Raw genomic sequence first — 230,686 nt, 5'->3', positions numbered from 1 at the left:
GCGATTTGATCGGACAGGATGTCACCGAACAAATTGGTGGAAACGATGACATCGAACTGCCACGGATTCAATACCAGTTGCATCGCGCACGCATCAACGATGCGATCGTTGAATTCGACTTGATCGGCGTAATTAAGACCGACTTGTTTTGCAGTTTCCAGGAACAAACCCGTCAATGCTTTCAGCACATTGGCTTTATGCACGATGGTGACTTTTTTGCGGTTGTTGCGCACTGCATAGTCGAATGCGAACTTGGAAATGCGACGGCTGCCGGCGCGGGTATTGATACCAGTCGCCATTGCCACTGCATGTGCGTCATCGCCGATAGGCACGTAGTGTTCGTGACCGACGTACAAGCCTTCGAGATTCTCGCGCACCAGCACCAGATCAATTTTCTCGTAACGGCCACCAGGCACGATGGTGCGTGCAGGACGCACATTGGCGTACAACTGGAACTCTTCACGCAGGCGCACATTGACGGAGCGGAAGCCGCCACCGATAGGGGTGCTCAGCGGACCTTTCAGCGCGAGGCCGGTGCGGGCGATGCTCTGCAGCGTCGCTTGCGGCAGCAAATCGCCGCTGCTTTCCAGCGCATTGACGCCGGCTTGTTGTGCTTCCCATGCGAATGGATTGCCCAGCGCATCAAACACGCGCACAACCACATCAACGATTTCAGGGCCGATACCATCACCGGGAATGAGCGTTACCGGAATTTGTTGCTGCGTGCTGTTAAGCATGTTGTGTCCTATCCATGATCAAGATAATTAAAAACGCTATGACTTTGTGTAAAAGCCGCAGGACGTATTTTAACTCAAAAGTCTTATGTCATATATAAGACTCGTGGCTTTTTATGATGACGTGAATTTTTGACAAGATTGCAAATTAACAAACCAAGCCTAGATCAAGACGATGTATTAAGGCCTAGGCTATAGTGAGGCTCACGGCTCTACCGCAGGATCGGTCGTCAACTCACCTATCAATCACGCATCAAATTAAGGACATTACAGATGGCACAAACCGAAATCAAAGTAACCAAAGGCGCAGGCAAGCTGCAACAGATCGTCCAAGCCGGTCCACACACATTGATCGCTGATGCGCCGTCCGCTTTTGGCGGCGACGATGCAGGCTTTGTCCCCCACGATTTGCTGGCTGCCGCACTCGGCGCTTGCACAGCAGTTACGCTGAATATGTATGCTGGCCGCAAAGAGCTCCCGCTGGAAAAAGTCGATGTAACCGTGGTCGCAGCTGAACAAGACGGTGTCTATGTATTCAATCGCACCCTGCACTATCATGGCAATCTGAGCGCTGAACAAAAAGACAGCCTGAACAAGATCGCTGATAAATGCCCGGTACACAAAGCACTGTCCGGCGAGATCAAGATCATTACGCAAGCCAACTAAACCAAGTCTGGGGTAGATATGGATACCGACCTGAGCGCACTGGAAACCGTCGTCATCCCGCGTACGCGCGATCTCGGCGACAACTTTGAAGTACGGCGTGCCTTGCCCACTTCGCAAAAGCGCATGGTCGGTCCTTTCGTCTTCCTCGACCAGATGGGGCCGCACGTGTTCGCGGCCGGACGTGGGCTGGACGTGCGACCACATCCGCACATCGGCCTGGCCACCGTCACTTATCTGTTTGAAGGTGAAATCGAACATCGCGACAGCGTCGGTTCGATACAAACCATACAACCGGGCGCAGTCAACTGGATGACGGCCGGCAGCGGCATCGTGCATTCCGAACGTACCGGCAGCGATTTGCGTAAAACCGGCTCTTCGCTAGCCGGTCTGCAATGCTGGGTTGCACTCCCAAAAAAATACGAAGAAATCGCGCCCAGCTTTATCCATACTGCGGCCAACGAATTACCGATCATCGAAGGTGACGGTGCTTCTGCGAAGATTATTGCCGGCAGCTTTTTCGGCAAGAGCTCGCCGGTGCCGACCTTGTCGGATTTGTTTTATGTCGATGTACAACTGCAAGCCGGTGCGAGGCTGGATGTACCGGCTGAATATCCGGAACAAGCGATCTATATCGTAGAAGGCAAGCTTGATCTGGGTCGCGATGGCGTGTTCGATGCCGGTCAATTGCTGGTATTGAAAACCAAGACTGCAGTCACGCTGCGCAACGCCGGTCCGGGCACAACACGCTTGATGCTGCTCGGCGGCGAACCTATGGATGGCTCGCGCTATCTGGTGTGGAATTTTGTTTCCAGCTCAATCGAGCGGCTGGAACAGGCCAAGGAAGATTGGCGGCTGCAGCGCTTTGCTGCAGTGCCGGGTGAAACCGAATTTATCCCGCTGCCGGATCTACCAGGCAAGCCTATCGGCTATCCGTAAATCCTGCACGGCAGGAGCTGCCAGGATTTTGGAACGCAGATTTTTAAGCGCTCTTGCCGTCGTACGGGTATTTCTTCAATGCGGCAAGATCGACATTCTCCAGAGTGCGCGCATTCACTGCCGCCATCTCATTGCCGTCTTTATCCTTGGCGAAACCAAACGTCTGGCAGCCACAGGTTGGGCAGAAGTGATGCTCTATCTTGTGCTTGTTGAATTTATAGACAGTTGATTTGCCTTCACCGCTGGTGATTTTCAACTGTGCACGCGGCACGAACCAGAGCAGAAAACCCTTGCGGCTGCAATGTGAACAATTGCAGTCTATGACTTGTTCCAGCTCGCCTTCGGCTTCAAATTTCAGCAAGCCACAATGACACGATCCTTGATAAAGCATCTTGATCTCCTGAATATTCTAATTATTCAGCAGACATCTTCGCGCCATTACTGTGCTTTGTCCAATTGCTCATACACCGCGTGGGCGATGTTGGCCAACTCGCCTTTATTGATACCAGCCGACAAGGCATAGCCGAACTTGCCATCTATCCAGTAAAACACATTCACCGCACCTTCTTGCGCGAAGCGAAAACCAGTGTCCTTGTTCTGCGCTTGGTCGGTCGAGACATACAGCGTTAAACGTTGCCCCAAACCATCCTGATACATGAATTGCGCCACCGGTCCGCTTTCGCCTGGCAATAGGCGACCACCGATCAACTCATAACCGAGCTTGCCCAATTTGGGCGGACGCATAGGACTACCCGTACGCTTGGATAACCAGGCTACCAGTTGATCTTCCTGATCCGCAGTCACTTCTACCGGACGCCGCGCATCCGGGCTGTACACGCTATGCGCCACAGCAGCCTGCCGCGCCAGCGTCGACACCTTGAGCGGCACAGGCAAACGACTATCTGTTGCTTGCGCCAGCATATTGTTAGTTTGCGTTGCGCCATGCAACATCCAGCCACCGATACCACCGGCGACTGCAATTGCCAGCATTGCGGCATAACGACCAAACTGCGTCGTCCAGCTCGTCAAACCGGAAGTCAACCGCGCCGGCACCGGCTCATCCAGCACCGGCTTGAATAGCAAACGCAAGGCTTCGTTTTGTTCGCGATACGTATTGATGCGCTCCAGCTCTTCTGGTCGTGCGGCCAGATAAGCGTCGACCTCCTGACGTCGCGCTTCACTCAGGAAGCCGTCAACGTAGGCATGCAAGTCTGCTTCAGTCACAGCGAGCTGATTCATTTGACTACCTTTAATAGCGATACGACTGATCGCCCTTCCATTTGTGCACGCAACTTTTGGCGCGCACGTGATAGACGTGACATCACGGTGCCCAGCGGTAAACCCAAGGTTGCCGCAACTTCGTCATAGCTCATTTCTTCCAGCGCGATCAGTAATAAAATCTCGCGCTGCTCTGGCGGCAGGGTACGTAATGCCGATTCAAGATCGCGCATTTCCAAACCGTCAGTCAGAGAATGATGTGTTGCCGGCATCGGCGTATCGTCATCCAACTCCTCGGTTGCTACCGATGGACGACGTACCTGATCGATATGCAGGTTGTGCATGATGCCGAACAACCAGGCGCGCATATCGCTGCCGCGTTGCCATGAAGACAGTTTCTTCCAGCCGCGCTCCATCGTGTCCTGCACCAGATCGTCAGCACCCGTGCGATCACCGATCAAGGCACGGGCGTAACGACGCAGGCGCGGGATGCAGGCGACTAGACGATCGCGTTCATCTTGCATGGCAATTTTCGCTGCAGCGATTACTTAAGTATTAATCCTTGACGACGTGCCAGATGTCTTTGAAGTTATCGCCAGTACGATCACCTGCTTTTTTGTCGGAAGCGAACAGATACAAAGGCTTGCCCTTGTAAGCAAGTTGCGCAGTACCATCGTCACGCGTCACCACGGAATAAGGTGCGGCTGGTTTGGCATTACCGGCAGAAACTGCTGGCCATGCGGTAGCGCAAGGACCGCTACAAGCACTCTTGCCGCTATCTGCAACGTCTTTGTCGAAGGTGTAAACCGTCATGCCTGTAGCCGTTACCAGAATGCCGTCGGCTTTCTTGAGTGGAACGTTTTGTGCGAAAGCAGTGCTAGACATGAACAAGACTGCAGCAGCAGACAGTACGAGATGAGAGAGTTTCATTTTCTTATTCCTTTTCGATGAAGAGTGGCAAGTCGATAAAAGGACGTCATAAATATACGTCTCTACCGGCTTGAGTCATTTACGTCAGAAAAAACAATACGCACGACAATGCGCTGACATTGAGGTAAACGATGGCACGGCTGATTTATTCCATCGAATCGAAAATATTTATCCGCTCTGGCACATTGCTGTCGCTAAGTTACACCTTCTGCGTGCAATCGTGCAGGTCAGATGCGGGATTGCGCTGGATTAACGGTGATCGACCAGACATTGCGCGGCTTCCCACGCTTCCATCGCAGCATTCGGGTTGCCGGTGAGATGGGCGGCATCAATGGCGCCATCCAGCAGGATATTGATCTGTGATGCCAATTTCCCGGCTTTTGTACCGTGCGTCTCCAGCAGCAAGCTTGCTATGTAGTCGATGATCAGTTGCTTGTGCAAAGCGGCAACTTGATGGATGGGATCCTTGCGGTTATGAAATTCAGCAGCTGCATTGATGAACATGCAGCCATTGAAGTCTTTGCGCTTGAACCATTGATCGTGCCAGGTGAAGAGCGCCAGTATCTTTTGCGGCAGACCCTCTTGCTGATTAACGTAGTTCATCAGTGATGTACGGAAGAAGGTATCTCGCTGATTCAAAACTTCCAGAATCAGGTCCGACTTCGACGGGAAATACTTATAGAGTGTCATCTTCGCGATACCGGCTTCTGCAATGATGCGATCTATACCCACACCCGTGTATCCACCTTGCGCGAATAGTTCCATCGCCTTCTTCACCAGTATTTCTCGTTTATCCAACATCATTTCACCTGTAGTTCTAAGCATCATCGTTTGCAAAGCGCTTGTTGCAGATCATTGCCAACATCGTTACTATACAGATCTGTCTGTATATTTCAAGAGAATCAAGCCCAGCCTGCATGGATGCAATCGGGGAAAGCTGGCTCCAGGCACGATTCATGTTCAACTTTTCTAGCGAGTCATTCATGAATACATTTTTATCGAAAATGCGCGGCGGCACTGCCGTACCACCGCGCGCACCATTGCGGCATATCGCAATTTCCTGGCTGGGCGGCTTCCTTGCCATCTCGGCAGTCGCACTCGCCACCGATATCAGCCACCTGCCTCTGGTGCTTGGTTCTTTCGGCGCAAGCTGCGTATTGATATTCGGCTTTCCTGAAAGTCCATTCTCGCAACCACGCAATGTCATTGCCGGCCACTTCCTGTCATCACTATCGGGCCTGCTCTTTCTGACGCTGTTCGGCCCGCACTGGTGGAGCATGGCATTAGCTGTTGGCACCGCTATTGCCGTAATGCAACTAACTCGTACTGTACACCCACCGGCCGGCTCGAATCCGGTGATTGTTATGCTGGCTGCGCCTGCCTGGAGTTTTCTGCTGACACCGACCTTGATCGGCAGTGTGATAGTGGTCATCGTGGCTATTGTTTTCAACAATATTCCCAAAGACCGTTCCTATCCAAAATACTGGATGTAAAGCCATCTTTGTATAGTCTCAAACCTGCCTGATTTCCCAACGGATTTGAATATATGGCTAGCGATGCAGCCATATATTCATGCACGGCCAAAAGTCGATCCGCGCATTTTGTACGTAGTATCCACAGAGACCTTACGTGGTATCCACAATTCACAATTTTTATCGCCGCGTGAATACGTGATATCCACAATCTGAATATCTCATATTCTTAACTTTAGGTATAGCAACTCGCCCGCCATTCTCGGATAGTAGCGTCGTTGAATTAAATAAACACGAGCCGTGCGCACAAGTTCAGATCGGTTACCAACTTTTCTGACAGATGACCATGGTTTCAAATGATCGAAATGAATCATCCGTTGTTTATTGCAACGAGGGCACCGAACAAACGTGACGTGCATTTTCATACTTGAGAGTTGAGAGAAGGCAAATATGAGTGAAATTAAACGTCCTGCGTCATATCGCTGGATACAATTGATTTTGGGTATCGTCGCTATGGCGATGATTGCAAACTTGCAATACGGTTGGACGCTGTTCGTCGATCCTATCGCTGCTAAACACGGCTGGAGCCGCGCTGCGATTCAAGTTGCATTTACTATCTTCGTTCTGACCGAAACATGGTTGGTCCCTATCGAAGGCTGGTTCGTTGATAAATTCGGCCCACGTCCTGTAGTTATCGTCGGTGGCGTATTGTGCGGTCTGGGTTGGTTCATCAACTCGTTCGCTGATTCCCTCGCTATGTTGTACTTTGCTGCTGTTATCAGCGGTATCGGCGCTGGCGCTGTATACGGTACTTGCGTTGGTAACGCGTTGAAATGGTTCCCGGATCGTCGCGGTCTGGCAGCTGGCTTGACCGCTGCTGGCTTCGGTGCTGGTTCCGCTGTCACCATCATCCCTATCTCGGCAATGATCGCTACTCGCGGCTACCAAGATGCGTTCCTGTACTTCGGTATCGGCCAAGGCATCATCGTGGTTCTGGTTGCATTGTTCCTGAGCCGTGCTCCTGAGCACAAAAAAGGCGATGCAGTTGCAAACGTTCAACAAACCAAACGCGATTACAAACCAAGCGAAGTTCTGCGTGAACCAGTTTTCTGGGTTATGTATGCAATGTTCGTGATGGTTGCAGCTGGTGGCCTGATGGCAACTGCTCAACTGGGTTCGATCGCTCGTGACTTTAAAGTGTTCGACGTTCAAGTCAGCATGATGGGCTTGACCTTGCCAGCACTGACTTTCGCTCTGGCTATCGACCGCGTATTGAACGGCTTGACCCGTCCATTCTTCGGCTGGGTATCGGATCAAATCGGTCGTGAACCAACCATGTTCATCGCGTTTGCTATCGAAGCAGTTGGTATCCTGGCTCTGTTCCACTACGGCCACAACCCAATCGCATTCGTTATCCTGACCGGTATCGTGTTCTTTGCATGGGGCGAAATCTACTCCTTGTTCCCATCGACTTGCGCAGATACATTCGGCAGCAAATTCGCAACAGCTAACGCTGGCTTGCTGTACACAGCTAAAGGTACTGCTTCGTTGCTGGTTCCACTGTCAGCAGTATTGGCAACCGCAACCGGCGGCTGGTACGCAGTGTTCGTAGTTGCTAGTGCACTGAATGCAACTGCAGCGCTGATGGCTTGGTTCGTATTGAAACCAATGCGCGCTAAACACATGAGCAAACCAGCTGTCGCTGAATAATCGATTTCATTGGTTGTACCTCTTCAAGACCGGCTTAGGCCGGTCTTTTTTTGTCTGTAATTTCTCTAACTGATACGCCTGCTTGCGCTGGCAAGAACCTGGTGCTCTGCCCTTATGTGAGCCAACACGCTCACTTTCTGCACGACTTCGGGTAGCATGAGCGACAACAATATGCGTAACGCTCACAAGGCGATCGAATCCATGAATTATTCAGAAATCCAGCAAAAGACTTTCCTGGCCCTATTGATTGCCTTTTCGTTCGCATTCATCGGAATTTTATTGCCGTTCTACGGCGCGGTATTCTGGGCTTCTGTACTGGCGATTCTGTTCTCACCGTTCTATCGCAAGATGCTGATTAAAATGAATCAGCGCAGCAATCTCGCCGCACTGGCGACATTGGGCATCTGTCTGGTGCTGGTCATTCTTCCGCTGATTCTGATTTCCATTTCCATGGTGCATGAAGCGTCGAACTTGTATAACAACATCCGTTCAGGGCAAATCAACTTTGGCGCCTATTTTGAAAAAGTTGTCGCTGCCTTGCCGAGCTGGGTCGTTACCCAAATGGATAAATTCGGTCTGACCAACGTCGCCACCTTGCAGGCAAAAATCACGACGGCTGCCGTGCAAGGTAGCGAATTCATCACCAAGCAAGCCATCAGCATTGGTCAGAATACATTCAACTTCCTGGTCAGCTTTACCATCATGCTGTACATGCTGTTCTTTCTTTTGCGCGACGGTGACAAGATCGCCAATCGCATTCGACAAGCCGCACCCTTGAACCCCGACCACAAACGCACATTGTTCAATAATCTGACAACAGCCATCCGTGCAACGGTCAAAGGCAATGTGATTGTTGCTGCAGTACAAGGCGCACTCGGTGGTATCGCATTCTGGTTCCTCGGCGTGCAAGGCGCATTGCTGTGGGCCGTGTTAATGGCCTTCCTTTCCTTGTTGCCAGCCGTCGGTGCCGCCCTGATCTGGGTGCCAGTCGCGGTTTACTTCTTGCTGACAGGCGCAGTCTGGCAAGGCGTTACGCTGATCGTGTTTGGCGTACTCGTCATCGGTTTGGTGGATAACATCCTGCGCCCGATTCTGGTCGGCAAAGATACGCAACTGCCTGACTTTGTCGTGCTGATTTCTACCGTCGGCGGTATGGCCTTGCTGGGCTTGAACGGTTTTGTGATCGGACCGGTGATTGCCGCCCTGTTCATGACGCTGTGGGACATCTTCTCTTCCGGCAAGCAGAAACAGGAAGCGGAAAAATTGCACCGACCAGACTAAAGCTTGCTCAAACGAATGGCAAAGCCGGCTAAATGCCGGCTTTTTTAATGGCGTCTGCAAACGCCTTGTCTGCTTGTCATCAGCAGCCATGCAGCGCAATTTCTGCGACAATTCGCGCTATGAATTCGATATCCCCAGCCGCAGAGCAATTCCACATCGCCTTTTACAAGTTTGCCAAACTGGCTGACGCCGATGCCGTTGTCACCGTTTGTCGTGAACTGACGCACGATCTGCTCGGCAGCATCTTGATTGCCGACGAAGGCATCAACGGCGTATTGGCCGGCGACGCAGCGGCACTCGACAACTTCGAACAAGCACTGCGCAAGGACCCACGCCTGAACGGTGCATTCAGCAATATCGTCTTCAAGCGCAGCGCCTGCAAGACAGCACCGTTTGCCCGCATGAAGGTGCACAAGAAATCTGAAATCGTTTTCCTCGGCGTAGACAATGTCGATGCCATCAGCAAAACCGGTATAGATGTCAGTCCGCAAGAATGGCGTGAGCTGATAGCGCAAGATGATGTAGTAGTCATCGACAATCGCAACAGCTTTGAATTCAAGCTGGGCAAATTCAAGAATGCGGTCGACCCCGGCGTCGATAACTTCCGTGATTTCCCCAAGTACATAGAAGAACATGTGCCAGAGTGGCAAGCGACCGGCAAGCGTGTCGCGATGTATTGCACTGGCGGCATACGCTGTGAAAAAACCAGCGCCTGGATGCTGGATATGGGCGTGCCGGTTTATCAGCTCGAAGGCGGCATTCTGAATTACTTCCTCGAGATGCCGGATGCAGAGAAAGACTGGGAAGGCGAATGCTTCGTCTTCGATAATCGCATTGCACTCGATACCAAAATGCAGGAAACCGACACCACGCTGGAAGATGTGTACGGTGGCGAGCCCGATTGGGAATGGCGTTTACAACGCGCCAAACGGTTGGACGCAGACAGCGAGTGAACACCGCCAAAATTCCACCGCCGCCCAGCAAGGATGGCGTCGGCCCCAGCAGCGTCGCGCTGCCTGCCGGAACGTGGACTAGCGTCATTGCTTTTCTCGTCGAACACTTCCCTGCGATTCCGCGCGCAGAATGGGAAGCACGCATGCAGCGTGGTGATGTGATTGATGCCGCAGGACGGGCACTGACACCTGCCAGCCCATACCAGGCGCACAGCAAGATTTTTTATTACCGCAGCTTACCGGCTGAACCGCGCATTCCGTTTGATGAAGTCGTGTTGTATCAAGACGAGTATCTGATCGCGGTCGACAAGCCGCACTTTCTGCCTGTCACGCCAGCCGGCCGCTATCTGCAAGAAACCTTGCTGGTGCGCTTGAAACGCTCACTCGGCATAGATACGCTGGCGCCTATGCATCGCATAGACCGCGAAACTGCCGGCCTCGTGCTCTTCACGATACAACCGCACACGCGCAATCTGTATCAAACCCTGTTCCGCGAACGTAGCGTCAGCAAAGAGTACGAAGCCATCGCGCCGTATCGCGCCGATCTGATCTTGCCCACCACGTATCGCAGTCGCCTGCTTGAAAGCGCTGCTTTCATGAAAATGGAAGAAGTCGACGGTGAGCCGAATGCAGAAACCGCAATTGAATTGATGGAAGTCCAAGGCAAGTTGGCGCGCTACAAGCTGGAACCCGTCAGTGGCCAGAAACATCAGCTGCGCGCGCATATGGCATCACTTGGCATACCAATCATCAATGACAGAATTTATCCACATCTTTACCCAGATGAAGGCGCGGAACAGGATTACAGTCAGCCATTAAAGTTGTTGGCAAAGACCATTTCTTTTACCGATCCAATTTCGCAGCAATTACGTCAATTCGAAAGTCAGCAAAATTTATCGTTTTAGTAAAAGCACTTAAAATTCGTTGCACTGCGACGATCACAACTATCCAAGGAAATCGATGTCACTAGACACCATAGGCGGCTTTATCGGAACGCTCATCAATCCGCTAGCAAGCTGGCTCTCAGAAAAAGTTGCTGACCGCATAGGCGGCAGTGGATCACCGGTAAGACAAGTAGTCATTAAAAGTATCGCCTTCGTCCTGATCTTGATCCCCATTACGCTGCTCATAGTCGCACTGTTTGGTATGGTTATCTTCAGCTTTCAAATGCTGTCTGCAGGGTTCTGACGAAAACGATTAATTTCCCGCATCAAGCCGCATGGTGCAAAGCGCGATAGAAAAATCGGAGCGTTCAAGAAGCCACTTTTACTACCGTTATCAGGTTTAACCCTTCATCGGTCTTACTACATGCTTATGCTCCGCTCGCTTCGTCGGCTATGGCCGTTACTGCTACTACTGTGCAGCTCCCTCGTTCTGGCCCAAGAGATACTCTTGGATCATGAACGCATAGACCTGTCATCGCAGGTGGAAAGCCTGATCGATCCGGATGGAAAGCTGACATTGGAAGATGTGATGCAGCCGGAGATGACCAGCCGTTTCGAGCAAAGACCTAATGTCTTGCAAAAAATAGGCCGGAACAATACCGTCTGGTTGAGAGCCACATTGAAACCAAGCTCGACACAGTCGCAAGAATGGTGGCTGGAATTGCAAATGCCGGCAGCAGCCGAGCAAATGGCCTTCTACAACGCAAGCGATCTACAGTTCTATGCTGCCGGTAAAGATATAGCGCCCTTGCGCGCGACGGATTATCGCAATCCTATTTACAAGCTTGAATTTACCGATGGACAGGCACGCACCTTCTATATGAAGGTCCATACCGGACAAGTCATGGCCAAGGATCTTGTGCTGTGGGAACCGTCCGCCTTCACACGCGCTACGGCAAAAGAAGAATTCATCTGGGGCATACGCACCGGCATCTGCATCCTGCTGGTCTTGACCAGCCTCTGGCTTGAACGAGCCATCCGCGATGGTATATATCGTTCATTTGCCATGTACGTCTTATGCGTCATCTTCATGAACTTGCCGGCGGCAGGCTTGGTACGCGAAGCCTTCGGTGCCAATTACATGCAAATATTGAATTACATACGCTTCTTCGCACTAACGGCTGCTCTAGTAACGTCCATCGAGTTTCTGTTCCGCTTCGTCGGCATGCGCGAATTGCGCCCACGTCTGACCAATATTTATCTATGGTCTATGCGCAGCTATGCATTGGCTATCGTCGTCGTCACTTTGTCGGGTTATTTCGAAATCGGCATCAGCATGCTTTCCTTCGGCATGACTTTCATGGCTGCACCTTTGGGATTCTTGATTCTGATCAAGCATGCGCTGCGTAGCAATATGGAAGTGCGGCTACCTTTCTTCATCGCCTGCAGCACCTTGCTCGCCACCATCATGTTGCAATTCCTGGTGCTACGCGGCGTCATTCCGAATGACATTATGAGTTATTCGACAGCTGTTACCACGATGCTGGTTTTCCTGACAGTTTTCTACGCGATCACCAAGCGTTATCAACGCATGCGCGAAGCCAATGAAACGGCTCAGAATCGCATCATCGAAATGGTACGCAGCTCAGAACGCGAGTTGGAAAAACAGGTTGCCGAACGTACTCAAGCTTTATTGCTCGCGATGGAAGATGTTGAAAAAGCGCTAGCGCAGGAACGTATCGTGCACGAAGAACAGCAGCAATTCATTGCGATGGTGTCGCACGAGTTACGCACACCACTGGCCGTCATCGATGCGGCTGCGCAGAACATGACACGCGAAGGCGAGCAAGGCTCTGCCAAAGCACCCCTACGTCTGGAAAAAATTCATCGCGCAACGGAAAGACTATCGTCGCTCTTTACTCATTACCTAAGCAGCGAACGTCTGAAGATGTTCGCTCATGGCATACAGCCGGTCGATACTACTTTGCATCTGCTGTTGGAAGATGCAGTCAATATGACAAAGCCCCTTGCCGATAATCACCAATTCCTGATCGATTCAGAGGAAGTCAAAACGCCAATACGTGCGGATGCCGATATCCTGCGCCTGATCATCAGTACGCTACTTAGCAATGCCGTCAAATACACTCCCGCCGGCAGTACGGTCATCCTGCGTGCGAAGCCAGTAGCCCATGGCTGGCATATCGATGTCGCAGACAACGGCCCCGGGATTGCAGCTGATGAACGTGAGCAAATTTTCAATCGCTATTACCGTGGACGTATCTCAGCTAGCCAGGCTGGAACCGGTCTGGGCTTGACGCTGGCACGCCATTTGATCGAGCGTCATGGCGGGACGCTGGAATTGCTGGATACCGCGACTGACGGCAGTACCTTCCGTATCTTCCTGCCATCGGATAGTGTGGCTGGATCCACATATGAAAATGCCGTTACTGCACTTGCATAGATACAGTAACGGCAATACAGATGAGTCCTGGAGGGGAAATTAATCTCTGCTATATTGCAGAAATCGCTTAATCACAAGAAAGTCATATGGCGGCTCTGGAATCAATCGGCGGCTTCATTTCCAGTATGGTTAATCCACTCTCCACCTATCTGGCAGAGAGAATTGCCAATCGACTGGGCCATAGCGAAGCACCGGTTAAAGCTGTGTTGTTGCAATCCCTGATTTTCATCATCATCTTGATTCCCGTCGTACTCCTGACCATCTTCGCCATCGCACTTTGTCTACTCGGACTAAGCTGGCTGTTCTCTTTCTTCTAAAGTCAGTGCACCACGTCCGCTATGGCCGCCATGTCGTAAAACGCGTTGCTCTTTCTCTTTCGTTTCACGCAAATGTTTGAACCACCCCGGATGCGCCTGCTCGGATGACCAGACATTCAGATGCAACTGCGACAAGAAAATCGGATCAGCCAGCAAGCTATTCTTTTGACCATCGGTCAAAACGGATGCGCCATTCAACAATGCGTTCTGCACTAGCTCGGCACGCATGCGCTGCGCGATCGGCGAACGATGTGCGTGGATAGGACTACTCGCACACATCACGCCATTGAAGCGCGGATCGACCACTGCATCGATAAACGTCATTTGATGCGGCGCTGCTTTCACATGCGCGACTGTAGCCGTTAACTCAACTGGCGGTTCAGCCTCTTCCGGGATCAGGAATAATTTCTTCCGGCGGAAGCGCAAGCCGTTCACAACCTTGCTGGAATAGATCGACACTGGTATCGCTACTGCCAGCGAACCGACTATAGGCAAGAGCCACGGTAGAAAAGCCGGATTCAACCAAAAGATGATGCCGCCCCAGGTCAAACCCAACAGCGTATGAAAACCGTGCTTGCGTATCGCTTCGCCAGGACTGGTTTCTGCATCTTCACGCGGTGGTGATTTCCAGCGCAGCGCCCAGCCCATGAAGGCGGCGATGACAAAGTGCGTGTGGAACAACATGCGCACCGGTGCCAGCAACATTGAGAAAAACATTTCAATGAACATGCTGAATATCAAACGCATACTTCCACCAAACTGCTTAGCGCCCTGCATACATATCAATACAACGCTCAATATCTTAGGTAGAAATAACAAGGTCGCCGTTGCACTAAAGAGTGCGAGCGCTTTTTCCGGATGCCATTGCGGCCAAGTTGGAAACAACTGCCACGGCTCGGTGAAGTAAACCGGCTCGGCCAAAGTGTGTTGCATCAACATGCCGGTGGAAAGCAGCAGAAACAGAAACCACAAAGGTGCCGACAAATACGCCATCACACCCGTGACAAATACTGCGCGATGTACCGAATGCATGCCCTTGGACAGGAACAGACGGAAGTTCATCAAATTGCCCTGACACCAGCGACGGTCACGCTTTAATTCATCCAATAGATTCGGCGGCATTTCTTCATAGCTTCCATCCAGATCGTAGGCTATCCAGACTTTCCAGCCCGCACGTCGCATCAATGCCGCTTCGATGAAATCATGTGACAGAATCTCGCCAGCGAATGGGCCTTTACCCGGCAACAAGGACAAAGCGCAATGTTCGATGAAGGGCTTCATCCGGATGATCGCGTTATGCCCCCAGTAGTGCGACTCACCAAGTTGCCAGTAATGTAGACCGGCGGTAAACAAAGGGCCGTACACACGTGTGGAAAATTGCTGGATACGCGCATACAAGGTATCGCGACCAGCAGCACGTGGCGCAGTTTGAATAATGCCGGCATCCGGATTGGCTTCCATCGATTGCACCAGCTTGGTCAGGCAATCGCCGCTCATTACGCTATCGGCATCCAGCACCAGCATGTAACGATAATTCTTGCCCCAGCGTCGACAGAAGTCATCGATGTTGCCGCTCTTGCGCCGCACGCGACGTTGGCGACGACGATAAAAAATGCGGCCGAAACCATCGACCGCTTTGCACAACACCGCCCACGCCGCTACTTCTGCTGCGCAGATATCGCTATTGCCACTATCACTCAACACGAAAAAATCGAAGCGATCCAGCTGACCTGTTTTCTGCACCGACTCATACGTTGCACGCAAGCCGGCGAAGACACGCGTCACATCTTCATTACAGATAGGCATCACGATGGCGGTGCGCGCATCGGCGGCAATGGGACCATTCACCACTGCCGATTTTGAAATCAAATGAGGATCTTTACCGCGCGCCAGTAGAATGAAACCTGTCATCGCGGTCCAGAAACCAGCCGACACCCAGCAAAACAGCAAGGCGAACAAAGCCAGCATCGCCATCTCTAGCGGCTGCTTGCCTTGATACGGCAAGACGCTACTCATGTAATACGTTGCCAAGGCCGTTTGTCCCAACATCAGGAACAGCAAGGTCAAGCGACGTGCGCCGCCTTTGGCGGCATCATTGGCCGGTGCAGCATCCGCCACGGGCACAGTAGATGTCACTTCTGTATCTGTATTGCGGCGTCGCAGAGATTGAAACCAGCGTGTGAGCGGATTCAAGGCTCCCCACGGCTGCGGCACCATAGAGACACGATTGATCGGTGGTGCAATTTTTAATGCTGCACTTACGGCCCCGCCGAGTTCTTGCTCGGGTTCGACTGTATTGAAGGCATGCGATGCCGTACCAAGTGCCAAGCGCGCGCGCGCCGCAACGGAAGCTAACGCCGGGTTGTCTGGGTTCGCATGCTTTCCAGCCAAGGCATGATGCAAACCAGTCATGGCCTCACGCGTAGAAAAAGTCGGCGCTGCTTCAAGCTGCACCTCTATCGCTACGCGCTCAGCCTGCGGCAAAGACAGATGATCGAGATAGTGCCGACATTGCGTCGGGATGCGCGGTGCGTCCATCAATCCGCCGGCAGAATGTAACTCCACGTTTCCGATAGAGTCGTGTTGTTACTGTACAAAAATCCGCGCAGTTCTATCGGCTTCTTGTCATCTATGCGCTTGACCTTCAGTGCCGCACGCCAACCTCCGCTGACTTCGTTGCGAGAAGTCACCGATTCCAATATTTCGCCATTCGCATCGGACGATGCGCGTATATCTATTTTTGTATTCGGCGGCAGTTTCTTCAACGCCGGGCCATCAAAATCGATGAGCAGGGAAATGCTGTCATCTGCTTTATTGTTGGTATAACCGTGACCGCGCCGAGTTTGCGTCACCCAGGACAAGGGCGGACGCTGCTGCAAACTCTTGTTCCAGTACACGCGATAATCGATATTGATAGGCTCGCCCGGCTTGGGCAGCTGATCCGGCACCCAATAGGCCACGATGTTGTCGTTGGTTTCATCCGGTGTCGGTATCTGCACCAGCTCGACCCTACCGGAACCCCATTTCCCTATCGGCTCCACCCAGGCACTCGGACGCGCCTCATAACGTGCAGCCAGATCTTCATAACTGGAGTGTCTTTCATCACGCTGCATCAAGCCAAAACCAGATGGATTGCTCAAGCTATATGACGTCACCAGCAAACGCTTGGGATTAACCAATGGCCGCCATATCCATTCGCCGGTGCCGGACTGAACCGACAAACCATCCGAGTCATGCACTTCGGGACGATAGTCGTCGGACGTCGGGCGTTGATTCTCGCCGAATAAATACATGCTGGTCAGCGGTGCAACACCGAGCTTGCTGACGTTCTCACGCAGATACAACTGCGACTTCACTTCGGTCACGGTTTGTTCACCGGGTCTGACGATGAAGCGATACGCGCCGGTCACGCGACGCGAATCGAGCAAGGCATAAATCGTCAATTGCTTGCTGTTGGCCGTAGGACGTTCAACCCAGAATTCCACGAAACGCGGGAATTCTTCACCCGAATTCAATGCGGTATCGACAGCCAGGCCACGCGCAGAGAGTCCATAGACTTGTCCCTTGCCGACCGCACGCAAATAACTGGCACCGAGGAAAACCAGAAACTCATCCTTGGATTTAGGCGTATTGATCGCGTAATTCACACGGAACCCGGCAAAACCCAAATGCTTCAGATCCTGCGCACTGAGTTTATTGCCGCCGTAATTGAAGGCTCTCGGATCGAAGGGAATTGGACGTGCGCGATTGTTGCTGATTTCGTTGATGCGGACGGGACTATCGTACTGCCGACCTTGATGAAAGAAGCTGAGTTGAAACGGTAGTTTGGCAGAGCGCCAGTAAGCACTTTCAGGCTTGAATTGAATATCGTGATACTGCGCGTAGCTTAAATTCTCGAGCGCTTTGGGAATATTCTTTTGCGGGGCCTTGTAAGAAGTCGTGGCCAGCTGCTTGGCCTTTTTTGCCACATCATTGAAATCAAATGCAAGCGCATGGACACATGGAATAAACGAAAAAACCAGCACCGCGATGCGCTGAGGGGCTCGCACAAATGTAAATAAACTTCGAAACATGATTTCCAATCCAAACAAACTATCCGACCGATACCAGCTAGCAGATCCCTGCTGCAAAATGTTTGTGCAGGGTCAGGACGTGTATCGCGCTCAGTTGCAATACCCGTCGTACATTGAAAAGGCTTTACGAATTAAGCCAATATTGACCTTTCGCCCCGGATGGTTCGGGCAAAAGACGATAACTTCAGCGAAAAGTGCGTATGGCTCTACACAGACTCTTGATCTTTCTCTCGCGCATGACAGTTATGCAACAGGTCTGACTATGTAAAAAGTCGAATGGTTCCATCTTCAAATGTTTTTTTCCGGCATTTTTTCGACCTTAGGCCTGCCACACGCCATATCCCGCTTCACGCAAGGCAATACCTAACTCCACCTCCATCTCGCACGCTGCGTCATACGGCATCGGGTTGTACACCGCATACAGCTCGGGCAACAGGCGCAGGCCGAACTTTTCGACATAGCGATTACTCTGTATGCCAGCCTTGTGTTTATCGAAGCGCAGATCCGGGTCCAGCCCTGTCATGCCGACGTACACGCAAGGCTTGCCCGCGATGTAATCCGGATTTGCTTTCTTGAAGCGCGCTTCGTAAAGCACATCCGGTGATAATTCAACGACATAAACATGGTGATGGTGACGACGCGACATGGCGATGCTGGATAGTGAAACGGAAGATGCCTTCAGCATAGCAGGCCACAACATTTTCCTTCGCCTCCCTGTTATTTCGCTGCAAGTCCCATGCCACCGCGATGATTGACGCACTGCGGACGAACTATCGGTACAATTCCAGAAAAACCGCATCAACGACACTGATGAAAATTGATTGTCGTCCCACGCAGAAAGCGATGCCAATAATGAAAACAAACTATCTGCAAGAAGCCTGGTTCCTCACCAGAGATGCAGTGCAAGCCTGGATACAGGATTTCGCGCCCAGCATGGGTGCCGCGCTGGCCTACTACACCATCTTTTCCCTTGCACCAATGCTGATCATCGTGATCGCCATTGCCGGATTCTTTTTTGGACAAACCACTGCGCAGGGCGAAATCGTCATGCAATTGCGCGATATGGTGGGCGATACCGGTGCAGCCGCCGTAGAAGGCTTGCTGAAATCTGCCAGCGAACCGGGCAAAGGCATCGTCGCCGCCACGCTCGGCACCCTGACCTTGCTGATAGGTGCAACCGCCGTGTTCGGCGAATTGCAAAGCGCACTGAATCGTATCTGGAAAGTCCCGGCTGAAACAAAAGGCGGCGGCCTCTGGAAATTCCTGCGCACACGCCTGCTGTCCTTCGGCATGGTGATGGGCCTCGGCTTCATGCTCTTGATTTCACTGATCCTGAGTGCCGCGCTCGCGGCTCTGGGTCAATGGTGGGGCAATGTGCTGGGTGGCTGGACTATCGTCTTACAGGTATTGAATCTGGCTGTATCCTTCGCCGTCATCACCGGCTTGTTCGCGATGATCTATAAATTCATGCCGAGTGCTTATATTCCGTGGCGTGATGTGTGGGTCGGTGCTGTTGTGACCGCTTTGCTGTTCACGGTAGGTAAATTCCTGATCGGCCTCTATCTGGGAAAAACCAATATGGCTTCCGGCTTCGGCGCGGCCGGCTCACTGGTTGTCTTGCTCGCCTGGATTTATTATTCGGCACAGATATTCTTGCTCGGTGCGGAATTTACCTGGGTCTATGCACAACGACATGGCTCACAAGTGAAGTCCGCTGCAAACATGAGCGTAGCAACGAACAATCCCGTCTCGGAATAAAATCACTCTTTCAATGCTATAGGCTACGTAAATTCCGTAGCCTATATCTGCCCGTGCGATGAACAAGCATCGCCAAAGCTGCACTTACTTAGCAAACATGACCGACACTTCCAGCCTGCCTCAACCCTCTCGCTCGGCACGCATCGATGCCTTGCGCGGCATTGCCGTATTCGGCATCTTGCTCGTCAATGTATGGTCCTTCATCTGGGGCTTCGAGAGCTTGCGTTACGGCGTGTTGCCGGCAACTGCATCACTCTTCGATGTACTGTCCGTTGCCTTTGTTTCTTTTTTCGCAGAACAAAAGTTTTATCCGATTTTTGCCTTCCTGTTTGGTGCCAGCTTTGTATTGATTACCCGCTCGGTCAAGCAAAATCTCGGCCGCTGGAGCGATGCGGAACGACTGTACAGACGCCGACTGCGCTGGCTGCTGGTGTGCGGCATCTTGCACGGCGTACTGATCTGGTTTGGCGACATTTTGACTGTCTATGCCATTGCCGGCTTCTGGGTACTGGCGGGTCTGGCCAATGCACGTCTGCGCAAGATACGCAGTCATCTACGTATCTGGGCCTGCGTGTTTTTTGGATTTGTAATCGTCAATTTTGTGTTGAGTATTCAAGTAGTCAATCTGAATGATTTACTCGAACAGGGAAAAAGTGCTGTCTCTGCCGTTGAGTCTTCACGCGCCATTTATACCTACGGCAATTTTTTCAGCATAGCGGTACAGCGCATAAGTGATTACGTCTCCGTCACGACACAATCCTTATTTATCCTGCCGCATATCGCCGTACTGTTTTTGCTGGGCGTCATGTCGGTGCGTCGTGGCTGGCTGACACAACCGTGGCGACACACGACATTCTGGCGTCGTACGCAGTGGATAGGTTTTGCCATCGGCATACCATTCAATCTGGCTTGGGCTACATTGGTGTTATCCGAAGCTATCGATCCCTTGCATCCTTCCATCTATTCTTTCCTGATGTATGCGTGGTTGCCAATCGGCGGCTCCTGTCTGGCTGCAGCTTATGTCGCAACCGTCATGCTTGCAGGCCAGGGAGTGACGCATTTTCTGGAAAAATGGCTCGCACCGGTAGGCCGAATGGCACTGACTAACTATCTGATGCAATCGCTGATATGCAGCATTTTGATACAAGGCTTCGGTTTTGGCCTGGGTGCGAAATGGCCACCGACTGGATGGTTGGCGATTGCGTTTGGCCTCATGTTCTTGCAACTGTTGTTCAGTCGCTGGTGGCTGTCGCAATATACGCAAGGCCCGTTGGAAATGTTATCGCGGCGCTATATCAACAAGAGCGCAACAAAGGCATGACAAATTAAGTGCCATCGTTCAGATGGCAGGCAGAGAAATGCTGCGGCGCAATTTCCTTCAACAAAGGTTGCTCGACGCTGCACCGTGGCATCGCATGCGGGCAACGCGGATGGAAGTGACAACCTGAAGGCGGATGCAGCGGCGATGGGATTTCACCTTTGACGGCGACGAAGTCTATCTTCTTCACTTCCAGCTTGGGTGCGGAAGCCAGCAAGGCAACTGTGTACGGATGATTAGGTTCCGCGAACAATTCTGCCGTCGGCGACGACTCTACGATACGCCCCAGATACATGATGATGACGCGATCCGATACATGCCGCACCACGCCCAAATCGTGGCTGATGAATAGATAAGTCAGATTCAGTTCATTGCGCAATTCAATAAACAAATTCAACACTTGCGCCTGTATCGATACATCCAGTGCGGCAACCGCTTCATCACAGACCAGCAATTCCGGTTTGACTGCCAAGGCGCGTGCGATGCCTATACGCGCACGCTGGCCACCAGAGAATTGATGCGGGAAGCGTCGCACCAGCGCTGGATCGAGTCCAACCTTTTGCAATAAACCTGCGACATAGTCTTTTTGCTGCGCGGCTGTAATCATGCCGTGCGCCAGCGGTGCTTCACCGACGATGTCCTGTATGCGCATGCGCGGATTGAGCGAGGCATACGGATCCTGAAAAATCATCTGCATCGCCAATTGCTTCTGCCGTCTTTGCGCAACGCTCAATTGCGCCAGGTCTTCGCCCTGCCAGTAACGCGTACCAGACGACAGCGTATGCAAACCAACCGCCATGCGGCCCAGCGTCGATTTGCCGCAACCAGATTCGCCGACCAGACCGACCACTTCACCGGAATTGATAGACAGGTTGGCGTGATCGACCGCATGCACGACTTCTTCCGTGCGCTGGGCACCGAACAGTTTCGCCACTTTGGCGGCGGCATCGAGTGGCTTGACGAAACGTTTGCTGACGTCGCGTAGCTCCAGCAAAGGTGGGACTATCTCATCCATGCTCAACCTCGGCCACTTGCTTGATTGGATGAAAGCAACGGAATGCATGTTCGCCGTGTATCGATAACGGCGGCGTGTGTGCGCATTCTGCCGTTGCGCGTTCACAACGTGTGCGGAAGGCGCAGCCAGAAGGCAAATTCAATAAAGATGGTGTCATGCCGGGAATCTGGCGCAACGGCTCGCCGACTTTATTTCTGGATGGCGACGATGCAATCAAACCATAGGTGTAAGGATGGCGTGCCTGTTCCAATACCTGCTGCACGCTACCGCTCTCTACGATTTTCCCGGCATACATGACACACACCGCATCTGCCAGACCGGCAATCACGGATAAATCATGCGTAATCCAGATCAAAGCGGTGCCGGATTCACGACACAGCTTTTGCATCTCATACAAAATCTGTCCTTGTATAGTGACGTCGAGTGCCGTCGTCGGCTCATCGCAAATAATCAGATCAGGCTTGTTCAACAAAGCGGTCGCAATCGCAACGCGCTGACGCATGCCGCCGGAAAATTGATGCGGATACGCCTGCAAACGTTCATCCGGCGAAGCGATACCAACTCTGGCCAAGGCATCGCGTGCCATTTCTCGCGCAGCTGATTTACTCACATCTTGATGCGCCAACACTGCTTCCATCATTTGCGTATCGATGCGCAAGACTGGATTCAGCGTCATCATCGGATCTTGAAAAATCATCGCGATACGATTACCGCGCACGCGGCGCATGGCTTCCGGCGATAGATCCAGCAAGTTCTGATCTTTCAGCAGTATCTTGCCGCCTACGATCTTGCCCGGTGCGTCGATCAAACCCATGATCGAATACGCAGTCATCGATTTACCCGAACCAGACTCGCCAACCAAACCCATGATCTGTCCCGGGGCGACCGAGAAGGACACATCCTCAACCGCCTTCACCACGCCATCGCGCGCAGAAAAATGCATCTGCAGATTTTTTACGGTCAAAGTTGGAGTGGTCGTCATGGTCATTGTGTTTGCAAGCGCGGGTTCAATACATCGCGCAATTGATCGGCGACCAGATTGATCGCGACTATCGTCAATAGCAAAGCAATACCGGGGAAAACACTGATCCAATATTTGCCGGACATCATGTAGTTAAAGCCATTCGCAATCAGCAAACCGAGCGAAGGTTCGGTGACCGGCAAACCTATACCGAGAAAGGACAAGGTCGCTTCCAGCGAGATGGCGGATGCCACCTGAAGTGCCGCGATCACAATCAACGGCGGCAAGCAATTAGGCAGCAGATGATGGAAGACGATGCGGAGTGGCGATAAACCCAATCCTGTCGCAGCCTCTATATATTCCTTCTTGCGCTCGACCAGCGCGGCACTGCGCGCAGTCCTTGCGTAATACGCCCACTGCACAGCGACCAAGGCGATGATGATTTTTCCTATGCCCGGTCCCATCAAGGCCAGCAGTATCAGTGCCACCAAAATCGGTGGAAACGACAACTGGATATCGGCCACACGCATGATCAGACTTTCAATCCGACCGCCGAAGTAACCGGCAAACAAACCCAGCGTCAAACCTATCACCAACGCAATCGCCGTACTGACTACGCCAACGATGATGGAAATACGCACACCGTACAGAATCGCCGACAACATATCGCGTCCCTGCTCATCAGTCCCGAGCACATAGGTCAAGCTGTGATCAGCATTCTGCTGACCCGGCTCCAGCCGCGAATCCATAATGTCTATCTGCGATAAATCGTAAGGATTTTGCGGTGCGATGACAGGAGCGAAGATCGCCGCCAATACGATAACTATCAACAAGATGAAGCCCAGCGTCGCTACCTTGCTGGCAAAGAAATTGCGCGTAAAACGCTTGAACGGCGTTTCTATCGGTGCGGAAGTGAGCGTGCTTTCCATCATCAAGCCTTCGCATCCGACAAACGTACGCGTGGATCCAGCAACGAGTACACAACATCGACCACCAGATTGATAAAAATGAACAAGGTAACGATCAGCATCAGATAAGCGACGATCACTGGTCGATCAAGAACGCGTATCGAATCGATAATCAGCTTGCCCATGCCCGGCCATGCAAATACCGACTCAGTCACGATGGCAAAAGCGATGATGGAGCCGAACTGCAAGGCAATCACGGTAACGATAGGAATCAGAATATTTTTCAACACATGCACACCGATGATGCGGCTATTGCGCAAACCTTTGGCGCGCGCGAATTTGACGTAATCCTGCAGCAGCGCTTCCTGCGCACCGGCACGCGTCAGTCGTATCACCAATGCAATATTGAATAGCGCGAGATTAAAAGCCGGGAGCAATAAATGCTTCAAGCCATCCAGCGTCAGGAAGCTGACCGGCACACCAAATAGCAAAGTCGTCTCGCCGCGCCCGCTGGCTGGCAACCAGCCGAGCTGCACCGCGAACACCATGATCAACATCAAACCTACCCAAAACGTCGGCAGCGAAAATCCGAGTATGGAAACCGCCATGATGCTTTTACCTGTCCAACTATGCGGACGCAGACCCGCCCACAAGCCGAGTGGAATGCCCAGTACGATGGCAATTACGATGGCGCAGACGGCTAGTTCCAGCGTCGCCGGCAAGCGCTCAAGTATCAAGGCCAAAGCCGGTGTCCCGAACGCAAACGAGCGTCCGAGATCACCGCTTAATGCATGCTGGATAAAGATGAAATATTGCTGCCACAAGGGCTGGTCGAGTCCGAATGCCGCGATGGTACGCGCGCGTTCAAACTGATCGGCGTCGGGACTGAGCAGAATATCGATAGGATTGCCGATGGCGTAGACACCGACAAAGACCAATAAAGACATCACGCCCAGCACGATGATGCTTTGTCCGAGGCGGCGCAGGATGAAGTCAAACATGATGCACTCCGCTCACCAATTGGCGAGCGCAGGCTGCCAGCTTATGCAATTGCACGCGGGATTTATTCTGGGTGAAACTGATGTGCGAAGGTGAATTCATCGATACGCGCAGTGTACTTCAAGCCTTTGCGCATTGCCCAGGTTGCATATTGATGATGCAAAGGCACGACTGCGTAATCCTTCAACGCGACTGCTGCTGCATCTTTCGCAAAACCTTCGCGCTTGGCTTGATCAACTGAAGCCAGCGACGATGCAATCAATTTATCTACTGCCGGATTGCTGTATTTACCCCAGTTCCAGCTGCCCCAACCAGTATCAGGATTGGTAGTGCCAACCAGGGTGCGCAAACCGAAGTCGCCAGCCAGCGTGCCCCAGCCGAGCAAAGCGACACTGAACTCGCCAGTGCGTGCCTTGCTGAAGTAAACCGACAGCGGCAAGGTTTCCACTTTTGTTTGGATACCAATGCGATTCAAGAATTGCGCTACTGTCTGCACCACTTGCGCATCATTGATGTATCTATCGTTAGGACCATGCAAAGTCAGTGCAAAACCATTCGGATAACCGGCTTCCGCCAGCAATTTCTTCGCGCCTTCCGGATCATATGCCTCGACCTTCAAGGTATTGTTGTAGCCAAAGATGCCCGGCGAGACGATGTTAGATGCCGGTACGGCCAAGCCTTCCATAGTGCGATCAGCCAGGGCTTGGCGATTGATTGCCTTTGAAATCGCCTGACGCACACGCACATCACTCAGTGGATTGCTTGGCAATGGTTTGCCGGCTTTGTCGGTCACGTAACGCGTGCCTTTTTCGGATTGATCGATTTCCCAGAATATCGTGCGCCATGACACGCGCTGTTCGAGTCTGAATTTCGGATTGGCTTTGAGCTTGGCCAGATCGGCAGTCGGTACGCTTTCGATGGCATCAACGTCGCCGGACAACAATGCGGCCATACGTGGTGCCGAGTTGGTTATGATGCGGAAGGTGACTTTGTCCCAATCCGATTTACCGCCCCAGTAGTTAGCATTACGCGTGACTTCGATGCGATCGCCACGTTTGAAGCTGAGGAATTTATAAGGACCGGTACCGATCAAGGCTTTGCCGCTATTGAAATCGTCGGTACTGGCTTTCTCTGCTGCTTTCTTCGATACGATGAAAATTGTGCTCACGTCCAAGGCCAATGGACCATACGGCGCAGCGGTAGTCAGACGTACCGTGTACGGATCGACAATTTTCTTGGCGACGATTTGTTTTGTATAGGCAGTGAAAGGGCCGGGACTGTTGACCAGCTTGGCAGGTCTATCCAGCGAGAACACCACATCTTCGGCAGTGAAATCAGAACCGTCGTGAAACTTCACGCCATGCCGTAACTTGAATTCCCAGGTCGTTGCATCCACTGCACGCCATGAAGTTGCCAAACCCGGCACTAATTTACCGTTCGCATCTACATTAATCAGCGCATCAAAAATCTGTGAAGAGAAAGCGACGTTGGGTGCGATATTCAAATAATGCGGATCCAGCGAAGAAACGTCTGCCGCCAAACCGATTTTCAGATCAGCAGCCAGTGCAGCATGCGTGATCAGATTCGTCGAGAATGCGAGCGCGCCGACCAAAGCCAGCGTAGATAGATTTTTTCGTTTGAAGCCGAGCATATTGTTCCTCATGAGTGAATCGATGTCTCACGCAAGGATGCGCGACCAACGCTACAAGGCGATGTTAGTCACCTCGGCAGCGAATGTAAATAATCCATTTGGGCTTTGGATATATCAAAAAGATATATTGAGAGTAAGACTTGAGGGTAATTGTTGGGTTAGTGCAAGCAATATGCTGTGCGGCCGTAATACCATCCTCACATGAAGAAAGGGCGGAACCTGTATGATCATTCCGCGCTCTAAAAGATTACCACTATTGCCGCATCGATACGGAGATTGCCATGCTGACCAGATTGCTCACTCTCGCCTTTACAGCATGCATGATGCTGAGCGCACCGGCATTTTCCGAAACAACCCGTCTGGATTTACTCGGTTATCCGGCAACAGCTGCTGCCGCTATACGCACTATCGCCATCACACCTGACACCAAATGGGTCAATGTGGAAGGCGGCGAAACCATCAACTTCATCGTTGGCGATAAATCCTTTGCATGGTGTTTCTACGTCGGATTTACCGTGACATCCTTCGACTTGCAATTGGTCGCACCTCCCGGCTTGCTGCAAAGACGCATCGTGGCCTATGTCTCGCCAGATCCTAGATTTATAGGACGCGACTAAGCCGTTACGGATGGACGCGACGCATTTTGCTCGACAGAGCTTGTGTATCGCTGTAATCGCGAAGAACCCTTCACATTAGTGCGTCGCCATCAGTGCATTGGCGCTCATCGGAATCTGCGCATCATGCGACGCAGCGGGAAGAAGCGTAGTAACAGGCAATTCAACAGCGATGGCGGCAACTTTTTCCTCAGTCACATCGAGCTGACGCACTTCCGTATCCTGTATCGCAATGACTTCACCGTTCGCCTGATCGCTACCAAAAGATCCTGTCATTGCATGCTTGGCCATATCACTCATGCCATTGGCCTCTGCAAATTTCATCATTAAATCGGCACGCTCTTCATCAAAAACAAAAGCATTCGCCGCCAGGGCATGCGATGCAAGTTTGAAGTGCACACTAAATCCGGCAACCGGATCAGCACCGAGTTTCGCCATTCGATCGAAAGCCCATTTATCGGCCATGTAGAAACCTGTTCCTGCGACCCAGGAAATACCCGATAGCGAGCTGCGGAACAGGACGGACGTTTTCATCGTATCCAGCGCCACATCCTGTGCCTGCGCTTTCAATACTTCTTGCGCCGCTACTATCGCGCGATTGCGCACGCTCTCCATTGCTTGTTCGGCCGCATATCTGGCGACTGCTTCGCCCGCCGCTTGTGCTGCTTGTTTGCCAGCTTCAATCGCGGCGGCATTGGCCGCTGCTGCCTGTGCCGCGTTGGCAACTGCACCGACACCACTCACGATGCTGGCGACTGTCAGCGCAGTTTTCACAAAGCGCATGCCGTAGTGATAGGTCTTCATCCTGGCGCCCACTTCTTCCGACATGCCCTGCGTCCACAAGACCATCCACAACGCTTCGTCCCGCGTTAATTCATGATTAAAAACAGACAATGGATGCTTGGCTTGCAACCAGTGATATTCCTGCACATCGGGCTTGTAGGGATCGGCAATCTCGAAATGACCGCGGCAAACTTTGACCGGCGTGATTTTGATTTTCTTTCCGCCAGAAGTAATGACATCAAACGGATCACCGTCATCGCGTGCCTCAATCAAACGCTCGCGCATTTTTTCCGTATTGTCGCGGTGATAGCCATCGACCTTGTCCAACTTGTCGCCAACCGCCAGACCCACGCTATCGCCCGCCACAGAAATCACCGTCAAACGTTCATCCACGCCCGCGCCGCGTACCCAGGCGATTCTGTCCATCTTCGGCAAATCGTATGAGTCGGCCACAGCAAAAGGCAGCTCCCATTGTTTGTCGCAATCTTTGTCCTGCAACTCTGCGGTTTTGATAATGGCGGGACGCACGGCTTGATGTGCTTTGCCGTATAGACGGATGGACGAGAGCAATTTCTCGTCTACTTCGCTACCGTCATCGACGGTGAATTTGGGGCCGGCACATCCGGTCAGGATGGTGACGAATACAACAGACGCTAAAACAGATACACGCTTCACCAGCGTCGTTGAGATCTTCATGGGAAATCTTTGAATGCGTTACGCGACTACAGACCGTGGTCCGTACCAAACCTGCAAATGCGCGGGCGATGATGCTGATATTGCTCGCGTCATAGTTGCCTTACAGAACTATTCTAGTGGCGCATCAGGTCTTGCGAACGAAAGGCATGCTGCTGAAGGCACATATTTTTGCGGGAGTTGCAAACGCGACACAGTGACGATTATGCAATAATAGCTAGTTAAACAAGAAAGTGAGTACACGCTTACATAAGCAAAAGACGGGTTTGATCAAGCAAACGTACGCTTAGTGGCCGTCGTCATATTTAAGCTTACATAGAAACTTATTTAGATTATGGCCTTAGATCAAGTTGCTCTAAATGAAAATTGTTCCAATCGCCAAAGTTCAGCAAACAAATGTGCTTTTGCTTGGATGGCGAAATTGCTATTGGGGTTTACGTGATCTTCTAAACGGAAGTAACAGTCGCATGCCATACACAAACGAAGAGTTTGGCCTTGAATTCATAAAAAATATTTTCAAGATAAATCTTGATGATTGTCGAAAGAGTGAATCAAGTGAGGCTCGTCATCCTTACATGGAAATCCCATATTCATGGGATACGTCAATCTGTTATATGTTGTTTAATAGCAATTCGAATCGAGGGCGTATTAATGATTACTTATCAAACAGCACTAGATAGCATTGAGGTCGGAACGCGACCATCGATATTGCTAGGAAATGGATTTTCGCGAGCGTTGTTGGACCAGATTTTTGATTACCAAAATTTGCTCGGTGCAGCGCATTTTGGAGACCGCGATTCTCAAATACGTCAGCTGTTTGCGCGTTTAGGTACATACGACTTTGAAACTGTAATGAATGCTTTGGTTGCCACTCAAGTTGTGCTTGAGGCATACGGGAGCAACGCCGACTTAATTGCAACTGCAATGGCAGACCAAGAAATTCTCAAAGAGTCTCTTATTGCTGCAATTTCCCGCACTCACCCAGAACGCCCTTATGAAATAAGCGACGCGCAGTACGTTGCGGTGAGAACATTTCTTTCTCACTTTGATCAGGTCTTTTCGGTAAATTATGATCTCTTGTTTTACTGGGCAAGAAATATGTCGGATCTAGCCCCTGCGCGGTACTTTTCCGATGATGGGTTTCGTGCGGGAGGTGTTTGGCGGGGATATGGACTTAACCAGCAAGTGCATTTTTTGCACGGTGGGCTTCACCTATTCGACGATGGAGTAAATATCAAAAAACATACTTTCTCTGGAACAGATACAAGCATCATTGACCATGTCAGAAATAACCTGGATCTGGGTAAATTTCCACTCTTTGTTTCGGAACCCAATCAAGAGAAGAAGAAACAGAGGATTGAACATAATCCATATTTAAACTATTGCTATCGTGCACTAGGTGACGTGTCTGGGGCATTTTTTGTGTTTGGACATTCATTCGATGAAAATGACACTCACCTCTTCGACCAGCTAAGGAAGAGCTCGGCTGAACGATTTTTTGTAAGTATCTACGGAGATGAGAACTCAGCAGCGAACAACCGATTAAAGGCGAATGCACGAGCATTTATCGAGACCGCCCGAAAAACGGTCGAATTTTTCCCTGCTGAAGAAGTGCCTGTATGGCAATAATTTTATTACATACCTCTTCCATGATGATAAATATGCAATATTTCTCATCAGTCTATCAAAAGCATTCAATAGTACTTATTTGGAGCGATATTTCTGGAAACTGCCTATAAGAATCTGCAACAACGGAAGTGCTAAAAGACAGAAAGATAACTTAAGTCAAGGAGCATTATTGCCGTAAAACATACTATCCGGCTTCGACTACTTAATTTCAGGGATGAACTATTTTCAATCAATTTCGTCTATAAGCGCATATATATGGCCTATCTTTGGCCGTAGCGTTTTCAGCAGTTGCTGACTTTGACCTACCTATTCCACATTTTGCTTTTTACGAATGGGTGTATATTGAAGACTAGACGAGGATATAATCTCGTCCCAAGTAAGTTAGTAGTGTCCATGCATTTGAATGCTCAAGGAGAGCGACATGTCTGATTTTAAAACCGTTGCAGAAGTCGAGGCCGTTTTTTCGATGCTTCAGCTTTCTCCAATAGAGAAGGGCATGAAAGAGATCCAAAATGCTAAGCAGGAGTTCAGCAGTCCAATGGGGCTGAATTCGGGTAGTCAAAATCACCGTGTTGTTTTAACGAATGGCACGGGAAGTATAAATAAGGACACCCCTAAAAATGCCCAACTGGAACGACGTATTAGCAGAGCTTGAAGGTTATAGCAAAGGTCCTCATGACCAGTTGCGTCTCAAATATCTTCAGCGTCTACACGAGCACACAAAACGAAATGTGCTGGTTTATTACTCAGGCTGGTTGCAAAAACCAGGCATGCGGAGCAGTAGTTTTTCTATAAGTGACGCAGACAAAACCGGATTTATGACGTGTTCTCACAGCATGGATCGATCTTTGGGGTTGGATCTGATTTTGCACACACCTGGTGGCGATGTGGCTGCGACTGAGTCAATAATTGAATATTTGCATTCACTCTATGATGGGAACATTAGGGCGATAGTGCCGCAAATGGCGATGTCGGGAGGCACGCTGATGGCACTTTCTTGTAAGTCAATAATCATGGGGCGACAGTCAAGTTTGGGGCCAATTGATCCTCAGATTAATGGAATGCCGGCACAAGGCATTTTGGAAGAGTTCAAGTTGGCAGCTGACGATATCAAGAAAGATCCGAGTCGCATTCCCTTGTGGCAGCCGATTATTAATAAGTATTACCCGACACTAATTACTTCTTGTAAGCATGCGATTGATTGGTCGGACGATTTGCTTCGTAGCTTCTTGAGCTCTTGTATGTATGCGGGCAAAAGACCTGCAGATCGGAATGCAAAGATTAAGGCAATTGCTAATGCTCTTGGAAAGCAGTCCACATCAAAAAGCCACAATAGGCATATCAGTCAGGATACAGCGATTCAATTGGGTTTGAACATTGAACGTCTTGAAGAAGATGGTGATTTGCAGGATATTATTTTGAGCCTTCACCATGTGCTAACAATTACTTTTGCGCAAACTGACGTAACGAAAATTGTTGAGAACCATAAAGGCGTTGCTTATGTTCAGCAAGCTCAGGTTGTTTGAACGGTTGCATGGAAAACATTGGCATATTTTTGCCGCGAGGATTATATGAGTAAGCGAGAGTTGTTGTTAGCTGCATTGGCCGCAGGTGGTAATGCAGAATACACTCCGGTTCAAATTCAAAAACTTATGTTTTTGATAGAAAGAAATATCGGTGAGCGAATCGGTGGTGACCGATTCGAATTTGCTGCTTATGACTATGGCCCTTTTGATGCCGCCATCTATGAAGAATTGCGCCTACTAAAATCGGAAGGACTAGTTCAAGGAATAGCGACAGCACGAGGATGGGAAAAGCATGCATTGACCGCTTTGGGTGTTGCTGAGGGAACTGAGTTGGGTCGTGCTATGGGTTCCGACTTATTCAACTATATGCAACAGGTATCTACATTTGTTAGAAGTCTTTCATTTAGCTCTCTCGTTTCCGCCGTTTATAAGGCATATCCAGAGATGAAGGTTAATAGCGTCTTTAGAGGGTAAGCGTGACAGTCTTAGTCGGAATTAAATGTAGCGATGGCATCGTAATAGGCTCGGACAGTTCAGCAACTTTCAGTTCTGGCCAGATATCGACGATTGAGCAACACACAAAAAAAATAGAAATTCTGCATGGAAAAATAATTGTTGCTGGAACAGGGGCGCTTGGTTTAGGCCAGAGGTTTTGCAATCAAGTTAACCAAGGTTTTGCCGCAGGAAAATTTAAGGCGCAGAATGCCGTCCAGATGGGCGCAACTATGTGTACCTTGGGGGTAACGGATTTCGCTTCAACCGGGGCTCGACCTGGTGGCTATGGAGCTTTGGTGGCTTACCCAGCAGAGCAGCAGATACATCTATGCGAGTTCGGCTCGGCCGATTTTCAACCAGAGCAGAAGACGGCGCATATGTGGTACGCCTCAATGGGAAGTGGCCAACTGATCGCAGACCCGTTCCTTGGGTTGATGCGGAGTGTGTATTGGAGGGGTGGTATGCCAACTCTTCAAGATGGAATATTCATAGCTACTTGGGCAATACAACACGCTATTGAAGTAAATAGTGGTGGCATTGGTGGAGCCATCCAAATGGCAGTTCTTTCGAACCCAGACTCAGGTCCCGTAGCTCGTCTTCTTTCAAATGACGAGCTTGCAGAGCATCGAGAGAACGTAGAGGGAGCTATGGAACACTTGCGTTGTTACATGAATCGCGGTGCAGCAATACTAATCCCTGAAATTCCTGTTCCACCTCCTTCACCATTAGGTGAAATATCGTAATTTTGATGTGACGACAGGTGCAAGATGCCTTTCTATCCTCAATACTCTCCCTAATTTATTAAGTAAAGAAGCTTGACCTTAGCTAACAACTGCTTAAACTGATCAAATGAACCAGAGCTCAACCACAATTAAACTTCGCGACTATACCGAAGACGATCACCCTTATGGGAATGCGCAAGGTAAGGATTTGTTTAGGAAATTATCGGAATATGTCGATGCCAATCCTCAATTCACAGTGATTGGCGTATCTTTGGAGGATATTAAGATGACAGATGCTTCGTTTCCTAGGGAAAGTGTTGTTGCCTTGGCGAAACAGTATCGTGGGCAGCGCGGCGTGTACTTAACTGACACAAATAGCCCAGATGTCATTGATAATTGGCGTTATGCGGCTCTAGCAAAAGACCAACCCCTGGTTGTATGGTCAGAAGGGGGCAGCTTTGAAGTTTTGGGGCCAGAGGCTAGTACATCAAACAAACTTCTCATTGACTTCATTCTTAGTCGAGAATCATCGACGGTGACTGAAGTTGCAAATGAGTTCAATCTTTCTGTACCTAACGCGAGTACTCGTCTTAAGAAACTTGTAGATCAAGGGTATTTCATGAGATCTGAACTAGCCGCTGAAACTGGCGGTATCGAATATATTTATCATCCCGCAAAATAATCTGCTTAAACAGCTTGATTTAATCAGAATTAAGGATTAATCTTATGCCTATGCCATGGCGCTTATGCGACATCTGGTTAAACAGCTTAATTTAATCTGATAGAAAGATGAAAATGAATAATATTGGAAATATAGAGGAAACGGAAATTCAAGAAAACCAGAAACTTAAAGGCCAAGTCATCGTAAATGGCGAAAGTGTTGAAATCGCAGATTCAACTCCGATTGGTCGTCAAGTACTCAATGCCGCAGGTTTGCGCCCCGCTGATGACTACGCCTTGCTACAGCTGCAGTCTGATGGTGCTCTTGAAGAGATCAACTCGGATGAGCCGGTGAAGCTCCAGAAGAATGGGGGCACTGAATTTTTCGCATTCAAAGCCGATCGCTTGTTTTACTTCATCCTTAACGATCGGAAATATCCTTGGGGGGAACGCGTGCCAGAGAGCATCCTCCGAAAGATCGGCAATGTTCCAAACAACAAGGACATTTGGTTGGAGCACAAGGATCAACCAGACGAAAAAATTGAACCTGGTAGCGAAGTCGCTCTGAGTGGTGATGGACTGGAGCACCTTTACTCTAGTCCGCGCAAAGAACAAGGTCCTTATTCAATAGTGGTCAACGGGCGTAAGAAACAGGTTGCAGAAGATGAACTTAGCTACGATCAAGTAGTTCGCTTAGCATTTCCTGATGGGCCGTTTGGTGAAACCATCATCTACACAGTGTCCTACTCCGATCCGCATAGCGGCGTTGAAGGCTCCCTGGTCGCAGGTATGACCGTAACAATAAAGAACCGGATGATCTTCAATGTCTCAAAAACTGATCGCTCTTAGTCCAGACCTCGTACGCCTCCGCAATGAAGGCTACGAACTTGAGGTGCGCGGTGCGCATCTCTTGGTTCACTCCGTACCATATGTGAATTCGCGTAAAGAAATCGCATATGGAATCTTGGTTACCCCGCTTCATCTGAATGGTGATAAAACGATGCGTCCTCAGACACATCAGTCTTGGTTTGTTGGAGATCATCCATGCAACATGGATGGAACAGAAATTCTAGGAATAAAAAATAGCACTGGAAATTTCCCTCTTGCTGAAGGGATCTTGGCCAAACACGCATTTTCAGCGAAACCCTCAGAGGGATATTACGATAATTACCATGCACTAATGAGTCAATACATTCGGATAATTTCCGCGCCGGCGCAGGCAATTGATTCAATAGTAACGGCGCAGACATTCAAGCCCGTCACTGTTGATGATGATGCTTCAGTTTTTCGTTATGCAGATACAGCCGCCGCTAAATCTGGCATCGCAGGATTAAGTTACAAGCTGGCGATGAATAAGATAGCAATTGTAGGATTGGGAGGAACGGGTTCTTACGTATTGGATTTGATCGCGAAGACCGGCGTTAAAGAAATCCATCTCTTTGATGGCGATCACTTCTATCAGCACAATGCGTTTAGAGCCCCAGGCGCCCCCTCTCTGGAAGAGCTGCTTTCGGCACCAATGAAGGTTGAATATTTCCGTCGTATTTATAACAAAATGCGTAATGGAATTGTGTCTCATGAGATATTCATTGATGATAAAAATGCGGATGTTCTTACGGATTTTGACTTTGTATTTGTATGCGTAGATAAGGCCGAGGTTAGAAAAGTAATTGCTGAGGTGCTTCACAATACGGAAACGGCTTACATTGATGTTGGAATGAGCGTTGAGCTGATTGCAGAAGATCAATGTCTCATAGGCCAATGTCGCGCGACATTGAGTACGCCAACCAAACGGGATCACATTGCTCGTCGAATATCGTTTGAACAAACGGAGGGAGAAGATCTATATGCCTCAAATATTCAGGTGTCAGATCTAAACGCAGCAAACGCGATCATGGCTGTAATCAAATGGAAAAAATATTGTGGCTTCTACCAGGATTTAATCAGTGAACATGATTCCGTGTATGTACTAAATGCTCATCAGTTAACAAAAGAAGAGAAAGCGTGAGGCGGACATCTCTAAGTCATACGTTCGTAGAGTTCATACCTGATACGTTGCAAGAGGGTGTTCTCTACATCTCGTTGCGTTACTCAACAGCCACTCATATGTGTTGTTGCGGCTGTAGAGAAGAAGTTGTAACTCCGCTGAATCCGACAGATTGGACTTTGACTCATGATTCAGTTTCCGTATCGTTATTGCCATCGATCGGAAGCTGGAGTCTGCCATGCAGATCCCATTACTTTATTATAAAAAATAGAGTTGTATGGGCTGGCGTAATGTCTCAAGTTCAGATTAACAAAGGACGAAACCGTGATCGACAAATCAAAAAATCCTACTTTGACAAGGCAAATAATCATCTTGAGAAAGTAAGCCCGACGCAAAAAGTTCCCCAAGCTAAAGTCGCACAGTCCCTTTGCCAGAAAATTTTGGCTGCAATTAAATCTATTTGGAATTCTTAATTATTTTGCTGAACTATAAAACATGTCCGAATTATTAGATTGGCCAGACGATAAGCCTTTTGCACCAGTAGATCTACTAGTGCAGACATGGTGCGATGTCGTCGCACCTGTGTATGTGAGTAATCTTCGATCGAATCAAGCGGTTGATGGACTAGGTACGTGTTTTTTTCTCACATTCGAAAGTGAGACATATCTCGTAACAGCATTACATGTTTTAAATGACGCAAAAAAACATGGACACCAAATTGCAACGATATGTGGCAAGGGCGTTCATCTTGGCGGGCTGGGATTCTTGACATCAGAAGAGTATGACGTGGCAGTCGCATATCTTTCGGAGACTTGGCTGGCCAATTCTGAACTCGATAAAATCAAGTCTCTACCTGCCATTAATACAAATCAGGAATGGCATCGGAGTGCTATCTATGTATTGATGGGGTATCCGGCTAGCAAAAATAAATTGGACCAACGGTTTGGTAAAACTACGCGATACATGAAAACACTCACTGTCGGGATGCGCAAAAACGAAGTCGAAAAATGCGGAATTAAAAATGCGATTCACTTTGACTACGATCACATGCGAATGATAGATAGTGATAACAATGAATTGAGTGAGCAAGCAGCCTTGTATGGGATGAGTGGAGGACCATGCGTTCGTCTACTATGCAAGTCAGTTGGAAAGAATGACTATAAATTTTCGATGGAATTTGTAGGCGTGCTTTGTGAATGGCATAAGAGTGAGCGACGGGTTACTGCGGCACCTGCATCAGCCGTTTTGAATTTGATTTATGAGTTTAATCGGATAATCCAACAATTCAATGGGAGCATGCGAATCTCTTCTGTAAATCGCTCAACTGTCTGATCGCAGCCTTTCATCCATACAACGCATTCTTATGGAGGCAAGCAACAGTCATTGCAACGTTAACCGACATCCAGAAGACTGACATAATCTGTGCATCTTCATTTACTTATACGTCATGAGTACTAAAGCTAGCCACCGTAGACCAAAATTAAATTTCTCTGTCACAGAATTAATCGACGTCTGTTTCGAACATAACTTATCAGGCGCTGATCTCGACACGTGCGTTAGAAGCATGGCACACAACAATTTAAAAGAGAATCGTCCTGCGCAAGTATTTGATATGCAAAATGTCAGACGGCTTTTGATAATGATGCGTGATGCTCCAGAGCGGCACATTTACGTAAGTAGCGGAGTTTTTTATTTCAATGCTTGCTACCCCCATAATGACAGTTATCCAGCTACCCGAATCTATCAATTGAAAACTGAGGATCTACTCGAAGTCGGCCAATTAGGGAGCTATCTGGAAAATAGAGGGATTAAATTATTACCGATTTCTGATATCGATTTTGGGAGAGCCATTGCAATTGATGACTATCCCGCACGCTTAAGTACCTTCCTAAAGGAGTGGCATGACAAGACCGCGACCTTATCCACCTTTGCGAAAGGAAAACGTACAAATACGAGTGTTGATCATAGCGTCTGGCTGGAAAGCCCAGGTTGCATCGTTTGCAACGCTCAAACGGATAACTTGGTGACATCGACGTTTGTGGCCGAAGAAGGCTTGATGATTGGTATGCGTTTCTGCGAACATCACATAGCCGAATCGATGCAAGAGGGGACTGCGATAGCATTTTTAGCAAAAAAATGGGGAATAAAAACAGATGTTCTGTCCAGATTTAAGCTGAAACTCAAGGAGCACAACGAGTACACGATAAAACTCAGCGCAGATGCTATCGCGACAGAACTGGAATGCGAAATTACAGGAATTGACAACAAAGTAATTACGGCACGACGGAAAAGTGGGTTTTTATTGAAGCTACGTCTGAATTCACTTACTGATTATGCCTATAACGTTGTGTCTTCCGATGGCCGAGATATGGCGCGTATTGACGCTTGTGATCATCATAAACATCTTACGTATGGGCCAGACCACAAACATTCATCACTTAGCCAAAAGAAGAAGAAAATTGTTGAGTCTAGTTTTACCACCGGATTTCCTGTTGCGGATATTAAAGCGATAAGAGCTCTTGTAGAGGGGGCTGAACAAAGAGGATCACTTCAAAATTTCTAGCATTCAACAGCATGAAGCCACGCATGAACAAATATCCCGTGAATAAGTGCCAGAGTGCTCGTCGGTCAGGGAAGTTCTGATTGGTTTACTTGCGCTACTGTGTGTTCTCTTCTATATCATTAATCTCACCAGGCCGAATAATCTTACCGCTTGGCCACGCTTGAATGCCCCTTTCACCGACTCCTACCCAAACGCCACCGTCGTAATTAATAATATCTTGGTGATGATGGCCGTGATAAGCCTTGGTAACACCCATACGATTTGCTAGCTCGGTTAAGCCGAAAAAACCATAAGGATGCAGATCAGGGGCTTCATGAGTAACTAAAATGTCGGCAGATCGACGCGTCATATCTTCGATCTCGCTTGGGAAAATACTCGCACGGTTTCGCAAAGACATCCCACCCCGCCACAGGTTGCCTTTTCCCGCAGCAGCCACCCACTGACCTGGCGACAATCCTGATTTCCAAACCTTTTGCCGCACCACTCCACCCAATCCTCCAACACGCACACCAGCAATTGTTACGACACGGCCGTGTAGATTTCGATCACCGATTTTTGAATTAAACAAATTATCGTAGTAACGTTCTTCATCGCAATCATGATTTCCATGAATCCACCAGATTTCCGTTAGGCTAACGATACTGGCCAGTTCTTCATGAGCAGGACGCGAAAACATATTGTCGCCAAGAAGAATGATCGCAACAGGCCGATGGAGTAGTACAGCATCAATGATGTGATCGAACTGCCCGTGCGGATCACCGCAAATAAAAATTTCCATCACAAATTCCATTCAATTTGATTCACGCACTCATCAATCCATGATTAATCTGCGGATCTTCTAATTCATTAACCTTATCAATCCGAGGTTAATCCTCGCAATAGATGAGTCAATTTACGTTCATTCAATGACATCCACCATCCATTTTGGTCGAGCTTCCTTAGTCTTACGTAAACATGATCGTGTAATTTTTGCGCGATGAATTGCGCCAAGAAAGTTGTTTGGCCAATTACTCATAAGCCATATCGCTGCAGCGACGATATGCAAACGCATGGGAATAGGTACAAGCGATATTGTCACCGCCGGATTGTCTGAGATAAATAGCTCTATTTCGTCCAATAGCGGAATGTACCGCTGAATCTCCAGGGAACGTCTCCGTAAAATAATCTGACACATGGACCACAAGGCGGTGAAATATTCACGCGACATTACCAGACCAATTCCCGGCAAGTTTATTTTTCCATTGCAAAAAATATCCCAAAGGAAGTCCGAAGAATCAGATGAAACTCCTACAAGATCCAAGGTAGATGCAGCGGCCAGATCAGAACCACAATTTCGACAATGACTAATACCCGTCCATCTGGAATAAATGAGTAGATATGACGAAGGCCAGATTACCGCGCTGCATTTTTCGCATCGATCTCTCAAAACACATTTATGCGTTGGGCAATGGCTCAGAAACGAAAATCTCCATGCGAGACGGAAATACGGCTCCGCATCTGCCTCTAAACATCTAGGGCAATACATTGGCCCCGAAATAGGTGGCTTGGATTTACGTCCGATGGGCAGTACCCAAGCCTGCCGCGCCAGGCTTATCTGGCTAGACACTACTGGCGCTATGCTTTGATCCAACGTCAGTTTTTCTAATGAAAACCGACTCATGATAAATTCCATCGAAAGCCATTCGCGATCCTCGACTGATTGAAAACGATCAGGCTCTGAGAATTGATGTCGGCCGTTTTTTTGTGGAAATCTTGTATAGCCATTTGCCATACCTGCTCGTTGGCGCCAAGATGATAGGGACTCCCCGTCATATGGAGCAGGTCTAATGAGAAACATCGCTGCTCCGAATCGATGCATTGTGAGAAGCATGTTTCTCACTGCCGCAATTACCCATACAGAAGCGATTACTACATCCTCGACTTCCTAAGTGTTGTGAAAACCAGTTTTTCCTAGACTCAAAAAGTCTCATTTGTTGCTGCTCAAGTATTTGATGAGCCCATCGAAAATTAAGATATCGATTGCAATCGGCGAATGCTTGCAGAATTGAATCCGTTTTCTCCCTAAAAAAAGCCCTGGTCATTTTCGGCTCCGCAATAATCTGCAATATTTTCTTAATATCGCTGGCATTGCTCAATGCGACTCTCAAATGGATATCCCCTGTCCCCACTAGTAACCCCAGCAGTCGACAAGATATTCGTTCGCGAACCTCTTGCAAAAGCGGACTAAGAATAGGCACCGAGTTTTCCCGCCATGGCGCAAATGTTTGGTAATAAACTTCTAACCACGGTTCAGGGGAAATTCTTGCCAACTCGATCAAATCAAAACCGCAATTGCAGTACCTTCTTTTACTTCTTGAGTACAGAAGAATTCTCAGGCATTTTGAGCACCGGTCAGCAAGAAGCAAGTTATGGGAAAGACAATGCATTGAAAGGGGAAAGTTAAAGTATGCAGGTATTGGCAAATCTTTCTCGATGCAATCAGGACAAACTCGAGCCCTTAACTTTGAGTGCCAATTAATTTGATTGTCGTGACGGATTGTCTTAAAAATATGACGAGGAGATGCCACGACCAAGCCATCAATCAATTGATCAATTTGGCGATCAGACATATGCAAGGTAGCCTCAAAACTAATATTCAGAGCCTTGCATAGGTGGCCAATATGTTTATAGCCGTTTGCCTCGGTAAGCATCATTAATTGATCCTGTCTGCACTGTCCTTTCAAGCGCTCCTTTCGAATGAGAAGCTTGCTGCGATAGCCGCGATTAGGAATCAGATCTACGTCAGAAAACGTACAGAGCTGGTTCCTCTGCAGTAAGTACCTCTCCAAAATCTTATATCTCATACATTACTCAAGAAGATGTACGTTTTTTCTTGGACTGAGGAGGAGAAGGCAGATCCGGATCAGGATTGGAGCAATCAAACCAACTATAAAATGGTTCATTTCTCTGATCCAACCTGCGTTTCACCCCACTCGCGGCAAATGGATTTGCACCACCCGCAGCATCATGAAAAATAAGCGAAAACGCTGCCTCCAATTCCTTGAAGGTAAGCTTCTCCGTCTTCGTTTTTACAGCAATGCCCACTGCCTCGATCATTAGTTGAAAGATATAGTCTTGAATGCCATTTGTAGCGTAAAAAATTGATTCGGCTAGTTCAGGATCATCTAAGCCAGAAAGTTCGGCTAACGGTAAACTTTCATCGACCAACTTGAGAAATTTTAGAAAATTGATCCGTCCGTTATCTCCAAACTGGAAATAGTTCATCGATAGATGTTTTGCTGTGCGTCGACGAAGTTGAGAATTGTTATGAACGAGTTCCTCCGCTGCCGGTGTTCCAAGTAAAACTACAAGCCGCTTTCCGTCATCCACAAGGCGTCTAATCCAACCACCGATTTCGAGCACTCCTTTTTCTTGGCGTTTTTCTGGCACATCTTGCAGGTTGTCGATAAAGATGATTTCCGTACCGAGCTGTGGCAACAGATGCACAATACGATCCATTTGAAAGGATGCCGTTCCAATATTCCAGCCAGCATCTCCGATAGAGCGAAGCAACGCTTGGCCCATTGACCGTGGCGTCGGCGAAGTAGGAACATCAAACGAAATGACCCGAATAGATGTCCCATCTTTTCTCTCTAAATCTGGCCACTTCCTTTTAAAGAATTTTCGGACATGCGTTTTTCCTGCACCACTGGGAACCTTGAACAGCACAGCTGCACCCACATTCTCGTTAGAGCACCGATGCGCACGCCGTTTTAGTTCCGTGACAGCGCGAACGAAGCTAGGATGATGAATATGCATGTCTTCAACGATATAGCGTTGTCTTTCCAGAAGCGCGACATCGTTCCAATCTGATTTATTTGTGATCTGCTTCATTAAAATTCTCCGGATACCGTACATCAGTGATTTGTCTAACGTCATGGATGACGAACCTAAATTAAGATGTCTGCTCTTCATCATCTAGACAAGACAACAGAAAGTCGGCTAACTATTGCAACATTAGAAGTCGTCTGGTAAACGCCAATGGTCATCGTCTATTTCAAGGCAAACATCGCTGATGGCACTGATTTGAAATTCAAGATCGGTAACCAGTTCGTTCCTCAATTGATGTTCACTAAGATGTATCCCGTCGGAGCCTCCAAGCAAACGAGCGGCTTTCCGCTCTTTCCGCTTGGTTGACTTACGCGCTTGAAATGTTAGTTTTTCCAGTTCATCACGATGCTTCAAAAGCTCGGGGATACCTGGATTTCGTAAGCCACTTTCCCGTGCCATTTTCAGTACAATTTTGTGTTGTTGGAAAGTGATATTTCTGGTGTAGTCTAGGTCGGTACTTGGAACCCATATATAGCGATTATCGATGGGATCAAAAACATAGATGGCCCCTAGGCAATCCGGGTTGTAGCGAAAGTAGACTGCGGCATTGAAGCCAATTTTTCGACGCAACATGGTCAGCGGACCGCTTTGCCATGTAAGCCCTGCAAATCGAATACCTTCTTTCCGGAATTGAAGCGAATGCCCAATGCCAATAGAAGCTTTGAGTCGATGAAGATCTGCTGGTATTCGAGGTGATCTCTGACGCATGCCGTCCATCCAGAGTTGGCGCGGTGAACTGCCCATTGCCCGGGGCGAGTTACAATGAATATCGTAAGCCCAACTAAAGAACAATCTCCTAAATTGTTGAATGGTGAGATTAGCTCCCTTTAGTCCGTCATTCAAAAATTCCTTCGTACCTTTTGCGCCGCCATAACCCGGCAAAGTCGATAGAAAATCAGCATCCATTCGTCCATTGAAATCCTCAACTATCGATTTTTCAGTCGGCGTATAAGGTTTTGCAAATTTGCAAATTGCATTTGAAGTTTCGCTGATTGATTTTTGTAGCGCGTTCGAATGGTTGTACAAGGCATTATCAAATAGTAGTTCCGCTGCACTTCCGTAGAAGTCCATTTTACTTTTTACATCACCATAATCGTCCGCCGTTTTATCTTTAGGAAGTAGGCAGTTCGAATAAGCGTTAAGTGCGGACCAGGTGCTTCTGTACTGCTCACTGATTGACGCACCCAAAAAAACGGATGAGTATTGATCAATACCTGAAGTAACAAAAGCTCTTCCGTAAGGAAGTCCATTTTGCTCATCAACAAGAAAGAGTCTTGTATCCTTATCGTCAAATTCAATTGTGTGCAACGGCCTATCTGCTCGTACACGGGGATAGACTGTGGCATAACGCTTGTCAGCAAATTTTTTCCCAGAATTTCTCGCGCAAATCTCATAACTACCAAAGCGCGCTTTGGTAATACGCGTTATTGTCGAACGAGCTGGCAACACATCGAATAACTCGTCTTTTGGAATACTCTCAATCAATTCCAATTTGAGCGCATTCTCAATTATTGAGTACTTAATTTTTTCCTTCGAATTTGCATCAAAGCGATCGAGTATTTTTGACAACGCTTTGGCCGCTATTGGATGGATACGTAGTTTTTTCCCTCCACCTCTGAAAGAGAATTTTGGAATGAGGGCTCGGAAATCACCTTCTGCTGCATCTAATTTTCTCGAGGCAGAATAGATAGTTCCTAAGGCAAAGTAAATTCCATCACTGAACTCAGGAAGTTCACCACATTCTTTTATAACGCGTGCGTAGTCAATTTCCAATAAATATGTCGGACGCAAACTTTCATACCCAAGTCCTCTCAACTTCTCTATACAGATTTTTAGTTTGCGCGCCGCGGCTATTGCAGCATCACTTGCATGAAAATGCTCTGGACTGAATTCACGAACATCATCCTCCTCGAATTGATCGCACCGATATGCACGAACTATCTCATCCGAAGTTGCCGGCACTAGTTTGGTAGAGAGGTACTCTTGAAATAAAGCCTCAATCGAAACGGATTTTCGCTCAAGAGAAACAGCATTCTCTAATACAAGAAGATCAGCATATTTATCTACAACTGTGAATACTGTTGTTTCTCGTCTAAAAATTTGGCCAACAGAAAAAGAAAATAATGTTGCCTTTTTCCGGGTGAAGATTGAGACACTACTCAATAGCTGTTTCATATATTTCTCAGCTCGTTTGAAGATTAGCCCACCATTCATCTTTTGAATGGCTCGATTGAAGAAAAATCACGGAAAGATCTTCAACCGGCCGCCGGGAAACGGAAGTGTTATCCCAAAGTGGCCTAGTCAAACTGAAGTAAATCTGGCCGAACCATGCCGCTGCGAATAGCGTGCACAAATCGAAACCAGCATTGAGAATTTTTATTAAAGTTGTAGTGCCTAATTCGTCAACAAAATTAGCCAACTCTTGGTATTCCGATTTAGATACCAAAGTGCCGTAATGCCGCATTTCACTCAGTAACTTCTGAACTGTATGCGTAAGCGGTCGCTCGTCATGCCACACGATGTAGTTCATTCTAAAAGAAGCAAATTTCTCCCTGTTTGCATCAAGCTTGTATTGAGTCATGCGATTTAAAAACCGAGTATTTTTCAGTTCGATAACAAAGATGCCTTCACATAACGTACCTTGCGCAATAAAATCCGGCACGATCTTTGATCCGAACTCGCTTTCGTTAGTACGAAAGGGCTGTTCTTTGAATCGCTTGATAAATCCCAAGTTAGTCAGATATTCAAGGGCGGTAAGCGCAGATGATTCGCGTCGTCCTTGAGCGCCGACATATCGACCCATTGAATGAATGTATCGCTGGTGATATTGGGTGAACTTGGTACGTCCTTTAAGATTGATCGCCGGAGGCGTGGAAAACACGCGTTCAATCCATTCTGCACTACCCATTTGGTACGAAATTTCAGACATGACTTCTCCTTGTCCCTTCGGCAAAGAAGGGACTTATCTTCGAAAAGAAAAGGGTGCTTGACCTTCGAGCGGTGGAGAGATATCTTGAGGTTGCAGACCGTCAGAGATATCAATCTTTGGCCAGAAGGCGGCGGACTTCTAATAGGGGTTCGTCGCTTTTTGTTTACATGGTTTCATTCTCTCGATCTAAGATTTCGTTAATAAGACGCACCTGCTCCTCCGTAACAGAACTGTCTGCAGCAAGCCTTTCTTTATAAGTACTTACCGCCTTTCTTTTTCTTTCCATCTCGGCCATGAGAAGGAGCATCTGTAACTCGCCCTCTCCTAAACCTAAGGCACTTGCAATTCTCCTAACAGTCTTAGAGGGCGGAGCCACTCTTCTGGAATTTTCAATTAGAGAGTAATAACCGTGACTGAGCCCCGCACCCTGCGCCACATCCGCTCCGGTAAGTAGATGCATCGTTCTGAGTCGATATAACTCACGCCCAAAACAGCCTTCATGCAAATTCAAAACGTTGCGAGTCATTTTTTAGCCGAATCTCTGCAAGCGACACAATGAGTACTATGCCAGCCATGAAAACAAAAGTAAATCTCTTTATAATCAATAACTTATGTGTGTTTTAGAGTAATAAAACACATCAAAAATATCCTTGATTTCAGAGTCTGAGAGAAATTTAGCTATCGAAAGGAGTCCGATGCTATGCATCTCAAATATTGAGCATTGAGAGTGAGAGGAGATGGTCTAAAACTCTAGAATTAACGATGTATTTCGAAATCGCCATAGTTAGGCTCTAACTACACTCACTTGTGAGCTTAATTTTGACGATGACCACTTAGTAATAAGTGATCCGCACACTTGAAAAAGCCGCTTGACCTTCCCATCATGGTAAGGTCAATACTGCATGCATCTTCCACCTTCCGCGAGTCACATCATGACGACCGTACAGTCACAAATTGAGTCTGCCGACACCCGCCGCATCACGCTTGATGTAACAGGTATGACCTGCGCATCTTGCGCATCGCGTGTAGAAAAAGCCATCAACGCTATCCCCGGCGTAAAGCAAACCAGCGTAAATCTGGCGACAGATTCGGTCGCTGTTGAAGTCCCGCCGGAAATCAATGCCGAGATGATTCGTCACGCAATTGAACAAGCCGGCTATGGCGTACCGCAGGAAGAAATCACACTTGATATCACCGGCATGACCTGCGCATCCTGCTCCAGCCGTGTGGAAAAAGCCTTGCTCAAAGTGGATGGCGTGATTGATGCCAGCATTAATCTGGCGACTGACCGCGCGCAAGTCCGCGTCAACAGCGGCACCAGCAGTTCTACCTTGATCACCGCAGTACAAGATGCCGGCTACGGCGCATCGCTGCCGCTGAAGCAATCTGCGCAACAAGCGGCTGAACAAAAACCAGCCAAAGACTGGCTGCCCGTAATGTACGCAGCCCTGCTGTCCATCCCGCTGGTATTGCCGATGTTCCTGCAACCCTTCGGCATCGAATGGATGCTGCCGGGCTGGGTGCAATGGGCATTGGCAACGCCAGTGCAATTCTGGCTGGGTGCGCGCTTTTATAAAGCTGGTTGGCATGCGGTCAAAGCCGGTACCGGCAATATGGATTTGTTGGTCGCGCTCGGCACCAGTGCCGCTTACGGTTTAAGTATTTATTTATTGTTGACGGCCATGCCTGGCCACATGCCGCACTTGTACTTTGAAGCGTCGGTGGTCGTCATTACCCTGATCTTGTTGGGCAAATGGCTGGAAGCACGCGCCAAGAAACAAACCGCATCCGCCATCCGCGCCCTGCAAAAGCTGCGTCCGGAATCGGCACGTGTGCGACGTGATGGCATCGATACCGATGTCGCCATAGATTCAGTACGCGTCGGCGACATCGTCGTCGTCCGTCCCGGTGAACGTATCGCGGTTGATGGCACGGTAGTCGAAGGCAATAGCCAGGTCGATGAATCACTGATCACCGGCGAGAGCCTCCCAGTCGTCAAACAAGTTGGCGACAAAGTGACCGGCGCATCCATCAATGCCGACGGCTTGCTGCTGGTACGTACCGATGCGATCGGCGCGGAAACCACCTTGTCGCGCATCATCCGTATGGTCGAAAACGCACAATCGGCGAAAGCGCCTATCCAGCGTCTGGTCGATAAAGTCAGTGCGATCTTTGTACCGATCGTCTTGCTGATCGGCCTCGCAACCTTCATCGGCTGGTGGCTGGCTGGCGCTGGCGTAGAAGTCGCCATCATTAACGCTGTCAGCGTACTGGTCATTGCCTGTCCTTGTGCCCTGGGTCTGGCCACGCCGACTGCCATCATGGCCGGTACCGGTGTCGCAGCGAAGTCCGGCATTTTGATCAAGGATGCCGAAGCGCTGGAAATCGTACATCGCGTGACCACCGTCGTCTTCGATAAAACCGGCACACTGACGCAAGGCAAACCACATGTAGCGGATATGCAGGCCATGAACATCCCCGCCGACACCTTGCTGCAACTGGCTGCGTCAATACAAAGCGGCAGCGAGCATCCACTGGCACACGCCGTGGTCGAACGTGCCCGTGAGCAGAATGTCGCCACGCTGCCAGCCACCGAAGTACAAGCTTTGCCGGGACGCGGCGTCGCGGCGACGGTCGATGGTCGTCATTTGCAGTTAGGTAGCTCGCGCTTGATAGAAGAGTTGGGACTGGATTTTGGTGCGCTGGCAACACGTGCCAAAGAACTGGAGAACACCGGCCATACGATTTCATGGCTGGTATCAGTCGACACACCGAAACAATTGCTAGGCTTGATTGCCTTCGCCGACCAGATCAAGGAAAGCGCACCACGCGCTATCTCCAGTCTGCATGCACTCGGTATAGAAACCGTTTTGCTGAGTGGCGACAACTATGGCAGCGCCAATGCCGTCGGTAGTGCGCTCGGCATCAAGCATGTGATTGCGCAAGTACTGCCGGCTGACAAAACGGCAAAAATCGCCGCCTTGCAAAAAGATGATCATGTGGTCGCGATGGTCGGCGATGGCATTAACGATGCGCCAGCACTGGCCGCGGCAAATGTTGGTATTGCAATGGCAACCGGCACCGACGTTGCGATGCATGCAGCCGGCATCACACTGATGCGTGGTGATCCGTCCTTGGTCGCAGATGCGATTGATATCTCGCGCCGGACTTATAACAAGATACGCCAGAACTTGTTCTGGGCCTTTATCTACAACCTGATCGGCATTCCACTCGCCGCATTCGGCTTGCTGAATCCGATGTTTGCCGGTGCCGCAATGGCGTTCAGCTCCGTCAGTGTGATCAGTAATGCGCTGCTGTTGCGCCGCTGGCGCCCTTCGGCGCTGGAACATCACGACACCAAGTAAGCGCTTATATTGATTTGAATCGGAAGGAATAGACATGAATATCGGACAAGCAGCAAACGCATCCGGCATATCGGCCAAAATGATCCGACACTACGAAAGTATTCAATTGATCAGGCCTAGTACGCGTACCGATGCTGGTTACCGCACGTATGACGACAACGATCTGCATACGCTGCGCTTCATCAAGCGCGGACGCAAGCTGGGATTTTCGTTGGAACAGATCAGGGATTTACTGTCGCTCTGGAACGACTCGCACCGCGCCAGTGCGGATGTAAAGGCGATTGCACTCGCGCATGTTGCAGACTTGGACAAGCGCGTTGCCGAATTGAGCGAGATGCGCGACACCTTGCAGCACCTGGCGCAATCATGCAATGGTGATGCGCGCGCAGATTGTCCGATTCTGCAGGGCTTGGCGCAGCAGGATGATAATAGTCAACATGACTGTTGTACCCACTGACGAAGAGCGTTCTTCGCAGAAGTAGATTGCGGTATGTCTAATTTTTGCAGGTTAGAATGTCACGCTCTGCTTTTCCAGCAGACTGTGACCTTCTCGATTGCGGACATGTACTCATCAACATTTATCTTCGCCACCAAACAATTGGACGACAAATTTCATCGTCTTGATCACATCATCGCAGAAGCCGCCAAGGCAATGCCTGGCTATCTTGGCGAAGAAACGTGGGAAAACTCTTCCACTGGCTTGACTTCAAATGTGTATTACTGGGAATCGCTTGCATCGCTCCAGGCATTGATTCAACACCCCGCTCATCTTGAGGCAAAAGCTGCACAATCAAATTGGCTCAACGGATATCGCGTAATCATTTCTGAAGTTTTAAGAACTTATGGTGATGATGTTCTCACTCAGATTCCTGAATTCACAAGCAAGGATTAGCTTTTTGTCCGGCTTTATGGCCCTTGTGATTGAATCTACCTAATAAAAAGGGCGCATGGTTATCAACCATACGCCCTTTTGCTTACCGCTTTTATTAAACAGCAGCACTACTCACTACCGGATAACCGGCATTCACAATCGCTGCAGAAATTTCTGCCAGCTCAGCATCGGTCTGCACACGCACCTTGCGTTGCGCAAGATTGATTTCCACTTTTGCGTCTGCATCCACAGCCTGCACCGACTTTGTCACTGCATTGATGCAGTGACCGCAACTCATTTTTTCAACTTCCAATTCATACATGACATAACTCCTTGTGGTGAATGACTGAATCCACTATATGGCTTCCCACGGTAGGAAGGTCAAGCGTCTTTTTGCTGATCTATTTTACGCATGCTGGACATCTGACTTTTCGCCCAAAGCTCGTCGCATCAATTACTAATATCACCTATCGATTAAGCGCCTTCATTTGCCTATCGAAACGGATATAAATACAGCAGGCACAAAATATGCTCACGTATATTCAGCATAAAATTACTCCGTAGAAACTATTTTGTTACATTTTAGGAATGACGTACAGGCACGTGTGCATGCCATGTCATAGCAAGGAAAAAAAGCAAACGTAAAATATAGTTTCCATAGACCAACTAATAGGCTTGCAGCAATCTATTCAGATAGAATAGTTCTAACTAATTAGACAATAAAAACTATATAAATCCGCTCAATTAGCTTTTATCGCGCTCTTGAAATTAGCTTCTCTTAATAGAAAATTTTTCTTGAAGTCACGCTCCATGCTTAAACAGATTCAAACAAATATTTTGGTCGATGTCTTTGCATGGATGCCCTGTGAGCACTTCTGAACCACTGATGATGGGATCTCTACTGGAACATCTGGTAGAGATTACCGGCCATCGCGACCACGACTTGCTGGACATCTCGGTGATGACAGCATTGCTGAATATGGTCGGCGTCACAGAAGCACGCGTCATGGAATTATTTCAGTCGCGCGGCGAACTCTTCGTTCGTCCGCGTGTTTGGATCTCCGGTGGCAAAGTACAAACCGTCGATGAAGAGTCATCCTCCGATCATGCAGGCGAACCGATAGTCTCCTTCCCTGCGCTAGTAACTTGCATAGCGCAACGTAAAAATCGTCTGGAAGAAGCCAGGGAAGATGGCCGCCACATCTTGTGGATTCCGATCTGGCAAAACGACAAAGTATCGACCTGCCTCGAAATTGCCCACACAGAGCCATTCACCGCACAGATGCTGCAAGTGATGGAAGGCATCTTGAGTGTGTATCGCAATTATCAAAGCCTGCTTGATTACAGCGAACGCGATTCATTGACCGGCTTGCTCAACCGCAAAACCTTCGATGAAAAATTTGCGCGCATGCTTAACAGCAAGCCAGCTGAGCCAACTTCGCCCGATGTAGAAGAACGCCGCCATCATGCAGACGTCAAATCGCAATGGCTAGCCGTCATCGATATCGACCACTTCAAACGCGTGAACGATACCTTCGGCCATCTTTATGGTGATGAAGTATTGATACTGGTCGCTAACATACTACGCACCTCATTCCGTGCGCAGGATCGTGTTTTTCGTTTTGGCGGTGAAGAATTCGTTGTACTACTGCGTTCAGCGACGCTGGCTGATGCACAAATGGTTTTTGAGCGCTTCCGTCACAACATTGAGCAAAATCCATTTCCGCAAGTCGGCCAGATTACCGTCAGCATCGGCTTCGCCAGCATCTCGCAAGAAACACCGGTCGTCATACTTGGTCATGCCGACCAGGCGTTGTATTACGCCAAGGATCATGGCCGCAATCAAGTCTGTTACTACGACGAGTTGCTCGCGCAAGGCTTGCTCCACGTTGGTAAAAAGACTGAATCTGTTGAGTTCTTCTTTGACGAACCGACAGCCGGCTAAGCTTTAGTCCTCGTCTTACCGCTCTCATCAGAGCGACGCATATCCCTCCCTTATCTTCAATCGATACGGTCTTCCGTAGCGCCAGCTTGCGTCTACGCATCGTCTCAACATGCGCGTCACCCGCGTATTCAACATAAATGTCAGCAATATTTCCTGCGAGAAATTGATATTGCAAATCATTCTCAGTTGCGTTAAGATTCCGTTAAATTTATTAAGATTTCGTTAAATTTCAGCCAGCCAATCACTGAAATGTCGGACGTCCCCGCCCCATTTCCATTCGTGTACTAGCCAGCCACAGACTCTCCCCTTCTTCTGGGCATCCCTTTTCTGGAGCATTAAGCATGGCTGTACAGCATCCTCAGGACTTTGCACGTCCTTTTGCAGTAACTTCATCCCGCATGGAAAGCGGACTTGAGCGCCATGCTCGTCGCGTCTGGCCAATCGCCGCTGCACTGCTGGTCGCCTCGGCTTCCGCTTCGGCGCAACAATCGCCGTCAGAACATCAGTTACAGGAAGTTGTCGTCAGCGCATCCGGTTTCGAACAATCCATCAAGGAAGCACCGGCCAGCATCACCGTGATCACACGCCAAGAGCTGGAATCCAACCGCGTCGGCAGCATTGCAGAAGCGTTGAGTCACGTTGAAGGTATTGATGTCAGCGATGGCATCGGCAAGACCGGTGGTCTGGAAATTCGCATGCGCGGTATGAGCAGCAAATTTACATTGATCCTGATCGATGGCCGACGTCAGAACACCGCTGGCGGTATCACACCTAATGCCTTCGGTGATTCTGCTACATCCTTTATGCCACCGCCTTCTGCTATCGAACGTATCGAAGTCATCCGCGGCCCGATGGCAACCTTGTATGGCTCTGATGCAATGGGCGGTGTAGTCAACATTATTACCCGCAAAGTAGGCAAAGAGTGGACCGGTGAATTTACAGTTGAAGGCACGCTCAACGAACACCGTGACTACGGTGACTCGCAAGCCGGAAGTGTCTACCTGAGCGGACCGCTTAAAGAAGGTCTGCTTGGCTTGCAAGTACGTGCACGCAAATATCACCGCGATGCCTCAGACATACAATGGAACGGCAGAAATCCAGCCACAACGCTGCTGACCGGCCAAAATCCGGTGCGCGCCGATATCAATACGGTAGGCGCCCGACTGTCTCTTACTCCCAACAAGGATCACGACTTATCACTCGATTTGGATCAAAGCCGCCAAACCTATGACAATAGCCGCGGACAAATAGGGACACTCAACACGCCGACGACTATCAACGGTTATGCTCCGACCCAAAAATTCAACCGCGATCAAATCACCTTGGCGCATACCTGGCGCTTAGGAAACAGCGTCTTGGAATCCAGTCTGATGCGCAACGAAACGGAAACCATAGGCCGTACTATTCCGGCGACGTTAACCGGCGGAGTCTGGGTTGCACCTCCAGGCAAAATCGCTGGCGCACCACGGACACTCAAATCGGAAAGTACCGTTTTTGATACCAAATTAGTTACCGCTATCGGCTCCAATATGTTGACCGTCGGCGGCCAATGGTGGGATGCGAAGATGGTTGATGGCATTGCCGTTGGCACATTCAGCCATACACAAACCGGCATCTTTGCCGAGAATGAATGGCGTATTAACAAAGATCTGGCATTGACCGTCGGTCTGCGACACGACAATCACAGCACATTTGGTGGCGCCACTTCTCCACGCGCTTATCTCGTATGGAACGGTACGGATCAATGGACATTCAAGGGCGGTGTCAGCAAAGGTTACCGAACCCCAAGCCTGGAACAATTATTCGATGGCGTTACGGGCTATACGGGACAAGGCAACCTGGATGCCCCAACATACGGCAATCCAAATTTGAAACCTGAGAGCAGTATCAGCAGTGAGATGGCTGCATACTTCGACAGTCTGGATGGCTTCCGAGCAAACGTCACTGTCTTCAAAACCGACTTGAAGGATGCAATCGGTAGTGAATCCTACAACCCTGCAGGCACAACCAGTGGAACACGGCCTATCAATGTCGACAAAGCAAGTATCCAGGGTGTAGAAGTCGGCAGCAGTATCGAATTTGCTCGTGACTGGAGACTCAGCGCCAACTATACGTACACCGATAGTGAACAAAAAAGCGGGCCTAACATCGGCAAGCCTTTGAACAACACACCGAAACATGTCATCAATACCAAGCTCGACTGGAAGGCCACATCCAAACTCAACTTGTGGGCGCAGGCCTCGTATAACAGCGAACGCTATCGTACAGAGGACACGCGTCTGGCGAATACCAAAGCATTGCTCGGCGACTACAAGGCCTACTCTTTAGTCAATATTGGTGGCAATTACAAAGTGGACAAGTCACTTACCATCAATATGGCGATCAATAATTTGCTCGATAAAAACTTTGCAGAATACCGTCCTGTCAGAGCTGCCAATGGCACGGCCACTTACGCCAGTGAGTACATCGGCAACTTCGAACGTCGCCGTCTGTGGGTCTCTGCCAACTACGCGTTCTAATAGAACAGATACAGCAGCGATCCTGCTGTATTGCACTTACATTAAAAGGCGCATCTCGATTAATAATCGAGACGCGCTTTTTTCATGCATTCCCATTGACGCTCAAGACATCAACATTCCTTACTCCGGCACGCGCAGCACCCTTATTCAATTACTGCGATAATCGTCGCTCCCTCCGCGTTTTGGCCATTCGTTCAAAACGTCTGATGTCGCCTCATTACCAAACTGATTGATACGCCATGAATACCGGCATGTTGTACGCACTCTCTGCCTATATGGCATGGGGATTATTTCCGATTTATTTCAAATCGCTGCACGATATTGCGCCGTTGGAAATCCTGCTGCATCGCATGGTGTGGGCGCTTGGATTTTTGTTGATCGTACTCGCCGTGCGCAAGCAATGGGCCTGGATCAGCGGAGTATTTCGCCAACCGAAAGTGTTGGCTGGCTTCACTGCTAGTGCGCTGCTGCTGTCGACTAACTGGTTTGTCTATATCTGGGCGGTCAATCACGATCGCATCGTCGATGCCAGCCTTGGCTATTTCATGACGCCCCTGGTAAATGTGCTGTTGGGTTTTCTGGTGTTGGGTGAACGTTTGCGTCGCCTGCAATGGGCAGCTGTAGCGATCGCAGCAATCGGCGTGGCTTGGTTGACGTGGGAAAACGGGCATTTGCCGTGGATCAGTCTGACGCTGGGCCTCACGTTTGGCACTTACGGCTTGTTACGCAAGACAGCAACATTAGGTGCATTGGAAGGCTTGTCACTGGAAACGCTGTTGCTGTTCCCGCTCGCCGCACTCGCATTGACGGTAATGACATGGGGCGGCAACAGCAGCTTCGTGCACGCGTCATCTGCATCGCAATGGCTGCTGGTGGCCGCAGGCCCGATCACGGCGATTCCGCTATTACTCTTCGCTGCAGGTGCGCGCCGGATACCGCTAGCCACACTTGGACTGCTGCAATACATCACACCGACCATACAATTGCTGATCGGCGTTTGGCTATATCACGAGCCGTTTAGTGGCGCACGCTTGATCGGCTTTGCCACGATCTGGATTGCGCTGGGATTGTATTCATTGGATGGCGTATGGCAAACGTATAAACGCCAAACATCCGTGACCACAAATTAAAAAACGCACATAAAAAAAGGGACAACATCTCATCATGTTGTCCCTTTTTTACGTCTGTATCGCTGCGTTTAAATCTCGACTTTGGTACCCAGCTCAATCACGCGATTCGATGGGATTTGATAATAATCCGCTGCACCGCGCGCATGACGCGACATCGCAACAAAGATATGTTCGCGCCACAGCGCCATACCGCGCACTGGATTGGCAACCACGGTTTGGCGTGCGATGAAGAATGATGTTTCCATCATTTCGAATTCCAGACCCTGATCTTTGGCTAGCTCTAAAGCCGCTGGAATATCAGGCACATTCTTGAAGCCGTAAGTCACATCCATTTGATAGCAATCATCACCAAGCAGATGTATCCGGACTTGATCGCCTTTCGGCACGTACGGCACTTCCATCATGCGTACCGTCAAGAATACAACGCGCTCATGCAGCACTTTGTTATGCGACAGATTGTGCAACATCGCATGCGGCACACCATCTGATTCGCCACGCAGGAAAATCGCAGTACCGGGCACGCGCGTTGGTGGCGAAATGAACAAGGATGCGAGAAAATCTTCCAGTGGAATCGCGTGCTTTTGCAGATTCTCGAACACCAATTCGCGACCACGCTTCCACGTCAACATCAAGGTGAACAGAACCAAACCAAGCAACAGCGGGAACCAACCGCCATGGAACAGTTTCAGCATATTCGCCGAGAACAAGCTGACATCGATAACCAAGAAGAAACCCGTCGCAGCAAGACACAGCAACAGGTTGTACTTCCAGCGATAGCGAATCACGAAGAAGGTCAGGATCGTCGTCACCAACATCGTCGCTGTTACGGCAATACCGTAAGCTGCCGCCAGATCAGATGAAGAACCGAAGCCAATCACCGCCATCACGACCACTGTCATTTGCAACCAGTTCACTGCCGGAATGTAAATCTGGCCGATCTGACTCGCCGACGTAAATTCAATTTTCATGCGTGGCAAGAAGCCCAGCGCAATCGCCTGCTTGGTCATCGAGAAGGTGCCGGAGATCGTCGCCTGCGAAGCAATGATGGCCGCCATCGTCGAAAGCACGACCAATGGATAAATGCTCCACGCACCGAGCTGTTGATAGAAAGGATTGTTGACAGCATCAGGGTGCAACAGCAGCAAAGCGCCTTGCCCCAGATAATTCAACGCGAGTGCCGGGAAGGCAATCATGAACCACGCCATCCGTATCGGCTTGGCGCCAAAATGACCCATATCGGCATACAGCGCTTCCGCACCGGTGAATGCCAAGACCACCGCACCCAAGGCAATAAAAGCGAGGTAACCATTGCCTTTTAAAAAGAGGAAGGCATGCCATGGATTCAAGGCATGCAGAATTTGCGGCGCATCGATAATGTTAACAATACCCATCGCGGCCAAGGTAAGGAACCAGATCAGCATCACCGGACCAAACCATTTGCCGATACCGGCGGTGCCTCTGGCCTGCAAGGAATACAAACCGACCAACACAGCGACCGTCAACGGTACGACATAAGGATCGAAGGTCGATGTTGCTACGCTCAAACCTTCGACCGCAGACAGCACCGAAATCGCCGGTGTAATGACACTATCGCCATAGAATAAAGTTGCGCCAAACAAACCCATCACCATCAAGGGGAAATACCAGCGTGAGTTTTTTGTCACCGAAGAAAGCGCCAGCGCCATCAAAGCCATGATGCCACCTTCGCCGCGATTATTCGCGCGCAACACCAGCGTGACGTATTTGAGCGAAACAATGATGATCAAGCCCCAGACGATCAGTGAAACGACGCCGAGCAGATTTTCTGGTGTGAGGATCAAGCCGTGTTCTTTGGAGAACACTTCTTTCATCGTGTATAGCGGACTGGTGCCGATGTCACCGTATACGATGCCGACTGCGGCAAGAGTCAATGCAGCCAGGCTGCTTTTTTTATCTGGTGAAGACAAAGAGCGCTCTCTTTAGAGGGATGGTGCGTCGCACAATAGGATAAGCGCCACCATAATGCAAGGAAATATGACCATGTGTATTAACAGTGTTGCACTAAAGTTGAATCTCGCCCAGTCCTAGTTTACAAACAGGAAAATTTTCGGGTTTTAATTACGCTTTGCCCCCGATATCCGCCATCACACTTACCGTACACCCCCGCCATCGGTTATCCTTGCACCCACCTCTTTGGCAAGCAACCTTTTATTAAAATCACAATGGCAAATTACGTCTACACCATGAATCGCGTGGGGAAAATCGTTCCCCCTAAACGTCAGATCCTGAAGGACATCTCATTGTCCTTTTTCCCGGGCGCAAAAATCGGCGTACTGGGTACGAATGGCTCCGGCAAATCAACCTTGCTGAAAATCATGGCCGGCCTCGATACCGACATCCAGGGCGAAGCGCGCCCGATGCCAGGTCTGAACATCGGCTACCTGCCGCAAGAACCGCAACTCGATCCAGAAAAAACCGTGCGCGAGGAAGTCGAATCCGGCCTCGGCGAAGTATTCGAAGCAAAAGCACTGCTCGAAGCAGTCTATGCTGCCTATGCCGAAGAAGATGCCGACTTCGATGCGCTCGCCGCAGAACAAGGCCGACTGGAAGCGATCATCTCGACTGCCGCCGGTGACAATCCTGAACAACAACTGGAAATGGCTGCCGATGCACTGCGCCTGCCACCTTGGGATGCAAAAATCGCCGTGCTATCCGGCGGTGAAAAACGCCGCGTCGCGTTGTGCAAATTGTTATTGTCCAAGCCAGACATGCTGCTGCTCGATGAACCGACCAACCATCTGGATGCGGAATCGGTCGAATGGCTGGAGCAGTTCCTGCTGCGCTTCCCAGGTACCGTGGTCGGCATCACCCATGATCGCTACTTCCTCGACAATGCGGCCGAATGGATTCTGGAGTTGGATCGCGGCAGCGGCATTCCGTGGAAAGGCAACTATTCGTCCTGGCTCGATCAGAAACAGGCACGTCTGAAGCAGGAAGAATCGACAGAATCTGCGCGTCAAAAAGCACTGCAGAAAGAACTGGAATGGTCACGTCAAAATCCAAAAGCGCGTCAGGCCAAATCGAAAGCGCGCTTGGCACGTTTTAACGAAATGTCTGAACACGAATATCAGAAACGCAATGAGACGCAAGAGATCTTCATCCCGGTTGCAGAGCGCCTCGGTAATGAAGTCATCGAATTCAAGAATGTATCTAAAGCGTTTGGCGATCGCCTGTTGATCGACAATCTGTCATTCACCGTGCCACCGGGCGCGATCGTCGGCATCATCGGCCCCAACGGTGCCGGTAAATCGACACTGTTCAAAATGATCGCCGGCCTCGACAAGCCAGACAGCGGCGAAGTCGTCATCGGGCAAACGGCAAAAGTGTCGCTGGTCGATCAGTCCCGCGACGATCTCGGCAACAGCAAAACCGTATTCGAAGATGTTTCCGGCGGCGCCGATATTCTGAGCGTGGGTCGTTTCGAAATGCCATCACGTGCCTATCTGGGTCGCTTCAACTTCAAGGGCGGCGACCAGCAAAAGATCGTTGGCAACTTGTCCGGCGGTGAGCGCGGTCGTTTGCATCTGGCGAAGACACTACTCAAAGGCGGCAACGTCTTGCTGCTCGATGAACCGTCGAACGATCTGGACGTGGAAACCTTGCGTGCACTGGAAGATGCCTTGCTGGAATTCGCCGGTAGCGTATTGGTCATCTCGCATGATCGCTGGTTCCTCGATCGTATCGCGACACACATCCTCGCCTTCGAAGGCAATTCGCAAGTATCGTTCTTCGATGGTAACTATCAGGAATATGAAGCCGACAAACGCAAGCGTCTGGGTGAAGAAGGTGCGAAGCCTAAGCGGATTCGTTACAAGCCTTTGACGACGTAATCAATCAAGCATGCGATTTCACGACATCGCATCAACTTGAAAAAGCGCCACAGCCTGCATCGATCATTCATTGGTGCAGGCTTTTTAACAATTATTTCTTCACTTCTCTGTACGCATGTATCAACTAGCCGCACCCGCCACTGCTGAAATCGAAATCAAGAAAAGTCGTTTCATCGGTTTGCTGTATCCACTGACTACGCGCGCAGAAGCACGCGCAAAGTTGGCAGAGCTGCGCACGCAACATCCGAATGCTGTGCATTTTTGCTGGGTGCTGATATGTGATGGCGATTCCGGCCTGGATGACGATGGCGAACCCTCAGGCACGGCAGCACGACCTATGTATAACGTGCTGGTGCACAAGGACGTGTTCAATGTGTTGGCGGTCGTCGTACGTTACTGGGGCGGGATGAAGCTGGGTGCGGGCGGACTGACGCGTGCATACGGACAGGCGATTTCCGAAGCAATCAAGACTGCGGAATTAGTACCGGTAGAAGCTATGTGCGAACGGCGTTTTGTTCTGCAGTTTGCAGATGAATCGACCTTGCGTCGCTACTGCGAGCAACAGGAAGTCAGCGTGATCGATGCCCAATACGGCGATGCGGTCACACTGCTATTGAAGATGAAGTGCAGTCAGACTGAGGAATTTACGCGGGCTGCATTCGATTTATTGCGCGGCGCGCTGGAAGATCGCAGTGACCTGCATGACAAATAATCTGGATCATTAAGTTGACTACAGAAGAACACACACCAACAAGGTCGCATGTTCTTCCGCATCAAATATCAAATCATTTCCAACGATTCTGGTCCATCCGGCGGTGGGAAGACATCGTCCAACTCCGCCAAATCTTCCGACGTCAATTGCAAATCAAGTGCTGCGCGATTTTCACGTACGTGTTTGAGCGTTGACGCTTTTGGAATCGCAATCACGCCTTCTTGTCGCAATACCCAAGCCAGAGCGACCTGTGCCGGCGTCACACCGTGTTTATCGGCGATATCCTGTACTTCCGGATATTCAGTCAAACGACCTTGCTCTATCGGCGAATACGCCATCAAGGGCAAACCACGCGCCTGTGCTTGCGGTAACAAATCATATTCAATACCGCGACGCATCAAGTTGTACAGCACTTGATTGGTCGACATTGCATCGCCACCAGCGGCACGTGCAATTTCGTCCATATCGTCAACATCCATATTGCTGACGCCCCAGTGACGAATTTTTCCTGCATCCTGCAAGGCTTCGAATGCGGCTATGGTTTCTGCGAACGGTGTACGACCACGCCAGTGCAATAGATACAAATCGATGCAATCGGTGCCGAGGCGACGCAAGCTGCGCTCGCAGGCCGCGATCGTGCCGCTGCGCGAGGCATTGCTAGGGAGCACTTTACTGACCAAAAATACTTCATCGCGACGTCCGGCAATTGCTTCGCCGACCAGTTTTTCCGATGCGCCATCACCGTACATTTCTGCTGTATCGATCAAGGTCATGCCGAGATCCAATCCCAGACGCAGAGTGGCGATTTCATCGGCACGACGATGTGGCTCGTCGCCCATGTACCATGTGCCCTGCCCAAGTACAGGAATGCTTTTGCCGGAAGGCAGTTTCGTTTTGCGCATACGCACCTTTCATATTATTCAAGACACCCAACCCGCATAGCGCGCACAATAAGCGCAGCACTCGGTGACATACAATGTCATCCTCGGCGATACAGTCGTTGGAATTTTTTCATTATACGTAAAGCAAGGCCATGAACAGCACACCGAATCAGACAGCAACACCCAGCGATACGCTGTACACCTGCCATCCGCAACAAATGGAATGGTTGCCATGGGCTATGCCTGGTGCGCATTTCAAACTTTTGCAGGCGGATGCATCTACCGGACGCTTCACTCTGATGATCAAGTTCGAAGCAGGTGCAGCGGCACCCATACACCGTCACGTCGGCGCAGTGGAAGGCTATATGCTGGAAGGCGGCTTCCATTATCGCGATGAGCCAGAGCGCCCATTCAATGCCGGTTGCTATCTATATGAACACGACGGTGCCGTGCATCAACCGGTTAGTCCGAATGGCGGCGTGATGTTTGCCGTCTTTCACGGCCCGGTGGAAGGATTGGATGAAAACGGTAACGTCATCGGTCGCATCAATTGGAAATGGCATGTCGAAAAATGGAATGCCGCGGGTAATCACTACCAGCCCACCGGCATGTAAACACAGCACATTCACGCCGAAATGTCTGCGCGTGCAGGCAGAATGAGGAGACAAGCGCTACACTGGATATTTACGATAGCGCAGCATTATCAATAAGTGAGCAAGGTGAAAACAAGCACAATGGACACAGCACTTTCCAGCGAACAGATTGCACAATTCGAGCGAGACGGTTATCTGGTTTTCAGAAAGATGTTGGAGCCTGCCGCGTGCGAACACATGCTGTCGGTCGCAAAAACACAATTGCATGAAGCGCAAGAACCACTGGAATATGAAGCCGTGCTTGGCTATCCGGGCGCACCGGCATCGCTGGATGCAGAAGGCGGCAGAACCGTGCGACGTCTGCGTGGCGCTTATGATCGTGATACCTGCTTTCACGACTGGGCGCGCGATCCACGCGTTATCGGCAAGCTGCGTCAGTTATTTGACGAGCCGGTTTGCCTGACATTGGCGCATCACAATTCCGTCATGACCAAGCATCCGCAATTCGGTACCGCAACCGGCTGGCATCGCGATATTCGCTATTGGTCGTTTACCAAACCCGATCTGATTTGCGTTTGGCTGGCACTAGGCGATGAAATTGCCGGCAACGGCGGCTTGAAATTCATTCCCGGCTCGCATCGTCTGGCAATTGCGCGTGAACAACTGGACGAACTGGATTTTTTGCGTCCCGACTATCCGCCAAATCAGGCACTGTTTGCGCAAGGCAAACCGGTCGATTTGCATCAAGGTGATGTGGTGTTTTTCCATAGCCAGTTATTTCACGCCGCTGGTGTCAACACAACGTCATCGGTCAAAACCTCGGTCGCCTTTGCCTATCATGGCAACAGCAACCAAGCAGTAGCCGGCAGCAAGTCAGCAGCCGCTGGCGATATTGTTATCAGCGACTAAAGCACTCAATACAAGAAAAGCCCTCGCATCACCGAGAGCTTTTCTTATAAGTTATCTGCCTTGATGCAATAAATGCAAGAATTGAAAAAGACAAATCCTGTTTTCACGATTCTGCTATCATTCGCTTCGAACGTTGGGGAGTAGCCGGCCTTAGTCAACTAAGGAATCTGCATCAACACTCTTGGCCCGCAGGCCATGGTGCAGATAGTCGCAAGACTTGGCGAGACCATAGCTCAAATGACGACCGCATGGGCCGGGGTCGCTGTTTGTGCTTTGGTTATTATTCCGGCCCCAGAAAGTTTATCCCCATCATGGAAGCATTCTTCGTCTCTACCGGCATTGTTGCCCTCGCTGAAATCGGCGACAAAACGCAACTACTCGCTTTTCTCCTCGCAGCAAAATTTCGCAAACCTTTACCTATTGTCTTGGCGATCTTCGTCGCGACTATTGCCAATCACGCATTCGCTGCGGCCATAGGCACATGGATCACGACCATGCTGGGGCCTGAAGTCTTGCGCTGGGTACTCGGCGTATCGTTCCTGCTGATGGCTGGCTGGACACTCATCCCTGACAAGCTGGACGAAGGTGATGCCAAGTTGGCGAAGTACGGCGTGTTCACGACAACACTGATCGCCTTCTTTTTGGCAGAAATGGGCGACAAGACACAGATTGCAACCGTGGCCTTGGCTGCACAATTCCATTCATTCTTCTGGGTCTTGGCCGGCACGACATTCGGCATGATGCTGGCCAATGCGCCTGCGGTTTATTTCGGTGACAAGCTTGCCGGTCGCATGCCGGTGAAAATCGTGCATCGCGTGGCTGCTGCAATTTTTGCAGTGTTGGGGATTGCTACTTTGTTCGGTGCGGGCGCACGTCTCGGGTTTTAATCATGGTCGTCATCCCCGTTTGCGCGGGGATGACGACATGCTGCACTAAATCTTCAAGCGCGCTTGCGCTGCCTTGTATTCGGCTATCAAGCGTTGCACGACCTCTTCAACTGTGACCACGTCGTCTATCAAACCGACGCCTTGGCCCGCACCCCAGATGTCGCGCCACGCCTTGATCTTGCTACCACTACCAGAGCCAAAATTCATCGCGCTCTTGTCGGCTTGCGGCAAATTATCCGGATCAAGACCTGCATTGATAATGGATTTTTTCAGATAGTTACCGTGTATGCCGGTAAACAAATTGGTGTAGATCACATCAGCTGCGGCAGAACTGACGATCGCTTCACGATAGGCATCATCAACATTCGACTCTTTAGTCGCCAACCAGCGCGACCCGATATATGCAAAATCAGCGCCCATCGCTTGCGCCGCCAGCACCGCATCACCCGTTGCAATCGCGCCGGACAAGGCGATCGGTCCCTTGAAAAATTTACGCACTTCACCAACCAGCACGAATGGTGACAAGGTACCGGCATGACCGCCCGCACCTGCTGCCACCAGAATCAAACCATCCACGCCAGCTTCCAGCGCCTTCTGTGCATGGCGTATGGAAATCACATCGTGCAATACGATGCCGCCGTAGCTGTGGATCGCGTCCATCATTTCTTTCGGTGGCGCACGCAATGAAGAAATGATGATGGGAACGCGATGTTTGACGCACACCTCGACGTCATGCGCGAGACGATCGTTCGATTGATGCACGATTTGATTAACCGCTATCGGACCGACGATCGCCGTTGGATGCGCAGCTTTATAAGCAGCCAGCTCGGCTTGAATATCAGTTAGCCAGGTATCGAGCAATTCTGGCGGACGCGCATTCAATGCAGGGAACGCACCAACGATACCGGCCTTGCATTGCGCCGTCACTAGCTCCGGACCACTGGCGATAAACATGGGTGCCGCGATGACAGGCAAGACGAGATTTTGCAGTACTGCGGGCAGACGATCTTGCGGACGATTCGACATCAACATTTCTCCTCAGCAGCGATGTGCGTATTCTCAACGCGCATCGAGATTACAAAAATCTGTCGAGCAACTTGCGGCTGGTTTTGTCCAGTTTATTCATATCGCGAATCAGGAATTGTATGCCGTGCGTATCGGCGATGATCAATGCCGATTCACCGATGCGACGTATATCTTCCTCGCCCTTCAACACCAGCGTCGCATCACCGCGACTGGTTGCGACCGTCCATGTGCTGGGCGAAGCAAAAACAGAAACATGCTTGATCTGTTTGATCTCAGGCAGGAATTCGCGGCTCGCCAATTCCTCTTCCAGCAAAGCACGAGTTGCCTCTGGCAAGTCGCTCAGCTTTTCTATCCATGCCAGTTCACGTCCATCAGTACTGACTATCGCGATGCCTACATCCGGCGCAGCGATCGGGAAGGAACGCACAGGTACCACGCCTTCATGCACTTCATCATCGCCGGCTGCTGTGTATATCAATTTACCGAAGGCATTGCGACTGAGTTGAAACTGCGTTAATTGAAAATTGCTCATGCGACCTCCCCGGTTTTGATTCCATCTTCCAGCATATCTTCTGCCTGACGCTGTTGCGCTTGATACAGTTTGTAATACGCGCCTTCGCGCAGCAACAATTCATCATGCGAACCAACTTCCACTATCTGTCCTCTGTCCATCACGACGATACGATCAGCGCGACGCAGCGTGGATAAGCGATGCGCAATCGCTATCGTGGTACGGCCGCGCACCAGATTGTCGAGTGCCTTCTGGATTTCACGTTCCGTAGTCGTATCCACCGATGAAGTTGCTTCATCCAGTATCAGGATGTGCGGATCGATCAACAATGCACGTGCAATCGAAATACGTTGGCGCTCACCACCGGACAATGTTTGTCCACGCTCGCCCACCATCGAATCGTAACCATGCGGCAAACGCAAAATGAATTCATGCGCATGTGCGGCACGTGCGGCAGCGATGATGTCTTCGCGGCTGGCGTCTGGTTTACCGTAAGCGATGTTGTCTGCAATCGTGCCGAAGAAGAGGAATGGCTCCTGCAATACCAAACCGATATTGCGACGATATTCAGGAATCGGTATCGAGCGCACATCCACGCCATCGACCAGAATCGCACCGGCTGATACATCATAGAAACGGCAAATCAAATTGACCAGCGTGCTCTTGCCCGAACCGCTGTGGCCGACCAGACCGATCATCTCGCCCGGATTGATCGTCAGATCCAGACCGCGTATCACCGCACGATTACCGTAACGGAAACCGATATCCTGGATCGTGATCTTGCCCTGCACTTTATCCAGATGGACTGGATTAGTCGCTTCCGGCACGCTGGATACGTGATCCAGAATATCGAAAATACGCTTGGCACCGGTCGCTGCTTTTTGCGTAACCGACACGATGCGGCTCATCGAATCCAGACGTGTGTAGAAGCGGCTGATGTAAGCGAGGAAGGCGGTCAACACACCGACCGTGATCATGCCTTGCGACACTTGCCAGATACCGAGCGCCCATACCACCAGCAAACCGATTTCAGTCAGGAAAGTAACGGTAGGTGAAAACAGTGACCAGACTTTGTTGACGCGATCGTTGACGACCAGATTGTGATTATTGGCTTCACGGAAACGTGCAGCTTCGCGCTTCTCTTGCGCAAATGCTTTCACCACACGTATGCCTGGAATCGTATCGGCCAGCACGTTAGTCACTTGCGACCAGATGCGATCAACTTTTTCAAAGCCGTTGCGCAGTTTGTCGCGCACCACATGAATCATCCATGCGATGAATGGCAACGGCAGCAAAGTCACCAAAGCCAACCATGGATTGATCGAGATCAAAATCACTGCCGTCATGATGATCATCAAAACGTCGGTGAAGAAGTCCAGTAAATGCAAAGACAGGAAGACGCAAATACGATCCGTCTCCGAACCAATACGCGTCATCAAATCGCCGGTACGTTTACCACCGAAATATTCCAGCGATAGACGCAGCAAATGTTCGTATGTGGTTGTACGCAAATCTGCGCCTATGCGTTCGCTAACCAACGCCAGAATGTAAGTACGCGCCCAACCCAAGCCCCAGGCAAACAGAGCCGATGCAAACAGCCCGCCGAGGTAAAGCGTGACCAAACCCTTATCGATAGGTACGCCGTTTTGATACGGGATCAGCACGTTATCCATCAACGGCATCGTCATGTACGGCGGTACCAAAGTCGCCGCAGTCGACGCCAAGGTTAGCAGGAAGCCCAAGAGCAACTGACCACGATACGGCCGCGCAAAACGCCACAAGCGGAACAGCGAAGCCGTTGATGGCGGCTGCTCTTCTGCTGCATTGCCATCCTCATCTTCAGCATCGGATGCTTCGTCGTCGTTTTCTTCTACTGCTTCTTCCATCTTCATCGGTACGCCCGATGCGATGGCATGACGTTGTTGATCGAACAACGTAATTAGATTCAATGCATCAGGATTTTGCGCAAGCGTGTAGCGCCAAGTGACCAAGCGCGCAGTTGCATCGTGTAATTCCAAGGTGCCAACGCCAGCATGATCGTAATGTTTCAATGCCAAGTCGGCGCGCAGTGGCCATGTCTGCCAAGTCGATACGCTACGGGAGCGCGACAGCAGACGCAAATTGGTAAGAATTACAACGCCAGGTACGAAATGTAGACTTAAATCAAGATCAAGCTCTAAATGAGCGAGTATGATTTCGTCCTTGTTCAATTGAACATGAATATCCTGCCAGAGAGCAGGAATGGTATTTCTTGATAACAATAATGGTGAAGAGGCAGTTTTCATCAAGGCAAAAAGGGGTTTCGTAGAGAACGAGCGTTCGTTGAACTTGCAACCAGAATATCTGGTTTTATCTCAAATTGGCGGCCAGTATATCCAAACGGACCCGACTTGTTTGCCGTATTCAAGCGCGCGCGAAATAAAATCCATAAATAAGTAAACCAAAAAACCGCCAGCGCGTTACAGCTATTTTAGCCATTCGATTTTTGGCTTTCCCATACAGATTTCCCATTACAAATGAACAACAAAACCATCGATATTATCGATGTGCTCAGTCTACGCGGACCAAATATCTGGACCTATCGCCCAGTAATCGAGGCGTGGGTGGATATTGGCGATCTGGAAGACTCGCCGTCCAACACCATCCCTGGCTTCTATGAGCGCCTGACCGCCTGGTTGCCTAGTCTGGTCGAACATCACTGCGGCGTTGGCGTACATGGCGGCTTTTTGATGCGCCTGCGCGAAGGCACCTGGCCTGGTCACATCATGGAACACGTGATGATAGAACTGCAAAACCTTGCCGGTATGCAAAGCGGTTTCGGCAAGGCACGCGAAACATCCAAGCGCGGTGTTTACAAAGTTGTCGTTCGTGCACGTCACGAAGAAGTCAGCCGCGCCGCCCTCGTTGCCGCACGCGATCTGGTCATGGCCGCAATTGAAGATCGTCCTTACGATGTGCAAGGTGCGGTCGACAATCTGCGCAACATTCTGGAATCCGTTGCTCTCGGACCAAGTACCGGCTGCATCGTCGATGCAGCAACTGATCGTCGCATCCCATCGATGCGCCTGAACGATGGCAATCTGGTGCAACTAGGCCACGGCGCGAAACAACGCCGCATCTGGACCGCAGAAACCGACCAGACCAGCGCCATTGCAGAAACCATTTCCAGTGACAAAGAGTTAACTAAAACACTGCTGCAATCCTGCGGCGTACCCGTGCCGGAAGGCCGCATCGTCAATAGCGTCGCCGATGCCTGGGATGCTGCCGAGAGCATAGGCTTGCCGGTAGTCATCAAACCGCTGGACGGCAATCATGGCCGCGGCGTCTCGACCAATTTGCGTACACTGCCCGATATCGAAGCCGCCTTCTTGCTCGCAGAACAAGAAAGCAGCGACGTCATTGTCGAGCGTTTTGTGCTCGGCAATGAACATCGCTTGCTGATCATAGGCGGCAAACTGGTCGCTGCCGCACGCGGTGAAGAAGCATCCGTTGTGGCCGATGGCGTTTCAAATATTTCCGAGTTGATCAATAGCCAACTCAACAGCGACCCACGTCGCGGCAGCAGCGAAGATTGTCCGCTTAATCTGATTCTGATCGATGAAGCAGATGATCCACGCGTAGTTCTGCTGGAACTGGCACGCCAAGGTTATACAACCGAATCCATCCCGCCAGCCGGTGAAAAAATTCTTGTGCAGCGCAACGGAAACGTGGCCTTCGACGTCACCGATCAAGTTCACCCTAGCGTAGCCGCCGCCGCATCATTGGCCGCACGCATCGTCGGACTGGATATTGCCGGTGTCGATTTGGTCGCTCAAGACATTTCCCGCCCATTGGAAGAACAAGGCGGCGCGATCGTTGAAGTCAACGCAGGTCCAGGTTTACTGATGCATTTGAAGCCGGCCGACGGCCCGGCTCGTCCAGTCGGACGCGCAATTGTCGATCACCTGTTTGCAGAAGATGAAAGCGGTCGCATCCCTATCGTAGGCGTAACCGGCTCGCACGGCACCACAGCGGTATCGCGTCTGATCGCCTGGTTGCTGCATTTGCAAGGCACGTATGTCGGCTTGGCATGCAAGGACGGCTTGTTCCTGCGTCAACGTCATGTCTTGAAAAAATCCAGCGACAACTGGGATGCCTCGCGTCAAGTCTTGATGAACCGCATGGTGGAAACTGCCGTATTTGAAAACAGCTGCAAGACTATTCTGTCAGAAGGTCTGGCCTACGACTGGTGCCAGGTTGGCGTCGTCACGAATATCGATCCAGCCGACAAACTGCCTGAGTTCTATATCGAAGATGCGGATCAAATGAGCCGCGTCGTACGTACGCAAGTCGATGTCGTGTTGCCGACTGGCGTCGCGGTATTGAATGCGGCCGATGCACGCGTGGTCGAACTGGCACCGCTCTGCGATGGCAGCGTCATTTTCTTTGCCGCGTCAGCCAGCACTGCTGCGATCGTCACCCATCTGGAACAAGGCCAACGTGCTGTTTTCCTGCGCGACGGTCATATTGTCCTGGCATCCGACAAAGAAGAAATCCTGATCGGCAACACCGTGCAGGATAAATCAGCCCTGAATATCGAAACTGTATTAGCCGCCATTGCTGCAGCATGGGCACTTGGCGTCAGCCCCGACTTGATGCGCGTCGGGATTGAGTCGTTTGAACCAACCGATGCGGTCATCGCCGCCTGATAGCCATGAGTACTGTTTTCGCTTATCACAACAATAAAGAGACCGATGCGGTTTACACTGCTGCATCAAATAACAAAGTGCCACGCCGCGCCAAAGCACGGCAGACTGCTGCGCCAAGAAGGAAGATGTCCATGGAAATATCTCGCGTTCGCGCCCTGCGTGGCCCCAATCTCTGGAGCCGGCACACGTCGATCGAAGCCATTGTGTCGTGCAATGAATCGGAACAAGACATTGCCGCCATCCCCGGTTTCGAAGACCGCCTACGCGCTCGTTTCCCCGGCATAAAATTCATTGAAAGCGCACGCCCGAAACAAGCGTTCTCGATGGCTGACGTACTTGAATTCGCAGCCCTCGGTCTGCAGGCGCAAGCCGGTTGCCCGGTGACATTCAGCCGCACGATAGAAACCGTCGAAAAAGACACTTATCAAGTCGTCGTCGAATACACCGAAGAAGCCGTCGGTCGCCTCGCCTTTGAGCTGGCACAAGAGTTGTGCCGCTCCGCCGTGGAAGACACGCTGTTCAATCTGGCAACCGCATTGGCCAGCCTGCGCGAACTCGATGAAGATATCCGCCTCGGACCTAGTACCGGCTCTATCGTCGATGCAGCCGTAGCACGCGGCATTCCTTATCGCCGTTTGACCGAAGGCAGCATGGTGCAATTCGGCTGGGGCAGCAAACAGTTACGCATACAAGCGGCGGAAACCGGCTTCACCAGCGCCATCGCAGAATCAATCGCGCAAGACAAGGAAATGACCAAGCTGCTATTAAATGCAGCTGGCGTGCCAGTACCGGACGGTCGCTCGGTCACAACCGCAGAAGATGCATGGAATGCCGCGACAGAAATCGGTGCCGCCGTCGTCATCAAACCGCGTGACGGCAATCAGGGTAAAGGCGTTTCCGTCAACCTGAAAACCCGCGAAGAAATCGAAGCAGGCTTTGCCGCAGCGCAAGTCATTTGCGACGACGTCGTGATCGAACGCTATATCTCGGGACAGGATTATCGTTTCCTCGTGGTCGGCAAACAGTTGATCGCTGCAGCACGTCGCACCCCGCCAGAAGTCATCGGCGATGGCGTACAAACGATTCAACAATTGATCGATCAAGTCAATCTCGATCCGCTGCGCGGCGATGGCCATGCGACTCCGCTGACCAAGATCAAGGTCGACAACACAACGCTGGCAACGCTAGAAAAACAGAATTACGTCCTGAGCAGCATTCCAGCCAAAGGCTCGCCGGTTCTATTGCGCAATAACGCCAACCTAAGCACCGGCGGCATTGCAACCGACGTCACCGACGACGTACATCCAGAATTGGCCGCACGCGTAGTGGAAGCCGCTCAAATGATAGGCCTCGATATTTGCGGCGTTGATCTGGTGTGCGAAAACGTTCACAACACGCTGGAAGAACAAGGCGGCGGCGTAGTTGAAGTCAATGCCGCGCCAGGCTTGCGCATGCATATCAAACCATCGTTCGGCAAAGGCCGTCCAGTTGGTGAAGCCATCATTTCCACCATGTTCGCAGAAGGCGATGATGGTCGTATTCCAGTCGTCGCAGTCGCCGGCACCAACGGCAAGACCACTACCGTGCGCTTGATCGCACACATTCTGCAAGCCAATAAATATCGCGTTGGCATGACCAGTACCGATGGCGTCTATATTGAGAATCAACGTATAGACACTGGCGATTGCAGCGGCCCACGCAGCGCACGTAATGTGTTGATGCACCCGGACGTCGATGCTGCCGTGCTTGAAACAGCTCGTGGCGGCGTTTTGCGCGAAGGCCTAGGCTTCGACCGTTGCAACGTGGCAGTCGTCACCAACATCGGTGTCGGCGATCACCTCGGCTTGAATTTCATTTCCACCGTTGAAGATCTGGCTGTCGTCAAACGTGTCATCGTACAAAACGTAGCACCTAACGGCACCGCCGTATTGAACGCTGCAGATCCTATGGTCGCCAATATGGCGAGTAGCTGCACCGGCAGCGTCACTTTCTTCGCACAAGACAGCAATCACCCTGTCCTCGCAACACATCGTGCGCAAGGCAATCGTGTCATTTATCAAGATGGCGCGACTATCGTGGCATCGCAAGGCAAGTTCGAACATCGCATTCAATTGGCCGACATCCCTATTACGCACAACGGCACGATCGGTTTCCAAATCGAAAACGCAATGGCAGCAATCGGCGCAGCATGGGGACTCGGTCTGGATTGGAATGTCGTGCTGGAAGGCCTGAGCACTTTCCAGAATAGCGCAAGCACCACACCAGGTCGCTTCAACATCTTCTCGCATCGCGGCGCAACCGTGATCGCTGACTACGGCCACAATCCAGATGCAATCGAAGCATTGGCACGTGCAGTTGAAGGTATGCCATCGAAACGTCGTATGGTAGTCATCAGCGGTGCCGGTGACCGACGCGATGAAGATCTACGCCGTCAAACACAAATTCTCGGCGATGTATTCGACGATGTCATCCTGTATGAAGACCAATGCCAACGTGGCCGCGCCGATGGCGAAGTATTAGGCTTGTTGCGCGAAGGTCTGGCCAAGGCAACACGCACAAAATCGACACAGGAAATCCAGGGCGAATTCCTTGCGATTGATACCGCATTGGCAAAACTGGAAGCAGGTGATTTATGTCTGATTCTGGTTGATCAGGTGGAAGAAGCACTGGCGCACATAGCCTCACGCGTGGCGTGATTCTGAAAACAAAAAAGCCAGCGTCAAGCTGGCTTTTTTATTAGAGAGAACTCTAATTAGAATTTGTAGCGCAAACCGATAGAGAGCAGATTTGTTTTCAGGTCGAGGCCATCTTCTTTGAAAACTTTACCGAAATCTTCATACTCTGCGACCAGAGCAAGATTTTTCGTGAAATTGTAAGCCGCACCAACACCCAGCAACACTGTTGTATGGTTTTTGGAAACACTGCCACTAAAACCCGGTTCTTCCATGCTGATTTTAGTGCGATTAAACGACGCACCAACTTTTGCGAACAAAGAGAACTGTTCATTCAATGGCAAAGTACCTGTTGCTGCAACATACAGTGCTTTTGGTTTAGCGCCGAACGTACCAGCAATCGCGCCGTCCGTGTATGCTGCCTTAGCTTTGCCGAAGTCAACATAACCAGCTTCAACACCAAAATTCTTGTTGAAATCAAATCCGCCATACAACTTGTAGCCTGTTGTATTGTCTTTCAACGACTCAGATCCATCCGATGCCTTTTGCTTCACACGGCCAGCATTGAAACCAACATACGCACCTTCAGCATAAGCAGCCATTGGCGCAGCCAAAGCAGTTCCGAGCAGTACAACTAACAACTGTTTTTTCATTATTTAACTTCCCTATTTAAGATGATTATTTTGGTTTTTGCCGGCAGCATCGTAACGTTGCCAAAAAGAAATAACCATCCCTTAAATATGGGAGATTGCTGAATTCATTCATTCTCTTTTGCTGCGGTTTAATGCTAAATTGGTGCTTCACAGCAAGTCGTTTTGTCTGACCCTTTGAGCCTCCCTCCAGAAAAAAATAATATGACGAAACCGCTCAACCACGATTTGCTTGGTCATCTTTACGATGGCGTCATGGCACCAATCGGCTTTCAACTTTTTATCGAAGAACTCGTCAAAGTTTTTGACTTGAAAGCGGTCACCATGGTGATACGCCATGTCGAAACGCAAGAAGTAAAAAGCCTTTGGCTGGCCGGCATTACAAGACAATGGATCGAAAGTTACTCGCTCGAGTACGCGCGTGACGATGTCCTGGCGCAACACATCATGACAGCACCGATTGCCAATTTCTACGCCAGCAATCTGGATGTTTCGCTTCCCGCTAGTTTTCCTGGAACTCGTTTTTATAATGAATGGCTGGCACCACAAGGCGTTGCTTTTGCCGCAGGTGCCGTTGTTTTGCAAGAAGGGCCTTGGGTCACGCAGCTGATACTGCAACGCGCGCCTCAACATGCACCTTTCGAACGAGAGGACATGGAGCATCTCAATCAGCTCGTGCCGCATCTACAACGCGCGATTCAGATGCGACAACGATTGGCGGATCTGCAATTGGATCAGCGCTTTCTGGCTGGCGGTCTGGATATGCTGGCGATGCCGACATTTCTGTTCGATGAATATGCCAAGGTAACGCATTACAATCGCAGCGCCGCCCATCTGCTGACGGAGCGTACGCTCTGGCTGGAAGACGGGCATTTGCAGGCAAAAGATAGCGTCATGACACGCAAGCTGGGCTTGGAAATCTCCAAGTCCATCGCAGCAAGCCGTAGCAAAGAAGAGGATTTGAACAGTGTGGTCTTGTTACCGCGCAGCGACAAGTTGCCACTGATGTTGATGATCGCGCCGTTGCAACTGACAGGCACGCCACGCACGCATGGTGCGGCGCTGATGTTTGCCTTTGATCCTGAAGCAACGCCCAACGTCACGATTGATCTGGTACGCAGATTGTTCAAACTGTCGAATGCTGAGGCCGAATTATCCATCGCGCTGTGCATAGGCAAGACGCTGGATGAAGTTGCCATCGAACGTGGCACATCGATACACACCATCAAGAGTCAGCTCAAAAACATTTATCTTAAAACTGGCACCAAGCGACAACCGGAGCTAGTGTCCATGCTGCTGGCCAGCCCGGCATTCTTCATTGCGCAAAAACAGATAGGGCAAGCTGCCGACGTGTGAAAAATTGTTGAAACTTTCCTTATTCGACTGCATGTACTTATCGCTGCCGGAAATAACAAAAGCCTGTATAAGCAGGCTTTTGTTTGAGCAAACTACGATTAGAACTTGTAGCGCAAACCGATGGAAAGCAGGTTCACTTTCAGGTCAATACCATCTTCCTTCGCCAATTTTCCGAAGTCTTCATACTCCGCTACCAGAGCAAGATTTTTTGTGAAGTTGTAAGCAGCGCCGATACCAATCAATGCGGTAGTGCGATTTTTGGAAGAGTTTTCGCTATCGCCTGTCGTATCTTCGTAATGTATTTTCGTACGATTGAACGACACACCCAGCTTTGCAAACAGAGAGAACTGCTCATTCAGCGGCAATGTACCGGTTGCGGCCAAATAGAATGAGCGTGGCTTGGAGCTGACAGTGCTGGTAACTGCACCATCGTTGGCGGAGATAGAAGCTTTACCAAAATCCACATAACCACCTTCAACGCCGAAGTTTTGATTCAGCGCATAACCGCCATACAGTTTGTAGCCGGTGGAATTGTCTTTCACCGAGCCTTCGGTAATGGAGACTTTTTGCTCAGCACGACCAACGTTAACACCGACATATGCACCTTCGGCATGTGCTGCCAATGGCGCGACTAAAACGGTTCCGAGAACTGCGAGCAATAACTGTTTTTTCATTTTCTGATCCCTATTATTCAAGATGAATTACCGTGGTAATTACTGAGCGCATCCTCTCGTTTTGACGAAGAGCGGACAATCCCTCAAATGGGTGATGTTGCGAAATGAAGACAACAGAAATTGGACTGTTAACGCGTTAAGTTCCTGTTAAAAATTTGATGACTTCACAGCGAATCAATTCAAACTTTCACCGGTAAGACGCATCAAGGCCTCACGATATTTTTCTGCCGTTTTTTCGATAACATCAGATGGCACCAACGGTGCCGGAGCTGTTTTGTCCCATGGCTGACCATCGATCCGTATAGTTTCCAGATAGTCGCGGATGAATTGCTTGTCGAAGGATGGTGGATTGCTGCCTACACAATACGTCTCTGCCAGCCAGAATCGCGACGAATCCGGTGTCAGCACTTCGTCCATCAGCGTTAATGTGCCATTCGCATCGAGGCCAAATTCAAACTTGGTGTCGGCAATCACAATGCCGCGTGCCAACGCATATTCTGCCGCCTCGCTGTACAAGCGAATACTGATGTCGCGCATCTGTGCTGCCAACTCCGGGCCTATGATTTTTTCAACTTCAGCGAAGCTGACGTTGACATCGTGCGTACCCATTTCAGATTTCGCAGCGGGCGTAAAAATTGGCTGTGGCAATTTCTCGGCATTGCGTAAACCCGGCGGCAAAGCGACGCCGCAAATTGCACCGTGTTCCTGATAATCACTCCAACCGCTGCCGGCCAGATAACCACGCACGACTGCTTCCACCAAAATCGGCTTGAGCCGTTTAACTACTGCACCGCGTCCTGCGACGTGTGCAACCTCGGCAGGATCAACGATTCGTTCGGCAGCGATACTGGTTTGATGATTCGGCACGATGTGCGCGAGTTTACGAAACCAGAAATCAGACATCTGATTCAACACCTTGCCCTTGTCCGGTATCGCCTCGCTCAACACCACATCAAATGCGGATAAACGATCGCTAGTCACGATCAGCAAATGCGCATCGCTCACCGCATAGTTGTCGCGCACCTTGCCGCGACCCAGCAAGAGCAATGATGGAATGAAAGATTGCAGGACGAGATCGGACATGGGACGGTTTTCTGATCAAAGATTAACGTGCGAATACTGCTTTTTGCTCACGCAAGGCTTCGATTTCGGTGTCGGAATAACCAATCTCGCGCAATACTTCAAACGTGTGCTCACCCAACATAGGCGCCGGTTGCAGAGATTCGCTGCGACCATTGGAAAAACGAATCGGCAAGCCTAGACCTTTGACGGTACCTGCTACCGGATGTTCAGTTTCAACGATCATGTCCCGCGCGATGGTTTGTTCATGCGCCAACGCTTCATCTATGCTCAGTACCGGACCAGCTGGCAAGCCAACTGCATCGAACTCCTTCATCCAATCGTCAGTACTGCGCGTTTTCAAACGTTCACTCAGCAACTCCACCAATACTTCGCGATTGGCCATGCGATCTGAATTAGTACGGAAGCGCGGATCGTTCGTCAATGACGGCATCTGCAAGACTTCCAGCAGACGTTCATAGTTGGCTTGATTGGCGGCACCGATGTTGATCCAGCCATCGCTGGATGGGAACACTTGATACGGTGCGCTGGTCGAGTTGGCTGAGCCCATCTTCGGCAGGATCGTGCCATCGGCAAAGTAGTTTGCTGTTGGCCAGTACATCTGGTGCAAGCCGGCTTCGAACAAGGACGTGTCAACGATCTGGCCTTCGCCGGTGCGCAACTTGTTAGCGTATGCGGCGGCAATGCCCAATGCAGCCAGAATGCCAGCATTGATATCAGCAATCGGTGAACCTGCTTTGATCGGCGGACGACCTTCTTCACCGGTCATGCTCATGATGCCGCTCATGCCTTGTGCGATCAGATCGAAACCGCCCTTGTCTGCGTATGGGCCAGTGCGACCAAAACCGGAGATTGAGCAATAGATCAAACCTGGATTGAGTTCCTTCAACACATCGTAACCAAGACCAAATTTTTCCATCGTCCCGGCACGGTAGTTTTCCGTAACGACATCGGCGTCGATCAACAGTTTGCGCAATACGTCGCGACCACCATCTGTTTTCAGATTCAAACCGATACCGCGCTTGTTGCGGTTGACGATCATGAAGGAAGCCGATTCGCCGCACGGCAAGATCGGTGCGAAGCGTCGCGAATCGTCACCATCCGGCGTCTTCTCAACCTTGATCACTTCCGCGCCCATATCGGCCAGCATCATGCCGCAAATCGGGCCCGACATAATGTGAGCCAATTCGATAACGCGCATTCCGCTTAGTGGTCCAGCCATGTTCATTTCCTTTTAACGTAAATCGTATGTATGCAACCCGTGAGCAGGTTGTGATGAAGAGTTGTGTATCGGATTAGGTACCGGTCCAGACCGGACGTTTCTTTTCCATGAAAGCATCGACACCGATTTTGAAATCGCGGCTGCCGTAACAGGCGCGTATCAAATCGTCGCCTTCCGGCAAACCTGCTTGCACGACGCGACGTATCGCTTCTTTCGAAACACGCATCGTGATCGGCGCATTGCTTGCCAGTTTTTTGCACAGCGCAGCAGCGGCAGCATCCAAACCTTCGGCTTCCACCATTTCGGTGACGTAACCAGCGGCCAGTAATTCTTCTGTGGTCAAGGCTTCGGCCAGCAGCAAGATACGTTTCGCACGTCCCACGCCGAAGGCAGCAATGACGCGCGCGATGTTTGCCATCGACAGGCAATTACCCAAAGTGCGCGCGATTGGAATACCGAAACGCGAAGCCGGCGTAGCAACACGGAAATCACACGCGGTTGCAATCGCCAAACCACCACCGATGGCCCAACCGTCAACAATCGCGACGGTAGGCATAGGCAGCGCTTCGATCTGACCGATGCGCTCATCGATGATGCGCTCATAGGCCATGCCGTCTTCACCAGAGCTGAAGCTGCGGAATTGTTCGATGTCGGTACCAGCGACAAACGCCTCACCACCAGCACCACGGAAAGTCGTGACGCGAATCGAAGCGTCATTGCCGATGCGTTCGCAGATCGCGCCCAGTTCGGTATACATCTCCCACGTCATCGCGTTGCGTGCTTGCGGCCGGTCGAACAGAATTGATGCGATGCCGTCCTGGATGGAAAGGTGAACTTGCCCTTCTGTTCTTTCTTGTAGTTCGCTCATAGCGCGTCTCCGACGTCATTAATGAATTCATAATGCATTTTTTCGAGCTGCATTTGGACCCGTTTCCAACTGGTACTGCTTTTGATTTACTGCGACTTGCTCACGCTCGGCAACTTCAAGCTCATTTTTTGGCTGGCCGTACTTCCTTCTGCAGACCAGCGCGTTCAACTGCCGCCTGCGCGATCTGCACTGTCGTGCCGGTGACATGGTCACGCAACAAACTGGCGAGGCGCGGGCCATCGCGTGCTTCCAGCGCAGCGATGATTTCTTCATGTTCGGCAACCGCGCTGCTCCAATGTTCCGGGCTCTTGCGCACAACAAAACGGAAGCAATGGATGCGCGTCAGTATCTGGTGATAAAACGCAGACAAAGTAGGATTGCCGGCGATATCGAAAATCGTGCGATGTATCTCGCGGTTATGCGACAGATAAGCGCCTTCGGCTCCGTTGCGATAATGCGCAATCATCTCGTCATGCAATTTGCGCACGCGAGCGATATCGCGGTTGGTCGCGCGCTGACAGGCAAACTCGCCAGCCACCGCTTCCAATGCCGCCATGATAGGAAACAACTCCTGGATCTCTTCTTCGCTGATGCGCGCCACAATCGCGCCGCGGTTCGGTAGCAATTGCAATACGCCTTCCGACGCCAGCACCTTCAATGCTTCGCGCATAGGTGTACGGGATACACCGAAGCGTTCGCATAACTGCTGTTCCGGCACCTTATCGCCCGCGCTCAATTCACCTTGCGTGATCAACTCGCGCAAATGCGAAATCAAGGTGTCGTGCAGACTGTTACGAACAATGTGTTCCGAAGTGGCCATCATTTCAATCCAGAGAGAAATAGAGCTTACATTGTGCCAACATTGTGCTCAGCAGAAAAGGAAGACCGTCATACATCATCCCTTTCCGCTCCTTTACTTGGTATCGGCTATCGCCGGTTTTGCAGGACCGTCTTTAGACATGCCGCGCACAAACCGAATCACAGTCGAAATTGCCGGTAACGCAATCAGGAAACAACCGATCAACATCATTGTCGTGACCAAACCGTTGGACCAGAAAATCTCGCCCGAACCACCGGAGGTCAGCATCGCTTGGCGGAACGCATCTTCCGCCTTGTCACCCAAGACCATCGCGAGGACAAATGGAGCCAATGGGTAATCCAGCTTCTTGAAGACATAGCCAACGACACCAAACATCAGCGCCATCCAGATATCGAATTCCTTGTTAGCAACCGTCAAGGCACCTGTCACGCACACCACGGCAATCACCGGGCCGATGATGGAAAACGGAATACGCAGCAAACGAGCAAACAAAGGTACCGTCGCCATCACCAGCACAACCGCGATCACATTACCCATATACATACTGGCAATCAGACCCCAGACAAAATCAGGACGTTCGGCAAACAACATCGGACCCGGCGACAAGCCCCAAATCATCAAGCCGCCCATCATCACCGCAGCAGTAGCTGAGCCTGGAATACCCAGCGCCAGCATAGGCAGCAATGCGCATGAACCGGCCGAATGATCCGCCGCTTCCGGCGAGATGATGCCTTCCGGCTCACCTTTGCCAAAATTCTTGCTGCGTTTGGAAAAGCGTCGCGCCAAACCGTAACTCATGAACGATGCGGCAGTCGGGCCACCCGGCGTGATGCCCATCCAGCAACCAACGATCGTGCTGCGAATCAAGGCCTTCCAGTAACGCGGTACTTCGCATACGGCCTGGAAGATTTCACGCACAGTCAGCTTGGCTTTTGCGCCCTGGAACTTGGCGCCCTCTTCTATCGTCAGGAACAACTCACCAATACCGAACAAACCGATCACCGCAATCAGGAAGCTGATGCCGCTAATCAAATGATCCGAACCAAAAGTCAGTCGCGCGCTGCCGGATACCGTATCCATACCAACGGTGGCAAACGCGAAGCCCAACATCATCGACACCAGTGTCTTGAATGCACTACCGCTAGACATGCCGACAAAACCAGCGAACGCCATGAAGTACACCGCGAAGTATTCCGCCGCACCGAACCGTAAAGCAAACTTCGCCATCCAGGTCGACAACACCGTGATCACCAACACACCAACCAGCGCGCCGAAACCAGCCGCCGAAAATGCCAGCGTCAAGGCACGCGCAGCCTCACCACGTTGCGCCATCGGATAACCATCGAAGGTCGTCGCGACCGAAGACGGCTCGCCCGGAATATTGAACAAGATGGAAGTCGTGGAACCGCCAAACAGCGCACCCCAATACATACTGGTCAGCAGAATGATCGCGCTCACCGGATCCATCGTAAAAGTCAGCGGCAACAGCAGCGACACACCATTCGGCGCACCGAGACCAGGCAACACACCGACGATCAAGCCCAGCATCACACCAACCACCATGATCATGACGTGATGCGTCGTCAGCGCAATGCTGAAACCATCCATCAACAAATTGAAATTATTCACGCTTGTTTCTCCGTTATCTCGTCATCAGGTCAATAGAACCCGAAGAACTCGAGAATCGGTCCTTTTGGCAGCGGTAACTGGAATGCGATTTCAAACGCAACCCAGAAGAAAATGGATACGCCCAATCCGAGCGCGATGGCGGATACGGGCCGCATATTGGCCTTCCACCACGTAATGCCGGCCAGGTATAAAGCTGTCGCGATATACATACCGAGCGTGACTGCCAGCAGCGCGAACACGAATACGCCCGCTGCAAATACCGACAAGTCCTTGAATTTTTGCTTGCTGATAAAGCCTTCGCCAACTTCAGGTTTGCGCGCACGGATGACCTGCACCAGCGTACCTATGCTGCCCAAGGCGATGAACACACCGAGATAAAACGGCACTACGCCGGCCATCGGACCAGACTTGCCCCAGGTAATACCGAACTCTATCGAGCTAAGCGACACAACGATGCCGACCAGCAGGGTAAAAACGGCAGTAGCGATTTCCATCGCAAAACGCGAAACCATCATTGAAATATCTCCGAAGGAGGCGGCGAATAAATCACTGCGGACAAAACAGTAAGCGCACAGTAGATTTATTCACGGCCTCAGAACTGCGTTGAACTTACTTCACTGCCCAGCCATTACGCTCGTAAATCTCGGTGTAATGCGCTTGATCGCGCTCGATGAATTTCGAGAATTCAGCACCTACCATCACGGTCGGAATTTGTGACGCGCGGTCGATATAGGCTTTCCACTCAGGCGTTTCCGTCACTTTTTTGAACAAATCGGCGTAGAAGGCCACGACATCTGCCGGCACATTCGCGCCTACCCAGATGGTGCGTGGTTGCTGAAAGGACTTGATAGCAAGACCGGATTCTTCGCAGGTCGGAATGCTGGCCCACGATGCGCCATCAGCGACTGGTGCTTTGCCCGGCAAGCGGATAGGGCTGAACACGCACAATGGCTTTTGCATGCCGCCGCGCCATTGCTCAACGCTTTCACTAGGATTATTCACGTTGGCATCGATGTGACCACCAGCCAATTGCACCGCTGCTTCGCTACCGCTTTTGTATGGGATGTAAGTCAGGGAAACGCCGCCAGCGCGCTGGATCAAGGAAACCAGAGTTTCATCGGCTTCTTTCGCTTTCGCGCCGCCTACTTTCAAATTGCCAGCCTTGGCTTTGGCGATGAAAGCTTTCGGATCGGTGATGCCGGAGCTTGGATTCACCCACAACAGGAATGGGTCATACAGCATCGAGATGACTGGTGTCAGGTCTTTCAGACCGTAGGACAACTTGGATGCGATAGGCAAGACATAAACGTCTTGCGTACCGAAGTACACCTTGTATGGATCTTTTGCATTGGTTTTGGCATAGATGAATGCCTCCGCACCGCTACCGCCGCCCTTGTTGGTGACGATGATCGGTTTGTCCATCAACTTGTTTTTGTTGATCGCCGATTGCACCACGCGAGCAAAGATATCTGTACCGCCGCCGGCACCAGCCGATGCGACAAATTCGACTGGACGATTCGGCTGCCATTCGGCTTGAGCTGTTGCAGTTACGAGTAAAGATGAAGCGACGGCGATGGCCGACAAAACGGACTTGCGCATGATGTCTCCTGCAGAGGATGGAATTTCTATTCAAAACCGATGGCACTTGAAATGCTCTGCTGCGGATAATAGAGCGAATAATTAAAAGAATCAAGAATTATGAATTCATTATTCATAATTCACAAATAAGCACTGTCCTGACATTTTCAGGAAATCACAAAATTCGTTAACTCTCGACAATTAATGCCATTTACCAATCTTTGTCTTATATAAGACAACAAATTAATATTTAGACTGAAGCTCAAGCATCACGTATTCCACTGCTTCAACCAGGCATTTCCACCATTTTTACTTGTCAGACAGGCGCTCTACTTGGCACATTTGCCGAGATTTTTGCCCCATGTTCCAGCCTGAAAAGAAAGCGGATATGCCTATCCAGAATGCACTCAGCATTGCGCCGGAAGGCTTGATTAGTGCAGGGAATAGATGGCCCGCGATACACATCGCGAACATAAGAAGTGATGCCGGGATGGAGAATGACTGCTTGAATGGCCGTTGATGAACTACGCTCGGCCCTGCTTATCCGCGGTGAGAATCAGGCATAGCGATGCGCTGCACAGCAACTAAGAATAATGCGCAGCCTGCGCCATGTATTCATGATGCTCAGTATTGATATGCGAAATGCGCCACTCGACCGGCTGATCGTCGTATGAATAAGCCACACGCCGCACTTCCAGCAAGGGCGCACCTACCGCTATGTGTAGCAAGTCCGCATAACGTGCATCGGCGCTAACCGCACGCAGGCGTTCTTCAATCCGAATAATGCTGATGCCGAAACGAACCTGATACAAGCTGTACAAAGTATTGGGGCGATTGCGCAGCAAGGCTTCCGTCAAGCCGACGAACAATAAATCCGGCACCGTAATGTCATCAACAATCACTGGCGCGCCCTGCAGACTCAAAACATTGGTGAATTCATATACTTTGCTGCCCAGCTGGCGCAGCTTTTGCGCTGCCAGCGCCCCTGCTTTCTTTTTCGCGAACGCGATCAGCTCCAATTGCGGGTAGGTCTTGGTGCCGTCATGGTTCACCACATTGAAGAAGCGAAACATTTGCTGTTCGCGGTTGTGCATGGAAACAAAAGTGCCGCGACCTTGATGCCGTATCAAAATGCTTTCAGCAACCAGCTCGTCGATTGCCTTGCGCAAAGTCCCGATCGACACGGAAAACAATTCACATAATTTTTTCTCGGCCGGAATCGCTTCGCCGGGCTTCCACTCGCCTCCTGCAAGCGCGCGCAGCACACGACGTTTGACCTCTTTATAGAGGGTGGTTCCTACGGTAGTGGAGTGATCGAATTCAAGCATGTTTGTCGATTGTGTCGATGTTGAGCGTGAGTAGATCTGCTGTGCGGCGCACAAAAAGGATACTTGTGTGGAATTGATAATAGCACCGGAAATAAGAAAGTGATACATGTCATATAGTTGACATTGATGATTATGCGGCCTACAGTCGTGTCCAACATGTAAACGTAGCTTGCTGGTCGTTGCCGGCGGCTGTTAGATCGACATCGGTGCCTGCAAACTAATGAGATGACATTTCAATTCGGCGTGGTTTTGTTGGGCGCGATGTTGGCGGCGATCGTGTCAGGTAGTAGCGGTTTTGCTTTTGCGCTGATTGCTTCTGCGGTCTGGATGCATGTGCTGGCACCAAGCGAAGTCGTCCCTTTGGTGGTCGCTTGTTCGCTGCTGGTTAATCTGGTGATGGCGTGGCAGCTGCGCCGCTCGATCAAGCTGGAACTGCTGTGGCCATTCCTGGCAGGCGCCATGGTTGGCGTACCGATAGGTGTGGCAGCACTGCATAGTCTGGATGCAAAAATGGTGCGGCAAGGTGTGGGCGTATTGCTGATTCTGTATAGCGCGTACATGTTCTTGCAGCCCAAGATGCCGGTGATACAACTGGCATCACTCACCGGCAAGATTGCCGATGGCGCAGTCGGCATGTTGGGTGGCTTCATGGGCGGTGCGACCAGCCTCAATGGCATATTCCCAACCTTATGGTGTGGTTTGCGCGGTTGGAGCAAGTCGGAGCAACGCGGTGTGTTCCAGCCTTATATCTTGATCGTGCATGCAACGACACTGATATGGATGGGAGGCGCTGGCGAACTCAATCGGCAAACCGGCATGAATATTTTGCTGTGTGTGCCGGCTTTGTTGATAGGTAGCTGGGTGGGACTGCGCTTGTTCCATCACGTCAGCGAAAAGGGATTCCGGAAATTGATGCTTGGCTTGTTCTTCCTGTCCGGTTTGGCTTTGGTAGTTTCTCGATGAAAGGTTGTTCAGTAGTTACGCGATAGTCCATTAAAAGAAAACTTAACGATTCAGTTTTTGTTTCAAATAAATCAAAAACGAGGAGATGTCATGAAATTTCGCACATTCAGTCTACGGGCGCTAATTGGTTCATGTTTTTTAATGGGGGCGATCGCTAACGTATCCGCCGAGGTCAACAAAATCGGGATCGCGCAGCAATATGGCATCAGCTACCTGCCGCTCATGATCATGGAAGAGAACAAGCTGCTGGAGAAAGAAGCAAAGGAGGCCGGCTTGGGCGACATCAAGGTGAACTGGGCCAAGTTCGCCGGTGGTAACGTCATGAATGATGCGCTGCTGTCAGGTGATCTGCAATTTGCTTCCGGTGGCTTGGGACCATTCATCACCTTGTGGGCCAAGACCAAGGACAACATCGGCGTCAAGGCCGTCGCCGCGATGAATTCGATGCCGCTCTACTTGAATACACGCAATCCAGACATCAAGACGCTGAAAGACTTTACCGATAAAGACAAGATTGCATTGCCGGCAGTAAAAGTATCGATCCAGGCCATCACATTGCAAATGGCTGCGGAGAAAGCATTCGGCCCCGGCCAGGAAAATCGTCTCGACAAATACACAGTGACGCAATCGCATCCTGACGGTATGGCAGCCATGTTGTCCGGCAGCAGCGAGATCAATAGCCACTTCACTTCGCCACCATTCCAATACATAGAACTGGACAAGCCCGGCATCCGCACCATCGTCAATTCATATGACGTCACCGGCGGGCCACATACATTTAACGTGGTGTGGGCCAGCAAAAAATTCGTCGATGCCAATCCAAAAACCTACGCTGCCTTCCTGAAAGCATTCGACTCATCGATAGCCATGATCAACAAGGATAGAAAAGCTGCCGCGGAATTTTATATCCGCGTGAGCAAATCCAAAGAGAGCGTGGAATCCATCGAGAAAATGCTCAACGATCCGAATATCGAGTTCACTACTACGCCGAAAAACACCATGAAATATGCCGAGTTCATGAACCGTATCGGCATGGTGAAGGTGAAACCGGCATCGTGGAAAGACATGTTCTTCCCGAATATGTACAACCTGCCTGGCAGCTGATCCACCACTCTATTCAAACGGAACTCAGATGACGACAAGTCTCAAGGTCAAGGTCTGGCGCGGCAAGCAGGATGGTGCTTTTGTCAGCTACGAAGTGCCACGGCGCGAGAGCCAGACCGTGCTGGATGTAGTGACCTATATCCAGCGCCATCTCGATAGCACATTGAGCTATCGCTTCTCCTGTCGGGTTGGCATGTGCGGTTCATGCGCGATGACCGTCAACGGCGTCGCGCGCTGGACCTGCCGTACACACGTATCGAAAGTAAGCAGCAATGGCGAGCTGGAAATCGCGCCCTTGTCCAACCTGCCGGTGGTAAAAGATCTGGCCACCGACATGAGCGAATTCTTCGATAAATGGGCGCGTGGCAAAGGCCAGTTCAAGGGCACACGCACGCGTCATGAAGAATTTGCCAGCGTTGATCCGGCATCCAAGGCACGTGTTGCAGCCAGCGCCGGGATCGAGTGCATAGGTTGCGGCGTCTGTTACGCCTCATGCGATGTGGTCACATGGCGTCCGGCTTTTCTCGGCCCGGCAGCACTGAACCGCGCCTGGACTTTGGTCAACGATGTACGCGATGCCAACCAGGAAGAACGACTGCGTGCAGTTTCAGGCGATGCCGGTTGCCACGCCTGTCATACGCAAGGTTCATGTACGCAACGTTGCCCGAAGCAGATTGCACCGACGGCTGGCATTGCAGGTCTTAAACTCCTCACCGCACGCGCGGCACTGCGAGGGAAGTTATGAGCAGCGTCGCAGCGCAACAAGCACGTGCATGGTACGTGCAACGCATCAGCGCGATGGTATTGGCACTCTGCGTGATCGTACATATCGGCATCATCATGTATGCCGTACGCGGCGGTTTGAGTGGTAGCGAAATTCTGGAGCGCACACGCGGCAGTCTGGCATTTGGCCTGTTCTACAGCGTCTTTGTATTGGCTTGCGCGGCGCACGTACCGGTCGGCTTGTCCAACATCGCACAGGAATGGCTGGGGTGGAATGCCGGTCAGGCGCGCGTACTATCGCTCTTGACCGGACTGCTTATTTTGCTGATGGGATGGTGTGCGGTCTATGGAGTAACACTGTCATGAAACGTACTAACGATTACCGCGCCAGATCGCATCCAGCTTATTGGGCTTTTCTCGTACATCGTTTGTCGGGGCTGATACTGGCCTTGTTTCTGCCACTGCACTTCCTGGCGCTCAGCCAGGCTATACGCGGCGAGGCTGAACTCAATGCATTCATACGTCTGGCCGATCAACCCTTGTTCAAGTTCGGCGAATGGGGTTTGGTCGTGCTGCTATCGCTGCACATGATGGGCGGCGTGCGCTTGCTGCTGATCGAATTTCGCGACTGGAGTGGGACCCGCAACAATTGGATAGCCGCTGCACTCGGCGTCGGCTTGGCAACCGGATTGGCATTTGCACTTGCCCTTATTAGTTAATACAGACAGGAACGGACACCGTGAAAATCGACCTGAAGATAGTTGAAGAGACGGCCAAGGAGTTGTATATCCGCGCCCTCAAAATTCTTCCACCCGACATCAAGAGTGGTTTATCTGAGCTGGTGAAACACGAGACGGCACCCAGCGCAAAAAATATACTGGCGACGATGGTGACCAATATCAACGTCGCTGAAGCACAAGACAATCTGCTGTGCCAGGATACTGGCGTACCGATTTACAAGATCACCATCGGCAGCGGCGTTGAAGTCGATGGCTACGCATTGAAGCAAGCGATACGCACTGGCTGCGAACGCGCCACACGCGAACATCCGCTGCGCTCCTCCGTCGTGCATCCGCTGACACGTAAAAACGAACACACATCGTGCGGCATAGAAATCCCTGCGATCAGCATCGATTTTTCTCCGACACCGAATGTAATGACAATACTGATGATTCCGAAAGGGAGCGGCTCCGAAAACAATTCCTTCCTGAAGATGGCGATCCCGGCAGAAGGCATAGACGCGATCAAGAAATTCACCGTTGATTGCGTACTCGCAGCCGGTGGCAAAACCTGCCCGCCAACCATCGTCGGCGTCGGTATCGGCGGCACTTCTGAGCTGTGTGTGGCACTGGCCAAGCGTGCATCCACGCGCGCGCTCGGCACGCACTGCGCCGATCCGGCAGGCGCGGAACTGGAGCAGCAATTGTCCGCAGCTATCAACGGCCTGGGCGTAGGCCCGCAAGGATTGGGCGGCGATTCCACTGCATTTGCGGTGCATATAGAGCTGGCGGCGACACACATCACGATGAACCCGGTCGCAGTAAATATGCAATGTCATTCCGCGCGACGGGCGACGGCAACCTTCACGCCAAACGGCGTGGCTTTCGGATTCTGATCATGGCCCATTACGAACTCAGCACGCCTGTAAGCGAAGCGCAGATTCGACAATTGCGCATCAACGATACGGTGACCTTGCAGCAAACGCTGTTTGGCATACGCGACGCCACCCAGATCCACATGTTCGATCGCAGCCGCACGACGCGCTTCGATCTGAACGGTCATGCGGTGATACATACCGCACCGAATGTGAAGAAGGTCGAACCTAGCGATGCATACCCCGCTGGCTACCAGCCGATCTGCATAGGCACCACCACCTCGGATCGTATGGAACGTTTCACTCGTCCCTTGATGACCAAGAATGGCGTACGCATCATCATCGGCAAAGGCGGCATGCGTGAAGACTCACTGGCAGCGTTCGGTGAACTGGGCGGTGTGTATCTGGCCATCGTCGGCGGAACGGCAGCATTGGAAACTACCTGGATTAAGCAAATTGAAGACGTCGATCTAGACGATCTGAATCCGGAATCATTATGGAAATTCCGTATCGCCAATTTCGGCCCCTTGCTGGTAGCGATGGATAGCCATGGCGGCAGCCTGTACAACGACATCAACAAGGGTATGCAAGCGCGTCGCGCAGAAGTACTGGCCAGCCTTGGAGTGAAAAGCACATGAGTACCAACACCAGCATCAAGCGCGTAGTGACGGACATACTGGTACTGGGCTCAGGCGGTGCCGGTCTGTTTGCCGCATTGCATGCGCATCAAGCCAATCCGGAGCTATCGATCACGGTGGCAGTAAAAGGCTTGCTCGGCAAGTCCGGCTGTACACGCATGGTGCAAGGCGGCTACAACGTCGCCTTGGCTGAAGGTGATTCGATAGAGCGGCATTTCATGGACACCATCGAAGGCGGCAAATGGTTGTCCGATCAGGATCTAGCGTGGACGCTGGTGACCAAGGCAATCGAACGTATCCATGAACTGGAAAACGAACTCGGCTGCTTCTTTGATCGCAATCCAGATGGCACCGTGCATCAAAAAGCCTTCGCTGGTCAGACTTTCGACCGCACTGTACACAAAGGCGACCTGACCGGAATTGAAATCATGAACCGGCTGGCCGAACAAATCTGGCATCGCGGCATCGCGCGACTGGAAGAACATCGCGCCGTGGAATTGATCAAGACCGCTGACGGCAAATCGTTAGCCGGCGTGTTGATGATAGACATGCGCTGCGGCGAATTTGTCTTCGTGCAAGCCAAAGCCGTGTTGTTGGCGACCGGCGGTGGCCCGACCATGTATAAATTTCACACACCGTCCGGTGAAAAAAGCTGCGACGGCCTGGCCATGGCTTTGCGTGCCGGCTTGCCGTTGCGCGATATGGAGATGGTGCAATTCCATCCGACCGGATTACTGGCCGGACCGGATACGCGTATGACAGGAACCGTGCTGGAAGAAGGTTTGCGCGGCGCCGGCGGCTATTTGCTCAATGGCTTGAAAGAGCGCTTCATGCAGAACTACGATCCGCGCAAGGAACGCGCCACGCGCGATATCGTATCGCGCTCGATTTATTCTGAAATGCGTGCCGGACGCACTACGCCGAATGGTGGCGTGTACATCCAGATGGCGCACTTGGGGCCAGAAAAAGTACGCGTGCAATTCAAGGGCATGGTCGAGCGTTGTGCCGATTGCGGATTTGATCTCGCCGCTGACTTGGTCGAAGTGGTGCCGACTGCACATTACATGATGGGTGGTGTGATCTTCCGTCCTGATTGCACGACGGCATTGCACGGCTTGTTTGCAGCTGGCGAAGATACAGGCGGCGTGCACGGTGCCAATCGCTTGGGCGGCAATGGTGTTGCCAACTCCACCGTGTTTGGCGGCATAGCCGGCGAATCGATGGCAGCATGGCTGCTCAACAACAATGAATTGCGCGAACCCGATATTACCGCCATCGACCTAAGCATCACGGCGCATCGCGCACCGTTCGGCAATCCGATCGGCAATCTGCAGGCTTTGCGTGAAGCGCTATACGAATGCATGTGGGAAGACGTCGGCATCTTGCGTACGGCAGAAGGTTTGCGCCGCGGGATAGCCAAGCTGGCGGAATTGGATCGCGAGTTATTGACTATCGGCGTGGCCGATGATGATCCTGCATTCAATATGACCTGGCACGACTGGATGAATCTGCGTAGCTTGCTGGCTGTCAGTCGCGTGATTGCGACGGCGGCGTTGGCGCGTGAAGATTCGCGTGGTGCGCACTTCCGCGAAGATGCACCGCAGACCAGTGCATTGGCAACCTCTGCTTATACGGTAGTGAAGCAAGATGGTGATGCGCTGACGGTAACGACGCAGGCCGTCAATTTTGTACGGGTCAAGCCGGGTGAGACTTTGATAGTCGAGACAGAAAACGCTTGATAGCTGATGCTGATCGCTTAGGCTTAAAATCTGAAAGCGATCAGCGATATGAAAAATTACTGCGCAGTCGGTGCCACGTATTCGTGCTTCTCGGTATTGATGTACGAGATGCGCCATTCGATGGGCTGATCGTCGTATGAAAATGCCACACGCCGTACTTCCAGTATCGGCGCGCCAACCTTGATGCCCAATAGAGCCGCGTGCTTCTCGCTAGCTATGCCTGCACGCAAACGCTCTTCCGTACGAATAATGCTGATGCCGAAATCGATCTGATACAGGTTGTAGAGCGTATTGGGACGATTTCGTATCTGCTCTTCCGTCAGACTGGCAAACATGGGTTCCGGCAAGACGATATCGTCAACGATCACAGGCTGTTCTTGCAAATACAACAGATTGGTAAACGCAATTACCTTGTCCGTCGTTGGCAAATGCAGTTTTTCCGCCGCTACCTTATCGGCACGCCGTTTGGAAAACGTGATCAGCGATAGTTGTGGATAAGTTTTGTTACCGGCGTGATCAGTAACATTAAAGAAACGAAACATCTGCTGCGCACGATTGTGTTGCGCAACGTAAGTACCCCGCCCCTGATGTCGGATCAGTATGTTTTCCGCGACCAACTCGTCTATCGCCTTGCGCAAAGTGCCGATGGATACCGCGAACAGTTCACACAGTTTCTTTTCCGCAGGAATCGCCTCGCCCGGCTTCCATTCACCGGCTGCCAGTGCGCGCAGCATCTGTCGCTGCACCTCTTTATAGAGCGTGGTTCCGACGGCTGGAATGGAGGCGTTTGCTTTGATATTCATAGTCCGCAACTATAAACCATAACGCTTCGATTACACATCACGGCTACTACGCATGCGCCCTTCCTGCTTCGCCTCAAAATAAATATAAGTGATATAGGTCATATAGTTGACTTGCGCTAAAAGTAGTCATAGTATCGACTCATTCGATCACAGGCCAGCAGATGCCTTGCGAATACGCAAACCCAATTTAAAGGAGCGACAAAATGATTCATGTTGTTTTGCACGACGCCAAGGACACCGTTGCAGTTGCGGTAGTTGAAGGCATTAAGGCTGGCACCGATCTGACTGCTTGGATCATGGACGATGACCGCACTGTCAGCATCAAGGCACTCCAGGACATCCCGATGGGGCACAAGATCGCGATGAAACCGATGGCCGTCGGCGACACCGTCTTTAAATACGGCGTCGATATCGGCAAGGTTGTGGCGGCAGCGAAGGCTGGCGAACACGCGCATGTCCACAACATTAAAACCAAACGCTGGTAGTGGTTCTGCAGGAATCCATTGCGCGACGCATCTCAGACGCGCGGTGATTTCTTCATAACGCGGCATGACGCAAGTCACGCCAGATCAGAAAAAACATACATCTCAACTGAGTTCCAGAGGCCCAAATGATCACTAAAGACAGCACCTTCCTTGGCTACCGTCGTGAAAACGGTCGCGTCGGCGTACGCAACCACGTCATCATCCTGCCGCTCGACGATTTATCGAACGCTGCATGTGAAGCCGTCGCCAACAACATCAAAGGGACGATGGCGATCCCGCATCCTTATGGTCGTCTGCAATTCGGCGCCGATCTGGATTTGCATTTCCGCACATTGATCGGCACCGGCTCCAACCCGAACGTTGCGGCAGTCGTCGTAATCGGTATCGAAGATAGCTGGACCAAAAAAATCGTCGACGGCATAGCCGCCACCGGCAAACCTGTCGTGGGCTTCGGCATCGAAGGTCATGGAGATCACGAAACCATCATGAATGCGTCCAAGAAAGCACGCGAATTCATGCAGTGGGCGTCCGAAAAACAACGTGAAGTGTGCAACATCAAGGAACTGTGGGTCTCGACCAAATGTGGCGAAAGCGATACCACGTCCGGTTGCGGTGCCAATCCTACTGTCGGTGCTGCATTCGACAAATTACATGCGCTGGGTTCAACCCTGGTGTTCGGCGAAACGTCGGAAATTACCGGCGGCGAAAGCATCCTGTCCGCACGTTGCGCCAACGATGAAGTACGCAAACAGTTCATGTTCATGTTTGATCGCTATCAAGACATGATCAATCGCCACAAGACGTCGGATCTGTCGGATTCACAACCAACCAAGGGCAATATCGCCGGTGGCTTGACCACCATCGAAGAAAAAGCGATGGGCAATATTCAAAAAATCGGCAAGAAATGTACCGTCGATGGTGTGATCGACAAGGCGGAAATGCCTACGCATTCCGGCCTCTGGTTCATGGATTCCTCATCAGCAGCAGCCGAAATGGTCACGCTGTGCGCGGCTTCCGGTTTTGTCGTGCACTTCTTCCCGACAGGTCAAGGTAACGTCATCGGCAATCCGATTCTGCCGGTCATCAAGATCTGCGCCAATCCACGCACCGTGCGTTTGATGAATGAACACATTGATCTCGATTGCTCAGGCTTGCTGCAGCGCGAATTGACCTTGGAGCAGACTGGTGACAAATTGCTGGAGATGATGCTCAGTACCGCCAACGGTCGTCTCACCGATGCCGAAGTTCTCGGCCATCGTGAATTCGTCCTGACGCGTTTGTACGAAAGCGCCTGATCCATCAACCCAGCGACCCGCTTATGCAGCGGGTCGTTTCGTCTTGCTGAAAAGGAGAGTAGTTAGCCAAGGAGACCAACGGAGCAGTCGCAAAGACGCCCATAACAATCTGGCCGCAAGGCCACTCGTAAAGTCGACACAGAGCGGCGTGAACGGGACGATTACATAGAGGACAGACAATGAACGGATTGCCACAGCCCCTGCTGGATGTCAGAGGGGTGACACTGCAATACAAGACCAAGGAGCATCTTGTCACGGCCACTTATCGGGTCGATTTCAAGGTGTATCAATCGGATCGATTTGTCTTACTCGGCCCGTCAGGCTGCGGAAAATCGACTCTGCTCAAGGCTGTCGGCGGCTACATGATGCCTACCGAAGGCGAGATGCGCTTGCACGACAAGGTCATCACCAAACCCTGGTACGACCGCATGATGGTGTTCCAGGAATTTGACCAGTTGCCACCGTGGAAAACCGTCAAGCAAAACGTGATGTTCCCGCTGCTGGCGAGTGGCAAGCTCAAAGGCAAGGAAGCGGAAGACAAGGCAATGTATTACATCGAAAAGGTCAACCTGTCGAAATTTGCCGATCACTACCCACACATGCTGTCCGGCGGGATGAAACAACGTGTCGCCATCGCGCGCGGCATGGCGATGGAACCGGACATTCTGCTGATGGACGAACCGTATGCTGCGCTCGATGCACTGACGCGCAAGAAGATGCAGGACGAATTGCTGCAACTGTGGGACGACACCCATTTCACCGTGCTGTTCGTCACGCACTCGATCGCCGAAGCAGTCAAAATCGGCAACCGCATTCTGCTGTTGTCGCCGCATCCGGGCCAGGTCACAGCAGAACTCAATAGCACCGGCGAAGATACCGTCGATGCTGATGGCAACTGCCTGACAGAAAAAATCAACAAGATGCTGTTTGCCGAACCGGTCGAAGCAGAAGAGGTCAATCATGTCTGAAGTGTCCAGCATCCATCGTCCTGCACCTCCGCCCAAGCAGCCCGGCGTCGTGGTGCGTCTCAATGTAGAACGCCCGGAATACTATGCAAACCGGGCACCGAGTACCGAGTTCGGCGTTGTGCAAAAACCGCTGACCTCATGGGAAAAGTTATGTAACAACAGCGCTGCACGCAAAATCGGCATTCTGGTCACGCTGGCAGTGATCTGGGAGATCTACGCCAGGATCTTGAATAATGCGCTGCTGTTTCCGACGCTGACAGCGACGATAGAAGCACTGGTCGAAGGCATCATCTCAGGCGGCTTGCTCGGCAAGGTCTGGTTTTCAATCAAGATTCTGTTGATGGGATATGGCGCCGGACTGTTGCTGGCGGCATTGCTGACCGTCTTTGCGATCACCTCGCGCATCGGCCGCGACTTCCTCGAAACACTGACTTCGATGTTCAATCCCTTGCCGGCGATCGCACTGCTGCCGTTATCGCTGCTGTGGTTTGGCTTGGGTACTGGCAGTCTGGTATTCGTACTGATTCACTCGGTGGTATGGGCCGTCGCATTGAATACGCACTCCGGCTTTCAATCAGTCAGCACCACCTTGCGCATGGTCGGCCATAACTATGGCTTGAGCGGCTTGCGCTATGTGTTCCAGATTCTGATTCCTGCAGCCTTCCCTAGCATCCTCACCGGCCTCAAGATCGGCTGGGCCTTTGCCTGGCGTACGCTGATTGCAGCCGAACTGGTGTTTGGTGTCAGCTCCGGTAGTGGCGGTTTGGGCTGGTTCATTTACGAGAACAAAAACCAGCTGGAAATTCCTAGCGTGTTTGCCGGCTTGCTGACCGTGATCATGATCGGCTTGTTCGTGGAGAACTTCATCTTCCGCATCATCGAACAATGCACAGTGCAAAAGTGGGGGATGCAAAATTGAACGCACCCCACACAGGAGGTACACGCATAGTCATTACGGAGTTCATGGACGACACTGCTGTCGCATTGTTGGCGAGCACATTCGAAACAACTTACAAACCCGCCTTGGTCGATGATCGTCCTGTCCTGCTCGCGATGCTGGGCAATGTAGATGCGCTGATCGTACGCAACCGCACCAAAGTCGATATCGCATTACTGGATGCCGCACCTAAGTTACGCGTAGTTGGGCGCTTGGGCGTCGGTCTGGACAATATCGATGTGGATGCCTGCAAGGCACGCGGCATAGAAGTGTTCCCGGCAACCGGTGCCAATGCCGGCGCAGTGGCCGAGTATGTGATCGGCACGGCCATGGCATTGCTGCGTGAAGCTTATACGCGCAGTGCCGAAACCGCAGCCGGCGCATGGCCGCGTGCTGCCTTGTCCAATGGTCGCGAAATTGCCGGCAAGACGCTGGGGCTGATCGGCTTTGGCGGTATCGGCCAGCTGACTGCTCGTCTGGCGCAGGCACTGGGCGTCACCGTGATTGCACACGACCCCATGCTGGCATCCGATGCGCCGATATGGCAACAATCCGGCGTCGCTTGCAAACGTCTGCATGAAGTATTGGAACAAGCCGACATCGTGTCATTGCATATCCCACTAACGACCAATACACGCAATCTGATCGGCCCCGATGCATTGGCAAGAATGAAGTCGGATGCGGTGCTGATCAATACCTCACGCGGCGAAATCGTGGATGAAGCGGCATTAGCCAAGGCCTTGCATGCGGGCCATCTAGGCGGTGCAGCGATCGATGTCTTTGCACAGGAACCGCTAGCGGCAGGGAATGCTTTAGCCACTGCACCACAACTCATTTTGACGCCGCATATCGCCGGTGTAACGACTGAATCGAATACGCGTGTCAGTGCACTGATTGCGCAACGCGTGGCGGCATTTTTGCAGCAGAACTAATGATGTGATGGCCTTGCGCTACGACCTGGCGTCGTAGCGCACTTTTATAAGTTTGCTTTTAGTTTATTTCTCAACCTGTTTTAGGGACTTTTATGGCCTTGGTTACGATAGATGAATTAACGTCCCTTACCATGCTCGCACTTGAGAAAGCCGGCGCCAGTCTGTCAGCCGCCAAGGCTGCAGCACATGCGCTGGTAGCAGCAGATGCACAGGGCTTGGCCTCGCATGGCGTGTCGCGCATACCTCAATACACAACGTTTTTACACAATGGCCGCACCTCCACCACAGCGGTACCAAAGATCGTCCACTCCAGGGGAGGCGCGTGTCTGATCGATGCGCAATCCGGCATGGCATACGAAGCATGCGCACTGGCAATCAAGACCGCGACTGAACGTGCGCGTGAGTTCGGCATCAGTTGCGCCGGCATCACCAACAGCAATCACTTCGGTGCTGCTGCCGTACATCTGGAACCATTGGGTCGCGCCGGTCTGGTCGGCCTGGCATTCAGCAATTCGCCGGCAGCAATGCCGGCATGGGGCGGCAAGACACCTTTATTCGGCACCAATCCCATCGCTGCAATTTTTCCGCGCCGCGATGCCGAACCGCTGGTCATAGACTTGGCACTAAGCGAAGCCGCTCGCGGCAAGATCATGATCGCGGCAAAAGATGGCAAGCCGATTCCACTCGGCTGGGCCGTTGACAAGGATGGCAAACCAACCACCGATGCCAAGGCTGCCTTGGCTGGCAGCATGTTGCCGGCCGGTGGTGTCAAAGGCGCGATGATTGCATTGACGGTAGAACTGTTGGCGATTGCATTAACTGGTTCAGCCTTTGGCTTCGAAGCCGATTCATTTTTCTCCGATGAAGGTAATCAACCGCGTCTGGGTCAGTTGTTCCTAGCCATCGATCCGGGGGCACTGGCCGGTTCCGACGTCTACTTCAACCGCATCGAAACCTTACTCGGCATGATGTTGCAGGATGATGGTGTGCGTCTGCCGGGAGAACGCCGTCACGGCCTCGCCGTCAAAGCTGCACAACGCGGTATTGAAATCCCCGATGCCTTGCACGCACAGATAGTTGCACTGGCCGGCCGCTTGTCATGACCACCGCCGACCAGACAGGTACGACGGAAGTCAAATGTACGACCTGTTATATGTGCGCATGCCGCTGCGGCGTGCGCGTCCATCTACGCGATGGCGAAGTACGCTACATCGACGGCAATCCGGATCATCCTTTGAACCAAGGTGTGATCTGCGCCAAGGGCGCTTCCGGCGCGATGAAACAATATTCACCGGCGCGTCTGACCAAACCCTTGTTGCGCAAACCCGGAGCAGAACGCGGCGCATCCGAGTTCACCGAAATTTCATGGGAAGAAGCGTTCACGATATTGACTGAACGGCTGGGGAAAATCCGTTCCACTGACCCACGCAAATTTGCGCTCTTCACTGGCCGTGATCAGATGCAAGCCTTGACCGGTCTGTTTGCACGACAATTCGGCACACCAAATTACGCAGCACATGGCGGCTTCTGTTCAGTCAATATGGCCGCCGGCATGATCTACACCATAGGCGGTTCGTTCTGGGAATTCGGCGGCCCCGATCTTGACCGCGCCAAGCTCTTCATCATGCTCGGCACCGCGGAAGACCATCATTCCAACCCGATGAAAATCGCGTTGTCGAAGTTCAAGCGCAACGGCGGCAAATTCATTTCGATCAATCCTATCCGCACCGGCTATTCCGCCATTGCCGATGAATGGGTGCCGATCAAGCCGGGCACCGATGGCGCATTACTGTTGGCGCTGATCCACGAAATCATTGCACTCGGTTTGTACGATCGCGAATTTCTGGTGCGCTATACCAATGCTGGTCAGCTCATCAATCAAGATGCGCAAAGCGACGACTTCGGTCTGTTTGTCGAAGACGAGGCGACAGAAGTCGTCAACCCGATGTACCCGCAAAACAAATTGTGGTGGGATCGCCTGACCAAACAACCGGTGCCTACGCACACCGATGGTGCCGATCCGCATCTGCTCGGTACCTTCACGCTGCCGGACGGTACGGCAGTGGCACCCGCATTCGAACTACTCAAGGAACGCGTCAAGCGTTACACGCCGGAATGGGCGGCTGGTGTAACCGGCATCCCGGCTGCATGCATACGTCGTCTAGCCAATGAAATGGGCGTGATCGCACGCGATCAAAAAATAGAATTGCAAATCCCGTGGACCGACAGCTGGGGCCGCGAACACAAAACGGTGACCGGCAATCCAGTTGCCTTCCATGCGATGCGCGGACTAGCGGCGCATTCCAACGGTTTTCAAACCACGCGGGCACTCGCGATTTTGATGTCGCTGCTGGGTACGATAGATAGACCAGGCGGCTTCCGCCACAAAGCGCCCTTCCCGCGCGCAATTCCACCTAGTGCCAAACCACCGAACAGCCCGTCGGCGGTTCAACCGGATACGCCATTGGGTGGCTTGCCTTTGGGCTGGCCGGGCGATCCCAACGATTTGTTCGTCGACGAGGCCGGTGAACCGGTGCGCATAGACAAGGGCTTTTCGTGGGAACACCCGCTGTCGGTACATGGCTTGATGCACAACGTCATCACCAATGCTTGGCGCGGCGATCCGTATCCCATCGATACGTTGCTGATTTTCATGGCCAATATGGCGTGGAACTCCAGCATGAACACCAGCGAAGTCCGTCAGATGTTGAACGACAAGGACGACAAGGGTGAATACAAGATTCCCTTCCTGGTGGTGTGCGATGCCTTCCAATCGGAAACGACTGCCTTCGCAGATCTGATACTGCCGGATACGACTTATCTGGAACGACATGACGTCATGTCCATGCTGGACCGGCCTATTTCTGAATTCGATGGTCCGGTAGATGCTGTGCGCATACCGGTGCTGCCACCGACCGGCGATTGCAAACCCTTCCAGGAAGTCCTGATCGAACTAGGCGGACGGCTCAAGCTGCCCGCCTTTACCAAACCGGACGGCAGTCGCAAGTTCCGTGATTACCCCGACTTCATCGTCAACTATGAAACCGAGCCCGGTTCCGGCATCGGCTTCCTCGCTGGCTGGCGCGGACTCGGTGGCGAGAAATCGATGAAGGGCGAACCGAATCCCAAGCAGTGGGAAATGTACGCCAAAAACGGTTGCGTATTCCATCACAAGATGCCGCCGTCCTACAGCTATATGCGCAACTGGAACAAAGGCTATATGGAATGGGCGCAGCGCATACGCATGCGCCGCTTTGCCGATCCGATACTGATTCATATCTATTCGGATGTAATGCAAAAATTCCGCCTCGCGGCACAAGGCAAACGCCCCGGCAAGCAACCGCCGGAACGCCTGCGCGCACGTATCGAAACCTACTTCGATCCGCTGCCGTTTTATTACGAACCACTGGAAGTACAAAGCGCTGACACCGCCAAATATCCGCTCAATGCCGTCACGCAAAGACCGATGGCGATGTATCACTCATGGGATTCGCAGAATGCGTGGTTGCGTCAGATCCATACGCACAACTATTTGTTCGTTAATCCACTACTAGCGCAGGCCAGCGGCATTGCTGACGGTGGCTGGATGTGGGTCGAATCGATGTGGGGCAAAGTGCGTTGCATGTGCCGCTACAGTGAAGCCGTAGAACCCGGCACGGTCTGGACCTGGAATGCAATAGGCAAAGCGGCTGGCGCATGGCATCTGGAAAAAGGTGCCAACGAATCGCAAAAAGGCTTTCTGCTGAATCATTTGATTTCAGAAGAATTACCGCCTGCAGCCGATGGCACCCGCCTGTCGAATTCCGACCCGGTCACCGGACAAGCCGGCTGGTATGACGTGCGGGTGCGCATCTATCCCGCCGGCGCAGATGAACCGAAACAGACCTGGCCACAATTCGCCACCATGCCGGCGCTACCGGGCACCAGCACCATCAAGCGAGTCTGGATGGCCTACAAAGCGGGCAGCGGCCGAGGAGAAAACAAATGACGCAAATGGCGCTGGTGATAGACCTCAACGTTTGCGTAGGCTGCCAGGCTTGCGTAACCAGTTGCAAATCTTGGAACACCTCGGGCATCGCCGGTACGCTGGCCGATGATCGTCCGTATGGCGAAGATCCGACCGGCACCTTTTTCAATCGCGTACAGACTTATGAAGTGGGACGCTTTCCGGCGACCGACACGGTGCACTTTCCTAAATCGTGTCTGCATTGCGAAGAGCCGCCGTGCGTGCCGGTATGCCCGACCGGCGCCAGCTACAAACGTGAAAGCGATGGCCTCGTGCTGGTCGATTACGACAAGTGCATAGGCTGCAATTACTGCGCGTGGGCTTGTCCGTATGGCGCACGTGAGCTGGACGAACATCGCCAGGAAATGAGCAAGTGCACGCTGTGCGTCGACCGCATCGACAACCAATCCTTGCCGCCGCAGGATCGCCAACCGGCTTGTGTGATGGCCTGCCCTACCAGTGCGCGCCTGTTCGGCGACATCCATGACCCGGAATCCATCGTCTCTGTTGCCATCCGCGAACAAGGTGGTTACCAGCTCATGCCGGAATGGGGCACCAAGCCATCCAACCATTATCTGCCGCGCCGCAAAGTAGAAATCAAATTGCACGAGGATCAGTTGGAACGTATCGAAAACCCATTGCGCATCGATGGCAAGTTACCCAAACCGGGCTTGCACGAGCCGTCGCTGGATGACGTCACTTCTTGGTAAGCATCACCAATTAACACCATCAATCGACAGACAGGATAGGACTCCATGAATCCCGCTTTTTCGGTAATTTTTCTGACTACATTGATCGGTGTCGGACAAGGCTTGTTCATCGCCTTGTATGCCGCGCACTTGCTGGCCTTGCTCGGCCTCGTCGCGCCATCCGACAGCTACCAGTTTCATACTCTGGGCAGTGCCTTGTCTCTGGCGTTTCTGGGCTTTGGTTTATTCGCTTCCTTTTTTCATCTCGGTCATCCGGAGCGGGCCTGGCGTGCAGCCACGATGTGGCGTACATCGTGGTTATCGCGTGAAGTCATCGCCTTGCCATTTTTCATGCTGGCCGTGTTTGCGTATGGCGCGGCGCATTTCTTTGGATGGCAATCGGCCGCGACGATTATCGGCGGCATCGCGTTGATACTGTGCATCACGCTATTCGTCTGCACCGGCATGATCTACGGCTGCATCAAGTTTTTGCAAGAATGGGCAACGCCGCTGACCATCGTCAACTATACCTTGTTAGGTTGTGCCTCCGGCTTTACGCTCGCGACTGCCTTCAGCTTGCCGACCGCACCAGCGCTCGTCACCATTTTTGGCATCACGGCCATCGTACTGACGTTGGCGTCCTTGATGACACGCCTTGCATCACTTGCCCGCAACGCCCGCCTGAAGCCGCGTTCAACACTGCAAACCGCCACCGGCATACGTCATCCGCATATCGTGCAAAAGGCACAGGGGTCGATGGGTGGTTCGTTCAATACGCGGCATTATTTTCATGGCAAAAGTCCGCTGTTTTTCCGCTCCATCAAATGGATATTCTTGCTGCTGGCATTTCCATTACCGCTGCTGCTCTTAAGTAACGGATTGCTGCATGCATCGCTGCTCTTGCTGGGCGCCGCCTTCGTCGTGCAATACGCGGGTCTCATCGCAGAGCGGTGGTTCTTTTTTGCACAGGCCAATCATCCACAAAATCTGTACTACCAACAGATATCCTGAGCCGCCATGCGCGTCGACTTCAGACGATTTTTTCCTTTTTTGCACTGGGCACGCCCAAGCGCTGATTCATTGCGCCGCGACACATGGGCCGGCCTCAGCGTCGGTCTGGTACTGATCCCTCAAGCACTGGCTTACGCCACGCTAGCCGGCATGCCGCCACAAACCGGCTTGTATGCGGCCTTGCTACCCAGCGTCATCGGCATCTTGTGGGGCTCATCGGTGTTGCTGGCGGTTGGTCCAGTCGCGCTCACCAGCATCCTCACGTTTGGCTCGCTATCGCCCATGGTTGCAGCCGGCAGCGCCGATTGGGTTGCACTAGCGATCTGGCTGTCGCTGTATGCGGGTGCGATCCAGTTTCTGCTGGGCGCATGCAAGATGGGCAAGATTACTTATCTGGTGTCGCAACCAGTGGTGATCGGCTTTATCAATGCTGCCGCCGTCATCATCGTGCTATCGCAATTGCCTAGTCTGTTGGGACTGGATCTTCATGCCGGCAGCGCGATGACGGAAGTTGGCAAGCTGCTGGCGGGTACACCGGCGATGCTGTTGACGACTGCATTCGGACTCGGCTCCCTGTTTTTATTATTGGCATTGAAACGCTATGCGCCAAACGTGCCCGGCATGCTGATAGTGACGGTATTGGGCATCGCCGCCAGTTGGGCTATCGATTACGCCGGCCATGGCGGCGCCATCGTCGGTGCCTTGCCAGTTGGCTTGCCACCGCTAGCCTTGCCGCCTGCCATCAGTTGGGGCGCGCACCAGGCACTGTGGCCGGCTGCGACTATCCTGGCCATCATCAGCTTTACCGAAGCGATGTCCAGCTGTCGCGTACTGGCGCGCAAAACCAATGAGCGCTGGGATGAAAATCAGGAGTTGATCGGTCAGGGCTTGGCCAAGATCACCAGCGGTTTTAGTGGCGCATTCCCGGTCAGTGGATCCTTCTCGCGTTCTGCCTTGAACATTTATGCTGGTGCCACCAGCGCCTGGGCATCGCTGATTGCAGCTGCCTGCGTATTGCTGAGCCTGTATTTCCTCACCACGCCGATCGCCTATCTGCCGTATTCGGTATTGGCGGCCATGATTATGGTGCCGGTATTCAGATTGCTGGATTTCCGTGCTTTCCCCCGGCTGTTCCGCATTTCGCGCGACGATGGATTGGTGGCGATCGTGACTTTCGGCGTCACGCTATGGTGTACGCCCAGCCTGCACTATGGCGTGTTCGCAGGCGTCGGCATCACCATGGTGTCGTTTTTATATCGACATACGCATCCGCGCGTAATCGAAGTTGGCGTGCACAAGGACGGCACGCTGCGCGACCTTAAGCGCTTCCATCTGCAGCCACTCGCGCCCGACGTTCTGGCCGTCCGTATGGATTCCACCTTGAATTTCCTGACTGCTGCCACGCTGGAGCGCTTCATCACCGAGCGTCGTGGCCGCGATAAGGCCATCAGACGCATATTGCTGTGCGCCAGCGGTATCAACGACATCGACGCCAGCGGCATCGAAACACTGGAATCCCTGCAGCAAAGTCTGCATGCAGAAGGCCTGGAGCTGTACTTCACAGCGGTGAAAAAACAGGTGTGGGATGTACTGGAGCGCGCCGGCCTGATTGCCGCGATGGGGCCGGATCACATGTTTCAAACGGATAGAGATGCGATAGATATCTTGATGCCGACGCAGCAAGCATAAAAAACTGACAAGTATCGCCGGGGCAAACTGCTCCGAAAACCAACGGATTGCCCACGCAAAGTGCCTACCTTCCCATCGGGTTAGCGCATACTTTCGTCGAAATACTCTAGATTTGGTGCGGCTGGCTGGAATCGAACCAGCGACCCTTGGCTTCGGAGGCCAATACTCTATCCACTGAGCTACAGCCGCATGAGGGACTACTGAAGAGGCCTGCAGGATACCGTTTTTCCGACTTTCCGTCCACGTAAAGCGACGTTTTACCGTTTCACATCCTTGGCTTTGTGTCTATAATCAAGGGTTTGGCGAAGCATGATAAGGGGCATGCGCCGTGCGGCATCATTTTGCATGCGCCCATCTATAACGATTTTAAAATTGTATTGAGGGAATAATGAGCGACGCACATCACGAAGAAGAATCAGCGATCAAAACGCCAAAGCAACTCATACTGGCAATCTTGGCCGGTTTTCTGGTTCCCATCATCTGTATCGTTTTACTGGTGCTCTACGTCACCAATGAAAAACATATCGGCGCAGGCTCAGACGGCTTATCACCAGAAGCAGTTGCCGCACGTATCAAACCGGTAGCCGATGAAGGCTTCGTACTGAAAGACATCAACGCACCGAAAGTCTTGAAGACAGGCGAAGAAGTTTACAAGATGGCTTGTGCTGCATGCCACGCAACCGGCGCAGCAGGTGCTCCTAAATTTGGTGACGCTGGCGCATGGAAAGCACGTATCGCCGAAGGCTACAGCACACTGGCAAAACACGCGATTGAAGGTATCCGCGCGATGCCGCCTAAAGGTGGCAATCCGGATCTGGACGATATCGAAGTCGAACGCGTTGTGGTCTTGATGGCCAATAGCGCAGGCGCCAAGTTCAGCGATCCAGTGGTTCCGGCACCTGCCGCTCCAGCAGCCGCCCCAACGACTGATGCAGCCCCAGCAAAATAAGTAACATGCACTGACAAAAAAGCCGACTTCAAGTCGGCTTTTTTATTGCTCACGCATTAAGTAGGCGAATTACAAATGCTCACGTAACGCGACATGCTCATGCTGCGGTGCATCCGTCTTCTTTTTCTTTGAGAAAAAATACAGCGCCGTACCTGCACTACCAACCAGCAAGGCACCACGCAAAATCGGACGCAGCACAGAACGCCTGGTTAACAAGGAAACGCCACTGACGACCAGCGGCAACAAACGTCGCAGCTTGTCGCCGGATATGCTGTTCACATCAAGCAAGTCGGAAAAATTGGAAAAAGCTGATTGCGCGCGCGCGCTCACCAGACCAATCGCCGTTTTCGCAATGCCATCTGCGCCAAGATTGTCACGCACAACTGTTCTGGCCTGTCCGATCGCAACACGATAGGCTTTGCATTGCTGCAGCAGCCTTTCCTTGCGCTGTGCCGACGACTCGTGTTCCGGCTCTTGATGATGTGTTGTCATGCAAACCCTCTTGAATTACAACAGCGCATCATGATCGTTGCGCAGCTCAGCCATCGTGGCCGGCATAGACAATTTGCCTTGTCGCAGCAACGATTGAATATAGAACAGTATGCCAACCGCGATCACCGTACATGCGAGCGCGAGGATCAATAGTATCTTCCAGCCCAATACCGGCCAGCTCAGATAAATAATCAAGGCGCTCCAGTAAGCGATGGCAAACCACGTGACGATGACGCCCAAGGCGAACAAGGCCGCCAGCTTCAAGGCATTGGCGCGCACCTCGGCCAACTCCAGCGCGGCAAGTTCGATGCGGCTCATCAACAAGCCGAACATGTTTTTGGCGAGGCTGACAGCGCCGCCGATCAAGCCGGGACGGATGTCTGGACGCGAGGTTTGCTGTTCCATATCGGATACCGTGGCAATTATTTACGCGAGATCAAAAGTCCCAGTAACACGCCCACACCTGCCGAGATCGCAACTGCACGCCATGGATTTTCATGTACGTAGTCGTCGGTTTTTTCTGCCAGTTCCTTACCGGTTTCAAGCGCGGCAGTTTGTACTTCCTGTGCTTTTACCAAAGCGTTGTCTAACAGTTGCAAGCCGCGATTACGCAATTCATCTGCTCTGTCGCCAGTTGCACTGGTTGCTTCACGAAATAATTCCTGCGCGTCTTTGACTAAGGTCTTCATATCGCTCCGTGTGGTTTTCAAGGTAGATGTTTTCATATTAAGGCCCCTTCTATATCTGAACAAAAGCAGTGTGCCGTCATAAGTTGAACGGATCTGCGGGTTGAAATACTGCTCTTGCGACTGCCCATCATATCGCTATTGTTATTCCGTGTTTTCCGGAGATAGCTATCTGCGATTGGTGTTGTGACACTCGCTTTATTGTTAAGTTGCAACGGAAGTATTCAGTTTTATCATATTTCCGCTGGCTGCGAATAGGCGTTACCGCACATTCCACGCAAATAAATGCAGCGGCAGCCTGATTTATTCTCAAGTTCCCGGCGTGCAGTCGGTGCAATGTTCGATTACATCTCTATTTTTAAGCAGATTTTCTTTCAGCTCACGCAAGGCGGTGCGCAAACCTTCTTCAATCACCGGATGGTAGAAAGGCATAGAGAGCATCTGCTCTACCGTCATCTCGCTCTGGCAAGCCCATGCCAGCAAATGTGCCAGATGCTCGGCACGCGGGCCTATCATTTCTGCGCCGAGAAAACGGTGCGTACCGCGTTCGCCATAAACCTTCAGCAAACCGCGATTCTGCAGCATCACGCGACTACGTCCTTGATCGGCAAATGACACCTGCCCGCATTCGAATTGCTTTGTTTTGAGCGTGCGACTGGTTTGCCCGACTATCGCGATTTGCGGATCGGTAAAGGCAACCATCAAGGCCGCGCGGCGCAAGCCTGCGACTACATTCGGGAAATGTCCGGCATTGTCGCCGGCAATACGCCCTTCATCCGCCGCTTCATGCAGCAAGGGCCTATCGTTATCGACATCACCCGCGATAAAAATCGCACTGTCACCACACTGCATCGTCAGCGGATCGAACAAGGGAATACCGCGCGCATCCAACTTCAAGCCGGTGGTTTCCAATCCGATATTGGCCACATTTGGCGACCGCCCGGTTGCTGCCAATACATATTGATAATGCTCAGTCCGCTCGCTGCCATCAGCATGACGCGATACGCATTCGACTTGCTCACCGACCTGTTTGGCCGCGACGATGGTTGTGTTCAAGCGCAGATCCAACTCTGAACCGATACAGTCTATCGCCGTTTGATTGACCTCATCGTCGTTCAATTGCGCCAGTCGACCGCTGCGCGCAAACAAAGCCACGCGTACGCCCAGACGTTGCAATGCAAGCCCAAGCTCCAGTCCGATCACACCAGCACCGATCACCGCAACCGATTCCGGCAAATCGTCCCAGGCAAATACATCGTCGCTCGTAATCAGACGTTTACCGAGTCCGCGCAATTCCGCCGGAGTCTGCGGGCTCGAACCGGTAGCAATGACTATGCGTTCGGCGTTCACTTGCGTGTCGTCACCCACTTGCAAAGACTGTGCAGAAGTGAAGCGCGCATAACTGCGCAAGCGCTCGGCCGTGTCTATAGATTCCACGCCTTGCACGACAAAACCGACGAAACGATCGCGCTCACTTTTAACGCGCTGCATCACAGCCTTGCCATCGATACGTACAGCGCCGGCATGCACACCAAAAGCCGGTGCGGCAGATATCGCATGCGCTGCTTCTGCCGCTGCAATCAATAATTTGCTCGGCATGCAACCAACGCGCGCGCATGTCGTGCCGTACGGGCCACCTTCAATCAGCACCACGCTCTTGCCGTGCGACTTGGCGGCGCGATATGCGGACATACCGGCACTCCCGGCACCAATTACTGCCACATCGAATTTCAGCGTTTTCATGATGCCCCGTTCTTGAAAGTACAGTCAGCGAGACGAAAAATCGCCGTCTCAGTCGTGGCGGCTATGCAGTTCAGCGATATCTTCGATATTACCGATTTGAATCACAACCGGATTAGCCGATGCGCGCGCCTGCATAGGTCGCCAGGCAAAGCGCCATTCATTTTCGGCAGCCTGGTTTTTCGCTTTGGAAAAAATCTTGCCGAGCGGACTAGGCGCACCATACGAAATCGCGGCATCAATACCCGCCCAGTTAGGCAAGGCTCTCTGCACGGCGCGATGGACGCGCTCGCCGAATTCTTCTGCGTTGTGCACCACCAGATACGAATCCACATGCGGTAAGTCATCGAACAAGGTGCCGTCCCAGGTTTGCGTCAGACTCAATACCAAATAACTACCGGCGGCCTGTAAAGCTTGATCGGGCGCTGGCGGGCTTAAACGAAATTCGCCCAGGGACAAAGAACGCTCCAATCCGTTTCGTTCAGAAAAATAATAGAGTTTGGAAGGACGCTTACTATCAATCAAAGTCATGCTGCAGTCCTGAAAAAATAATGATGATGGTCGTACAACCGAATGTAGTCATCGGTTCTTGCCATTTTAAGCAGATTAATCGGCTAGCAGTAAAACTATACCGGCATTCGGAAAATTAAACCTTGCGTCACAGGCTCAATCGCGATGACGCAAGCTGTACCACGCCATGCCCAGCCACTCATGCATGGCATAAGAAGTTTGTTGCAGCCACTGGCTGCCAGGCAAGAAGTCGACTGGCGTGACACGTGACGTACTGCGGAAGATAGTTGGTGCCGGCACGACCTCCAGACCCACTTGCGTGAAGCTGCGTTTTGCGCGCTCCATGTGCATGGCATCCGTCACTAATAGAATTTTATGCACGCCAGCCTCGCGCAATATGCGCGCAGACAATTGCGCATTCTCTGCGGTGTTATTCGATGCTTCTTCCAGCCACTGCACTGGTACCGAGAAATCTTCCCTCAATACGCGCGCCATGATTGCCGCCTCCGATACTTCAGCACCATCCGGCCGACCACCCGTAACCAAAATAGGTAAATGCGTTGCACGCTGCAGCCTGGCCGCATAACGCAGGCGCTGCAAGGTCGGTGAACTGGGAATATCCTGCGCGCCGTATTCCGGCGCATTGCTGATGCGGCTACCGCCCAGCACCACTATTGCTTGTGCGCCAGTCGCATCCAATGACTGCAAAGGCGGATTCAATTTTTCCAGTGGTGCAACGAACAAGGATGCACCAAAACGCGTGCTGAAGACAGCCAATACAAGCAAAGCCGTGATCGACAAAACCAAGCCCAAGCGCGGCCAACGTCGGCGCATATACAAACCCAATGCGCATAACAAAATCAGATTCAAGGGCGGTAGCAACAAAGCGCCCAACGTTACATTAACAAGCCAGGCGGTATTCAAGATGCGCGCATCTCCAATTACAAAGTACGCAAATTACTCATCCATCTGCGCTTCAGCAATTGTGCGCAACTGAAAACGGCCATCGTTATTGAAGAGCCAGGTTTCCATCAACTCCAACTGCCCTTTTCGCAACAAGGTTGGTGCCGGCTTGGGGAACGGTGCTGTACTGCGCAAGCTCGCCAAAGCAGTTGTCTCGGTAGCGCGATCGCGATTGGAACGCAGAATTTCGCTACGCACCAGACCGCCGTTGGCATCGACCACATACTTCACGACAACAACTGAACGCAGCAATGCTTGTGGCCGTCCGACATACACTTTAGTGGAGTTAACCTGAACGATGCGATTAGCCAAAGCCTCGCGGTAAGCACCAACTGTATCGGCGGTGGATGTGCCGTCTTGCGTTGTTTCTGCCGGCTTGTCGAGCAGAGTGCGGCCGCTGCAACCTGCCAAGATCAATGCCGCTATGCCTATCGCGATGCGATTTTTGATCATCATTCGGTCACCTCCATGAGTTTGATGGAATAGGCATGCCGATAAATATCCGCATACGCGCAAAATTTATTCACGTGCTTAATTAAAGCTTTGCTGCAATCTGAATTGTTCCGTCGCCAATATCAAAGCGGCTGCAGTACCTGGCTCCAATGCCGCATGTCCGGCATCAGCGATGATGTGCAACTTCGCCTCCGGCCACGCCTGATGCAAGCGATACGCAGACAAAGGCGGACACACCACGTCGTAACGGCCTTGCACTATCACCGCAGGCAAATGCCGTATGCGCTCCAGATCGTGTATCAACTGATCTTCCTCAAGAAAACCGCCGTGCAACATGTAATGCGCCTCCAGCCTGCCGACGCCCAAGGCAACAACATCATCACTGAACGCTTCTATCGTTTCGGCCTGTGGCTTCAGGAATAAACAACGCCCTTCATAACGACTCCAATCGCGCGCTGCCTGCATAGAGACGAGCTGATCATCATTGAACAATCTCTTCTCGTACGCACGCAATAAATCCTGTCGCTCCTCAACCGGAATCGCGGCCACAAATTCTTCATGTGCTTCAGGAAAATACCAACGCATGCCGTACAGAAACCAATCGATCTCGGCACGCGTGCAAAGAAAAATGCCGCGCAAGATAAAGCCGAGACAAGATTGCGGATGCGCCTGACCATAAGCCAGCGCCAGCGTCGCGCCCCATGATCCGCCGAACACCAACCATTGCTCGACGCCCAACATGCGACGCAAGGCTTCAATATCAGCGATCAATAATTGCGTCGTGTTGTTGCGATACTCACCTAGCGGCGTTGATTTTCCGGCACCACGCTGATCGAACAGAATGATGCGGTAATACTCGGGATCGAAGAATTGTCTGTGCTTGGGAGAAATACCACCACCAGGACCGCCGTGCAGAAACAGCACAGGCACACCAGCAGGGCTACCGCACTCTTCCCAATACAAGGTATGCAGATCATCAACCGGCAACATGCCGCTGCGATGCGGTTCCAGCGGTGAAAACAAAGGTGATGTGGATGTAGAAGCGTCCATGACTACCTCGAAAAGGGATGCTCCGATTGTAACCAATGATCTCTCTTCAATGTGTAACGTACATCATTCGTACCAGTCCGAATTGAAATGAGTTGCGAACTATTCCCGCCATGCAACCTCCTATAAGAAGGAGCACAGAAAATCGCATGCGTATCAGCATGCAAAATGCATTTGTATGGGAGGTGAACTAATGAAGTTATTGCAAGACTGGTTTATGTTGGGTATTTCTTTGGATAACTGGTTGCACGCACTGATTGCAGCATTACTGAGTTACCTGCTCATGGATCTGGGCACACGTTTCGTGATTCGTTTAGTAAAACGTCGCATGTCCGTACTCAACAGGCTGACCAAACGACGCATCGATGAAGTCATCGTCGGCACACTGGCCGGCACCAAACGTTACCTACTCTTCCTGTTGGCAATCCTGATCGGCCTCAACACACTCACCTTGCCCGCCGCTATAGAACTGCGCCTGTCGCAAGCAGGTATCGTCGTCATCGGCATTCAGGTTGCAATCTGGCTCAATCGTGGCATCAATATGTGGATGGAGAAACTCATCGACCCCGAAGTCGATCCTGATCTGCGCAATCGTGCGATCACCACCACGATGGTGTTTCTGCTCAGAATCGCAGCGATGTTGACTGTGCTGCTCACCGTGCTGGCCAATCTGGGTGTGAACATCACGGCCTTTGTTGCCAGCCTCGGTATCGGTGGTATTGCCATCGCACTGGCGTTGCAAACTGTATTGAGCGATCTGTTCGCCTCACTCTCTATTGGTCTGGATAAACCTTTCGAGGTTGGTGACTTCATCGTGGTCGACGATATGCTGGGCACAGTGGAACATATAGGTATCAAGACCACGCGATTGCGCAGTTTAAGCGGCGAACAATTGATACGTTCAAATACGGAACTGCTCAAATCGGCCATCCGTAATTACAAACGCATGTCGGAACGACGCGTGCTGTTCAATTTCGGCATCACGCATCAAACCCCGGTCGAGCAGATTCCCGAATTGACCGCGGCCATACGCCGGATCATCGACGATGCGACACCGACGCGTTTCGATCGCGCGCACTTTGTACGCGTCGGACCCAGCAGTCTGGAATTTGAAGTGGTGTATTACTTGTTAAGCAGGGAGTACAACGTCTACATGGATGTACAGCAACACATCAATCTGGAACTGATGAAAGCGTGTGCAGAACGCGGCATCGTGTTCGCTCATCCAACGACGACACTGCATGTTGCATCAGGAGTGCCATCAGAGTCGCATTCAGCGCATGACATGCACAAGGCACGACACGCTTTTTCTTGATCGTTGAATGCCGGCGTATTGCACGTCGGCATACACATCATTTGGCAATGGCGCGCGCCTTGCCGAGACGGTGACGCACGATGTCGTACACCCAGTTGAAGCAAAACGCGTACAGCATGAAGAAAACCGAGAACACCAAATCTAGTGTAATCGCCTCGATCAGCGAAATATCCAGCCACCACGCCGTCAGCGGCAAAGCGACCGACATAAAGAAGACTTCAAAACCCAGCGTATGGCCAACCCGCATTTTGACAGTGCGACGCCATCCATAGCGTTTCTCGAACACTTCGTAGATATGGTTGTAGATCATATTGCACACCATTGCACTGATAGCCAACATCAAGGCCAATGCACCGAAGTGCAACATATCCATGCCGAAACCATACGACATCAGTGGAACCAGGATGATCAATGCAAAAAATTCAAACAGGATGGCGTGTACTATGCGGCGAAATAATGTATTGATAACAAATACTCGAAAATAACGAATGAAGACCGCCATTATAGGCGGGCAGGTGCAAACCCGCTTGCAGCACCCCGATTCCATTCTTTGAATTTTCGCTAATAAAAAAACAATCCTGCAAAAGTTTCTGCAAACATGAGTGACAAATAAAAAATTATGCTCTATACTTCGCACCCTTCAGCTGTTGGTAGACGCCAACACGTTTGACTGAGTAAGCGAATGTTGCGGGTGCTTAGCTCAGTTGGTAGAGCGGCGCCCTTACAAGGCGTAGGTCGGCGGTTCGACCCCGTCAGCACCCACCAATCAGTCAAACAGCAAGTTGAAACAGTCTAGTAGTTGGAGTGGTAGTTCAGTTGGTTAGAATACCGGCCTGTCACGCCGGGGGTCGCGGGTTCGAGTCCCGTCCGCTCCGCCAAAATAAGAAAATGCCCGCGCAAGCGGGCATTTTTGTTTTCAGCTTATCATTCGGCGCAGCCGATACTCTGTGCAGTGGAGTGAGCCGCCTGCGGAACGTAGGCGAGCCCCTGCCCCATAAAGAAGCACTCTCAACTCTTCAAATCAATAAGTCTTGTAAGCGAGATACTTTCCGCTCATGACGATGCGTACACGATCGCCATTCGGATCTTTCTCTCTATCCATATCCATCTTGAAGTCAATCGCGCTCATGATGCCGTCGCCGAATTCTTCATGGATCAATTCCTTGAAAGTGGTGCCGTAGACGCTCACCAACTCATAGAAACGATAAATCAGCGGATCAGTTGGTACTGCGGTCGGTAAAGAACCTTTGTACGGCACAACCATCAGCCACTTTTTTTCTTCATCGGTCAGATCAAAAATACCAGCCAGGACATCAGCCTGTTTAGCATCCAGCGTCATTTGGCCGAGACAAGCCGCCGTGACCCATTCTTTACTCAAGCCAACCTTGGCTGCGACGTCAGACCATTTCAAACCTTTGGCAACTTTGCCGGTGATGATTTTTTCAGTAACGTCCAGACGATTCATACTTCACTCCTTGGGTTGAGATAGCTGCAATGTGACACTCGATAGACTGCCCGCCTTAGCTAAGCAAGCTTCGTGCGCACTAACATGGCAGATGTGAAGTCTTGGTATTACAGCAAGACGACATGCGCCATGCACCTCTCAGGCTTTTCCACTTCTGGTAACATACGAACCCGGTACACAAAGGCTCGTTGCCCCGCATATCCTTTACCCATGCGCCCACCGCAACGAGAAAGCACGATGACAGACTTCAAACGCGAACCTATTCCCCTCCCCAGCAAACCCGGCAAGGTCTTGCTGCACTCTTGCTGTGCGCCTTGCTCAGGTGAAGTAATGGAAGCCATGCTGGCGAGTGGTATCGAATACACGATCTTCTTTTACAACCCGAACATCCATCCGGAAAAAGAATATCTGCTGCGCAAGGAAGAGAACATCCGTTTTGCAGAAAAGCACAACGTGCCTTTCATCGATGCCGATTACGACACCGACAACTGGTTCGAACGCGCCAAGGGTATGGAAAACGAACCGGAACGCGGCGTGCGCTGCACGATGTGCTTCGACATGCGTTTCGAGCGCACTGCGCTGTACGCACATGAACATGGTTTCCCTGTCATCTCCAGCTCGCTCGGTATCTCGCGCTGGAAAGACATGAATCAAATCAATGATTGCGGTGTACGCGCAGCGGCCAAATATCCAGACATGCTGTACTGGGAATACAACTGGCGCAAAAAAGGCGGCTCCGCACGCATGATCGAAATCTCCAAACGCGAGAATTTCTATCAGCAGGAATATTGCGGCTGCGTCTATTCACTGCGCGACACAAATAAGCATCGTCGCGAAAGCGGTCGTGAGCGCATTGCAATGGGTGTGCAGTTCTACGGCAAAGCGGCAGAAACTCTGGCGACGGAAGACGACGCAAACAAATAATGTGGCCGGCGTCGGACGACGCTTCTTCCCGCAAGACCAGCAACAGATACACAATAAAAAAGCCAACCCTTGCGGTTGGCTTTTTTATTTTCTCCGGCCTTCGTTTCAAAGCATGGCCATCTACTTACCGACTACATCGTCAGAATTCTTCCCATTCTGCACCAGCCGGCACTGGCTTCACCGCACGTGGCACACGCGCAAACTCCTTATCGTCTATCTTTTGCTGCGTCGTCTTTATTTTTTGCAATACTGGTTTTCCTTTTACTTTGGGCTGCGCTTCTACAGCATATTTAGGTGCTGCCTGCGTTAGCGCCAAGGAATTGCTATCCAGTTTAAACACGCCCACCACTTGCGATAAGTTTTGCGCCTGATCTTGCAGCGCTTCCGCGGCAGCAGCGGCTTCTTCCACCAAGGCTGCGTTTTGCTGCGTAACCTGATCCATCTGCATCACCGCCTGATTGATTTGCTCTATGCCGTCCGTTTGTTCCTGGCTGGCGGCGGTGATCTCACTCATGATGTCGGTGACACGCTTCACGCTTTCGACTACTTCTCGCATCGTTGCACCTGCATCATCAACCAGGCGAGAACCGATACTGACCTTGTCGACTGAGTCGCCGATCAACTCCTTAATCTCTTTCGCGGCACTGGCAGAACGTTGCGCCAACGTGCGCACCTCGGAAGCCACCACTGCAAAACCACGGCCTTGCTCGCCAGCGCGCGCTGCTTCGACCGCAGCATTCAATGCCAAGATGTTGGTCTGGAATGCGATACCGTCTATCACGCCGATGATGTCGACAATCTTCTTCGCTGAGTCATTGATTGCGCCCATCGTATCAACCACTTGCGCCACGACTTCGCCACCGCGCACCGCCACTTCAGAAGCGGAGAGCGCCAATTGATTGGATTGACGCGCATTATCGGCATTCTGCTTGACCGTGCTGGTCAGCTCTTCCATCGACGATGCGGTTTCTTCCAAAGAGCTGGCTTGCTGTTCTGTACGCGACGATAAATCCAGATTGCCGGTCGCAATCTGATGCGAAGCCGAGGCAATCGCATCCGTTCCTAAGCGCACTTGCGTGACGATCTTCAGCAAGCCGCCGTTCATGTCCTTCAGCGCTTGCAGCAATTGTCCTGTTTCATCCTTGGAGTGCACCACGATGTCGCCGGTCAGATCGCCGTCGGCCACTTTGCGTGCGAGCAACACAGCACGGCTCAAAGGACGTGTAATGCTACGCGTTGCGAGGAAGGCAAAGAGGCCCGCGATCAACACTGCAATGGCAGAAAAAATCCCGATCAGCAATTGTGTCTGGCTGGCTTTGGCATTGGCCTCTGCACCAGATTTTTTCATCAATTCATTTTGATAATCGATCAGCTTATCGATGGAAGTGAGGTATTTCAGTTGGGCTGGACGCACTTCAGCAAACAGCAGCGTGAGTGCTTCTTCCTTCACGCCTGCCGATGCCAATTTGACGAACTCATCTTTCAAAGGGGTGAATTTACCTCGATCAGTCTGTAGTGCCGCAATCGTCTGTCGACCATTTTCGGAACGAATGCTTTTCTCTAACTGAGCTAGTGCGTTGTTAAGGGAATCGGAAGCTTTGCCGATTCCATCCAATTCGGCCTTGATATGGGACTCATTCGTCATCAGCAATGCATTGCGCATATTGCGTGCGATTTGATTGAGGTCATCCTTCATCGTATTGGCGAGGACTGTTTTGGGATATCGATCGCCGTCTACCTCTGCAATCGCATCGTTCAAACCGCCAATACGGGTAAACGCAAGGGTCGCGAGGAGCACCAGCAAAAGAACTATGCTGCCGAAACTCAAAAGTAAACGCTGCCCAATTTTTAGGTTTTTCATTTTCATCTCTCTCATAAACAAGGTGGATAACAAACGCTTTCCGGACTTATTTCATGACACAAGAAACAGACTGCAAACCTTTTATGACAAAAATCTTACCACCGTGAAACAAGAAAAAAGCTGACGAATCCTCTCAATCACACGCGTCCATGCCGCGCCAAATGAGACTGCGGCGACAGAAAAACAAGAATAGGTTTTTAACAAAAGGTTAAATGTGTGGCGCTAGACCGGAGTATGCGCACACATCAAAATGGAGATTTGCTCAGGAGTGAAAGGGAATAAATCTTCGGGATTGTTTCAAAAATGCACCAAAATGCAGCATTTTTTCCACAACCCGATCGCCCAGCGGAGATGAACCATTATCAGAAAGGCTAGTTTTCCCGGAATAACTCGCCCTGAGTAACAGTATCTTCCAGCGGCAATGTGCCTTTTTTCGCCAAGGTACCGACGCGCACACCCAGCAAACGGAACGCCTGGCTCAACGAAATACGCTTCAGGCATTCGCCGGCGGCCTGCCGGATCGCGCTCGCGTCATCGGTATACGTCGGCAGCGTCAAATCGCGGGTGACGCTTTTAAAATCGGCAAAGCGCAACTTGATACCCACCGTGCGGCCGACATAACCCTTGCGCTCCAGATCGCCAGCCACGCGTACACACAACTGGGTAAAGATAATACCGAGCGCTTCACGATCCCGTTTGGCGTGTAGATCTTTTTCAAACGTGGTTTCGCGGCTGATCGACTTCGGCTCGGAATAAGTAACGATAGGACGATCATCGATGCCGTGCGACACCCGACCCAACCAATCGGCATACGAACGGCCGAAATGCGCATGCAGCACGGCTGGATCTGCATGCGCCAATTCTTCTATGGTGTTCAAGCCCAATGCCGCCAGCTTTTCTGCCGCACGTGGGCCGACGCCGTTGATCTTGCGCGCAGGCAAAGGCCAGATGCGCGTCGCAATATCGGCCTGTGTCAGTATGGTCAAACCGTTCGGCTTCTCAAGATCGGAGCAAATCTTCGCCAACAACTTGTTAGGTGCGATGCCTATCGAACAGGACAAACCTGTCGCCGCAACGACTGCATCCTTGATGCGCTGCGCGACGATGGCAATATCCTCAGTCTGGTCGTTAAGATCCAGATAGATTTCATCAATGCCACGATCTTCCATCTTCGGCGCAATCGCGCTGACTGCGGTTTTGAACAATTTTGAATAATGACGATACGCCGTAAAGTCCGTCGGCAACAGGATCGCATCCGGCGCCAGCTTCGCGACCTTCATCAAACCCATACCAGAAAACACACCTAGCGCACGCGCCTCATAAGTCGAGGTCGTCACCACACCGCGCCCAGCATAATCACGCAAGCGCGAATACTTGCGTGTGCCATCGGCCTGCAATACCGGTTGATGTGCGGAGCCTGCACCGATCACGACAGCCTGACCGCGTAATTCGGGATAACGCAGTAACTCAACGGAAGCGTAAAAGGCATCCATATCAAGATGAGCGATATGGCTTTGCTGACTACTCATGAACAATTTGATGGATGAAACAAGATGCTGAGCAGCATATCATTTACTGTACAAATACACAGTAAATTACTAAGGGATTTTTACTCAAAGAACTGCAGAGGCGAGAATGGCGAAGCACATGCCTGGAACATCACTCCAGCATCAAATATGGGCCGCAAATAAAACAAGGCGAAAGCACCTGCGCGCTCTCGCCTTTTAGGCATCAGTCAAATCAGAAAATTATCTGGTCGGTGCTGGGGTGATGCAGGGTGTTCCGCCGCTGGCTTCAATACGTCGTTTAACCAATGGATCAGCGGTGTAATTCAAGCGCGATTGATCAATATATCTTGGATCGTTAGGATCAGATGGTGCCTGCGCAGCTGGCACGACGATAGCACCTGGACATATTTGGGCCTGCTGGGCTGCTGCAAATTGCGAAAACATGGCTACTGCCGTGCCAGCGAGAATTGTACGTAGTTTTATCATGGCAAGTCCTTTGCTGAATAATAAGGAGGCGAACATTGCATACGCCCAAGAAGTGCCTGACCGATTACATCAATCGGCGATGCACGTCTTCTTACTGACCGCCATTATTGTTGGAAGTTCATCTTTTATATACTGGCAATGCCGCATGGCAATTCTTGCTACGTGAGAACTGACACAATGTTGGCACCATCAACGCGCGCCCAACCACCATAAACCTATCGCCGCAATCGACAACACAGACGCAATACCGGACAATAGCGACAAACGCCTGTAACGCTGCTCATTGGCAATCACACCCTGCTCCAGCGTGATTACCATTTGCTGCAATTGCTCGGCCAATTCCTTGATGTGCACCGCATTATGCGAGGCAACTTCTTGCAGTTCCGTAATTTGTTGCTGCAACAATGCTTCTTCCGTTGCGGCATTCGCATCAACCTTGCGGCTTTGGAAAACCGGCAAGGTCGCGGAGATGATCGTGCCCACATGCGGCAAGATCGCTTTTACCGCGGGCAGTAGCCATGTATACATAAGTGATTCCTCGCTTGATTGAGAGTGATGTAGCACCGCACAAACGGCAGCTGATTGCAGACCATTTAAACAGATTCGCTTGCGCATCACAAATGACGGCGCATTTCCATTTCATCACCATCAAGTTTTAAGTTATATTGCAACGACCCTTGTCTTCGCCTGATAAGCGCAGATAAACAACATCAATTTTAAAAATGACCACACCGCACATGCTCGACCCAAACGCATTACTCAAGCCATTGAATGGCTACATCGTAGAAGACCTGACCAACGCCGACATCGCAGCCACCGGCGCGATTGCCGCATCGATTCTGGGCGACCTTGCTGCACCTGTATTGAAGATGTTGTCCGTTGCGGGCGATTCCGCTGACGACATCTCGCTGGAATTTTTCCCTGACCCGGATGATGAAAGCACACCCGGCACATTGATCTTCTGGCCAACCACACGCACCAGTCTGAACAGCGCTTACGACGATGCCTATCAAGCGGAATATTCGTTGCGCCTGGCAGTTTTTCTGTCGGAAAGAGATGATTCGGATGTGATCTATCCAGCAGGCTTCAGCATGGTGTTGCGACTGAATGAAAGCGCATGCGAACTGGTGAAGGATTTACCACCAGCCGTATTCGAACGTTTGGAATTTCAGATGAAGGGCAGCCCTTTGCCGGGCGGTTTTGAATTCCTGGATGACAGCGAGCACATTCCGGTATTGCCGAATATGCGCCGTCAATTCCTGAAAGCCATCACCCGCGCACATTCCGTTACTGCGAAAAAACGCAGCAAGGAATTTGAAGCAGTGATGGCGCATTACATTTGGGACAACACCGAACCGAAGGCACATTTTGAAGCTGTGCTGTCGACACTGGCTACGCTATTCGTCGCGATACACCATCAATCGAAGCTGTAATAACAGCTTCATCAAATAATATGTCCGACGCTTATCTATTTATTTAATCGTCGGACATATTCACAAACAGTTCTTCCACCTTGGCCCGCGCCCATGACGTTTTACGCAAAAACGTCAAACTAGATTTGATGCTCGGATCGATATTGAAGCATTTGATATCTATGCGCTGACCCAGCTCTTCCCAACCGTAATGCGCAACCAAGGCCAGCAGGATTTTCTCCAGACTCTGGCCGTGTAGTGGATCATTCTTTTGCTGCTCGCTCATCGGGTTCTTTCAGCTTGATCGCTCAAACCAGTTTCTTTTCCTGTACCAATACCCACGGCCGCGCGACCACCGTCCATAACAAGGCATCGGCTTCCAGCCAGATGCTGGCTTGCGCATCGCTCACTTTGGCGATCTGACCCGCATTCAGCCAGTGCTCAACTGCGGCTTTGTCATCTATCGTGAAACGCGCTGCGACTTCGACCAAATCCAGCTCATCGGCAACAACGATCACCAAACCACCGGCGAAATAACGTAGCAATTCCTCCCACGCGATCTGCGAGGTTTCCATATTCAATTTGGCATGCAACAGTTGCTGCTCTTCGCTCAATCCACTCATAGCTTCTATCTGTATAAAGTTCTAATAAAAATAATCCACGCATGCGCGCATCAATAATGCGGCGGTCTCTCGTTCGCCGAATTTTGCTCATTGCCACCGCTAACGACATCCTTCAAGCGGCGCGCCAAGGCAACGCACAATGCTTCCAGCTCATCGATTTTCTTTTGCTGCTGATACACCATATGATTCAGCGCATCGACCAGATCTTCCTGGCGAGCAATCTTGATTTCAATATTGACGATGCGATCTTCGTCCATGATGTGAGTTTCCCAATAATAAAGTGAACGGCAACACATCACGTATCAGCATCACGCTGACATCTTGTGTTTGTGTATGGCTTCGCGACGAAAATTCCGCGACGCCGCATGATAAAAAGGTCGCGGGCAAAATTGCCGCGAAACGAACGATGCTGCCAAAGTAGTTGCCAGCAACAATAAAGTAACGTCCTGGCTGCGTGTCATTTCCATCACGATCACACTGGCCGTAATCGGCGCTTGCGTTGCTGCCGCCAAAAAAGCTGCCATAGACAATAAAGCAACCAATCGCCCGTCGATGACACCCGGCAGTACCTGGGCGATATTGTCACCGATACCGGCACCAATCGCCAGCGATGGCGTAAAGATTCCGCCTGGAATGCCAGCGAAGTAAGAAAGTATCGTCGCGCCAAATTTTGCCAAACCAAAGACCATGCTATCGACCGGATGGCCATTGAGCAAAGCCGCCGTCTGTTCGTAACCCGTGCCATACGTCGATCCATGCGCCAGCAAACCCAGCAAGGCCACCAACAAACCGCACACGCCCGCCAGCAAAATCGGATGACGCTCGGTCCAGCTGCGTCGATTAGCCGGCAACCACGCAGCCGGTCCAGCCAGCAACATTTTGCCAAACAAGCCACCCAATACGCCATTGACCAAAGCACACACCACCACGATGATCCACGATGCATTCAGTGCCAATATCGATTCATGAATCTGGAAGTAAGAGTTATTGCCGAACACCGATAAAGCAATAAAACCCGCACACAACACCGCCGACATCACGAGGCGATCCCAGCGCACTGTGCTGCCGCGACCCAGCTCTTCTATCGCAAACACCACACCAGCTAGCGGCGTATTAAATGCCGCCGCCAAGCCACCCGCGGCACCGGCAGCAATCAAGGCTTCCGGCCGGAAGCCGACCGCAAAGCGCGGACGCTTTTGCCACCAGCGTCCCCACGCCAACATCACGGCGGCGCCGACTTGTACGGATGGTCCTTCACGTCCTATCGATGCACCGACCAGCAAACCGGCGGCAGTCAGTACGACTTTCCACATCGATTGCGGCAGCGATACCAAAGTGTTTTGCGCCGGCCCGGCCGGTATCGACATCGCCGCGATCACTTGCGGAATGCCGCTACCGCGCGCCTGCGGTGCAACGCGTATCGTCATCCAGCGTATGCCGGCAAATCCTATCGGCAACATCAACAGCGCGCTCCACCAATACGCATGTGTGATCTGACGATTCAGGCTGAGCATTTCTTCCGCCAGCCAGGCAAACGCCAAAGAACACACTGCGACGCAAGCAGCACCGCCAAGAAAAACCGCGATACGAAACGAGTAACGCGATACGCGCATCGTATGGCGCGCATGCCTTTTCATGACTTGGAATGTGGAAGGATTAGACATGGCTCAACTCACTTGGGAAAATGAAAGGCTCTGTAGAAAAAACGATGTCGGGTATGCATCGCATGATGAAGGGCCGACGCGCAGCAAGCAAGGAGTTTGAAGCTGTGCATGATCCGTGCCATCGAACACTGTGCTGCAGCAAACCATCGTTCGCAAACAGCGTCGTTGTTTATGCCACTTTCGGCTTCTGCAGCAATGCCTTCAGGTTTGCCAAACGGCTTTGCGGTGTGATGACTTCATCTTCCGTTGGCACGGCATCGCCTTCATCCAGTTTCATTTCCTTGATAAAGCGCGAGATATCGCAATGCACATGTTCGCGCGCACGCTTGCGCTTCTTGCACCAACTCACATGCAATGAGCGTTGCGCACGCGTGATGCCGACGTACATCAGACGACGTTCTTCTTCTATGCGTGCACCCAGCGTTTCGATAGGTGCATCGGGATCGCCCTTGTGCGGCAAGATGCCCTCTTCCACACCGACTAAAAATACGTGCGGGAATTCCAAACCCTTAGATGCGTGCAAGGTCGACATACGCACGGCATCCGGCTCTTCATCCTTGCCTTCCAGCATGGACATCAACGCTACCATTTGCGTCAGATCGAGCAGACTTCTTTCAGGATCGTTGCCGTCCTTGCCGCCGCTGCCTTTTTCTTTCAGCCAGGTTGTGAAATCGATGACGTTCTGCCACTTCGACTGCGCTTGTCTATCGTCGAAGTTATCGTACAGATAGCCTTCGTAATTGATCTCTTTCATCATGTCGTCGAGCAGCGTGCTGGCTTCGGTCTCGCGATGCGCATGTCGTTCGAGATTGTTGATGAAGGTGCAGAACTCGCGCAATGGTGTCAGCTGTCTATCGGCCAGCTTCGATTCCAGACCGCCTTTGAACACCGCTTCGAAGAGCGAACATTGCCATTGACCGGCGAATGCACCCAGCGTTTCCAGCGTTGATTGGCCAACGCCGCGCTTAGGCGTCGTGACGGCACGGATGAAAGCAGGATCGTCATCTTCATTCGCGATCAAACGCAGGTAACTGATGATGTCCTTGATCTCGGCGCGATCGAAGAAACTCTGACCACCAGAGATCGTGTACGGAATGCGCTCCTTGCGCAGCGCCTGCTCAATCACGCGTGACTGATGATTGCCGCGATACAGAATTGCGTAATCGGAGAACTTGGCGCGGCGCTCGAAGCGATGCGCAGACAACATGATCGCGATCTGTTCCGCTTCCTGATCGTCATCCTGCATGCCCATGACTTTGATCGGATCGCCCAGGCCGTGATCGGACCACAGGGTTTTTTCAAACAGTTTTGGATTGTTGGCGATGACCGAGTTCGCTGCTTGCAGTATGCGTGTGCTGGAACGGTAATTCTGTTCAAGCTTGACGATCTTCAGATCGGGGAAATCGACTTCCAGCTGCTTCAGGTTTTCTATCGTCGCGCCACGCCAGGCATAAATCGCCTGATCGTCGTCGCCCACTGCGGTGAACATCGGTTTCTTGCCTATGCCGGTGACCAGCATTTTGACCAGTTCGTACTGACAGGTATTCGTGTCCTGATACTCATCGACCAGCAGATAACGCAGACGTCGCTGCCATTTGTCGCGCACCGCTTCATTGGTGCGGAATAGTTCGACTGGCAGGCGGATCAGATCGTCGAAATCGACCGCCTGATACGCAGACAAGGTCGCGACGTAACTGCGATAGATGCGCGCGGCTTGCGCCTCGTCTTCATCCTTGGCTTGATTCAATGCGGTATCGGGATCGATCAGGCCGTTTTTCCACAGCGACATTGCGGTCTGGATGCGCCGTATCAATTGCTTGTCAGTCGTGACCGCCAAATCCTGCACCAGTGAAAAACAATCGTCGCTGTCCATGATGGAGAAGCGATCTTTCAAGCCGAGTTCTTTCGCTTCCTGACGCAGAATTTTGACACCCAGCGAATGGAAGGTACTGACCGTCAATTGCTTGGCCTTCTTCGGCTCTTTCAGCAATTTGGCGATACGTTCCTGCATCTCCAGCGCGGCTTTATTGGTAAAGGTCAGCGCTGCAATATTCTTGGCTTCGTAGCCATGCTCTTCAATCAGACTCGCGATCTTGGTGGTAATCACGCGCGTCTTGCCCGAACCGGCACCAGCCAGCACCAGGCATGGCCCGTCCATGTAATGGATGGCTTCGCGCTGAGGCGCGTTCAAACCGTGCGTGGAAGAATTCGGGGAAGAGGACATCAGAAAACCAGAAAAGAAAGCCAGCCATTGTATCAGCGTGCGACCGGCCTCAGCCTCTATTGCAGCAACCGTGCAATATCAACAACTTAACCGATATTCACGCGTCCAGATGGATATGCCACATCCGCGCCACGCGGGTTAGCCAGCGTGAATGCCAGTGTTAGCGGGCCGACACGACCTATCAACATCAGCACCATCACTATCCACTGCCCATCCACCGATAACGTCGGCGTAATGCCGCGCGACAAGCCTGTAGTCGATGCAGCAGAAACCACCTCAAAGGCAAGATCGAGAAAACTGCCATGTTCCGTCAGCATCAATAGAAAAGTCCCGGTCATCACAAAAAACAAGGCAATGATGGTGATCGCCAACGCACGCAAGGTCATGCTCGCGTCTATGCTGCGCCCGAACAGAATCGGATTATGTTGCTGACGCAAAAATGCGCGTGTTGCCACCAGCAGAATAATGAATGTAGTCAGTTTGATACCGCCACCGGTAGAACCGCTACCCGCACCGATAAACATCAAGGTCATGATGAAAAAAGCGGTTGCCGGCGTCAACATCGAAGTATCCATTGTGGTGAAACCCGACGAACGCGGTGCCACCGCCTGAAACCAGCTCGCCCATAACTTCGTGCCTATGCCATGCAAGCCACCCAAGGTATCCGGATTGCCATACTCCAATGCGAACAGCACCAGCATTGCCAGTAAATTGATCGCCACCGTACCGACCAACATCAATTTGGTATGCAGGGCAAATTCGCGGAAGCGACGTTTAGCGCGCAAATCCGCAATCACGGCAAAACCGATACCACCGGAAATAAACAGGAAAGAGATCACAATATTGATCAGCGGATTGCCAACATAAGCCGCGAGACTATGTTGATCCAGTCCGAAACCCGCATTATTGAAAGCCGATACCGCATGGAAGAAGCTATAGAACAAACCCTGCGACCAACCCATCTGCGGCACCCACTGTATCGCCAGCAAGAGCGTACCGAGCAATTCCATCACCACGATAAAGCCGAACAACACGCGCAACAAACCCTGCATATCAATGCGGCCGCTTTGATTGAATGAATCCTGCAAGGCAGCACGATCACGCAAGGTCAAACGACCACTGGTCAAATGGATGATCAACACACCAAACGTCAGCAAGCCGATACCGCCCAGTTGTATCAAACCAAGCAAGACCCATAAACCGAACTGTGTGAAGTGACTACCGACATCGACCACCGACAAACCGGTAATCGTCGAAGCCGATACCGCCGTAAACAAAGCCTGCATCCACGAAGTCGGCGCATTGCTGGCCATCGGCAATTTCAACAGAATCGCGCCCACCAGCGACAAGCCGATGAAGGACAGGATCAAGGCCTGAGGCGGCGTCAGGTGTAGAACTTTTCTTTTGACCTGCCGGTAAAAAAACGGCGGTCGGAAGCCGCGTCTCATAGATAAGGGGAAATATTGCGCAAGTTATCCAGCGTACCAACCATCACCAGTTGGTCACCCAGACGGAAAATGTAATCGGCAGCAACTGGCGCAATCACTTCACGCTGATGCTTGACCAGCAGCAACTGCACGCCACGTTGACCCAACGTCAGTGACGCCACGGTTTTATCGGCAAGCTTGTCGGAAGCGCGCACTTCCACTGTAAACAAATCGTGTCCCAGACTGATGTAATCCAGCACTTCCGGATACATCATCGCGTGCGCCAGGCGCAAACCCATTTCATGCTCGGGATGCACGATGTGATCGGCACCCAGTTTATGCAGGATGCGATGATGATTATGATTGAGTGCCTTGGCCCAGACTTCCGGCTTCGGCATGTTCTTGACGGTGAGCGTCACCAAGATGTTCGCTTCCAAATCTTCACCGATGGCGACCACCACCGCGTCACTGTCATGCACACCCAGATCGCGCAGCGTATCCTCATTGCGCGCATCTGCCACCACTGCCTGCGTGATATCGTCGGCAATCGCATTCACATGTTCCGGATCGAGATCGATGCCGAGTACATCATTGCCCAAGCGAGCCAGTTCGCGAGCGACGGTGGAGCCGAACGCCCCTAATCCGATAACAGTAAATGTACGTTTCATGATGGAAGCTCAGCGAGAAGATAATGGGCATTAGAACATAAGTAAAAGCCGCCGGGCGTACTGTAAATTCTACAAATATCCTTATCGCATGCACATCCGCACCACATCAAGGTTTGGCTCCAGCGTGCAGCACAGTACAATACCAACAGAGTCAATGAAGTGCAGCGCGCATCATTGTGATATCCACTCCTTCATTCAAATACGTCGCCATGCAATTTCAGCATCTGATCGAAATCAACGACCCGCTCAATCCCCTGATCGATACGCTCACGCGCGATCAATTGTGGCGTGGCCTGGTTCTGCGCGCAGAATCACCGAAACTGTTCATTCCCTGGCTGGATGAATGCAAATTGCTGTCACGCAGCGAAGATGTGATTGCCCGCACACTGCGCTATGGCGAGTTGCTGGTGCACGATCGCGTCAACCTGACGCCACAGCAAACCGTGCATTACGACGTACCGGCGCAAACAGATATTCCCGCATCCAGCCTGCTCATCACGATAGAAGAGCCTAGTCCCGGTGCCTTATTCGTCCGCTTTTCATACGACACTGGTACTACCGACGATGATATGGATGCCTTCTACAACGAATTCCGCCGCTCGGCCTATCAGGAAGCCGATATCGACACGATACGCATCATTCGCCAATTGGCGGAAGAAGGACGTTTGGGCTTGCCGCTCTGATCGCAGGTGTACGCCTTGCACCTCAAGGCGCGCCGCAATAAAAAACGCCGGGCATGCCCGGCGTTTTCATTTTCATGTGCAAGAATCAATCAGGTACTTTGATTCCATTTTTGACGGATTTCACACCGCCGGTTTTCTTCGCTGTTTCGCCAGCCAGGTATTGCTGCCACTCGTTCTTGACCGTGCCGGACAAGGCAACTGCACCGTCCGTGGTCGCAGCGACTGCAATCTTGGTACCTTTCAGTTCCGCTTCCTTGGCCAACGATGCTTCTACCGCTTTTTGCAGTGCCGGGCTAGGTGCTGCCGCCGGCGCAGCAACCGCTGGTGCCGGAGCTGCGGCTGGAGCCGCCGCTGCAGGTGCTGCGGTTTGCGTATCGGTAGATGCACAGCCAACCAAAGCAGCAGAAAGGACTGCCAGAACCAAAGCGCGTTGAATGTTTTTCATAATGTCTCCTCCATTTATATTGGTTTTTACCAGTTTTTTTAGTGCGACTATATGTTGGAAAGCTAAAGCTGCTTCCGGAAATTAGTATAGGCACAGCCCTTGCGGAAAAGGGGACGCATTCTGGATTTTTTTTGAACGGAATTGACTTTGGACAGCTTCCGGCGGCGCTTTATGTCGCTTGTCGGCAACAACCGCTCCCAAGCTCGTAAAGATCAAGTTAAGGCTATAAAAAAGATGACGCTGAACTGATATGGCACCCAGCTACAAGCTCATCATCATTCGACCAAACCCGAACTCTGTAAACCAGTCACGATCATATCCACCGCTATCGTGCCTATCAGCAGCGCAGACATACGACCAACCAGATCGATGTAGCGATCAGTGATCGCAGCGTGTCGCTCCTTCAATCTGTCGTGCGCAATCTTCATCACGACCAAGATAGTGACCGTCAACACCAGCGTGCCGACAATGACGGCCGCCGCACCGAGCAAGGGCATACGTGTACCTATCACCACCGCAGCACTGACCGTACCGGGACCGATCATGATAGGCATCGCGATGCTGCCGGCCATCGCAGTCGGGTTATCGCGCAGACTCTCGATCGCATGCGCGCCGGAGAACACATAGCGTAGACCGATCATCAAAAAGATAATGCCGCCGAAAATCTGGAAGGATGCAAAACGTACTTGCAGATAATCACGGAAGAATGCTTCGCCACCCCATGCGAACAGAACAAAGACGCAGGCACTGATCAAGCTGCCGCGTATCAGCACGCGCGCAAAGGTCGGCGTCGGCAATCCCCGTATCAGATCGAGCAGATAAATGCTCATCAGGAAGGGATTGAACAAGGCGAAGAAGAGCGCGAAAGAACGCAGGTAAGTTTCCATTTATTCCTTTAGCGCGTCGCCGTCAACGACAAGTGTTCAGTCAATAGCAAGCGCTTGTGGCGTCAGTTCGACGATGTCTTCACGCGCAGCGACAAACTCCGGCCGTGGTTCCAATCCGCCTTTGGGTGCATCCAGTTGATTGGCGATGCTGTTATAGACGAAGAACACATTGCTGCGCGGATAAGGCGTGATGTTGCCGTTGGAGCCGTGCATCGTATTGCAGTCGAAGAAAACGACGGAACCAGCTTTGCCTGCGCACGACTTGATGCCGCCCATATCGGCTAGATAACGCAACAGAATTTGATCAGGCACGCCGACTTCCTGTTTCTTCAATGATTTCTTGTAGTTCTCATCCGGCGTCTCGCCCATGCAGGAGACGTAGTGATGATGCGAACCGGGAATCAGCATCAGTGGGCCGTTGGATACACTGTTATCAGTCAACAGTATCGAACAGCTCAATGCGCGCATGGCTGGCATGCCATCTTCGCTATGCCAGGTTTCAAAATCGGAATGCCAGTAAAACTCTTTACCGGTAAAGCCGGGTTTGTAATTGATGCGCGATTGATGGATATAAACTTCGCTGCCGAGTATTTCACGCGCGACATTGAGCACGCGCGGATCACGCACAAGGTTGGCGAAAATTTCATTCAAACGATGCACATTGAAAATCGAGCGCACTTCACCGCTGCCCGGTTCTGCAATCACTTCCTTGCGGCCGGTATTAGTAAAGTCTTCGCGCATGGCTTGCATCGCATCGAATAGATAGGCAACCTCTTCTGCGTTGAATAATTCCGGCATCAGCAGAAAACCGTTTTCCTGATACGACGCACGTTGCATCTCATCGAGTTGCGTCTTGTGCTTAATGTCGTGTTCATACACTACCGGGTCCTGGCGCGCCAGAATGCCGGCATTGTTTTGCGTACGTGTTGGGTAGGCATCTTGCGAAAGCATGATCATCTTCTCCTCAACTTTCTGCCGTGGCCTTTTCGACCTCGACCTTTGCGATAGTGGTGGCAGTTTCAGGCACTAATTGATAGACGCCGTTTTCATCGTGCATCTCGTTGCCTGCCAGCGGTGGATTGAAGGTGCAGACCAGATGCAAATCGGTTTCTGCACGCAGCCAGTGTTCATCGTTCTTGTTCAACGCATATAAAGTGCCCGGCTCGATGCGGAAGGTTTCGCCGGAAGGAATCAGTTCGACCGAACCGGTACCTTCGACGCAGTACACACCTTCCAAATGATTCTGGTACCAGATGTGTGTCTGCGTACCGGCGTAGATCACTGTGTGATGCATGGAGAATCCCATGCCGTCTTCACGCAACAGCAAGCGCCGGCTGGCCCAGGTTTCCGCCTTCACATCACGGCTGGTATCGAGTATGTCTTTGAGTCTGCGTACGATCATGCTGTCACCTCTTTATCTGATTCAACCTGATCTTTGATTTTTTCACTAACGGCTTCGGCTACGGCGTGTTCCAGAATGTCGAGACCAGCGAGCATGGTTTCCTGTTCTATCGTCAGCGGCATCAGCAGTTTGACGACTTCATCCTCACCACCGGATGTTTCAATAATCAAACCGTTCTGAAAGGCGATCGCTGTAATGCGATCAGCCACCGCAGGATCAGCACAAGCAATGCCTTGCATCATGCCGCGACCGCGACGCGTCAACTCGGCATCCGGATAACTAACCACCAGCTTGTTGAGGAAAGCTTCTATCGCTTGCGATTTCTTTTGTATCTCGGTCTGGAATTTGTTATCGCTCCAGTAGTGCTGCAACGCTGCCGTCGCCGTCACGAAGGCGAGATTGTTGCCGCGGAAAGTACCGTTATGCTGACCCGGCTTCCATACATCGAACTCCGGCTTCATCAACAACAAGGCCATAGGCAGGCCGAAACCGGACAGCGATTTCGACAAGGTGATGATGTCGGGCTTGATGCCTGCAGGTTCGAAACTGAAGAAGGTACCGGTACGACCGCAACCAGCTTGAATGTCATCGACGATCAAGAGAATCTTGTGACGCTGGCATAACTGCTCGAGCTTCTTCAACCAGTTCAAACCGGCGACATTCAAACCGCCCTCACCCTGTACGCACTCGGCAATGATGGCAGCAGGAAGATCAACGCCGCTGCTAGGATCGGTAATCAATTTATCCAGCATCGCAATGGTGTCGATGTTCATGCCGAAGTAACCGGAGTAAGGCGCACGATGTACATCATTCAATGACACACCAGCAGCATCGCGGAACTTGCGATTACCGGTCAGTGCCAGCGAACCGAGCGAGACGCCATGAAAACCATTGGTGAACGAAATCACCAACTGGCGACCCGTCACATTACGTGCAAGCTTGACCGCCGCTTCTACCGCATTAGTGCCGGTCGGACCGGTGAACTGCATCTTGTATTGCATCTTGCGCGGCTTGAGGACATGGCTCTCGAAGGTTTGCAGGAAGGTTTTTTTCGCACTGGTGGCCATATCGAGGCCATGCACAATGCCGTCTTCCGACAGGTAGTCGATAACAGCCTGCTTCATCAGCGGATTGTTATGGCCGTAGTTGAGCGTACCGGCACCGGCCAGAAAATCGATATAGGTGTTGCCACCTTCATCAGTCAGCTTGGCGTTTTGCGCGGTAGCAAATATGGTTGGGAATGAGCGGATGTAGCCGCGAACTTCTGATTCAAGTCGATTGAATATACGCATCATGTTTCTCCTGATGGTGAGTAAATGAAATGGCCGAGTGCAACGCAATCACGCTGCGCACTATCACTAGCCAAGTTGGTAGAGCCATTCTTCTTCGTGCTTGCCGTCGCCAAAATCGCTGGCGGCGAAATACGGCTGTGCCGTAATGCCGATGTTGAAACGCTTGGCATAGCTGTCGAATAATTTTTGCGAGCCGATGTTGCTTGGGCTGATGGTGGTTTCTATCTTGTGAAACCGATGGGTGACGGCACAACGTGCGGTCAATTGATCCAGCATGCGTGAAGCGAGGCGCTGGCCTTGTGCATGGGGTGCAACAGCAACTTGCCAGATGAAAAGCGTACTTACTTCTTCTGGTTCTATCGCCGGTCGTATATAGGCGGTAACCGCACCGACCAGTTCGCCGCCTACTTCTGCCACTATGCAGGTAGCACCGTGATGCTCGCACAGCAATAGATAGGCGTAGCGAGAGTTGAGATCCAGCGGCGGACAACGTGCGATCAAATCATGCAGATCAGCACCGTCGCGACGCTTGGGTGGACGCAGCACGATGTTATCGATGACTGCGCCTATTACTCGTGTGTTCATGCTTTCTCCTTTTTCGAGAAAAGCGATCCCCGCAGTCATTAAAGACCACAGTTACACTCGTCAGTTAAAGGGAAATCAGGTTTGCGCGCGGAGCTTGCTACTACTTATCGCAAGCGTCCTGCTACACAGGTTCGGCAGGTATTTTGGCTTCCAGCAATGAGGCAAATTGTTCCAGCGTGACGATCAAGGCTTGACGGTCGGTTTCTGGCAGCGCGCCTAGCAGGCTGTCGAAACCATTCGGTAATGCCGATGGTGCATTGGCAAGAACCGCTTGGCCCGCCTCCGTCACTGCGACAAATACATTACGACGATCACGCGTATCGCGCTCTCGTTGTACCAATCCTTTTTCTTCCAGCCGATCAACAATGCCGACCACGGTACTGGGACTGAGTTGTATGGCACGCCCGATGGATCTGAGCGTACTCGGCCCTAGTTCTGCAATTGCAAGAAGTGCCACAAGTTGTGGCGATGTGATGTTATGAGTGACTGCCAAGCGCTTCGAATGGTGCTCCACGCACTGTGCAATACGTCGTACGCTTTGCAAAATGCGGATCGAATCATTTACGGTAACAAGTTTGGCGATGTCATTCATGACCGCGAGTTTAGCGACACTTTTTCATTCTGTCGCGCCGCATCACGATAACGTCACATTTTCCTGTTTTTGATATCCCGGTTGCTTGATTAACAAGCAGCCATCTTACCCGCCAGATCGATTGATGTCAAATCATTCGCATACGAACCATGTTGATAGGAATCAATATTTCAGCGCAGCATCTCTATGTGCGGGATGCCATCTTCCATATACATCTCTGATACTGGTTGGAAGCCGAAGCCGGCATAGAAGCGCTGCAAATGCTCTTGCGCCGAGATGCGAATCGCACTGCCGGGGAAGTGCTGCGCGACGCGGCGCATGCCTTCAGTCAGCAATTGTTTGCCCAAACCAAAGCCACGTGCGGGCTGCGTAGTCAGGACGCGGCCGAGTGCCGCTTCAGGATATTTGTCGCCGGGTGCGAAGCAGCGCAGATAGGCGAATAGTTGCGTATCGTCTGCCGCGTTCCAGCCCAGAAGATGAAATGCGCGTTGATCGTCACCGTCGATGTCGGCGTACAGACATTGCTGCTCCAGCACGAAGACATCTTGCCGCGCACGCAATGCAGCGTACAAAGCTGTGCCGTCCAGTTCATCGAAAGTGGCCCACTGCCAGCGGATAGTTGGCGTCGCTGTCTTGCGCATTATTTGTCGCAGCCTTGCATGCCGCAGGCCTGCAATTTCAAATCTTCGGTGCGCTGTTGCGTGTGGCGCGCCAGGCAAGAGTAATGCAGCAGCGGCCAGATAGAACCGGATTCTTCGCGCGGACCGGTGTTGGCAAAGCAATCCTTGTCGCGAAAAGTAATCCACGTGCGTTGCGCATCGCGCAAGCGCTGCTTGGCGGCGGTATCTTGTTGCGCCTGCATGGTGAACTTGTATTGCTGATTGAGCGCTTGATCGGCGATACCGTAGCGATGGCTGGCGCACATATTCATCGTGAGCTGGTTTTTGTCGCAATCCTTCAGCGCTTCTTGCATGACTGATTGGTCTTGTGCGATGGCTGCTGCACTGACTACTAACAAAACACTTGCAAGAATATGGGCGTTTTTCATTTTTTGTTCCAGTAACTGAATTCAGCTTCGTAACAAGTGACGTCCAGTTCGGCGACTTTATCCTGCATCGCGGACTGTGCATCGGCAATCGCCTGATTGTAAATGCTCGGCCCCAATTCCCGCACGCAAAAATCGAGCAGCAGCTTGGCTTTAAGGTCACCTATGTCTTCATCCATATTGGTACTGAAGTAGCGCTGGATAGAACCGATCAGACGTTCTTCGGTTTCTGGATTGAGTTTGATGGTCATGATGATGTGGACTGATTAATTAATTTAGATATCGACCGGATCGACTTCGAGCGACCAACGCACACGCGTCTTCATCTCACGCAAAGCGGCAATCCAGACTTTCAGGAAAGCTTGCAGCGCCGGACGCGACGTACATTCCACCAGCAATTGCGCCCTGTCGACATTGGCGACGCGCGTCATCGTCATCGGGATCGGATCATTCATCGTGATGCCGGGATAATCAACGCAGGCTATCGCGGCATGCAGGAAGTCGAGCGCGATCTTGATTTCCTTCGCTTCGGCACGCAACAGCGCTTGATAAATGAAAGGCGGAAAACTCGCCTGCTGCCGCTCTTCCAGCAACTCGCTGGCGAAGGTGTCGTAATCGTGTGTACGTACTGCGGCGAATAAAGGATGTTGCGGATAGCGCGTCTGTATCAACACTTCACTCGCGCTGCCGCCCTCCTTCTGCGCAACGCGACCAGCACGACCGGCAACCTGCATCAATTGCGCAAACAGTCTTTCGCTCGCACGGTAATCGTGCGAGAACAAAGCGGTATCGGGATTCAACACGCCTACCAAAGTCAGATTCTGGAAGTCATGTCCCTTCGCCACCATCTGCGTGCCGATCAGGATATCGACTTCGCCTCTATGCACGGTATCGAAAGCTTCTTGCGCACTACCCTTGCGCCGCGTCGAATCGGCATCGATGCGCATGATGCGCGCCTCGGGAAATATCAGTTGCAGGCTTTCTTCCACACGTTGTGTGCCGCGACCCAACGGTTGGATATCGACGTTGCCGCAATCCGGGCAGGATCGCGGTATGCGTTGTTCGTAGCCGCAATGATGGCAACGCAAACGTTTATCGAGTTTGTGCAACACCAGGAACGCACTGCAACGCGTGCAGTTGCTGATCCAGCCGCAGGAGTCGCAAGCAATCACCGGAGCATAACCGCGACGATTCAAGAAGAGCAGCGATTGTTCGCCACGCTCCATGCGTAACTTCAGGGCGGCGATCAGCGTCTCGCTGATGCCTTCCGTCATTTTTTCACTTGGTGCTTTACGCTCCAGATCGATCAAGCCAACCTTGGGCAAAACTGCATCCTTGACGGCGCGCTCACGTAATTCGAGTTTGCGATAGCGACCGGATTGCGCGTGATGCCAGGTTTCCAGCGAAGGCGTGGCGGAACCAAGCACGATAGGAATACTTAATTGATGCGCACGCCACACCGCCAGATCGCGCGCCGAATAACGCAAACCCTCTTGCTGCTTGTATGAAGGATCGTGTTCCTCATCAACGATGATCAATTTCAAATGCGGCAGCGAGGACAGAATCGCGAGCCGCGTGCCGAGCACGATGCGCGCATGGCCCAGATGCGCAGCCATCCAATGCATCACGCGTTCACCTTCAGCCAAGCCGCTATGCAACGTCGCAATCGCCACACCAGGGAAACGTGCGCGCACGTTGGCTTCCAGTTGCGGCGTCAGATTGATCTCCGGCACCAGAATCAGGATTTGCGCCGGATTATGTTCATCTATGCTGTGCGCGAGGATTTGCGCAGCGGCTTGCAAATAAACTTCCGTCTTGCCGCTGCCGGTCACGCCATATAACAAGGTCGGTGCAAAACCGGTCGCGCCGGCTATCGCATCGGCGGCCTCTTGCTGCGCCGGATTCAGTTGCGGCATGGCAATCGGTGTGGCGTCATGTACGGCGTCGGCCTTGCCCAGCTTCTTGATCGCTTTATCCAGCGAAGTGGTTTTCAGCGCGCGCAGATTCTTCGGCAAACCCGGAATCGCCACTTCGCCCAAAGGACGCTGGTAATAATCGGCGGCAAAGGCGCACAGCGCGATCCATTCAGGCGACAGCGGTGGTAATTGCGTACGCACGGCGATCGCCTGCTTGAGCTTATCCAGCGGGACGTCGGTGCTCTCATGTACAGAGATGATCAAGCCAACTACCTCGCGCCGGCCGAAAGGCACCAGCGCCAGTTGGCCGGCTAGCGGACGCGCACTATCCGCATCCGCGGCGACCCAAATATAGTCGAAGCAGAAATCGAGCGGCGTGTCGAGGGCGACTTTGAGGATGCAAGGTTCCACAGAGTTAATGTAAGACCTGAGGAAATGACGTAACTACCCGTTTCATAAGCGCTTTTTTATCTATCCACAGCCTCTGTGGATAACTTTGTGGATAAGAGCCTCTTGACAGCCGGAGAGGCCAGTATTGATGCGGCTTCCAATAGATTGCCTAAAACCAATGCAGAAATTAATCTGTTTTAAATCAACCACTTATAAATAGATGATTTTTATTATTAATAAAAATATTAAATAAATGATGTTGCTGCGCACAAGCTTATTTTTGTGCATAAGTTTGCTCTGACTATCGCAAACATGCTTTTTATTCCATATTTTTATCGATGCACTGCACACATTCAATTGACTAATAAACATCGCCAAAAGAGGCATTTCAAATGCCGGATTTTGTTGCATCCGCACAAAGACTTCAGGTGGAGCATAAGGAAATTCGCTAACTTGCGGTTTCCTAAACGCTTTTTAAAAGTATCCACAAGCCTGTGGATAACTTTGTGGACAATTACCCGTCTTTTCCCACTCACCTGGACAAGATGCCTAGTGCATCATTTTGCCTGCCATAACAGTCGAAAATAAACTGTTTAAAATCAACAAGATAAAAGCAACTTGCCTCACACAGCCAAATCTCGAATAACAAGCATTCTCCTTATACTCACGCACCATTTTGTGAATAAGCTTGGAAATTTTATGCTGTAAAGAAATTGTGAAGCAGATTCTGCTGCTGATTTTGCACTTCTTCAATGCAAGAATTTCTTGTCAACAAGTAAACCGTTTGTGTCAAAGCCGCGCTTCAAACCTCATGTGAAATATCAACAAGTGCGCTAACTCCACGTTTCTTAAGCCCTTTTTAAGCTATCCACAAAACCTGTGGATAACTTTGTGGATAAACCCCATAGATGGCGGGAAATGCCATGTTCCATGCGGGTTTCAATAAAATGCTAAAACAAGAAGCAAATTATTTAACCAATAAAATCAAAGACTTACAAATCACGCTTTGTAAAGAATTGTGAACCATGGCGGAAACCGCCAACGTTGCTATCAACTGCACATTCTGTGCATAAGATAAATCGGTACGCGCCAAAACTGAGCATTTTTAACGCGAAATTAAGCGCCGTACGCTTCATTTTGTGCGCAAGCCCTCGCGCACAAGCGGTTTTAGCCTTGCGCGTGCAGTGGACGACTGAATTCATGCACCGCATCGACCAGCACCGAGACCGCTTCCGGCGGCGTGAATTGCGAGATGCCATGACCCAGGTTGAAAACGTGGCCGGAACCGGCGCTGTGTTTGCCGAAGGATTCCAGCACTTTGGCGACTTCGGCGCGGATTTGATCCGGCTGGGCGAACAGGATGGTTGGGTCCAGATTGCCTTGCAGCGCGACGCGATCGCCAACCTTGGCACGCGCGGCACCCAGATTCACGGTCCAGTCGAGGCCGACGGCATCAGCACCGACGCCAACGATTTCCTTCAGCCACAAGCCGCCACCTTTGGTGAAGACGATGCTTGGAATGCGCACGCCGTCTTTTTCCGTCTTCACATGCTTCATGACTTCACGCATGTAATGCAGAGAAAACTGCTGGTAAGCGCCATCGGCCAGCGCGCCGCCCCAGGTATCGAACATCATGACGGCTTGGGCGCCGGCATCGATTTGTGCGTTCAGATACGCCGCAACGGTGATCGCATTGGTTTGCAGGATGTGGTGCATCAGATCAGGACGGTTGTAGAGCATCGCCTTGACCGTGCGGAAATCATCCGAGCCGCCGCCTTCAACCATATAGCAAGCCAGCGTCCACGGGCTGCCGGTAAAGCCGATCAGCGGCACGCGGCCTTTGAGTTCGGTGCGGATTTGCGTGACGGCATCAAATACGTATTGCAGCGAGCCCAGCTCCGGCACTTTCAGCGCCTGCACCGCTTTTTCATCGCGCAACGGACGTTCGAACTTTGGCCCTTCACCTTCGATGAAGTACAAGCCCAAACCCATGGCATCCGGCACCGTCAGGATGTCAGAAAACAGAATCGCCGCATCCAGATCGTAACGATCCAGCGGTTGCAGCGTGACTTCTGTCGCGTAATCGGGATTCTTGGCCAAACCGAGGAAAGAACCGGCACGCGCACGGGTGGCACGGTATTCAGGCAGATAACGACCAGCCTGGCGCATCAGCCACAACGGCGTGTATTCAGTAGGCTGGCGCAGCAATGCGCGGAGAAAGGTGTCGTTCTGGAGCGGAGCAAATTGTGTAGGCATCAGACGGAGTATCTCGATTGAATTCACTGCATTAAATGAGCCGCTATTATCCCCTAAAGAGGGCGCAATCGGACCGTCGATGCCACTCTGTCATTAAATCGCGCAGCGATATGACGATTATTCGCGATGACCTATGTTGAATAATTTGTCCGAGCGTTCTTCTTCGGCGATGGCGCGGATGTAGTTGGCGAAGTCTTCATCTTCACCACGCAGCAATTGCGGCAACAAATAATAGAAGTCTTCACGGCGGCACCATTCGCGCATGTAATCGTCCCAGGAATGCCAGCGCCGCAAGGCTACGCCACGCATATCCGACTCATAGGACACGATGTAGGCACGTTCGAACAAGGCGATCAGCATTTCAAAAATGATCAAGGCCCGTTCACGCTGTTCATCATTGAGATCGCTACGCGCCTTGGTGCTGCGCAATTGCAGATCCGGATTATCCAGCACGATTTTGAGGAAATCGTTATAAGCGTTTTGCAATAATTGGTATGCCTCTTCATCCTCCGCATCGCGCTCCTTGCGTTGCTCGTACAGAAAAAGAAAAATCGCAAACGGTAACGCCAGCGTCGTTACGATGAAGCTGGCCATTTCCCAGAATCCGGGATCGAGAAGAAAGCTCATGATTGCGCAGTAAGGATGAAGACGATTCAGTGTACCGCGTGCGCAGGGTAAATATCCGCCACTCAGACAAACATGTGCCACATGCAAATTCCCCGCTTACAATAGTTGCACTGCACATCAGGCGGAGTATCGATGCAACAGCAACTTCATTGCGACATCCTCATCGTAGGCGGCGGCATCAACGGTGCCGGCATTGCGCGTGACGCCGCAGGTCGCGGCCTCTCTGTCGTGCTGTGCGAAAAAGACGACCTCGCCTCGCACACCTCATCCGCCTCCACCAAGCTGATACACGGCGGCCTGCGCTATCTGGAATATTACGAATTCAGCCTGGTGCGCAAAGCGCTGATAGAACGCGAAATCCTGATGCGCTCCGCTCCACACATCATTCATCCACTGCGTTTTGTAATGCCACACGACCAGGGTCAGCGTCCGGCGTGGATGATACGTGCCGGCTTGTTCCTGTACGACCATCTCGCCAAACGCGAACTGCTACCCGGCTCACACGGCATCGATCTGCGGCAACACTCAGCAGGTGTCCCGTTGAAAGCATCGTTCAGCAAAGGCTTTGTGTACTCCGACGGCTGGGTCAACGATGCGCGTCTGGTTGTGTTGAATGCCATCGCCGCTGCAGAAAACGGCGCGACCATACTCACGCGCACCGAATGCGTAGCAGTAAAGCGCAACGCGACAGACTGGAACGCCACATTGCGCAGTGCCAAGGATGGAGAAATACAGGTACAAGCAAAATTACTGATCAACGCTGCCGGTCCGTGGGCTGCCAGCTTTTTGCACGACACCGTGCACGGTCGCGCTGGCAAGAAGCTGCGCCTGATCAAAGGCAGCCACATCGTCGTCAAGAAATTATTCGATCATCCCTACGCCTACATCTTCCAGCATCCCGACGGCCGCATCGTCTTCGCGATCCCGTACGAACAAGACTACACACTGATAGGCACTACCGATATCGACTATCACGGTGATGCTGACAAGGTCGTCATCGATGCAGAAGAAATTGATTACTTGTGCGAACTGACGAACCGCTACTTCGCCCAACCGATCACTCCTGCCGATGTCGTATGGTCTTACTCCGGTGTCCGTCCGTTGGTTGAAGATGAAAAAGACGACGACAACGAAAGAGCCTCCGCCGTCACCCGCGATTACAAACTCGCCTTCGATACCGACGCCGCACCGCTACTCACCATCTTCGGCGGCAAGATCACCACCTTCCGCAAGTTGGCCGAAGAAGCCGTCGATCTAATCGCACCCGCACTGAGTAATCAACATGGCGCATGGACGGCCGATGCTTGCTTACCAGGCGGCGACATCTTCGGCAGCAAGCCGAACAATCGCGCGGTGATGGAATTCGATGATTACGTACGCGAATTGCAGCAAGAATATATGTGGTTACCGCCTGCCCTGATAGAACGCTATGCGCGTGCATACGGAACGCGGATCAAATTGTTATTGGCTAATCGATCTAGCATTACAGATATGGGCGAAGAAGTTGCGCCGGGATTGTTTGCGGCAGAAGTTGAATATCTGACGACATATGAATGGGCTACTTGTGATGAGGATGTTTTGTGGCGACGGTCGAAGCTGGGGCTGACGTTTATTAAGCAAAATGAAAGAGCCATTTCTCTAATCGATCATGCTTAGTGACTTCCCTGCAAACAAATTATGCTAACTTGGCAAAATTCAAAGAATATTTTTATAAAACAAGGGAGACAAAATGGACTGGTGGGCTTGGCTTTTATTGATTATCGCTGTCATTTATTTATATAACCGCCATGAAAATAAAAAGCTGCAGGAGCGAAGAGAGCACCTTTTAGCAAAATATAACGATGCCGCAATCGTTGACATGATTATTAAAAAACAGTTTTGGCAAGGCCAAACTGAGGAACAGCTTTTAGACTCTTTGGGAAATCCATTAGATATCGATCAGAAGGTTTTAAGAACAAAAGTGAAAGAAACCTGGAAATACAATTCCATCGGTAAAAATCGCTATGCCTTAAGAATTATTATAGAAAATGGCGAAGTTACTGGATGGGATAAAAAATAAATACCTTTGAGTGTCATAACTAAATTTCACCTATCTTGAATCTTATGGACTGGTCTTCTCTCATCATCGGCATAATTGCCGGTCTTTTTGTCAATCTCCTGACACCCTCCGTGCAACGTGCGCTTGCTAAAGCCGTAAATTGGTCTGGCGCCAAAATTAACCACTTAAGTCATGCCGGACTACGTTTAAGACTCCAGCAACTAGAAGAAGACCACGCTAACATTCTCAAATTGAGGAATAACCCGCCCGAGCTTATCGCCCTTGCAATGGGATCGATCATGTCTATAGTTCTCATGATGTTTATCATCATGGTCACAACATTCATTTTTGTAATTTCAAACATTGAGCAACCTACTCCCCGTTTCAGTCCTTGGTATGGCGCAATTGGCGGCATGCTTGGTTTAGGTACACGTTGGTTAATTGGAGCACTAATTACTTTTGGCACAATTAATAAAGTAAAAGACTTCGATGTTTTTGAAAGAAAAAATCTTGCTGACCAACAAAAAATTAAAGGATTTTTAAACTGACTTTCAAGTCGAACATATCTGATTTCGTATTTAAATACACAATTCTTCAAGTAAAAACCACGTACCTATCTACCACCTCATCAACCATCATCTTCCGCGATTTCAACTTTTCTAGGATTTTTCGCACTAGCTCATTTTTACTTCTCATATTTTTGTATTCGCCATACAGGTGTGGACATATTGTCCAAGCCTAAAAATGTTTCCGCTTGAGAAGTTAAAATCCCGATCTGCCGATTTTCCACAAGATGATCGCGCTGTTCGTACACCATGCCAAAACGCATGCGTGTGTCTCATCAATACCGTCACAAAGAGAAACAACCATGAGTACTACTTCCCCTGAACTGCAGTTAGAGAAGATTTCAAAGTTCATCGGAGGCATCATGCGGGGGCGTGATCCGGATTTGGCGGATCATCTGCAGCGCTTGCACACCAAGGCTGCTTTGTTTGGTCGTTATCTCGGCTACTCCGAAGAAGATGCACAGATGCTTGCCATAGGCGCAGGCATACATGACATCGGCAAGCTGTGTATCAACGAGCAGATTTTGAACAAGCCTACTCGCCTGACTGCGACAGAATTCTTCCTCATCCAACAACACCCTGTAGCCGGCCATCAATTACTGGCACCACTGGAACTGGATGCGCGCATTACTGACTGCGTGCTTTACCACCATGAGAATTACGATGGCAGCGGATATCCGCACGGATTAAAGGGAGAAGCCATTCCATTGTTCGCTCGTGTTGTGAGAATCTGGGATTCCTACGATGCGATCACGATGAGCCGTCCGTATCACAATGGGCAATCCAAGGAAGCTGCCTTAACGATATTGCAACGCGATCATGCGCGTTACGATCCGGTCTTGCTCGAAGCCTTCATCAACATGATGAGTGAGTTACAACCGGCTTGAACTAGCTGCGCGCATTAGCGCACAGCCTTATTCGACGCAGATATTTACGCATCTAGCTATACACAAAAACAAAACGCGGACAGAAATTCTGCCCGCGTTGTTTGCTTGATTAAGACTAACTAATTAAGCAGCCTTCAAACTCTGCACATTATCTGCCACCGCATCAATCGCGATCTTGCGTGGCTTCAATGCTTCCGGAATTTCTCGCGCCAGTTCGATATTCAACAAACCGTTATCGAGTTTGGCACCAACGACGTGTACGTGATTGGCCAACTGGAAGCTATGCTCAAAATTACGTGAAGCGATGCCTCGGTGCAGGAAATTGCGCGCGCCTTCTTCGCCTGCCTTGCGGCCGGTGATCTTGAGCGTATCGCGTTCGGTTTCAATTTCAATTTCCGAACGGTCGAATCCTGCGACGGCCATCGTGATGCGGTATTTGTTCTCGCCTACCAGCTCGATGTTGTATGGCGGATAACTAGGTTGCGATTCGCTGCGCTGTGCGTCATTGAATAGTTGTGCCAGACGATCAAAGCCTATGGCGGAACGGTAAAGTGGGGAAAAGTCATAAGTGCGCATGGTTATATCCTTTTAAAGTGAAGCGATATGGTTGACGCGGACCTCCATTGAGCATCCGCTGAGACGGATATAGGCACGACAAAATGACTTTCAAGATCTTGAAAAATCGCTCTGTCGCCCTGATGGCAGAGCGATTTTTCAATTTATTTTTCTCTCTCCGCTGCAAATATTCTGATTAGACGACTCACGTCTCCCTCCAAAGCGCGAACTTCAAACTTCTTTACACAAAAAATCTTGCAATTAAGTATCGTATCGACGAGAATCTAAATGAGAATAATTGCTATTTGCATGCAATAGCACCACCGAAATGATATGAAAACGATTACCTAATGGAAGCACGCGCGAATAACCCTCAACGTGCTTACTGGTTAAAAACCCTGCATCAATGGCACTGGATCAGCTCGGCGTTATGCCTGCTGGGCATGCTGCTGTTCAGCGTGACCGGCATTACGCTTAATCATTCGTCGCAAATCGAAGCAAAACCACAAGTTTCCACGCAAGAAGTGCAACTGCCCGCCGCACTGCAAACCCAGCTGGCAAAGTTGAACACCGCCGAATCAAGCAGCAACTCCGGCAAGGAAAATGCTGCCTTGCCCGTTGAATTGCAACGCTGGATGAAAGACACCTTGTCGGTGGATGTCAGCGAACGTGCAGCGGAATGGTCGCCGGAAGAAATCTATATCGCCTTGCCGCGTCCGGGTGGCGATGCCTGGGTGCGCATAGATCGCGCCAGCGGCGCGGTGGAATTTGAATCGACCAATCGCGGCTGGATTTCTTACCTGAACGATTTGCATAAAGGCCGTAACACGGGCACGGCGTGGAGCTGGTTCATCGATATTTTTGCAGCGGCTTGTTTGATTTTTTCCATCACTGGTTTGTTCATCTTGAAGATGCACGCGACCAATCGTCCAAGTACCTGGCCTATCGTCGGCTTGGGCGTGTTGATTCCATTCTTGCTGGCTATTTTGTTTATTCATTAATTTCTATTCATCGATTACTACGAGGTTCTATGCGAATTTCTTATTCCTTTATGTTGGGTGCTGCGCTCACAACGCCAGCCTTCGCTGCTGATATGAATGTCAAAGTCGAGATCCCTCGCTTGACCGTGGCCGAGTATCACAAGCCTTACGTCGCGTTCTGGATCGAAGGCGCAGATCAAACTTTCGTACGCAATCTGGCGGTCTGGTACGACTTGAAGATGAAGAATAACGAAGGCACCAAGTGGCTGAAAGACATGCGCCAATGGTGGCGTAAAAGCGGTCGCGATTTGCAGATGCCAGTCGATGGCTTGAGTGGCGCAACCCGCGCACCGGGCGAGCAACAACTCACGTTCAACAGCGCCAAAGCCGGTCTCGATAAATTACCCGCCGGTGAATACACATTGGTGGTGGAAGCCGCGCGTGAAGTCGGTGGTCGCGAATTGCTCCGCCTACCTTTCCAATGGCCGATCAAGACAGCACAAACCGCGCAAGTCAAAGGCGAGCATGAGCTCGGTACCGTTACTCTCGAATTAAAACCATAAAATCCAAGGACACTTCCATGAAAAAAACTTCTCTGTGGCGCGCAGCAGCGCTGGCTGTTTCTCTCTCCGTCGCCCTGCCTATGGCTGCACACGCGCATCGCTCCTGGATGCTGCCATCGGCCACTGTGTTGTCCGGCAATGAACCTTGGGTCACAGTTGATGCAGCCGTGTCCAACGATCTGTTTTACTTCGAACACAATCCATTGCGCCTGGATACGCTGGCCGTGATCGCACCGGACGGCAGCGCCGCACCAGTAGAAAACAAAAGCACGGGTAAATACCGCAGCACCTTCGACGTAAAGCTGTCGCAAAAAGGTACTTACAAATTAACGATGGTGAACGACGGCTTGAACGCAAGCTACAAAGTCGGCACAGAAAACAAACGCTGGCGCGGTACGGCGGAAACCTTCGCCAAGGAAGTGCCAACCGATGCAACCGATGTGAATGTAAGCCGCATGCAAAGCCGCATGGAAGTATTCGTCAGCTCCGGCAAACCGACTGACACTGTGTTGAAACCAACCGGCGTTGGCTTGGAACTGGTCCCGATCACGCATCCTAACGATTTGTTCTCCGGCGAAACCAGCAACTTCCGTTTCCTGCTTGATGGCAAACCGGCTGCTGATATTGAAGTCACTGTAATCCCAGGCGGCATCCGTTATCGCGATCAACTGGGTGAGATCAAAGTCAAGACAGATAAAGACGGCAAGTTCAGCGTCAAGTGGCCGACCGCCGGCATGTACTGGATGAGCGCCAACAACGGTGGCCCGCAAATGGGTCCTCAAGCTGCTAGTGCAAACGCTGCGCCACGCGCAGTCGGCACACTGGCGAAACCTATACGTCGCGCCAGCTACACCGCGACACTGGAAGTGCTGCAACCGTAAGCACACACACTCAGCTGCGCCCGTTGCCCTTTCCCGGCAACGGGCGTTTTTCATTCTGATGCTATGGCTGCAAAATTGCCAACACTATGCGACGCACACTAGTTCCACTCATCGACACTCCACCTGAATCGCCAGCCTTGGGCGGCGTCGTGCACACCTTGCACGGCCAAACGATGGGAACGAGCTGGTCGGTCAAACTGGTGGCGGAAGTAACACGTCGCTTGCCACCTTTGCGTCAGGCAATCCAAGATCAACTCGATACCGTCGTTGCGCAAATGAGCACTTGGGATGCGACATCAAATCTGAGTCAATTCAACTATGCACCGGCAGGTTCGTGGCACAAGTTGCCTGATGAATTTTTCACCGTACTGGAATATGCATTGCGCGTCGCGCGTGACAGCAATGGCGCTTACGATCCAACGGCTGGCGCATTGGTCAATGCCTGGGGATTTGGTCCCAGCAAACGTTATAACGAAGCAGACTTCATCACACCGACACAAGCTGAGTTGGATGCAGCGCGCGCGCAATGCGGCTGGCAACGCATACTACTCGACGCAACTGCGCGACGCGTGCAACAACCGGGCAATGTGTATATCGATCTATCCGCAATTGCCAAGGGCTTTGGCGTTGATCAAGTTGCCCGCGAATTACAACAGCGTGGCATAGACAGTTTTCTGGTGGAAGTCGGCGGTGAATTACGCGGCGAAGGGGTCAAACCGGATGGACAACCGTGGTGGGTTGCGCTCGAACATCCACTACCGGATGCGTTGGCATCCGCTGCATCTAACACCGTCATTGGCATGGAAACCATCGCAGCGCTATACGACTGGTCTGCCGCGACATCCGGCGATTACCGTCGTTATTTTGAAAACGATGCGACGCGTTTTTCACACACGATAGATCCACGCAGCGGCGAACCGATACGTCATGGTCTTGCTTCCGTCACCGTACTGCATCGCGATTGCATGGCAGCAGATGCATGGTCAACTGCGCTCGGCGTGATGGGTGCAGAACAAGGCTTGGCTTACGCAAACGAACATGAACTGGCGGCGCTATTTATCAATCGCAGCAAAGATGGTTTTGAAGAACATCTGAGTTCATCACTGTTGGACTTGCTGCAATGAACTGGAGCGAATCAACCCGCGTGATCGTGGCGACATTACTTGTCGTCGCCTATCTCGCTTTATGTCTGGTGATCTATTACGCGCAGCGACGCAAGCAGCAACAGGCTTTGCGTGATGCTGCAGCGCTCAGACCTGCAGCTGATGGCACACAGCCGTGGCTTATCGCTTATGCAAGCCAGACCGGCTCCGCCGAACAACTCGCATGGCAAACCGCGCGCATGCTGCACACCGCGGGTGTCCCGACACGCGTGGCGAGTTTGTCTGAAATCGGTCTTGATGATTTGATGCAAGCGGAACGTGCACTCTTCGTCGTCAGTACTTACGGTGAAGGTGACCCACCGGACAATGCCTCGCTGTTCGCCACCAAGCTGATGAATGCCAAGCAAGCCTTGCCGCATTTGCACTTCGGTGTACTGATGCTGGGCGATAGCCACTACGCACACTTCTGCGGCTTCGGCCACACGCTGACACGATGGCTACGCAAATGCGGTGCGCAAGCCTTGTTTGAAAGCGTGGAAGCAGACAATGGCGACAACAAAGCGCTGCACACCTGGCAGCATCATCTGAGCCATATCGCCGGCACCAACGATGCCCCTGATTGGCAAGCGCCGTCTTATCAGCAATGGCGACTCGCAGCGCGCCATCATCTCAATCCAAAGAGCGCGGGTGGTGCCACTTTCCACCTTGAACTGGAAGCACTGAGCGAACATGCGACGTGGGAAGCCGGCGATCTGGTGCAAGTACTGGCACCGGCCGATCAAGAACGTCCACGCGAATATTCAGTTGCATCGATTCCAGCTGATGGTCGTGTGCATCTATTGATTCGTCAGGAACGACGCGAAGACGGCACGCTCGGTATCGCATCGGGTTGGTTGACGGAACAAGCGACTGTAGGGCAAACAATCGATCTACGCCTGCGTGCGCACAGCAACTTTCGCCTCGGTGACAACCAGCATCGTCCATTGATCCTGATCGGCAACGGTACTGGCCTCGCCGGTTTGCGCAGTCATTTGAAAGCACGTGCAGCCAACGGTGCGCAACGCAACTGGCTGGTATTTGGCGAACGTAATGCAGCTAACGATTTCTACTATCGCAATGAGATCGAAGCGTGGCAAACCCAAGGCGTATTGGAACGTGCCGACATCGTGTTCTCGCGCGATCAGGCTGAACGTGTTTATGTACAAGACAAACTACGCGAGCAAGCAGAAAACGTACGCGCATGGCTGGCAGCAGATGCGGCGATTTATGTGTGCGGCAGTTTGGAAGGCATGGCTGGCGGTGTAGAAGCCACATTGACCGACATCGTCGGTGCAGAAGGTGTAGAGCAGTTAATTCAGCAAGGTCGTTATCGACGCGATGTGTATTAGCGCTAAACGCATGAAACGTTCAGCGCAATTTCACCCCACTCTCAGCGTCGCAAAATCCTTAGCCAGTATCTTTTCTGCAAAAGCGCGAAAACCAGGATGCGCGGATAAAAGCAAATCATTGCCTATCTTGTTCATGAATGCGACCGTGGCCGTCGCTGGAATTTTTTCCAGCCATCGCGTTGCTTCGTCAATTCTGCCGCGCTCCGCCAGCATGCAGGCATAACTATACTGACCGCGGAAATCTCCCGCCAGGGCCGAATCGCGATAATACTTAAAGGCGGTATTGCGACTCGCCTCTACGACGATTCCTTCTTCGTAGTAACGCCCCACCAGATTCAATGATTTGGCATGGCCCATGTCTGCCGCCTTGCGATACCAATCCAGAGCCTTCGCCTGATCCAACTCCACGCCACGGCCACGCGATAGCAAATTGGCATAGTTGTACATACCCCAATCCAAGCCCGCTTCAGCAGCACTACGATACCAATGCGCGGCACCTGCGGGATCAATCTGCGTACCCCAGCCATGCTCAAGACAACGTCCTCGCATATTCATCGCCATCGCCTGTTGCTGCTCCGATGCCGCAACGAACCAGGCATACGCTCGTACTACATTTTGTGGCACACCTCGACCATCCAATAGCATTTGTCCCAACAGGACTTGCGCATTGCAATCATTCAATGCTGCCGCCGCAGCCAGCCATACGACCAGAACTTCAGGCTCACCACTCAACAATGCTTGCCAATGTGCAGTAGGCAATGCCTCCAACTCTGCTTTCGTTGTTGGCAGAGAATGATCTAGCGTTTTCATGTATTGGCCCATTGCCGTATCAGGTTGTGATACACGCCGATCAACGTGCGACGCGCCACCGGATCGGCATCGCTCGCATTCAAGGTTTGAATCGCGTTATCCATATCGAATAGCAAGGCACGATGAGCATCATCGCGCACCAGGCTCTCTACCCAGAAGAAGCATGCAGTTCTTACGCCGCGCGTAATGGGCGTCACCTGATGCAAGCTGGTTGCCGGATAAAGGACCAAATCACCGGCGGAAAATTTCACTCTATGCACACCGTAGGTGTCTTGTATTTCCAGTTCTCCGCCGTCGTATTCCTGTGGATCGGTCAGAAAAAGTGTCGCTGATAAATCCGTACGCAATTTCCGTCCACCCATGGGCGGGAAACGAATGCTGCCATCTATATGCGCACCGAAAGTCATGCCTTCGCTATAGCGATTGAACATCGGCGGATACACTGCATTCGGCAAAGCGCCGCTAATGAAAAGTGAGTGTCCTTCAACCGCCGCCAGAACAATTTGCTGACACTCTTGCGCCACGTTCGAGCGTTCATCAATCTGCTGATTCAGTTTTACCGGCGCGCCCTGGTACCCTGCAGTAACGCGACCGTCCACCCACGCAGAGCCCGCATTTGCCAGCTTGTCATTGATGAGTTTCAGCTCTGTTTGATCGAGTACTTCAGGAATACGGATAAGCATAAAAGCCTTTCAGTGCAACATTTACATACTGATGTAATCGCATACCAGTATTGGTCATACCGCTAATACCCTAGCCTCAAAGTGTAAGCCAGCCGGATACTGCTTTCAAAAAAGAAAATGCCGCCCGGTTTTACGCGAGCGGCCGTGATACTAAAGTTTTATTGCCGTTTCTTAGTACTTCACATTCAAAGCCAGCACTGCTGAACGTCCCGGAGCAATCGAAGCATAGTGCGACGAATAAGCCTGGTTAAAGTAAACCTTGTCCGTCAGATTTTGTACGTTCAATTGCAAGCTTACGTTTTTGTCGATCACGTAAGTCGCCATTGCATCGAATCGTGTATAGGCAGGTACCCACTTTGTGTTGGCCGTATTGCCATAGACACGCGAAGTGTAGAAAGCTCCACCGCCTATGGTCAGCTTAGGCATGACCGCGTAAGTCGTCCACAAGCTATAGCTGCTGCGTGGCGTATTTGGGAACTGTTTGCCAGCCACTGCCAAGCCTGCGGCGTTACCACCGCCATTGACGATTTCACTATCGAGGAAAGTGTAGCCGCCGAAAACTTGCCAGTTCTTGGTCAGATTACCTGCAACGCCCAGTTCGATACCATCGACCTTGTAGTCACCAGCAAGTTGTGTGGTGCCATCACCCGCAGTTACCCGAGCATTGACTTTTTGTGTACGGAAGATCGCTGCCGTCAGCAACATCTTCTTGTCGAGCACATCCCACTTGGTACCGATTTCATAGGTTTTGCTGCGCTCTGGAGCCAGATCTTGAATTGTCGCGCTGAGAGTACCGCCCTCTGTGGAGCCGTCACCATTGCTTAATCCGACAGGAGTCGAAGATGTACTATAGCTTGCATAAATGCTGCCATTTTCGGTCGGTTTATATACGATGCCGCCCTGATAGTTGAAGAAGTCGGATTTGTTCTTCAGATTGGCAGCAGCGCTGATGGCACTGGCACGATAATTATCGTAACGCACACCAGCATTCACAGACCATTGCTTGTTGAATTCCATCGTATCAAAAGCATAGAGCGAGGCAGCGCTATTTGTCGAATTGGTTGGGTTATTAGCGCGAACAATGGAACCGGTCCATGGATCGTATGGGTTCGGATTATACAAACTTGTACAGTTGTAGTTTCCAGCGGCACCCGCACCAAGTGGGCAGGTATTTGTACCTGTATTAACGACATAGCTGTCTCTGGTTCCTTCTTCGCGAGACAACTCAACACCTGTTGAGAAGCGGTGCTTTACGGAACCAGTCACAACTTCACCGTACAACTCTGTTTGGTTTTGCAATGATTTAGCTTCACTCGCCCGAGTATTGGTACGACGCCATACCAAACCGTTATAAATATTGCCCTTGCTATCATCCGGCTGAGTCATGACGTAGTCATTACTCGACTTGCTATAGCGTGTCGTATTGCGGAGGTGCAAGGTCGAGCTAATGTCATGATCGACACGTACGGTAAAGATATCGGCTTGTGTCTTTCTGAAATCGCGATTTACCAAACCATAGAAATTGTTCCGATTGACATTGACTGGCTGACCGTCACCTCGACCTAAAGTCGGATTGTTGTACGGGATGCCACTATCAGGCAAATCATCCGATTGCATGTGGTAGTAGCTGAGGTTGACGCGTGTCGGTGTATTCATACCAAAGGTCAGCGATGGCGCGATGCCCCAACGGCTGTTTGATATGGCATCACGACCAGCAACACCCGCGTCGTGATACATCGCATTCAAACGGAATGCCATCGTATCGCTAAGCACGAAGTTACCGTCTGCGGTCACACGTTTGTAGTTGTCGGTACCCACTGCAACACTACCTGCACGTAGCTCCTCTTTCAAAGGTGCTTTGCTCACCAGATTCAGACTGCCGCCAACGGCACCGCCACCACCGAAGGTCGAACTTGAACCGCGAATCACTTCTACCGATTCCAGATTGAATACTTCACGAGACTGCGATCCCAGATCACGCATGCCATCAACATAAGTACTGCTTTGTGCATCGAAACCACGGATGAACGGGCGATCACCAGTTGGATTCCCGCCTTCACCTGCACCGAAAGTAATACCAGGAGTGGTACGCAATGCTTCCACCAAGGTAGCCGAACCAGTCTGGCTCATCACTTCTGAAGTGATCACCGTGATCGACTTTGGTGTATCCAGGATCGGAGCTGTGAATTTGGTAGAGGATGCCTTGTCGACTTTAAAGTCGCTGCCGGCAGCTTCCGTTACGTTAATTTCTGGCAGCACAGCAGCTTCAGTAGCAGACTGCGCGTGCGCTTGCTGAACTAGCGCCTGAGTTGAGAATGTCGCAAACAAGGTTGCTGCGATCTGGGTATACCTGCGATCCATAATTTTCCATCCAGTGCGTAAATTTAATATTCACAACGCGATTTGGCTGGCGAAAAGCTTGGAAGCTCATTGAGGCTGGCTGGCGAGTGCGAGAGTCGGCATCATGTATCTGACACCTTCGTTTTATGACGGTTGATATTGCCGTCCATCATTCTGTTGCGCATCCCTTGACTTCAAAAGCCTAAGGGATATGCCCCCAAACATAGACACGCTATTCATCTGAGGATTTCTTAATGGATTGAATGATAATAATTCGCATTACGTTGGTCAATAAAATGTACCTAAAGAAATACCAACTGTTGCAAACGCGTGTTAAGAAACCGTTAAAACACTGACTTCGTCGCCTTTAAATTGAAATGATAATGGTTCGTATTTATACTCTAGCCTCATCGGTTGTACACAACTAACAAAAATCACTCCTCCTTCCGATGCCCGCGCCTAAGAACATCGCGCCCACAAAAACTTCAAACACCCGTTTGCTCCAAAGGATAGTAATGAATCAACGCTTCACCCCATTGGCAGCGGCCTTGTTGGCTGCGTTTTCCGTTCCGCTTGCAATGCAATCGTCGGCTTTTGCGCAAACCACGCAATCTGATACAACATTGCCAGCAGTGACAGTACAAGGCAGTAGCGAAACAAATTACAACGTGACGACTGCTACCAGCGCGACCAAGATAGATGCGCCATTGCGCGATATTCCGCAAACCATCAACGTAGTTCCACAAGAATTGATGCGCGACAAAGCCGTACGCTCAATGGAAGATGCTGTGAAATCCGTCCCCGGCATTGGTTTGTCACACGGTGATGGTCAACGCGATCAAGTTACGATTCGCGGCTTCAGTGCGATTGGCGATCAGTTTGTTGATGGCGTACGCGACGACGCGCTGTATTTCCGCGACATGTCTAATGTCGAGCAGGTAGAAGTTGTCAAAGGACCCGCCTCTGTTTTGTATGGTCGCGGCTCGTCCGGTGGCTTGATCAATCGCGTTACCAAAAAACCCGGCATGGACAAAAATGAAGCCATGCTGCAAGTCGGTAGCTGGAATCAGCACCGCGGTGAATTTGACCTTGCTCGCAACTATGAAGAAAGCGGTGTCGCCTTCCGTATGACCGGCGCGGTAGAACGTGCAGATAGTTATCGCGATCAGCAATTCCTGCAGCGCGAAGCATTTGCACCTTCCCTCTTGCTCAAGCTCGGTGACAATACCAAGCTTCTGCTTCAAGCTGAATATCTGCATGACAAGCGTGTAACCGACTTCGGCATTCCTTCATATCAAGGCCTGCCAGTCAATGTCGCACCAAGCACTTATTACGGTGCAGCCAATGGCAGAGATAACGATTATTCGGAAGCGACAGTAAGTTCGGCAGGTTTCACGCTGGATCACCGTTTCAACAATGAATGGTCGATACGTAACACCTTCCGTTACTACGAATACTCACTGAACCGTTACAACACCAACGTCACGGCGGTCAATGAAGCGACGCAAACAGCCACACTCAGCCGCGGCAATGTTCAACGCGACGAAAGTGGCTATTTCAATCAGACTGAATTGATGCAAAAAGTTACGCTGGCCGGTATGGAGCATCAAATGCTGTATGGCGTAGAGATTGGCCAGCAAAACAAGAATCAACGATTTCTGACGCAAAACAATATTGGAACGGTTAATCTCTTCAACCCGGTCAATCCAGTCGTTCCATTCACCGTCACAGCACCAACAAGCACGACTGATAACAAAGGTATCCTGACTACAGCCAGTGCCTATGTACAAGACCTCGTTACGCTGTCGGAAAAATGGAAGGCTCTGGCCGGCATTCGCTACGACTCCTTCAAGCAGGAAACCAAGGATCATATCGGCACCAATAACCTGAATCGTACCGATACAGCATGGAGTCCACGCGTCGGTCTGGTGTATCAACCAAACACTACTCAGTCCTACTATGCATCGGTCAGCAAATCGTTCCAGCCATCTGCAGAAACCTTTGCACTAGCCGCGAACAATGCACAATTGGCTCCTGAAGAAACCACCAGCAAAGAAGTTGGCGCCAAGTTTGATTTGTTTAATGGCCGAGCTTCGGCCACAGCATCCTTGTTCCGCCTGGAGCGCAGCAACATTAAAATGACCAACGGCGTAACTGCCACTCTTATTCCCGTCGGCAAACAGCGTACCGATGGTATCGAGCTAACCTTTACGGGTGATCTGTCGGGCGGCTGGCAAATCTGGTCCGGCTACGCCTATCTGGATGCAACGGTCACCGACTCACCCAACATTGCATTTCAAGGAAAGCGCGCAACTCTGACACCGGAGCACAGCGCCAATATTTGGCTAACCAAAGCATTGGGCCATGGTTTCAGTGCCGGTGGCGGTGTGAACTATGTAGGCAACCGTTTTGCCGATCCAAGCAATACCACCACTCTTCCGGGTTACACCACGATAGACGGCATGGTGGCCTACCGCATCAAGGGTTTCGAGTTGCAGTTGAATGTGAACAACATCTTCGATCGTAAGTACATCGTCTCAGGTCATGGCACTTCTGCCTATCTCAACTTGCCAGGTGCGCCACGCAATGCGCAATTAACCGCACGTTACGCATTCTGATAACAACATGCCCACCACCTCACGGTCGTGGGCAATTTTTTAGGCTAGCGAAAAATGAAAAACTTCATCAAACCTATTCTTGCCCTCGCATGTTGTGCATCACTGTTGGCAAGTGGTGTAGCGCAAGCGCATTATCTCTGGCTGGAATCCGGCACTAAAGGCGCGGCGCTCTATTACGGCGAAGTCGACGTTCAGCTAAAAGAAAAAAGTCCCGGCAAGCTCGATAGAATTAGCGGTGCGCAAGCATTCGTAAATACGGGCGATCAAGTCAAAGCTGTAGACGTCAATCGCACCGCAAACTATCTTGCAATTGCGAGCGGCAAATCATCCAATGTATTGGCACTGGAAGAATCGCTAAGCGTTGCCGATCTGACCAAACATAATTTGGGCGTGGCCAAGTCGAACTATTACGCACGCTTGGGCCAACCATTAGTCTCCGGTGCAACATCACCGCTGGCTCTGGATATCAAACAAGGCAATACCGCTAATACCTTCATCTTGTTGTATCGCGGCCAGCCATTGAAAAACGCAAAGCTGGAAGTCATTGCACCAAATACCTGGATGCAAGAACACCACACCGATGCGCAAGGCACGGTGGAAATTAATACGCCTTGGCGTGGTCAATACGTTGTGCATGTATTGCACATAGACCGCACAGCTGGCGAATTTGGCGGCAAGCAATATGACAATCTGCGTAATCACCTGACCTACACTTTTGTGAAAACCAAAGGTAGCAATGCCGGTCCGGTGCAGCCGCCTAAACATCCGATGGAGTAAGAAATAAATGAATGCCGATGGAACATTTCGCACGCGCGAAGGCAAACCAGTTGATTTGTCTGCCGCGACTTCGCATGGCAAGCATGGTCGGCGGCGCAGCAAGCGCGCCATCTTCCTGACCTGGCTGCGCAAGATCCATTTGTACGTCGGCTTGTGGGGTGCGGTATTCGGTCTGTTGTTCGGTGCAACCGGCCTCATTCTTAATCACCGCGCGGTCCTGAAAGTCCCTATCGAAAAAACCGTAGTAACGACAGTGCAATTAACACTGCCGCACAGCTTTGCCAATCCGGAAGCCTTATCTAGTTGGCTGCAAGAAGAGTTGAAATTTGTTCCAGTCGCGCCGCCTGTACTTAAATCGCAGCCGGCGAAAACGGTCGTCTGGAGCGGTCATGATGTACAGCAACCCGAGCGCTGGACCATTGCCTTGAATCGTCCTGAAGGTGGCTTATCGGCGGAATACTTTGTCGGCAATCACTTCGTCAAACTGGATCAAATCGATGCCACGCCTATCGGCACATTGACGCGCTTGCACATGTCTATCGGCGTCAGCGCATTCTGGGTATTGCTGTCCGATACGATCGCCGGCAGTTTGATTCTGCTTTCTCTTACAGGCTTGTTGCTGTGGACGCAGTTGCATACGATACGCACGGTTGCTGTCCTGACCAGCGTCGGTGCCTTGTTCACCGGCCTCTGGTTCATGTGGTCGATATAAGAACGCAAGGTTTTAGCAACATCTTGTCACCACCAAATCTGAAGTACTCATAGGCAAGTAATCCTCGCCAAGCACATCTGCAACCCCCCTCTGTATGCCAGACATGTCTTGATAGACATTCTGGCAAAAATGCCTACTATGAATGATAGGAATTGCTGAGTATTTGGTCTCGCGCAATTGCCACGCGCCATCATTACCCAAGCAATTGAAGAAAGGAGATTCATCATGTTCTCCGACCTACATTTGTTTCCACTTCTACTTGCCCTTGCGGTCGTTGTTTTTCTCTTCTCCGCCATCAATATTTTCCGAGAATATGAGCGCGGCGTCGTCTTCACTTTGGGACGCTTCTGGAAGGTAAAAGGCCCGGGACTGGTCATCATCATTCCCTTGATTCAACAAGTGGTGCGCGTCGATTTGCGTACTGTCGTGCTGGAGGTGCCAACCCAGGATGTCATCTCGCGCGACAACGTTTCTGTGAAAGTCAGTGCAGTTGTTTACTTCCGCATCATTGATCCGCAGAAGGCGATCATTCAAGTGGAGGATTACCTGAATGCAACGAGCCAATTGGCACAAACCATGTTGCGCTCGGTATTGGGCAAACACACTCTGGACGATATGCTGGCGGAGCGTGAAAAACTGAATCAAGACATTAGAGAATCGCTGGATGTGCAAACCGACTCATGGGGCATCAAGGTTGCCAACGTCGAGATCAAGCAAGTCGATCTGACTGAATCCATGATCAGGGCCATCGCCAGACAGGCAGAAGCCGAGCGCGAACGGCGCGCCAAAGTCATTCATGCTGAAGGCGAATTGCAAGCTTCAGAAAAGTTATTCGAAGCAGCCAAAATTCTGGCGCAAGAGCCGCAAGCAATTCAACTCCGTTATCTGGAAACGTTAACGGTTATCGGCGCAGATAAAAACACGACCATCGTTTTCCCTCTACCGATAGAGTTGGTTTCTTTCTTGAGCAAGCTTAAACCGACAGAACCGCCACGCGATACCTGATAACAAAAAAGCCGGTCAAAATGACCGGCCTTTTTTAAGGGAAGTGTGACAAACCTTATGGCTTAGAAAGCTAAGCGTGCTTGTACATAAATCATGCGCGGCGCACCAACCAATTTGCCAAGATTGCCGTCGGTAGTACGCGTGAAGTAACGCTCGTCAGTCAAATTATTAAGTCCGGCCAAAAGCTCCAAACCTTTCTTGTTTGGACTCTTCCAGTTGACTTGCGCATTCCATAGGCGGAATCCAGGGATAAGCCCATTGGATCCATCTGCGCTCTCAGTCACGGTGTTTTTATCATCAGCATACTGCTTGCTTTGATGTGTACTGGAGAGATTGAAACCCCACGGACCAGTTACATAACGCATACCTATCGTATCGGTATTGCGTGAGTAAAAAGGAACGTCGTTACCAGCAGTCAGACCTGACTCTTGCTTTGCCCGTGTGTAGGTGTAATTCGCATAAGCATTAAAGCCGGCCAATGGGCCTGCCTTATCGAAGGTATAGTCAATCGCAGTTTCTATACCTTTGTGCTCAGTTTTTCCCAGGTTGTAATAGGCCAGAGTCGCGCCACTACCAACTGATTGAATCTGATTGTCGAAGCGAATATTAAATGCCGTAACCTCTGCAGAAAAACTCTTGCTCTTCCAACGAGCACCCGCCTCTATCGTCTTCGCCAATTCTGGCTGCAGCGGATTTGCTGGTGTCATCGTATTCAACTGCGTGTTTTGCACAACACCAAACGATGTCCCGTAATTAGCAAACAGCGTGACGTCCTGTGTGAGCAAATACGCGACATTCAACGATGGCAAAGGCTTGTTATTCTTAACCTCAAAGTCTCCACCGGTAGAGCGATCATGACGCAGCGAGTTGATATGTTCAAAGCGAAGACCTGGTGTAATACGCCATGCACCGAAGGCAATCTTGTCATCGATGTATACCGCGTGTGCATCCGTAGAATTATCAAAGGTTGTCTGCGCACCGTAGGCACCGGTAGTGATTGATTCGCTGTAGACATTGTCATCGCCACGCTCACGGATGTAGCGATAACCAACAGTGACATCATTCGTTGTATTGCCAAGGTTAAAGCGTTGCGTGTAGCGCGGCTCTATTCCCAAGGTCTGATAACTACGCGGCTGATGCTGAATGGTGATGGCGCCACTAGTTTTGTTCACCGTGTACAAAGTACTTTGACGATTGCTCTCATTGTAGTAAGTGCGTATCTCAAATTCCTGCGTATCGGATATGGTGTTGATGTAACCCACGTCGAAGGCTTTGCGATCACCACTCCAGAAATCCGTCGGACGCGTGTTCTGGAAAGGGGTCGCATTGTATTGCGCCACAGTCAAACCGCCGGGTGTTCTCGACATGACATCGTAGTAGGAAAACTTACCGTAGATTTCTGAAGTAGGACTCAGCTCGTAATGGAATTTCAGCGCAAGATCATTCACCTTCTCATCGCTGCGCACACGCCAATCACTACCGCTCATACCCGAGTACAACAAGGCAAAGCCCAAGCCGTTATCCAACTGCTTGCCGGCAAATGCGCTGTACTGGGTATTGCTACCACCGTGGCTGTAATCGTTTTGACGTATCGTGACATCGCCCACTGCTTCCGCTGTAGTTGGAATCGCACGCGTCTTGAAGTTGATAATGCCGCCTACGTTTTGCGGCCCATAACGTACCGCGCCACCGCCGCGCACGACGTCTATCGATTCAATATTATTCAAGCTGACTGGTGCGAATGACAATTGCGGTTGGCCATAAGGCGCGTTCGCCATTGGAATACCGTCGAGCAAAATGGTAGAGCGTGGCGAGTAGCGCCCGGCTAAACCACGGATACCAATGTTGAGTGAAATTGCACTACCTGCACTGCCGGAGTTGTCGCTGACTTGCACACCAGGGATGCGACGCATCACATCGCTGATATTGGAGGCGCCGGAATTTTCTATCTCTTCTTTTTTAACAACGGTACGTGCGCCGGCATAGCGTTTCACGCTGTTTTCCAAACCGGTACCGAGTAAATCGCTGCTGACCTGAATCGCGTCCAGCGTGGTGGTATCGCTGGCCGGCTGCGCTTGTTGTGCATAGATAGGCATTGCCATCACTGCGAGCGCAACGGCAGTCACACATTTCAAGCGAGAGGAAGGATTATTACGACGGGCGATGCGGGCCATTTCTGGTTTCTCCAGGTGCTAAGGTCAATGTTTGCGCTGGCTAGTCCGCAGAGACACTGGTCGAAGCAGGAGTACAAATGGCTGGCAATGTTCAGGCAGGGCTGAACAGATCAAATGATATTGATTCTCATTTTCAAGGTCAATCAGAATACAGACCTAGCGACGAGATAGCCGCTTTATGCGCCTGATTCTGTCGCTTTTTCGTCAAACAACTTTCAACTTTGCAAACTCTGGGTTGCCCGGAGGAAAAGCTGGCTTCAACTTCTGTAATTTATCCAGCACGATGGTGCTGATCGCCAGATTGCGATGTGTTTTTGAGTCCGCTGGAATGATGTGCCACGGTGCGTAGTCGGTATCAGTCTCATTGATCGCAGCTTCGTACAAACGCTGGTAATCGCCCCAGAATTTTCGCTCGGCCAAATCGTTGGGATCGAATTTCCAATGTTTGTCTGGATCAGCGATGCGCTCTTCCAGACGTTTCTTTTGTTCGTCGCTGGAGATGTGCAAAAAGAATTTGAGGATGACGGTGCCGGTTTCACTCAGCATACGTTCGAAGTCCCGGATATGCGCGTAACGTCGTTTACATTCCTTGTCGTCTATCCAGTCATGCACGCGCGTGATCAAGACATCTTCGTAATGACTGCGATTGAAAATCGTAAACTCGCCCTGCCCGGGTACTTGTTGATGTACGCGCCAGAGAAAGTCATGTGCCTTTTCTTCCGCAGTCGGCCCCTTGAAAGCGACACTGCTGACGCCCAGTGGATCGATCTTGCCGAAGACACCGCGCACCGTGCCATCCTTGCCTGAGGTGTCCATGCCTTGCAAGACGATCAGGGTTTTGTACTTGCGTTCGGCGTACAGGATCTCCTGCAGATCGGCAATCTGTTGCGCCTGCTGCTCGATCAGCAATTTGTCCTGCGCCTTGTCGCCGCTGGACAGCGGCTTTTGCGCAGCGTCAGCATCGACTATTTTCAGCTTCTTATCTGCTCGGAACAATTGCTGGACGTTGGCCATGTTGATCTCCGGTTAGCTTGCTCTGCGCCATATGGCGTGGTCGATTTTGGTACAGCGATCTGCCACTACATCGAGTCCGGCAGCACGCGCCTTGTCGGTCGCGGCTTCATTGATGACGCCTATTTGCAGCCACACACCTCGGGCGCGGATCGCAATCGCTTCATCAACTATCGGTCCGACCAATTCGGATTTACGGAAAATGTCGACCAAATCAATCCTGGTCTGTTGCTCGGCCAATGCCGCCGCTGCCTGCGTCAAGGTTGCGTAGCAATGTTCACCAAGTATGTGAGTGCCTGCACTCGCAGGATTCACCGGAATAATACGATAACCATGGCGCTGCAGATAATCAGCGACTTCATGGCTAGGACGGTCTGACTTGGGCGACAAGCCAACCACCGCGATCACGCGGGACTCTGCCAGTAATTTGGTAATGACTTGTGGATTCTGGTTCATGATTTTTCTTTTTCCAAAAAACAAAAAGGGCAGCCTAAGCTGCCCTTTATTGTATGCGGGATTTGCAGATTAACGTTTTTGACGCAATCTTTGAATCGCCGCCAACTGTGCAATCGCGCTGGCCAATTCAGCCTGTGCTTGTGCGTAGTCGATTTTCGATTCTTTATTGACCAGTGCTTCTTCGGCCAATCGTTTAGCTTCCGCTGCCTTGGCTTCATCCAGATCGCCACCACGGATCGCGGTGTCGGCCAAAACCGTCACTGCATGCGGTTGCACTTCCAGAATGCCGCCTGCGACGAAGACAAATTCATCTTCAGCCTGGCCTGCAATCTTGATGCGTACCGCACCTGGTCGGATGCGTGTGATCAAAGGCGTATGTCCCGGCAAAATCCCGAGCTCGCCCGACTCACCCGGCAGCGCGACAAATTCTGCCTCGCCGGAGAAGATTTCTTCTTCGGCGGAAACCACGTCTACGCGCATTGTGTGTGCCATGTTAAACCTTATTCATTCGTCCAAAGATCGATACAAGGACCGATACGAACTTGCAGCTTACGCACTGATTAAACAGTGAGTAAGCTGCTCAACGATTAGTTGAGTTTTTTCGCTTTTTCGATTGCTTCTTCGATGGTACCTACCATGTAGAACGCTTGTTCTGGCAGGTGATCGAGTTCGCCCGATGCGATCATTTTGAAGCCCTTGATCGTATCTTTCAGCGAAACGTATTTACCTGGTGCGCCGGTAAACACTTCAGCAACGTGGAATGGCTGCGACAGGAAACGTTGCATCTTACGAGCACGTGCGACCAGCAGTTTGTCTTCTGGTGCCAACTCGTCCATACCCAGAATCGCGATAATGTCGCGCAATTCTTTGTAACGTTGCAAAGTACCTTGAACAGCGCGCGCTGTGTCGTAGTGATCTTGACCAACGACCAGTGGATCCAATTGACGCGATGTCGAATCGAGTGGATCAACCGCTGGGTAAATACCAAGCGATGCGATGTCACGCGACAGAACAACGGTGGAATCCAAGTGAGCAAACGTGGTTGCTGGCGATGGATCGGTCAAATCATCCGCTGGAACATAGACGGCCTGGATCGATGTGATCGAACCAGTTTTGGTCGATGTAATACGCTCTTGCAGACGGCCCATTTCTTCAGCCAGTGTAGGTTGATAACCCACAGCCGAAGGCATACGACCCAGCAACGCGGATACTTCGGTACCAGCCAATGTGAAGCGATAGATGTTATCGACGAAGAACAACACGTCTTTACCTTCGTCACGGAACGCTTCAGCCATGGTCAAACCGGTCAACGCAACGCGCAGACGGTTACCTGGTGGTTCATTCATTTGACCGTAGACCATCGCTACTTTGGAGTTCTCTGGGTTTTCCAGATCAACCACTTTCGCATCAGCCATCTCGTGGTAGAAGTCATTACCTTCACGAGTACGTTCACCAACACCAGCAAACACGGACAAGCCGCTGTGTGCTTTAGCGATGTTGTTAATCAGTTCCATCATGTTCACGGTTTTACCAACACCCGCACCACCGAACAGACCGACTTTACCGCCTTTTGCAAACGGGCAAACCAAGTCAATAACCTTGATACCTGTTTCCAGCAAGTCCTGCGATGGCGACAATTCGTCGTACGCTGGCGCTTTGCGGTGAATCGATGCTGTGCGCTCATGGCTCACAGGACCGCATTCGTCGATAGGGTTACCCAATACGTCCATGATGCGGCCGAGTGTTGCTTTGCCGACTGGTACGGTGATTGGATTGCCGGTGTTTTGAATGATCATGCCGCGACGCAAACCGTCGGATGTACCGAGCGCAATGGTACGAACAATACCGTCACCCAACTGTTGCTGAACTTCCAGCGTCAGTTCGGAGCCTGCCATCTTCAAGGCATCGTAAATCTTAGGCATCGCATTGCGGGGAAATTCAACGTCCACCACCGCGCCGATACACTGAACGATTTTGCCATCAGCCATTTTCGTTCCTTCAATATATAAAATTTAAAATCTGGTTGTTGAGGACAGCGTATTGCTACGCTGCCCAGCAATCGAATTAAACCGCAGCCGCACCGGCGACGATCTCGGAAAGTTCTTTCGTAATCGCTGCTTGACGCGTCTTGTTATAGACCAGCTTCAATTCGCTAATCACGCTACCTGCGTTGTCGCTTGCCGATTTCATCGCCACCATACGTGCCGATTGCTCGGACGCGAGGTTTTCAGCAACAGCTTGGAAAATCAGCGCTTCAACGTAACGCACCAACAATTCATCGATCACGGTTTGCGCGTCAGGTTCGTAGATGTAGTCCCATGCCAGCGAACCTTCATCTGCCTTCAACCTGTCAGTAGCCAATGGCAGCAATTGCTCCATCATTGGCTCTTGCTTCATCGTGTTGATGAACTTGGTGTAGACAACGTACACCGCGTCCAGCTTGCCGTCTTGATACGCATCGAGCATCACCTTGACTGGGCCAATCAACTTGTCCAGATGCGGGGTGTCGCCGATTTGTACCGCATGCGACACGACACGCGCGCCGATACGATTCAAGAAGCCCAAACCTTTGTTACCGATTGCAACCGCTTCGACTTTCTTGCCTTCTGCTTCCAGTTCACGCAACTTGGTCGTCACGATGCGCAAGGAGTTTGTGTTCATACCGCCGCACAAGCCCTTGTCAGTCGTCACGATAATGAAGCCGACTGTCTTCGATGCATCAGACTTCACCAGAAACGGATGCGTATATTCCGGATTGGCTTGCGACAGATTCGCAGCGATATTGCGAATCTTGTCGCTGTAAGGACGTGCCGCATGCATCCGGTCTTGCGCTTTACGCATTTTGGATGCAGCGACCATTTCCATCGCCTTGGTGATCTTCTTCGTATTTTCTACGCTCTTGATCTTGCCACGTATCTCTTTGCCTGAAGCCATGAGTTGTTACTCCTTATAGCCCCAGAATCAGAACGATTTTTTGAAATCAGCAATCGCAGCAGCCAATACAGCTTCGTCATCTTTCTCGAGCTTCTTGGTGTCTTCGATTTTTTGCAGCAATGCTGCGTGGCTGGACTTCATGAAACCGTGCAGACCTGCTTCGAATGCGAGTACACGTTTAACTTCGAGGTCATCGAAGTAACCTTTGTTGACCGCGAACAGCGAAACCGCCATCAACGAAGTCGACAATGGTGCGTACTGAGCCTGTTTCAACAATTCTGTTACGCGAGCACCGCGGTCCAGTTGTTTGCGGGTCGAAGCATCGAGGTCGGAAGCGAACTGCGCAAACGCTGCCAATTCACGGTATTGCGCCAAATCGGTACGGATACCGCCGGACAAGCCCTTGATGACTTTAGTTTGAGCTGCACCACCAACGCGAGACACTGAGATACCAGCGTTAATCGCAGGACGTACACCCGAGTTGAACAAGGATGTTTCCAAGAAGATCTGACCGTCGGTAATCGAAATTACGTTGGTTGGAACGAATGCGGAAACGTCGCCTGCTTGTGTTTCGATGATAGGCAATGCTGTCAACGAACCGGTTTTGCCTTTTACTGCGCCTTTGGTGAACGCTTCGACGTAGTCGGCGTTAACACGTGCTGCGCGTTCGAGCAAACGGCTGTGGAGATAGAACACGTCGCCAGGGAACGCTTCGCGGCCTGGTGGACGACGCAACAGCAAGGAAACTTGACGGTACGCAACAGCTTGTTTCGACAAATCGTCATACACGATCAGTGCATCTTCACCGCGATCACGGAAGTATTCGCCCATTGCGCAACCGGAGTATGCCGAAACGAACTGCATAGCAGCCGATTCAGATGCGGTAGCAGCAACAACGATTGTGTATTCCATCGCGCCGTGTTGTTCCAGCGAGCGAACGATGTTTTTGACCGACGATGCTTTTTGACCGATAGCAACGTAGATACACGTTACGCCTTGGCCTTTTTGGTTGATGATCGCATCGATCGCAACAGCTGTTTTACCAGTTTGACGATCGCCAATGATCAACTCACGTTGACCGCGGCCGATAGGTACCATCGCGTCAATAGCCTTGATACCGGTTTGCATCGGTTGATCAACGGATTGACGTGCGATAACGCCTGGAGCGATTTTTTCGATAGGTGTCGTCAACTTGGTGTTGATTGGACCTTTGCCATCGATAGGTTGACCCAATGCATTGACCACGCGGCCACACAGTTCAGGACCAACTGGCACTTCCAGAATGCGACCGGTACATTTAACTGTATCGCCTTCGGAGATGTGTTCGTATTCACCCAAGATAACGGCACCGACGGAGTCACGCTCCAAGTTCAGCGCGAGGCCGAACGTGTTGCCTGGAAACTCCAGCATCTCGCCTTGCATAACGTCAGACAGACCGTGGATGCGGCAGATACCGTCGGACACGGAAATGACCGTGCCTTGATTGCGAATCTCAGCTGTGTCGCCGAGCCCTTGAATCCGGCTCTTGATCAGTTCGCTGATTTCAGACGGGTTGAGTTGCATATAAACTCCTAAAATTTTTCTCTGTAGCTTAGGCTAGGGGCCCGGGCGACGATTACGCAGTCAACGCAACTTGCATCTGTTGCAGTTTCGCGCGCACCGAGGTGTCGAGCACTTCATCACCGACAACGACGCGCACACCACCAATCAGTGCGCTATCTACGGCGACTGTCGGATTGAGCTTGCGGCCGAATTTCTTTTCCAGCGTTGCGACCAGCTCGGTCAACTGCGCTGACGACAGTTCAAACGCGCTGACGATTTCTGCGTCAGCAGCGCCTTCTTGCGCATTTTTCAATGCGTGGAACTGCGTCGCGATTTCCGGCAACAGCGTCAAGCGGTCGTTTTGCACCAGCATGTTGATGAAGTTTTTCGCTTCAGCGCCAACCGGCGATTTAAGCGCCGAAATGAACGTGCTGCTGATCAAGTCTTCCGAAACTTTAGGGTTGTGCGCCAATGCATACACATCGGGATTCGCAGCAACCTGTGCCATTTCAGAAACCAACTCGGACCAGCTGTTCAAATCAGCGGCTTTCGCCACACGGAACAGAGCTTCGGCGTAAGGACGGGCAATCGTTGCGAGTTCGGCCATGATTACAGCTCGGCTTTCAGTTGGTTCAACAGATCAGCGTGGACAGCAGCATTGACTTCGCGTTTCAGAATTTGCTCAGCGCCTTTAACTGCAAGGGTAGCAACTTGGTCACGCAATGCTTCGCGGACTTGAGTTACTTGCTGATCAGCATCTGCTTTTGCTGTTGCCAAAATACGCGCAGCTTCTTCAGCAGCGGTTTTCTTGGCTTCTTCAATAATGCTCAGTCCGCGCTTCTCAGCATCGCTGATACGCTTTTGACCCGCTTCTTGCGCTGATGTCAGTTCTGCCTGGGCGCGCTTTTCAGCGGCTGCCAGATCAGACTTGCCACGTTCGGCTGCTGCCAAACCATCCGCGATCTTCTTGGCGCGCTCATCGAGCGCATTCATCAGTGGCGGCCACACGAATTTCATCGTGAAGCCTGCCAAGATGAAGAAGACCACGAACTGCGCAATCAAAGTTGCATTTAAGTTCATGGTAATTCCTTCTCTAAGTATCGTGTGCTGAAAATATCTTCAGCGTGAGAACCGGTACGTGACCGAATTACTTAGCGATGAACGGGTTTGCGAATGCGAACAACATAGCGATACCAACACCAATCAGGAACGCAGCATCGATCAGACCAGCCAACAGGAACATTTTGGTTTGCAATGTGTTCATCAATTCTGGTTGACGAGCAGAAGCCTCAAGGTATTTGCCACCCATGATAGCGATACCGATACAAGCACCGATCGCGCCCAGACCAATAATCAAACCACAAGCCAGTGCAACAAATGAGAGGTCAGTCATAACAATTCCTTCAAAGTTAAAGTTAAATCAAAAAGTTAAATCAAAAAACCAAAAAGCTTAATTACTTACATCCATCAATGCGCTTCATGTGCCTGGCCGATATACACCAGAGTCAGCATCATGAAAATGAACGCCTGCAAGAAGACGATCAGGATGTGGAAGATAGCCCACATCGTGCCTGCCACTACATGACCGAAGAAACCGAACGCAGTCGCGGTCGAACCCAGCAATGCAATCAACAGGAACAACAATTCGCCGGCATACATGTTGCCGAACAACCGCATCGCCAGGGATACTGTTTTCGCTGCGAATTCGATCATGTTCAACAACAGGTTGAACGGTGCAAGCCAGATACCAAACGGAGCAGCGAACAGTTCATGAATGAAGCCGCCTGCGCCTTTGATTTTGAAGTTGTAATAGATCATCAGCGCGAATACGCCGAGTGCGATACCCATGGTGCCGTTCAAATCGGCAGTAGGAACAACGCGGTGATGCGAGATCAAGCTATCCCAGCCAACTGCGTGGAAGAATGCGGAGAACATATCGACTGGCAAGAAATCCAGCGAGTTCATCAGGGCAACCCAGACGAATACTGTCAATGCCAATGGAGCGATAAAGGAACGGTCGCCATGCACGATAGACTTGGCTTGGTTGTCGACCATTTCAACAACCATTTCAACCGCGGCCTGGAAACGACCAGGTACGCCGGATGTTGCCTTGCGTGCTGCGAGATACATGAAGAGGCAACCAATAACGCCAGCAAAGATAGACCAGAATACGGTATCTATATTGATGATCGAGAAATCGACAATCTTGTCTTGGTGCTTGGTAGAAAAATGCCCCAGATGGTGGACGATATACTCGGAAGCCGTCGGTGCTGCGTGATCAGTCGCCATGTCAGTGCCTAAATAATAAGATTATGTAACTTTTCAGCGCCACGATGAACGCGGCGACTAGCGCCAGCAAATTCAAATCGCGGTACAACCAAACGACCGCGCCTAACAATGCGATCGTCAATGCAATCTTGATAAATTCTCCGATGAAAAAAGTCATCGGATTAACAGACTCGGATTTTTGCGCAGCGGAAAATAGACGTAGCGCAAACAGAGCATTCGGCACCACGCAGCACAACCCACCCAACAACGCTGAATACAGCGCCGGCATTCCGGCAATCAAACCGGCAATGATGCTGGCAATTACCGTTGTCGCGAGTTGCAGGAGGACGACGGGCAGCATACTGGTCCAAATGGTGCAGTCCTTTGGCGACCCTCTTGGTCGAGCTACTCGGACTGGAGTGAATACAAACTAAGTCGTGCTTCTATGAAGCCACGGGATTATAAGGGCTTTCCTTCACCACCGTCAAACGTTTGCTATGTGAAAACTACGTAGGCGCGTTGCAAATTGCGCCTTGTGGAAGGAATTATTGCGCTCCGGCTATGCCAACATGGGAATTCGATGTTTAACAAACATTTAACGTCATGTTGCACCAGAACAACGCGCGCTAGCTAACTGAACGAACCGGATCTGCTCACTATTCGCGCATTATTTGGCTGGAAGTAATTTAATTAAATAACAACTCAGGCTGTAACACGTAATTTGGCAATGATGCCGTCCAGCGCATCGAGGTCGGCAAAATCGACGACCAACTGACCCTTGTTCTTCGCGCCCAGTTTGATTTCAACCTGGCTTGCCAGCAAATCCGACAGCTCTTCTTCCAAACGGGTAATGTCGCGCGATTTTTCCTTGCCGTTGGCACGTGGCTTATTGCCTGCAGCTTGTTCCAATGTAGAACGCACGACCAATTTCTCAGCTTCGCGTACCGACATGCGTTTGGCAACGACTTGATTCGCCAGGTTAATTTGCGTGGCAGCATCAACCGCCAGCAAAGCGCGCGCATGGCCCATGTCGATGTCGCCGGCCATCAGCATGGTTTGCACCGGCTTCGCCAGATTCAGCAAACGCAACAGATTGGAAACCGCGCTACGCGAACGGCCGACGGCATGCGCCGCTTGCTCGTGCGTAAAATTGAAATCGGCGATCAGGCGATGTATGCCTTGCGCTTCTTCCAATGGATTCAAATCTTCGCGCTGTATGTTTTCAATCAGCGCCATCGCGGCGGCGGCTTCGTCATCGACTTCTTTGACGAGTACCGGCACTTCGGTCAGACCTGCCAATTGTGCTGCGCGGAAACGACGTTCACCGGCAATAATTTCGTAACGATCACGGCCGTTATGCGAAGCGATCGGACGCACCAGAATTGCCTGCAGCAAACCTTGCGCCTTGATCGATGCGGCGAGTTCATTCAATGCACCTTCATCCATGCGTGTACGCGGCTGATATTTACCAGCTTGCATGTCGGTGACTTGCAAAGTCGACGGAGCACCAGGCAAAGCGGCAATCGCTTCATTGAAGTCAGAAGCACCGCCTAACAATGCTTCCAGACCGCGACCCAAACCTTTTTGTTTTTTCGTGACCATAATTCCTGACTCACATCTTTTGATTAATGAGGATGGCGCAACAGGCGCTCTCTTCCTCGTTATATTTAAATCGTCTTGATACGTTCAACCATCTCTGCACCGAACGTCAGATACGCTTGCGCACCTTTCGATGATGGATCGAAATTGATACCCGGCATGCCATACGATGGCGCTTCTGCCAAACGAACGTTACGTGGAATAATTGTTTTGAATACCTTGTCGCCGAAATGCTGTTCCAGCTGCGACGATACCTGCTGCGATAACGTCATGCGTGGATCAAACATCACGCGCAGCAAACCGATGATCTTCAAATCGGTATTCAACTTGGCGTGGACTTTCTTGATCGTGTTGACCAGATCGGACAAACCTTCAAGCGCATAGTATTCGCACTGCATAGGAATGATGACGCCATGCGCTGCGCACAAGCCGTTCAAGGTCAGCATCGACAGTGCAGGCGGACAATCGATCAGCATGAAATCGTATTCCGCATCGACCACCGCGAGCGCATCTTTCAAGCGCTTTTCGCGATTGTCCAACTCGACCATTTCCACTTCTGCACCCGCCAGTTCGCGATTGGCTGGCAACACATCGAACTTGCCTGTCTCTGAGGTCACGCGCGCAGTCGCTACATCGGCCATGCCGAGCAAGACTTCGTAGATCGACGACTTCAATTCCGACTTGTTGATGCCCGCACCCATCGTGGCATTACCTTGCGGATCCAGATCCACCAGCAAGACGCGTTGATTTAATTGTGCAAGTGCTGCTGCCAGGTTGACGGCTGTGGTGGTTTTACCGACTCCACCTTTTTGATTGGCGACGCAAAATATTTTTGCCATATTCTCGTTTTGGTTAGTGGTCTATCAATCTCAAAGCCAATCAGAAAAACTTCTGCTGTTTTGAAAATGAAGCTGGCAGAAATTTCTATTACTAAGCGCTACTGCCTACGATGCAACAAGCATTCCTGCTTTATGAAGCAACTCTTGCTATGAACACCAAGTGACGCTCGGCTTGCAGCGTCGGCACATGCAAGGCACGCACTTCCCTCACCTGCCATCCTGCCGGCAGACGCGCCACTTCGGTATCAGGTGCGACACCTTTAAGCGCGATGAACTCGCCACCGTCCGCCAGCAAATGTTCTGACCAGGTAATGAAGTCAGTTAATTCGGCAAATGCACGCGAGGTAATCACATCGAATTTCTGCGGTGCCTGCCATTGCTCGACACGCGCAGTATGCACACTAACATTGCTTAAGCTCAGTTCGGCTTTTACCTGCGTCAAGAAAGCCGTTTTTTTATGCACAGTATCGATCATCGAGATGCGCATCTCAGGCTGCACTTCCGCCGCCCAGATTGCCAGCACGATACCGGGCAAGCCACCGCCGGCACCGACATCCAATACATTCTTCGCATTGGCAAATGCAGATACAGCCGCCAATGAGTCCAGCAAATGTTGCGTGACCATCTGCACCGGATCGCGCACGGCAGTCAGGTTGTAGACCGAATTCCATTTCGACATCAAGGCCAGATAGTCGATCAACTTGGTGATCTGCGCTTCGCTCAAGTTCAACGATAAATCACGCGCACCCTGAACGAGTAATACGGTTAATGCGGGACGATCAAATGCCTTCATGCAGCAGCTTCAGTGTTAGGTGGTAATACAGCGAATTCCTTGAAACCGCCTTTTTTCAGATGTACCAACATCAATGAAATGGCGGCTGGTGTAACGCCAGAAATACGTGAGGCCTGGCCCAACGTTTCCGGACGCTGCTTGGTCAACTTTTGACGCACTTCGATCGACAAGCCTTTGACCGCCATGTAATCGAACTCAGCCGGCAACTTCAGGTTCTCGTAATAATCGTGGCGCTCGACTTCTTTGGCTTGTCTATCGATGTAACCGGCGTACTTCAGCTGGATCTCGACTTGCTCACGCACAGCCTCTTCCGCTACGCCTGGGCCGCCCAGATCCTGGCCGTCCATGCCCTTCAAAGTCATCAGAGTTTCGTAGCTAACGTTCGGGCGGCGCAGCAGGTCAGCGAGCGCATACTCACGCTCTATGCCTTTACCTAACACGCGCTCTGCTTCAGCCTCTGCCAAAATGCGAGGGCTAACCCAAGTCGAACGCAGGCGCTCCAGCTCGCGCGCAACGGCTTCACGCTTGGTTTCAAACATCGCCCATTGCACATCGCCGACGCAACCCAGCTGGCGGCCGATCTCGGTCAGCCGCATATCGGCATTGTCTTCACGCAAGCTCAAACGGTATTCAGCCCGGCTGGTAAACATGCGGTACGGTTCCAGCACACCTTTGGTAATCAGGTCGTCGACCAGCACGCCGAGATAAGCTTCGTCACGGCGTGGCGTCCATGCATCGCGCTCTTGCGTCTGCAAGGCAGCATTGATACCCGCCAACATGCCTTGTGCGGCTGCTTCTTCGTAACCTGTGGTGCCATTGATCTGTCCGGCAAAGAACAGACCTTGGATTACTTTGGTTTCCAGCGACGACTTCAAACCGCGTGGGTCGAAGTAGTCATATTCGATGGCATAACCGGGACGCAAAATATGTGCATGTTCCAGCCCACGCATTGATTGCACCAGCGCCAGTTGCACGTCGAAGGGCAAGCTGGTGGAGATGCCATTTGGATAATATTCGTTAGTCGTCAAGCCTTCTGGCTCTAGGAAGATCTGATGGGATTCCTTGCCGGCAAAACGATGTATCTTGTCTTCGATCGATGGGCAATAACGCGGACCTACACCTTCAATCACACCGGTGTACATCGGGCTGCGATCGAGACCACCACGGATCAGATCGTGGGTTCTTTCATTGGTGTGCGTAATCCAGCAAGGCATTTGCTTGGGATGCATCGCAACCGAACCCATCACCGAAAATACAGGGATAGGATCCAGATCACCCGGTTGTTCCTGCATCACAGAGAAGTCGATAGAACGACCATCGATCCGTGGCGGCGTACCGGTTTTCAAGCGACCTTGCGGCAGCTTCAATTCTTTCAAACGTGCCGACAGCGAAATCGCCGGCGGATCACCTGCCCTACCAGCCGAATAATTATTCATGCCGATATGAATCTTGCCATCGAGGAAGGTACCTGCGGTCAGCACTACTGCACGCGCACGGAACTGAATCCCGGCTTGCGTCACAGCACCAACCACGCGATCGCCTTCTACCAGCAGATCATCCACTGCCTGCTGGAATAACCATAGGTTAGGTTGATTCTCCAGGCGTGAGCGGATGGCTTGCTTGTACAGAATACGATCAGCTTGTGCGCGGGTAGCCCGAACTGCCGGGCCTTTCGACGAATTCAAGATGCGGAATTGTATGCCTGCCTCATCGGTCGCAATTGCCATTGCACCGCCCATGGCATCGACTTCCTTGACCAAGTGCCCTTTGCCTATGCCACCGATGGATGGATTGCAGGACATTTGCCCCAGCGTTTCAATATTATGCGAAAGCAAAAGGGTCGATTGCCCCATGCGAGCAGAAGCCAGGGCGGCCTCCGTCCCGGCATGGCCGCCGCCGACTACGATGACATCAAATTTGGTAGGAAAGATCATGGGTGCGCCTCGATGAGACGTTAAGCAGAGGCGAGATTATAAAGTCTTTTTGCTTTAATTTCCCCGGAACCGAAATTTAGCGGCAAATTAAGCCACGTTTTGTTTCACGTGAAACAAAAGCTTGCCGAAGATTAAGCAAGGAATGCGTCGTAGGCCGTCTTCAAAATCAGAGCTGACACTACTACCAGGAATATCTTGCGGACAAATCCGCTGCCATGACGTATCGCCAGACGGATACCGATCAGGGATCCCAGCACATTACACACTGCCATGATGGCAGCCAGCTTCCACAATAACTCCGCGCTATAGCCGAACCAGAGTATGGCGGCAATATTGCAGGCCACATTGACGACCTTCGCCACTGCCGATGCGCCAAGAAAGTCGAAACCGAAGAAGCGGACAAACAGGAAAACCAGGAAGCTACCAGTACCAGGCCCAAAGAATCCATCATAAAAGCCGATGCCCGCACCGACCAGAATCGCGATGCCCTTCTCTTTTCCACCTATATGCAAGGGAGCATGGATGCTGCCGAAGTCTTTCTTTTTATAGGTATAGATGGCAACTGCCACCAGAATGAAAGGCAGCAGCTTGCGCATGAATTCGGATGGAATCTGCGTAACCGTAAAGGCGCCGATGAAGGCAAAGGCAAAAGCAGCCATCGCGGCAGGTGCTGCGGTACTCCACTGCAGCTTTACTCTGCGGGCAAAACCGATAGCTGCAGCACTGGTACCGCAGACACTAGCCAGCTTATTGGTACCCAGCAAAGTCCCCATTGACGCAGTCGGGAACGTGGAAAACAAAGCAGGAATCAGGATCAAGCCACCACCACCGACTACCGCATCTATCATCCCGGCCAAAAATGCGGCCGCAGCCAGAAATACGTAATCAGTCATGCTTCATCCAGTTATCCATAAACACCTGCTTTTGTGCAGGCTAACGCTTTGTTGCTCGTATCAATTTCGCCGCTTTTTCTGCAATCAGAATGGTGGTGGCACCAGTATCACCAGCCGTAATCACCGGCATGATGGACGCATCCACCACACGCAAACCGGCAATACCCTTCACTCTCAACTCGCTATCCACCACGGCCAGCGGGTCACTTGCGGCACCCATTTTGCAGGTCCCAACCGGATTTGCACCCGCAGCACCAATATCTCCAGCCAGACGTTGTACGCCTTCACCAGCGTTGATTTCCTGCGGGGCGTACTGCTGCAAAGCCGACGAAGCCACGATTTTACGCGTCAATTGAATGGCGGTAGAAGCAATATTCCTATCTTGCTCTGTACTCAGATAATTCGTTGCAATGACCGGTGGCGCAGTGACATCCGCCGCTGCAATCCGTACATGGCCACGTGCAGTCGGCTTCAAATTACTAACGTTCGCGGTAAATGCTGCGAAGGAATCCAGCGGACTTTCGACTGATTCCTGCGACCATGGCTGAATTTGATAGCCAAGATTTGGGGTGGCTTGCGAGGCATCGGAGCGCACCATAGCTCCCAATGGTGAAGGTACTGTAGAAACCAGACCATTCTTCTTGACCATATATTCCAGGCCCATCGCCAACCAACTCTTGCTTGTTGTGTTCAGCGATTTGGTATTGGCGATCTTGAATCTCATGCGTAGCGGTAGATGATCCTGCAAATTCTCCCCTACTCCTGGTGCTTCTTGCAGAACACTAATTCCATGCTGTTGCAACAAGGTAGTTGGGCCTATGCCGGATCGCTGCAGAATTTGTGGCGAGCCGAAAGCACCTGCCGCCAGGATTGTTTCACGTGAAACATCTGCAGTCCATTCCTTGCCACCACCGATAAACTCAACTCCGGTACAGACACTCCCCTGCTCGGTTTGCTGAATGATCAAACGCTGCACTTGCGAACCAGTCATGATCTCCAAATTGCCGCGGCGGATGATTGTGCGCAGGAAAGCTTTGGCTGTATTCCAACGCAAACCGTTTTTTTGGTTGATGTCGAAGTAAGCACTACCTTCTTCGCCATTACCGCGATTGAAGTCATTTATCTTTGGTATGCCGTTTTGTGCCGCGGCATCGCGGAAGGCATCCAGTATCTTCCAGCCGAACTTTTGCTTCTCAACGCGCCAGTCACCACCGACACCATGCAAGGCATCTGCACCTTCAGCATAATCTTCGGTTTTCTTGAATAGAGGTAAAACCTGATCCCAGCCCCAACTTGCATCGCCCGTCAGTTCTGCCCAATGATCGTAGTCTTGCGCCTGACCACGCTGATAAAGCATCGCATTGATGGACGATGAACCGCCGAGGATTTTACCGCTGGGATAAAGGACGCTGCGTCCATTCAAGCCGGTATCGGCTTCGGTGCGATAACGCCAGTCAGTGCGCGGGTTATCTATCATGTGATGAAAGCCGATCGGGATATGTACCCAGAAATAGTCGTCTTTCGTCCCAGCCTCTATGAGTAGAACCGAAGTATTCGGATCTTGTGTCAATCGGTTAGCCAGTACACAGCCGGCTGTTCCTGCTCCTACGATGATGTAATCGTACTTCCCTGCGGATTCGGCCATTGTCTCAATCGGTAGAGTTGATGTTGCATTAGATAAACCCCATCATCACAGCCCCTACTTACAGTCGACTGACAATAGATGGTTCCGACTTAATTATTATTTATTTACTAGTCGGCATCGCGAACTCTGCGCCCTTGGCAATCGACTCCGGCCAACGCTGCATGATCGATTTGTAGCGAGTATAAAACTTGACGCCCTCTTCGCCATAAGCATGCGTATCGCCAAACATCGAACGCTTCCAACCACCGAATGAATGCCAGGCCATAGGCACCGGAATCGGCACATTGATACCGATCATGCCAACTTCAACGCGACGTGAAAACTCGCGAGCCGTATTGCCATCCGAGGTAAACAAAGAAACACCATTGCCGAATTCATGTGCATTGATCAAATCAAGCGCGGCAGCGAAATTTGGTACACGCACGACACACAAAACCGGCCCAAAAATCTCTTCTTGGTAAATCGTCATCTCCGGCGTTACATGGTCAAACAGACAACCTCCGATAAAGAATCCTTTATCGCCGCCATCTACACGTAATCCTCGACCATCCACCAACAACTTCGCACCAGCCTGCACGCCAGCTTCAATATAGCCTTCGATTTTGGCTTTATGCGCAGCACTAACTACTGGACCCATCTCGGCATCGGCTTCCATACCGTTTTTTACCTTGAGAGATTTCACGCGCGGGATTAATGCCGCAACCAATTTATCCGCTACATCACCAACTGCGACTGCTACGGAAATCGCCATGCAGCGCTCACCAGCAGAACCATAAGCAGCTCCGATCAAAGCATCGACCGCCTGATCCAGATTTGCATCCGGCATCACCACCAAATGATTTTTCGCGCCACCGAGTGCCTGTACGCGTAATGGATAGGCGCCACCTTTACGCGCCGCGCCCGTTGCATAAATGTATTCAGCTATCGGTGTTGAACCGACGAAGGAGACTGCTTTTACATCCGGGTGATGCAACAAGCCATCAACCGCCAGCTTGTCTCCCTGCAAGACATTGAAAACGCCGTCAGGCAGCCCTGCCTGGTGCAGCAGCTCCGCTACCATCAAGGATGGTGATGGATCGCGCTCAGAGGGCTTTAAAATGAATGTGTTGCCTGTTGCCAGCGCAACCGGTGCCATCCACATCGGCACCATGAAAGGGAAATTGAAAGGTGTAATACCAGCCGTCACACCCAGCGGCTGACGCAAGTTCCAGTTATCAATACCGCCACCGATATTGTCGGTGAACTGGGTTTTCAATAATTGCGGCACACCACAGGCAAACTCGACAACTTCCAGCCCGCGCGTGACTTCGCCCTTGGCATCAGAAAAAACCTTGCCGTGTTCACGTGTAATCGCGGCAGCCAGATCATTGTGATATTTCTCTATCAGCTCTTTGAATTTGAAAAGTATCCGCGCACGCTTCAATGGCGCTGTATCCGCCCATGCCGGCGCAGCTGCTTTTGCCGTCGCCACGACTGTCTGTACATCAGCATCGCTGGCCAGGACAACTTGCGCACTCACCTCGCCCGTGGCGGGATTAAATACATCCTGCTGTTTGCCACCGCTCGTATCTAGCAAGCGACCACCGATGTAATGCTGAATTCTCGAGGGAGACGTCGTCATAAGCATTCCTTCAAATAAGATTTTTCTATCGTTATAAGTAGCGCAAAACCGCACAAGATTACCATGATGCAAAAGCGATATTAGTGGAAAACACCTGTGGATAAGTCTCTGGGGAAGAAGTGGATAGCTTGTGGATAATCTTGTGGAGACGTTGACCTTCTTTTTTATACAGAATCTATCCTTTGCAGATACACCGTTTATGCAGGGTTTATCTTTTCTTCAAGTCTTTGATTTCAATATCACTTAATGACTTATCCACAGAAAAGTACCTGCGTTAACTATTACTACTAAACATATATATAAACAATTAACTTAAAACCAGAATCTCCTTCTTTGCACTCAAAGACGAAAAAAATCCTTCAACAACCTCTGTAAAAACAAAGTTCTTGTTGAACCCGTTAATGAATAAATCTAAAAAAACCTGACTCATAGAATTCAGATCATCTGCGCAAAACAGCTCAGTCAGTTTTTGAAGACATTTGGTTTTGAAATAATTGATTTCAAAAATTGAGTTGCTTACAAGCTAAGCATGCCCAATGCCATCTATGCCCATGATCCTGAAATCAAACAAGCATGGAAAAATCACGCATCAAAAGCTGTTTTAAGAGGTAAATGCTTAATAAATAGATATTTATTGGGATTTAATGCCTTGGATATCGCATTGAAGAGGCAAAAAATTGCTGTAGAAGGCATTCCAGCGACTTTGACCTAAAGTTGTAGCATCCCCTTACTTATCCCTATTCAAGGGCAGGAACAGTGGGTACAGACCTGACAATAGACAATATTGCGGTACTCAGACATCAAGATCAGCCGGATTTAGAAATCAAAATGATCCTATAGAACATTTGAAACAAGGTTTTCCAGCTTGTTTGACTGTTTTACAGATGGATTTTTTAAGGATTGGGCACTAGCGGAACATGATTTCTTCATATTCGATGGCATTGCAGTTGATAAACGGTTTTTACAGCTGTCTGAAGTCTTGATGCGTTGATTAAGAAAATGGATACGCGGATTGAGGCGAGAGAGATTTCTCTTGTCGTTGAAATTTTGCAGAGCTTGCTTTGTTTTTACAGAGGTTGTTGAAGGATTTTTTTCGTCTTTGAGTGCAAAGAAGGAGATTCTGGTTTTAAGTTAATTGTTTATATATATGTTTAGTAGTAATAGTTAACGCAGGTACTTTTCTGTGGATAAGTCATTAAGTGATATTGAAATCAAAGACTTGAAGAAAAGATAAACCCTGCATAAACGGTGTATCTGTAAAGGATAGATTCTGTATAAAAAAGAAGGCCAACTTCTCCACAAGATTATCCACAAGCTATCCACTTCTTCCTCAGAGACTTATCCACAGGACTTTTCGCTAATCGGACTTTTTTCATTTACCCAAAAAAGTAGAAAATTTTTTCTCTGCTTCGCAAAGAACGCTTACTTATTCGCTTTGCTTACAGGCTTGGCTTTATAAGTTTTGCCAGGTGGAGGCGCGACCGGTTTGCTCTTTGCTTCTTTCAACAAGCTGGTGCATTTATTCTCTTCATTCGAGCCTATATTCACCAAAGGCAGCAATGCTGTTATTGGTGCAACCACGGCCAATGCCACTGCACTGCCCGCCTTCAATGCCAACACACCCTTATCTATACCGATTTTTGGCGCGTTGAACTCACCAGTGACGTAGATGGGCGCGCGCAAGGAAACTATGCGCAAGCCCTTGGTTTCAGGCTTGATTGTGAGATCCAGTTGTTCTTTAGCCAGATCGATCGTACCGGTCACATACAACACAGCATCTTGTGTATCGACAATGAAGGTACGTGTTTGTACCAAACCATTGGTGACAGATAGATCGGTAGCCATGCAATTGAGCTGTACCTGCTTGTCACCGAACAATTGCGAAATAATAATATTGCCGATGTTTAAACCTATCTGTTCCAGCAAGAGCTTGCTGATGGTGCCTTCATTGATCAGCGATTTGATTTCACCATTCGATGTAGCAAGCAAGGTGGCGATGGAATTACCAGTGCCGGATAAAGATGTATCGCCATTCACTTCACCAAAGCTGGCTTGCATAGGCTGGAAGGTCGGGAATAATTCCTTGAGCTTCAGATGACGGGCAGATACTTTTGCCTCGGCCTTGATAGTGTTGTTGCGGCCATCGAGTTTAATATCGGCCACCATATTGCCACCGGCTACGCCAAACTTCAGCGGTGACAGGGTAATCACACTGTCTTGCATTTTTAAATGCGTATCCAGATTGTTGATAGGTAGCGATTTGCTATGCACTATTTTGTGTCCAGTGATTTGGACATCGGCATCTATACTGCCCCAACGATCGGTTGTGAATTTTTCTACGGGCAGTACTTTATTCGCTGGTTGATTTTGTGCGACGCCACGTTCCTTTTTACTTGCATTGGAATCTGCGCCAATAATCGGACCCAGATCACTCAATTGCAATAAATTGGAAACGACCGTGCCGGATAAAAGCGGGCGTGGTTTTTTCGATTCATACACCAGGCTGCCGGCGATATCGCTGTCGCCAATCTTTCCTTTGAATTTTTCATACGTCCATTTGCCACCAAGCTTGTTGACGGTGCCGATTAGATGCCCTTCAGTTGAGAATGCAGGCGTCTTTGGTAACGTGATCCCGGTTAGAGGATAAAGATCAGCCATGCTGGCGCCTGATAGACGCAAGCGCATGTCGATGGCCGCGAGTTCTTGCGGTTTGGTGACTGTGCCGTTGACGCTGATCGAGGTTTTCCCTACATCCAGTTTTGCTTCCAGTGGAAAAGGTTTATCTACATTTTTCAAAGCCAGCAATGCACCAGCCTTGCCGTCGCCATTGATGCGCGCGCCGTTGAAGGTCCCGGTAATTTTCCAGCCCATGACGAAATCATTCACTGCAGTTGGCTCCAGCGTATCGATATTGGCTTTCGCATCGATGTGTTCGACTTCATCCTTCAGCGTGATTTCACCACGGTAAAAATACAGACGTTGCAAATCCAGTGTCCAGGCGGAAGGATCGGTTTGCTTGAAGGTCCAGTTATTCTTCCCGTCACGTATGCGTTCCAGTGAAACGATAGGATCATCCAGCTGCAAGGCAGGAATCACGATGGTGTTGTTCAGCAGTGGTAAAGGATTGACTGAAAAAGTGATATGACCGATCTCCGCCATCTTGCTATCGGCCTTGCCCCATTCGGGATTGCCGAGTGAAACATCATGTGCGCTCAAACGTGGTGCCGGTATCCAATCACGCCAGGTATCGGTTGCAGGTTGTGGGAGTTGCCAGGTCAGAGACAAATCACCATTAATCGCAAAGTTGCGGCCGGTTGCTTCGCTGACGCGTTCATTGATCCACGGCTTTGCCTTGTTCCAGTCAAACATCAACAGAAACAACACAGCCGCGAGCAAGATGGCGAACAAAGCGATTGCGCCCCACAGTAATATTTTTCTTGTAAGTGACATAGGGAACTCAACTCTTATAGGTAGGCGAATTAATACGACTACTCTATAACTTGTGAGTTCAATAAGATATTCTTTGCGGAAATATTGTTTTGGTGATCTGTCCTTGATGCAGGCAAGAAAGATTTAAGCTCGGCTTTGAATGGTCCTGCTGCCAACAGTCTCATTAATCGCGTGATAAAGTTCTTATCAAGTAAGTCAACGCCGGATCGTTTGCAATCAACCCATACATATTCTTGATAGCGCGCTATGCACGTACATGTTCTGCAACACGTTCCGTTTGAAGGACTAGGCAGTATTGAAGCGTGGTTGTTGCAGAGAAAAATCAGCGTCAGTTACACGCGTTTCTTTGAATCAGCTCAATTGCCGCAACTGACAGACATAGATTTCGTCATTGTTCTCGGCGGGCCTATGAGCGTGAATGATGAAGAGCTGCTTCCCTGGTTAAAGGAAGAGAAGCGATTTATCGCATCCGCGATGGCCGCGAATAAAGCGGTACTTGGCATCTGCCTCGGTTCTCAACTGATAGCCAGCGCCTTGGGCGCACGGGTTTATGCAAATGAAGAGAAAGAGATAGGCTGGTTCCCGGTATTTGCAGAGCCGCTGATGTCAGATACGTTCAGCTTTCCTGTAAGCGCGGAAGTTTTCCACTGGCATGGAGAAACATTTGATCTTCCTGCTGGCGCAGTACATTTGGCAAGCAGTGCCGCGTGCCGTAATCAGGCGTTTCAGATAGGCTCGCGGATTATCGGTCTACAGTTTCATCTAGAGACAACACCGCAGAGCGCGGATGCGATCATCAGTCACTGTACTGATGAATTGGTGCAGCAACGCTATATACAAACAGAACAAGCGCTGCGTAGTGTTCCGGACGCCAATTATTCGGGTATCAATGCACTGATGGCGACGATACTCGAATATCTGGTGTGCGCTAGAGACTAAGGTTTTTTCAAGCAGAATTAACGCGGCTTCTTGACCCGCCCGCCTATACCCTCTTCGGTACTGGCACTCAATTGTTCGCGCAGCCATTTATGCGCAGGATTACGCGCATCGCGTTCATGCCACAACATGTCGACGTGAACTTCCGGCAATTCGAACGGCAAATCTTTTGCGATCAATGCTTCTGCCATACCGGTGGATGCAATCAAATGTCGCGGTAGTACCGTGATCAAATCAGAACTGGCGACCACGCGACCAGCGGTGAAGAACTGATTGACCGTGAGCAGAATGCGACGCTCGAGGCCGAGATTAGTCAGTGCTTCATCCATCAAACCTTTTGCCCGACCGGAAAAACTCACCAATAAATGATGCGCTGCACAATAGTTGTCCAGCGTTAATTCCACTTTTGCCAACGGATGGTTTTTCCGCATCACGCAGACATACTCACCGGTATATAAGCGTTCATGGCGGATTTGCGAAACGGCCGTATTTTGTCCACTCGCCAATTGCGCGGCAACGCCGGGGAAAAATCCGATCGCCAAGTCGATATCGCCACGTAACAACATTGGACGTGGTTCGCGCGTAGTCAGCGGCACCATGCGCACATTCAAGCCTGGCGCATCGCTTTCAATGGCGCGTACCAGGAATGGCAGCCACAACGCGGCCGTTGCATCGGCCATCGCCATGCGAAACGTCGTATTGGCGCGGGATACATCAAAGGTATCGGGTGTGACGGCGGCTTCCAGATCGGACAGCGCGCGCCGCACGATAGGCCATAACTCTTCCGCCCGCGAGGTTGGCTTGACGCCATGTGCGGTGCGAATTACCAGTTCATCACCCAGCGTATCGCGCAAACGGCGCAAAGCATTGGAGACCGCAGGTTGTGTCATTGCCAATAAATTGGCTGCGCGCGTCAAATTTTGTTCCGTCATGACGGCATCAAAGACACGCAATAAATTCAGATCCAGAGTGAGAAAACTCATAGTGTATTTACCAAAAATAGCCGAAGTAACAGGGTAACAGACATATTCACATAACGTATGACTGGTATCCTAAATTGAAATTAGATTTATATCTCTATCCTACCTATACTGCATTGCAACAACAAGATTAATTATAGAAAAAAAGGAAACAATCATGTCTACATTATCGAATAATTCGTTCTCGAACCCGGCGCTCATCGCTGTTCCAGCCGTATTGGCGGTAATTGGCGTTGTTTACAGCCCTGCACGTCCTGCAATCATCGCTGTAGCCGCCGTTGCTGCACTGTTGGTGCTGTTCAAACCATTGACGATTGCGCTGCTGCGCACTCTGTTGCTGGCGCTCTCGCCTAGCAAATCGGTTGCTGTCGCCAAGAAAGCTGTTGTCCAAGTAGAAAGCCCGGTTCAAACCGTGTTTGCCTTGAATCGCAAAGCAAATCAAATCGCTGAAACACAACCAGCACTGGCTGCTGAACTGCGTATGCGTGCTGCTTACTCGGCACCACAACGTATTTCCAAACGTGCAGTTGCTGTTAAAGCACAAGGCCCTTTGAAATCGGCTTTTGCATTGAACAGCAAAGCAAACCAGATTGCACAAACACAGCCGGAATTGGCTGCCAAGCTGCGTATGCAAGCAGCTTACTCTTAACGCATGAAGGGTGGTACGCGTTGAACGGCAATCATTTTTACTTAATTAACTTAGTGCGCCTTGTATTAAGCAATCTTTACGCCACTTATGTAGTTCAGGCATTACGTTGGTCACCAAGTGCACAAGCATTACTGTCAGGTGTGTTCTTGAATGGCAGCGGTGGTTTTGCTGCGATAGTGATCACCAGAGCATTGCGAACAAGAGTGTCGCGCATGTCTAAAAGTTTTAGTGCGGAGTCCGAAGCAGTCAGTCATCAAGGATGATGCGACGATCGGATCACGCTTTTACCGTGTCTCCTCTTCCCTCTCAAGGAAGGTTCTAAGTCCCGCGAGCTCAGGCTCAGCGGGCTTTTTTTTGCCTATTCGTTTTTGCGCTTCTGTTGTTTGAATAGGCTATTTTTTGGGCTGTCGTGATAAAGCCGTCAATTTCGTGCAAAATACAGTAACGTAATCGTTTCCCGATGTATCTATTCAAGATGCTTTGGATAGTGCAGTGATGTTGATATTTAAACTACGGAGTCAAGCAACTTGGGCCGTCTGATCAAAAACAACTACACCAATATCGCATTGTTGAAAGACTTGATGACAACGCCGCCGATGACGGCGAAGCAACATGCGGAAATCATGCGTAAACGCATCGCACATCGCAGAATGGTCGAGGAAGCGAAGGAACTGAAAACGGCCAGTGACGATTTGTTTGAACAGTCGTAACCAAAAATAAAAAAGCGCGGAATTCCGCGCTTTTGTTTTATGCAGACTCGGAATCCTCCGAGTCTTTTAGCTCCAGGTATCGTCTACAACACCCAGCGCTATTTTCTTACTTGGCCGATGGGAAGAAAACCTGTTCGCCGTCGATTTTGTAAGCGGCGATTTTCTTCTGACCTTCAGGTGAAGTCAGGTAATCGATAAACTGTTTCGCGCCTTTGTAGTTGATGTCTTTGTACTTGGCTGGATTGACTGCAATCACGCCGTACGGGTTAAACATCTTCTTGTCGCCTTGAACTGCAATCACGAGACCGGTCTTTGCCTTGTATGCGCCGTAGGTTGCACGATCCGACAAGGTGTATGCCTGCAGTTCGCCAGCCATCGTCAATACTTCACCCATGCCCAAACCTGCGGATACATAAGCGCTGCCTTCCGGTTTAACGCCGATTTCTTTCCAGTACGCTTTTTCCATTACGTCGGTGCCGGAATTGTCACCGCGCGAAATGAATTTGGCTTTGCTATCGACGATCTTCTTCATCGCGGCCAATACATCTTTGCTGCCTTTAACGCCGGCAGGATCGCTGGTCGGGCCAACGATGATGAAGTCGTTGTACATCACATCGCGACGATCAACGCCATGGCCTTCAGCAACGAACTTATCTTCTGCGCCACGTGCATGCACCAGCGTTACATCAACGTCGCCGTTCTTGGCCAGCTCCAGGGCCTTGCCGGTGCCAACCGAGATCACATGTACCTTGGAGTTTGTCTTCGCTTCGAAGTCAGGCAACAGATACGGCAGCAAGCCGGAGTTTTCGGTACTGGTCGTGGTCGACAGTTTGATGATTTGTTGCGCAAAGCTGAGTGGTGCGATAAATGCAGAAGCCAGAACGACTGCCGCAAGGCGGAATAGTGGACGACGTGACATGGTTCCTCCTGAAGGTTTAATAATGAAAATGGCTGCGAACCCCGAGAGGGTAGCGCAGCCATGGTAATCGGCTTGGGTTGTTGCGACAACCCTAAGGCGAACTTAAATCATCTTATGCGACCGTACAGCGTCGAGTACGATGGTTTTCAAGCCTTCACCGTTATGTTGTTCAACGTGTTCCATCAATGCACGACGCATGCGTGGGTCCCAGGATCTTTTCAGATGACCTGCGATTTCTTCTAGCGACTTATTACGATCGCGCATCGTTTCAAAAAAATCGCCGATCTGGTTCGCCATGACGATCAGATTATCTAAGGTGCTACCGCTCATTCTGCTCTTCCTTAATTTAATTTATTTCGCATCGCGTATCAGGCGATGCGCTTGCGCATAAACGACGTGGCTTTGGTCACGCACAAAACCGATCAATGTCACGTTGGTTTCTTCCGCCAACTGTATGGCCAGATTCGTTGGCGCCGAGATGGCAGCCAAAAATCCTATGCCCATCGTTGCTGACTTCTGCACCATTTCATAACTGGCACGGCTGGTGATTAATGCGGCACCTGTTGTGAAGTCACGTTTCTCATCAGCCATCGCACCGATCAACTTATCCAGTGCGTTGTGGCGGCCTACATCTTCACGCACCAAGTCTACCGAGCCATCCAGATTCATCCATGCGGCTGCGTGTGTAGCGCCAGTATATTTTTGCAAGCGCTGCTGCGACTTCATTGCCTTCATGCCGGCATAAATCTGCGCCGCAGAAAACATCGCATGCCCAACCGTAGCCTGCGGATGGCGTATCGCCTGTTCCAGCGTTTCCGCACCACACAAACCACAGCCGGTACGACCGGTCATGTTGCGTCGTTTATCTTTCAGTGTAACGAAGCGTTCCGTCGCAATACGCATTTGTACCTGTATGCCTTCGCAGCCAGGTACAACTTCGCATTCGTACAATTCTGATCGGTCTTTCAGGATGCCTTCACTCAGCGAGAAGCCGAGCGCAAAGTCTTCCAGATCGTATGGTGAAGCAAGCATGACAGCGTGCGAAATGCCGTTGTATTCCAACGCAATCGGCACTTCTTCTGCGACATCGTCTTCGCAGATGATGCGCTGGTTCGCATCCCATTTTTCTACCGGGACACGGACTAGTGCACTACGTTCGTCGTCAGTGCTTGCATTCATCACCAAACCTCTACCAGAACTTACTTCGATGTCGACAGTTCCGAACCACGCGGAATCATTTTGTCGGAAGCAAAGCTTTCTTGCTCCTGATTGAAACGATTATACGTACGTTGCCATTCCGACGGTTGGGCGACCGGCATTACTTGCACTGCCGTCACTTTGTACTCAGGGCAGTTAGTTGCCCAGTCGGACGAGTTAGTCGTAATCACGTTAGCACCAGATTCAGGGAAGTGGAACGTGGTGTACACGACGCCAGCCTGGATACGCTCGGTGATATCTGCACGCAATACGGTTTCACCCGCGCGCGAGTGGATACCAACCCAGTCGTCCTGCTTGATGCCGCGTTCTTCCGCATCGTGTGGATGAATTTCCAGACGATCTTCGCTGTGCCACATATTGTTGTGGGTACGACGAGTTTGCGCGCCAACGTTGTATTGCGACAAGATACGACCAGTGGTCAGGATCAATGGGAACTTCTTGTTGACCTTCTCACCGCTACCGAAGTACTTGGTATTGATGAAGCGACCTTTACCGCGCACGAATTCTTCGATGTGCATGGTTGGTGTACCTTCTGGCGCTTCAGCGTTACATGGCCATTGAATACTGCCACCCAATTCGTCGATACGCTTGAAGCTGACGCCGGTGAAGGTTGGTGTTAATGCCGCGATCTCATCCATGATTTCACGTGGATGTTTGTAGTTCATTGGGTAACCCAATGCGTTCGACAGCATTTGTGTAACTTCCCAATCACCCTTGCCCGATTTTGGCGGCATCACTTTGCGGACGCGCGAGATGCGACGTTCTGCATTGGTGAAGGTACCGTCTTTTTCCAGGAACGATGAACCCGGCAGGAATACGTGTGCGTATTTTGCGGTTTCGTTCAGGAAGATGTCTTGCACGATGATACATTCCATCGCTTCCAGAGCAGCGGTAACGTGCTGTGTGTTTGGATCGGACTGAACAATGTCCTCGCCTTCGCAGTACAGACCCATGAAGGTGCCGTCCATAGCTGCGTCGAACATGTTAGGAATACGCAGACCTGGTTCTGATTCCAGTGTGCAGTTCCACACAGCTTCGAATTCAGCACGTGCGACGGAGTCAGACACGTGACGATAGCCTGGCAGTTCGTGCGGGAAGGAGCCCATATCGCAGGAACCTTGCACGTTGTTTTGACCGCGCAGTGGGTTCACGCCGACGCCTTCGCGACCGATATTGCCGGTTGCCATCGCCAGATTGGCGATACCTATAACAGTGGTCGAACCTTGCGCGTGTTCGGTAACGCCGAGACCGTAATAGATCGAACCATTGCCACCGGTTGCGAACAGACGCGCCGCGCCGCGGATATCAGCTGCCGGTACGCCGGAGACTTCTTCCATTGCTTCTGGCGAGTTTTCTGGCAACGATACGAATTCTGCCCATTCTTCGAACGAGTCTACATCGCAACGTTCTTTGATGAAGTCCGGCTTGTGCAGGTTTTCGGTGATGATGACGTGCGCCAGCGCATTAACGATAGCAACGTTGCTGCCTGGTTTTAATTTCAAATGGTAGTCAGCCAGAACGTGCGGCGATTTGACCATTTCAGTCGTACGTGGATCGACAACGATCAGCTTCGCGCCTTGACGGATGCGGCGTTTCATTTGCGATGCAAATACTGGGTGACCCGATGCTGGGTTCGCGCCGATGACCAGGATGACGTCAGATTTCATCACCGAATCAAAGGTTTGTGTACCAGCGGATTCGCCCATGGTTACTTTCAAGCCGTAACCAGTTGGGGAGTGGCAGACGCGTGCGCAGGTATCAACGTTGTTGTTACCGAACGCAGCACGAACCAGCTTCTGAACCAGATAGCCTTCTTCGTTGGTGCAACGCGACGAGACCAAGCCACCGATCGAATCCTTGCCGTATTTAGCCTGGATGCGTTTCAGTTCGGAAGCAGCGTAGTTGATTGCTTCATCCCATGACACTTCTTTCCACGGATCGGTGATTTTGCTGCGGATCATTGGTTTCAGCATGCGGTCTTTATGCGTTGCATAACCCCATGCGAAGCGACCTTTAACGCAAGCGTGGCCTTGATTGGCTTTGCCGTCCGGATTTGGAACCATGCGGACAACTTCATTACCCTTCATCTCGGCCTTGAACGAGCAGCCGACGCCGCAGTATGCGCAGGTCGTGACTTTGCTGTGTTCTGCCTGGCCCATCATGATGACGGTTTTTTCGGTCAGTGTTGCGGTTGGGCATGCGTCTACGCAAGCGCCGCAGGATACGCATTCCGATTCAATGAAATCTTCGTTCTGGCTGGCAGCAACGCGCGAAGTAAAGCCGCGGCCATCGATGGTCAGAGCGAATGTACCTTGAGTTTCTTCGCAAGCGCGTACGCAGCGGTTACAAACGATACATTTCGATGCGTCGTAGGTGAAGTAAGGATTGGATTCGTCTTTTTCCAGCTTCAGATGGTTTTCGCCATCGTAGCCGTAACGTACGTCGCGCAGACCGACTACACCAGCCATGTCCTGCAGTTCGCAGTTGCCGTTGGTTGGGCATGTCAGGCAGTCCAGCGGATGATCCGAGATGTACAGTTCCATCACACCACGGCGAATGTCTGCCAGTTTAGGTGTTTGTGTTTTGACTTTCATGCCGGCTTCAGCAGGTGTCGTGCACGATGCTGGGTAGCCGCGGCGGCCTTCGATTTCAACCAGACACAGACGGCAGGAGCCGAACGATTCGAGGCTGTCGGTAGCGCACAGCTTAGGCACGTTGATGCCATATTCAGCTGCTGCACGCATGACGGAAGTGCCTTGCGGCACGGAGACGGCAACGCCGTCGATTTCCAGGGAGATCATGACTTCGGACGTACTTTTTTTCGTGCCGTAGTCGATACCGTTAAGTTGATTCATTTTTTTCGCTCCAGTAGCTTAAGCCGCGTTTGCCAATGTTTTTTGATCGCCAAAATCTTCTGGGAAGTGGTTCAGAGCAGACAACACCGGGAATGGTGTCATGTTGCCCATCGCGCACAGCGATCCCGTTACCATCACATCGCACAAATCACGCAGCAGATGGATTTGCTGTGGTCGATTCTGGTTAGCGATGATTTTGTCCATAACTTCTACACCACGTGTCGAACCGATCCGGCACGGGGTGCACTTGCCGCACGATTCTTCTGCACAGAAGTGCATTGCGTAACGTGCTTGTTTGGCCATATCGACGGTATCGTCGAAAGCGACCAAGCCACCATGGCCTACAGTAGAGGCAACAGCAGCGAATGCTTCATAGTCAAACGGTGTGTCGAACAGCGACTCAGGCATGTAAGCACCGAGTGGGCCGCCAACTTGCACTGCACGGATAGGACGACCGGATTCTGCGCCGCCACCAAAGTCGTACAGCAATTCGCGCAAGGTCACACCGAATGCTTTTTCTACCAGGCCGCCGTATTTCAGGTTGCCTGCCAGTTGCATAGGCAAGGTGCCGCGCGAACGACCCATACCGTAGTTTTTGTAGAATTCTGCACCGCGGGACATGATCAACGGGATCGCAGACAGCGAAATCACGTTGTTGATGACCGTTGGTTTACCGAACAAGCCTTGCAGCGCTGGCAGTGGCGGTTTGGCGCGTACCATACCGCGCTTGCCTTCGATACTTTCCAGCATCGCGGTTTCTTCGCCGCACACGTAAGCACCAGCAGCTTTACGTACTTGCAGGTTGAAGGTGCGGCCGGAACCGAGGATGTTTTCACCGAGGTAACCGGCGGCGTTCGCTGCAACGATTGCTTCGTTCAGATTGGCGATCGAGTGCGGGTATTCGGAACGTACGTAGATGTAACCTTCAGTTGCTTTGACGGCCAAACCAGCGATGGTCATGCCTTCGATCAGCATGAATGGATCATCTTCCATCACCATACGATCGGAGAAGGTACCGGAGTCGCCTTCATCGGCGTTGCAAGCGATGTACTTTTGATCGGCTTCAGCGCCGAGCACGGTTTTCCACTTGATGCCGGTAGGGAAAGCTGCACCGCCGCGACCACGCAGGCCGGAATCGGTTACTTCTTGAACAATCGCAGCTGGCTCCATTGCGATTGCTTTTTTCAAGCCGACATAGCCTTCATGTGCCAGGTAGTCATCCAGCGAAACTGGATCGGTAATGCCTACGCGTACGAATTGCAGACGTTCCTGCTTTTTCAGGTAAGGGATTTCTTCGGTCAAGCCCAATGCTTTTGGATGCGCGCCGCCAGTGGTGAAACCTGCGTCGAACAAACCAGCGACTTCGTGATCTTCGATAGGACCAAACGCGATACGGCCAGCGTCGGTCGCAACTTCAACCATAGGCTCGAGCCAGAACATGCCGCGTGAGCCGTTGCGCACCAGTTTGATATCGATGCCGCGTGCTTTTGCTTCTTTGGCGATAGCAGCTGCGGTTTCATTGGCGCCGAGCGCCAGAGCGGTCGAGTCGCGTGGAACAAAAATGGTAACGGTCATTGCACACCTCGCTTCGCCTGGATCAGGCGGTTGAATTTTTCCTTGGAAACGCGAGCGTACAGGTCGTCGTCAATCTGGATCGCCGGACCGCTGGCGCATTGGCCAAGGCAGTACACGGTTTGCAAGGTAAACTTGTTGTCGTCTGTGGTGCCGTGGAAATCACAGCCCAGCAATTCTTTGGCATGATCAGCCAGCTCTTCGCAGCCACGTGACTGGCAGGCTTCTGCGCGGCAGATTTGCACCACGTGTTCGCCGACCGGGTGTTGGCGGAAGAAGTGGTAGTACGTAATCACGCCGTGTACTTCTGCGCGCGAAATGTTCAAACCTTCGGCAATCGCAGGAACTACGCTAGGCGGGATGTAGCCGACTACGCCCTGGATGTCGTGTAGGATAGGCAAAAGCGCACCAGGCGTCGCTTTACGCTGCGCAATGATGGATTCAACCGCGGCCAAATCGAATGGGGTTTGGGTGTTCATAGAGACACTCCTGCTAGCGACACCGAAGGCAATGCTACATGCCGCGAGGTCGTGAAATCGAACGAAACCATGCTACTTCCTTGTTAAAAATTATCTTGTATATATGCTTTTAATAGCATATAGTTTGCGGACGCACCTTTGCAACATGTGGAAGGTAGCACTGGGTAACGCTAGCTTCAATAGGCTATCTTTTGCATAACCAAAAAAGCGGCGTAAACGCTACACAGTTTCGCTTACATAGGCTTTTGACGTATGTTCAAAGTTGTTATCAATCCCCATTGGGAAATCACACATAGTGCCGATGAGCCGCTGGATACAGCGGTTCTGCTGGACCTATTGATGTCGATACAAAAGACCGGCTCCATTTCCAAAGCGGCGCGACTTGTCGATTTGTCATATCGCTACTCCTGGGGCTTATTGCGCGATGCGGAAAAGCTGTTCGGGACCGCTCTATTAAATACAGACCGTGGTCGCGGCACGACTTTGACGCCGCTGGCGGAAAAGCTGATTTGGGCTGATCGCCGTATTCGTGCGCGTTTATCGCCGACGCTGGAAAGTCTGGCTTCCGAGCTGGAAAGTGAAATCGGCAAAACCATCGTCGGTAAAACCAAGCCGATTCGGCTGGATGCCAGCCACGGGTTTGCGGTCGACGCCCTGCTCCATCAACTGACCGAAGCGAACTTGCCGGTTGATTTGCGTTATCGCAACAGCACCGACGCGGTCGCGGCCTTGTCGCGTAATGAATGCGATCTGGCCGGTTTTCACGTGCCGCTCGGTGAGTTCGAGAAAAAAGCGGTCGAGCGTTATACGCAATGGCTCAATCCACGCGAACACTGCCTGATTCATTTGGCGGTTCGTACGCAAGGTATGTTTGTGGCGCCGGGTAATCCGAAGAACGTCCAGACTTTGCAGGATTTGACGCGACCGGGCGTGCGCTTCGTCAATCGGCAGATCGGTTCCGGCACACGCATGTTGCTGGAGCTGATGCTGGCGGGTGCGAATGTCTCGCCTTTCGATATCGAAGGCTATCAAAGCAATGAATTCACGCATTCGGCTGTCGCTGCTTATATAGCGAGTGGCATGGCGGATGTGGGCGTCGGCGTGCAGACTGCGGCGCATCGCTTCAGCCTGGACTTTATTCCACTGATACGTGAGCGCTATTTCCTAGCCTTGCCGTTAGCCATCATGGAAGACCCATTAATACAACTGGTCATTGATGTGGTGCAATCCGGCTACTTCCGTAAAGTGATCAACGGTTTGGCGGGTTACGATTCTGGCGATACAGGGAAGATACTGCTGCTGTCCGAAGCCTTTGGTCACGCCAAGGCAACCTCGGCATAACGCCCGGAAGCTTCCGGGCGTATTTCGCTATTTCAAGATGGCGATACCTTTGATCTGCGCGTAGACCGGGCTACCCGGTTCCAAGCGCATGGCGACACAAGACTTGCGCGTGATGCGTGCCAGCAGGCGCGTACCGTTTGCATCCAGGCCGATCATGACTTGCCCGACGGCGTCATCTGACAATTCCACTACCGTTGCAGCAACGATATTCAGTATGCTGGTATCGCGTTGAGGAGCGAGGCTCAAGCTGACGTCACGTGCTTGTATGCGCATGCGTATTTGCTGACCCACGGTTGCCTTTTGCTGCGGCAACAACAACTGCCCACCGGAAAACTCTGTGCACGTGAGCTGGAACTGAGCATCGTGTTCGGTTACCGTTGTGACCACCAATGCGCTGGCACTATCACCGTGTGCAACATTGAGATCGAGACGCGTCAGCAAATCACTGGTCGCGCCACTGGCGATGACTCTGCCGTTTTCCAGCAGAACCAGATGATCGGCCAATCGTGCAACCTCATCCGGCGAATGGCTGACGTACACCACTGGGATATCCAGCTCATCATGCAGTCGTTCCAGATACGGCATGATTTCTTCTTTACGCTTGGTATCGAGTGCCGCCAACGGCTCATCCATCAACAGTATGCGTGGGCTGGTAGCCAATGCTCTGGCGATGGCGACGCGCTGGCGTTCACCGCCGGATAATTTATCCGGCTTGCGCTGCAGCAGATGACCGATGTCGAGCAAGGCGACCGCTTGATCAAGCGACACCTGGCGTGATGCTTCCGGGATACGACGCATGCCGTATTCCAGATTGCGTTGCACATTCAGATGCGCAAACAAGCTGGCTTCCTGAAACACATAACCGAGTGAACGTTTATGTGTAGGGAGGAAGATCTTGTGTGCATCGTCTTGCCATACTTCTCCATTGATTTCCAGATAGGAGCCGTTAAAGTGCTCCAGGCCTGTCATCGCCCGCAGGCAAGTGGTTTTGCCTGAACCTGATGGACCGAACAAGGCAGTCACGCCACGGCCAGGCAAAGTCAGATCGACATCCAGACCGAAGCTGCCATAAGAGATTTTGAAACGTGCGCGGATATGATTAATTTCGTCCGTCATTTGCGCCGCCCGGTCGGATTCAATGTGTACAGTGCGATCAACACCAGCAGCGAGAAGATCACCATACCGGCTGCCAACCAGTGAGCCTGCGCGTATTCAAGCGCTTCCACATGGTCGTAAATTTGTACTGAAATCATGCGTGTGTGATTCGGAATATTGCCGCCTATCATCAGCACCACGCCGAACTCACCGACCGTATGTGCAAAGCCCATCACGATAGCGGTCAGATAACCTGGTTTTGCCAATGGCAGGGTGACACTGAAAAAAGTATCGAGAGGTGATGCGCGCAAAGTCGCAGCCACTTCCAGCGGGCGATCGCCCATAGCCTCAAATGCATTTTGTATCGGTTGCACGACGAACGGCATCGAGTAAAAAATCGAGCCTACGAGCAGACCGGTAAACGTGAACGGCAGCGTGCCCCAACCCATAGCTTGCGTCAGTTGGCCGATAGGACCATTAGGGCCTAAGGTGATCAGCAAATAGAAGCCGATAACGGTAGGCGGCAGCACGATAGGCAGCGCAACCATCGCGCCTATCGGACCTTTCAACCAGGAACGCGTGCGCGCCAGCCACCACGCCAGAGGCGTGCCTATCAACAGGAGAAGTAGGGTGGTGAGGCTGGCGAGCTTGAGGGTTAGAACAATCGCACCGATATTAGGATCGGTAAACAACGAGAACCTCTCTTACAGATCGTAACCGTAGCTACGGATGATGGCTTTAACTGGTTCTGATTTCAGGTAGTTGACGAATTCAGCAGCAGCTTTATTGTCTTTGCCTTTGGTCAGGATCACAGCGTCCTGGCGAATTGCATTGTGCAGATTAGCTGGAACGATCCAGGCCGAACCACTCTTTACTTTGCCGCCTTCAAACACTTGCGACAGAGCGACGAAGCCGAGTTCTGCATTGCCGGTGGAGATGAAGGTAAAGGTTTGACCGATGCTTTCGCCTTGAACAAACTTAGGTTGCAGTGTTTCGTACACGCCCAGTTTTTTCATGGTTTCTTCAGCGGCCAGACCGTATGGAGCCAGCTTAGGTGTAGCCAATGCGATGTGGCCGAAGTTACCTTTTTTCAGGACTTCACCTTTAGCATCGACGAAGTCTGGCTTAGCCGACCACAGCACCAGTTTGCCGGTTGCGTAAGTGAAACGTGAACCAGGCACGATGCCGTTTTCTTTTTCCAGTTTGATAGGTGTTTCATCATCAGCAGCAAGGAAAACATCGTACGGCGCACCATTCGTGATCTGTGCGTAGAACTTGCCGGTTGCGCCGAATGAAGGCACAACTTTATGGCCGGTTGCTTTTTCAAAATCAGCGGCGATGACTTTCATCGGTGCGGTGAAGTTGGCGGCAACTGCAACTTGTACCTCTTCTGCCGAAGCGGAAGCGGAGATGCCGAGAGCGAGCAGACCGGAAAGGAGCGAGTACGAGAGTTTTTTCATGATGTATGAGTAAAACGAGTTAAAAAACCTTTTAGGCGGGTACCGCCAGAATGATGTGCGAGGCCTTGATCAAGGCCGTTGCCTTCACACCTTCTTTTAAACCGAGTACTTTGACGCTCTCATTGGTGATGATCGCTGCGACGGTCTTGCCGCCCGGCAGTTCGATCACGACCTCTGCATTGACTGCGCCTTCCTGGCAGCGAACGACGGTGCCGGTCAGGGAGTTGCGTGCACTGGTTTTAAAATCTGTATCTACTGTGAGGATGATCCACTGTGCCTTCACCAGCGCGTAGGCTTCGGAGCCTACTTCGAGTGCCAGATGATCGGCGCTGTCATTGGTGATGATGGCGGCGAGTTTTGCGCCATTGCCAATATCGAGAGTAACTTCTGCGTTGACCGCGCCCTTCTTGACGGCGGTAACGGTACCTAGGAACTGATTGCGTGCGCTGGTTTGCATATCGAATCTCCGGCTCATTGTGTAGTACTGGTCAAAGTCATCCATGGTGCGGCCGATTGCTGCCGGCACTGCGGCCCATTCCTGCTCCAATCGGCGGTAGGTTGCCACCACACGTCTGCCGTATTCCGTCAGACAGGTACCACCACCGGTACTGCCGCCTGGCTGGCGTATTACCAGTGGTTCATGCGACAGATTGTTCACCGACTCTACAGCTTGCCAGGCAGCCTTATAACTCATGCCCATTGCAGTGGCTGCGGCGGAAATTGAGCCGGAAGCATCTATGCGTTCCAGCAGTTCCAAATGGTCCCAGCGCTTGCCGCGAGGCTTGGATAGACCTTCCAGTTTGATGGGCGAAGTTGTCTTGCTCATAACAGTCTCTATCTTTTAAAAATGATGAAGGGCTGTTCAGCAAAAGTCGTTATGATACACGATATTACTTTTAACGACATATTGAGAACAGGCGAAGTACTGCCATTCTATTTGGCTATCGTTGAGTTCGGGTGCCTATTGCTCACATTGGCATCAGGGTCATTCCGGAAATCGCGTCGCAAACGGATAAGATGAAGGTCTCGTTCTACCTCTCCCGGCGCGTCTCGCCATCATTTTCTACAGGCTATATCAATGTTCGTACGTCAGCTTGATTACCTCGTTACCCTCGCAAGAGAGAAACATTTCGCCCGCGCTGCGGAAATTTGCTGTGTCTCGCAACCGGCTTTATCCGCCGCCGTCAGGAATCTGGAAACCGAATTGGGGATCGCCATCGTGCAGCGTGGCCAACGCTTTCAGGGATTTACGCCGGAAGGCGAGCGAATTCTGGATTGGGCGCGCCAGACTTTAGCTGCACTGGAAGGTTTGAAGCAGGAAGCGTCGATGTCGCGCGTCAAGCTGACCGGCACCTTGCGCTTGGGTGCGATCCCGACCACGATGCCGATAGTTTCCTTGCTGACCGGACGTTGTCGTGCACAACATGGCGATTTGCGGCAACTGGTGTTGTCGCTCAGTACCGAAGAAATCATGCGCAGACTGGACGATTTCGAACTGGATGTCGGCTTGACCTATTTGGAAGACCAACGTCTCAACGGCTTCCATGTGCAACCGCTGTATCGCGAACGCTATATGTTGCTGGCGCGCGAAGGGACCATGCTGGATGGCAAAGAAGAAGTCAGTTGGGAAGAAGCGGCAGAGTTGCCGCTGTGCTTGCTGACTTCACATATGCAGAATCGTCGCATCGTGGATGCGGCTTTCCGTCGTGCCGAGGTACATCCGAATGTGGTGGTGGAGACTGATTCAGTGTTCGCACTGTATTCCCATGTCAGGCACGCGGATTTATTTAGTGTAGTACCGCATAGTCTCTTATGTCTGTTTGAACTGCGTGATGAAATGGTTGCGATCCCCATCGTGCCTGAGCTGAGTCGCTCTATAGGACTCATCTCGCTGGACCATGATCCGTGCTCACCCATCGTCTTGGCTGCGCGCAATATTGCCGAGAAGATCGACTTGCAGGCCCAATTCGACGCTTACATAACTGGCGGCTATCAGCCCATCACATCAAACGATTAGACCGCAAAAAACATACTCCCTAAGATGACTTCGCTGGGCATTCATTCTGATGTCCGCTTGCAGAAGAAAAAGAAAATTCAGCTACCGCCAGCAATTTTCGATTCGCTGTAGCTAGCAATCTCAAGCAAGCAATTTTATGCAACCAATCTTATGGAGAAGAATCATGGCAAAAGTTTTATGCGTTTTATACGACGATCCAGTCACCGGTTACCCAAAGACATATGCACGCGATGACGTAGCACAACCATCGATCTACCCAGATGGCCAAACGCTGCCGACGCCTAAGGGCATCGACTTCAAACCAGGCACCTTGCTTGGTAGTGTTTCCGGCGAACTCGGCCTGCGTAAATACCTGGAATCGAACGGCCATACTTTGGTTGTTACATCCAGCAAAGACGGCGCAGACAGCGTCCTCGACAAAGAATTGCACGATGCAGAGATCATCATCTCGCAACCTTTCTGGCCTGCCTACATGACAGCAGAACGCATCGCTAAAGCTAAAAAATTGAAAATGATCGTGACAGCCGGTATCGGTTCCGATCACACCGATTTGGAAGCAGCGAACAAGCACAACATCACCGTCGCCGAAGTGACCTATTGCAACAGCCACAGCGTTGCAGAACACGTCGTCATGATGATCTTGTCGCAAGTGCGTAACTACATCCCTTCGTACAAACAAGTGATCGACGGCGGCTGGAACATCGCTGACTGCGTATCGCGTTCATACGATCTGGAAGCAATGAGTATCGGTACCGTTGCAGCTGGCCGTATCGGTCTGCGCGTACTGCGTCTGCTGCACCCATTCGACGTCAAATTGCACTACATGGATCGTCACCGTCTGCCAACAGCAGTTGAGCAAGAGCTCAATCTGACTTACCACAGCACGCTGGAAAGCCTGACCAAAGTGTGTGACGTTGTAACTCTGAACTGCCCGCTGCACCCAGAAACAGAGCACATGATCAACGAAAAAACGTTGAAAAACTTCAAACGTGGCGCGTACATCATCAACACCGCACGCGGCAAACTGTGCGATCGTGATGCGATTGTCAAAGCGCTGGAAAGCGGTCAACTGGCTGGTTACGCAGGCGACGTCTGGTTCCCACAACCAGCACCGAAAGATCATCCATGGCGCACCATGCCGCACCACGGCATGACACCACACATTTCCGGCACCAGCCTGACAGCGCAAACACGCTACGCAGCAGGTACTCGTGAAATTCTGGAATGCTACTTTGAAGGTCGTCCTATCCGTGACGAATACCTCATCGTTCAAGGCGGCAAACTGGCAGGCGTCGGCGCTCACTCCTACAGTGACGGTAACGCAACCAAAGGTTCGGAAGAAGCTGCAAAATTCCAACCAGCATAAGAAAGAATTGACGGGCCATTGAAGTACCGGATTCGGTGGCCTCGTTAAATTATTTAATGCCGACGTGCAGTTCTGACGTCGGCATTTTTTTATTGCGATGCGTGCATTGCCGGCTTCCGTCTCCCCGACGGCAAGCATTTATCAGCTAAGGTTTTTCTATGCCAAATTCATTCAAGAATTTTTTCACCAGCAGCATGGCGCTGCCACCGCGACCTACCCTCGCCAATGTATTGCTTTCTGGTCTCGGCGGTTTTTTTGCCATCAGTGTGATTGCACTGGCCGCTGACTATACGCAAGCCATTTTGATACTGGGTTCCTTCGGCGCGTCATGCGTGATTGTGTTTGCTCTGCCTGATACGCCTTTGGCGCAACCGCGCAATGTAATACTCGGACATTTCCTGAGTAGCTTGTCAGGTCTGGTTTATTTGAATGTGTTTGGACCGCACTGGTGGGCTTTGGGTTTGGCGGTCGCAACCGCGATCATTGTGATGATGGCTTGCCGTGTCGTGCATCCGCCGGCAGGTTCAAATCCAGTGATAGTTTTTCTCGGCGCACCGGGTTGGAGTTTTTTGTTTTTCCCGACCTTGATCGGGGCTTGCGTGCTGGTCGTCGTCGCGATTATTTACAACAACGTGGTTCGTAAAAACAAGTATCCCAAGTATTGGTAGAGGTATGTTGCCTGTCTATCAATGAGGTTGGAAATATATGTGGTATAGCATCTATTTCCTCAACGTTCGTTATATTCCATCAATTTTGTGCAATTGTTATCGATAGACATCTAACTTCTTTTTTCATGCACGGAGAGTAGCGATATTGCATAAGCGTGACTGATTAAAAGAGTTTATTTTTCCGTTGATTTCTCTCATTATTTTGCATCCGAGCACACGTAATTTGATCGGTTTGTGATAAACATAGGGGGCAGTACTTTCTTCTCTTGGCGTGCGGCAAATGGCACGTTAAGCAGTTGAATAAAAATCCTAAAAACAAATGAGAGAGACACACAATGACATTGTTCAAGAAGACCGCACTTAGCCTGATTTTATTGGCAGCTATCCCTGCTTTTGCACAAAATAAACCGGTCGTGCAATTCATCGCAACCGGCGGCACGATCGCGATGAAAATCGATCCGATCAAAAATGCACCGGTACCGGCCATCTCTGGTGACGACTTGCTGGCAACCGTTCCTGATGTTGCCAAGTACGCGACTATCGAAGTCAACAATCTTTCCAATGTGCCGTCGGATTACATGGACCCTGCGCGTTGGGTTGTGTTGACGAAGGCAGTACAAACTGCATTGGATCGCAATGACGTCTCCGGCGTGATCGTTTCGCACGGTACAGATACATTGGAAGAAACAGCGTACTGGCTTGATCTGACAGTCAAATCGAACAAACCTGTTGTCCTGATCGGCGCGCAACGCAATGCGTCGGTATCTGATTTTGATGGCCCGCGCAATTTGTTGAATGCAGTCCGCATTGCAGTCGATCCGCAAGCTAAGGACAAAGGTGCGATGCTGGCTATGAATAACCAGATCAATGCAGCGCGCTATGTGACAAAAACGCATACCGCTAATGTAGAGACATTCAAGTCGGGCGACTACGGTTTTCTGGGTGAAGTTTATCCTGATCGCGTGACCTTCTCTTACACACAATTGCGTCGTCAATACATTCCTATCCGCACCGACAAAATGCCGGAAGTAGAAATCATCGCGATGTATGGCGGTGCAGATGGTGCGGCCCTGCGTAACGCCGTTGATCGTGGCGTCAAAGGTGTTGTGGTGCAGGCATTGGGCATGGGCAATATGAACGTTGCGATGTTGAATGCGGTTAAATATGCAATCTCCAAAAACGTAGCAGTCGTGGTCTCGACACGCGTGCACAATGGCCGTGTCTTGCCTAGTTATGGTTTTGAAGGCGGTGGTAAAACTTCATACGATGCAGGCGCAGTGATGGCCGATGATTTGAAGCCGGCGAAAGCACGCATCTTGTTGATGCTGTCTTTGCAAAACGGTGTAACCAGCAAAGACGATTTGCAAGCTGCGTTTAATCGTTGATGTTTGCGCGCTGGTTGAGCAACCGTCAGACGCGTTAATGAGTATGTGATGGATGCTGCCGTGCTGGTGACGGCGCGGCAGCTTACAAGGCGAAGCGTTCGCCTAACTGATTCAGCGATTGCATTAACTGATCGCTTGTTTTTGCTGTTGCCTCGTCGATGGCGACCTTGACGATGCGCAGTGTTCTCTTCTCTGCCTCGTGTGCAGAGATCTCGCTACCTTCGATCACACCTTCTATTGGTACGAGATTTTCTTTGTGCCACACGCGATACGTGCCGCCCCATTCGCCAAAGGCGAAACCCCAGGTTTGTTCGGTTGCGGTCACCGAGATGAAATACCCCTTGTATTCAATCAAAGCCACGATGTTTTCCCTGCCAAAATTCCAACGAACGTATAAGGTTGCCGACCATTTGATTTGTGCTGTTTTACGCACAGGTCGGAGACTCAATGTAATAACGGGGTCGGTATCTATGCGTGAAAAATTGTGCCTGGATGGATATTTATTCTGCAGCTTGCTAGTAAAACCGATTTCGTTATGTTTGTGAGGATATAGCGTAAACCGTGTGGATGCAAGCTTTGCGCAGGTATCGGCTTAGTAAACTTCTGATAAGGATTCGTCAGATGAGCGTAGTGAGCTGCGATTTTCTGTTCGGAGAAAGCGCAGCAAGAGCGATGCAGTACATCAAACAATAAATTCTTGATGTACTTGCCGTAGAAATTACTTCTTCGTGCTCTTGGCAGGTTTTGATTTTGCTGCAGGAGTGGCGATTTTTGGTGCTGCGAGCAGTTTGCTGAAGATCGCAAAATCGCTGGTGATGGCTTTCGCTGCTTTGCGTTCCATCGCACGGTAACGTTCAACTACACCATGACCAAAATCAGTGACTAGCGCGCCGCCACCGCCGCTACCGCCCGTGCTGGCAATGACGAGTGGTTCTATGAATGAGGCGTTGGTTGTTTCGACCAGCGACCATGCTCGGCGGTAGGACATATTCATTTCTCGTCCGGCAGCAGAGATGGAGCCTGTGCGTGCTATCGCATCAATCAGATCTGCGCGGCCCGGTCCCATCGCAGTGAGTTCCCCCATCAAAACGCGAACGCGAGGCTGAGGGGAGGTAGATTTTTTTGGCTGGCTTTTAGGCATGGCTAGGGCTTTCTTTTGGACGGACGTATTTTCGCTCAAATCGCTGCGGAACACGCAAGTCTTTCAACGCAGATTTCTTGAAATCAACATGATGGCGCTGTTGCTACTTTGCCGCAATCACATAAATATCGTTATGTAGTTTCAAGTAATGTCGATTAAACTTCGGCCGCAATGCCTGATATACCAGTGGCATAAGCACGACTCCCTTTACACGGCGACTTCATACGGATGCTGCCTGCATCGCGTAGTCCAAAGATTTGGACCTTGTTCGTCACTCCTCTATTACTCATGAAGAACCACATAAATAAATCACATATTGCCCGTCGCGCATCGGGACTGACGGTGTTCGCCCTCGCCACTATGAGCGGCGTTTTACCTGCTACTACTCATGCAGCAGATAAAGCTGCCGTGCTGGAAACCGTTGACGTTATCGGCACAGGCGCACCTGCCTACAAAACAGAAACAGCGAATATCGGACCATTAGGCGAAAAGAGCGTGCTGGATACACCGTACGCCATCAACGTCGTGCCGGCGGAATTGCTGGAGAACCAGCAATTGAAAAGCGTGCGCGAAGCTTTCCGTTACATGCCATCGGTACAGGGCGAGAACATTCGTCCACAAACGCGTGGCTTGCAAGCTGGCGTAGTACAGAACACGCGCATAGACGGCATGAATATCGCTGCGACTACCGATTATCCTATTGAGCAGTTTGATCGCATCGAAGTATTGAATGGCTTGGCTGGTGCTTTGTATGGTCCGGCCAGTCCGGCCGGTACTTTCAATTATGTCTTGAAGCGTCCGACGGAAACGCCGCTGCGTCGCTTTACTCTCGGTTATGCAAGTCAAGGTTCCGCATCGGTCAGTGCCGACATCAGCGATCGTTTTGGTGAAGACAAACGCTATGGCTTCCGCGTTAATTTGCTGGATGAAGGCGGTGAAAGTTATGTTGATCGCAGCAAGCTGGATCGCAAGCTGGCGAGTCTGTCCTTTGATGTGCAATTGACGAGCGATACCAAGCTGGAAACGAATGTCAGCCGTTATCACTACACGAGCAAAGGTTTGCCAGGTACGTTCGCGTTGAATAACGCGACGATAGTGTTTCCTTCTGCACCAGATCCAAAACGTGTTGGTTATGGTCAACCATTTGCTGGTGACGATAACGTGACGGAAACTTATAGCGCGCGTATCAAGCATCGCCTAAACCAAAATTGGAGTCTGACCGCCGGCGTGCTGAAGCAAAGTAGCGATCGTGCGTCTACAGTGCCGACCAATACGCTGACGAACAATGCCGGTGCATACAACGTAAGAGTGGCGACAACCACGTTTAGCCTCGACGACATTCTCAGTCACACCGTTGCATTGAATGGACGCGCCAACACCGGCAGCATGACGCATGACATTGTGGTATCGGCAACAGGATTTGAGTGGGATCGTTACAGACCATTTCAGACAGGTGCGATCACACTCGGCAATTCAAATTTGAGTAATCCGACTATTTTCAATCAACCGGTTTTTTCGGATTTCAAGAATCGTTACAAGGCACAAACTGTTCGACAACAATCCGTCACAGTCGGAGACACGCTCGGCTTGAATGAACAGTGGTCGGTCGGTTTGTTTGCGAGTCAGAGTTGGATTGATCAGCGTGGCTACAATCCCAACGGTACAACAGTAGCGACATCGGCTTACAACGATAGTGGTCTGAGCACCAATGCGACGGTTTCATACAAACCGCAAAAGAACGTGATGGTCTACGCATCGTATGCAGACAGTCTGCAGCAAGGTGATACATCAGGTACGACAACGCTGGCACCTTACCGTAGCAAGCAATGGGAATTGGGTTACAAACTTGCATTTGAAAAAATGGGTTTCAGTGCCGCCTTGTTCCGTATCGAGCGTCCGTTTGCCTTTGCTGCCAATGGCGTGTTTGCCGTGCAAGGCGAACAACGTAATCAAGGTCTGGAGTTAATGGCAAATGGTGCACTGACGCGCAACCTCACTTTGTATGGTGGTCTGACGTATCTTGATCCGCGTTTGCTAAAGACCAACAATCCTGCAACTTCGGATAAACAAATCATGGGTCTGTCGCGCATCGTCAGCAATATTTTGTTGGACTACCGCGTCGCGATGGTACCTGGCTTAGGGCTTAGCCTGAACGTCAGTCATGCGGGCAGTCGACAAGGTGACAACATTAATAGCTACAAAGTAGATGGCTATACGGTGACGGATCTGGGCGCGCGTTACACGACGCAGTTGATGGGACGTTCGACCACATGGCGTCTTGCCATCAACAACGTCACTGATGAGCGTTACTGGGCCAATATCGTACCAAGTGGACAGAACGGTTATACCGGCGCTGATAACGGCACCGGCACGCTGGGTACACCGCGCACTATCCGTGCATCTATGCAAATGGATTTCTAATTTTTCCCTGAAAGCGAAATCATTGTGAAAAGAATAGTTTTTTCTTATATGGCTTTACCGCTGGTGCTGGTTAGTGTCAGCGCTTCGGCCGCCACACACTTGCCATCAGCGCCTATCAAGGTATTGGCTGCAGGTAGTTTGACCGGCGCGATGACAGCTGTCGCGCAGCTTTACACGCAACAGACCGGACAAAAGATCGATGCGCAATTTGGTCCTGCGGGTTTATTGCGTGAGCGCATAGAGAGCGGTGAACAAGCCGATATCTTTGCCTCGGCCAATATGGAACATCCACAAGCCTTGGCCGATCAAGGTATCGCAACACCAGCAGTCGTGATGGTGCGCAATCGTCTGTGTGCGAAAGCTTTGCCGGACTACAAGTTGACGACAGAAAACTTGCTGGACCGCTTGCTTGATCCGCAAGTTGGGCTCGGTACCTCAACACCGAAAGCTGATCCGGGCGGTGACTACGCGTGGCAGATGTTTGCCAAAGCTGAGAAAGTTCGCCCCGGTGCGCAAGCAATTCTGGAAGCCAAAGCGCAGCAACTGGTAGGTGGGAAAAACAATCCGCCAGTGCCGGCTGGGCGTAATGCAATGGAATATTTTTTCGCTGAAAAGAAGGTACAGATATCGCTGGGTTATTGCAGCGGACGTCAGACTACACCTGATCCCAAGTTCGCCAGCGTGCCATTGCCCGCAGCATTGGCAATCACGCCTAGCTATGGTTTGTCGGTGATCACACGTGAGAAAAAATCGCATGATGCGGCGTACAAGTTCGCACTTTTCTTGTTAAGCCCGCAAGCGCAGAAGTTGATGGCGCAATATGGATTTACACCAGTGACAGTGCCAGCTGAAGATTGATACTGGCTTGATGCAATAAAAAAGCGCGCCTTGATGATACAGGCGCGCTTTTTAGTTTTCAGTGTCGGTATTCAGGCTAATGCTTCCTTCGCCGCTTCTTCCGGTGTCAGACCGTCATAGAACAAATCCGTGAACCATTCGATTTGCTCTTCAATATGATCTTGCGCTTCTGCCAAGGTGGCACCACCGGCAACCAGGAAGCCTTCTACTTCTATGCACCAGTTAAGGACGGCTAGTGTTTCCGGGTCCAGTTCTTCTTTCTTTGCCATGATCTTGTCTTCCATTTATACGTCGATGACGACAGTTTTACATGAGAGTCGAGATAGGGGAAGCAGGATATTTTTTCCTGCAAATTTGGCAACGGATGGTGTTCAGAGGGATTCCAGAAAACGCAGCAAGGCAGTGCGATCTTCGGTCGACATCGCACGCACTGCTTCCTTCGAGTAGTTGCCTTCGCCGCCATGCCACATGATGGCTTCCAGCAAGGTACGCGCGCGGCCATCGTGTAAAAAGCCTGCGTCGGGATTAACCTTGTGAGCAAGACCGATTCCCCACAAAGGTGGTGTGCGCCACTCTTTGCCGGTCGCAAGATAATCGCTGCGGCCATCGGCCAGACCTGGCCCCATATCGTGCAGTAACAAATCCGTATACGGTCGTATCAACTGGTTGGACAAGGCCGGCAACGCAGCATCAGGACGAGTGCGTAATGGCGACGCATGACAAGCAATGCAACGTGCTTGTACAAATAAACGATTGCCGTGGATGACTTGCTTGTCGTTTACATCGCGTCGCGCCGGTACTGCCAACATCCGTTGATAGAATACGGTCGCATACAGCTCAGCACGCGTCAGTTCCGGTTCGCCACCGGATGGCGCACGTTGGCAGGCGGTCTGGACCTTGGTGCAATTCTCTTTTGGTATTAGCGGCGAGGTGATGCCGAGGTCGCCCGAGAAGGCGTTCGCGATCTGTTCGGTCAGCGTTGCGACATTCGCTTTCATACCGAAGCGCCCTATCGTTTCCTTTTGCGCCATCGCATCCCAGACCATATTCACGCGTCCGCCGATGCCATCCGGCTTGGCTTGTTTTGCCATCGCCAATATGGTGTCGTCACTCACCGCTTCCAGCAAGCCGAGGCCATAGATGACCGGACCTACGCGTGGCGACACCATGACATCTGCGCCGAGCGCGCCGTATGCCATTTCCTTGAAATGGATATTGGGTTTGCGCAGCGTGACCTTGCTGCCGTCGGCCAGTGTTTCTACATGTTCGTCATAGATCAGGAAGCCTATGCCTTCTCCCGGTACACCCGGTACGCCGCGTTCATTCAATTGATCGCCATACGCGGGATGCGGTTTCGGGCCGCCATGCGGATTAGTGCCAGGTATGCTGAGGCGCAAGAGCATTGCCTGCATCGTGCCATCAGGACCATCGGGCGCACCGCCACGGCCATTCTTTGCGTGACAGGCTATGCAGGAAATGCGGTTGTATAAAGGGCCGAGTCCGGCTGCCCTATCATTCGCCGGTGCGATTACCCACGATTGGCGGAACAGGCCGCGGCCTTGTATGAAGGCGGCCGTATTGTCCGGATCCATGACCGGACTGGCTTGCGAAAATGCTTCGCGGCTGTCATCAAAGACGGTGGCACTGCCACCGCTCAGCGCCTTGGTATCGACGCTGGCTGCAGCGCTTAACAACAAGGCTACCGGCAACACCGCCAGGTAGCCGATGAAACGCTTGAATTTCACCGGGCACTCGCTTGTTTGCCGCTGGCGTTCAATACTTCCTGCGCGAGTTGTTCTGCCTGTGCACGGTTGTGCCGGATGCGCGTGGTCCATTGGGCAGTGACCGCGTCATTGCGGTTGACGTCTGTTGTTTCATCAAAGGCAAAGACAAACTTCGGTGCCAGTGCATCGGCTTCTGCTTCGCTCACCGGTATTGTGTCGAGCAAGGCGCGTGCTTGCGCAGCTTTTGCTTTCAATGTAGAAGTGTTTGCGGCACGCTCAGCCTGGATGACCTTGTCATTCGCGTCACGCAGGCGTGCATGTTCATTGCTGATCAACACATCAAACAAGGTGTTGTTGAAACCCTGGCGCGCCAATGCGCGCTCAGTATCAAATACAAAAGGCATGGTCTTGGCTGCTTCGAAGGGATCGTAATAGCCGGCCGGCTTTTCCGCATACACCGCAGGACGTACCGGCAATTTACGGATGTCATGATGGAACAGGATCTTTTGTCCTTCATCCGACAATACGAAGGTGGCGAACGCGTGCGCGGCTTCCGGATTCGGTGCGCCCTTCATGATGCCGACATGCGCCGGCGAGTAGCCGGTGATGCCGGGATAAACAAACTGGATAGGCGCGCCATTGGCGATCGCCGATTTAATGAAGAAGTCGATAGACACGCCGATACTGGCCTGTCCGTTACGGACATCATCGGAAATATTGGCACCGCCCTGGCCCAGTAAGTGCGCATTGCTGCCGATAGCTTGCAGCAAGGCCCAGCCTTTATCCCAGCCATATCCTTGCAGGATGATATCGATCAGTATCGGTGCGAAGCCAACTTTGCCCGGAACCGGGAAAACGATTTCGTCTTTCCACTCGGGGCCGGTCAGGTCCGTCCATTGTTTTGGTGCTGTTAGCTTTTTGTCTTGCAGGCGCTGCGGATTGATCGCAAAGCCATAACCTGCAATTTCACTGGCGAGGTAGAAGCCGGCAGGGTCGGAAATCGGGAAGCCGCCCACTTTGGCAGGCAAGCCCTTCATATCCAGATCGGGTCGGCGGAATGCTCCCTCTTTGGCGAGGATTTGAAAATTACGTTGTGCCGGTGTCCAGTAGACATCGACATTGCCTTGATTCGGTTTGCGCAGGTAAGACAGCGCATCACCGGAACGACGCCAGAGGATCTCGACGCGGGTACCGGGATGTGCTTTTTCAAAAGCAGCTTCGAAACGCGCCACCACTTCCTCCGGATAGCTGGTCATGACCACGACCTTGCCAGCGAGTTTATCTGCCGCCAGTGCATGCACTGAAACGATGACAGATGCAAAGCTGAAAATCGCGGTCGCGAGCAGCTTACGGAGAGAAAGTGATGTGCGTAGCATAGTGAAACTCTTAGAAACGGTAGTTCAGATTAGCGAAGAGGTTACGGCCTTCTTCGTAGAAGCCTTCAGTGTATGCATAGTTGCGATCGAACAGATTGTTGACGCCCGCTTCGATCGTTACATCTTTCTGAATGGCATAGCTAATTTTGGTGTTGACCAGGGTGAAGCCAGATGCGATGCGAGTACCGGTGTCATTGCTGTAACGTTTCGAGTTGTATTCCGCATTGCCAATCACATTCAACTTTGGTGTTGCAGCCCATTTTGCATAAGTAAATAATTTATGCGCTGGTACCTCGGTCAAGAATTTTGCATCAGACTTGTTCTTGCGATCCAGATAGGTATAGTTGCCACCAATTTCCAAGCTACTCGTTACTGCAGCGGTCAAACCAAGCTCGAATCCTTTGCTCGTCACCTTGCCGATATTTTGCATTTGTTTGCAAAAGATAGGTGTGTTGTTGGATGAACGACAAGCCAAGCCTGCACTGAGTACATCATTCGACTGCATCATATCGGTAATTTCGCTGTAGAAAACAGACCCATTAACACGAATTTTGGGTGTCAATTTTTCCGAAAAACCGATCTCATAATTTGTCGAGTGTTCTGCCTTCAATCCTGGACTTGGAATAACTGTGCCAAGGCCGCCGGAGTAGCGATTTTTAATCGTTGGAAAGCGTGATTTGCGCGCAACTGTAGCAAAGGCATTTCCTGTTTCAGAGAAGCGATAGATCAAACCAGCTTGCGGGTTGAATGCTGATCCATCACCGAGAGGGAAGTTGTAAAGACCGCGAGTGGTGTCGTATTCCTGCGCAACTTTTCCTTTGCGTTTGTCAAAACTAAAGCCGGTCACAAGATCCAGTTTCTCTGTCAGGCGATGAGTATCTTCAATGCTAAAGGATGTGGTCTGATCTTCGGCTCTTTGAACTGGTTCACCTATATTATTTTCTTTGTGAAAGTCTTTCTTCACATGTAAGGCAACTTTCAAAGTGTTTGCACTTGTGATTTTGGTGCCGACTTCTACGCTTCCGCCGTATGTGTGGTCTTCGTAAATACTTTGCTTGAAGCCATTGGGTACGGTGTAGCTTGCATTGGTGTAGTTGCGAAGATCATTGGAGAACTTGTCGTAATAAGCGCGGAATTTGACATACGAGTCTGCGCCAATAGCAGTATTGGAAATGAAATACAGACTTTCCTTATTCCATTTAGGCCATTGCCAATAATTAACGCCGGTATTCGGTGCCGAGCCAGCATAAGGCGGGCTGCCTTTTTCACCTTGTTGGTTGATATAGTTCAGCGAGTATTCATCTGTCGAATTTGGTGTCAAACCAACTTTGATGTTTACTTTCTTGTCGGTGCTATAGGCATTGCGACGTTCGCGATTCGGTTGTGCTGCAACCGGACGGAAATCGCGCGACAGTGTGTAGCCATCTTTATCTAGGTAAGACAAGGCGAGTTGCGCGTACCACATGCCCTGATTGGTGCCGAGATTGATGTTGGCATTGTTGCCGTTTGAATTGAATTTGTCATTGGATCGAATGCCGACACCAATATTTCCTTCGAATGCTTTGACTGGACGACGGCTGATCAAATTGATTGCGCCACCCAAGGTATTTGGACCATACAACACGGAGCTAAAGCCCTTGGCTACGTCGATGGACGCAATGTCGTAAGTAGTGAATCGAGCCAGATCGACATAACCATCATAAGAAACATAAATCGGAATGCCGTCGATGAATACCGGTACCTGACGACTGTCAAAGCCGCGTACATACACCATGCGTTCATTACGCTGGCCACCGCCGGTGGTCGTAATGCCAGGCAAGAGGTCTAGTGCCTCAACTACGGTTTCGCGATTGAAATCATCTAGATCTTCACGAGTAATGGTGGCGCCACCTGTGGCTGCCGCCTTCGTGTTTGATCCTGCGACATTGATTTCGCCGAGCGTAAAGATATTGGATTCATTGACCGGTTCTGCTGCAAATGCAGTGCTACCGAACGCAAGCAGCAAGGATGCTGCGATGGTGGTACGAGACAACTGGTAACTCATTTCACTCCCTCAATTATTGGCTTCTCTGATTGCTTCGTTGTATCCAATCAGTCATAACGATCATTTTTTAAAAAGCGAGAGTATATACGTTATATATTTGTACGACATAACGTTTTAACAGAAAATTAACGGGGTTTGATGACTATTTGCAACAATTTACAAGCTGGTATGGCAGATTTAAATGAGGATTTGGCTCAGTTAGAAGAGGGACAAATTGTCGCTGTGCTTGGTCAAATTGTCCCATTCCGTAAGTCGTATGTTTTTGTAAAAATCTTTAAAAATCAACAGCTTGTATTGATTCCTCTATCTGGCATGTCGATTGCCTATTGATCTCGCCTGGTGAAGAAGCTTCGCCGCAGACGATGCATGAGCGTCGTCAAAAAACGCCTCGTAACACAGCGATGTTGCGAACAAGATCAAATGAGGAGATTTACATGCTCGATTTTTTTGCAAAAGATAAAAGTGTCGCCGGTCCCGGCTTCAATCGTTGGATGGTGCCGCCGGCTGCATTGGCAGTTCATCTTTGTATCGGACAGGCTTACGCATTCAGCGTATTCAATGGCCCTTTATCCAAACTGATAGGTATCGATAGTCCGGCACCGGATGACTGGAAGCTGACTACACTCGGTTGGATCTTCAGCCTGGCGATTGTTTTCCTCGGTTTGGCTGCCGCTTTCGGTGGTAAATGGCTGGAAAAAGTCGGTCCACGTTTGACGATGTTTGTCGCGGCTTGTTGCTTCGGCGGCGGCTTTTTGATTTCTGCGATCGGCGTTTCGCTGCATCAGATATGGTTGGTGTATCTCGGCTATGGCGTCATCGGCGGCATTGGTTTGGGACTCGGTTATGTTTCGCCTGTCTCAACGCTGATCAAGTGGTTCCCGGATAGACGCGGCATGGCAACCGGCATGGCGATCATGGGCTTTGGCGGCGGCGCGATGATAGGCGCTCCTTTGTCCGTCTACCTGATGGATCATTTCAAGACCGCGACTTCAGTTGGCGTGACGGAAACCTTCGTCGTGATGGGTGTGTTGTACTTCATCTCGATGTCGATCGGTGCGATGGCTATTCGTATTCCTGCACCGGACTGGAAGCCAGCCGGCTGGGTGCCGCCTGTGGTCGAGAACAAGATGATTACCAAGCATCATGTGGATATTGATCAAGCGATGAAGACGCCACAGTTCTATTTGCTGTGGCTGGTCTTGTGCTTGAATGTGACGGCGGGTATTGGTGTGCTGGGTCAGGCTTCAGTGATGATTCAGGAAACCTTCAAGGGCTCGGTTTCAGCCGCCGCCGCCGCCGGCTTTGTTGGCTTACTCAGCGTGTTCAATATGGGCGGTCGTTTCTTCTGGTCGTCGGCATCGGATTACCTGGGTCGCAAGCGTACTTACTTCATTTTCTTCATCGTTGGCGCCATTCTCTATGCCTGTATTCCTTACACCGGACATAGCGGCAGCGTTGCCTTGTTCGTATTGTTCTACGGCATCATCGTCAGCATGTACGGTGGCGGCTTCTCGACAGTGCCGGTCTATCTGGCCGATCTGTTTGGTACCAAGTTTGTTGGCGGCATCCATGGTCGTTTGTTGACTGCATGGGCGGCTGCAGGCGTGCTCGGACCAGTGCTGGTCAACTACATCCGCCAATACCAAATTGATCAAGGTGTGGCCAAGGGTGAGGCATACGCAGTCACGATGTACATCATGGCGGGTCTGTTACTGCTGGGCTTTATCTGTAATTACTTTATCAAGCCGGTCGATGCAAAACACTATCTGCGTGAGGATGCAGCGAAGAACAACAATTCCATGCGTGGCGGTAATGCGCAACCTGCAGGTGCGCGTTAAGCGCCCTATTGATATCGCGCAAAGGAGAAATGTATGAACGAAACAACATCGCATAGCATCAAGAAAACCAGCCCGATGGTCGTGACTGTTTTCTGGTTGTACGTCAGTATTCCCCTGGTCTGGGGTGTCTGGTCCACCATGCAAAAAGCAATGGCTTTGTTCCATTAAGATTTGCTGACAAGAAGACGAGAAAAGCGAGGTGCCTCCGGGTGCCTCGCTTTTTCCATTTGTATGCAGCAGGATGAGAAAATATGGGTTATAAGAAACCATCATCCATCGTCCGTGTTTATCCGCACAGAATCAAATATGAGCGCAGCAACTCCTCCCATCAATACAGAAACAGATGAGCCTTTCGTTGAAGCATTCGGCGGCTGGCAAGAACGTTCTATTCTGATCGTCGACGATGAGCCTGGCATGCGCAGTTTTTTGCAGCGCACCTTGGTTGGTCGTTGCAATCGGGTGGAAGCCGTCGAGTCAGTGGAAGATGCCAACGTCTTATTGGGACAACGTCATTTCGATTTGATCATTCTGGATAATTCCTTACCTGGTAAATCCGGCGTCGATTGGTTGCAGGAAGTTCGCGAACTTGGTTTGCATAACGATGTGGTTCTGATCACTGCTTTCGCCGATCTAGAAACAGCGATCCGCGCCTTGCGTGCTGGTGCAGCGGATTTTTTGCTGAAGCCGTTTCGGGTGAATCAAATTTTGAGTGCCATCGGACGTTGTTTCGATCGTGCACATTTACGTCGCGAGAATTTCATTTTGCGTCGCGAGCTGGATACACATGTTGATCTGGCTGGCGTCGATGGTTTGGTTGGTCAGTCCGCGGCCTTGCAACCGATACGTGATGCGATCAAGCGTCTGGCGACAGTGCCGAGTACGGTACTGATTACCGGCGAATCGGGTACCGGCAAGGAGATTGCTGCGCGTGCCATGCACAAGCTCAGTAATCGCTCCGGCAATAATTTTGTCCCTATTAATTGCGGTGCAGTTGCGCCGGATATTATCGAGAGCGAATTGTTCGGGCACATCAAGGGCGCATTCAGCGGTGCGGCTTCATCGCGTGAAGGTTTGTTCTTCTATGCGCAAGGCGGCACACTCTTTCTGGATGAAGTAGCGGAATTGCCGCTGGCGATGCAAGTTAAATTGCTGCGTGTACTGGAAGAGAAGAAAATCCGCCCTGTCGGTGCCGAGCGTGAGATACCGGTTGATGTGCGCGTGATTGCAGCGACCAATCGCAATGTGGAAGATGCCGTGCGTGAAGGTCGCTTCCGCCAGGATCTGTATTACCGACTGAATGTGGTGCAGATACACATGCCGCCACTGCGTGAACGCACCGATGATATTCCCGCATTGGCAGAATATTTTGTGCGGCAGTTATCGCAACAATTAGGTGTCGCCGCGAAGAAGCCGGATAGCGCATTGTTCGCATCCCTGGCATCGTATGCATGGCCGGGCAATGTGCGCGAGCTGCGTAATCTGATAGAACGTTGGCTGATACTCGGCAATATTTCTGACGTTACTTCCAGTACTGCATCTGCGTCGGTCATCAGTAACAACGATGTGACCTTAGAGGCCGTCGAGAAACAACACATACTTAAAATTCTCGCGGAAGTGGATGGCAACAAATCAGAAGCGGGTCGTCGTCTCGGCATCTCGCGCAAGACGCTAGAACGTAAATGCGCTGAATGGGGCATGTAAATTTTGTTTAACGTGCGTCGTTTTTTTCAATGGCTATCTAACCGGCACTTTCTCGCCAATGTGTCGGTGCGTACCAAGTTATTACTGGTCGCACTGGTACCGTTGTTGACGGTTTTGCCGATACTGTTTTCACTGATTTTTTATTGGGGCATAGGCTATTACGATCGCTTGCTTACCTTCAAGGTCAGTAGTGATCTTGCGGTTGCGCACGAATATTTTATTCATGTGCGTGAACGCATAGGACTGGATGTTTCCAGCCTTGGTGACTCCTACCCTTTCGTCTCGACGGTCAAGGAAGACGATCACGCAAATCTGCAACGCATCTTGTTGGAAAAACAGAAGGTACTCGGTCTGGATTTTCTGAATTATCTCGATACGCAAGGTCATGTGTTGGTGTCGTCGACTGGTAAACCATCGAACATGGTGACCAGCAACGCAAGCTGGCCGGTTGTGCATGGCGCATTGCAAGGTGATAAAACGACAGAGATCGACATTTATTCAGAAGCGCAATTAAGACAGATAGACGATAGCGTTGCACAGCAAGCGTATCTGGAATTAATCAATACCTCGAACGCGGCACCAACAAAACAAACCGCAGAACGCAGTGGCATGGTGATCCATTCTGCTACGCCGGTGTATGACGACGATGGCAAGTTGTTGGGTGTATTGGAAGGCGGTATGTTGCTGAATCAAAATCTCGCTTTCGTCGATACCATTAATAGTCTGGTTTATGCGGACGGCTCATTGCCGGAAGGTAGCGCCGGTACTGCCACGCTGTTCATCGATGATGTGCGCATCGCAACCAATGTACGTTTGTTCGGTGACAAGCGTGCGCTTGGTACGCGCGCTTCACAGATCGTGCGTGATCATGTACTCAATGATGGCAAGACTTGGCTGGATAGAGCCTTCGTTGTGCATGATTGGTATATCTCTGCGTATGAACCGATCAGCGACAGTTTTGGCAAGCGTGTCGGTATGTTGTATGTCGGTTATCTGGAAGCACCATTTCGCCAAGCAAAGGAAACAGCGATCATTTTGCTGGCCGTTTTGTTCACTGCAATCGGGATCGGTGGCGTGTATTTTTCATTGCGTGTGGCACGCAATATCTACATTCCGCTGAAGAGCATGAACCGCACGATGACTGCGGTAGAGCTGGGCGACATGGATGCGCGTACGGGAGGTGTACAAGCACGTGACGAGCTGGGTAATCTGTCGCGCCATCTGGATGAATTGCTCGATACCGTGCAACAGCAGAATGCAGAGCTGAAGACTTGGGGCAATCAACTGGATCGCAAAGTGGTTGAGCGCACCGTTGAGTTGGAGCAGACGAATAAATTACTGGTGCAGGCACAACAGCAATTGGTGCTGGCAGAAAAACTTGCCGCCATCGGTGAAATTACTGCTGGTGTTGCACATGAAATCAATAATCCGGTCGCGGTGTTGCAAGGCAATCTGGATGTGTTGCGCGATACCTTGGGATCTGCAGCGAAGCCAGTGCAAGGCGAATTGCAATTGATGGATCAGCAGATTCATCGCATCAATACCATCGTCACCAAACTGTTGCAGTTCGCCAGTCCAGGCGAGTTCGCCGGTTATGTAGAAGCAATTACGATAGACGATGTGGTGGCTGATTCCTTGGTGTTGGTGCGTCACTTGCTGAATCAAAGCAATATCGAAGTGGTGCATGACAAGCAAGCCACGCTCACAGTGCCTATCAATCGTGGCGAGTTACAGCAAGTCTTGATCAACCTTTGTACCAACGCCATCCATGCAATGAAAAATGGCGGCAGGCTGACTATCACGACCAAAGATAGCTATGAAGAAAATGGCGCGCGCAGTATAACGATCAGCGTTGCCGACACCGGCATAGGAATCAAGAAAGAAGACATCGCGCATATCTTCGATGCCTTCTTCACGACCAAGCATCAAGGTGGAACCGGACTGGGTTTATCGATCAGCTACACGCTGGTTGCGCGTTATGGCGGAACGATTACGGTTAAAAGCGAAGAAGGCGTAGGCACGGAATTCACGGTGCGCTTGCTCGCCTGAAATGGCGGAACGCGATGAGCGGCGATGCTTATTGTTTTGCTGTTGATGCCGTGCTTGTCGGTGTGATGACAGACGTCGCATTTTCACTCATCTTGGGTGTTGGTGTAGTCGACGGTTTTTTACATGCGACCACGAGCATGACGATAGCAACGGCAACAAGTGTGGAGCGAATACCAGGCATGTCGATCTCCTGCGCATAAAGGATGGTTCATTGTAATGAGCGATGCCTGTGATGGGTAGGCTTGTTTTTAAGAAACAGTTGCAGACTTCTGTGTAATAACCATCTTCCTAGCGCTGGTTATTTCGTTAAGTAAATTGCTGTGTTCGGTTCGATTTGTCGATTCACGCTATGCTGTCGATCTTCCATCCGCGCTGTGCTCAAGTTTGTGTTGCAAGCGGATTGCCTTTATATCGCGAGTAGATTGCTCTTCATGAAATCCTTAAAAGATATCCCTTTATCCGTCCTCGATTTATCGCCGATTCTGGTTGATGGCACACCTGCCGATGCTTTTCATCGCTCGCTGGATTTGGCACAACATGTAGAAAAACGTGGCTACAACCGTTACTGGTTGGCCGAACATCACAGCATGCCTGGCATCGCCAGCGCGGCGACTTCCGTCGTGATCGGCTACGTTGCCGGTGGTACCTCGACGATACGTGTAGGTTCTGGCGGCATCATGTTGCCGAATCACGCACCGCTGGTGATTGCAGAACAATTCGGTACGTTGGAATCGCTCTATCCAGGTCGTATCGATCTTGGCTTGGGACGTGCACCTGGTTCCAATCAAGCGACTGCACGCGCCTTGCGCCGCGAGATCAGCGATGACGGTAGCGAATTCCCAAGACAGTTGAACGAGCTACGTGCATTCTTGCAACCTGCTGCAGAAGCTGCGGCCATCCAGGCGGTTCCGGGTGCAGGATTGAATATCCCGATCTGGTTGTTGGGGTCGAGCAGTTATAGCGCGCAACTTGCGGGCCATCTTGGTTTGCCATTCGCATTTGCCGGACAGTTCTCGCCTGATTACATGTTGAATGCGCTGCAGTTGTATCGCCAGACTTTCCGTCCATCGGCGACGCTGGATGCGCCGTATGCGATGGTGGGTGTGAATATTTTTGCTGCAGAAACAGAGGAAGAAGCGCAACATATGGCGACTTCGCAACAGCAAATGCATCTGAGTCTGGTGCGCGGTACACCGGGCAAACTGCCGCCGCCTATCGAGAACATGGATGATGCATGGTTGCCGCATGAACGTATTTCAGTCGAGTCGATGTTGCGTGCGTCCATCATCGGTGACGCTGCCATCGTCAAAGAAAAGCTGCAAGCATTCCTGGATATGACGCAGGCCGATGAGATCATCATCAACAGCATGATTTTTGATCATGCCAAGCGCGTGCGCTCGTATGAAATCGTTGCTGATGTGTGGCAGGCGTAATCGCCGCTTGTCTCAGGTATAGTGCGACGATCTTTTTACAAGAAAGCATCTCATGCTGGATAAGTCTTTATACAACACTGAAGAAATTATTCAGCTCCTGGCCGTGCAGAAAACCGGAGAGGATAAATTCGTCGGACAAAGTCACTTCATGGGCAGCCCGAATGTCTTTGGCGGGCAGGCGCTGGGTCAATCCTTATATGCGGCGTGCAGTACGGTGCCGCAGCGCCGACCGCATTCCATGCATGCCTTGTTCATTCTGCCCGGCAATCATCAATTACCGATTGAATATGAAGTTGAACGTGTGCGTGATGGCGGCACCTTCAGTACGCGGCGTGTGGTCGCAACGCAGGAAGGGCGTCGCATCTTTGTGATGTCGGCTTCGTTCCAGACGGAAGAAGAAGGTTTGTCGCATCAAAAAGAAGCGCCGTTCATGACCGATCCAGAGACGCTGCCATCGACTTTAAAAGCTTGGCAGCAAGGTGCGCTTGCAACTGGTCGTGCCTTTCATCCGGCGGCGGTGGATTTCCGCGATCTGGACAACAATATTTTCAATGGTCAGCATACGTCTGCAACACGCCAGGTGTGGGCACGTGCGCCCATGCAATTGCCTGATGATCCGCTGTTGCATGAGAGTTTGTTTGCTTACACATCTGATTACGGTTTGCTGTGGACCGCGCTGCAACCGCACGGCATCAAGATGACCGATCCGCGTTTGCAGATTGCCAGCCTCGATCACACGATCTGGTTTCATCGTCCGTTACGCATGGATGACTGGCTGCTCTTTGCCATGGAAAGTCCGAATGCCTCCGGTGGCCGTGGTCTGTGTTTCTTGCATGTTTACAATCAGCACGGTGTGTTGCTGGTGACGGTGGCACAAGAAGGTTTGATTCGCTTGCGGGGTGAGGCGAAGTGAGTGCTGCGTATCGGCGTTTTACCACGATCAATTTAATCGCTTTGTTGGTAACCGGATTATTGTTCACCTGGATATCGCGCGACGGCCGTCTGGATTTTTGGCTGGAGCGGCAATTTTTCGATACTGTTGCGAACAGTTTTCCTTTGCGCATTTCGCAAGCACTGGATTTTTGGGGGCATACGGTTTTGAAGTTGGTCACAGTCTGGATACTCGTGATCGGCATCGTTTTGGCGATCATCAGTCATTGGGTGATGGCGTTGCGGCCATGGCGACGTGCCTTGTTTCTCTTCGCGTTAATGGCGGCCATTGCGCCGTTAGTGGTACTGCTGATCAAGATCAACAGCGTGCATTCCTGCCCGTGGGATATCAATGAGTTTGGTGGTCGAGGTCAATGGTTTCCCCTATTTGGCATTGCGGACAAGTGGGCTGGCCCTGGCGAATGTTGGCCCGGGGGGCATGCTTCTGGCGGTTTCGGCTTGCTTGCTGCTTACTTTGCTTTTAGAGAAGACAAACCACAATTCGCGCGCGCGTTTTTGGCTCTGAGTTTATTGATGGGTGTGATGATGAGTGTGGTGCAGATGGCGCGTGGTGCGCATTTTCTGTCGCACAATTTGTGGACGCTCTGGTTGGTATGGGCGATGTGCTTCTTGCTGGATGGCTTGATGCGATTCATCTGGCCACCGCGGCCAGCGATGTGAACGAGATTGCCGCTGAAATTTACGGCTGCAATTCTTCCACGATGGTTTCGCCGGTATCTTCATCATGTTTCAAGCGGCGTCTATCCAGCCACCACGCCAGCACCGGCAAGACAAATAAACCGCCCGGTGCGACAAACAACACCATGTACGGACTGAGTTCTACCAGCTTATGCAGGTGCACCTTGATGCGCTTGCGGTCCAGTTCCGTCCAGCGATAACCATTGCGCTGCTTCATCAATAAAGGCAGCAAGCCGCGCATCTGCGTCATCTCATTCCACAGGCGCACGCGCTCCCTGCTCTGCAAGGCCCAAAGCGAATAAACGGATGTGCGGATGAAGCGAACAGGTGCGGCAATGATGGTGGTGATTCGGTGAGGCACGTAAAATCCGGTGGAGGGGTGGTAATGCGTGCCCTGATTTTACGCGAAGCGGCGATATTCAGCCGGGAAAGCCATGTATAGGTAATTGCTATTGATTTCTTAAAATAAATCAATTTGTACTATTAAATGAGAATCGCTATCATCTGTTTCAAGGTCAAACAGGCCGCAAGACAGGCAGAAAGGATTCCATCATGGTCACCGTAGCAAAAACCACCAGTCAAATCGCAATGCATATGGGTGTTGCCTTCGCCGTCATGTACGTGGCAACCGGCTCGATCGCTCTGGGCGGTGTGGCCGCCGTGGTAGAGCCTATTTGCAATGTGATGTTGCTGCCTTTGCACGACAAGATGTGGGAGCGGATACGCGCAAAGCTGGAAGCGCGAAAAGCCAACTCCTCACATCAATCTGCATCAGGTGAAATGCAGGCTGTGTGATGACGCGGCCTGGTCTACGCATCACTTCTTTACCGATAGCCGCTGATTTCCAGCGGCTTTTTTATTGCGCAAAAATAGTCAGTACCTTCTCGCTTGGATCTATCACCACAGTTGTGCAAGCTGTCGGATAATACAAATCTTTATCGCGCGTGCAGACAGTACGCTAGATCGTTTACCGCCACCGGAGTGTTCATGAAAATCGCGATTCTCGATGATTATCAAGATAGTGTTCGCCATCTCGCTTGTTTCTCTTTGCTGGATGGACATGAAGTAAAAGTGTTTACCAACAGCGCGCGCGGCGTCGGGCAATTAGCGATCCGTCTGGCGGATTTCGATGCGCTGGTCTTGATACGTGAACGTACGGTCTTATTGCGTCCCTTGCTGGAAAAACTACCCAAGCTCAAATTGATTTCGCAAACCGGCAAGGTCAGTGGCCATATCGATCTGGCCGCAGCAGCAGCGTGCGGCATCACGATAGTCGAAGGCATAGGCGATCCGACGGCACCGGCAGAATTAACCTGGGCCTTGATCATGGCGGCAACGCGCAAGCTGCCGCAATACGTGAGTAATTTGAAGGATGGTTTGTGGCAAACCGCATCGATGTCACCTGCGCACAATACGCTGGGTACGGTATTGAAGGGACGCACGCTGGGTATTTGGGGCTACGGCCGCATAGGTAAATTGATCGCGTCTTACGGCAAAGCCTTCGGCATGGATGTCATGGTATGGGGGCGCACGGCAAGTTGCGAGGCGGCTGTACAGGATGGTTATCGTGCCGCCGCATCGAAGGAAGTATTCTTCAGCGAAGCTGATGTGCTGACGTTGCATCTGCGCTTGAACGATGCAACGACGGGCATAGTCACAGCTGCCGATCTGGCACGCATGAAGCCGGATGCCTTGTTCGTCAATACCAGTCGTGCCGAACTGGTAGAGGCCGATGCCTTGCAAGCAGCATTGAAACAAGGTCGCCCCGGTTATGCCGCGCTCGACGTGTTTGAGAATGAACCGTTGCCGCCTAGTTCTCCCTTGTTACGGATGGAGAATGTATTGGCTTCGCCGCATCTGGGCTATGTGGAAAAAGACAGTTATGAATTGTATTTCCGCATCGCATTCCAGAACATCGTCGACTACGCCAACGGTACGCCTAAGAATGTATTGCAGCCCAAGGCCTGATGAGAGTGCGTTTGCCGAGCAGAACGCCAGGTAAGCGTGAATGAAGTTTTACTTCACGGTGTTGGAGCGGTCGCTGGTCTGGCTTTTTTCAACTTTGGGCAGCAAGGTCGCCGTCGTACTGGCCAGATGCGAACTGCCCCACAACTTGGCCCAACCCGGTGGCCACGGCAAGGCTGGACCTGAATACTCAGGCACACCGCGGCGTACCGGAATCACCGGCAGCGAATCGGGAATCGGACCATCGTGTTTGTCCCAGCCTAGCGAGAAGGTGTAATCCGGCAGCAGGGCTTCACATACAACATCAAACCAGCGCGCGTGATCTTCATCGCGCCCCAATGCTTGCGCGATGCCGGTTGGATCGAATTGCGCTAGGGTGCTGGCCAATTCTTCCGCTGTCTCACCGGGCGTATCGCCCCAACCCATCACAGGATTGCAATTGTATTCGGCACCGGAGCCGTACCAGCCTTCGCGCCATGGACGCTCCATCCAATTGCGCGGCCCGGTGAATAAATGCCAGCGCCAATGCAGGCCGGATGGTTTCGGCCAACTGTACAAATACAGACGTTGATAACCGGCTCTATGCAGTTCGCGCACCATCGCCATCAGACGCGCATGCGGCATAGGATCCGGCGGCGCACGACGGAACAGTATGGCTTCGCCATCGGCGTGCTGAACTTCATCGGTCGACAGATTCAAATCGAGCGTGCGCATTTCGTTGCCGAAGCGGGCAGAAATCCAGCCTGTCATCAAGTTAACGGCCGTGATGACGCCATAGCCACGATGGCGATGAAAAATCACGGTACCTGGTGCGATAGGTTTCATTGGTAAAGCAGTACTTGTATATGTGGACCAGCGATAGTGTAACGGTATTTGAGAACGCCTTGCTTGTCGGACGCCGGAGCGATCATGCACGGGCGTTTGCGCATGTGCAGTAAACACGCCTATTTATTGGGCAAATTCACTTTGGGTCACACGCAAAAACGTATGCATCAAGCTAGTGAGCTGTGCGCATTGCATCCTAGGGATTTGCTACCTCGAAGTCATTGCCAAAGACATGTAAAGCGTCAGGCTTGGCACAGAGTTTAGCGCGAAGCGTGCACCATAAAAATGCAAAATTTGTGGCTGTTATTCACGCGCCTCAAAATAGTGCAAATATGTAAATTATTTTCTGCACCATTTCACACCTCATCGTTTAAAAATCAACTTCTTCATTCAACGTTGTCTCTCCTGCATCTTCGCTGCTTGGTCTGCTAATTGCTTTAAAGAATCTATGCAAATGCATTGCTGTTGCGCCTCCCGCAACAGACTGTCAGCGCTGCATATTGAGAGTTAGGACCCCACTATGGATACCCACGCTTCGCTACAAATCGATACCTTCCTGCCGTATATGCGCGATGTCAGCCGCTGCGAGCAATCCTTGCGTGAGCTGAACCTGATGTGGCGCATGATCGAAGCTTCGGCCAAGATGAATTGTCCGGTTGAAGCCAAGGCGATCCTGCCGACGATGGCGGCGACACGCGCCGGTTTCAATCGTCTGGAACAAGAGTTGGTCAGCAGCTTGGTGCGCGAAAAGGTTTCCAATGTGCTGGAAGAAATCGGCACCAAGGCGCAGTACGTGATCGATATCGTCGTGCGCAATCTGTATGAACGCACAGCTGATGTCGGCTTTCTCGCGACTGACCGCGAGCTGTGTACTTTTGTCGCCGGTTTGCATGACGACCGCGACATGATCCGTGCACGTCTGCGCGCCTATCGCAACAAATACACCGTCTACGACGAAATCATGCTGGTCGATGTGGCCGGCAATGTGCTGGTACAAATCGATGAAACCACACCACTGGAAGGCACTACCGATCCGCTGATCAAGGAAACGCTGGCATCAGACACCTATGTTGAAACTTTCCGCGCTACCGATCTGCGCCCTGCCAAACATGAGGCGCTGATTTATTCACGCCGCATGCATCATCCGGAAACCGGCGTCGTGGTTGGCGTGCTGTGCCTGTGCTTCCATTTCGAAGAAGAAATGGCCGGCATTTTCCGCTCGCATCGTGATCCTGCCGAGCGTTCCAATATGTTGCTGCTGGATGGCAGCAATCGCGTGATCGCCAGTGCCGATCCGCTGTGGATACCGGTTGGTGCGACGGTGCCGGTCAATCGCGATGCTGATCCGCGCTTGGTGGTGTACGGCGGACGCGAATATCTGGCGCGCACTTTCCCTGCTGACGGTTATCAAGGTTATATGGGGCCGCCGGGCTGGCAAGGGCAAGTCATGATTCCGGTTGAATTGGGTTTCACCGGATTGGAAACCACCGCATTGAAGTCACTGGATGCCGATGTGGCCGATGGCTTGCTCTCGCATGCACAATCATTCTGCCCGCCGCTGTTTGAAATCATGAGCGCGGCAGAAACAATACGGCGCGTGGTGTGGAACGGCCAAGTCATGACGGCAGGGCAAAACGGCGAGCTGCTGAAACTCAAAACGATCCTTGAGCAAATCAGCGAAACCGGCGCGCGCAGTAACGAACTATTCTCGCAATCAATTCGCGATCTGTACGAGACCGTGCTGTCGTCCAGCCTGAGTGATTCGGAATTCGTTTCGCATCTGATGGTCGATCTGCTGGATCGCAATCTGTACGAGCGCTCGGATGATTGCCGCTGGTGGGCATTGACGCCGGAGTTGCAAGTTGCGCTGGCAGCACCGCATAAATCGCCAGAAACTGTCGCGCGCTTGAGCGAGATTCTCGATTACATCAACTCTCTGTACACGGTCTATACGCGGATTCTTATCTACGACAACGCAGGCATGATCATCGCCAGCACCGACTTCAAGGAAGATGGTCTGGAAGTAGTCGGCACACATATCGACGAAACCACGCTGGATCATGTTTCAAGCTTGCGCAGCGATCAGCATTATTACGTCACGCCGTTTGAAAACACGCCGCTGTATGGCGAACGGCCGACTTATGTTTATCACGCCGCGATCCGTCATCCAGACAACGCCGGACAAATTGTCGGTGGCATCGGCATCGTGTTCGATTCGGAGCCGGAATTCTCGGCCATGCTGAAAGGTGCATTAGGCGACAAGGAAGAAGTCAGCGCCCTCTTCATTAATCGCAGCGGCCGTATTATTTCCAGCACCGATCCCACGCGTCCGGTTGGCGACTATCTGGAGATAGATCCAGAATTACTGGCGATGGAAAACGGCAGCAGCACTTCGCGCATCGTTATTCACGACGGTCATTACGCCATACTCGGTTGCACCGTATCGCACGGCTATCGCGAGTTCAAGACTTCGGATGGTTACAGCGAAGACGTGCTGGCTGTGGTCTACAACTCCTTTGGCGAAGAACGGCAAAAAATCAACAACGGCAATAGCGCATCGACCACGCTGGAAGTCGATCCAACGGCAGCGCCGGGACGCGAATTTGCCACCTTCTTCATCGATGGTTCCTTGTTTGCACTGGCGGCGGAACACGCGGAAGAAGCCTTGCCGGCATCGGCCGTATCACCGGTCTCGATGGGTGGGCGTCCGGAACGGATCGGCATCCTCGCGCTGCATCACGACAATGAAGCCAAGCGTTTTGTCTGGGTCTTCGATCTGGGTCATTTGATGCGTGGTTACAAGTCAGAGATAGACAGTAGCAGCCAAGTCATCATCGTCAAGCGTGGCACGCAAAGCATAGGTTTACTGGTAAGTGAGTTGCACGGTGTGCCTGAATTCCAAGCTTCGCAAATCACACCGACGCCATTGGCCAGTCCGACCGATGGCATGCTGGTGACGGAAGTGATACAAGCCAATGGCGGCCGCTTGCTGATTCAATCGATTAACGTCGATCATCTGTTCGCGGTTCTCAACGATCAGGAAATTCCAATTCCTGCCGAACCGATGAAGATTGCTGCCTGAAGCCGGATGGATGAGTGCAGATACGCGCGGTAGAGATAGCCTCGCGATATCGGCCTCATCCATTTGTAAATTTATCGTCTGATAAATGCGTAGCTCTTCTCACAATTGGCTGGCTCGCGTTATGATGTGATATCCGCTTTTGGACTATCTTTGTTGTGTGATCCCAAATGACACTGCGCATCATCGCCACCGGCGGTACTTTCGATAAGCATTACGATGAAATTACCGGCAAGCTGAGTTTCAGTAACGGCCATTTGCCACAGATCATCAAGCGCGCCCGGATTACGGTGCCGCTGCAGCTTGAGCAACTTCCCTTCCTGGATTCGCTGGACATGCACGACGCCGACCGTCAACGCATTGCCGCATCCTGTCTGCGCGCCGATGAAAAAAGTATCGTCATCGTTCACGGTACCGATACGATGAAAGAAACGGCGGAAGTGCTCGGCGCCGCGCAATTGAAAAAAACCATCGTGCTGACTGGCGCGATGATCCCTTACGAAATCAGGGATTCGGATGCTCTCTTCAACTTCGGGTTTGCCTGCGGTATTGCGCAAGCCTTGCCGCACGGCGTGTACATCGCGATGAATGCGCAAATCTTCACCTGGAATAATGTGCGCAAGAATCGGGTTGAAGGCGTGTTTGAAAAACGTTGAATGTGCAATGTGTATAGCTACAGTAGAGCCGGATAAATCAGGTATTTGATTTTCCGGCTTTTTGTTTATATGGTGCTTGGGCGTAAATCGGGATTACCATCGACAGATACTTGCAGAGTCGATTACAACAATAAACGGGAGCACACAGATGCATACGACCGCAACAGATGAAGAGTTGTCCATACCCAAAGCCATCGTGACGAATCGTGTGGCGCGCTTGCGGCTGTTGACGGGTTTGCTGCAGGGTGCCGTGTTGTATGCGCTGTATTTTTCCCTGAAGTCAGCGAGCTGGCCGGCGACCAATGCCTATCTATTCGCCCCTTTGGCGTTGATCTTCCTGTTTGTGCCAGTGTTGTTTATCTCTGGCTTGGGTCATCTTGAATCACGACGCATGTGGATCTGGATGGCAGTCGCTGCGTTGATTTGTGCGGTGCTGGGTACTTACGATATCTGGCGTATCGGTTTCATTGAAGGGCGAAGCTGGTTGGGCGGTGGCACGTTCAAGCGCATGCCTTCCGGTTTGCTGCTGTTCTTTGCTGCTGCCGGTTTCTATATTGCGCATGCTCTGGTCTTGGCGGCGGCAAAAGATCAACGTCGTATTGCACGTTACCCTTCGTATTTTGAAAGTGCCTGGCAACTGCTGATACAGATCAAGTTGTCGGCGCTGTTTGTGGGTGTGTTGTGGCTGATCCTGTGGTTGGGCGCAACCTTGTTCATGCTGGTCAAGCTCAACTTTCTGCAAAAGCTGCTGGACCAATCGTGGTTTGTGATCCCGGTAACGGTCTTTGCCTTTTCTACCGCGTTGCATATTACTGATGTGCGTCCGGGCATCGTGCGCGGCATACGCAGCTTGCTGTTGGTATTGATGTCATGGTTGTTGCCGATTACGACATTGATCGTTGGCGGCTTTCTCATCAGCCTGCCTTTTACCGGCTTGGAGCCTTTGTGGGCGACGCGTCATGCGACATCGGTGTTGCTGGGTTCGACCGCGGTCTTGGTGGTGTTGATCAATACTGCATTCCAAAGTGGTGAAGTTGGTAAAGAAGTCGCACGCGTGCTGCGCGTGAGTGCCAGATTGGCATGCGTGCTTTTATTGCCGATGACGCTGATCGCGATTTATTCGCTGACCTTGCGGGTACAGCAATATGGCTGGACCAATGATCGTGTGATTGCTGCGGCTTGTTTGCTGGTGGCGATTTCTTATGCCTGCGGTTATCTGTGGGCAGCGGTGGAACGTGATGCATGGTTGGCGCGGATTGCACCGACAAATGTGCTGACGGCTTTTCTGACGTTGGCGGTATTGCTGGCGATGTTTACGCCGATTGCCGATCCGGCGCGCCTGTCTGTGGCGAATCAACTGACGCGTCTGGAAAGCGGGAAGGTAAGCGCTGACAAATTCGATTTCGATTTCCTGCGTTTTGAGGGTGCTCGCTACGGCGACGATGCACTGCAAAAGTTGAAAGCGCAGACAACAGGTGCTGATGCCGAATTGATCCGCAAACGTGCGGCAGCTGTACTGCAAAAGAAAAACAAGTGGAACAAGGATGGCCCTGTCGCAAATGCGCAGACGCGCGCAGACAGCATTACTGTCTGGCCGAAAGGCGCAAGTTTGCCCGCCGCCTTCCTCGCGCAGAATTGGACGGACTCAAGCAGCAACTATATGTTGCCGGAGTGTTTGAAGCGGCAAGATCAGAAATGCAATGCTTACCTGCTTGATCTGAAGGGTGATGGCAAAGCAGAAATCCTGTTGAAAAATGCGCAAGATTACGGGCGCTTGGTGGTTTTCTCGCTGGAGGCGGACGGCAAGTGGAGCGCCAGTGGCACGATAGACGGGCTGAATGCGAGTTGCAAGGACGTTGCACAGGCATTGGAAGAAGGTAGTTATCGCGCGGTGCCGCCGATGTTCCAGGATCTGGAAGTCGCCGGTCAGCGTTTGCACGTGCAGCCTTGGCCATCGGAACGCAGCAAATGCGAGAAAGTGGCAAAGCCCAAGTAGATGTGTGTGTTGCAAGCTTGTACGTGTGTAAGAACAATACAAACAAAAGTTGTAGGGTTAAGAAACTTTCTTTTGTGTTTTGTACTAGAATTTAAATCGAGGGCTGCAATCAATCAGCCCTTCGATAAGGCAAATCAACAACTCATTCATTAAGGGGAATTCGGCTGAACTCTTGAGTATCCAAGTTATCAAACGATGGAATCAAACTGAGAGACATAACGCAATCACTTGGAGGGAAAAAATGGATAAAGCACTGAAATCCTGCCCGTTTTGCGGTGGTAAAGCAGAACTGAAAGAAGCCCATTACCTAGAATCCGAATTGCCTTACAGCTACGTACATTGTACGAATGAAACTTGTACCCTGAATCACAACACTGCGCATTTCAGCGGCGATGCAGACGCCAAGAATAGTCAGAAAGCAGTGGATGCCTGGAATAAACGCTTGGAAATTCCAGCGCTGCATCACTAGATAGTTGCTTCTAATCAAAACCAATGGCTTGGCTAGACCAAGCCATTTTTGCGTCTGCAGCCTACATTCCCAATAAAAAAGCTCGCCGTAGCGAGCTTTTTCTCATCATCAGACTTGCATCAAATCATCAAGATGCCGCCGACTATCGCCAGCAAGATAGACCATTTCACGATGTAGTACAAAGGCTTGTTGCGTGCCTTCAGCTTCTTGCCATTGGCACGGATCGCATAAATATGGCGGAATGCGCGATTAAGGCCGCCGGTACGATCCTGCATATCGTTAGGCGCAGCGGTGGATGCCATCACGGTGCGGCTGAACCATTGGTTGAAGGCTTGCGCCCAGCGCCACTTCATCTTGCGTTCCAGATCGCAGAACAGAATGATGCGGTTCTTGTCGCTTTCGTTGGCTGCCCAGTGGATATAGGTTTCATCAAAGATAACCGCTTCGCCATCGCGCCAGCTATAACGCACACCATCGACATCGATGAAGCAGCGATCATCATTCGGCGTGGCCAAACCCAGGTGGTAACGCAGGGAACCAGCATACGGATCGCGGTGCTTGCCCAGATCGGCGCCTGGTGGCAATTGCGCAAACATCGCAGCCTTGATGATAGGAATCGAATCCAGAATGGCGACAGTGCGCGGGCAGCTTTGCATCGCTGATGGATGACTTTCACCGTACCACTTCAGATAGAAGCGAGTCCAGCCGCGACGGAAGAAGGAGTTGAAGCCGGCATCGTCCATATTGTCCGAGGCCTTGATCTTGTCCTGCAAGGCGACGGCTTCATCACGAATGACTTCCCACTGATCGGCCAGTGCCTTCATTTCCGGATAGCTGTTCAGATCGTGATAAGGACGATCCGGCAGCGGCGAGAACAAAGTCATGAACGCATTGATAGGCGCCATGAAGGTTGAATGGTCGGTCGATTGACGCAGCCACTTATGTCGCACCTTGCCACGATAGTGCGTGTAGAGAACGCTGCATATAAACAGCGAGATAAGAGTCCATTTAATCATTGGGTCGGAATTGGATTTCAGACGTTGCGGAGTGCAAATTGTACCGAACTGTGGCGGGGTATGCTGAGACGGCCAGTTGCCAGCTATGCATTATTTCAAGGAAAACAACGGTTTTCCTTATAAGACAGGCTGTTGCCAGCGAAAAACATGTCATTCAAATCATCCCGCCAGCCAGAGTGCCGGCGAGATGATTGAATGAAAACAGCGGGTTTAAGCGACTGCGTCCAACGCTTGATTCAGCGTATTGCTTGGGCGCATAGCCTTGCTGGTCTTGATGCGATCCGGATGGTAGTAACCACCGATATCGACAGGTTTGCCTTGAGCCGTTTTCAATTCGCTGACGATGATGGCTTCATTGTCAGTCAGCGCTTTGGCGAGTGCCTTGAATTCGGCTTGCAAGGCTGGATCTTCTGTTTGTTCAGCCAATGCTTGCGCCCAGTACAAAGCGAGATAGAAATGGCTGCCACGATTATCCAGGCCGCCGACCTGACGTGCAGGTGACTTGTTGGTATCGAGGAATTTGCCGGTTGCCTGATCCAGTGTTTTTGCCAGTACCAATGCCTTGGCGTTGCCGTAGGCATTGCCCAGATGTTCCAGCGATGCCGCCAATGCCATGAATTCGCCGAGCGAATCCCAGCGCAGGAAGTCTTCTTCAACAAACTGCTGCACGTGTTTAGGTGCGGAACCGCCAGCACCGGTTTCAAACAAGCCACCACCAGCCATCAAAGGCACGATGGACAGCATCTTGGCGCTGGTACCGAGTTCCATAATCGGGAACAGATCGGTCAGGTAATCACGCAAGACATTGCCGGTTACCGAGATGGTGTCTTTGCCAGCGCGTATGCGTTCGATGGAAAACTTGATCGCTTCAACTGGCGACAGAATGCGCAGATCGAGGCCGCTGGTGTCGTGATCTTTCAGGTAGTGATTCACTTTAGCGATGATTTGCGCATCGTGAGCACGTTGTGCATCCAGCCAGAACACGGCAGGGGTACCGGTCGCGCGGGCGCGGCTGACAGCCAGTTTGACCCAGTCCTGAATTGGCGCATCCTTGGTTTGGCACATGCGGAACAGATCGCCAGCTTCGACGTTTTGTTCGATCAGCACTTTGCCGTTCGCATCGATGACACGTACTACGCCATCTGCAGCGATCTGGAAAGTCTTGTCGTGCGAGCCGTATTCTTCAGCGGCTTGCGCCATCAAGCCGACGTTAGGCACGCTGCCCATCGTCACAGGATCGAAAGGACCGTGTTGTTTGCAGTCGTCGATCACCGCCTGATAAATATCTGCATAGCAGCGATCAGGAATCACGGCCTTGGTGTCTTGCAATTTACCCTCGGCATTCCACATCTTGCCGGAGTCGCGAATCATCGCAGGCATAGACGCATCGACGATGACGTCGCTAGGCACGTGCAGATTGGTGATGCCCTTGTCGGAATTGACCATCGCCAATTGCGCGCGCTGTGTGTACGCCGCTTCGACATCTGCGGTGATCGCAGCTTGCACATCGGCTGGCAGAGTTTTAATACGTGCGTACAAATCGCCGATACCGTTGTTTGGATCAAAGCCGACTTGCTTCAATACTTCTGCATGCTTGGTGAGCGCGTCTTTGTAGAACACGGAAACAACTTGGCCGAAGATGATAGGGTCAGACACCTTCATCATCGTTGCTTTCAAATGCACGGAGAACAGCACGTCCTTGGCTTTGGCATCGACGATCTGCGCTTCGATGAAGCTGCGCAATGCATTGCGGCTCATCACTGCAGCATCAATGATTTCGCCTGCTTGCACGGCAGTCTTTTCTTTCAATACGGTTTTGCTGCCGTCGGTTGCAGTCAGCTCGATCTTCACATTGCCGGCTTCTGCGATCAGTACGGATTTTTCGCTACCGTAAAAATCGCCGTGATCCATGTGTGACACATGTGATTTCGAATCGGCCGACCATGCACCCATTTTGTGTGGGTGCTTGCGTGCGTAATTTTTTACCGACAAAGGTGCGCGGCGATCGGAGTTACCTTCGCGCAGGACAGGATTGACTGCACTGCCCTTGATCTTGTCATAGCGTGCCTTGACGTCTTTTTCTTCAGCGCTCTTGGCTTCATCCGGATAGGACGGCAGCTTGTAACCTTGTTGCTGCAATTCCTTGATCGCGGCTTTCAATTGTGGAATCGAGGCGCTGATGTTCGGCAGCTTGATGATGTTGGCTTCTTGCTTGGTGGCGAGTTCGCCCAGTTCGGCCAGTGCCGGTGCAATCTTTTGTTTGTCGTCCAGATAATCAGGAAACGCTGCAAGGATGCGGGCAGCCAGCGAGATGTCGCGGGTTTCAACGGCGATGCCGGAGGTGCGCGTAAATGCTTCCACTATAGGCAGCAAGGAATAAGTTGCCAGCGCTGGTGCTTCGTCAGTGAGGGTATAAATGATTTTCGAAGATGCGGACATGGGTCGTTTCCAATTGTGCTGAGGTAAAGAAAGATCAAAGCAAGGAGCGGCTCTTGCCGTCGATCGATGCGATGAAACGTTTGCGTGGAGCATCTGCGGATGTATTGCGTATTACTTGCCGCTGCAGAATCGGCTGAATATCACACGGGGTCTCTTGATGGCAGATCTTTGGTCGCCAATTCAGTCTCAGTGTGACAAGTGCAAATTGTACCCAACTGTCACTGAGTGTGCATGTTTGCTCGTTTATCGTAGCAAATCAATAAGATTGCTCTGCGGCTTCGCTGCACTACCGGACGTGTGTTGCTTCACCAACTCTAGTAATAGATCAACAGTGTTGGTCACCAAAGGCGTGGCTGGACGTTGTTGCGAGCGTGCGAGTGTAAGCACACTGACGATACGCGGTTGCACGATGGGATGCGCTTGAATGGCGGACTCCAGTTGCACGGTGTGCAGTGCATTGAGCGGCAAGACAGCGTAGCCGACACCTTGTGAAACCAGATCCAGGATCGCAGAAATGCCATCGACTTCTGCCTGCACATTCATCCGCAAGCCGGCATGCGCCATCTGCGTTTCTATCAACATGCGTATCGAATGTGGTCGACTCGGAATGACCAAGGGATAGCGCGGCAGTTCGTCCAGTCGCACGGGTTTGCCTAGTCCGCTTTTCTTTTTTGCGGCAGGTGCCGGACGCATCAGGTAGAGCTCTTCTTCCATCAGTGGGATGATTTCCATGCCGGGCGATGGAATCGGATTGTAGATGAGGCCGATGTCGACCCGACCTATCTGTAGCCATTCGGCGATATGTGCCGATAAACCTTCGACGATGCCCAGTGCAGCTTTGGGAAAGCGTTCCTGGAATGCTTTGACGGTTGAAACGGCAAGCAGTTTGCCCGCGCTGGGCGGCATGGCAATGACGACGCGTCCGACGGTTGCGCCGCGCTGTGCTTCCAGTGCTTCTTTGACGTGATCGACCTGCTGTAGAATGCCCAACCCGTGCGACAGCAGCAAACGACCCGCATCGGTGGCAACGACGCCGCGTCCATTGCGTATTAATAACGCTTGTCTCAGTTCCACTTCCAACAGTCTGACCTGACGGCTCAGTGCCGGTTGCGCAATGCCGAGAAATGCAGCGGCGCGTGTGAAGCTGCCGAATTCCGCAACCCGCACAAAGTATTCAAGTTGCTTGAGGTCCATATCCTGACTCTTTATTCAATCCGTGCATCTTGTGTATGTAAATGCATTCGCCTGCAATTTTTCAGCTATACCATTTTGATATAACAGCTAGCGTGAATATAGCATTGTTCGCATATATCGATTGCGCAACAATGCACTCCAAACATTGGTTTCAATAGGAACTGCTGCAGATAGTTCAAAGTTCAAATTGCCGATTTGTACCATTCTCACAAACGGAAAAATATGATCTCCAGACGAAACTTTATAAAAGATAGCGGTTTGGCAGTTGCCTCTGTTTTAACTTTACCGTCATTAGCTTTTAGTGAGACCAACATGAAAACCATCAAGGCGCCGGATTACAATCCGGTCAAGCCAACTTATGTGCCGCCACCTAATGCATGCGATGCACATTGCCACATCTTCGGGCCTGAAGCGCAATTCCCGTTTGCTGCCACGAGTACATACAAGCCGGCAGATGCACCGAAGGCGATGCTGCGCAAGTTGCACGCACATATCGGCATAACACGCGCCGTCCTGGTTCAAGCCAGTTGTCATGGCACTGATAACAGCGCGATGCTGGATGCCATCGCAGACAGTAACAATACGTATCGTGGCGTTGCGATGGTCGACAACGCGATTACCGACAGTGAGTTGCGCGCTATGCATGAAGGTGGTGTGCGCGGTGTACGTTTCAATTTCGTACGTCATCTGGGCGGTGCGCCGGATCTCGATACCTTCTTCGGTATCGTCAATCGCATCAAGGTTCTGGGATGGCATGTCGTGTTGCATCTCGACTCGGCCGATATCCTGACCTATTCATCCATGCTCGATGCGATTCCGGTTCCTTTCATCATCGATCACATGGGACGTGCCAAGGTTGCCGATGGTATTGAACAAACGCCTTTCCAGAGTCTGCTTGCACTGATGCGCAACAATCCGCGCGCCTGGGTCAAAATCTCCGGCGCCGAAAGAATTTCCGCTGCCGGCGCGCCTTTCCGTGATGCGATTCCATTTGCGGCGCAATTGATCGCTGCTGCGCCGGAACGCGTGTTGTGGGGAACAGATTTCCCGCATCCAAACATTACTGGTGATATGCCGAATGACGGCGAGCTGGTCAATCTGTTTGCAGAAATGTGCCCAGATGAAGCTTTACGCCACCAGATTCTGGTGGAGAATCCGGACCGTCTGTATTGGCGCTCCTGAACGATGTGAGTATTTCTCGCTCTTAGCAGCGAGCCAGCTAATTAATTGAATAATCATAGAGGTAGACCTATGTTGAACATAATGAAAAAGACCCTGAAGGGCGGAATGTTGGCGATTTTGTTCGCGGCATCGACATCTGCTTTTGCGCAGACTTATCCTTCGAAAGTAATCAAGATCGTGGTGCCGTTCGGTCCAGGCGGCATTGCTGATCTGACTATCCGCGTCGTTGCGCAAAAAATGTCGGAGTCGATGAAGCAGGCGGTGATTGTCGATAACCGTCCAGGCGCTGGCGGCATTGTGGCGGCGGATGCAGTGGCCAAGGCT

General features: G+C 51.3%; 221 protein-coding genes, 3 tRNA genes, 1 pseudogene and 1 riboswitch (2 of these 226 cut by a window edge). Of the genes and pseudogenes, 104 read left to right on the top strand and 121 right to left on the bottom strand.

Translation table 11 applies throughout. The features are described 5' to 3' along the window. Nucleotides 1-737 carry the 5' portion of an isocitrate/isopropylmalate dehydrogenase family protein gene (locus tag AC07N2_RS05185; RefSeq protein ID WP_494777313.1) on the bottom strand. It extends 310 nt beyond the left edge of the window, so the window shows 737 of its 1,047 coding nt (coding positions 1-737); it begins with the start codon at nt 735-737; the stop codon falls past the left edge of the window. 270 nt (nt 738-1,007) lie between these two features. Between AC07N2_RS05185 and AC07N2_RS05180 the strand changes: the two genes are divergently transcribed. Together AC07N2_RS05180 and AC07N2_RS05175 are read left to right on the top strand one after the other, a co-directional pair. Next, a complete protein-coding gene (locus AC07N2_RS05180; RefSeq protein WP_494777311.1) occupies nt 1,008-1,400 on the top strand; it encodes an OsmC family protein in 393 nt (130 codons plus the stop codon). Between the two features lie 18 nt (nt 1,401-1,418). Continuing rightward, a complete protein-coding gene (locus AC07N2_RS05175; RefSeq protein ID WP_494777310.1) occupies nt 1,419-2,336 on the top strand; it encodes a pirin family protein in 918 nt (305 codons plus the stop codon). A gap of 43 nt (nt 2,337-2,379) precedes the next feature. Here AC07N2_RS05175 and AC07N2_RS05170 read toward each other — a convergent pair whose 3' ends face one another. The 5 genes from AC07N2_RS05170 to AC07N2_RS05150 all read right to left on the bottom strand — a co-directional run bounded on the left by AC07N2_RS05170 (nt 2,380) and on the right by AC07N2_RS05150 (nt 5,312). Next, on the bottom strand, nt 2,380-2,727 hold the full coding sequence (locus AC07N2_RS05170; protein ID WP_494777309.1) for a GFA family protein: 348 nt from the start codon (nt 2,725-2,727) through the stop codon (nt 2,380-2,382). Between the two features lie 47 nt (nt 2,728-2,774). Continuing rightward, on the bottom strand, nt 2,775-3,575 hold the full coding sequence (locus AC07N2_RS05165) for an anti-sigma factor family protein (RefSeq protein WP_494777308.1): 801 nt from the start codon (nt 3,573-3,575) through the stop codon (nt 2,775-2,777). Next, nucleotides 3,572-4,078 (bottom strand): RNA polymerase sigma factor, encoded by a 507-nt coding sequence (locus AC07N2_RS05160; protein WP_494777307.1) that lies wholly within the window; start codon nt 4,076-4,078, stop codon nt 3,572-3,574. Before AC07N2_RS05160 ends, AC07N2_RS05165 begins: the two co-directional genes overlap by 4 nt. A 31-nt stretch (nt 4,079-4,109) precedes the next feature. Further along, entirely contained in the window at nt 4,110-4,484 is a 375-nt protein-coding gene (locus tag AC07N2_RS05155; protein WP_494777306.1) for a COG4315 family predicted lipoprotein, read from the bottom strand. A 249-nt stretch (nt 4,485-4,733) separates the two neighbouring features. Beyond that, nucleotides 4,734-5,312, bottom strand: a complete 579-nt coding sequence (locus tag AC07N2_RS05150; RefSeq protein ID WP_494777305.1) for a TetR/AcrR family transcriptional regulator — start codon at nt 5,310-5,312, stop codon at nt 4,734-4,736. Nucleotides 5,313-5,467: 155 nt separating this feature from the next. On the opposite strand from AC07N2_RS05150, the gene AC07N2_RS05145 reads away from it, so the two are divergent. From AC07N2_RS05145 to AC07N2_RS05110, 8 genes are all read left to right on the top strand, one after another. Next, nucleotides 5,468-5,977, top strand: a complete 510-nt coding sequence (locus AC07N2_RS05145; protein ID WP_494777303.1) for an HPP family protein — start codon at nt 5,468-5,470, stop codon at nt 5,975-5,977. Between the two features lie 429 nt (nt 5,978-6,406). Continuing rightward, nucleotides 6,407-7,666, top strand: coding sequence for an oxalate/formate MFS antiporter (gene oxlT / locus AC07N2_RS05140; RefSeq protein ID WP_494777302.1), 1,260 nt, complete (start codon nt 6,407-6,409; stop codon nt 7,664-7,666). Between the two features lie 201 nt (nt 7,667-7,867). Then, complete coding sequence (locus AC07N2_RS05135) at nt 7,868-8,947, top strand: AI-2E family transporter (RefSeq protein ID WP_494778119.1); 1,080 nt, start codon at nt 7,868-7,870, stop codon at nt 8,945-8,947. A gap of 119 nt (nt 8,948-9,066) precedes the next feature. Beyond that, nucleotides 9,067-9,900: an oxygen-dependent tRNA uridine(34) hydroxylase TrhO gene (gene trhO, locus AC07N2_RS05130; RefSeq protein WP_494777301.1), complete on the top strand. Its 834-nt coding sequence runs from the start codon at nt 9,067-9,069 to the stop codon at nt 9,898-9,900. Then, on the top strand, nt 9,897-10,805 hold the full coding sequence (locus AC07N2_RS05125) for a pseudouridine synthase (RefSeq protein ID WP_494777300.1): 909 nt from the start codon (nt 9,897-9,899) through the stop codon (nt 10,803-10,805). Before trhO ends, AC07N2_RS05125 begins: the two co-directional genes overlap by 4 nt. Nucleotides 10,806-10,860: 55 nt before the next feature. Then, complete coding sequence (locus AC07N2_RS05120) at nt 10,861-11,088, top strand: hypothetical protein (RefSeq protein WP_494777299.1); 228 nt, start codon at nt 10,861-10,863, stop codon at nt 11,086-11,088. Between the two features lie 204 nt (nt 11,089-11,292). Further along, a complete protein-coding gene (locus AC07N2_RS05115) occupies nt 11,293-13,245 on the top strand; it encodes a sensor histidine kinase (RefSeq protein WP_494777298.1) in 1,953 nt (650 codons plus the stop codon). An 86-nt stretch (nt 13,246-13,331) separates the two neighbouring features. Further along, the gene (locus AC07N2_RS05110) at nt 13,332-13,562 is read left to right on the top strand and encodes a hypothetical protein (protein ID WP_494777296.1); all 231 of its coding nucleotides are present in this window, start codon (nt 13,332-13,334) and stop codon (nt 13,560-13,562) included. On the opposite strand, the gene mdoH is transcribed toward AC07N2_RS05110, so the two are convergent. From mdoH to AC07N2_RS05095, 3 genes are all read right to left on the bottom strand, one after another. Further along, on the bottom strand, nt 13,536-16,100 hold the full coding sequence (mdoH, locus tag AC07N2_RS05105) for a glucans biosynthesis glucosyltransferase MdoH (protein WP_494778118.1): 2,565 nt from the start codon (nt 16,098-16,100) through the stop codon (nt 13,536-13,538). The two genes, AC07N2_RS05110 and mdoH, sit on opposite strands and share 27 nt — an antisense overlap. Then, nucleotides 16,100-17,635 (bottom strand): glucan biosynthesis protein G, encoded by a 1,536-nt coding sequence (locus AC07N2_RS05100; RefSeq protein WP_494777295.1) that lies wholly within the window; start codon nt 17,633-17,635, stop codon nt 16,100-16,102. Before AC07N2_RS05100 ends, mdoH begins: the two co-directional genes overlap by 1 nt. Before the next feature lie 319 nt (nt 17,636-17,954). Then, nucleotides 17,955-18,281, bottom strand: a complete 327-nt coding sequence (locus tag AC07N2_RS05095; RefSeq protein ID WP_494778117.1) for a hypothetical protein — start codon at nt 18,279-18,281, stop codon at nt 17,955-17,957. Nucleotides 18,282-18,487: 206 nt separating this feature from the next. Between AC07N2_RS05095 and AC07N2_RS05090 the strand changes: the two genes are divergently transcribed. Both AC07N2_RS05090 and AC07N2_RS05085 read left to right on the top strand, forming a co-directional pair. Continuing rightward, on the top strand, nt 18,488-19,393 hold the full coding sequence (locus AC07N2_RS05090) for a YihY/virulence factor BrkB family protein (RefSeq protein ID WP_494777294.1): 906 nt from the start codon (nt 18,488-18,490) through the stop codon (nt 19,391-19,393). Nucleotides 19,394-19,490: 97 nt separating this feature from the next. After that, nucleotides 19,491-20,714: a DUF418 domain-containing protein gene (locus AC07N2_RS05085; protein ID WP_494777293.1), complete on the top strand. Its 1,224-nt coding sequence runs from the start codon at nt 19,491-19,493 to the stop codon at nt 20,712-20,714. 4 nt (nt 20,715-20,718) lie between these two features. Here AC07N2_RS05085 and AC07N2_RS05080 read toward each other — a convergent pair whose 3' ends face one another. The 5 genes from AC07N2_RS05080 to AC07N2_RS05060 all read right to left on the bottom strand — a co-directional run bounded on the left by AC07N2_RS05080 (nt 20,719) and on the right by AC07N2_RS05060 (nt 26,245). Beyond that, nucleotides 20,719-21,726: an ABC transporter ATP-binding protein gene (locus AC07N2_RS05080; RefSeq protein ID WP_494777292.1), complete on the bottom strand. Its 1,008-nt coding sequence runs from the start codon at nt 21,724-21,726 to the stop codon at nt 20,719-20,721. Continuing rightward, nucleotides 21,719-22,708: an ABC transporter ATP-binding protein gene (locus AC07N2_RS05075; RefSeq protein ID WP_494777291.1), complete on the bottom strand. Its 990-nt coding sequence runs from the start codon at nt 22,706-22,708 to the stop codon at nt 21,719-21,721. Before AC07N2_RS05075 ends, AC07N2_RS05080 begins: the two co-directional genes overlap by 8 nt. A 2-nt stretch (nt 22,709-22,710) precedes the next feature. After that, the gene (locus AC07N2_RS05070; RefSeq protein ID WP_494777290.1) at nt 22,711-23,619 is read right to left on the bottom strand and encodes an ABC transporter permease; all 909 of its coding nucleotides are present in this window, start codon (nt 23,617-23,619) and stop codon (nt 22,711-22,713) included. Further along, nucleotides 23,619-24,596 carry an ABC transporter permease gene (locus AC07N2_RS05065; RefSeq protein WP_494777289.1) on the bottom strand — a complete coding sequence of 326 codons (978 nt, stop codon included), beginning with the start codon at nt 24,594-24,596 and terminating at the stop codon, nt 23,619-23,621. Before AC07N2_RS05065 ends, AC07N2_RS05070 begins: the two co-directional genes overlap by 1 nt. A gap of 62 nt (nt 24,597-24,658) precedes the next feature. Then, entirely contained in the window at nt 24,659-26,245 is a 1,587-nt protein-coding gene (locus AC07N2_RS05060) for an ABC transporter substrate-binding protein (protein ID WP_494778116.1), read from the bottom strand. 281 nt (nt 26,246-26,526) lie between these two features. On the opposite strand from AC07N2_RS05060, the gene AC07N2_RS05055 reads away from it, so the two are divergent. Next, nucleotides 26,527-26,862 carry a CzcE family metal-binding protein gene (locus AC07N2_RS05055; protein WP_494777288.1) on the top strand — a complete coding sequence of 112 codons (336 nt, stop codon included), beginning with the start codon at nt 26,527-26,529 and terminating at the stop codon, nt 26,860-26,862. A gap of 75 nt (nt 26,863-26,937) precedes the next feature. Here the strand turns inward: AC07N2_RS05055 and AC07N2_RS05050 are convergent, their stop codons facing one another. Then, nucleotides 26,938-28,338 carry a hypothetical protein gene (locus tag AC07N2_RS05050; RefSeq protein WP_494777287.1) on the bottom strand — a complete coding sequence of 467 codons (1,401 nt, stop codon included), beginning with the start codon at nt 28,336-28,338 and terminating at the stop codon, nt 26,938-26,940. A gap of 648 nt (nt 28,339-28,986) precedes the next feature. On the opposite strand from AC07N2_RS05050, the gene AC07N2_RS05045 reads away from it, so the two are divergent. The 11 genes from AC07N2_RS05045 (at nt 28,987) to AC07N2_RS04995 (ending at nt 37,917) form a co-directional block, all read left to right on the top strand. Next, complete coding sequence (locus tag AC07N2_RS05045) at nt 28,987-29,964, top strand: DUF4917 family protein (RefSeq protein ID WP_494777286.1); 978 nt, start codon at nt 28,987-28,989, stop codon at nt 29,962-29,964. A 421-nt stretch (nt 29,965-30,385) separates the two neighbouring features. Beyond that, nucleotides 30,386-30,619 carry a hypothetical protein gene (locus tag AC07N2_RS05040; RefSeq protein ID WP_494777285.1) on the top strand — a complete coding sequence of 78 codons (234 nt, stop codon included), beginning with the start codon at nt 30,386-30,388 and terminating at the stop codon, nt 30,617-30,619. Further along, nucleotides 30,585-31,490: an SDH family Clp fold serine proteinase gene (locus AC07N2_RS05035; protein ID WP_494777284.1), complete on the top strand. Its 906-nt coding sequence runs from the start codon at nt 30,585-30,587 to the stop codon at nt 31,488-31,490. The genes AC07N2_RS05040 and AC07N2_RS05035 overlap by 35 nt, the downstream gene beginning before the upstream one ends. A 45-nt stretch (nt 31,491-31,535) precedes the next feature. Further along, nucleotides 31,536-31,964, top strand: coding sequence for a Panacea domain-containing protein (locus tag AC07N2_RS05030; protein WP_494777283.1), 429 nt, complete (start codon nt 31,536-31,538; stop codon nt 31,962-31,964). A 2-nt stretch (nt 31,965-31,966) separates the two neighbouring features. Next, nucleotides 31,967-32,728, top strand: coding sequence for a hypothetical protein (locus tag AC07N2_RS05025; protein WP_494777282.1), 762 nt, complete (start codon nt 31,967-31,969; stop codon nt 32,726-32,728). Nucleotides 32,729-32,834: 106 nt separating this feature from the next. Beyond that, nucleotides 32,835-33,389, top strand: a complete 555-nt coding sequence (locus AC07N2_RS05020; protein WP_494777281.1) for a winged helix-turn-helix domain-containing protein — start codon at nt 32,835-32,837, stop codon at nt 33,387-33,389. A gap of 113 nt (nt 33,390-33,502) precedes the next feature. After that, a complete protein-coding gene (locus AC07N2_RS05015) occupies nt 33,503-34,216 on the top strand; it encodes a multiubiquitin domain-containing protein (protein ID WP_494777280.1) in 714 nt (237 codons plus the stop codon). Next, nucleotides 34,191-35,375, top strand: coding sequence for a ThiF family adenylyltransferase (locus AC07N2_RS05010; protein ID WP_494777279.1), 1,185 nt, complete (start codon nt 34,191-34,193; stop codon nt 35,373-35,375). The genes AC07N2_RS05015 and AC07N2_RS05010 overlap by 26 nt, the downstream gene beginning before the upstream one ends. Next, the gene (locus AC07N2_RS05005; protein ID WP_494777278.1) at nt 35,372-35,827 is read left to right on the top strand and encodes a ubiquitination-like system serine protease family protein; all 456 of its coding nucleotides are present in this window, start codon (nt 35,372-35,374) and stop codon (nt 35,825-35,827) included. The genes AC07N2_RS05010 and AC07N2_RS05005 overlap by 4 nt, the downstream gene beginning before the upstream one ends. A gap of 22 nt (nt 35,828-35,849) precedes the next feature. Continuing rightward, entirely contained in the window at nt 35,850-36,686 is an 837-nt protein-coding gene (locus tag AC07N2_RS05000) for a S1 family serine peptidase (RefSeq protein WP_494777277.1), read from the top strand. 115 nt (nt 36,687-36,801) lie between these two features. Next, nucleotides 36,802-37,917 (top strand): hypothetical protein, encoded by a 1,116-nt coding sequence (locus AC07N2_RS04995; RefSeq protein WP_494777276.1) that lies wholly within the window; start codon nt 36,802-36,804, stop codon nt 37,915-37,917. Between the two features lie 94 nt (nt 37,918-38,011). Here the strand turns inward: AC07N2_RS04995 and AC07N2_RS04990 are convergent, their stop codons facing one another. From AC07N2_RS04990 to AC07N2_RS04960, 7 genes are all read right to left on the bottom strand, one after another. Next, nucleotides 38,012-38,695, bottom strand: a complete 684-nt coding sequence (locus tag AC07N2_RS04990) for a metallophosphoesterase family protein (RefSeq protein WP_494777275.1) — start codon at nt 38,693-38,695, stop codon at nt 38,012-38,014. Nucleotides 38,696-38,815: 120 nt separating this feature from the next. Continuing rightward, nucleotides 38,816-39,688, bottom strand: coding sequence for a TniQ family protein (locus AC07N2_RS04985; RefSeq protein WP_494777273.1), 873 nt, complete (start codon nt 39,686-39,688; stop codon nt 38,816-38,818). Between the two features lie 52 nt (nt 39,689-39,740). Beyond that, a complete protein-coding gene (locus AC07N2_RS04980; protein ID WP_494777272.1) occupies nt 39,741-40,610 on the bottom strand; it encodes a hypothetical protein in 870 nt (289 codons plus the stop codon). 157 nt (nt 40,611-40,767) lie between these two features. After that, on the bottom strand, nt 40,768-41,790 hold the full coding sequence (locus AC07N2_RS04975) for a TniB family NTP-binding protein (protein ID WP_494777271.1): 1,023 nt from the start codon (nt 41,788-41,790) through the stop codon (nt 40,768-40,770). 123 nt (nt 41,791-41,913) lie between these two features. Further along, nucleotides 41,914-43,962: a TnsB C-terminal domain-containing protein gene (locus AC07N2_RS04970; protein ID WP_494777270.1), complete on the bottom strand. Its 2,049-nt coding sequence runs from the start codon at nt 43,960-43,962 to the stop codon at nt 41,914-41,916. A gap of 7 nt (nt 43,963-43,969) precedes the next feature. Further along, nucleotides 43,970-44,716 carry a hypothetical protein gene (locus AC07N2_RS04965; RefSeq protein ID WP_494777269.1) on the bottom strand — a complete coding sequence of 249 codons (747 nt, stop codon included), beginning with the start codon at nt 44,714-44,716 and terminating at the stop codon, nt 43,970-43,972. Nucleotides 44,717-44,879: 163 nt separating this feature from the next. Then, on the bottom strand, nt 44,880-45,242 hold the full coding sequence (locus tag AC07N2_RS04960) for a helix-turn-helix domain-containing protein (RefSeq protein WP_494777268.1): 363 nt from the start codon (nt 45,240-45,242) through the stop codon (nt 44,880-44,882). Between the two features lie 406 nt (nt 45,243-45,648). On the opposite strand from AC07N2_RS04960, the gene AC07N2_RS04955 reads away from it, so the two are divergent. The 3 genes from AC07N2_RS04955 (at nt 45,649) to AC07N2_RS04945 (ending at nt 48,973) form a co-directional block, all read left to right on the top strand. Next, on the top strand, nt 45,649-48,081 hold the full coding sequence (locus tag AC07N2_RS04955; RefSeq protein WP_494777267.1) for a heavy metal translocating P-type ATPase: 2,433 nt from the start codon (nt 45,649-45,651) through the stop codon (nt 48,079-48,081). A 34-nt stretch (nt 48,082-48,115) separates the two neighbouring features. After that, complete coding sequence (cueR, locus tag AC07N2_RS04950) at nt 48,116-48,538, top strand: Cu(I)-responsive transcriptional regulator (protein WP_494777266.1); 423 nt, start codon at nt 48,116-48,118, stop codon at nt 48,536-48,538. A 105-nt stretch (nt 48,539-48,643) separates the two neighbouring features. Continuing rightward, complete coding sequence (locus tag AC07N2_RS04945; RefSeq protein WP_494778115.1) at nt 48,644-48,973, top strand: antibiotic biosynthesis monooxygenase family protein; 330 nt, start codon at nt 48,644-48,646, stop codon at nt 48,971-48,973. Between the two features lie 94 nt (nt 48,974-49,067). On the opposite strand, the gene AC07N2_RS04940 is transcribed toward AC07N2_RS04945, so the two are convergent. Further along, nucleotides 49,068-49,274 carry a heavy-metal-associated domain-containing protein gene (locus AC07N2_RS04940; RefSeq protein WP_076592917.1) on the bottom strand — a complete coding sequence of 69 codons (207 nt, stop codon included), beginning with the start codon at nt 49,272-49,274 and terminating at the stop codon, nt 49,068-49,070. A gap of 567 nt (nt 49,275-49,841) precedes the next feature. On the opposite strand from AC07N2_RS04940, the gene AC07N2_RS04935 reads away from it, so the two are divergent. The 3 genes from AC07N2_RS04935 to rarD all read left to right on the top strand — a co-directional run bounded on the left by AC07N2_RS04935 (nt 49,842) and on the right by rarD (nt 54,546). Beyond that, nucleotides 49,842-50,897 carry a GGDEF domain-containing protein gene (locus AC07N2_RS04935; RefSeq protein WP_494778114.1) on the top strand — a complete coding sequence of 352 codons (1,056 nt, stop codon included), beginning with the start codon at nt 49,842-49,844 and terminating at the stop codon, nt 50,895-50,897. A 341-nt stretch (nt 50,898-51,238) separates the two neighbouring features. Continuing rightward, nucleotides 51,239-53,416 carry a TonB-dependent receptor domain-containing protein gene (locus AC07N2_RS04930; protein ID WP_494777265.1) on the top strand — a complete coding sequence of 726 codons (2,178 nt, stop codon included), beginning with the start codon at nt 51,239-51,241 and terminating at the stop codon, nt 53,414-53,416. Between the two features lie 239 nt (nt 53,417-53,655). After that, nucleotides 53,656-54,546, top strand: coding sequence for an EamA family transporter RarD (gene rarD / locus AC07N2_RS04925; protein ID WP_494777264.1), 891 nt, complete (start codon nt 53,656-53,658; stop codon nt 54,544-54,546). 68 nt (nt 54,547-54,614) lie between these two features. Here rarD and AC07N2_RS04920 read toward each other — a convergent pair whose 3' ends face one another. Further along, complete coding sequence (locus AC07N2_RS04920; RefSeq protein ID WP_494777263.1) at nt 54,615-56,492, bottom strand: potassium transporter Kup; 1,878 nt, start codon at nt 56,490-56,492, stop codon at nt 54,615-54,617. 255 nt (nt 56,493-56,747) lie between these two features. Here AC07N2_RS04920 and ettA point away from each other — a divergent pair, with 255 nt between their 5' ends. Together ettA and AC07N2_RS04910 are read left to right on the top strand one after the other, a co-directional pair. After that, the gene (gene ettA, locus AC07N2_RS04915; protein WP_076592913.1) at nt 56,748-58,415 is read left to right on the top strand and encodes an energy-dependent translational throttle protein EttA; all 1,668 of its coding nucleotides are present in this window, start codon (nt 56,748-56,750) and stop codon (nt 58,413-58,415) included. 115 nt (nt 58,416-58,530) lie between these two features. Continuing rightward, nucleotides 58,531-59,127, top strand: a complete 597-nt coding sequence (locus AC07N2_RS04910) for an IMPACT family protein (protein ID WP_494777262.1) — start codon at nt 58,531-58,533, stop codon at nt 59,125-59,127. 68 nt (nt 59,128-59,195) lie between these two features. Here the strand turns inward: AC07N2_RS04910 and AC07N2_RS04905 are convergent, their stop codons facing one another. Further along, complete coding sequence (locus AC07N2_RS04905; RefSeq protein ID WP_494777261.1) at nt 59,196-60,029, bottom strand: aldo/keto reductase; 834 nt, start codon at nt 60,027-60,029, stop codon at nt 59,196-59,198. A 131-nt stretch (nt 60,030-60,160) separates the two neighbouring features. On the opposite strand from AC07N2_RS04905, the gene AC07N2_RS04900 reads away from it, so the two are divergent. The 3 genes from AC07N2_RS04900 to AC07N2_RS04890 all read left to right on the top strand — a co-directional run bounded on the left by AC07N2_RS04900 (nt 60,161) and on the right by AC07N2_RS04890 (nt 62,397). Continuing rightward, nucleotides 60,161-60,622: a 2,4'-dihydroxyacetophenone dioxygenase family protein gene (locus AC07N2_RS04900; protein WP_494777260.1), complete on the top strand. Its 462-nt coding sequence runs from the start codon at nt 60,161-60,163 to the stop codon at nt 60,620-60,622. A gap of 120 nt (nt 60,623-60,742) precedes the next feature. Then, entirely contained in the window at nt 60,743-61,510 is a 768-nt protein-coding gene (locus tag AC07N2_RS04895; RefSeq protein ID WP_494778113.1) for a phytanoyl-CoA dioxygenase family protein, read from the top strand. A gap of 123 nt (nt 61,511-61,633) precedes the next feature. Then, a riboswitch (yybP-ykoY riboswitch) is annotated at nt 61,634-61,811 on the top strand. A gap of 10 nt (nt 61,812-61,821) precedes the next feature. Continuing rightward, nucleotides 61,822-62,397 carry a TMEM165/GDT1 family protein gene (locus AC07N2_RS04890; RefSeq protein WP_494777259.1) on the top strand — a complete coding sequence of 192 codons (576 nt, stop codon included), beginning with the start codon at nt 61,822-61,824 and terminating at the stop codon, nt 62,395-62,397. A 45-nt stretch (nt 62,398-62,442) separates the two neighbouring features. Here AC07N2_RS04890 and AC07N2_RS04885 read toward each other — a convergent pair whose 3' ends face one another. Genes AC07N2_RS04885 through AC07N2_RS04875 form a run of 3 tightly spaced genes read right to left on the bottom strand, consistent with a single transcriptional unit; the run spans nt 62,443 to nt 66,219 of the window. Continuing rightward, nucleotides 62,443-63,423, bottom strand: coding sequence for an NAD(P)H-dependent flavin oxidoreductase (locus AC07N2_RS04885; RefSeq protein WP_494777258.1), 981 nt, complete (start codon nt 63,421-63,423; stop codon nt 62,443-62,445). 49 nt (nt 63,424-63,472) lie between these two features. Then, the gene (locus AC07N2_RS04880; RefSeq protein WP_494777257.1) at nt 63,473-63,955 is read right to left on the bottom strand and encodes a cyanophycin metabolism-associated DUF1854 family protein; all 483 of its coding nucleotides are present in this window, start codon (nt 63,953-63,955) and stop codon (nt 63,473-63,475) included. Next, complete coding sequence (locus AC07N2_RS04875) at nt 63,952-66,219, bottom strand: cyanophycin metabolism-associated ABC transporter (protein WP_494778112.1); 2,268 nt, start codon at nt 66,217-66,219, stop codon at nt 63,952-63,954. The genes AC07N2_RS04880 and AC07N2_RS04875 overlap by 4 nt, the downstream gene beginning before the upstream one ends. 231 nt (nt 66,220-66,450) lie before the next feature. On the opposite strand from AC07N2_RS04875, the gene AC07N2_RS04870 reads away from it, so the two are divergent. Next, a complete protein-coding gene (locus AC07N2_RS04870) occupies nt 66,451-68,622 on the top strand; it encodes a cyanophycin synthetase (RefSeq protein ID WP_494777256.1) in 2,172 nt (723 codons plus the stop codon). A 131-nt stretch (nt 68,623-68,753) separates the two neighbouring features. Next, nucleotides 68,754-71,318, top strand: coding sequence for a cyanophycin synthetase (cphA, locus tag AC07N2_RS04865; protein WP_494777255.1), 2,565 nt, complete (start codon nt 68,754-68,756; stop codon nt 71,316-71,318). A gap of 56 nt (nt 71,319-71,374) precedes the next feature. On the opposite strand, the gene AC07N2_RS04860 is transcribed toward cphA, so the two are convergent. After that, the gene (locus AC07N2_RS04860) at nt 71,375-71,947 is read right to left on the bottom strand and encodes an outer membrane beta-barrel protein (protein WP_494777254.1); all 573 of its coding nucleotides are present in this window, start codon (nt 71,945-71,947) and stop codon (nt 71,375-71,377) included. 201 nt (nt 71,948-72,148) lie between these two features. Here AC07N2_RS04860 and AC07N2_RS04855 point away from each other — a divergent pair, with 201 nt between their 5' ends. Next, a complete protein-coding gene (locus tag AC07N2_RS04855; RefSeq protein WP_494777253.1) occupies nt 72,149-73,300 on the top strand; it encodes a helix-turn-helix transcriptional regulator in 1,152 nt (383 codons plus the stop codon). Nucleotides 73,301-73,398: 98 nt separating this feature from the next. Here AC07N2_RS04855 and AC07N2_RS04850 read toward each other — a convergent pair whose 3' ends face one another. The 9 genes from AC07N2_RS04850 to AC07N2_RS04810 all read right to left on the bottom strand — a co-directional run bounded on the left by AC07N2_RS04850 (nt 73,399) and on the right by AC07N2_RS04810 (nt 82,499). Next, the gene (locus AC07N2_RS04850) at nt 73,399-73,974 is read right to left on the bottom strand and encodes an outer membrane beta-barrel protein (RefSeq protein WP_494777252.1); all 576 of its coding nucleotides are present in this window, start codon (nt 73,972-73,974) and stop codon (nt 73,399-73,401) included. Between the two features lie 174 nt (nt 73,975-74,148). Beyond that, the gene (locus tag AC07N2_RS04845) at nt 74,149-75,057 is read right to left on the bottom strand and encodes a phosphoribosylaminoimidazolesuccinocarboxamide synthase (RefSeq protein WP_494777251.1); all 909 of its coding nucleotides are present in this window, start codon (nt 75,055-75,057) and stop codon (nt 74,149-74,151) included. A gap of 22 nt (nt 75,058-75,079) precedes the next feature. Beyond that, the gene (locus AC07N2_RS04840; RefSeq protein WP_494777250.1) at nt 75,080-76,276 is read right to left on the bottom strand and encodes a CaiB/BaiF CoA transferase family protein; all 1,197 of its coding nucleotides are present in this window, start codon (nt 76,274-76,276) and stop codon (nt 75,080-75,082) included. A 73-nt stretch (nt 76,277-76,349) separates the two neighbouring features. Next, nucleotides 76,350-77,144, bottom strand: coding sequence for an enoyl-CoA hydratase/isomerase family protein (locus tag AC07N2_RS04835; protein ID WP_494777248.1), 795 nt, complete (start codon nt 77,142-77,144; stop codon nt 76,350-76,352). 121 nt (nt 77,145-77,265) lie between these two features. Continuing rightward, the gene (locus AC07N2_RS04830; RefSeq protein ID WP_494777247.1) at nt 77,266-77,967 is read right to left on the bottom strand and encodes a GntR family transcriptional regulator; all 702 of its coding nucleotides are present in this window, start codon (nt 77,965-77,967) and stop codon (nt 77,266-77,268) included. A gap of 90 nt (nt 77,968-78,057) precedes the next feature. Then, complete coding sequence (locus tag AC07N2_RS04825; protein ID WP_494777246.1) at nt 78,058-79,593, bottom strand: tripartite tricarboxylate transporter permease; 1,536 nt, start codon at nt 79,591-79,593, stop codon at nt 78,058-78,060. 29 nt (nt 79,594-79,622) lie between these two features. Next, entirely contained in the window at nt 79,623-80,108 is a 486-nt protein-coding gene (locus AC07N2_RS04820) for a tripartite tricarboxylate transporter TctB family protein (RefSeq protein ID WP_494777245.1), read from the bottom strand. 94 nt (nt 80,109-80,202) lie between these two features. Further along, on the bottom strand, nt 80,203-81,192 hold the full coding sequence (locus tag AC07N2_RS04815) for a Bug family tripartite tricarboxylate transporter substrate binding protein (RefSeq protein ID WP_494777244.1): 990 nt from the start codon (nt 81,190-81,192) through the stop codon (nt 80,203-80,205). A 563-nt stretch (nt 81,193-81,755) separates the two neighbouring features. Next, the gene (locus AC07N2_RS04810) at nt 81,756-82,499 is read right to left on the bottom strand and encodes a GntR family transcriptional regulator (RefSeq protein WP_494777243.1); all 744 of its coding nucleotides are present in this window, start codon (nt 82,497-82,499) and stop codon (nt 81,756-81,758) included. A 225-nt stretch (nt 82,500-82,724) separates the two neighbouring features. Here AC07N2_RS04810 and AC07N2_RS04805 point away from each other — a divergent pair, with 225 nt between their 5' ends. From AC07N2_RS04805 to AC07N2_RS04770, 8 genes are all read left to right on the top strand, one after another. Then, nucleotides 82,725-83,462: a sulfite exporter TauE/SafE family protein gene (locus tag AC07N2_RS04805; protein ID WP_494777242.1), complete on the top strand. Its 738-nt coding sequence runs from the start codon at nt 82,725-82,727 to the stop codon at nt 83,460-83,462. Between the two features lie 90 nt (nt 83,463-83,552). Beyond that, entirely contained in the window at nt 83,553-84,566 is a 1,014-nt protein-coding gene (locus tag AC07N2_RS04800; RefSeq protein ID WP_494777241.1) for an ABC transporter substrate-binding protein, read from the top strand. Nucleotides 84,567-84,594: 28 nt separating this feature from the next. Continuing rightward, complete coding sequence (locus AC07N2_RS04795; RefSeq protein ID WP_494777240.1) at nt 84,595-85,311, top strand: succinate dehydrogenase/fumarate reductase iron-sulfur subunit; 717 nt, start codon at nt 84,595-84,597, stop codon at nt 85,309-85,311. After that, nucleotides 85,308-85,655, top strand: a complete 348-nt coding sequence (locus AC07N2_RS04790) for a succinate dehydrogenase (RefSeq protein WP_494777239.1) — start codon at nt 85,308-85,310, stop codon at nt 85,653-85,655. Before AC07N2_RS04795 ends, AC07N2_RS04790 begins: the two co-directional genes overlap by 4 nt. Next, nucleotides 85,652-86,008, top strand: coding sequence for a succinate dehydrogenase, cytochrome b556 subunit (sdhC, locus tag AC07N2_RS04785; protein WP_494777238.1), 357 nt, complete (start codon nt 85,652-85,654; stop codon nt 86,006-86,008). The genes AC07N2_RS04790 and sdhC overlap by 4 nt, the downstream gene beginning before the upstream one ends. 20 nt (nt 86,009-86,028) lie before the next feature. Continuing rightward, nucleotides 86,029-86,904 (top strand): fumarate hydratase, encoded by an 876-nt coding sequence (locus AC07N2_RS04780; RefSeq protein WP_494777237.1) that lies wholly within the window; start codon nt 86,029-86,031, stop codon nt 86,902-86,904. Nucleotides 86,905-86,906: 2 nt separating this feature from the next. Next, nucleotides 86,907-87,521 (top strand): fumarate hydratase C-terminal domain-containing protein, encoded by a 615-nt coding sequence (locus AC07N2_RS04775; RefSeq protein ID WP_494777236.1) that lies wholly within the window; start codon nt 86,907-86,909, stop codon nt 87,519-87,521. Then, nucleotides 87,518-89,260, top strand: coding sequence for an L-aspartate oxidase (locus AC07N2_RS04770; protein ID WP_494777235.1), 1,743 nt, complete (start codon nt 87,518-87,520; stop codon nt 89,258-89,260). The genes AC07N2_RS04775 and AC07N2_RS04770 overlap by 4 nt, the downstream gene beginning before the upstream one ends. A 56-nt stretch (nt 89,261-89,316) precedes the next feature. On the opposite strand, the gene AC07N2_RS04765 is transcribed toward AC07N2_RS04770, so the two are convergent. Then, nucleotides 89,317-90,063 carry a GntR family transcriptional regulator gene (locus AC07N2_RS04765; RefSeq protein ID WP_494777234.1) on the bottom strand — a complete coding sequence of 249 codons (747 nt, stop codon included), beginning with the start codon at nt 90,061-90,063 and terminating at the stop codon, nt 89,317-89,319. Nucleotides 90,064-90,266: 203 nt separating this feature from the next. Here AC07N2_RS04765 and AC07N2_RS04760 point away from each other — a divergent pair, with 203 nt between their 5' ends. From AC07N2_RS04760 to AC07N2_RS04715, 10 genes are all read left to right on the top strand, one after another. Next, complete coding sequence (locus AC07N2_RS04760; RefSeq protein WP_011872692.1) at nt 90,267-90,548, top strand: UxaA family hydrolase; 282 nt, start codon at nt 90,267-90,269, stop codon at nt 90,546-90,548. Nucleotides 90,549-90,673: 125 nt separating this feature from the next. Next, nucleotides 90,674-91,843: a UxaA family hydrolase gene (locus AC07N2_RS04755; RefSeq protein ID WP_076592889.1), complete on the top strand. Its 1,170-nt coding sequence runs from the start codon at nt 90,674-90,676 to the stop codon at nt 91,841-91,843. Between the two features lie 179 nt (nt 91,844-92,022). Continuing rightward, the gene (locus tag AC07N2_RS04750) at nt 92,023-92,811 is read left to right on the top strand and encodes an ABC transporter ATP-binding protein (RefSeq protein ID WP_076592888.1); all 789 of its coding nucleotides are present in this window, start codon (nt 92,023-92,025) and stop codon (nt 92,809-92,811) included. Next, nucleotides 92,804-93,730, top strand: coding sequence for an ABC transporter permease (locus tag AC07N2_RS04745; RefSeq protein ID WP_494777233.1), 927 nt, complete (start codon nt 92,804-92,806; stop codon nt 93,728-93,730). The genes AC07N2_RS04750 and AC07N2_RS04745 overlap by 8 nt, the downstream gene beginning before the upstream one ends. Then, nucleotides 93,697-94,680 carry a hydroxyacid dehydrogenase gene (locus AC07N2_RS04740; protein ID WP_494777232.1) on the top strand — a complete coding sequence of 328 codons (984 nt, stop codon included), beginning with the start codon at nt 93,697-93,699 and terminating at the stop codon, nt 94,678-94,680. Before AC07N2_RS04745 ends, AC07N2_RS04740 begins: the two co-directional genes overlap by 34 nt. Nucleotides 94,681-94,772: 92 nt before the next feature. Then, nucleotides 94,773-95,783, top strand: a complete 1,011-nt coding sequence (locus AC07N2_RS04735; protein ID WP_494777231.1) for an Ldh family oxidoreductase — start codon at nt 94,773-94,775, stop codon at nt 95,781-95,783. After that, nucleotides 95,780-98,668: a molybdopterin oxidoreductase family protein gene (locus AC07N2_RS04730; protein ID WP_494777230.1), complete on the top strand. Its 2,889-nt coding sequence runs from the start codon at nt 95,780-95,782 to the stop codon at nt 98,666-98,668. The genes AC07N2_RS04735 and AC07N2_RS04730 overlap by 4 nt, the downstream gene beginning before the upstream one ends. Further along, nucleotides 98,665-99,396 (top strand): 4Fe-4S dicluster domain-containing protein, encoded by a 732-nt coding sequence (locus AC07N2_RS04725; RefSeq protein WP_494777229.1) that lies wholly within the window; start codon nt 98,665-98,667, stop codon nt 99,394-99,396. Before AC07N2_RS04730 ends, AC07N2_RS04725 begins: the two co-directional genes overlap by 4 nt. A 45-nt stretch (nt 99,397-99,441) precedes the next feature. After that, complete coding sequence (locus AC07N2_RS04720) at nt 99,442-100,386, top strand: dimethyl sulfoxide reductase anchor subunit family protein (protein ID WP_494777228.1); 945 nt, start codon at nt 99,442-99,444, stop codon at nt 100,384-100,386. A 6-nt stretch (nt 100,387-100,392) separates the two neighbouring features. Then, a complete protein-coding gene (locus tag AC07N2_RS04715) occupies nt 100,393-102,075 on the top strand; it encodes a SulP family inorganic anion transporter (RefSeq protein WP_494777227.1) in 1,683 nt (560 codons plus the stop codon). A 113-nt stretch (nt 102,076-102,188) separates the two neighbouring features. Here the strand turns inward: AC07N2_RS04715 and AC07N2_RS04710 are convergent. Then, nucleotides 102,189-102,264: transfer RNA gene (locus AC07N2_RS04710), tRNA-Arg, on the bottom strand. A gap of 199 nt (nt 102,265-102,463) precedes the next feature. Here AC07N2_RS04710 and AC07N2_RS04705 point away from each other — a divergent pair. Next, entirely contained in the window at nt 102,464-103,024 is a 561-nt protein-coding gene (locus tag AC07N2_RS04705; RefSeq protein WP_494777226.1) for a c-type cytochrome, read from the top strand. Nucleotides 103,025-103,093: 69 nt separating this feature from the next. On the opposite strand, the gene AC07N2_RS04700 is transcribed toward AC07N2_RS04705, so the two are convergent. The 8 genes from AC07N2_RS04700 to pip form a co-directional block, all read right to left on the bottom strand. Further along, nucleotides 103,094-103,516: a hypothetical protein gene (locus AC07N2_RS04700; protein WP_494777225.1), complete on the bottom strand. Its 423-nt coding sequence runs from the start codon at nt 103,514-103,516 to the stop codon at nt 103,094-103,096. A 15-nt stretch (nt 103,517-103,531) separates the two neighbouring features. Further along, on the bottom strand, nt 103,532-103,921 hold the full coding sequence (locus tag AC07N2_RS04695; protein ID WP_494777224.1) for a phage holin family protein: 390 nt from the start codon (nt 103,919-103,921) through the stop codon (nt 103,532-103,534). Nucleotides 103,922-103,938: 17 nt separating this feature from the next. After that, nucleotides 103,939-104,241, bottom strand: coding sequence for an ElaB/YgaM/YqjD family protein (locus AC07N2_RS04690; RefSeq protein ID WP_076592877.1), 303 nt, complete (start codon nt 104,239-104,241; stop codon nt 103,939-103,941). 270 nt (nt 104,242-104,511) lie between these two features. Next, a complete protein-coding gene (locus AC07N2_RS04685) occupies nt 104,512-105,945 on the bottom strand; it encodes a dihydrolipoyl dehydrogenase (protein ID WP_494777223.1) in 1,434 nt (477 codons plus the stop codon). 48 nt (nt 105,946-105,993) lie between these two features. Then, entirely contained in the window at nt 105,994-106,473 is a 480-nt protein-coding gene (locus AC07N2_RS04680; protein WP_173830599.1) for a hypothetical protein, read from the bottom strand. A 135-nt stretch (nt 106,474-106,608) separates the two neighbouring features. Continuing rightward, nucleotides 106,609-107,376 (bottom strand): YdcF family protein, encoded by a 768-nt coding sequence (locus AC07N2_RS04675; protein WP_494777222.1) that lies wholly within the window; start codon nt 107,374-107,376, stop codon nt 106,609-106,611. Nucleotides 107,377-107,409: 33 nt separating this feature from the next. After that, nucleotides 107,410-107,868, bottom strand: a complete 459-nt coding sequence (locus AC07N2_RS04670) for a TonB family protein (protein ID WP_494778111.1) — start codon at nt 107,866-107,868, stop codon at nt 107,410-107,412. A gap of 78 nt (nt 107,869-107,946) precedes the next feature. Continuing rightward, nucleotides 107,947-108,918, bottom strand: coding sequence for a prolyl aminopeptidase (pip, locus tag AC07N2_RS04665; RefSeq protein ID WP_494777221.1), 972 nt, complete (start codon nt 108,916-108,918; stop codon nt 107,947-107,949). 190 nt (nt 108,919-109,108) lie between these two features. Between pip and AC07N2_RS04660 the strand changes: the two genes are divergently transcribed. Then, nucleotides 109,109-110,230: a mechanosensitive ion channel family protein gene (locus AC07N2_RS04660; RefSeq protein ID WP_494777220.1), complete on the top strand. Its 1,122-nt coding sequence runs from the start codon at nt 109,109-109,111 to the stop codon at nt 110,228-110,230. A 37-nt stretch (nt 110,231-110,267) separates the two neighbouring features. On the opposite strand, the gene AC07N2_RS04655 is transcribed toward AC07N2_RS04660, so the two are convergent. Beyond that, nucleotides 110,268-110,732, bottom strand: coding sequence for a PACE efflux transporter (locus tag AC07N2_RS04655; protein WP_494777219.1), 465 nt, complete (start codon nt 110,730-110,732; stop codon nt 110,268-110,270). A 187-nt stretch (nt 110,733-110,919) separates the two neighbouring features. Between AC07N2_RS04655 and AC07N2_RS04650 the strand changes: the two genes are divergently transcribed. Next, nucleotides 110,920-110,995, top strand: a tRNA-Val gene (locus tag AC07N2_RS04650). A 36-nt stretch (nt 110,996-111,031) separates the two neighbouring features. Then, nucleotides 111,032-111,108, top strand: a tRNA-Asp gene (locus AC07N2_RS04645). 143 nt (nt 111,109-111,251) lie between these two features. Here AC07N2_RS04645 and cynS read toward each other — a convergent pair. Then, entirely contained in the window at nt 111,252-111,695 is a 444-nt protein-coding gene (cynS, locus tag AC07N2_RS04640; protein ID WP_076592871.1) for a cyanase, read from the bottom strand. A gap of 237 nt (nt 111,696-111,932) precedes the next feature. Here cynS and AC07N2_RS04635 point away from each other — a divergent pair, with 237 nt between their 5' ends. Beyond that, a complete protein-coding gene (locus AC07N2_RS04635) occupies nt 111,933-112,619 on the top strand; it encodes an epoxyqueuosine reductase QueH (protein WP_076592870.1) in 687 nt (228 codons plus the stop codon). Nucleotides 112,620-112,758: 139 nt separating this feature from the next. On the opposite strand, the gene AC07N2_RS04630 is transcribed toward AC07N2_RS04635, so the two are convergent. The 4 genes from AC07N2_RS04630 to AC07N2_RS04615 all read right to left on the bottom strand — a co-directional run bounded on the left by AC07N2_RS04630 (nt 112,759) and on the right by AC07N2_RS04615 (nt 117,002). After that, nucleotides 112,759-114,480 carry a methyl-accepting chemotaxis protein gene (locus tag AC07N2_RS04630; RefSeq protein WP_494777218.1) on the bottom strand — a complete coding sequence of 574 codons (1,722 nt, stop codon included), beginning with the start codon at nt 114,478-114,480 and terminating at the stop codon, nt 112,759-112,761. A gap of 371 nt (nt 114,481-114,851) precedes the next feature. Then, complete coding sequence (dinB, locus tag AC07N2_RS04625; RefSeq protein WP_494777217.1) at nt 114,852-116,009, bottom strand: DNA polymerase IV; 1,158 nt, start codon at nt 116,007-116,009, stop codon at nt 114,852-114,854. A 219-nt stretch (nt 116,010-116,228) separates the two neighbouring features. Next, nucleotides 116,229-116,474 carry a hypothetical protein gene (locus AC07N2_RS04620; protein ID WP_494777216.1) on the bottom strand — a complete coding sequence of 82 codons (246 nt, stop codon included), beginning with the start codon at nt 116,472-116,474 and terminating at the stop codon, nt 116,229-116,231. Between the two features lie 189 nt (nt 116,475-116,663). Beyond that, nucleotides 116,664-117,002: a hypothetical protein gene (locus tag AC07N2_RS04615; RefSeq protein WP_494777214.1), complete on the bottom strand. Its 339-nt coding sequence runs from the start codon at nt 117,000-117,002 to the stop codon at nt 116,664-116,666. 194 nt (nt 117,003-117,196) lie between these two features. On the opposite strand from AC07N2_RS04615, the gene AC07N2_RS04610 reads away from it, so the two are divergent. Beyond that, complete coding sequence (locus tag AC07N2_RS04610; RefSeq protein ID WP_076592867.1) at nt 117,197-117,907, top strand: hypothetical protein; 711 nt, start codon at nt 117,197-117,199, stop codon at nt 117,905-117,907. A gap of 43 nt (nt 117,908-117,950) precedes the next feature. Here AC07N2_RS04610 and AC07N2_RS04605 read toward each other — a convergent pair whose 3' ends face one another. The 7 genes from AC07N2_RS04605 to AC07N2_RS04575 all read right to left on the bottom strand — a co-directional run bounded on the left by AC07N2_RS04605 (nt 117,951) and on the right by AC07N2_RS04575 (nt 124,492). Next, nucleotides 117,951-118,172 (bottom strand): VF530 family protein, encoded by a 222-nt coding sequence (locus tag AC07N2_RS04605; protein WP_494777213.1) that lies wholly within the window; start codon nt 118,170-118,172, stop codon nt 117,951-117,953. A 22-nt stretch (nt 118,173-118,194) separates the two neighbouring features. Beyond that, nucleotides 118,195-118,509 carry a DUF2288 domain-containing protein gene (locus AC07N2_RS04600; protein WP_494777212.1) on the bottom strand — a complete coding sequence of 105 codons (315 nt, stop codon included), beginning with the start codon at nt 118,507-118,509 and terminating at the stop codon, nt 118,195-118,197. Between the two features lie 50 nt (nt 118,510-118,559). Then, on the bottom strand, nt 118,560-118,766 hold the full coding sequence (locus tag AC07N2_RS04595) for a SlyX family protein (RefSeq protein ID WP_494777211.1): 207 nt from the start codon (nt 118,764-118,766) through the stop codon (nt 118,560-118,562). Between the two features lie 51 nt (nt 118,767-118,817). Then, nucleotides 118,818-120,173, bottom strand: coding sequence for a chloride channel protein (locus tag AC07N2_RS04590; protein ID WP_494777210.1), 1,356 nt, complete (start codon nt 120,171-120,173; stop codon nt 118,818-118,820). 169 nt (nt 120,174-120,342) lie between these two features. After that, the gene (locus AC07N2_RS04585; protein ID WP_494777209.1) at nt 120,343-122,397 is read right to left on the bottom strand and encodes a UvrD-helicase domain-containing protein; all 2,055 of its coding nucleotides are present in this window, start codon (nt 122,395-122,397) and stop codon (nt 120,343-120,345) included. A gap of 86 nt (nt 122,398-122,483) precedes the next feature. Continuing rightward, a complete protein-coding gene (locus tag AC07N2_RS04580; protein ID WP_494777208.1) occupies nt 122,484-123,767 on the bottom strand; it encodes a TrkH family potassium uptake protein in 1,284 nt (427 codons plus the stop codon). 74 nt (nt 123,768-123,841) lie between these two features. Further along, nucleotides 123,842-124,492, bottom strand: coding sequence for a potassium channel family protein (locus tag AC07N2_RS04575; protein WP_494777207.1), 651 nt, complete (start codon nt 124,490-124,492; stop codon nt 123,842-123,844). A gap of 209 nt (nt 124,493-124,701) precedes the next feature. On the opposite strand from AC07N2_RS04575, the gene AC07N2_RS04570 reads away from it, so the two are divergent. Then, nucleotides 124,702-125,175 carry an SRPBCC family protein gene (locus AC07N2_RS04570; RefSeq protein WP_494777206.1) on the top strand — a complete coding sequence of 158 codons (474 nt, stop codon included), beginning with the start codon at nt 124,702-124,704 and terminating at the stop codon, nt 125,173-125,175. Nucleotides 125,176-125,260: 85 nt separating this feature from the next. Here AC07N2_RS04570 and AC07N2_RS04565 read toward each other — a convergent pair whose 3' ends face one another. From AC07N2_RS04565 to AC07N2_RS04505, 13 genes are all read right to left on the bottom strand, one after another. Next, nucleotides 125,261-125,620 carry a BON domain-containing protein gene (locus AC07N2_RS04565; protein WP_494777205.1) on the bottom strand — a complete coding sequence of 120 codons (360 nt, stop codon included), beginning with the start codon at nt 125,618-125,620 and terminating at the stop codon, nt 125,261-125,263. A gap of 275 nt (nt 125,621-125,895) precedes the next feature. Further along, a complete protein-coding gene (locus AC07N2_RS04560; protein WP_494777204.1) occupies nt 125,896-126,507 on the bottom strand; it encodes a MarC family protein in 612 nt (203 codons plus the stop codon). A 36-nt stretch (nt 126,508-126,543) separates the two neighbouring features. After that, a complete protein-coding gene (gene thpD / locus AC07N2_RS04555; RefSeq protein ID WP_494777203.1) occupies nt 126,544-127,464 on the bottom strand; it encodes an ectoine hydroxylase in 921 nt (306 codons plus the stop codon). A 7-nt stretch (nt 127,465-127,471) separates the two neighbouring features. Then, complete coding sequence (locus AC07N2_RS04550; protein WP_494777202.1) at nt 127,472-127,909, bottom strand: ectoine synthase; 438 nt, start codon at nt 127,907-127,909, stop codon at nt 127,472-127,474. Next, nucleotides 127,906-129,201: a diaminobutyrate--2-oxoglutarate transaminase gene (gene ectB / locus AC07N2_RS04545; protein ID WP_494778110.1), complete on the bottom strand. Its 1,296-nt coding sequence runs from the start codon at nt 129,199-129,201 to the stop codon at nt 127,906-127,908. Before ectB ends, AC07N2_RS04550 begins: the two co-directional genes overlap by 4 nt. 66 nt (nt 129,202-129,267) lie before the next feature. Beyond that, nucleotides 129,268-129,786 (bottom strand): diaminobutyrate acetyltransferase, encoded by a 519-nt coding sequence (gene ectA / locus AC07N2_RS04540; RefSeq protein ID WP_494777201.1) that lies wholly within the window; start codon nt 129,784-129,786, stop codon nt 129,268-129,270. Nucleotides 129,787-129,907: 121 nt separating this feature from the next. Further along, nucleotides 129,908-130,378 carry a MarR family winged helix-turn-helix transcriptional regulator gene (locus AC07N2_RS04535; RefSeq protein WP_494777200.1) on the bottom strand — a complete coding sequence of 157 codons (471 nt, stop codon included), beginning with the start codon at nt 130,376-130,378 and terminating at the stop codon, nt 129,908-129,910. A gap of 170 nt (nt 130,379-130,548) precedes the next feature. Next, nucleotides 130,549-131,019, bottom strand: a complete 471-nt coding sequence (locus AC07N2_RS04530; protein WP_494777199.1) for a GNAT family N-acetyltransferase — start codon at nt 131,017-131,019, stop codon at nt 130,549-130,551. Beyond that, on the bottom strand, nt 131,019-131,426 hold the full coding sequence (locus AC07N2_RS04525) for a lysozyme inhibitor LprI family protein (protein WP_494777198.1): 408 nt from the start codon (nt 131,424-131,426) through the stop codon (nt 131,019-131,021). The genes AC07N2_RS04530 and AC07N2_RS04525 overlap by 1 nt, the downstream gene beginning before the upstream one ends. Further along, nucleotides 131,423-131,674 (bottom strand): DUF2164 domain-containing protein, encoded by a 252-nt coding sequence (locus tag AC07N2_RS04520; RefSeq protein ID WP_076592852.1) that lies wholly within the window; start codon nt 131,672-131,674, stop codon nt 131,423-131,425. Before AC07N2_RS04520 ends, AC07N2_RS04525 begins: the two co-directional genes overlap by 4 nt. A gap of 24 nt (nt 131,675-131,698) precedes the next feature. After that, nucleotides 131,699-133,750: a primosomal protein N' gene (locus AC07N2_RS04515; RefSeq protein ID WP_494777197.1), complete on the bottom strand. Its 2,052-nt coding sequence runs from the start codon at nt 133,748-133,750 to the stop codon at nt 131,699-131,701. A 1,146-nt stretch (nt 133,751-134,896) separates the two neighbouring features. Next, entirely contained in the window at nt 134,897-135,985 is a 1,089-nt protein-coding gene (gene hemE, locus AC07N2_RS04510; protein ID WP_494777196.1) for a uroporphyrinogen decarboxylase, read from the bottom strand. 117 nt (nt 135,986-136,102) lie between these two features. After that, on the bottom strand, nt 136,103-136,612 hold the full coding sequence (locus AC07N2_RS04505; protein WP_494777195.1) for a hypothetical protein: 510 nt from the start codon (nt 136,610-136,612) through the stop codon (nt 136,103-136,105). Nucleotides 136,613-136,744: 132 nt separating this feature from the next. Between AC07N2_RS04505 and glpD the strand changes: the two genes are divergently transcribed. From glpD to AC07N2_RS04485, 4 genes are all read left to right on the top strand, one after another. Continuing rightward, nucleotides 136,745-138,268 (top strand): glycerol-3-phosphate dehydrogenase, encoded by a 1,524-nt coding sequence (glpD, locus tag AC07N2_RS04500; protein ID WP_494777194.1) that lies wholly within the window; start codon nt 136,745-136,747, stop codon nt 138,266-138,268. A gap of 73 nt (nt 138,269-138,341) precedes the next feature. Then, nucleotides 138,342-138,671, top strand: coding sequence for a DUF2845 domain-containing protein (locus AC07N2_RS04495; RefSeq protein WP_494777193.1), 330 nt, complete (start codon nt 138,342-138,344; stop codon nt 138,669-138,671). 44 nt (nt 138,672-138,715) lie between these two features. Next, complete coding sequence (locus AC07N2_RS04490; RefSeq protein ID WP_494777192.1) at nt 138,716-139,198, top strand: hypothetical protein; 483 nt, start codon at nt 138,716-138,718, stop codon at nt 139,196-139,198. 320 nt (nt 139,199-139,518) lie between these two features. After that, nucleotides 139,519-140,103 (top strand): HD-GYP domain-containing protein, encoded by a 585-nt coding sequence (locus AC07N2_RS04485; RefSeq protein WP_494777191.1) that lies wholly within the window; start codon nt 139,519-139,521, stop codon nt 140,101-140,103. 123 nt (nt 140,104-140,226) lie between these two features. On the opposite strand, the gene AC07N2_RS04480 is transcribed toward AC07N2_RS04485, so the two are convergent. After that, nucleotides 140,227-140,679, bottom strand: coding sequence for an Hsp20 family protein (locus tag AC07N2_RS04480; protein ID WP_494777190.1), 453 nt, complete (start codon nt 140,677-140,679; stop codon nt 140,227-140,229). 329 nt (nt 140,680-141,008) lie between these two features. Between AC07N2_RS04480 and AC07N2_RS04475 the strand changes: the two genes are divergently transcribed. The 5 genes from AC07N2_RS04475 (at nt 141,009) to AC07N2_RS04455 (ending at nt 145,573) form a co-directional block, all read left to right on the top strand. Further along, complete coding sequence (locus tag AC07N2_RS04475; protein WP_494777189.1) at nt 141,009-141,659, top strand: PepSY-associated TM helix domain-containing protein; 651 nt, start codon at nt 141,009-141,011, stop codon at nt 141,657-141,659. Nucleotides 141,660-141,688: 29 nt separating this feature from the next. Continuing rightward, nucleotides 141,689-142,201 carry a DUF2271 domain-containing protein gene (locus AC07N2_RS04470; protein WP_494777188.1) on the top strand — a complete coding sequence of 171 codons (513 nt, stop codon included), beginning with the start codon at nt 141,689-141,691 and terminating at the stop codon, nt 142,199-142,201. Between the two features lie 17 nt (nt 142,202-142,218). Next, the gene (locus AC07N2_RS04465; RefSeq protein WP_494777187.1) at nt 142,219-143,082 is read left to right on the top strand and encodes a DUF4198 domain-containing protein; all 864 of its coding nucleotides are present in this window, start codon (nt 142,219-142,221) and stop codon (nt 143,080-143,082) included. 86 nt (nt 143,083-143,168) lie between these two features. Further along, nucleotides 143,169-144,206: an FAD:protein FMN transferase gene (locus tag AC07N2_RS04460; RefSeq protein WP_494777186.1), complete on the top strand. Its 1,038-nt coding sequence runs from the start codon at nt 143,169-143,171 to the stop codon at nt 144,204-144,206. After that, complete coding sequence (locus tag AC07N2_RS04455) at nt 144,203-145,573, top strand: sulfite reductase subunit alpha (protein WP_494777185.1); 1,371 nt, start codon at nt 144,203-144,205, stop codon at nt 145,571-145,573. The genes AC07N2_RS04460 and AC07N2_RS04455 overlap by 4 nt, the downstream gene beginning before the upstream one ends. Nucleotides 145,574-145,603: 30 nt before the next feature. Here the strand turns inward: AC07N2_RS04455 and AC07N2_RS04450 are convergent, their stop codons facing one another. The 3 genes from AC07N2_RS04450 to AC07N2_RS04440 all read right to left on the bottom strand — a co-directional run bounded on the left by AC07N2_RS04450 (nt 145,604) and on the right by AC07N2_RS04440 (nt 149,427). Then, complete coding sequence (locus AC07N2_RS04450) at nt 145,604-146,383, bottom strand: tetratricopeptide repeat protein (RefSeq protein ID WP_494777184.1); 780 nt, start codon at nt 146,381-146,383, stop codon at nt 145,604-145,606. Next, on the bottom strand, nt 146,380-147,066 hold the full coding sequence (locus tag AC07N2_RS04445; protein ID WP_494777183.1) for a Fe2+-dependent dioxygenase: 687 nt from the start codon (nt 147,064-147,066) through the stop codon (nt 146,380-146,382). The genes AC07N2_RS04450 and AC07N2_RS04445 overlap by 4 nt, the downstream gene beginning before the upstream one ends. Before the next feature lie 171 nt (nt 147,067-147,237). After that, entirely contained in the window at nt 147,238-149,427 is a 2,190-nt protein-coding gene (locus AC07N2_RS04440; protein ID WP_494777182.1) for a TonB-dependent receptor, read from the bottom strand. Nucleotides 149,428-149,921: 494 nt separating this feature from the next. Here AC07N2_RS04440 and AC07N2_RS04435 point away from each other — a divergent pair, with 494 nt between their 5' ends. From AC07N2_RS04435 to AC07N2_RS04420, 4 genes are all read left to right on the top strand, one after another. Next, entirely contained in the window at nt 149,922-152,024 is a 2,103-nt protein-coding gene (locus AC07N2_RS04435; protein ID WP_494777181.1) for a TonB-dependent receptor, read from the top strand. 54 nt (nt 152,025-152,078) lie between these two features. Beyond that, nucleotides 152,079-152,801: a DUF4198 domain-containing protein gene (locus AC07N2_RS04430; RefSeq protein ID WP_494777180.1), complete on the top strand. Its 723-nt coding sequence runs from the start codon at nt 152,079-152,081 to the stop codon at nt 152,799-152,801. Nucleotides 152,802-152,808: 7 nt separating this feature from the next. After that, nucleotides 152,809-153,513: a PepSY-associated TM helix domain-containing protein gene (locus AC07N2_RS04425; RefSeq protein ID WP_494777179.1), complete on the top strand. Its 705-nt coding sequence runs from the start codon at nt 152,809-152,811 to the stop codon at nt 153,511-153,513. Between the two features lie 225 nt (nt 153,514-153,738). Continuing rightward, a complete protein-coding gene (locus tag AC07N2_RS04420) occupies nt 153,739-154,518 on the top strand; it encodes a slipin family protein (RefSeq protein WP_494777178.1) in 780 nt (259 codons plus the stop codon). A 62-nt stretch (nt 154,519-154,580) separates the two neighbouring features. On the opposite strand, the gene AC07N2_RS04415 is transcribed toward AC07N2_RS04420, so the two are convergent. The 19 genes from AC07N2_RS04415 to AC07N2_RS04325 all read right to left on the bottom strand — a co-directional run bounded on the left by AC07N2_RS04415 (nt 154,581) and on the right by AC07N2_RS04325 (nt 174,227). Continuing rightward, nucleotides 154,581-156,692, bottom strand: coding sequence for a TonB-dependent receptor family protein (locus tag AC07N2_RS04415; RefSeq protein ID WP_494777177.1), 2,112 nt, complete (start codon nt 156,690-156,692; stop codon nt 154,581-154,583). Nucleotides 156,693-156,896: 204 nt separating this feature from the next. Next, nucleotides 156,897-157,706: a polyphosphate kinase 2 family protein gene (locus AC07N2_RS04410; RefSeq protein ID WP_494777176.1), complete on the bottom strand. Its 810-nt coding sequence runs from the start codon at nt 157,704-157,706 to the stop codon at nt 156,897-156,899. A 12-nt stretch (nt 157,707-157,718) separates the two neighbouring features. Continuing rightward, on the bottom strand, nt 157,719-158,159 hold the full coding sequence (locus AC07N2_RS04405; RefSeq protein ID WP_494777175.1) for a CoA-binding protein: 441 nt from the start codon (nt 158,157-158,159) through the stop codon (nt 157,719-157,721). A gap of 69 nt (nt 158,160-158,228) precedes the next feature. Beyond that, a complete protein-coding gene (locus AC07N2_RS04400; protein WP_076592831.1) occupies nt 158,229-158,651 on the bottom strand; it encodes a F0F1 ATP synthase subunit epsilon in 423 nt (140 codons plus the stop codon). 95 nt (nt 158,652-158,746) lie between these two features. Continuing rightward, on the bottom strand, nt 158,747-160,147 hold the full coding sequence (gene atpD / locus AC07N2_RS04395) for a F0F1 ATP synthase subunit beta (RefSeq protein ID WP_076592830.1): 1,401 nt from the start codon (nt 160,145-160,147) through the stop codon (nt 158,747-158,749). Nucleotides 160,148-160,223: 76 nt separating this feature from the next. Then, nucleotides 160,224-161,093 (bottom strand): F0F1 ATP synthase subunit gamma, encoded by an 870-nt coding sequence (atpG, locus tag AC07N2_RS04390; RefSeq protein ID WP_076592829.1) that lies wholly within the window; start codon nt 161,091-161,093, stop codon nt 160,224-160,226. A gap of 27 nt (nt 161,094-161,120) precedes the next feature. Then, nucleotides 161,121-162,656 carry a F0F1 ATP synthase subunit alpha gene (gene atpA / locus AC07N2_RS04385; RefSeq protein WP_076592828.1) on the bottom strand — a complete coding sequence of 512 codons (1,536 nt, stop codon included), beginning with the start codon at nt 162,654-162,656 and terminating at the stop codon, nt 161,121-161,123. 52 nt (nt 162,657-162,708) lie between these two features. Beyond that, a complete protein-coding gene (locus tag AC07N2_RS04380) occupies nt 162,709-163,242 on the bottom strand; it encodes a F0F1 ATP synthase subunit delta (RefSeq protein ID WP_076592827.1) in 534 nt (177 codons plus the stop codon). A 2-nt stretch (nt 163,243-163,244) separates the two neighbouring features. Continuing rightward, the gene (locus tag AC07N2_RS04375; protein WP_076592826.1) at nt 163,245-163,715 is read right to left on the bottom strand and encodes a F0F1 ATP synthase subunit B; all 471 of its coding nucleotides are present in this window, start codon (nt 163,713-163,715) and stop codon (nt 163,245-163,247) included. Nucleotides 163,716-163,782: 67 nt separating this feature from the next. Beyond that, on the bottom strand, nt 163,783-164,028 hold the full coding sequence (gene atpE, locus AC07N2_RS04370; protein ID WP_011872763.1) for a F0F1 ATP synthase subunit C: 246 nt from the start codon (nt 164,026-164,028) through the stop codon (nt 163,783-163,785). A gap of 74 nt (nt 164,029-164,102) precedes the next feature. Further along, complete coding sequence (gene atpB / locus AC07N2_RS04365) at nt 164,103-164,924, bottom strand: F0F1 ATP synthase subunit A (RefSeq protein WP_076592825.1); 822 nt, start codon at nt 164,922-164,924, stop codon at nt 164,103-164,105. A 1-nt stretch (nt 164,925) separates the two neighbouring features. After that, nucleotides 164,926-165,264, bottom strand: coding sequence for an ATP synthase subunit I (locus AC07N2_RS04360; protein ID WP_076592824.1), 339 nt, complete (start codon nt 165,262-165,264; stop codon nt 164,926-164,928). 341 nt (nt 165,265-165,605) lie between these two features. Beyond that, a complete protein-coding gene (locus AC07N2_RS04355; RefSeq protein ID WP_076592823.1) occupies nt 165,606-166,505 on the bottom strand; it encodes a ParB/RepB/Spo0J family partition protein in 900 nt (299 codons plus the stop codon). Between the two features lie 65 nt (nt 166,506-166,570). Next, on the bottom strand, nt 166,571-167,341 hold the full coding sequence (locus AC07N2_RS04350) for a ParA family protein (RefSeq protein ID WP_494777174.1): 771 nt from the start codon (nt 167,339-167,341) through the stop codon (nt 166,571-166,573). 130 nt (nt 167,342-167,471) lie between these two features. Continuing rightward, complete coding sequence (gene rsmG / locus AC07N2_RS04345) at nt 167,472-168,134, bottom strand: 16S rRNA (guanine(527)-N(7))-methyltransferase RsmG (RefSeq protein ID WP_494777173.1); 663 nt, start codon at nt 168,132-168,134, stop codon at nt 167,472-167,474. After that, nucleotides 168,131-170,068: a tRNA uridine-5-carboxymethylaminomethyl(34) synthesis enzyme MnmG gene (gene mnmG, locus AC07N2_RS04340; RefSeq protein WP_494777172.1), complete on the bottom strand. Its 1,938-nt coding sequence runs from the start codon at nt 170,066-170,068 to the stop codon at nt 168,131-168,133. The genes rsmG and mnmG overlap by 4 nt, the downstream gene beginning before the upstream one ends. A gap of 131 nt (nt 170,069-170,199) precedes the next feature. After that, complete coding sequence (locus AC07N2_RS04335; RefSeq protein ID WP_494777171.1) at nt 170,200-170,961, bottom strand: sulfite exporter TauE/SafE family protein; 762 nt, start codon at nt 170,959-170,961, stop codon at nt 170,200-170,202. Nucleotides 170,962-171,001: 40 nt separating this feature from the next. Continuing rightward, nucleotides 171,002-172,606, bottom strand: coding sequence for a GMC family oxidoreductase (locus tag AC07N2_RS04330; protein ID WP_494777170.1), 1,605 nt, complete (start codon nt 172,604-172,606; stop codon nt 171,002-171,004). A gap of 100 nt (nt 172,607-172,706) precedes the next feature. Beyond that, nucleotides 172,707-174,227: a CoA-acylating methylmalonate-semialdehyde dehydrogenase gene (locus tag AC07N2_RS04325; protein ID WP_494777169.1), complete on the bottom strand. Its 1,521-nt coding sequence runs from the start codon at nt 174,225-174,227 to the stop codon at nt 172,707-172,709. A 529-nt stretch (nt 174,228-174,756) separates the two neighbouring features. Between AC07N2_RS04325 and AC07N2_RS04320 the strand changes: the two genes are divergently transcribed. Then, nucleotides 174,757-174,939 carry a hypothetical protein gene (locus AC07N2_RS04320; protein WP_494777168.1) on the top strand — a complete coding sequence of 61 codons (183 nt, stop codon included), beginning with the start codon at nt 174,757-174,759 and terminating at the stop codon, nt 174,937-174,939. A gap of 710 nt (nt 174,940-175,649) precedes the next feature. On the opposite strand, the gene AC07N2_RS04315 is transcribed toward AC07N2_RS04320, so the two are convergent. Continuing rightward, nucleotides 175,650-177,677 carry an AsmA family protein gene (locus AC07N2_RS04315; RefSeq protein ID WP_494777167.1) on the bottom strand — a complete coding sequence of 676 codons (2,028 nt, stop codon included), beginning with the start codon at nt 177,675-177,677 and terminating at the stop codon, nt 175,650-175,652. A gap of 246 nt (nt 177,678-177,923) precedes the next feature. On the opposite strand from AC07N2_RS04315, the gene AC07N2_RS04310 reads away from it, so the two are divergent. Continuing rightward, complete coding sequence (locus AC07N2_RS04310) at nt 177,924-178,616, top strand: type 1 glutamine amidotransferase (protein ID WP_494777166.1); 693 nt, start codon at nt 177,924-177,926, stop codon at nt 178,614-178,616. A 17-nt stretch (nt 178,617-178,633) separates the two neighbouring features. Here the strand turns inward: AC07N2_RS04310 and AC07N2_RS04305 are convergent, their stop codons facing one another. Continuing rightward, nucleotides 178,634-179,596, bottom strand: a complete 963-nt coding sequence (locus AC07N2_RS04305) for a LysR family transcriptional regulator (RefSeq protein WP_076592812.1) — start codon at nt 179,594-179,596, stop codon at nt 178,634-178,636. Nucleotides 179,597-179,750: 154 nt separating this feature from the next. Between AC07N2_RS04305 and AC07N2_RS04300 the strand changes: the two genes are divergently transcribed. Both AC07N2_RS04300 and AC07N2_RS04295 read left to right on the top strand, forming a co-directional pair. Further along, complete coding sequence (locus AC07N2_RS04300; protein ID WP_494777165.1) at nt 179,751-180,242, top strand: hypothetical protein; 492 nt, start codon at nt 179,751-179,753, stop codon at nt 180,240-180,242. Nucleotides 180,243-180,769: 527 nt separating this feature from the next. Further along, nucleotides 180,770-180,952: a hypothetical protein gene (locus AC07N2_RS04295; RefSeq protein WP_076592810.1), complete on the top strand. Its 183-nt coding sequence runs from the start codon at nt 180,770-180,772 to the stop codon at nt 180,950-180,952. A gap of 106 nt (nt 180,953-181,058) precedes the next feature. Here AC07N2_RS04295 and AC07N2_RS04290 read toward each other — a convergent pair whose 3' ends face one another. The 6 genes from AC07N2_RS04290 to AC07N2_RS04265 all read right to left on the bottom strand — a co-directional run bounded on the left by AC07N2_RS04290 (nt 181,059) and on the right by AC07N2_RS04265 (nt 187,995). Beyond that, on the bottom strand, nt 181,059-181,871 hold the full coding sequence (locus tag AC07N2_RS04290) for an ABC transporter substrate-binding protein (RefSeq protein ID WP_494777164.1): 813 nt from the start codon (nt 181,869-181,871) through the stop codon (nt 181,059-181,061). Nucleotides 181,872-181,973: 102 nt separating this feature from the next. After that, on the bottom strand, nt 181,974-182,201 hold the full coding sequence (locus tag AC07N2_RS04285; RefSeq protein ID WP_494777163.1) for a formate dehydrogenase subunit delta: 228 nt from the start codon (nt 182,199-182,201) through the stop codon (nt 181,974-181,976). 21 nt (nt 182,202-182,222) lie between these two features. Then, a complete protein-coding gene (gene fdhD / locus AC07N2_RS04280) occupies nt 182,223-183,050 on the bottom strand; it encodes a formate dehydrogenase accessory sulfurtransferase FdhD (RefSeq protein WP_494777162.1) in 828 nt (275 codons plus the stop codon). Between the two features lie 20 nt (nt 183,051-183,070). Beyond that, complete coding sequence (gene fdhF, locus AC07N2_RS04275; RefSeq protein WP_494777161.1) at nt 183,071-185,944, bottom strand: formate dehydrogenase subunit alpha; 2,874 nt, start codon at nt 185,942-185,944, stop codon at nt 183,071-183,073. 18 nt (nt 185,945-185,962) lie between these two features. Next, complete coding sequence (locus AC07N2_RS04270) at nt 185,963-187,519, bottom strand: formate dehydrogenase beta subunit (RefSeq protein ID WP_494777160.1); 1,557 nt, start codon at nt 187,517-187,519, stop codon at nt 185,963-185,965. Beyond that, nucleotides 187,516-187,995: a formate dehydrogenase subunit gamma gene (locus tag AC07N2_RS04265; protein WP_494777159.1), complete on the bottom strand. Its 480-nt coding sequence runs from the start codon at nt 187,993-187,995 to the stop codon at nt 187,516-187,518. The genes AC07N2_RS04270 and AC07N2_RS04265 overlap by 4 nt, the downstream gene beginning before the upstream one ends. A 252-nt stretch (nt 187,996-188,247) precedes the next feature. Here AC07N2_RS04265 and AC07N2_RS04260 point away from each other — a divergent pair, with 252 nt between their 5' ends. Then, the gene (locus tag AC07N2_RS04260; protein WP_494777158.1) at nt 188,248-189,336 is read left to right on the top strand and encodes a substrate-binding domain-containing protein; all 1,089 of its coding nucleotides are present in this window, start codon (nt 188,248-188,250) and stop codon (nt 189,334-189,336) included. A 27-nt stretch (nt 189,337-189,363) separates the two neighbouring features. Here the strand turns inward: AC07N2_RS04260 and modC are convergent, their stop codons facing one another. Genes modC through AC07N2_RS04240 form a run of 4 tightly spaced genes read right to left on the bottom strand, consistent with a single transcriptional unit; the run spans nt 189,364 to nt 192,717 of the window. Continuing rightward, nucleotides 189,364-190,452: a molybdenum ABC transporter ATP-binding protein gene (gene modC, locus AC07N2_RS04255; protein ID WP_494777157.1), complete on the bottom strand. Its 1,089-nt coding sequence runs from the start codon at nt 190,450-190,452 to the stop codon at nt 189,364-189,366. Next, entirely contained in the window at nt 190,449-191,123 is a 675-nt protein-coding gene (gene modB / locus AC07N2_RS04250; RefSeq protein ID WP_076592801.1) for a molybdate ABC transporter permease subunit, read from the bottom strand. The genes modC and modB overlap by 4 nt, the downstream gene beginning before the upstream one ends. A 12-nt stretch (nt 191,124-191,135) precedes the next feature. Beyond that, complete coding sequence (modA, locus tag AC07N2_RS04245; protein ID WP_494777156.1) at nt 191,136-191,891, bottom strand: molybdate ABC transporter substrate-binding protein; 756 nt, start codon at nt 191,889-191,891, stop codon at nt 191,136-191,138. 31 nt (nt 191,892-191,922) lie between these two features. Continuing rightward, a complete protein-coding gene (locus AC07N2_RS04240; protein ID WP_494777155.1) occupies nt 191,923-192,717 on the bottom strand; it encodes a TOBE domain-containing protein in 795 nt (264 codons plus the stop codon). Between the two features lie 252 nt (nt 192,718-192,969). Here AC07N2_RS04240 and AC07N2_RS04235 point away from each other — a divergent pair, with 252 nt between their 5' ends. The 4 genes from AC07N2_RS04235 to AC07N2_RS04220 all read left to right on the top strand — a co-directional run bounded on the left by AC07N2_RS04235 (nt 192,970) and on the right by AC07N2_RS04220 (nt 197,327). Further along, nucleotides 192,970-193,908 (top strand): LysR family transcriptional regulator, encoded by a 939-nt coding sequence (locus tag AC07N2_RS04235; RefSeq protein ID WP_494777154.1) that lies wholly within the window; start codon nt 192,970-192,972, stop codon nt 193,906-193,908. Nucleotides 193,909-194,071: 163 nt separating this feature from the next. Further along, nucleotides 194,072-195,274 (top strand): NAD-dependent formate dehydrogenase, encoded by a 1,203-nt coding sequence (locus AC07N2_RS04230; RefSeq protein ID WP_076592797.1) that lies wholly within the window; start codon nt 194,072-194,074, stop codon nt 195,272-195,274. 158 nt (nt 195,275-195,432) lie between these two features. Next, entirely contained in the window at nt 195,433-195,942 is a 510-nt protein-coding gene (locus tag AC07N2_RS04225; protein ID WP_494777153.1) for an HPP family protein, read from the top strand. Between the two features lie 335 nt (nt 195,943-196,277). Next, nucleotides 196,278-197,327, top strand: coding sequence for an asparaginase (locus AC07N2_RS04220; protein ID WP_494777152.1), 1,050 nt, complete (start codon nt 196,278-196,280; stop codon nt 197,325-197,327). 82 nt (nt 197,328-197,409) lie between these two features. Here the strand turns inward: AC07N2_RS04220 and AC07N2_RS04215 are convergent, their stop codons facing one another. Both AC07N2_RS04215 and AC07N2_RS04210 read right to left on the bottom strand, forming a co-directional pair. Next, entirely contained in the window at nt 197,410-197,688 is a 279-nt protein-coding gene (locus tag AC07N2_RS04215; protein WP_494777151.1) for a hypothetical protein, read from the bottom strand. A gap of 357 nt (nt 197,689-198,045) precedes the next feature. Continuing rightward, nucleotides 198,046-198,411: a winged helix-turn-helix domain-containing protein gene (locus AC07N2_RS04210; RefSeq protein ID WP_494777150.1), complete on the bottom strand. Its 366-nt coding sequence runs from the start codon at nt 198,409-198,411 to the stop codon at nt 198,046-198,048. Between the two features lie 345 nt (nt 198,412-198,756). Between AC07N2_RS04210 and AC07N2_RS04205 the strand changes: the two genes are divergently transcribed. Beyond that, nucleotides 198,757-200,889: a TonB-dependent receptor gene (locus AC07N2_RS04205; RefSeq protein WP_494777149.1), complete on the top strand. Its 2,133-nt coding sequence runs from the start codon at nt 198,757-198,759 to the stop codon at nt 200,887-200,889. Nucleotides 200,890-200,913: 24 nt separating this feature from the next. Then, on the top strand, nt 200,914-201,747 hold the full coding sequence (modA, locus tag AC07N2_RS04200; protein ID WP_494777148.1) for a molybdate ABC transporter substrate-binding protein: 834 nt from the start codon (nt 200,914-200,916) through the stop codon (nt 201,745-201,747). A gap of 71 nt (nt 201,748-201,818) precedes the next feature. Here the strand turns inward: modA (AC07N2_RS04200) and AC07N2_RS04195 are convergent, their stop codons facing one another. The 4 genes from AC07N2_RS04195 to AC07N2_RS04180 form a co-directional block, all read right to left on the bottom strand. Next, a complete protein-coding gene (locus AC07N2_RS04195) occupies nt 201,819-202,016 on the bottom strand; it encodes a hypothetical protein (RefSeq protein WP_076594093.1) in 198 nt (65 codons plus the stop codon). Nucleotides 202,017-202,118: 102 nt separating this feature from the next. Next, on the bottom strand, nt 202,119-203,492 hold the full coding sequence (locus AC07N2_RS04190; protein WP_494777147.1) for a di-heme oxidoreductase family protein: 1,374 nt from the start codon (nt 203,490-203,492) through the stop codon (nt 202,119-202,121). Then, the gene (locus tag AC07N2_RS04185; RefSeq protein ID WP_494777146.1) at nt 203,489-204,847 is read right to left on the bottom strand and encodes an ABC transporter substrate-binding protein; all 1,359 of its coding nucleotides are present in this window, start codon (nt 204,845-204,847) and stop codon (nt 203,489-203,491) included. The genes AC07N2_RS04190 and AC07N2_RS04185 overlap by 4 nt, the downstream gene beginning before the upstream one ends. A 10-nt stretch (nt 204,848-204,857) precedes the next feature. After that, the gene (locus AC07N2_RS04180; protein WP_494777145.1) at nt 204,858-206,891 is read right to left on the bottom strand and encodes a TonB-dependent receptor plug domain-containing protein; all 2,034 of its coding nucleotides are present in this window, start codon (nt 206,889-206,891) and stop codon (nt 204,858-204,860) included. Between the two features lie 138 nt (nt 206,892-207,029). On the opposite strand from AC07N2_RS04180, the gene AC07N2_RS04175 reads away from it, so the two are divergent. The 5 genes from AC07N2_RS04175 (at nt 207,030) to AC07N2_RS04155 (ending at nt 212,479) form a co-directional block, all read left to right on the top strand. Further along, entirely contained in the window at nt 207,030-207,221 is a 192-nt protein-coding gene (locus tag AC07N2_RS04175; RefSeq protein WP_494777144.1) for a hypothetical protein, read from the top strand. Between the two features lie 104 nt (nt 207,222-207,325). After that, entirely contained in the window at nt 207,326-208,729 is a 1,404-nt protein-coding gene (locus AC07N2_RS04170) for an L-lactate MFS transporter (RefSeq protein WP_494777143.1), read from the top strand. A gap of 33 nt (nt 208,730-208,762) precedes the next feature. Continuing rightward, nucleotides 208,763-208,897: an MFS transporter small subunit gene (locus AC07N2_RS04165; protein ID WP_494777142.1), complete on the top strand. Its 135-nt coding sequence runs from the start codon at nt 208,763-208,765 to the stop codon at nt 208,895-208,897. 138 nt (nt 208,898-209,035) lie between these two features. Next, on the top strand, nt 209,036-210,430 hold the full coding sequence (locus AC07N2_RS04160; protein WP_494777141.1) for a sigma-54-dependent transcriptional regulator: 1,395 nt from the start codon (nt 209,036-209,038) through the stop codon (nt 210,428-210,430). Nucleotides 210,431-210,496: 66 nt separating this feature from the next. Beyond that, nucleotides 210,497-212,479: a sensor histidine kinase gene (locus AC07N2_RS04155; protein WP_494777140.1), complete on the top strand. Its 1,983-nt coding sequence runs from the start codon at nt 210,497-210,499 to the stop codon at nt 212,477-212,479. Nucleotides 212,480-212,507: 28 nt separating this feature from the next. On the opposite strand, the gene AC07N2_RS04150 is transcribed toward AC07N2_RS04155, so the two are convergent. Next, nucleotides 212,508-212,660, bottom strand: a complete 153-nt coding sequence (locus tag AC07N2_RS04150) for a hypothetical protein (RefSeq protein WP_494777139.1) — start codon at nt 212,658-212,660, stop codon at nt 212,508-212,510. A 250-nt stretch (nt 212,661-212,910) separates the two neighbouring features. On the opposite strand from AC07N2_RS04150, the gene AC07N2_RS04145 reads away from it, so the two are divergent. Genes AC07N2_RS04145 through AC07N2_RS04135 form a run of 3 tightly spaced genes read left to right on the top strand, consistent with a single transcriptional unit; the run spans nt 212,911 to nt 215,523 of the window. Beyond that, complete coding sequence (locus AC07N2_RS04145) at nt 212,911-213,912, top strand: LLM class flavin-dependent oxidoreductase (RefSeq protein ID WP_494777138.1); 1,002 nt, start codon at nt 212,911-212,913, stop codon at nt 213,910-213,912. Nucleotides 213,913-213,964: 52 nt separating this feature from the next. Next, a complete protein-coding gene (locus AC07N2_RS04140; RefSeq protein WP_494777137.1) occupies nt 213,965-214,825 on the top strand; it encodes an acyl-CoA thioesterase in 861 nt (286 codons plus the stop codon). Beyond that, the gene (locus AC07N2_RS04135; protein ID WP_494777136.1) at nt 214,822-215,523 is read left to right on the top strand and encodes a phosphatase PAP2 family protein; all 702 of its coding nucleotides are present in this window, start codon (nt 214,822-214,824) and stop codon (nt 215,521-215,523) included. The genes AC07N2_RS04140 and AC07N2_RS04135 overlap by 4 nt, the downstream gene beginning before the upstream one ends. A gap of 19 nt (nt 215,524-215,542) precedes the next feature. On the opposite strand, the gene AC07N2_RS04130 is transcribed toward AC07N2_RS04135, so the two are convergent. Then, entirely contained in the window at nt 215,543-215,902 is a 360-nt protein-coding gene (locus AC07N2_RS04130; RefSeq protein ID WP_494777135.1) for a hypothetical protein, read from the bottom strand. A 191-nt stretch (nt 215,903-216,093) separates the two neighbouring features. Here AC07N2_RS04130 and AC07N2_RS04125 point away from each other — a divergent pair, with 191 nt between their 5' ends. Together AC07N2_RS04125 and AC07N2_RS04120 are read left to right on the top strand one after the other, a co-directional pair. Further along, a complete protein-coding gene (locus tag AC07N2_RS04125) occupies nt 216,094-216,336 on the top strand; it encodes a DUF2061 domain-containing protein (RefSeq protein WP_076592784.1) in 243 nt (80 codons plus the stop codon). Between the two features lie 192 nt (nt 216,337-216,528). Then, nucleotides 216,529-217,509, top strand: coding sequence for a D-2-hydroxyacid dehydrogenase family protein (locus AC07N2_RS04120; RefSeq protein WP_494777134.1), 981 nt, complete (start codon nt 216,529-216,531; stop codon nt 217,507-217,509). A gap of 48 nt (nt 217,510-217,557) precedes the next feature. Here AC07N2_RS04120 and AC07N2_RS04115 read toward each other — a convergent pair whose 3' ends face one another. Further along, entirely contained in the window at nt 217,558-218,331 is a 774-nt protein-coding gene (locus AC07N2_RS04115) for an L-asparaginase (protein WP_494777133.1), read from the bottom strand. Between the two features lie 520 nt (nt 218,332-218,851). Between AC07N2_RS04115 and AC07N2_RS04110 the strand changes: the two genes are divergently transcribed. The 4 genes from AC07N2_RS04110 (at nt 218,852) to AC07N2_RS04095 (ending at nt 224,531) form a co-directional block, all read left to right on the top strand. Further along, nucleotides 218,852-221,413 (top strand): chemotaxis protein CheW, encoded by a 2,562-nt coding sequence (locus AC07N2_RS04110; RefSeq protein ID WP_494777132.1) that lies wholly within the window; start codon nt 218,852-218,854, stop codon nt 221,411-221,413. Between the two features lie 167 nt (nt 221,414-221,580). Next, nucleotides 221,581-222,066: an asparaginase domain-containing protein gene (locus tag AC07N2_RS04105; RefSeq protein ID WP_494777131.1), complete on the top strand. Its 486-nt coding sequence runs from the start codon at nt 221,581-221,583 to the stop codon at nt 222,064-222,066. Nucleotides 222,067-222,214: 148 nt separating this feature from the next. Next, nucleotides 222,215-224,062, top strand: a complete 1,848-nt coding sequence (locus AC07N2_RS04100; RefSeq protein WP_494777130.1) for a DUF4153 domain-containing protein — start codon at nt 222,215-222,217, stop codon at nt 224,060-224,062. Between the two features lie 241 nt (nt 224,063-224,303). Then, entirely contained in the window at nt 224,304-224,531 is a 228-nt protein-coding gene (locus AC07N2_RS04095; protein WP_076592778.1) for a Lar family restriction alleviation protein, read from the top strand. A 119-nt stretch (nt 224,532-224,650) separates the two neighbouring features. On the opposite strand, the gene lpxO is transcribed toward AC07N2_RS04095, so the two are convergent. The 3 genes from lpxO to AC07N2_RS04080 all read right to left on the bottom strand — a co-directional run bounded on the left by lpxO (nt 224,651) and on the right by AC07N2_RS04080 (nt 229,180). Beyond that, nucleotides 224,651-225,544: a lipid A hydroxylase LpxO gene (gene lpxO / locus AC07N2_RS04090; protein ID WP_197685204.1), complete on the bottom strand. Its 894-nt coding sequence runs from the start codon at nt 225,542-225,544 to the stop codon at nt 224,651-224,653. A gap of 213 nt (nt 225,545-225,757) precedes the next feature. After that, nucleotides 225,758-227,986, bottom strand: coding sequence for an NADP-dependent isocitrate dehydrogenase (locus AC07N2_RS04085; protein ID WP_494777129.1), 2,229 nt, complete (start codon nt 227,984-227,986; stop codon nt 225,758-225,760). A gap of 243 nt (nt 227,987-228,229) precedes the next feature. After that, nucleotides 228,230-229,180 (bottom strand): LysR family transcriptional regulator, encoded by a 951-nt coding sequence (locus AC07N2_RS04080; protein ID WP_494777128.1) that lies wholly within the window; start codon nt 229,178-229,180, stop codon nt 228,230-228,232. A gap of 222 nt (nt 229,181-229,402) precedes the next feature. Here AC07N2_RS04080 and AC07N2_RS04075 point away from each other — a divergent pair. From AC07N2_RS04075 to AC07N2_RS04065, 3 genes and pseudogenes are all read left to right on the top strand, one after another. Beyond that, a pseudogene (locus AC07N2_RS04075) lies at nt 229,403-229,468 on the top strand (twin-arginine translocation signal domain-containing protein); the annotation flags it as partial. 24 nt (nt 229,469-229,492) lie between these two features. Continuing rightward, nucleotides 229,493-230,362 (top strand): amidohydrolase family protein, encoded by an 870-nt coding sequence (locus AC07N2_RS04070; RefSeq protein ID WP_494778109.1) that lies wholly within the window; start codon nt 229,493-229,495, stop codon nt 230,360-230,362. An 81-nt stretch (nt 230,363-230,443) separates the two neighbouring features. Then, nucleotides 230,444-230,686: the start of a Bug family tripartite tricarboxylate transporter substrate binding protein gene (locus AC07N2_RS04065; RefSeq protein WP_494777127.1), read on the top strand. It continues 723 nt past the right edge of the window; the window shows 243 of its 966 coding nt (coding positions 1-243); the start codon lies at nt 230,444-230,446; its stop codon lies off the right edge, out of view.

This window comes from Herminiimonas sp. GW821-FHT09C12, from assembly GCF_059416385.1.
The sequence above is the reverse complement of the archived record's forward strand: the minus strand, read 5'-3'. Positions and strand labels throughout refer to the sequence as shown.

Coding starts and splice junctions, on each gene's coding strand:
- AC07N2_RS05180 (WP_494777311.1), top strand. CDS start 1,008: ATGGCACAAACCGAAATCAAAGTAACCAAAGGCGCAGGCAAGCTGCAA.
- AC07N2_RS05175 (WP_494777310.1), top strand. CDS start 1,419: ATGGATACCGACCTGAGCGCACTGGAAACCGTCGTCATCCCGCGTACG.
- AC07N2_RS05170 (WP_494777309.1), bottom strand. CDS start 2,727: ATGCTTTATCAAGGATCGTGTCATTGTGGCTTGCTGAAATTTGAAGCC.
- AC07N2_RS05165 (WP_494777308.1), bottom strand. CDS start 3,575: ATGAATCAGCTCGCTGTGACTGAAGCAGACTTGCATGCCTACGTTGAC.
- AC07N2_RS05160 (WP_494777307.1), bottom strand. CDS start 4,078: ATGCAAGATGAACGCGATCGTCTAGTCGCCTGCATCCCGCGCCTGCGT.
- AC07N2_RS05155 (WP_494777306.1), bottom strand. CDS start 4,484: ATGAAACTCTCTCATCTCGTACTGTCTGCTGCTGCAGTCTTGTTCATG.
- AC07N2_RS05150 (WP_494777305.1), bottom strand. CDS start 5,312: ATGATGCTTAGAACTACAGGTGAAATGATGTTGGATAAACGAGAAATA.
- AC07N2_RS05145 (WP_494777303.1), top strand. CDS start 5,468: ATGAATACATTTTTATCGAAAATGCGCGGCGGCACTGCCGTACCACCG.
- oxlT (WP_494777302.1), top strand. CDS start 6,407: ATGAGTGAAATTAAACGTCCTGCGTCATATCGCTGGATACAATTGATT.
- AC07N2_RS05135 (WP_494778119.1), top strand. CDS start 7,868: ATGAATTATTCAGAAATCCAGCAAAAGACTTTCCTGGCCCTATTGATT.
- trhO (WP_494777301.1), top strand. CDS start 9,067: ATGAATTCGATATCCCCAGCCGCAGAGCAATTCCACATCGCCTTTTAC.
- AC07N2_RS05120 (WP_494777299.1), top strand. CDS start 10,861: ATGTCACTAGACACCATAGGCGGCTTTATCGGAACGCTCATCAATCCG.
- AC07N2_RS05110 (WP_494777296.1), top strand. CDS start 13,332: ATGGCGGCTCTGGAATCAATCGGCGGCTTCATTTCCAGTATGGTTAAT.
- mdoH (WP_494778118.1), bottom strand. CDS start 16,100: ATGGACGCACCGCGCATCCCGACGCAATGTCGGCACTATCTCGATCAT.
- AC07N2_RS05100 (WP_494777295.1), bottom strand. CDS start 17,635: ATGTTTCGAAGTTTATTTACATTTGTGCGAGCCCCTCAGCGCATCGCG.
- AC07N2_RS05095 (WP_494778117.1), bottom strand. CDS start 18,281: ATGTCGCGTCGTCACCATCACCATGTTTATGTCGTTGAATTATCACCG.
- AC07N2_RS05090 (WP_494777294.1), top strand. CDS start 18,488: ATGAAAACAAACTATCTGCAAGAAGCCTGGTTCCTCACCAGAGATGCA.
- AC07N2_RS05085 (WP_494777293.1), top strand. CDS start 19,491: ATGACCGACACTTCCAGCCTGCCTCAACCCTCTCGCTCGGCACGCATC.
- AC07N2_RS05080 (WP_494777292.1), bottom strand. CDS start 21,726: ATGGATGAGATAGTCCCACCTTTGCTGGAGCTACGCGACGTCAGCAAA.
- AC07N2_RS05075 (WP_494777291.1), bottom strand. CDS start 22,708: ATGACGACCACTCCAACTTTGACCGTAAAAAATCTGCAGATGCATTTT.
- AC07N2_RS05070 (WP_494777290.1), bottom strand. CDS start 23,619: ATGATGGAAAGCACGCTCACTTCCGCACCGATAGAAACGCCGTTCAAG.
- AC07N2_RS05065 (WP_494777289.1), bottom strand. CDS start 24,596: ATGTTTGACTTCATCCTGCGCCGCCTCGGACAAAGCATCATCGTGCTG.
- AC07N2_RS05060 (WP_494778116.1), bottom strand. CDS start 26,245: ATGCTCGGCTTCAAACGAAAAAATCTATCTACGCTGGCTTTGGTCGGC.
- AC07N2_RS05055 (WP_494777288.1), top strand. CDS start 26,527: ATGCTGACCAGATTGCTCACTCTCGCCTTTACAGCATGCATGATGCTG.
- AC07N2_RS05050 (WP_494777287.1), bottom strand. CDS start 28,338: ATGAAGATCTCAACGACGCTGGTGAAGCGTGTATCTGTTTTAGCGTCT.
- AC07N2_RS05045 (WP_494777286.1), top strand. CDS start 28,987: ATGATTACTTATCAAACAGCACTAGATAGCATTGAGGTCGGAACGCGA.
- AC07N2_RS05040 (WP_494777285.1), top strand. CDS start 30,386: ATGTCTGATTTTAAAACCGTTGCAGAAGTCGAGGCCGTTTTTTCGATG.
- AC07N2_RS05035 (WP_494777284.1), top strand. CDS start 30,585: ATGCCCAACTGGAACGACGTATTAGCAGAGCTTGAAGGTTATAGCAAA.
- AC07N2_RS05030 (WP_494777283.1), top strand. CDS start 31,536: ATGAGTAAGCGAGAGTTGTTGTTAGCTGCATTGGCCGCAGGTGGTAAT.
- AC07N2_RS05020 (WP_494777281.1), top strand. CDS start 32,835: ATGAACCAGAGCTCAACCACAATTAAACTTCGCGACTATACCGAAGAC.
- AC07N2_RS05015 (WP_494777280.1), top strand. CDS start 33,503: ATGAATAATATTGGAAATATAGAGGAAACGGAAATTCAAGAAAACCAG.
- AC07N2_RS05010 (WP_494777279.1), top strand. CDS start 34,191: ATGTCTCAAAAACTGATCGCTCTTAGTCCAGACCTCGTACGCCTCCGC.
- AC07N2_RS05000 (WP_494777277.1), top strand. CDS start 35,850: ATGTCCGAATTATTAGATTGGCCAGACGATAAGCCTTTTGCACCAGTA.
- AC07N2_RS04995 (WP_494777276.1), top strand. CDS start 36,802: ATGAGTACTAAAGCTAGCCACCGTAGACCAAAATTAAATTTCTCTGTC.
- AC07N2_RS04990 (WP_494777275.1), bottom strand. CDS start 38,695: ATGGAAATTTTTATTTGCGGTGATCCGCACGGGCAGTTCGATCACATC.
- AC07N2_RS04985 (WP_494777273.1), bottom strand. CDS start 39,688: ATGGCAAATGGCTATACAAGATTTCCACAAAAAAACGGCCGACATCAA.
- AC07N2_RS04980 (WP_494777272.1), bottom strand. CDS start 40,610: ATGATGCTTACCGAGGCAAACGGCTATAAACATATTGGCCACCTATGC.
- AC07N2_RS04975 (WP_494777271.1), bottom strand. CDS start 41,790: ATGAAGCAGATCACAAATAAATCAGATTGGAACGATGTCGCGCTTCTG.
- AC07N2_RS04970 (WP_494777270.1), bottom strand. CDS start 43,962: ATGAAACAGCTATTGAGTAGTGTCTCAATCTTCACCCGGAAAAAGGCA.
- AC07N2_RS04965 (WP_494777269.1), bottom strand. CDS start 44,716: ATGTCTGAAATTTCGTACCAAATGGGTAGTGCAGAATGGATTGAACGC.
- AC07N2_RS04960 (WP_494777268.1), bottom strand. CDS start 45,242: ATGACTCGCAACGTTTTGAATTTGCATGAAGGCTGTTTTGGGCGTGAG.
- AC07N2_RS04955 (WP_494777267.1), top strand. CDS start 45,649: ATGACGACCGTACAGTCACAAATTGAGTCTGCCGACACCCGCCGCATC.
- cueR (WP_494777266.1), top strand. CDS start 48,116: ATGAATATCGGACAAGCAGCAAACGCATCCGGCATATCGGCCAAAATG.
- AC07N2_RS04945 (WP_494778115.1), top strand. CDS start 48,644: ATGTACTCATCAACATTTATCTTCGCCACCAAACAATTGGACGACAAA.
- AC07N2_RS04940 (WP_076592917.1), bottom strand. CDS start 49,274: ATGTATGAATTGGAAGTTGAAAAAATGAGTTGCGGTCACTGCATCAAT.
- AC07N2_RS04935 (WP_494778114.1), top strand. CDS start 49,842: ATGGGATCTCTACTGGAACATCTGGTAGAGATTACCGGCCATCGCGAC.
- AC07N2_RS04930 (WP_494777265.1), top strand. CDS start 51,239: ATGGCTGTACAGCATCCTCAGGACTTTGCACGTCCTTTTGCAGTAACT.
- rarD (WP_494777264.1), top strand. CDS start 53,656: ATGAATACCGGCATGTTGTACGCACTCTCTGCCTATATGGCATGGGGA.
- ettA (WP_076592913.1), top strand. CDS start 56,748: ATGGCAAATTACGTCTACACCATGAATCGCGTGGGGAAAATCGTTCCC.
- AC07N2_RS04910 (WP_494777262.1), top strand. CDS start 58,531: ATGTATCAACTAGCCGCACCCGCCACTGCTGAAATCGAAATCAAGAAA.
- AC07N2_RS04905 (WP_494777261.1), bottom strand. CDS start 60,029: ATGCGCAAAACGAAACTGCCTTCCGGCAAAAGCATTCCTGTACTTGGG.
- AC07N2_RS04900 (WP_494777260.1), top strand. CDS start 60,161: ATGAACAGCACACCGAATCAGACAGCAACACCCAGCGATACGCTGTAC.
- AC07N2_RS04895 (WP_494778113.1), top strand. CDS start 60,743: ATGGACACAGCACTTTCCAGCGAACAGATTGCACAATTCGAGCGAGAC.
- AC07N2_RS04890 (WP_494777259.1), top strand. CDS start 61,822: ATGGAAGCATTCTTCGTCTCTACCGGCATTGTTGCCCTCGCTGAAATC.
- AC07N2_RS04885 (WP_494777258.1), bottom strand. CDS start 63,423: ATGTCGAATCGTCCGCAAGATCGTCTGCCCGCAGTACTGCAAAATCTC.
- AC07N2_RS04880 (WP_494777257.1), bottom strand. CDS start 63,955: ATGAGCAATTTTCAATTAACGCAGTTTCAACTCAGTCGCAATGCCTTC.
- AC07N2_RS04875 (WP_494778112.1), bottom strand. CDS start 66,219: ATGAAAACTGCCTCTTCACCATTATTGTTATCAAGAAATACCATTCCT.
- AC07N2_RS04870 (WP_494777256.1), top strand. CDS start 66,451: ATGAACAACAAAACCATCGATATTATCGATGTGCTCAGTCTACGCGGA.
- cphA (WP_494777255.1), top strand. CDS start 68,754: ATGGAAATATCTCGCGTTCGCGCCCTGCGTGGCCCCAATCTCTGGAGC.
- AC07N2_RS04860 (WP_494777254.1), bottom strand. CDS start 71,947: ATGAAAAAACAGTTGTTAGTTGTACTGCTCGGAACTGCTTTGGCTGCG.
- AC07N2_RS04855 (WP_494777253.1), top strand. CDS start 72,149: ATGACGAAACCGCTCAACCACGATTTGCTTGGTCATCTTTACGATGGC.
- AC07N2_RS04850 (WP_494777252.1), bottom strand. CDS start 73,974: ATGAAAAAACAGTTATTGCTCGCAGTTCTCGGAACCGTTTTAGTCGCG.
- AC07N2_RS04845 (WP_494777251.1), bottom strand. CDS start 75,057: ATGTCCGATCTCGTCCTGCAATCTTTCATTCCATCATTGCTCTTGCTG.
- AC07N2_RS04840 (WP_494777250.1), bottom strand. CDS start 76,276: ATGGCTGGACCACTAAGCGGAATGCGCGTTATCGAATTGGCTCACATT.
- AC07N2_RS04835 (WP_494777248.1), bottom strand. CDS start 77,144: ATGAGCGAACTACAAGAAAGAACAGAAGGGCAAGTTCACCTTTCCATC.
- AC07N2_RS04830 (WP_494777247.1), bottom strand. CDS start 77,967: ATGATGGCCACTTCGGAACACATTGTTCGTAACAGTCTGCACGACACC.
- AC07N2_RS04820 (WP_494777245.1), bottom strand. CDS start 80,108: ATGATGGTTTCGCGTTTTGCGATGGAAATCGCTACTGCCGTTTTTACC.
- AC07N2_RS04815 (WP_494777244.1), bottom strand. CDS start 81,192: ATGCGCAAGTCCGTTTTGTCGGCCATCGCCGTCGCTTCATCTTTACTC.
- AC07N2_RS04810 (WP_494777243.1), bottom strand. CDS start 82,499: ATGCTTGAATTCGATCACTCCACTACCGTAGGAACCACCCTCTATAAA.
- AC07N2_RS04805 (WP_494777242.1), top strand. CDS start 82,725: ATGACATTTCAATTCGGCGTGGTTTTGTTGGGCGCGATGTTGGCGGCG.
- AC07N2_RS04800 (WP_494777241.1), top strand. CDS start 83,553: ATGAAATTTCGCACATTCAGTCTACGGGCGCTAATTGGTTCATGTTTT.
- AC07N2_RS04795 (WP_494777240.1), top strand. CDS start 84,595: ATGACGACAAGTCTCAAGGTCAAGGTCTGGCGCGGCAAGCAGGATGGT.
- AC07N2_RS04790 (WP_494777239.1), top strand. CDS start 85,308: ATGAGCAGCGTCGCAGCGCAACAAGCACGTGCATGGTACGTGCAACGC.
- sdhC (WP_494777238.1), top strand. CDS start 85,652: ATGAAACGTACTAACGATTACCGCGCCAGATCGCATCCAGCTTATTGG.
- AC07N2_RS04775 (WP_494777236.1), top strand. CDS start 86,907: ATGGCCCATTACGAACTCAGCACGCCTGTAAGCGAAGCGCAGATTCGA.
- AC07N2_RS04770 (WP_494777235.1), top strand. CDS start 87,518: ATGAGTACCAACACCAGCATCAAGCGCGTAGTGACGGACATACTGGTA.
- AC07N2_RS04765 (WP_494777234.1), bottom strand. CDS start 90,063: ATGAATATCAAAGCAAACGCCTCCATTCCAGCCGTCGGAACCACGCTC.
- AC07N2_RS04760 (WP_011872692.1), top strand. CDS start 90,267: ATGATTCATGTTGTTTTGCACGACGCCAAGGACACCGTTGCAGTTGCG.
- AC07N2_RS04755 (WP_076592889.1), top strand. CDS start 90,674: ATGATCACTAAAGACAGCACCTTCCTTGGCTACCGTCGTGAAAACGGT.
- AC07N2_RS04750 (WP_076592888.1), top strand. CDS start 92,023: ATGAACGGATTGCCACAGCCCCTGCTGGATGTCAGAGGGGTGACACTG.
- AC07N2_RS04745 (WP_494777233.1), top strand. CDS start 92,804: ATGTCTGAAGTGTCCAGCATCCATCGTCCTGCACCTCCGCCCAAGCAG.
- AC07N2_RS04740 (WP_494777232.1), top strand. CDS start 93,697: ATGCACAGTGCAAAAGTGGGGGATGCAAAATTGAACGCACCCCACACA.
- AC07N2_RS04735 (WP_494777231.1), top strand. CDS start 94,773: ATGGCCTTGGTTACGATAGATGAATTAACGTCCCTTACCATGCTCGCA.
- AC07N2_RS04730 (WP_494777230.1), top strand. CDS start 95,780: ATGACCACCGCCGACCAGACAGGTACGACGGAAGTCAAATGTACGACC.
- AC07N2_RS04725 (WP_494777229.1), top strand. CDS start 98,665: ATGACGCAAATGGCGCTGGTGATAGACCTCAACGTTTGCGTAGGCTGC.
- AC07N2_RS04720 (WP_494777228.1), top strand. CDS start 99,442: ATGAATCCCGCTTTTTCGGTAATTTTTCTGACTACATTGATCGGTGTC.
- AC07N2_RS04715 (WP_494777227.1), top strand. CDS start 100,393: ATGCGCGTCGACTTCAGACGATTTTTTCCTTTTTTGCACTGGGCACGC.
- AC07N2_RS04705 (WP_494777226.1), top strand. CDS start 102,464: ATGAGCGACGCACATCACGAAGAAGAATCAGCGATCAAAACGCCAAAG.
- AC07N2_RS04700 (WP_494777225.1), bottom strand. CDS start 103,516: ATGACAACACATCATCAAGAGCCGGAACACGAGTCGTCGGCACAGCGC.
- AC07N2_RS04695 (WP_494777224.1), bottom strand. CDS start 103,921: ATGGAACAGCAAACCTCGCGTCCAGACATCCGTCCCGGCTTGATCGGC.
- AC07N2_RS04690 (WP_076592877.1), bottom strand. CDS start 104,241: ATGAAAACATCTACCTTGAAAACCACACGGAGCGATATGAAGACCTTA.
- AC07N2_RS04685 (WP_494777223.1), bottom strand. CDS start 105,945: ATGAAAACGCTGAAATTCGATGTGGCAGTAATTGGTGCCGGGAGTGCC.
- AC07N2_RS04680 (WP_173830599.1), bottom strand. CDS start 106,473: ATGACTTTGATTGATAGTAAGCGTCCTTCCAAACTCTATTATTTTTCT.
- AC07N2_RS04670 (WP_494778111.1), bottom strand. CDS start 107,868: ATGATCAAAAATCGCATCGCGATAGGCATAGCGGCATTGATCTTGGCA.
- pip (WP_494777221.1), bottom strand. CDS start 108,918: ATGGACGCTTCTACATCCACATCACCTTTGTTTTCACCGCTGGAACCG.
- AC07N2_RS04660 (WP_494777220.1), top strand. CDS start 109,109: ATGAAGTTATTGCAAGACTGGTTTATGTTGGGTATTTCTTTGGATAAC.
- AC07N2_RS04655 (WP_494777219.1), bottom strand. CDS start 110,732: ATGGCGGTCTTCATTCGTTATTTTCGAGTATTTGTTATCAATACATTA.
- cynS (WP_076592871.1), bottom strand. CDS start 111,695: ATGAATCGTCTGGACGTTACTGAAAAAATCATCACCGGCAAAGTTGCC.
- AC07N2_RS04635 (WP_076592870.1), top strand. CDS start 111,933: ATGACAGACTTCAAACGCGAACCTATTCCCCTCCCCAGCAAACCCGGC.
- AC07N2_RS04630 (WP_494777218.1), bottom strand. CDS start 114,480: ATGAAAAACCTAAAAATTGGGCAGCGTTTACTTTTGAGTTTCGGCAGC.
- dinB (WP_494777217.1), bottom strand. CDS start 116,009: ATGAGTAGTCAGCAAAGCCATATCGCTCATCTTGATATGGATGCCTTT.
- AC07N2_RS04620 (WP_494777216.1), bottom strand. CDS start 116,474: ATGATAAAACTACGTACAATTCTCGCTGGCACGGCAGTAGCCATGTTT.
- AC07N2_RS04615 (WP_494777214.1), bottom strand. CDS start 117,002: ATGTATACATGGCTACTGCCCGCGGTAAAAGCGATCTTGCCGCATGTG.
- AC07N2_RS04610 (WP_076592867.1), top strand. CDS start 117,197: ATGACCACACCGCACATGCTCGACCCAAACGCATTACTCAAGCCATTG.
- AC07N2_RS04605 (WP_494777213.1), bottom strand. CDS start 118,172: ATGAGCGAGCAGCAAAAGAATGATCCACTACACGGCCAGAGTCTGGAG.
- AC07N2_RS04600 (WP_494777212.1), bottom strand. CDS start 118,509: ATGAGTGGATTGAGCGAAGAGCAGCAACTGTTGCATGCCAAATTGAAT.
- AC07N2_RS04595 (WP_494777211.1), bottom strand. CDS start 118,766: ATGGACGAAGATCGCATCGTCAATATTGAAATCAAGATTGCTCGCCAG.
- AC07N2_RS04590 (WP_494777210.1), bottom strand. CDS start 120,173: ATGTCTAATCCTTCCACATTCCAAGTCATGAAAAGGCATGCGCGCCAT.
- AC07N2_RS04585 (WP_494777209.1), bottom strand. CDS start 122,397: ATGTCCTCTTCCCCGAATTCTTCCACGCACGGTTTGAACGCGCCTCAG.
- AC07N2_RS04575 (WP_494777207.1), bottom strand. CDS start 124,492: ATGAAACGTACATTTACTGTTATCGGATTAGGGGCGTTCGGCTCCACC.
- AC07N2_RS04570 (WP_494777206.1), top strand. CDS start 124,702: ATGCAATTTCAGCATCTGATCGAAATCAACGACCCGCTCAATCCCCTG.
- AC07N2_RS04565 (WP_494777205.1), bottom strand. CDS start 125,620: ATGAAAAACATTCAACGCGCTTTGGTTCTGGCAGTCCTTTCTGCTGCT.
- AC07N2_RS04560 (WP_494777204.1), bottom strand. CDS start 126,507: ATGGAAACTTACCTGCGTTCTTTCGCGCTCTTCTTCGCCTTGTTCAAT.
- thpD (WP_494777203.1), bottom strand. CDS start 127,464: ATGATCATGCTTTCGCAAGATGCCTACCCAACACGTACGCAAAACAAT.
- AC07N2_RS04550 (WP_494777202.1), bottom strand. CDS start 127,909: ATGATCGTACGCAGACTCAAAGACATACTCGATACCAGCCGTGATGTG.
- ectB (WP_494778110.1), bottom strand. CDS start 129,201: ATGCGTATATTCAATCGACTTGAATCAGAAGTTCGCGGCTACATCCGC.
- ectA (WP_494777201.1), bottom strand. CDS start 129,786: ATGAACACACGAGTAATAGGCGCAGTCATCGATAACATCGTGCTGCGT.
- AC07N2_RS04535 (WP_494777200.1), bottom strand. CDS start 130,378: ATGAATGACATCGCCAAACTTGTTACCGTAAATGATTCGATCCGCATT.
- AC07N2_RS04530 (WP_494777199.1), bottom strand. CDS start 131,019: ATGCGCAAGACAGCGACGCCAACTATCCGCTGGCAGTGGGCCACTTTC.
- AC07N2_RS04525 (WP_494777198.1), bottom strand. CDS start 131,426: ATGAAAAACGCCCATATTCTTGCAAGTGTTTTGTTAGTAGTCAGTGCA.
- AC07N2_RS04520 (WP_076592852.1), bottom strand. CDS start 131,674: ATGACCATCAAACTCAATCCAGAAACCGAAGAACGTCTGATCGGTTCT.
- hemE (WP_494777196.1), bottom strand. CDS start 135,985: ATGCCTACACAATTTGCTCCGCTCCAGAACGACACCTTTCTCCGCGCA.
- AC07N2_RS04505 (WP_494777195.1), bottom strand. CDS start 136,612: ATGAGCTTTCTTCTCGATCCCGGATTCTGGGAAATGGCCAGCTTCATC.
- glpD (WP_494777194.1), top strand. CDS start 136,745: ATGCAACAGCAACTTCATTGCGACATCCTCATCGTAGGCGGCGGCATC.
- AC07N2_RS04495 (WP_494777193.1), top strand. CDS start 138,342: ATGGACTGGTGGGCTTGGCTTTTATTGATTATCGCTGTCATTTATTTA.
- AC07N2_RS04490 (WP_494777192.1), top strand. CDS start 138,716: ATGGACTGGTCTTCTCTCATCATCGGCATAATTGCCGGTCTTTTTGTC.
- AC07N2_RS04485 (WP_494777191.1), top strand. CDS start 139,519: ATGAGTACTACTTCCCCTGAACTGCAGTTAGAGAAGATTTCAAAGTTC.
- AC07N2_RS04480 (WP_494777190.1), bottom strand. CDS start 140,679: ATGCGCACTTATGACTTTTCCCCACTTTACCGTTCCGCCATAGGCTTT.
- AC07N2_RS04475 (WP_494777189.1), top strand. CDS start 141,009: ATGGAAGCACGCGCGAATAACCCTCAACGTGCTTACTGGTTAAAAACC.
- AC07N2_RS04470 (WP_494777188.1), top strand. CDS start 141,689: ATGCGAATTTCTTATTCCTTTATGTTGGGTGCTGCGCTCACAACGCCA.
- AC07N2_RS04465 (WP_494777187.1), top strand. CDS start 142,219: ATGAAAAAAACTTCTCTGTGGCGCGCAGCAGCGCTGGCTGTTTCTCTC.
- AC07N2_RS04460 (WP_494777186.1), top strand. CDS start 143,169: ATGCGACGCACACTAGTTCCACTCATCGACACTCCACCTGAATCGCCA.
- AC07N2_RS04455 (WP_494777185.1), top strand. CDS start 144,203: ATGAACTGGAGCGAATCAACCCGCGTGATCGTGGCGACATTACTTGTC.
- AC07N2_RS04450 (WP_494777184.1), bottom strand. CDS start 146,383: ATGAAAACGCTAGATCATTCTCTGCCAACAACGAAAGCAGAGTTGGAG.
- AC07N2_RS04445 (WP_494777183.1), bottom strand. CDS start 147,066: ATGCTTATCCGTATTCCTGAAGTACTCGATCAAACAGAGCTGAAACTC.
- AC07N2_RS04440 (WP_494777182.1), bottom strand. CDS start 149,427: ATGGATCGCAGGTATACCCAGATCGCAGCAACCTTGTTTGCGACATTC.
- AC07N2_RS04435 (WP_494777181.1), top strand. CDS start 149,922: ATGAATCAACGCTTCACCCCATTGGCAGCGGCCTTGTTGGCTGCGTTT.
- AC07N2_RS04430 (WP_494777180.1), top strand. CDS start 152,079: ATGAAAAACTTCATCAAACCTATTCTTGCCCTCGCATGTTGTGCATCA.
- AC07N2_RS04425 (WP_494777179.1), top strand. CDS start 152,809: ATGAATGCCGATGGAACATTTCGCACGCGCGAAGGCAAACCAGTTGAT.
- AC07N2_RS04420 (WP_494777178.1), top strand. CDS start 153,739: ATGTTCTCCGACCTACATTTGTTTCCACTTCTACTTGCCCTTGCGGTC.
- AC07N2_RS04415 (WP_494777177.1), bottom strand. CDS start 156,692: ATGGCCCGCATCGCCCGTCGTAATAATCCTTCCTCTCGCTTGAAATGT.
- AC07N2_RS04410 (WP_494777176.1), bottom strand. CDS start 157,706: ATGGCCAACGTCCAGCAATTGTTCCGAGCAGATAAGAAGCTGAAAATA.
- AC07N2_RS04405 (WP_494777175.1), bottom strand. CDS start 158,159: ATGAACCAGAATCCACAAGTCATTACCAAATTACTGGCAGAGTCCCGC.
- AC07N2_RS04400 (WP_076592831.1), bottom strand. CDS start 158,651: ATGGCACACACAATGCGCGTAGACGTGGTTTCCGCCGAAGAAGAAATC.
- atpD (WP_076592830.1), bottom strand. CDS start 160,147: ATGGCTGATGGCAAAATCGTTCAGTGTATCGGCGCGGTGGTGGACGTT.
- atpG (WP_076592829.1), bottom strand. CDS start 161,093: ATGGCTTCAGGCAAAGAGATACGTGGCAAGATCAAGAGCGTAGAAAAT.
- atpA (WP_076592828.1), bottom strand. CDS start 162,656: ATGCAACTCAACCCGTCTGAAATCAGCGAACTGATCAAGAGCCGGATT.
- AC07N2_RS04380 (WP_076592827.1), bottom strand. CDS start 163,242: ATGGCCGAACTCGCAACGATTGCCCGTCCTTACGCCGAAGCTCTGTTC.
- AC07N2_RS04375 (WP_076592826.1), bottom strand. CDS start 163,715: ATGAACTTAAATGCAACTTTGATTGCGCAGTTCGTGGTCTTCTTCATC.
- atpE (WP_011872763.1), bottom strand. CDS start 164,028: ATGACTGACCTCTCATTTGTTGCACTGGCTTGTGGTTTGATTATTGGT.
- atpB (WP_076592825.1), bottom strand. CDS start 164,924: ATGGCGACTGATCACGCAGCACCGACGGCTTCCGAGTATATCGTCCAC.
- AC07N2_RS04360 (WP_076592824.1), bottom strand. CDS start 165,264: ATGCTGCCCGTCGTCCTCCTGCAACTCGCGACAACGGTAATTGCCAGC.
- AC07N2_RS04355 (WP_076592823.1), bottom strand. CDS start 166,505: ATGGTCACGAAAAAACAAAAAGGTTTGGGTCGCGGTCTGGAAGCATTG.
- AC07N2_RS04350 (WP_494777174.1), bottom strand. CDS start 167,341: ATGGCAAAAATATTTTGCGTCGCCAATCAAAAAGGTGGAGTCGGTAAA.
- rsmG (WP_494777173.1), bottom strand. CDS start 168,134: ATGAAGGCATTTGATCGTCCCGCATTAACCGTATTACTCGTTCAGGGT.
- mnmG (WP_494777172.1), bottom strand. CDS start 170,068: ATGATCTTTCCTACCAAATTTGATGTCATCGTAGTCGGCGGCGGCCAT.
- AC07N2_RS04335 (WP_494777171.1), bottom strand. CDS start 170,961: ATGACTGATTACGTATTTCTGGCTGCGGCCGCATTTTTGGCCGGGATG.
- AC07N2_RS04330 (WP_494777170.1), bottom strand. CDS start 172,606: ATGGCCGAATCCGCAGGGAAGTACGATTACATCATCGTAGGAGCAGGA.
- AC07N2_RS04325 (WP_494777169.1), bottom strand. CDS start 174,227: ATGACGACGTCTCCCTCGAGAATTCAGCATTACATCGGTGGTCGCTTG.
- AC07N2_RS04320 (WP_494777168.1), top strand. CDS start 174,757: ATGCCCAATGCCATCTATGCCCATGATCCTGAAATCAAACAAGCATGG.
- AC07N2_RS04315 (WP_494777167.1), bottom strand. CDS start 177,677: ATGTCACTTACAAGAAAAATATTACTGTGGGGCGCAATCGCTTTGTTC.
- AC07N2_RS04310 (WP_494777166.1), top strand. CDS start 177,924: ATGCACGTACATGTTCTGCAACACGTTCCGTTTGAAGGACTAGGCAGT.
- AC07N2_RS04305 (WP_076592812.1), bottom strand. CDS start 179,596: ATGAGTTTTCTCACTCTGGATCTGAATTTATTGCGTGTCTTTGATGCC.
- AC07N2_RS04300 (WP_494777165.1), top strand. CDS start 179,751: ATGTCTACATTATCGAATAATTCGTTCTCGAACCCGGCGCTCATCGCT.
- AC07N2_RS04290 (WP_494777164.1), bottom strand. CDS start 181,871: ATGTCACGTCGTCCACTATTCCGCCTTGCGGCAGTCGTTCTGGCTTCT.
- AC07N2_RS04285 (WP_494777163.1), bottom strand. CDS start 182,201: ATGAGCGGTAGCACCTTAGATAATCTGATCGTCATGGCGAACCAGATC.
- fdhD (WP_494777162.1), bottom strand. CDS start 183,050: ATGAATGCAAGCACTGACGACGAACGTAGTGCACTAGTCCGTGTCCCG.
- fdhF (WP_494777161.1), bottom strand. CDS start 185,944: ATGAATCAACTTAACGGTATCGACTACGGCACGAAAAAAAGTACGTCC.
- AC07N2_RS04270 (WP_494777160.1), bottom strand. CDS start 187,519: ATGACCGTTACCATTTTTGTTCCACGCGACTCGACCGCTCTGGCGCTC.
- AC07N2_RS04265 (WP_494777159.1), bottom strand. CDS start 187,995: ATGAACACCCAAACCCCATTCGATTTGGCCGCGGTTGAATCCATCATT.
- AC07N2_RS04260 (WP_494777158.1), top strand. CDS start 188,248: ATGTTCAAAGTTGTTATCAATCCCCATTGGGAAATCACACATAGTGCC.
- modC (WP_494777157.1), bottom strand. CDS start 190,452: ATGACGGACGAAATTAATCATATCCGCGCACGTTTCAAAATCTCTTAT.
- modA (WP_494777156.1), bottom strand. CDS start 191,891: ATGAAAAAACTCTCGTACTCGCTCCTTTCCGGTCTGCTCGCTCTCGGC.
- AC07N2_RS04240 (WP_494777155.1), bottom strand. CDS start 192,717: ATGAGCAAGACAACTTCGCCCATCAAACTGGAAGGTCTATCCAAGCCT.
- AC07N2_RS04235 (WP_494777154.1), top strand. CDS start 192,970: ATGTTCGTACGTCAGCTTGATTACCTCGTTACCCTCGCAAGAGAGAAA.
- AC07N2_RS04230 (WP_076592797.1), top strand. CDS start 194,072: ATGGCAAAAGTTTTATGCGTTTTATACGACGATCCAGTCACCGGTTAC.
- AC07N2_RS04225 (WP_494777153.1), top strand. CDS start 195,433: ATGCCAAATTCATTCAAGAATTTTTTCACCAGCAGCATGGCGCTGCCA.
- AC07N2_RS04220 (WP_494777152.1), top strand. CDS start 196,278: ATGACATTGTTCAAGAAGACCGCACTTAGCCTGATTTTATTGGCAGCT.
- AC07N2_RS04210 (WP_494777150.1), bottom strand. CDS start 198,411: ATGGGGGAACTCACTGCGATGGGACCGGGCCGCGCAGATCTGATTGAT.
- AC07N2_RS04205 (WP_494777149.1), top strand. CDS start 198,757: ATGAAGAACCACATAAATAAATCACATATTGCCCGTCGCGCATCGGGA.
- AC07N2_RS04195 (WP_076594093.1), bottom strand. CDS start 202,016: ATGGCAAAGAAAGAAGAACTGGACCCGGAAACACTAGCCGTCCTTAAC.
- AC07N2_RS04185 (WP_494777146.1), bottom strand. CDS start 204,847: ATGCTACGCACATCACTTTCTCTCCGTAAGCTGCTCGCGACCGCGATT.
- AC07N2_RS04180 (WP_494777145.1), bottom strand. CDS start 206,891: ATGAGTTACCAGTTGTCTCGTACCACCATCGCAGCATCCTTGCTGCTT.
- AC07N2_RS04175 (WP_494777144.1), top strand. CDS start 207,030: ATGACTATTTGCAACAATTTACAAGCTGGTATGGCAGATTTAAATGAG.
- AC07N2_RS04170 (WP_494777143.1), top strand. CDS start 207,326: ATGCTCGATTTTTTTGCAAAAGATAAAAGTGTCGCCGGTCCCGGCTTC.
- AC07N2_RS04165 (WP_494777142.1), top strand. CDS start 208,763: ATGAACGAAACAACATCGCATAGCATCAAGAAAACCAGCCCGATGGTC.
- AC07N2_RS04160 (WP_494777141.1), top strand. CDS start 209,036: ATGAGCGCAGCAACTCCTCCCATCAATACAGAAACAGATGAGCCTTTC.
- AC07N2_RS04150 (WP_494777139.1), bottom strand. CDS start 212,660: ATGCCTGGTATTCGCTCCACACTTGTTGCCGTTGCTATCGTCATGCTC.
- AC07N2_RS04145 (WP_494777138.1), top strand. CDS start 212,911: ATGAAATCCTTAAAAGATATCCCTTTATCCGTCCTCGATTTATCGCCG.
- AC07N2_RS04140 (WP_494777137.1), top strand. CDS start 213,965: ATGCTGGATAAGTCTTTATACAACACTGAAGAAATTATTCAGCTCCTG.
- AC07N2_RS04125 (WP_076592784.1), top strand. CDS start 216,094: ATGGTCACCGTAGCAAAAACCACCAGTCAAATCGCAATGCATATGGGT.
- AC07N2_RS04120 (WP_494777134.1), top strand. CDS start 216,529: ATGAAAATCGCGATTCTCGATGATTATCAAGATAGTGTTCGCCATCTC.
- AC07N2_RS04115 (WP_494777133.1), bottom strand. CDS start 218,331: ATGAAACCTATCGCACCAGGTACCGTGATTTTTCATCGCCATCGTGGC.
- AC07N2_RS04110 (WP_494777132.1), top strand. CDS start 218,852: ATGGATACCCACGCTTCGCTACAAATCGATACCTTCCTGCCGTATATG.
- AC07N2_RS04105 (WP_494777131.1), top strand. CDS start 221,581: ATGACACTGCGCATCATCGCCACCGGCGGTACTTTCGATAAGCATTAC.
- AC07N2_RS04100 (WP_494777130.1), top strand. CDS start 222,215: ATGCATACGACCGCAACAGATGAAGAGTTGTCCATACCCAAAGCCATC.
- AC07N2_RS04095 (WP_076592778.1), top strand. CDS start 224,304: ATGGATAAAGCACTGAAATCCTGCCCGTTTTGCGGTGGTAAAGCAGAA.
- AC07N2_RS04085 (WP_494777129.1), bottom strand. CDS start 227,986: ATGTCCGCATCTTCGAAAATCATTTATACCCTCACTGACGAAGCACCA.
- AC07N2_RS04080 (WP_494777128.1), bottom strand. CDS start 229,180: ATGGACCTCAAGCAACTTGAATACTTTGTGCGGGTTGCGGAATTCGGC.
- AC07N2_RS04070 (WP_494778109.1), top strand. CDS start 229,493: ATGAAAACCATCAAGGCGCCGGATTACAATCCGGTCAAGCCAACTTAT.